This is a genomic window from Pseudomonas sp. C8002 (assembly GCF_013385765.1).
GTDB lineage: Bacteria > Pseudomonadota > Gammaproteobacteria > Pseudomonadales > Pseudomonadaceae > Aquipseudomonas.
Genome location: NZ_JACAPJ010000012.1, coordinates 263969 through 494654, shown reverse-complemented (window position 1 = coordinate 494654; position 230686 = coordinate 263969). Strand labels below are relative to the sequence as shown.

General features: G+C 61.0%; 206 protein-coding genes, 5 tRNA genes, 1 other RNA gene, 3 pseudogenes and 1 riboswitch (1 of these 216 only partly in view). Of the genes and pseudogenes, 97 read left to right on the top strand and 118 right to left on the bottom strand.

Translation table 11 applies throughout. The features are described 5' to 3' along the window. Window positions 1-9: 9 nt before the first annotated feature. The gene (locus tag HX814_RS20060; RefSeq protein ID WP_177008755.1) at window positions 10-1134 is read right to left on the bottom strand and encodes a polysaccharide deacetylase family protein; all 1125 of its coding nucleotides are present in this window, start codon (window positions 1132-1134) and stop codon (window positions 10-12) included. A 295-nt stretch (window positions 1135-1429) separates the two neighbouring features. Here HX814_RS20060 and yaaA point away from each other — a divergent pair, with 295 nt between their 5' ends. The 15 genes from yaaA (at window position 1430) to HX814_RS19985 (ending at window position 20973) form a co-directional block, all read left to right on the top strand. Continuing rightward, on the top strand, window positions 1430-2209 hold the full coding sequence (gene yaaA, locus HX814_RS20055; protein WP_102606060.1) for a peroxide stress protein YaaA: 780 nt from the start codon (window positions 1430-1432) through the stop codon (window positions 2207-2209). 867 nt (window positions 2210-3076) lie between these two features. Further along, complete coding sequence (locus HX814_RS20050; protein ID WP_003216295.1) at window positions 3077-4393, top strand: nucleotide sugar dehydrogenase; 1317 nt, start codon at window positions 3077-3079, stop codon at window positions 4391-4393. Between the two features lie 84 nt (window positions 4394-4477). Continuing rightward, window positions 4478-5959 (top strand): mannuronan synthase, encoded by a 1482-nt coding sequence (alg8, locus tag HX814_RS20045; RefSeq protein ID WP_003216294.1) that lies wholly within the window; start codon window positions 4478-4480, stop codon window positions 5957-5959. A 36-nt stretch (window positions 5960-5995) separates the two neighbouring features. After that, on the top strand, window positions 5996-7165 hold the full coding sequence (locus tag HX814_RS20040; RefSeq protein WP_003216292.1) for an alginate biosynthesis protein Alg44: 1170 nt from the start codon (window positions 5996-5998) through the stop codon (window positions 7163-7165). A 135-nt stretch (window positions 7166-7300) separates the two neighbouring features. Then, entirely contained in the window at window positions 7301-8680 is a 1380-nt protein-coding gene (gene algK, locus HX814_RS20035) for an alginate biosynthesis TPR repeat lipoprotein AlgK (RefSeq protein ID WP_218166090.1), read from the top strand. Next, window positions 8677-10164 carry an alginate export family protein gene (locus HX814_RS20030; protein ID WP_003216288.1) on the top strand — a complete coding sequence of 496 codons (1488 nt, stop codon included), beginning with the start codon at window positions 8677-8679 and terminating at the stop codon, window positions 10162-10164. Before algK ends, HX814_RS20030 begins: the two co-directional genes overlap by 4 nt. Then, a complete protein-coding gene (gene algG / locus HX814_RS20025) occupies window positions 10164-11723 on the top strand; it encodes a mannuronan 5-epimerase AlgG (protein WP_043225844.1) in 1560 nt (519 codons plus the stop codon). Before HX814_RS20030 ends, algG begins: the two co-directional genes overlap by 1 nt. Before the next feature lie 11 nt (window positions 11724-11734). Continuing rightward, window positions 11735-13183 (top strand): alginate O-acetyltransferase, encoded by a 1449-nt coding sequence (locus tag HX814_RS20020; RefSeq protein ID WP_087692876.1) that lies wholly within the window; start codon window positions 11735-11737, stop codon window positions 13181-13183. 8 nt (window positions 13184-13191) lie between these two features. Then, the gene (locus tag HX814_RS20015; protein WP_177008753.1) at window positions 13192-14301 is read left to right on the top strand and encodes a mannuronate-specific alginate lyase; all 1110 of its coding nucleotides are present in this window, start codon (window positions 13192-13194) and stop codon (window positions 14299-14301) included. A 190-nt stretch (window positions 14302-14491) separates the two neighbouring features. Further along, a complete protein-coding gene (locus HX814_RS20010) occupies window positions 14492-16057 on the top strand; it encodes an MBOAT family protein (RefSeq protein WP_177008752.1) in 1566 nt (521 codons plus the stop codon). 11 nt (window positions 16058-16068) lie between these two features. Continuing rightward, on the top strand, window positions 16069-17256 hold the full coding sequence (locus tag HX814_RS20005; protein ID WP_177008751.1) for an alginate O-acetyltransferase: 1188 nt from the start codon (window positions 16069-16071) through the stop codon (window positions 17254-17256). Window positions 17257-17272: 16 nt separating this feature from the next. Beyond that, window positions 17273-17920: an alginate O-acetyltransferase AlgF gene (locus tag HX814_RS20000; RefSeq protein WP_008434181.1), complete on the top strand. Its 648-nt coding sequence runs from the start codon at window positions 17273-17275 to the stop codon at window positions 17918-17920. Window positions 17921-18069: 149 nt separating this feature from the next. Next, window positions 18070-19521, top strand: coding sequence for a mannose-1-phosphate guanylyltransferase/mannose-6-phosphate isomerase (locus HX814_RS19995; protein WP_003216275.1), 1452 nt, complete (start codon window positions 18070-18072; stop codon window positions 19519-19521). A 154-nt stretch (window positions 19522-19675) separates the two neighbouring features. Next, on the top strand, window positions 19676-20140 hold the full coding sequence (locus HX814_RS19990) for a hypothetical protein (protein ID WP_003216273.1): 465 nt from the start codon (window positions 19676-19678) through the stop codon (window positions 20138-20140). A 20-nt stretch (window positions 20141-20160) separates the two neighbouring features. Then, entirely contained in the window at window positions 20161-20973 is an 813-nt protein-coding gene (locus tag HX814_RS19985; RefSeq protein WP_177008750.1) for an SDR family oxidoreductase, read from the top strand. A 161-nt stretch (window positions 20974-21134) separates the two neighbouring features. Here the strand turns inward: HX814_RS19985 and HX814_RS19980 are convergent, their stop codons facing one another. Beyond that, window positions 21135-21998, bottom strand: a complete 864-nt coding sequence (locus HX814_RS19980; RefSeq protein ID WP_177008749.1) for a LysR family transcriptional regulator — start codon at window positions 21996-21998, stop codon at window positions 21135-21137. Between the two features lie 111 nt (window positions 21999-22109). Between HX814_RS19980 and HX814_RS19975 the strand changes: the two genes are divergently transcribed. Together HX814_RS19975 and HX814_RS19970 are read left to right on the top strand one after the other, a co-directional pair. After that, window positions 22110-23300, top strand: a complete 1191-nt coding sequence (locus HX814_RS19975; protein WP_177015426.1) for an MFS transporter — start codon at window positions 22110-22112, stop codon at window positions 23298-23300. Further along, on the top strand, window positions 23297-23695 hold the full coding sequence (locus HX814_RS19970) for a DUF4440 domain-containing protein (RefSeq protein WP_102606053.1): 399 nt from the start codon (window positions 23297-23299) through the stop codon (window positions 23693-23695). The genes HX814_RS19975 and HX814_RS19970 overlap by 4 nt, the downstream gene beginning before the upstream one ends. A gap of 102 nt (window positions 23696-23797) precedes the next feature. On the opposite strand, the gene HX814_RS19965 is transcribed toward HX814_RS19970, so the two are convergent. Genes HX814_RS19965 through HX814_RS19950 form a run of 4 tightly spaced genes read right to left on the bottom strand, consistent with a single transcriptional unit; the run spans window position 23798 to window position 28564 of the window. Then, entirely contained in the window at window positions 23798-24658 is an 861-nt protein-coding gene (locus HX814_RS19965) for an HlyD family secretion protein (RefSeq protein ID WP_087692839.1), read from the bottom strand. Window positions 24659-24668: 10 nt separating this feature from the next. Then, a complete protein-coding gene (locus tag HX814_RS19960; RefSeq protein ID WP_003216262.1) occupies window positions 24669-24869 on the bottom strand; it encodes a DUF1656 domain-containing protein in 201 nt (66 codons plus the stop codon). Continuing rightward, window positions 24859-27042, bottom strand: coding sequence for an FUSC family protein (locus HX814_RS19955; RefSeq protein WP_008434187.1), 2184 nt, complete (start codon window positions 27040-27042; stop codon window positions 24859-24861). Before HX814_RS19955 ends, HX814_RS19960 begins: the two co-directional genes overlap by 11 nt. 10 nt (window positions 27043-27052) lie before the next feature. Continuing rightward, entirely contained in the window at window positions 27053-28564 is a 1512-nt protein-coding gene (locus HX814_RS19950; RefSeq protein WP_177008748.1) for an efflux transporter outer membrane subunit, read from the bottom strand. 182 nt (window positions 28565-28746) lie between these two features. Here HX814_RS19950 and HX814_RS19945 point away from each other — a divergent pair, with 182 nt between their 5' ends. Next, window positions 28747-29715, top strand: a complete 969-nt coding sequence (locus HX814_RS19945) for a LysR family transcriptional regulator (RefSeq protein ID WP_177008747.1) — start codon at window positions 28747-28749, stop codon at window positions 29713-29715. 12 nt (window positions 29716-29727) lie between these two features. On the opposite strand, the gene HX814_RS19940 is transcribed toward HX814_RS19945, so the two are convergent. From HX814_RS19940 to HX814_RS19925, 4 genes are read right to left on the bottom strand one after another with little or no spacing between them, the layout of a single operon-like run. Then, a complete protein-coding gene (locus tag HX814_RS19940) occupies window positions 29728-31092 on the bottom strand; it encodes a heavy metal sensor histidine kinase (protein ID WP_102606327.1) in 1365 nt (454 codons plus the stop codon). Next, window positions 31082-31759, bottom strand: a complete 678-nt coding sequence (locus tag HX814_RS19935) for a heavy metal response regulator transcription factor (protein ID WP_003216255.1) — start codon at window positions 31757-31759, stop codon at window positions 31082-31084. Before HX814_RS19935 ends, HX814_RS19940 begins: the two co-directional genes overlap by 11 nt. Window positions 31760-31790: 31 nt before the next feature. Beyond that, the gene (locus HX814_RS19930) at window positions 31791-34886 is read right to left on the bottom strand and encodes a multidrug efflux RND transporter permease subunit (protein WP_177008746.1); all 3096 of its coding nucleotides are present in this window, start codon (window positions 34884-34886) and stop codon (window positions 31791-31793) included. After that, window positions 34883-36049, bottom strand: coding sequence for an efflux RND transporter periplasmic adaptor subunit (locus tag HX814_RS19925; RefSeq protein ID WP_003216249.1), 1167 nt, complete (start codon window positions 36047-36049; stop codon window positions 34883-34885). Before HX814_RS19925 ends, HX814_RS19930 begins: the two co-directional genes overlap by 4 nt. 214 nt (window positions 36050-36263) lie before the next feature. Here HX814_RS19925 and HX814_RS19920 point away from each other — a divergent pair, with 214 nt between their 5' ends. From HX814_RS19920 to HX814_RS19910, 4 genes and pseudogenes are all read left to right on the top strand, one after another. Further along, window positions 36264-36506 carry a hypothetical protein gene (locus tag HX814_RS19920; protein ID WP_177008745.1) on the top strand — a complete coding sequence of 81 codons (243 nt, stop codon included), beginning with the start codon at window positions 36264-36266 and terminating at the stop codon, window positions 36504-36506. 169 nt (window positions 36507-36675) lie between these two features. Continuing rightward, window positions 36676-37467, top strand: a complete 792-nt coding sequence (locus HX814_RS19915) for a transporter substrate-binding domain-containing protein (RefSeq protein WP_008434195.1) — start codon at window positions 36676-36678, stop codon at window positions 37465-37467. Between the two features lie 107 nt (window positions 37468-37574). Beyond that, a pseudogene (locus HX814_RS31745) lies at window positions 37575-37856 on the top strand (PAS domain-containing protein); the annotation flags it as partial. 246 nt (window positions 37857-38102) lie between these two features. Continuing rightward, window positions 38103-39149, top strand: a complete 1047-nt coding sequence (locus HX814_RS19910; protein WP_371318530.1) for a methyl-accepting chemotaxis protein — start codon at window positions 38103-38105, stop codon at window positions 39147-39149. A gap of 3 nt (window positions 39150-39152) precedes the next feature. Here the strand turns inward: HX814_RS19910 and HX814_RS19905 are convergent, their stop codons facing one another. From HX814_RS19905 to HX814_RS19890, 5 genes and pseudogenes are all read right to left on the bottom strand, one after another. Continuing rightward, window positions 39153-39896, bottom strand: coding sequence for a YkgJ family cysteine cluster protein (locus HX814_RS19905; protein WP_003216242.1), 744 nt, complete (start codon window positions 39894-39896; stop codon window positions 39153-39155). Window positions 39897-40004: 108 nt separating this feature from the next. After that, the gene (locus HX814_RS19900) at window positions 40005-40487 is read right to left on the bottom strand and encodes an N-acetyltransferase (protein ID WP_177008743.1); all 483 of its coding nucleotides are present in this window, start codon (window positions 40485-40487) and stop codon (window positions 40005-40007) included. Between the two features lie 3 nt (window positions 40488-40490). Next, window positions 40491-41393, bottom strand: a complete 903-nt coding sequence (locus tag HX814_RS19895) for a chemotaxis protein CheV (protein ID WP_177008742.1) — start codon at window positions 41391-41393, stop codon at window positions 40491-40493. A 51-nt stretch (window positions 41394-41444) separates the two neighbouring features. Then, a pseudogene (locus HX814_RS31540) lies at window positions 41445-41543 on the bottom strand (outer membrane lipoprotein carrier protein LolA); the annotation flags it as partial. 24 nt (window positions 41544-41567) lie between these two features. After that, the gene (locus tag HX814_RS19890; protein WP_003216236.1) at window positions 41568-42542 is read right to left on the bottom strand and encodes a D-glycerate dehydrogenase; all 975 of its coding nucleotides are present in this window, start codon (window positions 42540-42542) and stop codon (window positions 41568-41570) included. A 351-nt stretch (window positions 42543-42893) separates the two neighbouring features. Here HX814_RS19890 and HX814_RS19885 point away from each other — a divergent pair, with 351 nt between their 5' ends. The 3 genes from HX814_RS19885 (at window position 42894) to HX814_RS19875 (ending at window position 47353) form a co-directional block, all read left to right on the top strand. Then, entirely contained in the window at window positions 42894-44216 is a 1323-nt protein-coding gene (locus tag HX814_RS19885) for an OprD family porin (protein ID WP_008434205.1), read from the top strand. Between the two features lie 86 nt (window positions 44217-44302). Continuing rightward, window positions 44303-45796, top strand: a complete 1494-nt coding sequence (locus tag HX814_RS19880; protein WP_177008741.1) for a sensor domain-containing diguanylate cyclase — start codon at window positions 44303-44305, stop codon at window positions 45794-45796. Between the two features lie 51 nt (window positions 45797-45847). Beyond that, complete coding sequence (locus HX814_RS19875; RefSeq protein WP_177008740.1) at window positions 45848-47353, top strand: diguanylate cyclase; 1506 nt, start codon at window positions 45848-45850, stop codon at window positions 47351-47353. A 103-nt stretch (window positions 47354-47456) separates the two neighbouring features. Here HX814_RS19875 and lpxC read toward each other — a convergent pair whose 3' ends face one another. From lpxC to rsmI, 18 genes are all read right to left on the bottom strand, one after another. Then, window positions 47457-48368, bottom strand: coding sequence for a UDP-3-O-acyl-N-acetylglucosamine deacetylase (lpxC, locus tag HX814_RS19870; RefSeq protein ID WP_003216227.1), 912 nt, complete (start codon window positions 48366-48368; stop codon window positions 47457-47459). Window positions 48369-48480: 112 nt separating this feature from the next. Further along, complete coding sequence (ftsZ, locus tag HX814_RS19865; RefSeq protein ID WP_003216225.1) at window positions 48481-49677, bottom strand: cell division protein FtsZ; 1197 nt, start codon at window positions 49675-49677, stop codon at window positions 48481-48483. Between the two features lie 65 nt (window positions 49678-49742). Continuing rightward, window positions 49743-51005: a cell division protein FtsA gene (gene ftsA / locus HX814_RS19860; protein WP_003216224.1), complete on the bottom strand. Its 1263-nt coding sequence runs from the start codon at window positions 51003-51005 to the stop codon at window positions 49743-49745. 15 nt (window positions 51006-51020) lie between these two features. Next, the gene (locus tag HX814_RS19855) at window positions 51021-51887 is read right to left on the bottom strand and encodes a cell division protein FtsQ/DivIB (protein WP_023659197.1); all 867 of its coding nucleotides are present in this window, start codon (window positions 51885-51887) and stop codon (window positions 51021-51023) included. 4 nt (window positions 51888-51891) lie between these two features. Beyond that, on the bottom strand, window positions 51892-52848 hold the full coding sequence (locus HX814_RS19850; protein ID WP_003216220.1) for a D-alanine--D-alanine ligase: 957 nt from the start codon (window positions 52846-52848) through the stop codon (window positions 51892-51894). Then, on the bottom strand, window positions 52845-54290 hold the full coding sequence (gene murC / locus HX814_RS19845; protein WP_003216219.1) for a UDP-N-acetylmuramate--L-alanine ligase: 1446 nt from the start codon (window positions 54288-54290) through the stop codon (window positions 52845-52847). Before murC ends, HX814_RS19850 begins: the two co-directional genes overlap by 4 nt. Further along, on the bottom strand, window positions 54283-55353 hold the full coding sequence (gene murG / locus HX814_RS19840; RefSeq protein WP_134327307.1) for an undecaprenyldiphospho-muramoylpentapeptide beta-N-acetylglucosaminyltransferase: 1071 nt from the start codon (window positions 55351-55353) through the stop codon (window positions 54283-54285). Before murG ends, murC begins: the two co-directional genes overlap by 8 nt. Continuing rightward, window positions 55343-56566, bottom strand: coding sequence for a putative lipid II flippase FtsW (ftsW, locus tag HX814_RS19835; protein ID WP_003216215.1), 1224 nt, complete (start codon window positions 56564-56566; stop codon window positions 55343-55345). The genes murG and ftsW overlap by 11 nt, the downstream gene beginning before the upstream one ends. Next, window positions 56563-57909, bottom strand: coding sequence for a UDP-N-acetylmuramoyl-L-alanine--D-glutamate ligase (murD, locus tag HX814_RS19830; protein ID WP_076014386.1), 1347 nt, complete (start codon window positions 57907-57909; stop codon window positions 56563-56565). Before murD ends, ftsW begins: the two co-directional genes overlap by 4 nt. A 6-nt stretch (window positions 57910-57915) precedes the next feature. Then, complete coding sequence (gene mraY / locus HX814_RS19825) at window positions 57916-58998, bottom strand: phospho-N-acetylmuramoyl-pentapeptide-transferase (RefSeq protein ID WP_008434230.1); 1083 nt, start codon at window positions 58996-58998, stop codon at window positions 57916-57918. Then, on the bottom strand, window positions 58998-60368 hold the full coding sequence (gene murF / locus HX814_RS19820; protein WP_177008739.1) for a UDP-N-acetylmuramoyl-tripeptide--D-alanyl-D-alanine ligase: 1371 nt from the start codon (window positions 60366-60368) through the stop codon (window positions 58998-59000). Before murF ends, mraY begins: the two co-directional genes overlap by 1 nt. Further along, complete coding sequence (locus tag HX814_RS19815) at window positions 60361-61824, bottom strand: UDP-N-acetylmuramoyl-L-alanyl-D-glutamate--2,6-diaminopimelate ligase (protein ID WP_177008738.1); 1464 nt, start codon at window positions 61822-61824, stop codon at window positions 60361-60363. The genes murF and HX814_RS19815 overlap by 8 nt, the downstream gene beginning before the upstream one ends. Then, a complete protein-coding gene (locus HX814_RS19810; protein ID WP_166742205.1) occupies window positions 61824-63566 on the bottom strand; it encodes a penicillin-binding protein 2 in 1743 nt (580 codons plus the stop codon). Before HX814_RS19810 ends, HX814_RS19815 begins: the two co-directional genes overlap by 1 nt. Further along, window positions 63566-63859: a cell division protein FtsL gene (ftsL, locus tag HX814_RS19805; protein ID WP_003216203.1), complete on the bottom strand. Its 294-nt coding sequence runs from the start codon at window positions 63857-63859 to the stop codon at window positions 63566-63568. The genes HX814_RS19810 and ftsL overlap by 1 nt, the downstream gene beginning before the upstream one ends. Then, the gene (rsmH, locus tag HX814_RS19800; RefSeq protein WP_003216201.1) at window positions 63856-64803 is read right to left on the bottom strand and encodes a 16S rRNA (cytosine(1402)-N(4))-methyltransferase RsmH; all 948 of its coding nucleotides are present in this window, start codon (window positions 64801-64803) and stop codon (window positions 63856-63858) included. Before rsmH ends, ftsL begins: the two co-directional genes overlap by 4 nt. Next, on the bottom strand, window positions 64800-65255 hold the full coding sequence (mraZ, locus tag HX814_RS19795; protein ID WP_003171868.1) for a division/cell wall cluster transcriptional repressor MraZ: 456 nt from the start codon (window positions 65253-65255) through the stop codon (window positions 64800-64802). Before mraZ ends, rsmH begins: the two co-directional genes overlap by 4 nt. Before the next feature lie 355 nt (window positions 65256-65610). Beyond that, window positions 65611-65964: RNase P RNA component class A (rnpB, locus tag HX814_RS19790), an RNA gene on the bottom strand. Window positions 65965-66059: 95 nt separating this feature from the next. Next, on the bottom strand, window positions 66060-66965 hold the full coding sequence (rsmI, locus tag HX814_RS19785; protein ID WP_161635740.1) for a 16S rRNA (cytidine(1402)-2'-O)-methyltransferase: 906 nt from the start codon (window positions 66963-66965) through the stop codon (window positions 66060-66062). A gap of 176 nt (window positions 66966-67141) precedes the next feature. Between rsmI and HX814_RS19780 the strand changes: the two genes are divergently transcribed. The 4 genes from HX814_RS19780 (at window position 67142) to HX814_RS19765 (ending at window position 70588) form a co-directional block, all read left to right on the top strand. Then, on the top strand, window positions 67142-68953 hold the full coding sequence (locus HX814_RS19780) for a penicillin-binding protein activator (protein ID WP_008434234.1): 1812 nt from the start codon (window positions 67142-67144) through the stop codon (window positions 68951-68953). Further along, entirely contained in the window at window positions 68953-69324 is a 372-nt protein-coding gene (locus tag HX814_RS19775; RefSeq protein ID WP_003216193.1) for a YraN family protein, read from the top strand. The genes HX814_RS19780 and HX814_RS19775 overlap by 1 nt, the downstream gene beginning before the upstream one ends. A 92-nt stretch (window positions 69325-69416) precedes the next feature. Beyond that, window positions 69417-70010, top strand: coding sequence for a phosphoheptose isomerase (locus HX814_RS19770; protein WP_003216190.1), 594 nt, complete (start codon window positions 69417-69419; stop codon window positions 70008-70010). Next, window positions 70007-70588 (top strand): BON domain-containing protein, encoded by a 582-nt coding sequence (locus HX814_RS19765; protein WP_087692852.1) that lies wholly within the window; start codon window positions 70007-70009, stop codon window positions 70586-70588. The genes HX814_RS19770 and HX814_RS19765 overlap by 4 nt, the downstream gene beginning before the upstream one ends. A 67-nt stretch (window positions 70589-70655) precedes the next feature. Here the strand turns inward: HX814_RS19765 and HX814_RS19760 are convergent, their stop codons facing one another. Both HX814_RS19760 and HX814_RS19755 read right to left on the bottom strand, forming a co-directional pair. Further along, window positions 70656-71426, bottom strand: coding sequence for an OmpA family protein (locus tag HX814_RS19760; RefSeq protein ID WP_032899265.1), 771 nt, complete (start codon window positions 71424-71426; stop codon window positions 70656-70658). A 218-nt stretch (window positions 71427-71644) separates the two neighbouring features. Continuing rightward, on the bottom strand, window positions 71645-72289 hold the full coding sequence (locus tag HX814_RS19755) for an MBL fold metallo-hydrolase (protein WP_003216184.1): 645 nt from the start codon (window positions 72287-72289) through the stop codon (window positions 71645-71647). A 179-nt stretch (window positions 72290-72468) separates the two neighbouring features. Between HX814_RS19755 and HX814_RS19750 the strand changes: the two genes are divergently transcribed. The 5 genes from HX814_RS19750 to HX814_RS19730 are packed head-to-tail and all read left to right on the top strand — an operon-like array spanning window position 72469 to window position 76282. Further along, window positions 72469-73065, top strand: a complete 597-nt coding sequence (locus HX814_RS19750; RefSeq protein ID WP_177008737.1) for a paraquat-inducible protein A — start codon at window positions 72469-72471, stop codon at window positions 73063-73065. Then, entirely contained in the window at window positions 73062-73706 is a 645-nt protein-coding gene (locus HX814_RS19745; RefSeq protein WP_003216181.1) for a paraquat-inducible protein A, read from the top strand. The genes HX814_RS19750 and HX814_RS19745 overlap by 4 nt, the downstream gene beginning before the upstream one ends. Beyond that, a complete protein-coding gene (locus HX814_RS19740) occupies window positions 73687-75342 on the top strand; it encodes an intermembrane transport protein PqiB (RefSeq protein WP_177008736.1) in 1656 nt (551 codons plus the stop codon). Before HX814_RS19745 ends, HX814_RS19740 begins: the two co-directional genes overlap by 20 nt. 17 nt (window positions 75343-75359) lie before the next feature. Next, window positions 75360-75914 (top strand): membrane integrity-associated transporter subunit PqiC, encoded by a 555-nt coding sequence (locus HX814_RS19735; RefSeq protein ID WP_008434246.1) that lies wholly within the window; start codon window positions 75360-75362, stop codon window positions 75912-75914. 23 nt (window positions 75915-75937) lie between these two features. Then, window positions 75938-76282, top strand: coding sequence for a hypothetical protein (locus tag HX814_RS19730; protein WP_003216175.1), 345 nt, complete (start codon window positions 75938-75940; stop codon window positions 76280-76282). Window positions 76283-76291: 9 nt separating this feature from the next. On the opposite strand, the gene HX814_RS19725 is transcribed toward HX814_RS19730, so the two are convergent. The 5 genes from HX814_RS19725 to HX814_RS19705 form a co-directional block, all read right to left on the bottom strand. Further along, window positions 76292-79021 (bottom strand): LuxR C-terminal-related transcriptional regulator, encoded by a 2730-nt coding sequence (locus tag HX814_RS19725; protein ID WP_102369891.1) that lies wholly within the window; start codon window positions 79019-79021, stop codon window positions 76292-76294. Window positions 79022-79330: 309 nt separating this feature from the next. After that, on the bottom strand, window positions 79331-80695 hold the full coding sequence (locus HX814_RS19720; RefSeq protein WP_003216172.1) for a DUF1329 domain-containing protein: 1365 nt from the start codon (window positions 80693-80695) through the stop codon (window positions 79331-79333). A 43-nt stretch (window positions 80696-80738) separates the two neighbouring features. Then, window positions 80739-82598, bottom strand: coding sequence for a DUF1302 domain-containing protein (locus HX814_RS19715; protein WP_102604709.1), 1860 nt, complete (start codon window positions 82596-82598; stop codon window positions 80739-80741). A 331-nt stretch (window positions 82599-82929) separates the two neighbouring features. After that, window positions 82930-84612 carry a fatty acid--CoA ligase gene (locus tag HX814_RS19710; protein WP_134327311.1) on the bottom strand — a complete coding sequence of 561 codons (1683 nt, stop codon included), beginning with the start codon at window positions 84610-84612 and terminating at the stop codon, window positions 82930-82932. Between the two features lie 131 nt (window positions 84613-84743). After that, on the bottom strand, window positions 84744-85376 hold the full coding sequence (locus HX814_RS19705; RefSeq protein ID WP_003216169.1) for a LysE family translocator: 633 nt from the start codon (window positions 85374-85376) through the stop codon (window positions 84744-84746). A gap of 84 nt (window positions 85377-85460) precedes the next feature. On the opposite strand from HX814_RS19705, the gene HX814_RS19700 reads away from it, so the two are divergent. The 3 genes from HX814_RS19700 to HX814_RS19690 all read left to right on the top strand — a co-directional run bounded on the left by HX814_RS19700 (window position 85461) and on the right by HX814_RS19690 (window position 88299). After that, window positions 85461-86426, top strand: a complete 966-nt coding sequence (locus HX814_RS19700; protein ID WP_102604708.1) for a 2-hydroxyacid dehydrogenase — start codon at window positions 85461-85463, stop codon at window positions 86424-86426. Between the two features lie 30 nt (window positions 86427-86456). Then, window positions 86457-87455 (top strand): class I SAM-dependent methyltransferase, encoded by a 999-nt coding sequence (locus HX814_RS19695; RefSeq protein ID WP_008434258.1) that lies wholly within the window; start codon window positions 86457-86459, stop codon window positions 87453-87455. 51 nt (window positions 87456-87506) lie between these two features. Then, window positions 87507-87626, top strand: a riboswitch (yybP-ykoY riboswitch). An 88-nt stretch (window positions 87627-87714) separates the two neighbouring features. Beyond that, window positions 87715-88299 carry a TMEM165/GDT1 family protein gene (locus tag HX814_RS19690; protein ID WP_003216166.1) on the top strand — a complete coding sequence of 195 codons (585 nt, stop codon included), beginning with the start codon at window positions 87715-87717 and terminating at the stop codon, window positions 88297-88299. Between the two features lie 160 nt (window positions 88300-88459). Here the strand turns inward: HX814_RS19690 and HX814_RS19685 are convergent, their stop codons facing one another. Beyond that, window positions 88460-89278 carry a M48 family metallopeptidase gene (locus HX814_RS19685; RefSeq protein ID WP_003216165.1) on the bottom strand — a complete coding sequence of 273 codons (819 nt, stop codon included), beginning with the start codon at window positions 89276-89278 and terminating at the stop codon, window positions 88460-88462. A 252-nt stretch (window positions 89279-89530) separates the two neighbouring features. Here HX814_RS19685 and HX814_RS31740 point away from each other — a divergent pair. Continuing rightward, window positions 89531-90811 (top strand): annotated as a pseudogene (locus HX814_RS31740) (HAMP domain-containing protein); the annotation flags it as partial. A 15-nt stretch (window positions 90812-90826) separates the two neighbouring features. After that, a complete protein-coding gene (locus HX814_RS31735; protein ID WP_371318529.1) occupies window positions 90827-91669 on the top strand; it encodes a methyl-accepting chemotaxis protein in 843 nt (280 codons plus the stop codon). Window positions 91670-91802: 133 nt separating this feature from the next. Here HX814_RS31735 and HX814_RS19675 read toward each other — a convergent pair whose 3' ends face one another. Genes HX814_RS19675 through HX814_RS19665 form a run of 3 tightly spaced genes read right to left on the bottom strand, consistent with a single transcriptional unit; the run spans window position 91803 to window position 92910 of the window. Next, window positions 91803-92423 carry an SOS response-associated peptidase gene (locus tag HX814_RS19675; protein ID WP_003216163.1) on the bottom strand — a complete coding sequence of 207 codons (621 nt, stop codon included), beginning with the start codon at window positions 92421-92423 and terminating at the stop codon, window positions 91803-91805. Window positions 92424-92459: 36 nt separating this feature from the next. Next, window positions 92460-92720: a putative signal transducing protein gene (locus HX814_RS19670; protein WP_017477710.1), complete on the bottom strand. Its 261-nt coding sequence runs from the start codon at window positions 92718-92720 to the stop codon at window positions 92460-92462. A gap of 10 nt (window positions 92721-92730) precedes the next feature. Next, the gene (locus tag HX814_RS19665) at window positions 92731-92910 is read right to left on the bottom strand and encodes a CPXCG motif-containing cysteine-rich protein (RefSeq protein WP_177008734.1); all 180 of its coding nucleotides are present in this window, start codon (window positions 92908-92910) and stop codon (window positions 92731-92733) included. A 144-nt stretch (window positions 92911-93054) separates the two neighbouring features. Between HX814_RS19665 and HX814_RS19660 the strand changes: the two genes are divergently transcribed. Then, window positions 93055-94218: a 1-acyl-sn-glycerol-3-phosphate acyltransferase gene (locus HX814_RS19660; RefSeq protein ID WP_029615884.1), complete on the top strand. Its 1164-nt coding sequence runs from the start codon at window positions 93055-93057 to the stop codon at window positions 94216-94218. Between the two features lie 135 nt (window positions 94219-94353). Here HX814_RS19660 and HX814_RS19655 read toward each other — a convergent pair whose 3' ends face one another. Next, on the bottom strand, window positions 94354-94611 hold the full coding sequence (locus HX814_RS19655; protein ID WP_003216159.1) for a hypothetical protein: 258 nt from the start codon (window positions 94609-94611) through the stop codon (window positions 94354-94356). Window positions 94612-94792: 181 nt separating this feature from the next. Here HX814_RS19655 and HX814_RS19650 point away from each other — a divergent pair, with 181 nt between their 5' ends. Beyond that, the gene (locus HX814_RS19650) at window positions 94793-95002 is read left to right on the top strand and encodes a hypothetical protein (protein ID WP_008434269.1); all 210 of its coding nucleotides are present in this window, start codon (window positions 94793-94795) and stop codon (window positions 95000-95002) included. Window positions 95003-95109: 107 nt separating this feature from the next. Here HX814_RS19650 and HX814_RS19645 read toward each other — a convergent pair whose 3' ends face one another. After that, window positions 95110-95694 (bottom strand): YajG family lipoprotein, encoded by a 585-nt coding sequence (locus tag HX814_RS19645; protein WP_003216157.1) that lies wholly within the window; start codon window positions 95692-95694, stop codon window positions 95110-95112. Window positions 95695-95878: 184 nt separating this feature from the next. Here HX814_RS19645 and HX814_RS19640 point away from each other — a divergent pair, with 184 nt between their 5' ends. After that, window positions 95879-96112: a hypothetical protein gene (locus HX814_RS19640; protein ID WP_003216156.1), complete on the top strand. Its 234-nt coding sequence runs from the start codon at window positions 95879-95881 to the stop codon at window positions 96110-96112. A 727-nt stretch (window positions 96113-96839) separates the two neighbouring features. Continuing rightward, entirely contained in the window at window positions 96840-98348 is a 1509-nt protein-coding gene (gene mqo, locus HX814_RS19635) for a malate dehydrogenase (quinone) (protein WP_003216154.1), read from the top strand. Between the two features lie 94 nt (window positions 98349-98442). Here the strand turns inward: mqo and HX814_RS19630 are convergent, their stop codons facing one another. The 3 genes from HX814_RS19630 to HX814_RS19620 all read right to left on the bottom strand — a co-directional run bounded on the left by HX814_RS19630 (window position 98443) and on the right by HX814_RS19620 (window position 100043). Continuing rightward, the gene (locus HX814_RS19630; RefSeq protein WP_003216153.1) at window positions 98443-98730 is read right to left on the bottom strand and encodes a PA4642 family protein; all 288 of its coding nucleotides are present in this window, start codon (window positions 98728-98730) and stop codon (window positions 98443-98445) included. 208 nt (window positions 98731-98938) lie between these two features. Further along, entirely contained in the window at window positions 98939-99424 is a 486-nt protein-coding gene (locus HX814_RS19625; protein WP_008434279.1) for a hypothetical protein, read from the bottom strand. 61 nt (window positions 99425-99485) lie between these two features. Further along, window positions 99486-100043, bottom strand: coding sequence for a hypoxanthine-guanine phosphoribosyltransferase (locus tag HX814_RS19620; protein ID WP_003216150.1), 558 nt, complete (start codon window positions 100041-100043; stop codon window positions 99486-99488). Between the two features lie 165 nt (window positions 100044-100208). On the opposite strand from HX814_RS19620, the gene upp reads away from it, so the two are divergent. Together upp and HX814_RS19610 are read left to right on the top strand one after the other, a co-directional pair. Next, a complete protein-coding gene (gene upp, locus HX814_RS19615; protein WP_003216149.1) occupies window positions 100209-100847 on the top strand; it encodes a uracil phosphoribosyltransferase in 639 nt (212 codons plus the stop codon). 2 nt (window positions 100848-100849) lie between these two features. Further along, window positions 100850-102124: a uracil-xanthine permease family protein gene (locus tag HX814_RS19610; protein ID WP_087692860.1), complete on the top strand. Its 1275-nt coding sequence runs from the start codon at window positions 100850-100852 to the stop codon at window positions 102122-102124. Window positions 102125-102252: 128 nt separating this feature from the next. On the opposite strand, the gene hisC is transcribed toward HX814_RS19610, so the two are convergent. From hisC to HX814_RS19560, 10 genes are all read right to left on the bottom strand, one after another. Then, the gene (gene hisC / locus HX814_RS19605; RefSeq protein ID WP_003216145.1) at window positions 102253-103305 is read right to left on the bottom strand and encodes a histidinol-phosphate transaminase; all 1053 of its coding nucleotides are present in this window, start codon (window positions 103303-103305) and stop codon (window positions 102253-102255) included. A gap of 3 nt (window positions 103306-103308) precedes the next feature. Then, window positions 103309-104634, bottom strand: a complete 1326-nt coding sequence (gene hisD, locus HX814_RS19600; protein ID WP_008434283.1) for a histidinol dehydrogenase — start codon at window positions 104632-104634, stop codon at window positions 103309-103311. A gap of 127 nt (window positions 104635-104761) precedes the next feature. After that, a complete protein-coding gene (hisG, locus tag HX814_RS19595; RefSeq protein WP_003188599.1) occupies window positions 104762-105397 on the bottom strand; it encodes an ATP phosphoribosyltransferase in 636 nt (211 codons plus the stop codon). Window positions 105398-105644: 247 nt separating this feature from the next. Further along, window positions 105645-106910 (bottom strand): UDP-N-acetylglucosamine 1-carboxyvinyltransferase, encoded by a 1266-nt coding sequence (gene murA / locus HX814_RS19590; protein ID WP_003216140.1) that lies wholly within the window; start codon window positions 106908-106910, stop codon window positions 105645-105647. Window positions 106911-106933: 23 nt separating this feature from the next. Beyond that, window positions 106934-107173 carry a BolA family protein gene (locus tag HX814_RS19585; RefSeq protein WP_008434291.1) on the bottom strand — a complete coding sequence of 80 codons (240 nt, stop codon included), beginning with the start codon at window positions 107171-107173 and terminating at the stop codon, window positions 106934-106936. Window positions 107174-107287: 114 nt separating this feature from the next. After that, window positions 107288-107593: a lipid asymmetry maintenance protein MlaB gene (locus HX814_RS19580; protein ID WP_003216137.1), complete on the bottom strand. Its 306-nt coding sequence runs from the start codon at window positions 107591-107593 to the stop codon at window positions 107288-107290. Beyond that, the gene (locus HX814_RS19575; protein WP_003216135.1) at window positions 107590-108243 is read right to left on the bottom strand and encodes a phospholipid-binding protein MlaC; all 654 of its coding nucleotides are present in this window, start codon (window positions 108241-108243) and stop codon (window positions 107590-107592) included. Before HX814_RS19575 ends, HX814_RS19580 begins: the two co-directional genes overlap by 4 nt. 11 nt (window positions 108244-108254) lie before the next feature. After that, complete coding sequence (mlaD, locus tag HX814_RS19570; protein WP_003216133.1) at window positions 108255-108722, bottom strand: outer membrane lipid asymmetry maintenance protein MlaD; 468 nt, start codon at window positions 108720-108722, stop codon at window positions 108255-108257. Next, window positions 108722-109519 (bottom strand): lipid asymmetry maintenance ABC transporter permease subunit MlaE, encoded by a 798-nt coding sequence (gene mlaE / locus HX814_RS19565; protein WP_003216131.1) that lies wholly within the window; start codon window positions 109517-109519, stop codon window positions 108722-108724. Before mlaE ends, mlaD begins: the two co-directional genes overlap by 1 nt. After that, entirely contained in the window at window positions 109519-110328 is an 810-nt protein-coding gene (locus HX814_RS19560; protein ID WP_003216128.1) for an ATP-binding cassette domain-containing protein, read from the bottom strand. The genes mlaE and HX814_RS19560 overlap by 1 nt, the downstream gene beginning before the upstream one ends. Window positions 110329-110620: 292 nt before the next feature. Between HX814_RS19560 and HX814_RS19555 the strand changes: the two genes are divergently transcribed. The 10 genes from HX814_RS19555 to HX814_RS19510 all read left to right on the top strand — a co-directional run bounded on the left by HX814_RS19555 (window position 110621) and on the right by HX814_RS19510 (window position 117670). Further along, the gene (locus HX814_RS19555) at window positions 110621-111595 is read left to right on the top strand and encodes a KpsF/GutQ family sugar-phosphate isomerase (RefSeq protein ID WP_003216126.1); all 975 of its coding nucleotides are present in this window, start codon (window positions 110621-110623) and stop codon (window positions 111593-111595) included. Next, complete coding sequence (locus tag HX814_RS19550; protein ID WP_003216124.1) at window positions 111596-112120, top strand: HAD family hydrolase; 525 nt, start codon at window positions 111596-111598, stop codon at window positions 112118-112120. An 8-nt stretch (window positions 112121-112128) separates the two neighbouring features. Then, window positions 112129-112701, top strand: a complete 573-nt coding sequence (gene lptC, locus HX814_RS19545) for an LPS export ABC transporter periplasmic protein LptC (RefSeq protein WP_003216122.1) — start codon at window positions 112129-112131, stop codon at window positions 112699-112701. Next, the gene (gene lptA / locus HX814_RS19540; protein WP_023659193.1) at window positions 112688-113260 is read left to right on the top strand and encodes a lipopolysaccharide transport periplasmic protein LptA; all 573 of its coding nucleotides are present in this window, start codon (window positions 112688-112690) and stop codon (window positions 113258-113260) included. The genes lptC and lptA overlap by 14 nt, the downstream gene beginning before the upstream one ends. Continuing rightward, window positions 113260-113985 (top strand): LPS export ABC transporter ATP-binding protein, encoded by a 726-nt coding sequence (gene lptB / locus HX814_RS19535; protein WP_003216119.1) that lies wholly within the window; start codon window positions 113260-113262, stop codon window positions 113983-113985. Before lptA ends, lptB begins: the two co-directional genes overlap by 1 nt. Window positions 113986-114169: 184 nt before the next feature. Then, a complete protein-coding gene (locus tag HX814_RS19530; protein WP_003216117.1) occupies window positions 114170-115663 on the top strand; it encodes an RNA polymerase factor sigma-54 in 1494 nt (497 codons plus the stop codon). Between the two features lie 75 nt (window positions 115664-115738). Then, on the top strand, window positions 115739-116044 hold the full coding sequence (gene hpf / locus HX814_RS19525) for a ribosome hibernation-promoting factor, HPF/YfiA family (RefSeq protein WP_003216115.1): 306 nt from the start codon (window positions 115739-115741) through the stop codon (window positions 116042-116044). A gap of 12 nt (window positions 116045-116056) precedes the next feature. Further along, window positions 116057-116521, top strand: a complete 465-nt coding sequence (gene ptsN / locus HX814_RS19520; protein ID WP_003216114.1) for a PTS IIA-like nitrogen regulatory protein PtsN — start codon at window positions 116057-116059, stop codon at window positions 116519-116521. Between the two features lie 2 nt (window positions 116522-116523). Then, on the top strand, window positions 116524-117381 hold the full coding sequence (gene rapZ / locus HX814_RS19515) for an RNase adapter RapZ (protein WP_003216111.1): 858 nt from the start codon (window positions 116524-116526) through the stop codon (window positions 117379-117381). A gap of 16 nt (window positions 117382-117397) precedes the next feature. Continuing rightward, window positions 117398-117670, top strand: coding sequence for an HPr family phosphocarrier protein (locus HX814_RS19510; RefSeq protein WP_003216108.1), 273 nt, complete (start codon window positions 117398-117400; stop codon window positions 117668-117670). A gap of 20 nt (window positions 117671-117690) precedes the next feature. On the opposite strand, the gene HX814_RS19505 is transcribed toward HX814_RS19510, so the two are convergent. Beyond that, window positions 117691-118692, bottom strand: a complete 1002-nt coding sequence (locus tag HX814_RS19505; protein ID WP_177008733.1) for an SLAC1 anion channel family protein — start codon at window positions 118690-118692, stop codon at window positions 117691-117693. Window positions 118693-118806: 114 nt separating this feature from the next. Here HX814_RS19505 and HX814_RS19500 point away from each other — a divergent pair, with 114 nt between their 5' ends. Then, window positions 118807-119757, top strand: coding sequence for a GlxA family transcriptional regulator (locus tag HX814_RS19500; RefSeq protein ID WP_087692865.1), 951 nt, complete (start codon window positions 118807-118809; stop codon window positions 119755-119757). Window positions 119758-119770: 13 nt separating this feature from the next. Here HX814_RS19500 and HX814_RS19495 read toward each other — a convergent pair whose 3' ends face one another. From HX814_RS19495 to pmbA, 6 genes are all read right to left on the bottom strand, one after another. Further along, window positions 119771-120664: a ZIP family metal transporter gene (locus HX814_RS19495; RefSeq protein ID WP_087692866.1), complete on the bottom strand. Its 894-nt coding sequence runs from the start codon at window positions 120662-120664 to the stop codon at window positions 119771-119773. A 31-nt stretch (window positions 120665-120695) separates the two neighbouring features. Then, the gene (locus HX814_RS19490) at window positions 120696-121307 is read right to left on the bottom strand and encodes a superoxide dismutase (protein ID WP_003216101.1); all 612 of its coding nucleotides are present in this window, start codon (window positions 121305-121307) and stop codon (window positions 120696-120698) included. Between the two features lies 1 nt (window position 121308). Next, on the bottom strand, window positions 121309-121752 hold the full coding sequence (locus HX814_RS19485) for a hypothetical protein (RefSeq protein WP_003216099.1): 444 nt from the start codon (window positions 121750-121752) through the stop codon (window positions 121309-121311). 27 nt (window positions 121753-121779) lie between these two features. Further along, window positions 121780-123162: an aspartate ammonia-lyase gene (locus tag HX814_RS19480; protein ID WP_003216098.1), complete on the bottom strand. Its 1383-nt coding sequence runs from the start codon at window positions 123160-123162 to the stop codon at window positions 121780-121782. Window positions 123163-123416: 254 nt separating this feature from the next. Further along, window positions 123417-123812 (bottom strand): FagA protein, encoded by a 396-nt coding sequence (locus tag HX814_RS19475; RefSeq protein ID WP_177008732.1) that lies wholly within the window; start codon window positions 123810-123812, stop codon window positions 123417-123419. A gap of 149 nt (window positions 123813-123961) precedes the next feature. Beyond that, window positions 123962-125308, bottom strand: coding sequence for a metalloprotease PmbA (gene pmbA / locus HX814_RS19470; protein WP_003216094.1), 1347 nt, complete (start codon window positions 125306-125308; stop codon window positions 123962-123964). Between the two features lie 108 nt (window positions 125309-125416). Between pmbA and yjgA the strand changes: the two genes are divergently transcribed. After that, window positions 125417-125938, top strand: coding sequence for a ribosome biogenesis factor YjgA (yjgA, locus tag HX814_RS19465; protein WP_003216092.1), 522 nt, complete (start codon window positions 125417-125419; stop codon window positions 125936-125938). A gap of 45 nt (window positions 125939-125983) precedes the next feature. Here yjgA and tldD read toward each other — a convergent pair whose 3' ends face one another. The 8 genes from tldD to mreB all read right to left on the bottom strand — a co-directional run bounded on the left by tldD (window position 125984) and on the right by mreB (window position 137182). Next, the gene (gene tldD / locus HX814_RS19460) at window positions 125984-127426 is read right to left on the bottom strand and encodes a metalloprotease TldD (protein WP_010170608.1); all 1443 of its coding nucleotides are present in this window, start codon (window positions 127424-127426) and stop codon (window positions 125984-125986) included. 16 nt (window positions 127427-127442) lie between these two features. Next, complete coding sequence (locus HX814_RS19455; protein ID WP_008437218.1) at window positions 127443-128291, bottom strand: carbon-nitrogen hydrolase family protein; 849 nt, start codon at window positions 128289-128291, stop codon at window positions 127443-127445. Window positions 128292-128339: 48 nt separating this feature from the next. Further along, window positions 128340-132155, bottom strand: coding sequence for a YhdP family protein (locus tag HX814_RS19450; RefSeq protein WP_177008731.1), 3816 nt, complete (start codon window positions 132153-132155; stop codon window positions 128340-128342). A 76-nt stretch (window positions 132156-132231) separates the two neighbouring features. Then, window positions 132232-133689, bottom strand: coding sequence for a ribonuclease G (rng, locus tag HX814_RS19445; RefSeq protein WP_003216085.1), 1458 nt, complete (start codon window positions 133687-133689; stop codon window positions 132232-132234). Between the two features lie 70 nt (window positions 133690-133759). Then, window positions 133760-134356 (bottom strand): nucleoside triphosphate pyrophosphatase, encoded by a 597-nt coding sequence (locus tag HX814_RS19440; protein ID WP_003216083.1) that lies wholly within the window; start codon window positions 134354-134356, stop codon window positions 133760-133762. 50 nt (window positions 134357-134406) lie between these two features. Further along, the gene (gene mreD, locus HX814_RS19435; RefSeq protein ID WP_003216081.1) at window positions 134407-134895 is read right to left on the bottom strand and encodes a rod shape-determining protein MreD; all 489 of its coding nucleotides are present in this window, start codon (window positions 134893-134895) and stop codon (window positions 134407-134409) included. Next, the gene (gene mreC / locus HX814_RS19430) at window positions 134895-136004 is read right to left on the bottom strand and encodes a rod shape-determining protein MreC (protein ID WP_080673268.1); all 1110 of its coding nucleotides are present in this window, start codon (window positions 136002-136004) and stop codon (window positions 134895-134897) included. Before mreC ends, mreD begins: the two co-directional genes overlap by 1 nt. 140 nt (window positions 136005-136144) lie before the next feature. Continuing rightward, window positions 136145-137182, bottom strand: a complete 1038-nt coding sequence (mreB, locus tag HX814_RS19425; protein ID WP_002555108.1) for a rod shape-determining protein MreB — start codon at window positions 137180-137182, stop codon at window positions 136145-136147. A 210-nt stretch (window positions 137183-137392) separates the two neighbouring features. Between mreB and gatC the strand changes: the two genes are divergently transcribed. The 6 genes from gatC to HX814_RS19395 all read left to right on the top strand — a co-directional run bounded on the left by gatC (window position 137393) and on the right by HX814_RS19395 (window position 142652). Beyond that, a complete protein-coding gene (gatC, locus tag HX814_RS19420) occupies window positions 137393-137680 on the top strand; it encodes an Asp-tRNA(Asn)/Glu-tRNA(Gln) amidotransferase subunit GatC (RefSeq protein WP_003216077.1) in 288 nt (95 codons plus the stop codon). A gap of 16 nt (window positions 137681-137696) precedes the next feature. Next, the gene (gene gatA / locus HX814_RS19415) at window positions 137697-139148 is read left to right on the top strand and encodes an Asp-tRNA(Asn)/Glu-tRNA(Gln) amidotransferase subunit GatA (protein ID WP_008437245.1); all 1452 of its coding nucleotides are present in this window, start codon (window positions 137697-137699) and stop codon (window positions 139146-139148) included. A gap of 10 nt (window positions 139149-139158) precedes the next feature. Continuing rightward, the gene (gene gatB, locus HX814_RS19410; protein WP_003216073.1) at window positions 139159-140604 is read left to right on the top strand and encodes an Asp-tRNA(Asn)/Glu-tRNA(Gln) amidotransferase subunit GatB; all 1446 of its coding nucleotides are present in this window, start codon (window positions 139159-139161) and stop codon (window positions 140602-140604) included. 193 nt (window positions 140605-140797) lie between these two features. Then, window positions 140798-141169, top strand: coding sequence for a septal ring lytic transglycosylase RlpA family protein (locus HX814_RS19405; protein WP_003216071.1), 372 nt, complete (start codon window positions 140798-140800; stop codon window positions 141167-141169). A gap of 59 nt (window positions 141170-141228) precedes the next feature. After that, window positions 141229-142275, top strand: coding sequence for a calcium/sodium antiporter (locus tag HX814_RS19400; protein WP_032899620.1), 1047 nt, complete (start codon window positions 141229-141231; stop codon window positions 142273-142275). Continuing rightward, window positions 142272-142652, top strand: coding sequence for a carboxymuconolactone decarboxylase family protein (locus tag HX814_RS19395; protein WP_003216068.1), 381 nt, complete (start codon window positions 142272-142274; stop codon window positions 142650-142652). Before HX814_RS19400 ends, HX814_RS19395 begins: the two co-directional genes overlap by 4 nt. On the opposite strand, the gene HX814_RS19390 is transcribed toward HX814_RS19395, so the two are convergent. From HX814_RS19390 to kdgD, 5 genes are all read right to left on the bottom strand, one after another. Further along, window positions 142649-143590, bottom strand: a complete 942-nt coding sequence (locus tag HX814_RS19390; protein WP_177008730.1) for an AEC family transporter — start codon at window positions 143588-143590, stop codon at window positions 142649-142651. The two genes, HX814_RS19395 and HX814_RS19390, sit on opposite strands and share 4 nt — an antisense overlap. A 175-nt stretch (window positions 143591-143765) precedes the next feature. Then, window positions 143766-145319, bottom strand: coding sequence for a galactarate dehydratase (gene garD, locus HX814_RS19385; protein ID WP_088422717.1), 1554 nt, complete (start codon window positions 145317-145319; stop codon window positions 143766-143768). A gap of 13 nt (window positions 145320-145332) precedes the next feature. Further along, complete coding sequence (locus HX814_RS19380; RefSeq protein WP_008437249.1) at window positions 145333-146697, bottom strand: MFS transporter; 1365 nt, start codon at window positions 146695-146697, stop codon at window positions 145333-145335. An 87-nt stretch (window positions 146698-146784) separates the two neighbouring features. Continuing rightward, complete coding sequence (locus HX814_RS19375; protein ID WP_003216060.1) at window positions 146785-148230, bottom strand: aldehyde dehydrogenase family protein; 1446 nt, start codon at window positions 148228-148230, stop codon at window positions 146785-146787. A gap of 54 nt (window positions 148231-148284) precedes the next feature. Further along, a complete protein-coding gene (gene kdgD / locus HX814_RS19370; RefSeq protein WP_003216058.1) occupies window positions 148285-149196 on the bottom strand; it encodes a 5-dehydro-4-deoxyglucarate dehydratase in 912 nt (303 codons plus the stop codon). 224 nt (window positions 149197-149420) lie between these two features. Between kdgD and HX814_RS19365 the strand changes: the two genes are divergently transcribed. Next, the gene (locus HX814_RS19365; protein WP_177008729.1) at window positions 149421-150575 is read left to right on the top strand and encodes a phospholipase; all 1155 of its coding nucleotides are present in this window, start codon (window positions 149421-149423) and stop codon (window positions 150573-150575) included. A 201-nt stretch (window positions 150576-150776) separates the two neighbouring features. Here the strand turns inward: HX814_RS19365 and HX814_RS19360 are convergent, their stop codons facing one another. The 8 genes from HX814_RS19360 to rplM form a co-directional block, all read right to left on the bottom strand. Continuing rightward, the gene (locus HX814_RS19360) at window positions 150777-151526 is read right to left on the bottom strand and encodes a FadR/GntR family transcriptional regulator (RefSeq protein ID WP_008437251.1); all 750 of its coding nucleotides are present in this window, start codon (window positions 151524-151526) and stop codon (window positions 150777-150779) included. Between the two features lie 170 nt (window positions 151527-151696). Beyond that, on the bottom strand, window positions 151697-152116 hold the full coding sequence (locus tag HX814_RS19355; RefSeq protein ID WP_003216051.1) for a ClpXP protease specificity-enhancing factor: 420 nt from the start codon (window positions 152114-152116) through the stop codon (window positions 151697-151699). A gap of 17 nt (window positions 152117-152133) precedes the next feature. Beyond that, window positions 152134-152751, bottom strand: a complete 618-nt coding sequence (locus HX814_RS19350) for a glutathione S-transferase N-terminal domain-containing protein (RefSeq protein WP_003216049.1) — start codon at window positions 152749-152751, stop codon at window positions 152134-152136. A gap of 145 nt (window positions 152752-152896) precedes the next feature. After that, window positions 152897-153676, bottom strand: a complete 780-nt coding sequence (locus HX814_RS19345) for a cytochrome c1 (protein ID WP_003216044.1) — start codon at window positions 153674-153676, stop codon at window positions 152897-152899. Continuing rightward, window positions 153676-154887: a cytochrome bc complex cytochrome b subunit gene (locus tag HX814_RS19340; RefSeq protein ID WP_003216042.1), complete on the bottom strand. Its 1212-nt coding sequence runs from the start codon at window positions 154885-154887 to the stop codon at window positions 153676-153678. Before HX814_RS19340 ends, HX814_RS19345 begins: the two co-directional genes overlap by 1 nt. Beyond that, complete coding sequence (gene petA, locus HX814_RS19335) at window positions 154887-155483, bottom strand: ubiquinol-cytochrome c reductase iron-sulfur subunit (protein ID WP_177008728.1); 597 nt, start codon at window positions 155481-155483, stop codon at window positions 154887-154889. The genes HX814_RS19340 and petA overlap by 1 nt, the downstream gene beginning before the upstream one ends. 266 nt (window positions 155484-155749) lie before the next feature. Continuing rightward, entirely contained in the window at window positions 155750-156142 is a 393-nt protein-coding gene (rpsI, locus tag HX814_RS19330) for a 30S ribosomal protein S9 (protein WP_003216038.1), read from the bottom strand. A 14-nt stretch (window positions 156143-156156) separates the two neighbouring features. After that, complete coding sequence (rplM, locus tag HX814_RS19325; protein WP_003216032.1) at window positions 156157-156585, bottom strand: 50S ribosomal protein L13; 429 nt, start codon at window positions 156583-156585, stop codon at window positions 156157-156159. 248 nt (window positions 156586-156833) lie between these two features. On the opposite strand from rplM, the gene HX814_RS19320 reads away from it, so the two are divergent. Continuing rightward, window positions 156834-157874 (top strand): NADP(H)-dependent aldo-keto reductase, encoded by a 1041-nt coding sequence (locus tag HX814_RS19320; RefSeq protein WP_177008727.1) that lies wholly within the window; start codon window positions 156834-156836, stop codon window positions 157872-157874. A 123-nt stretch (window positions 157875-157997) separates the two neighbouring features. On the opposite strand, the gene HX814_RS19315 is transcribed toward HX814_RS19320, so the two are convergent. Next, the gene (locus HX814_RS19315) at window positions 157998-159134 is read right to left on the bottom strand and encodes an acyl-CoA dehydrogenase family protein (protein ID WP_177008726.1); all 1137 of its coding nucleotides are present in this window, start codon (window positions 159132-159134) and stop codon (window positions 157998-158000) included. Window positions 159135-159354: 220 nt separating this feature from the next. On the opposite strand from HX814_RS19315, the gene HX814_RS19310 reads away from it, so the two are divergent. Further along, entirely contained in the window at window positions 159355-160275 is a 921-nt protein-coding gene (locus tag HX814_RS19310; protein ID WP_173406101.1) for a GlxA family transcriptional regulator, read from the top strand. 193 nt (window positions 160276-160468) lie between these two features. On the opposite strand, the gene zapE is transcribed toward HX814_RS19310, so the two are convergent. The 3 genes from zapE to HX814_RS19295 all read right to left on the bottom strand — a co-directional run bounded on the left by zapE (window position 160469) and on the right by HX814_RS19295 (window position 163643). Then, the gene (gene zapE / locus HX814_RS19305; RefSeq protein ID WP_003216025.1) at window positions 160469-161563 is read right to left on the bottom strand and encodes a cell division protein ZapE; all 1095 of its coding nucleotides are present in this window, start codon (window positions 161561-161563) and stop codon (window positions 160469-160471) included. Window positions 161564-161641: 78 nt separating this feature from the next. Then, on the bottom strand, window positions 161642-162997 hold the full coding sequence (locus HX814_RS19300) for a tryptophan--tRNA ligase (protein ID WP_177008725.1): 1356 nt from the start codon (window positions 162995-162997) through the stop codon (window positions 161642-161644). A gap of 16 nt (window positions 162998-163013) precedes the next feature. Continuing rightward, the gene (locus HX814_RS19295; RefSeq protein WP_023659190.1) at window positions 163014-163643 is read right to left on the bottom strand and encodes an alpha/beta hydrolase; all 630 of its coding nucleotides are present in this window, start codon (window positions 163641-163643) and stop codon (window positions 163014-163016) included. 147 nt (window positions 163644-163790) lie between these two features. On the opposite strand from HX814_RS19295, the gene HX814_RS19290 reads away from it, so the two are divergent. Beyond that, on the top strand, window positions 163791-164228 hold the full coding sequence (locus HX814_RS19290; RefSeq protein WP_003216019.1) for a YhcB family protein: 438 nt from the start codon (window positions 163791-163793) through the stop codon (window positions 164226-164228). 198 nt (window positions 164229-164426) lie between these two features. Here HX814_RS19290 and HX814_RS19285 read toward each other — a convergent pair whose 3' ends face one another. The 3 genes from HX814_RS19285 to HX814_RS19275 all read right to left on the bottom strand — a co-directional run bounded on the left by HX814_RS19285 (window position 164427) and on the right by HX814_RS19275 (window position 168068). Continuing rightward, window positions 164427-166151 carry an ABC transporter ATP-binding protein/permease gene (locus HX814_RS19285; protein ID WP_177008724.1) on the bottom strand — a complete coding sequence of 575 codons (1725 nt, stop codon included), beginning with the start codon at window positions 166149-166151 and terminating at the stop codon, window positions 164427-164429. Window positions 166152-166252: 101 nt separating this feature from the next. Beyond that, a complete protein-coding gene (locus tag HX814_RS19280) occupies window positions 166253-166813 on the bottom strand; it encodes a response regulator transcription factor (protein WP_003216016.1) in 561 nt (186 codons plus the stop codon). Next, window positions 166806-168068, bottom strand: a complete 1263-nt coding sequence (locus HX814_RS19275; RefSeq protein WP_008437257.1) for an ATP-binding protein — start codon at window positions 168066-168068, stop codon at window positions 166806-166808. Before HX814_RS19275 ends, HX814_RS19280 begins: the two co-directional genes overlap by 8 nt. A gap of 206 nt (window positions 168069-168274) precedes the next feature. Here HX814_RS19275 and HX814_RS19270 point away from each other — a divergent pair, with 206 nt between their 5' ends. The 13 genes from HX814_RS19270 (at window position 168275) to HX814_RS19210 (ending at window position 188174) form a co-directional block, all read left to right on the top strand. Then, complete coding sequence (locus HX814_RS19270) at window positions 168275-168988, top strand: SIMPL domain-containing protein (protein ID WP_003216012.1); 714 nt, start codon at window positions 168275-168277, stop codon at window positions 168986-168988. Window positions 168989-169288: 300 nt separating this feature from the next. Then, window positions 169289-172636, top strand: coding sequence for a dermonecrotic toxin domain-containing protein (locus HX814_RS19265; RefSeq protein WP_177008723.1), 3348 nt, complete (start codon window positions 169289-169291; stop codon window positions 172634-172636). A 61-nt stretch (window positions 172637-172697) separates the two neighbouring features. Then, complete coding sequence (locus tag HX814_RS19260) at window positions 172698-173066, top strand: hypothetical protein (RefSeq protein WP_143495510.1); 369 nt, start codon at window positions 172698-172700, stop codon at window positions 173064-173066. Beyond that, window positions 173063-175435, top strand: coding sequence for a hypothetical protein (locus HX814_RS19255; RefSeq protein WP_218175028.1), 2373 nt, complete (start codon window positions 173063-173065; stop codon window positions 175433-175435). The genes HX814_RS19260 and HX814_RS19255 overlap by 4 nt, the downstream gene beginning before the upstream one ends. Before the next feature lie 135 nt (window positions 175436-175570). Beyond that, window positions 175571-177172, top strand: coding sequence for an ABC transporter substrate-binding protein (locus HX814_RS19250; protein WP_134327323.1), 1602 nt, complete (start codon window positions 175571-175573; stop codon window positions 177170-177172). A 258-nt stretch (window positions 177173-177430) separates the two neighbouring features. Beyond that, window positions 177431-179059, top strand: coding sequence for an ABC transporter substrate-binding protein (locus HX814_RS19245; RefSeq protein WP_177008722.1), 1629 nt, complete (start codon window positions 177431-177433; stop codon window positions 179057-179059). A 364-nt stretch (window positions 179060-179423) separates the two neighbouring features. Next, a complete protein-coding gene (locus HX814_RS19240; RefSeq protein ID WP_371132335.1) occupies window positions 179424-180968 on the top strand; it encodes an ABC transporter substrate-binding protein in 1545 nt (514 codons plus the stop codon). 171 nt (window positions 180969-181139) lie between these two features. After that, complete coding sequence (locus HX814_RS19235) at window positions 181140-182537, top strand: OprD family porin (protein WP_003215995.1); 1398 nt, start codon at window positions 181140-181142, stop codon at window positions 182535-182537. A gap of 81 nt (window positions 182538-182618) precedes the next feature. After that, the gene (locus HX814_RS19230) at window positions 182619-184217 is read left to right on the top strand and encodes an ABC transporter substrate-binding protein (RefSeq protein ID WP_003215993.1); all 1599 of its coding nucleotides are present in this window, start codon (window positions 182619-182621) and stop codon (window positions 184215-184217) included. A 74-nt stretch (window positions 184218-184291) separates the two neighbouring features. Further along, a complete protein-coding gene (locus HX814_RS19225) occupies window positions 184292-185302 on the top strand; it encodes an ABC transporter permease subunit (protein WP_003215992.1) in 1011 nt (336 codons plus the stop codon). 10 nt (window positions 185303-185312) lie between these two features. Further along, window positions 185313-186224 carry an ABC transporter permease subunit gene (locus tag HX814_RS19220; protein WP_003215991.1) on the top strand — a complete coding sequence of 304 codons (912 nt, stop codon included), beginning with the start codon at window positions 185313-185315 and terminating at the stop codon, window positions 186222-186224. 10 nt (window positions 186225-186234) lie between these two features. Continuing rightward, window positions 186235-187203 carry an ABC transporter ATP-binding protein gene (locus HX814_RS19215; protein WP_003215989.1) on the top strand — a complete coding sequence of 323 codons (969 nt, stop codon included), beginning with the start codon at window positions 186235-186237 and terminating at the stop codon, window positions 187201-187203. Beyond that, the gene (locus HX814_RS19210; RefSeq protein ID WP_003215987.1) at window positions 187203-188174 is read left to right on the top strand and encodes a peptide ABC transporter ATP-binding protein; all 972 of its coding nucleotides are present in this window, start codon (window positions 187203-187205) and stop codon (window positions 188172-188174) included. The genes HX814_RS19215 and HX814_RS19210 overlap by 1 nt, the downstream gene beginning before the upstream one ends. A gap of 113 nt (window positions 188175-188287) precedes the next feature. Here HX814_RS19210 and HX814_RS19205 read toward each other — a convergent pair whose 3' ends face one another. Then, window positions 188288-188563 (bottom strand): hypothetical protein, encoded by a 276-nt coding sequence (locus HX814_RS19205; RefSeq protein WP_003215984.1) that lies wholly within the window; start codon window positions 188561-188563, stop codon window positions 188288-188290. Window positions 188564-188731: 168 nt separating this feature from the next. Continuing rightward, window positions 188732-190315, bottom strand: a complete 1584-nt coding sequence (locus HX814_RS19200; protein WP_010175060.1) for a peptide chain release factor 3 — start codon at window positions 190313-190315, stop codon at window positions 188732-188734. 331 nt (window positions 190316-190646) lie between these two features. On the opposite strand from HX814_RS19200, the gene HX814_RS19195 reads away from it, so the two are divergent. The 5 genes from HX814_RS19195 to HX814_RS19175 all read left to right on the top strand — a co-directional run bounded on the left by HX814_RS19195 (window position 190647) and on the right by HX814_RS19175 (window position 195752). Next, window positions 190647-191363, top strand: a complete 717-nt coding sequence (locus HX814_RS19195) for an ABC transporter permease (protein WP_003215977.1) — start codon at window positions 190647-190649, stop codon at window positions 191361-191363. A gap of 38 nt (window positions 191364-191401) precedes the next feature. Beyond that, entirely contained in the window at window positions 191402-192295 is an 894-nt protein-coding gene (locus HX814_RS19190; protein WP_003215975.1) for a glycine betaine ABC transporter substrate-binding protein, read from the top strand. A gap of 11 nt (window positions 192296-192306) precedes the next feature. Beyond that, window positions 192307-192960, top strand: a complete 654-nt coding sequence (locus HX814_RS19185) for an ABC transporter permease (protein WP_003215973.1) — start codon at window positions 192307-192309, stop codon at window positions 192958-192960. Then, window positions 192957-194114: a betaine/proline/choline family ABC transporter ATP-binding protein gene (locus tag HX814_RS19180; RefSeq protein WP_003215971.1), complete on the top strand. Its 1158-nt coding sequence runs from the start codon at window positions 192957-192959 to the stop codon at window positions 194112-194114. Before HX814_RS19185 ends, HX814_RS19180 begins: the two co-directional genes overlap by 4 nt. Window positions 194115-194588: 474 nt before the next feature. Continuing rightward, entirely contained in the window at window positions 194589-195752 is a 1164-nt protein-coding gene (locus HX814_RS19175) for a type III PLP-dependent enzyme (RefSeq protein ID WP_003215969.1), read from the top strand. A 66-nt stretch (window positions 195753-195818) separates the two neighbouring features. On the opposite strand, the gene HX814_RS19170 is transcribed toward HX814_RS19175, so the two are convergent. Both HX814_RS19170 and HX814_RS19165 read right to left on the bottom strand, forming a co-directional pair. After that, complete coding sequence (locus HX814_RS19170) at window positions 195819-196619, bottom strand: tetratricopeptide repeat protein (protein WP_177008721.1); 801 nt, start codon at window positions 196617-196619, stop codon at window positions 195819-195821. 2 nt (window positions 196620-196621) lie between these two features. Next, entirely contained in the window at window positions 196622-197302 is a 681-nt protein-coding gene (locus HX814_RS19165; RefSeq protein WP_008437276.1) for a Fe2+-dependent dioxygenase, read from the bottom strand. A 219-nt stretch (window positions 197303-197521) separates the two neighbouring features. On the opposite strand from HX814_RS19165, the gene HX814_RS19160 reads away from it, so the two are divergent. Continuing rightward, on the top strand, window positions 197522-199816 hold the full coding sequence (locus HX814_RS19160) for a TonB-dependent siderophore receptor (protein WP_177008720.1): 2295 nt from the start codon (window positions 197522-197524) through the stop codon (window positions 199814-199816). Between the two features lie 135 nt (window positions 199817-199951). Further along, window positions 199952-202477 carry a sulfite reductase flavoprotein subunit alpha gene (locus HX814_RS19155; RefSeq protein WP_177008719.1) on the top strand — a complete coding sequence of 842 codons (2526 nt, stop codon included), beginning with the start codon at window positions 199952-199954 and terminating at the stop codon, window positions 202475-202477. A 149-nt stretch (window positions 202478-202626) separates the two neighbouring features. Here the strand turns inward: HX814_RS19155 and HX814_RS19150 are convergent, their stop codons facing one another. The 4 genes from HX814_RS19150 to ptsP form a co-directional block, all read right to left on the bottom strand. Further along, window positions 202627-204168 carry an alkaline phosphatase gene (locus HX814_RS19150; protein WP_177015425.1) on the bottom strand — a complete coding sequence of 514 codons (1542 nt, stop codon included), beginning with the start codon at window positions 204166-204168 and terminating at the stop codon, window positions 202627-202629. Between the two features lie 186 nt (window positions 204169-204354). Then, window positions 204355-206067, bottom strand: coding sequence for a PTS fructose-like transporter subunit IIB (locus HX814_RS19145; protein ID WP_008437280.1), 1713 nt, complete (start codon window positions 206065-206067; stop codon window positions 204355-204357). 11 nt (window positions 206068-206078) lie between these two features. After that, complete coding sequence (gene pfkB / locus HX814_RS19140; protein ID WP_087694617.1) at window positions 206079-206999, bottom strand: 1-phosphofructokinase; 921 nt, start codon at window positions 206997-206999, stop codon at window positions 206079-206081. Then, on the bottom strand, window positions 207000-209858 hold the full coding sequence (ptsP, locus tag HX814_RS19135; protein WP_177008718.1) for a phosphoenolpyruvate--protein phosphotransferase: 2859 nt from the start codon (window positions 209856-209858) through the stop codon (window positions 207000-207002). Window positions 209859-210152: 294 nt separating this feature from the next. Here ptsP and cra point away from each other — a divergent pair, with 294 nt between their 5' ends. Together cra and HX814_RS19125 are read left to right on the top strand one after the other, a co-directional pair. Continuing rightward, complete coding sequence (gene cra / locus HX814_RS19130) at window positions 210153-211148, top strand: catabolite repressor/activator (RefSeq protein ID WP_177008717.1); 996 nt, start codon at window positions 210153-210155, stop codon at window positions 211146-211148. A 5-nt stretch (window positions 211149-211153) separates the two neighbouring features. Then, the gene (locus tag HX814_RS19125; protein WP_087694619.1) at window positions 211154-211930 is read left to right on the top strand and encodes a TatD family hydrolase; all 777 of its coding nucleotides are present in this window, start codon (window positions 211154-211156) and stop codon (window positions 211928-211930) included. 32 nt (window positions 211931-211962) lie between these two features. Here the strand turns inward: HX814_RS19125 and HX814_RS31730 are convergent, their stop codons facing one another. The 4 genes from HX814_RS31730 to HX814_RS19105 form a co-directional block, all read right to left on the bottom strand. Beyond that, the gene (locus tag HX814_RS31730; protein ID WP_371132334.1) at window positions 211963-212667 is read right to left on the bottom strand and encodes a methyl-accepting chemotaxis protein; all 705 of its coding nucleotides are present in this window, start codon (window positions 212665-212667) and stop codon (window positions 211963-211965) included. 1485 nt (window positions 212668-214152) lie between these two features. After that, window positions 214153-214989 (bottom strand): regulatory signaling modulator protein AmpE, encoded by an 837-nt coding sequence (ampE, locus tag HX814_RS19115; RefSeq protein WP_177008716.1) that lies wholly within the window; start codon window positions 214987-214989, stop codon window positions 214153-214155. Continuing rightward, window positions 214986-215549 carry a 1,6-anhydro-N-acetylmuramyl-L-alanine amidase AmpD gene (ampD, locus tag HX814_RS19110; protein WP_003215934.1) on the bottom strand — a complete coding sequence of 188 codons (564 nt, stop codon included), beginning with the start codon at window positions 215547-215549 and terminating at the stop codon, window positions 214986-214988. The genes ampE and ampD overlap by 4 nt, the downstream gene beginning before the upstream one ends. Before the next feature lie 61 nt (window positions 215550-215610). Then, the gene (locus HX814_RS19105) at window positions 215611-217770 is read right to left on the bottom strand and encodes a DUF1631 domain-containing protein (RefSeq protein WP_177008715.1); all 2160 of its coding nucleotides are present in this window, start codon (window positions 217768-217770) and stop codon (window positions 215611-215613) included. Between the two features lie 282 nt (window positions 217771-218052). Between HX814_RS19105 and nadC the strand changes: the two genes are divergently transcribed. Beyond that, the gene (nadC, locus tag HX814_RS19100; protein WP_008437288.1) at window positions 218053-218901 is read left to right on the top strand and encodes a carboxylating nicotinate-nucleotide diphosphorylase; all 849 of its coding nucleotides are present in this window, start codon (window positions 218053-218055) and stop codon (window positions 218899-218901) included. Between the two features lie 134 nt (window positions 218902-219035). Here the strand turns inward: nadC and HX814_RS19095 are convergent, their stop codons facing one another. The 4 genes from HX814_RS19095 to HX814_RS19080 all read right to left on the bottom strand — a co-directional run bounded on the left by HX814_RS19095 (window position 219036) and on the right by HX814_RS19080 (window position 221499). Continuing rightward, window positions 219036-219341 (bottom strand): DUF6388 family protein, encoded by a 306-nt coding sequence (locus HX814_RS19095; RefSeq protein ID WP_008437299.1) that lies wholly within the window; start codon window positions 219339-219341, stop codon window positions 219036-219038. 136 nt (window positions 219342-219477) lie between these two features. Next, window positions 219478-219550 (bottom strand) — tRNA-Thr (locus HX814_RS19090). A gap of 39 nt (window positions 219551-219589) precedes the next feature. Beyond that, window positions 219590-220999 (bottom strand): O-antigen ligase, encoded by a 1410-nt coding sequence (locus HX814_RS19085; protein ID WP_177008714.1) that lies wholly within the window; start codon window positions 220997-220999, stop codon window positions 219590-219592. Between the two features lie 86 nt (window positions 221000-221085). Next, window positions 221086-221499, bottom strand: coding sequence for a pilin (locus HX814_RS19080; protein WP_087694624.1), 414 nt, complete (start codon window positions 221497-221499; stop codon window positions 221086-221088). Window positions 221500-221700: 201 nt separating this feature from the next. On the opposite strand from HX814_RS19080, the gene HX814_RS19075 reads away from it, so the two are divergent. From HX814_RS19075 to yacG, 4 genes are read left to right on the top strand one after another with little or no spacing between them, the layout of a single operon-like run. Beyond that, on the top strand, window positions 221701-222909 hold the full coding sequence (locus HX814_RS19075) for a type II secretion system F family protein (RefSeq protein ID WP_218175026.1): 1209 nt from the start codon (window positions 221701-221703) through the stop codon (window positions 222907-222909). Then, window positions 222906-223784: an A24 family peptidase gene (locus HX814_RS19070; protein ID WP_371318528.1), complete on the top strand. Its 879-nt coding sequence runs from the start codon at window positions 222906-222908 to the stop codon at window positions 223782-223784. The genes HX814_RS19075 and HX814_RS19070 overlap by 4 nt, the downstream gene beginning before the upstream one ends. Beyond that, on the top strand, window positions 223781-224404 hold the full coding sequence (coaE, locus tag HX814_RS19065; RefSeq protein WP_177008713.1) for a dephospho-CoA kinase: 624 nt from the start codon (window positions 223781-223783) through the stop codon (window positions 224402-224404). Before HX814_RS19070 ends, coaE begins: the two co-directional genes overlap by 4 nt. Next, the gene (yacG, locus tag HX814_RS19060; RefSeq protein WP_003215918.1) at window positions 224401-224601 is read left to right on the top strand and encodes a DNA gyrase inhibitor YacG; all 201 of its coding nucleotides are present in this window, start codon (window positions 224401-224403) and stop codon (window positions 224599-224601) included. Before coaE ends, yacG begins: the two co-directional genes overlap by 4 nt. Here the strand turns inward: yacG and HX814_RS19055 are convergent. The 3 genes from HX814_RS19055 to HX814_RS19045 all read right to left on the bottom strand — a co-directional run bounded on the left by HX814_RS19055 (window position 224598) and on the right by HX814_RS19045 (window position 226032). Further along, window positions 224598-224813 carry a hypothetical protein gene (locus HX814_RS19055; RefSeq protein WP_003215917.1) on the bottom strand — a complete coding sequence of 72 codons (216 nt, stop codon included), beginning with the start codon at window positions 224811-224813 and terminating at the stop codon, window positions 224598-224600. The two genes, yacG and HX814_RS19055, sit on opposite strands and share 4 nt — an antisense overlap. Before the next feature lie 65 nt (window positions 224814-224878). Beyond that, on the bottom strand, window positions 224879-225568 hold the full coding sequence (locus HX814_RS19050; protein WP_003215915.1) for an energy-coupling factor ABC transporter permease: 690 nt from the start codon (window positions 225566-225568) through the stop codon (window positions 224879-224881). Next, window positions 225565-226032, bottom strand: coding sequence for an FAD/FMN-containing dehydrogenase (locus HX814_RS19045; RefSeq protein WP_177008712.1), 468 nt, complete (start codon window positions 226030-226032; stop codon window positions 225565-225567). The genes HX814_RS19050 and HX814_RS19045 overlap by 4 nt, the downstream gene beginning before the upstream one ends. Window positions 226033-226134: 102 nt before the next feature. Here HX814_RS19045 and HX814_RS19040 point away from each other — a divergent pair, with 102 nt between their 5' ends. From HX814_RS19040 to HX814_RS19030, 3 genes are all read left to right on the top strand, one after another. Continuing rightward, complete coding sequence (locus HX814_RS19040; RefSeq protein ID WP_008437312.1) at window positions 226135-226764, top strand: DUF1780 domain-containing protein; 630 nt, start codon at window positions 226135-226137, stop codon at window positions 226762-226764. A gap of 89 nt (window positions 226765-226853) precedes the next feature. Beyond that, window positions 226854-227027 carry a DUF3094 family protein gene (locus HX814_RS19035; RefSeq protein WP_010174986.1) on the top strand — a complete coding sequence of 58 codons (174 nt, stop codon included), beginning with the start codon at window positions 226854-226856 and terminating at the stop codon, window positions 227025-227027. A 60-nt stretch (window positions 227028-227087) separates the two neighbouring features. Next, window positions 227088-228386 carry an NAD(P)/FAD-dependent oxidoreductase gene (locus HX814_RS19030; RefSeq protein WP_003215906.1) on the top strand — a complete coding sequence of 433 codons (1299 nt, stop codon included), beginning with the start codon at window positions 227088-227090 and terminating at the stop codon, window positions 228384-228386. A 192-nt stretch (window positions 228387-228578) separates the two neighbouring features. Here the strand turns inward: HX814_RS19030 and HX814_RS19025 are convergent. The 5 genes from HX814_RS19025 to clpB form a co-directional block, all read right to left on the bottom strand. Beyond that, window positions 228579-228655 (bottom strand) — tRNA-Pro (locus HX814_RS19025). A 94-nt stretch (window positions 228656-228749) separates the two neighbouring features. Further along, window positions 228750-228825: transfer RNA gene (locus HX814_RS19020), tRNA-Lys, on the bottom strand. Window positions 228826-228830: 5 nt separating this feature from the next. Further along, a tRNA-Pro gene (locus HX814_RS19015) sits at window positions 228831-228907 on the bottom strand. A gap of 10 nt (window positions 228908-228917) precedes the next feature. Continuing rightward, window positions 228918-228993: transfer RNA gene (locus tag HX814_RS19010), tRNA-Asn, on the bottom strand. A 300-nt stretch (window positions 228994-229293) separates the two neighbouring features. Next, window positions 229294-230686: the 3' portion of an ATP-dependent chaperone ClpB gene (gene clpB / locus HX814_RS19005; protein WP_003215904.1), read on the bottom strand. Its footprint extends 1172 nt past the window's final position; only the last 1393 of its 2565 coding nucleotides appear in the window; its start codon lies off the right edge, out of view; the stop codon is at window positions 229294-229296.

Sequence of the window (230686 nt, the reverse complement as noted above, 5' to 3'; positions counted from 1 at the left end):
CGTGCTTTTTCAGCGAAACGCTTCGCGGCAATCCTGCCAGCCGAGTCCACTTTCTGCCGTGGCGTGTAAAAGCCAGGGTAAAGCGATGCGCGCCTTGTCCTGGGTGTCGTGGAAGACGATCACCCCGCGCCGCCACAACAGCATCAGTGTGAGCACGCGGTTCGCCGACTCATCAGCCTTGAGCTTGCCGGGTTCGTCTTCCGAGTCGATGTCCCACAAGGCCACTTGCAGCCCTTGTGACTGGAAAAATCCCTGGCTGTCGGACCGGCGCTGACCGTACGGCGGGCGGAACAGCGGCAGGTAGTTTTCCGGCATCAGGTTTTGCGCCAGGGAGGCGCTGCGAGTGATGGACGACTGCCAGTCGACCCAATGGCTATGGGAGCGGTACTGCCAGCCCTGGATGCCGACGCACTGGCCCTGGTACAGCGCCTGCACACCGGTGGCCGAGCTTTTCTCGACGCGGGTTTGCAGGCTGTTGCCCAGCACGAAGAAGAGGCTGTGCATTTTCTGTTTGCGCAGGTAGTCGGCGAGCCAGTCGGTATTGCCGCTGACCGGGGACGGTCCGCTGTCGAAGGTCAGCAGGAACATCCGGTCGTTGAGTTCGTCGCCGTTGCGCTCGTGGTCGCCGAAGCGCGCGATTTCGCTGCTGATCTGGGGGAACAGGGCGGCCTTGCGCAACTGTTCATCCAGGTAGCGTTCGTGGAATGCGCGGCTGGGGCCGGCCCAGCCTATATAGAAGGAGTTGTCGCTGACTTCGAATTTGGCGGCTTGTTCGCGCAGGTCGTCCATGTTTTCCACCAGGTAGCAGAAGGAGGCGTCCTGTTCGCAGCTCTGTTGGGCGAAGGTGTAGTTTTCCAGTAGCCGTTGCCAGAGTTGACGGCGCAGGTCGTCGATCGAGGCCTGGTTGATGATCTTCAGGCCCAGGCGCTGCTTGAGGGCGGGCTCGTCGAGGGATTCGCTGGCGAGCAGGGTGTGGGCGAACATCAGGATTTCTGCGCGTGAGGCGACGTCGAACAGGGCGGGGCTGCTGAGGCGTTCGGGCCAGGTGCCGCGGTCCAGGGTTGCGACATCCACGGGGGCGGCTTGGGCGCCCAGGCAGATGAGCCAGGCTGACAGTAAAAGCGCAATTCGCACGAAGGGTCTCCCTTTCCAGAGTCGTCGGGCACTATAGCCGATCGTGTGGGGGCGCTATTGGGTTGGTGTGTATATGCGTTATTTGAGTGATGGCTTGTATTGGTTCCGCTCTTACAGCGGCTTACTTTTGAACGCTTTTGCAAAGTGACTCGCTGTAAGAGCGAAACCATAAGCCGCCGTAACCGCAGAAACGGATATGCCCCCCCAACGACCGCACAGCTATCTATCACCATCATAGGTGGAGTCAAACCGCCCTACCCCCTAGAATCCCCCCACGATTAAAGGAGACGACTTCATGCTGACGGTGATTTCCCCCGCCAAAACCCTCGATTTCGAGTCAAAGCCGGTCACCCCGCGCTTCACCCAACCGCAATACCTCGACCACTCCCAGGAGCTGATCGAACAACTGCGCGAACTCAGCCCGGCGCAAATCAGCGAACTGATGCACGTCTCCGACAAAATCGGCGGCCTCAACGCCGCACGCTTCGGCAGCTGGACCCCCGCCTTCACCCCCGCCAACGCCAAACAAGCCCTGCTGGCATTCAAGGGCGACGTCTACACCGGCCTCAACGCCGAAACCCTCAAGGACGCCGACTTCACCTACGCCCAGGACCACCTGCGCATGCTCTCCGGCCTGTACGGCCTGCTGCGGCCGCTGGACCTGATGATGCCGTACCGCCTCGAAATGGGCACCAAACTGCCCAACGCCCGTGGCAAGGACCTGTACGCTTTCTGGGGCACCCGCATCAGCGAGTGGCTCAACGAAGCCCTGGCCGAACAAGGCGATGACGTGCTGCTCAACCTCGCGTCCAACGAGTACTTCTCGGCAGTCAAACGCCCGGCATTGAAAGCGCGGATCATCAACACCGAGTTCAAGGATCTGAAAAACGGCCAGTACAAGATCATCAGCTTCTACGCCAAGAAGGCCCGGGGCATGATGAGCCGCTTTGTGATTGAAGAACGCATCAACGACCCGGCCCGACTCAAGGAGTTTGACGTGCAGGGTTATCGCTTCAATGCGGAGCAGTCGAAGCCGGATAACCTGGTGTTCCTGCGCGATCACGCACCGGAATAACCTGACAACGAAGATCCAAATGTGGGAGCGGGCTTGCTCGCGAAAGCGGTGGTTCAGTCGATGCCTTTATTGCCTGACACGCCGCTTTCGCGAGCAAGCCCGCTCCCACATTTTGTTTGCATTCCAATTCCGAATTCGTCATTTATTTGGCGTCAAAAATAATTCTTCAGATTCCCTAACATTTATTTCACTCGACATTCGTCAATTTTTTTCGTAGTGGCACCACTTTTTTAAAACAGTAGTGGCACAAAACTATTTACCCCTCGCAACTCCCCGCAACTACTGGCCTAAATAGCAAGTGCTATCAGAATAGTACTAGTGCCATCTTTCCTAATATTTCAAGAAATTTCCGGAAACAGGATGAGTGGACAGGAACTATGTCCTAAAGCACCGCTCATACCACCGGTAACGATTATCTCTGAAGATGTAAGAGATGACTTACGTGGCGACCAAGGGAAGTAGCAAAGTTGTCATATAACTTTGACTCAATGGTCAAATCATCAACTGATTAGTTGAAGGCGGACGCAAAGGTTTCACTACTTTCTCCGACAAGGCCAAGGCTGAGCTCACCTGTATGGGTCAGTGAGACAACCCAAGCCGTTGATATATAAGGGCTCAAAGCCCCTGTCAACGCCTTGCGGCACTGGCGCCAGGCCCTTCCCCAGGAAGGCTGGCTGCATTTCAGGGCAAGCCCCAACAATAAGGCCAAGTTGCGCACAACTTGAGTGCATTAGTTAGTCACTCGACTTTTAGTATGCCTGCACTGGATATACCGACGTTTATTCGTCGCACTTCCCAGTGCCTGGGTGACGCTTCAAACATGAACTCCGGCCATCTAGTGGCACGATTAACAATGAGGTAAATGCGATGCGCATCAGCATATTTGGTTTGGGTTACGTCGGCGCGGTATGTGCCGGTTGTCTGTCTGCACGGGGCCATGAGGTCGTTGGCGTAGACATCTCCAAGGAAAAGATCGACCTGATCAACGCGGGTAAATCCCCCATCGTTGAACCGGGTCTGGGCGAGCTGTTAAGCCAGGGCGTTCAAACCGGCCGACTGCGCGGCACCACCAATTTCGCCGAGGCAATCCGTGATACCGACCTGTCGATGATTTGCGTCGGCACGCCGAGCAAGAAGAACGGCGACCTGGAACTCAACTACATCGAATCGGTGTGCCGCGAGATCGGTTTTGTCCTGCGTGACAAGACCTCCCGTCACACCATCGTGGTCCGCAGCACCGTGCTGCCAGGTACCGTGGCCAATGTGGTGATTCCGATTCTCGAAGACTGCTCGGGCAAGAAAGCCGGCGTCGACTTCGGCGTCGCCGTAAACCCTGAGTTCCTGCGTGAAAGCACCGCCATCGCCGACTACGACCTGCCGCCGATGACCGTCATCGGTGAATTCGACACCGCTTCCGGCGATGTTCTGCAGTCGCTGTACGAAGAACTCGACGCGCCGATCATCCGCAAGGACATCGCCGTCGCCGAGATGATCAAGTACACCTGCAACGTCTGGCATGCGACCAAAGTGACCTTCGCCAACGAGATCGGCAACATCGCCAAGGCGGTGGGTGTCGACGGTCGCGAAGTGATGGAAGTGGTCTGCCAGGACAAGACCCTCAACCTGTCCCAGTACTACATGCGCCCGGGCTTTGCCTTCGGCGGTTCCTGCCTGCCCAAGGACGTGCGCGCCCTGACGTACCGCGCCGGCTCCCTCGACGTGGATGCGCCGCTGCTCAACTCGCTGATGCGCAGCAACGAGTCCCAGGTGCAAAACGCTTTCGACATCGTTTCCAGCCACGACAAACGCAAAGTCGCCCTGCTGGGCCTGAGCTTCAAGGCCGGCACCGATGACCTGCGCGAAAGCCCGCTGGTGGAACTGGCAGAGATGCTGATCGGCAAGGGTTTCGACCTGAGCATCTACGACAGCAACGTCGAATACGCTCGCGTGCACGGCGCCAACAAGGACTACATCGAAGGCAAGATCCCTCACGTGTCGTCCCTGCTCAACTCGGACTTCGACGAAGTGATCAACAACTCCGACGTGATCATCCTGGGCAACCGCGACGAGAAGTTCCGTGCCCTGGCGCACAACGCCCCCCACGGCAAGCAAGTGGTCGACCTGGTGGGCTTCATGTCCAAGGCCACCAGCGTGAGCGGCCGTACCGAAGGCATTTGCTGGTAACAGCAACGGCAAGTTTCAAGCGGCAAGCGTCCTGATCCCCGGCGCTTGCTGCTTGAAGCCTCCTTCACCTGCGGAATGACGCCTATGTCCAAGTTAAAACACGTACTCCTCCAATCTGCCGGCTGGCTGTTTTTCCTGAGCCTGCTGATGGGACTCGCCCTGCTGTTGCCGGCGAGTACGTTCGACTCAGAGTCGAAGAATTTTATTTTCCTGATTGGCGCCGTCGGTATCTGGCGCTACTCGATGGGTGCTACGCATTTCTTTCGCGGCATGCTGTTCCTGTACGTGGTCTACCCGCACCTGCGGCGCAAAGTGCGCAAGCTGGGCAAGGCAGCAGACCCGTCCCACGTATTCCTGATGGTTACCAGCTTTCGGATCGACGCGCTGACCACGGCCCAGGTCTACAGCTCGGTGATCCGCGAGGCCATCGAATGTGGCTTCCCTACCACCGTGGTCTGCTCCCTGGTGGAAATGTCCGATGAGCTGCTGGTCAAGAGCCTGTGGGCCAGGATGAACCCGCCCGACCACGTCAAGCTGGACTTCGTGCGCATCGCCGGTACCGGCAAGCGTGACGGCCTGGCCTTCGGTTTTCGCGCCATCTCCCGCCACCTGCCGGACAACCGCGCCGTAGTGGCCGTGATCGATGGCGACACCGTGCTCGCCGAGGGCGTAGTGCGCAAGACCGTGCCGTGGTTCCAGCTGTTCGGCAATGTCGGCGGCCTGACCACCAACGAGTTCTGCGAAGTGCGCGGCGGCTACATCATGAGCGAGTGGCACAAGCTGCGCTTCGCCCAGCGCCACATCAACATGTGCTCCATGGCCCTGTCCAAACGCGTGCTGACCATGACCGGCCGCATGTCGGTATTCCGCGCCAACGTGGTCACCGACCCGGGCTTCATTGCCGATGTGGAAAGCGACTCGCTGCAACACTGGCGCCTGGGCCGCTTCAAGTTTTTGACCGGTGACGACAAGTCCAGCTGGTTCAGCCTGATGCGCCTGGGCTACGACACTTTCTACGTACCGGACGCCGCGATCCACACCGTGGAACACCCGCCGGAAAAGAGCTTTATCAAGGCCAGCCGCAAACTGATGTTCCGCTGGTACGGCAACAACCTGCGCCAGAACTCACGTGCCCTGGGCCTGGGTATGCGTCGCCTGGGCCTGTTCACCAGCATCGTGCTGTTTGATCAACGCGTGTCGATGTGGACCTCCCTGCTGGGGCTGACCGTGGCGATCATCGCCACCTTCAAATACGGCGGCGCGTTCATCCTCGCCTACCTGCTGTGGATCGGCATCACCCGCCTGATTCTGACCCTGCTGCTGTCGTGCTCCGGCCACAAGATCGGCCCGGCTTACCCGGTGATTCTCTATTACAACCAGATCATGGGCGCGCTGGTGAAGATCTACGTGTTCTTCCGCCTTGATCAACAGTCCTGGACCCGCCAGGACACCAAACTGACCCGCGATTTGGCCAGCTTTCAACGTTGGTTCAACACCTGGTCGTCTCGGACCATGACCTTCTCCGCCGGCAGCATTTTCGTCGCCGTGTTGCTGATGATGGTTTGACCCTGCCAAGCCTGAATTAACTAGGAACTAAACACCATGAATAGCCCAGTAAACGCCAACGTTGTCCACGAATCCGAAGCCCAGCGCCAACACGCCCGGGTCAAAATCCCGGCCAAGCTGCGCTTCTTCGGCGCCGATCAAACACCGATGGAAGTGCGGGTGATCGACCTGTCAGCCGGCGGCCTGGCCTTCAACGCCCCGCAGCAGCCGCTGAAAGTCGGCGATGTGCACAAGGGTCGCTTGCAGTTCGTGATCGACAACCTGGGCCTGGCGATGGACGTCGAGCTGCAGATTCGCTCCTACGACCGCCAGACCGGCCGCACCGGTTGCCAGTTCCAGAACCTCGATGCACAAGACATCTCCACCCTGCGCCACCTGATCACCTCGCACCTGGCCGGTGACATCGTGACCATGGGTGACGTGCTGGCAACCCTGCAACGCGACAACTTCACCAAGGCGCGCAAGGTCAAGGACGGCGGCAGCAACATGAGCGTCGGTGGCCGCCTGCGGGCCGTGACTTTCAGCCTCGGGATCTTCGTGGTGGGCCTGGCGGCATTCGGCTTCGTGGTCAAATCGGTGTACGGCATGTACTTCGTCAGCCACGCCACCTCCGGCCTGGTGAGCGTGCCCGGGATGAACGTGACCATGCCCCGCGATGGCACCGTGCAAAGCCTGATCAAAGGCGATGCGGTCGCCGCCAAAGGCGCGCCATTGGCAACCTTCAGCACCAGCATGCTCGACGTACTCAAGGGCCATCTGGACGAAGACCAGCTGCAACCGGCCAAGGTCGAAGAGCTGTTCGGCAAGCAAATGACCGGCACCCTCACCTCCCCGTGCGACTGCGTCGTGGCCCAGCAACTGGTCGCCGACGGTCAGTACGCCAGCAAGGGCGACGTGATCTTCCAACTGGTGCCACGCGGCAGCCAGGCCAACGTTGATGCGCGCTTCTCCTATCGCCAGTTTGCCGACGTTCGCCCGGGCACCCGCGTGAACTTCCAGGTAGCGGATGAAGAGCAGGTACGCACCGGCACCATCGTCAGCAGCACCAGCCTGAACAGCAGCGAAATGTCCTCCGACATCCGCGTGCAGATCAAACCCGATGCCCCGCTGGACAGCACCTACGCCGGTCGCCCGGTTGAAGTGACCAGCGATCGCGGCCCGTCCCTGAACTGGCTGATCGACAAAGCCATGGCCAACGGTCTGTAAGCAGAGGACATGCCTGTGATGACTCTCTCAAAAACACCGCAATCCCTGTGGGAGCGGGCTTGCTCGCGAAAGCAGTGTGTCAGCCAACACATGCATCAACTGACAGGGCCCCTTCGCGAGCAAGCCCGCTCCCACATGGGAACTGTGGCGTTGCTGGCTGTTGCGGTCAGCCTCGCCGGTTGCGCCGGTCTGCCCGACCAACGCCTGGCCAATGAAGCGCTGAAACGTGGCGACACCGTCACTGCCCAGCAGAACTACCAGCAGCTCGCGGATTTGGGCTACAGCGAGGCCCAAGTGGGCCTGGCGGATATCCAGGTCGGCACCCGCGACCCCGAGCAAATCAAGCAGGCCGAAGCGACGTACCGCGCGGCCGCCGATACCTCGCCCCGTGCCCAGGCACGCCTGGGCCGCCTGCTGGTGGCCAAGCCCGGCGCGACCGAAGCCGAACACCATGAAGCCGAAGGCCTGCTGAAAAAGGCCTTTGCCAATGGCGAAGGCAACACCCTGATCCCGCTGGCAATGCTCTACCTGCAATACCCGCACAGTTTCCCGAACATCAACGCCCAGCAGCAGATCAGCAAATGGCGCGCCTCGGGTTACCCGGAAGCCGGTCTCGCCCAGGTGCTGCTGTATCGCACCCAGGACACCTACGACCAGCACCTGGATGAAGTGGAAAGCATCTGCAAGGCCGCACTGAACACCACCGATATCTGCTACGTCGAGTTGGCCACGGTCTACCAGAAAAAAGCCGAGCCGGAAAAACAGGCCGACCTGCTCAAGCAGATGGAAGCCGGCTACAGCCGCGGCACCGTCACCGCCCAACGGGTCGACAGCGTGGCTCGTGTACTGGGTGATGCAAGCCTGGGCAAGACCGACGAAAAAACCGCCCAGGCCCTGCTGGAAAAAATCGCCCCCGGCTACCCGGCCTCCTGGGTCAGCCTGGCACAACTGCTCTACGACTTCCCGGAACTGGGTGACGTCGACCAGATGATGAAGTACCTCGACAACGGCCGCGCCGCCGACCAGCCCCGCGCCGAACTGTTGCTGGGCAAGCTCTACTACGAAGGCAAGTGGGTCCCGGCTGACGCCAAGGCCGCCGAAGAACACTTCCAGAAAGCCGTCGGCCGCGAAGTCGCCGCCGACTACTACCTCGGCCAGATCTACCGCCGTGGCTACCTGGGCAAGGTCTATTCGCAAAAGGCCCTGGACCATCTGTTGACCGCTGCGCGCAACGGCCAGAACAGCGCCGACTTCGCGATTGCCCAGCTGTTTTCCCAAGGCAAGGGCACCAAGCCCGACCCGCTTAACGCCTATGTCTTCAGCCAGTTGGCCAAGGCCCAGGACACGCCGGAAGCCAACGACCTGGCGACCCAGCTCGAAGCGCCGCTGACCCCGGAACAACGCGCCGAAGGCCAACGCCTGGTGCAACAGGAGCTGGCCGTGCGCGGCACCCTGGCCCAAAGCACGCTGCAATTGCACGCCCTGCAAGAAGAAGACGGCGAGGAATCCCTATGAAGCTCAACCCATTCGTCAAGGCCGGTATCGGCCTGACCTTCGCCCTGCTGTGGTCGTGCCCGACCCTGGCGGCGCTGACCGAAGCCAAGAACTTCGGCCTGGAAGTCAAAGTCACCGGCCAGTCCGAAGATGACCGCGACCTGGGCACCCAGAAAGGCGGCGACGTCAACGGCATCGGCCTTGACCTGCGCCCGTGGATCTACGGTGAAAGCGGCAACTGGAGCGCCTACGCCATGGGCCAGGCCGTGACCTCCAGCGACATCATCGAGACCGACACCCTGCAACAGTCCTCGGATGACGCCACTCAACAGACCAGCAATGACGACCGCAAGAGCAAGAAGAACTACCTGGCGATGCGCGAGTTCTGGGTCGCCTATGGCGGCTTCACGCCCTACCCCGGCGAGATCCTCAAGCTCGGTCGCCAACGCCTGCGCAATGACGACGGCCAATGGCGCGACACCAATATCGAAGCGCTGAACTGGACCTTCGACACCACCTTGCTCAAGGCCAATGTCGGCGTCGCCGAGCGCTTCAGCGAATACCGCACCGACCTCAAGGAACTGTCGCCCAAGGACAAGGACCGTCAGCACCTGTACGCCGACGCCGCCTACCAGTGGACGCCAGGCCAGTGGATCGGCCTGCGCGCTCACCACACCCATGATGACGGCAAGCTCGACTACCCGGAACCGGGCGTGGCCACCGACTCGCTGGACAAGCGCGAGAACGGCGACCTGACCTGGCTCGGCATCGAAGCCAACAGCGACGCCTACAACTGGCGCAACACCAACACCGTCAACTACTGGGCGAGCGTCACCGGCATGCAGGGCGACCGCGACACGGTCAACGCCTTGAACGCCGACGGCACCCGCCCGGCCAACGCCAAGCGCAGCGATGACGTGAATGGCTGGGCCACCGACCTGGGTGTACGCCTGCGCCTCGACCCGCAGTGGCAAGTGGGCGCCGCCTACTCCCGCGCCAGTGCCGAATACGAGCAGAACGGGCTGCAAAGCAACCGTTCGAACTGGACCGGTACCCAGTCCCGCGTCCACCGCTTCGGCGAAGCGTTTCGCGGCGAGATGAACAACATGCAGTCCATGAGCCTGTTCGGGTCCTGGCAGCTGCGCGAGGACTATGACGCAAGCCTTGTGTACCACAAGTTCTGGCGCGTAGACGGCAACAAGCCGGTGGGCAGCAACGGCATCGATGCCGTGCAGAACAACACCGATGACGTGACCGGCGCGATCCTGTCCAGCACGTCCCTGCCGCTTGAAGACGGCAAGAAAGATCTCGGCCAGGAGATGGACCTGGTGGTCACCAAGTACTTCAAGAAAGGCCTGCTGCCGGCCGGGCTCAGCCAGTCGATCGACGAGCCGTCGGCCCTGGTGCGCTTCCGTGCAGGCGTGTTCAAGCCGGGCGACGCCTATGGCAGCCAGGTCGACTCGTACATGCATCGCGCCTTTGTCGACGTGATCTGGAAGTTCTGATGGGAGCCTGCGCAATGAAGTCTCAAAGCCTGCTCGTCGCGGCCATGCTGCTGGCCAGCGCCTCGGCCTTCGCCGACAAAGCGCCGACCATCGCCAAAGAGCTGCAACAGGCCAAGACCTACACCATCTCCAGCCCGCCGACCGAGCCGCTGGAGATGGCCAAGCCTGCGCTGCCGGACGTGTCCGGCTACACCGCGGCCAATATCGCGAAAAAGATTGTGCGTACCAAGCCAGGCAAAATCAGCATCCGCCGGATGATGCAGGAAGACGCCCTGAAGGACTTCATCGGCGGCGACAACAAGATGGCCGAATGGGTAGTGCGCCAGCACGGCATTCCCCAGGCGATCTTTGTCGACGACGGCTACATGAACCTCAAGGACCTGCTGAAGAAAGTGCCCAAGCAGTACTTCAGCGAAACCTCGCCGGGGGTGTTCCTGGCCAAGTTGCCGATCGTGGTGGGCCGTAAAGGCATTCTCGAAATCGACAAGCAGACTCAAGAGCTGCGCCTGTCCCAGGAAGCCGGTTCGTTCCTGATCAACGACGGCCAGTTGTTCGTACGTGACACCAGAATCACCGGCTGGCGCGAGAAGACCAACGGCCCGGCGACCTTCCAGTCGCCCAAGGAATTCCGCCCGTTCCTGCTGGCCTGGGGCGGCACCGAGACCTACATCGCCAACAGCAAGATGGCCAGTTTCGGCTACGCCAACAGTAAGTCGTATGGCGTGAGTATTTCCCAATACACGCCGAACATGGCCAAGGTGCTCAAGCGTCCTGAACCGACGGGCTGGATCGTCGACTCCGAGTTCTCGGACATGTGGTACGGCTTCTACTGCTACGAAACCACCGGCTTTGTGCTCAAGGGCAATACCTACAAGGACAACATCGTCTACGGCATTGACCCCCACGACCGTTCACACGGCCTGATCATCACCGACAACACCGTCTACGGCACGAAGAAGAAGCACGGCATCATCATTTCCCGGGAAGTGAACGACAGCTTCATCTTCAACAACCGCAGCTTCGACAACAAGCTCTCGGGCCTGGTGATCGACCGTAACAGCGTCAACAACCTGATCGCCGACAACGAGATCTACCGCAACCACACCGACGGCATCACCCTCTATGAGAGCGGCGATAACCTGCTGTGGGGCAACAAGGTGATCAGCAACCGTCGCCACGGCATCCGCGTGCGTAACAGCGTGAACATTCGCCTGTACGAGAACATTGCCATGGCCAACGGGCTGACCGGCGTGTACGGCCACATCAAGGATTTGACCGACACCGACCGCGACATCGCCCTCGACCCGTTCGACACCAAGGTCTCGCTGATCGTGGTCGGCGGTGAACTGGCCGCCAACGGCAGCGGGCCGCTGTCCATCGACTCGCCGTTGAGCGTCGAGCTGTACCGCGTATCGATGCTTGCGCCGACCAAATCCAGTGGCATCAGCTTCTCGGGCGTTCTTGGCGATCGCCAGGAAGAGATCCTCGACTTGCTGGTACGCCAGAAGAAAGCCGTGCTGATCGACCCTGTCGAACGCCAGACCGAAATGCAGGACTGAGGATGACCTTTATGCACCCACACATGATCAAACTGCTCAGCCTTTCGGGTTTGACCCTCGGCCTGCTCGCGGCCAGCCAGGGCGTGCGCGCCGACGAAATCAAGGCGCCAACCTTCACCGCCGAACCGTGCTGCAGCCTGTGCCCGGCCGCCCACGACGCGAAGAACTACACCACGCGCTACCAGCAGAACTTCACCACCCTGGTGCAAGCCCAGGGCGATTGGCTGTTCCGGACCCAGGAAGACCTGCGCACCGAATTCGACACCAGCCCCGCCGGCTACAAACGCATGCAGCAGCTGCACGATGCGTTCAAGAGCAAGGGCGTGGAACTGGTGGTGGTCTACCAGCCGACCCGTGGTTTGGTGAACCGCAACAAGCTCAACCCTGAAGAGAAAGCCAGGTTCGATTTCGACAAGGCCCTGGGCAATTACAAGACCATGCTCGGGCGCTTCGCCAAGATGGGCTACGTCGTGCCGGACCTGTCGCCGCTGACCAACGAGCAACTGCCGGACGAGTTGCCGGCCCACGATTTCTACTTCCGCGGCGACCAACACTGGACGCCATACGGCGCCCAGCGCACCGCCAAAATCGTCGGCGCCAAAGTGCGGGCGATGCCTGAGTTTGCCGGCATCCCGCAACGTGAGTTCGAGACCAAACGCTCCGGGCGCATGGGCAAGACCGGCACCCTGCACAACATGGCCGGGCAACTGTGCGGCACCAGCTACGCGATCCAGTACATGGACCAGTTCACCACCGAGCCCAAGGGCGAAGCGGCGGACGGCGACCTGTTCGGTGATTCCGGCAACCCGCAGATCACCCTCGTGGGTACCAGCCACAGTGGCAAGAACTACAATTTCGCCGGCTTCCTGGAACAGGAAATCGGTGCCGACATCCTTAACGTCGCCTTCCCCGGTGGTGGCCTGGAAGGCTCGATGATCCAGTACCTGGGCAGCGAAGAATTCCAGAAGACCCCGCCGAAGATCCTGATCTGGGAATTCTCGCCGCTGTATCGCCTGGACCAGGAGACCATCTACCGCCAGATGATGTCGCTGCTGGACAACGGCTGTGAAGGCAAGACCGCCCAGATGAGCGCCAGCACCACGCTGAAACCCGGCAAGAACGAATTGCTGGTGAACAGTTCGAACAAAGACCTGCGCAACAGCAGTCACCAGGTCGACATCCGCTTCGCCGACCCATCGGTGAAAACCCTGCAAGCCACCCTCTGGTACATGAACGGGCGCCACGAGGACATCAAGATCGAGAAACCCGAAACATCCGATACAGACGGGCGTTTCGCCTTTGAACTGCGCACCGATGAAGACTGGGCCACGCAAAACCTGCTGGCCGTGGAAGTGCAGGGCCCTGAAGCGGGCCAGGCCGCGCAGAAAGTCGAAGCGAAAATTTGCACACGCAACGTATTCCCCGCCGGTGGTCAACAGACTGCTTCGGCCGGGCAATGAGGTTACCTATGCAGAAGTTATTGATTCCATCGTTGCTGGGCCTGGCGATCTTCGCCGGCTCCGTCAATGCCGCCGCGCCATTGCGTCCGCCGCAAGGCTATTTTGCGCCGATCGAGGCGTTCAAGACCGGCGACTTCAAGAATGACTGCGACGCCATGCCCGCGCCGTACACCGGCTCGCTGCAGTTTCGCAGCAAGTACGAAGGTTCGGACAAGGCTCGTTCCACCCTGAATGTGCAGTCCGAAAAAGCCTTTCGCGACAGCACCGCCGACATCACCAAGCTGGAAAAAGACACCAGCAAGCGCGTGATGCAATTCATGCGCGACGGTCGTCCGGAGCAGCTGGAATGCACGCTGAACTGGCTCACGAGCTGGGCCAAGGCCGATGCATTGATGTCCAAGGACTTCAACCACACCGGCAAGTCCATGCGCAAATGGGCACTGGGCAGCATGGCGTCAGCCTATGTGCGCCTGAAGTTCTCCGACTCTCATCCGCTGGCCAACCACCAGCAGGAGTCGCAGTTGATCGAAGCCTGGTTCAGCAAAATGGCCGACCAGGTGGTGAGCGACTGGGACAACCTGCCGCTGGATAAAACCAACAACCACTCCTACTGGGCTGCCTGGTCGGTGATGGCGACCTCCGTCGCCGTGAACCGCCGCGACCTGTTTGACTGGGCCGTGAAGGAATACAAGGTCGGCGCCAACCAGGTGGATGCCCAAGGCTTCCTGCCGAACGAATTGAAGCGTCAGCAACGGGCCCTGTCGTACCACAACTACGCCCTGCCGCCGCTGGCGATGATCGCCAGTTTTGCCCTGGTGAACGGTGTGGACCTGCGCCAGGAAAACAACGGCGCGTTGAAACGCCTGGGTGACAAGGTGCTGGCCGGGGTGAAAGACCCGGAGATCTTCGAGCAGAAGAACGGCAAGGAACAGGACATGAAGGACCTCAAGGAAGACATGAAATTTGCCTGGCTTGAGCCCTTCTGCACCCTCTACACCTGCGCCCCGGATGTGATCGAGCGCAAGCACGGGATGCAGCCGTTCAAGACGTTCCGCCTGGGGGGTGACCTGACCAAGGTCTACGACCCGACGCATGAGAAAGGCAACAAAGGCAGCTAGTCGCTGATCGTTCCCACGCTCCGCGTGGGAATGCAGCCAGGGACGCTCCGCGTCCCAAAAGCGGACGCAGAGCGTCCAGTGAGGCATTCCCACGCAGAGCGTGGGAACGATCACATAGCCCTCTCATTTCGGTGGGGGGTTTGGGGGGGCCGTTGGCCCTTGACTGTTGGTTAAACATGGAGAGATCGGGATGGTTTTCTCGTCCAATGTGTTCCTGTTCCTGTTCTTGCCGATCTTCCTCGGCTTGTACTACCTGAGCGGGCAACGCTATCGCAATCTGCTGCTGCTGGTTGCCAGTTATGTGTTCTACGCCTGGTGGCGAGTGGACTTCCTGGCGCTGTTCGCCGCCGTGACGCTGTGGAACTACTGGATCGGCCTCAAGGTCGGTGCGGCAGGCGTGCGCACCAAGCCCGCCCAGCGCTGGCTGCTGCTGGGCGTGGCGGTCGATCTGTGCATCCTCGGCTACTTCAAGTACGCCAACTTCGGTGTCGACAGCATCAACCTGATGATGAAGTCGGCGGGCCTGGAACCCTTCATCCTCACCCACGTGCTGTTGCCAATCGGGATCTCGTTCTACATCTTCGAGTCCATCAGCTACATCATCGACGTGTACCGCGGCGACACCCCGGCCACCCGCAACCTGATCGACTTTGCGGCGTTCGTGGCGATCTTCCCGCACCTGATTGCCGGCCCGGTGTTGCGCTTTCGCGACCTGGCCGACCAGTTCAACAACCGCACCCACACCCTCGATAAATTCTCCGAGGGCTGCACGCGGTTCATGCAGGGTTTCATCAAGAAGGTGTTTATCGCCGACACCCTGGCGGTGGTCGCCGATCATTGCTTCGCCCTGCAAAACCCTACGACGGGTGACGCCTGGCTCGGCGCACTGGCGTACACCGCGCAGCTGTACTTCGACTTCTCCGGCTACAGCGACATGGCCATCGGCCTGGGCTTGATGATGGGTTTCCGCTTCATGGAAAACTTCAAGCAGCCGTACATCAGCCAGTCGATCACCGAGTTCTGGCGGCGCTGGCACATCAGCCTGTCCACCTGGCTGCGTGACTACCTGTACATCACCCTGGGCGGCAACCGTAAAGGCACGCTGACCACCTACCGCAACCTGTTCCTGACCATGCTCCTCGGTGGCCTGTGGCACGGTGCGAACATCACCTACATCGTGTGGGGCGCCTGGCACGGCATGTGGCTGGCGATTGAAAAAGCCATCGGCCTCAACACCGCACCGCGCAGTTTCAACGTTGTGCGCTGGGCCTTCACCTTCCTGCTGGTAGTGATGGGTTGGGTGATCTTCCGCTCGGAAAACCTGCACGTCGCCGGCCGTATGTACGGCGCGATGTTCAGCTTCGGCGAGTGGTCGCTGTCGGAACTCAACCGCGCCAGCCTCACCGGCCTGCAAGTGGCAACCCTGGTGGTGGCGTACGCAACCCTGGCGTTCTTCGGCCTGCGGGACTTCTACAGCAACCGCCCACCGGAAAAAACCAAGCCTGCGGTGAACACCCAGGCCGATGGCCCGGCGACTGCGCAACCGGGCTTGATCAAGGCCATACCGGGCGACAACCCGGGCAGCATCCATGAGCCCGGCTACACCGTGGGCACCGAGGCCACCGTGCAACCGGCCTACTGGAGCGCCACCTGGCCACGCTACGCCATGCGCGCCGCAGTACTGCTGCTGTTCGTGGCGTCGATTCTCAAACTTTCGGCGCAGAGCTTCTCGCCGTTCCTTTACTTCCAGTTCTGAGGGAGCCGACCATGACCCGTTCATTACGCGTCCTCTACATCGCCTTGTTCCTCGCCGTGCTGCTGGCGTTGGGCGCCTGGTCGATGCGCAGTTTCTTCGGCTTCAGCACCAACGCCGACGCCACCGTGCTCAACGGCCGCTGGACCAAGGCCGTCGAGACCCACTACGACGACCAGTTCCCGATCAAGCGCCTGGGCACCAACCTCTGGGCAGCGCTGGACTACAAGCTGTTCAACGAAGGCCGCCCTGGCGTGGTGATTGGCCGCGACCACTGGTTGTACAGCGACGAGGAATTCAACCCGATCGTCAACGAAGACCAGAACCTGCAAGGCAACTACGCCTTGGTGGAAGGCGTGCGCCAGAAGCTCAAGGCCCAGGGTATCCAACTGGTGATGGCGATCGTGCCAGCCAAGGTGCGGCTGTACCCGGAACACCTGGGTGAAGTGCAGCCGGCGAGCATCCGCGCCGGTCTGTACCAGGACTTCCATGCCCGCATGGCCGCCGACAAGATCGTCGCCCCTGACCTGATGGGTCCGCTGCAACAGGCCAAGCTGCACGGCCAGCAAGTGTTCCTGCGCACCGACACCCACTGGACCCCGGACGGCGCTGAAGTGGCGGCCAAAGAATTGGCCAAGACAATTGCCAACAAAACGCCCCTGAGCGGCGAGCCTCAACGCTTTGTCACCGAAGCCGAGAAGACCGAGCCACACAAGGGCGACCTGCGCCTGTTCCTGCCGCTGGACCCGCTGTTCGAAAACCTGATGCCGCCCAAGGAGCCACTGCAAAAACGCGTGACGCACCTGGCTGAAACCAAAGGCGACGATGCGCTGTTCACCGACAGTGAAACCCCGGTGGCCCTGGTGGGCACCAGCTACAGCGCCAACCCGAACTGGAACTTTGTCGGCGCGCTGAAGCAAGCCCTGGGCAGCGACGTCATCAACTACTCCGAAGACGGCCACGGCCCGATCCTGCCGATGCTCAGCTACCTGAAAAGCGACGACTTCAAGAACAGCCCGCCACAGGTGCTGATCTGGGAGTTTCCCGAGCGTTATTTGCCTGTGAACAACGAAATCGGCGATGCCGACCCGCAGTGGGTTGCGCAGCTCAAACAAGCCGGTATGCGCCAACAGAACATGGCTATCAACACCCCCACCGTTAAAAACATGAACTCCGAGACGCCCGACCGGGCGCAAAACTGAAAGAGAGGTAACTCACATGACTTTCACTACTAACCTCGCAAAAACTTTTGCCCTCGTCGCCGGCATGAGCGTTGTTTCGATGTCCGCCTTCGCCGGTGGCGACGCCGCCCTCTACGGTCCCGTCGCGCCAAAAGGCTCGAGCTTTGTGCGGGTGTACAACGCCAGCAACCAGGAAGTCAGCGCCACCGTCGGCAGCACCAACCTCAACGAGGTTGCACCGCTGGCCAGCAGTGACTTCAGCTTCATGCCGGGCGGTGACTACAGCGCCAAGGTCGGCAGCCAGACCCTGCCGGTCAAGCTCGCCGCCGACCACTACTACACCCTGGTCAGCAGCGGCAGCGGCCAACCGCAACTGATCGAAGAACCGCCGTTCAAGAACAAGCAGAAATCCCTGGTGCGCGTGCAGAACCTCAGTGACAAGTCGCTGACCCTGAAAACCGCCGATGGCAAGACCGACGTGGTCCAGGCCGTGGCCGCCAAGGGCCGTGGCGAGCGCGAGATCAACCCGGTGAAGGTCAGCCTGGCGCTGTATGAAGGCGATAAAAAAGTCGGCGACGTGAAGCCGGTAGCTCTGGAACGCGGTGAGGCCGCAGTGCTGTACGTCACCGGCACCGGCGCCAACCTGTCGCCAGTGTGGGTGAAACGCCCTGTGTCGACCCGCTGATTAGATTTTCAGATTGACGCTGCCCCCTGTGGGAGCTGGCTTGCCTGCGATGCGGACAACTCGGTGTATCAGGTACACCGAGGTGATGCCATCGCGGGCAAGCCCGGCTCCCACAGGCTCTAACCAAATTTGATTCAAGGAGAAACACCATGATCCCAGTAATCCTTTCCGGTGGTAGCGGCTCACGTCTTTGGCCGCTTTCGCGTAAACAGTTTCCCAAGCAGTTCCTGGCCCTGACCGGCGAGCACACCTTGTTCCAGCAAACCCTGGAGCGCCTGGTGTTCGACGGCATGGACGCGCCCATCGTGGTGTGCAACAAGGACCACCGCTTTATCGTCAACGAGCAACTGGCTGCCCGCAAACTGGAAACCCAGCGCATCCTGATGGAGCCGTTCGGCCGCAATACCGCGCCGGCCGTGGCCCTGACGGCGATGATGCTGGTCAACGAAGGCCGCGACGAACTGATGCTGGTGCTGCCCGCCGACCACGTGCTGGATGACCAGAAAGCCCTGCAACGCGCCCTGGCCCTGGCCACTGTGGCGGCTGAGCGTGGCGAAATGGTGCTGTTCGGTGTGCCGGCCACCCGTCCGGAGACCGGCTACGGCTATATCAAGTCGACCAACGATTCGCTGCTGCCCGAAGGCGTCAGCCGCGTGCAACAGTTCGTGGAAAAACCCGATGAAAAACGCGCCGCCGAATTCGTCAAGAGCGGTGGTTATTTCTGGAACAGCGGCATGTTCCTGTTCCGTGCCAGCCGCTTCCTCGAAGAGCTGAAAAAACACGACCCGGACATCTACGACACCTGCCTGCTGACCCTGGAACGCAGCAACCAAACCGCCGACACCATCGACATCGACGAATCCACCTTCGCCTGCTGCCCGGACAACTCCATCGACTACGCCGTGATGGAAAAAACCCAACTGGCCTGCGTGGTGCCGTTGACTGCCGGCTGGAGCGACGTGGGTTGCTGGGCATCGCTGTGGGACGTGAATGAAAAAGACGCCAACGGTAACGTCAGCAAGGGCGACGTGGTGATCCAGGACAGCAAGAACTGCATGATCCACGGCAACGGCAAGCTGGTGTCGGTGATTGGCCTGGAAAACATCGTGGTGGTGGAAACCAAGGACGCGATGATGATTGCCCACAAGGACAAGGTCCAGGGCGTCAAGCAGATGGTCAACACCCTCAACGAGCAGGGCCGCAGCGAAACCCAGAACCACTGCGAGGTGTACCGTCCATGGGGCTCGTACGACTCGGTGGATATGGGCGGGCGCTTCCAGGTCAAGCACATCTCGGTGAAACCGGGCGCGTGCCTGTCGTTGCAGATGCACCACCACCGCGCCGAACACTGGATCGTGGTCAGCGGCACCGCCGAAGTCACCTGTGACGAGAACGTGTTCCTGCTCACCGAAAACCAGTCCACCTACATCCCGATTGCCTCGGTGCACCGTTTGCGTAACCCGGGCAAGATTCCATTGGAGATTATCGAGGTGCAGTCCGGCAGCTACCTGGGTGAAGACGATATCGAACGCTTTGAAGATATCTACGGTCGATCCACGCCAATCGAGCGTGGCGTTTCGGTGAAAACCATCGCGCAGTAAACAGAGCAGCACAACAAGCCCCCGCCCCACCGACTGCGTCCCCTATCCGCAGCCGGTGGGCCGGGGGCTTTTTCTTTGGGGCCGGGGAACCCGAAGATGGTCAACTCCACCTACGCTTGGTTAGGATGCCCGTTCCGTTTTCGAGGTTGTTGCCATGTTCTTTGGTGTCTTGCTGATTATCACCTGGCTGATCCTCTTGCTGCGCTACCCCGCCAGGGCGTTGCCGGTTTCCCTCGCGGCCGCCGTCGGCCTGGGCCTGGTGGCGGTATGGGTGGTGTGGCTGGACAACCGCGAGGCCCAGCAATTGGCACGCCTGGAACTGCGTACCGTCTACGCGCCGAAAGAATGCCCCGCAGACCGCCCGCTCAAGCTCACCTTGAACAACGGCAACAACGTACCGCTGACCGAACTGCGTTGGCGCATCGCCGCGTATGCGCCGGGCGATACGGTCAACCTGGCAGACAACGTGTACGCTGCCCCGCGCTATCGCGGCCCCGGCGAACTGCAGGCCGGCGCCACCTGGGAAGACTGCCTGCCAGTGCCGCCGCTGCGCCCCGGCTACCGCCCGCAAACCCTGGAATTTCGTGCCGAGCATTTGCAAGGCAGCTTCTCTGACTGATAACGACAAAGGACTGATCCATGCCCAACGTACTGATCACCGGGTGCTCCAGTGGCATTGGCCGTGCCCTGGCGGACGCCTTCAAGCAAGCCGGCTTTGACGTGTGGGCCAGCGCCCGGCGCAGCGAGGATGTGGCGGCACTCGCCAGCGCCGGCTTTAACGCGGTGCAACTGGACGTCAACGACAGCGCTGCACTGGCGCAGTTGGCCGGGCAGGTCGGCGAGCTGGACGTGCTGATCAACAACGCCGGCTACGGCGCCATGGGCCCGTTGCTCGACGGCGGCACCCAGGCGATGCAGCAGCAATTCGAGACCAACGTATTCTCAGTGGTCGGCGTGACTCAGGCGCTGTTCCCGGCCCTGCGTCGCCGTAAAGGGTTGGTGGTGAATATCGGCAGCGTGTCCGGCGTGTTGGTCACACCGTTCGCCGGTGCGTATTGCGCCTCGAAAGCCGCAGTGCATGCCTTGAGTGATGCGTTGCGCATGGAGCTCGCACCGTTTGACGTGCGGGTGATGGAAGTGCAGCCAGGCGCCATCGATACAAGTTTTGCAAAAAACGCCGGCACCCAGGCCGAACTGTTGATCAATGAAAAGTCGCCTTGGTGGCCACTGCGCGAAAGCATCCGCGCCCGGGCCAAGGCCTCCCAGGATCGGCCTACGCCCGCCAGCCAGTTTGCGGCAGACGTGCTCAAGGCCGTGCAACAGACCACGCCGCCGCGCCTGTTGCGCTCGGGTAATGGTTGCCGGGCACTGCCATTGATGGCGGCGTTGCTGCCCAAGGGTTTGCTGGAGACCGTCTTGAAAAAACGCTTTGGCCTGAGCGGCCAGCTCTAAGAGCCCCCGCCTCCCCGTGGCGAGGGAGCTTGCTCCCGCTGGGCTGCGCAGCAGCCCCAAAACCATCCATCCAAGTTTCCTGAAAGAATGCGCTGACCTTTTCAGGGGTGCTTCGCCCCCCAGCGGGAGCAAGCTCCCTCGCCACACGGTTTCTCGGCTGATCAGCCTTTCATGAAATCAATGAAGGCCCGCACTTTCAGGGGCAAATGCCGGGTATCCGGGTACAACGCGTACACCCCCTGCGGCGCAAATCGATACCCCGGCAGCAACCGCACCAAACGCCCCGCATCCAGGTCTTCCTGCACCAGCCACTGGGGCAGGATCGCCACGCCATGCCCGCGCACGGCAAACGCCTGGAGAATGGCGGCACTGTCGGCAACCAGTGAAGCCTTGCCGGGGCCTGGACGGTACAGGTGCTCATGGCCGGCCGGGTCGAGCACCGTCAACTCCGTGAGCCGCCCGTGCCCCAGCTTGGGCAGTTGCTCCAGTTCTTCCAGCGTGGCGACCCCGGCAAACCCTGGTGCAGCCACCGCGAGGATTTCGTAGCTCGACAGCTGCACCGCCCGATGATTGGAGTCGAGCATCCGCCCCAATCGAATAGCCACATCGAAGCGATCGGAGATCAGGTCGGCGTGGCTGGAGGAGGTGGATAACTGGATGTTCAATTCCGGGTGCAGGCCGCGAAAGGTTTCCACTGCCGGCACCACCACCGCCAATCCGTATTCGACGGTGGTGGTGATCCGCAATGTGCCCTTGAGCTGGCTGTGCTCCGAACGGGCTTCTTCCACCGCCAGGCGCGCTTCTTCCAGCATGCGCGTGCAGCGCAGGTAAAAGCGTTCGCCCGCATCGGTCAGTGCCAGTTGCCGAGTACTGCGGGTCAGCAGGGTCACGCCCAGCTCGGCTTCCAGGCGCTTGAGGTTGAAGCTCACCACCGCTCGCGTCTGCCCGAGGACATCCGCGGCTGCCGTCAACGAACCGGCCTCGACCACGGCCTTGAAGGTGTCGAAACGATCCAGGCTGACCATATGCCACGCCCTCCTTTGTCAAAATATTTTTGACAAACTAACAGTCAAACCGCTGTTTCCCAAGTGCCCGCACCCGCCTACCCTGCCGCCATCCACAGCAGGAACTGCGCAATGACCTACCGCTCGAAAGTCACCTGGATCTTTCTACTGGGCTTCGCCCTCGACCTGGTGAACATGTTTGTCGCCACCATCGCTTACCCGGACATCGCCCGCGAGTTGCACGCCTCGGTCACGCAACTGGCATGGATCGGCAACGCCTACATGCTCGGCCTGACCGTCGTCATTCCCCTGAGTGTTTGGCTGGCGGCGCTGCTGGGTGAGCGCCGGTTGATTGCCGTCAGCCTGTTGCTGTTCGGCGTAGCCTCGGTGCTGGTGGGCCAGGCCGCCTCGATTGAAGCGCTGATCGGCTGGCGCCTGTTGCAGGGCTTGGGTGGCGGCTTGTTGATTCCGGTGGGGCAAGCCTTGGCCTATCGGCATTTTCCGCCGGCAGAACGCAGCCAACTGACAGCCAGGGTCATGCTGGTGGCGCTGCTGATTCGGGCGTTGTCGCCAGCATTGGGCGGCCTGGTGGTGGACAGCGTGTCGTGGCGCTGGATCTTTTTCGCCAACCTGCCGCTGGCGCTGATCACCGTGATGCTGACCTTGCGCTGGCTGGTGGCAGACACGCCCGCGTCCACACGCCCGGCGCTGGAGCTCGGTCACGTATTGGGCCAGGCTCGCCGCCCGATGCTGCGGGTCGCGATGCTGGTTTACCTGTTCATCCCGGGCGTGTTTATCGGCACCAGCCTGGTGGCGATTCTTTATCTGCACGGCCTCGGCTTTACCGCCAGCCTCATCGGCGCGCTGATGCTGCCGTGGGCGCTGGCCTCGGGGCTGGCGATTGCCTTGAGCAAAAAACTGTTCAATCGCTGCGGGCCGAGGCCGCTGCTGCTGGCGGGCATGCTGCTGCAAGCCCTCGGCATCCTGTTGCTGATCGAGCCGCACCCGGTTGTCGTGGTGCTCGCCTACCTCCTGATGGGCCTGGGCGGCAGCCTGTGCAGCAGCACCGCGCAAACCCTGGCCTTTCTCGACATTCCGGCCGAGCGCATGGGGCATGCCAGCGCCTTGTGGAACATCAATCGGCAATTGAGTTTTTGCCTCGGTGCCGCCGTGCTCAGTGGGGTGCTGGCTGCGCTGGACTCGTTCACCGTCACCTTCGCGATTGCCGCAGCCTTGACCCTGTTTCCGTTATTTGCCGTACTGTGCCTGGATGCGTCCAAGGTACGGACACTGCTTCACCCTGCCAGCGAGCCCACACGATGATTGACTACCGCGATTTTTTTGATGAAGTGATCCAGGCCCATGTCGAAATCGAACAATGGTTTGCCGGCACAGCCCCCGAGGGAACACTGGAGGTTTTGCTGAAGCGTTTTTCGCCGGACTTTTCCATGATCACCCCGGCGGGCAAACAACTGGATTTTGCACTGCTCAACCAGCTGTTCAGCCAGGCTGGCGGCAAGCGGCCCGGGTTCAGGATCAGCCTCAGCGAGTTTGCCGGGATTGACCGACACGCCCGTGGCGCAACGGTAAGTTATCGCGAACAGCAGGTGGATGGCAGCGGTGCCCAAACCGATCGGCGATCGACCGTGGTGTTTGAAAAACAGGCCAGTGGCGCCCTGCTGTGGCGCCATTTGCACGAGACGTTTCTACAGGCCTGACACGGTAAAAATGTGGGAGCGGGCTTGCTCGCGAATGCGGTGGATCAGTCGATATTTTCGTTGACTGACACACTGCCTTCGCGAGCAAGCCCGCTCCCACATTCAGTTCTGTGTTTGGTTGACGATCACGGTGCAGGTGATCCCCGCCGCCAACAGCACACCTTCCGGCACTTCATCGATATGAATCCGCACCGGCACCCGCTGGGCCAGGCGCACCCAGTTGAACGTCGGGTTCACATCGGCGATCAACTCGCGGCTCTCCGGGTTGTCCCGGTCGTAGATGCCGCGCGAAATGCTTTCCACGTGGCCCTTGAGGGTTTCGCCGCTCATCAACTGCATGTCGGCCTTGTCCCCGACTTTGACGTGGGGCAGCTTGGTTTCTTCAAAGAAGCCATAGACCCAGAACGAGTTCATATCCACCACCGCCATCTTCGCCTCGCCAATACGCGCGTAGTCGCCACGGTGCACGTTGAGGTTGGTGACGTAGCCGTCGACCGCCGCCACCACCTGGGTGCGCTTGAGGTTCAGTTGCGCCGCTTCAAGCTGGGCCAGGGCATGTTGGTAGTCGGCAAGGGCCGAGTCGGCGATGTTACTGGCGTCGTCGCGGTTTTCCTTGGAGATCACCAGGGCGTCGAGGTCGGCGCGGCGGTGGGCGTTGACCTTGCGCATCTCCCAGGTGGCCTTGCGGGACGCCACCAGGGATTGCGCCTGCTTGACCGCAATCTGGTAATGCTCAGGGTCGATCTGCATCAGCAGGTCGCCCTTTTTCACCAACTGGTTGTCACGCACCGGAACGTTGACCACTTCGCCGGTGACGTCGGCGGCGACGTTGATGATGTCGGCGCGCACCCGGCCATCGCGGGTCCAGGGAGTTTCCATGTAGTGCACCCACAACGTGCGGCCAATCCAGATCGCCAGGGCCAGTACCAGCAAGGTCGCGAGCAGGCTGAAAAACTTTTTCATCGGGGCATTCTCAACGGTAGACGGTCAGCGCCAGGGCGCCGAACAAGCAAGCGAACAGGCTCAGGCGCAGCAGCGCCGGGTGCCAGAAAAAACGGTACAGGTCAAAGCCGGCCAGGAACCGGTCAAGGGCCCAGGCCAGGCCCGCCGCGATCAGAAACATCAGGGTCATGGTGGGCATGTAGACGCCGTGGAAGGCGATTTCACGAGGCATGGGCGGGTCCTTCGGGCTTGAGGGCAGCCAGGGGTGATTGCGGGTCCAGCAATGAGGTGCGGATAAAGTGCAGGTAGCTTTTCACCCGGCGCAGGGCCGAGGTGTCGAAGTGCGGGGCGAAGGGTTCGTCGGTGGCCTGCACGCGGCTGATGGCATGGTCCACGGCGATCAGGCTGCGCTCCAGGTTGCTGGCGCTGGGTTGCAGGAACAGCCGCACCAGCGAACGGCCCATCACCCGGATCGCCTGGCGCCACGGCTGGGACTCGGCATACGCCGGGTGCACCGGCAGGATTGCCTGTTCCTTGCGCAACTCGATGATCGCGTGACCGACTTCCAGCACCACGAACATCCAGCGCAGCAGGTTGCGTTGCACCTGGGGTTGCCCGGCGGCAAAGCCGTAGGCCTGGTGCAGCAGGTCGCGGGTGCGGCTTTCGAAACCCGACGCCAGGCCCTTGAGTTTGCCGCTGATGGCGAACACCACTTGCTCGCGCAAGTCCTGCTCCAGCCGACGCCACAACCAGCGGCTGTTGGGCGGCAGGATGATCGCGCCCGCCGCCGCACACACCAGCATGCCGATGACCATGGCGATGTAGTCGTTGATGAAGGTATAGGGGTTGTAGATCGTGAGGTTGTCCGGCACCGAGCCGGTACTGAAGAAGATCAGCAACCCGACGCCGACTCCCGCGTACTGCGGGCGCGAAGCCAGGAACGAACCGAAGATGATCACCGGCGCGAGCATCACGCACAGCAACGGGAAACCGTCGATCCAGGGGAACACGAAGAACATTTCGACAAAGCCCACCAGCGCCCCGATCAAGGTGCCGCAAGCCATTTGAAAGGCCATGCGCTTGGGGTTGGGGGTGGCGGCCGACAAACCCACCGTCGCCGCGGCGATCAGGGTCATGGTCGCGCCACTGGGCCAGGCCGTGGCCACCCAGTAACTGCCGAGCACGATCAGGATAAACGAGGCGCGAATCCCCGAGGCGGCGCAGGCCAGCCAGTTGGTTTTGGGGGTGTAGGGTTCGTCCCAGTGTTCGCGCTCGTGGCTGTGATCCGCCAGGGAGGCGTGCGTCTGGGCGTAGTTGTGCAAGTCGTCGACGAAGCGGTACAGCAGCTCATAGGCGGTGTGAAAGTCCAACAGTTCGGCGTCGCTGGGGGCGCTTTCCTGGAAGCGGGTGCGCAGGCTGCGCACCTTGGCGGGCAGGCCTTCCTTGTAGGCGTTCAACTGATTGGCCAGGCGCGCCGCATCGGGGCTGGTGAGCGCACGGCCGGAAAAACCGTCGAGCAGTTCCGCCAGGTCTTGCAGGCCCGGCTTGATCGCAGCCACCACGTGATCGGCCTCCTGGCTGCGCAGGCGCTCGAGCAATTGGTGCAAGGCGTTGAAGCGCGTGGTGATGCCCATGAACTCGCTGTTCAAGCGCGTCAGCCGGCCATTGCGCCGACGCATGTGCGGGTCTTCGAACACGGTGATGCTGCGCAGCCCTTCCAGGCCCACGGCTTCGGCGATAAAGCGCACGTTGCTGCGTTCAAAGCCTTCGCGCTCGCTGCGACCGCGCAGGCCGTCGGTGACGAACAGCGCGAACACACCGAAGCGCTGGTACAGGGCGTTGCGCATCGCAGCGCTGGAGGTTTGCGGCAGGATCGCGGCGCTGACCAGCGTGGAGCAGACAATCCCCAACGAGATTTCCAGGACTCGCCACACCGCCGCCATAAACGCGCCGTCGGGATGGGCCAGGGCCGGCAAGCCAACCATCGCCGCGGTGTAGCCGGCCAGCACAAAACCGTAGGCGCGAAAGTTGCGATTGCGGGTCGCGCCAGCAGTGCAGATGCCGACCCAGATCGCCAGCGAACCGAGGAACAGTTCAGTGTTCTGCGCAAACAACGCGATCAGGAACACCATCACCGCCGAGCCCGCCAGGGTGCCCAGGAAGCGGTAGAAACTCTTGGCGAACACCTGGCCGCTTTGCGGCTGCATCACGATAAACACCGTGATCATCGCGGTACGCGGTTGCGGCAATTCCAGGCGCATGGCCAGCCACAACGTCAGGAAGGCCGCGATCAGCACCTTGAAGATATAGACCCAGGTCACGCCATCACTGCGTGCCCAATCGAAGAAACCGCGGCGCCACTCAAGCGAGTGCAACCAGCGCAGCGGTGCAGGCAAGGGAGTCATCGCATCCTACTCAGTGATCAAACACGGCGAGGGCCGCCGGGGTCTTGCTCGGTAAGGTCTGGCTTTCCTGAGGCACATCGCTGCCGGCACCGAGGCCACCGCCCAACGCGGTCACCAGTTCGGCGTGGGCACTCAGGCGTGCAGCCTGGACCTGCTGCTGCACCTGCTGCTGGCGGAACAACAGGCTCTGGGCATTCAGCACGTTGAGGTAGTCGGTGAGGCCGCGCTGGTAGGCGATCATCGCGATGTCATAGGTTTTCTGCGCCGAGGCCACGGATTCGGCGGCGAAGGCTTGCTGCTTGTCCATCGACTCGCGGCGGATCAACTGATCGCTGATGCCCTTGAGCGCGTTGACCAGGGTCTGGTTGTAGTGCGCGACGGCGATGTCGTAGCCGGCGCTGGCTTCACCCAGTTGCGAGCGCAGGCGGCCACCGTCGAAGATCGGCAGGCTGATGGCAGGGCCGGCGGTGTAGTTGAGTTTCTTGCCGGTCAGGAAACTCAGCATCCCGCCGCCGGTGGCGACGTAGCCGAGGCTGCCCACCAGGTCGACGTTGGGGTAGAAACCGGCGTGGGCCACATCAATGCCACGGGCCTGGGCCGCCACTTGCCAGCGGCTGGCGACCACGTCCGGGCGCTGGCCGAGCAGTTCGGCGGGCAAGCTCGACGGCAGTTTCAGCGGCGCGGCCAGGGACAAGGTGGGCCGCTGCAACTGCGCGCCCGCCCCCGGCCCTTTGCCCGCCAGCGCGGCCAACTGGTTGCGACTCAGGGCGATCTGTTCATCCAGGGCGTCCAGCTGGCGATGGGTTTCCGGCAGCGGCGTCTCGGCCTGGCTGACTTCGAAGTGGGTGCCGATCCCGCCATTCAAACGCTTTTGCGCAAGGTCGAGAATCTGTTGTTGCTGGGCCAGGGTGGCGGCCACGATATCGCGCTGGGCGAAGTGCAACGACAGCTGGATATAGGCGCGCACCACGTTGTTCTGCAATTCGAGCTGGGCCTGGCGCGCTTCGGCGGCGCTCATGTGGGCCATGTCCACGGCGCGCTCGGTGGCGTTGCTTTCGCGGCCCCAGAGGTCGAGGGCATAGCTCAAGCCCAGGGACGCGTTGTTGTCCCAGGTGGTGGAATTGTCCAGCGCGCCCGGGCCGTAGAATTGGTCGCTGGGCCAGTTATGGCGCTTGAGCGTGGCATCACCATTGATCTGCAACGACTCGGCCGACTCGGCGATCCCGGCCATGGCCCGGGCTTCACGCACACGTGCAGCGGCCATGGCCATGCTCGGGCTGCCTTGCACGGCGAGGTCGATCCAGTGGTTGAGTTGCGGGTCGCCGTAGGCTTGCCACCATTGCGCGGTGGGCCAGTGGGCGTCCTGGGCGGCGCTTTTGATCGCCTCGTCGGTGGCCAATGAATTGGCGACGAGTGACTGGCCTTGAGGGGCAATTCCTCCGGTTCCGATGCAGCCGCTGATTGCTAACGATAAGGCCCAAACACTGAGAGTCTTCAGCTCTCTGCTGATGCGACGCGGCACTGCTGCGAATTCCTGAGAGGGTGTTGCGGGGAAGGTGGCGCAATTCTAAGGGGCGGGCCGGATGGCGATAAGGTGGGATTCTTGTGAATCTTTGTTACCGTTCAGGCGATAATCCGTTCGTAGGGATCACTGGATCCTGCAACTTCGTGTCACAATTTGCCATCTCCCCTGAGAGCACCTTAATGGACACCTTGCAAAACATGCGCGCCTTCAGTTGTGTGGCCGAAGCCGGCAGCTTCACCGCCGCCGCCGTGCAACTGGATACCACCACGGCCAACGTCTCGCGCGCGGTCTCCAACCTTGAGGCCCATCTGCAAACCCGTTTGCTCAACCGCACCACCCGCCGCATCGCCCTGACCGAGGCCGGCAAGCGCTATTTGCTGCGTTGCGAGCAGATCCTGGCGTACGTCGAGGAAGCCGAGGCCGAAGCCAGCGACGCCCACGCCCGCCCGGCCGGGCAGTTGAAAGTGCACACCATGACCGGCATCGGCCAGCACTTCGTGATCGATGCGATTGCCCGCTACCGCCGCACCCACCCGGACGTGACCTTTGACTTGACCATGGCCAACCGCGTGCCGGACCTGCTGGATGAGGGTTACGACGTGTCCATCGTGCTCGCCAGTGAGCTGCCGGATTCGGGGTTTGTCTCGCAGCGCCTGGGGATAACTTACAGCATCGCCTGTGCCTCGCCGGCCTACGTCAAGGCCAACGGCTGCGCGCAACGGCCCAGCGACCTGCTCAACCACGCGTGCCTGCGCCTGGTCAGCCCGGTGATTCAGCTGGATAAATGGTCGTTCAATGGCCCGGAAGGCCAGGAAAGTGTGGCGATCAACAGCTCACCGTTCCTGGTGAACTCGGCCGATGCGATGAAGACCGCGATCACCAGCGGCATGGGCGTTGGCCTGTTGCCGGTGTATGCGGCGATAGAAGGGCTGCGCAACGGCACCCTGGTGCGGGTGATGCCCAACTACCGCTCCCAGGAGCTCAACCTGTACGCCATCTACCCGTCGCGCCAATACCTGGATGCGAAGATCAAGACGTGGGTGGAATACCTGCGCAGCTCCCTGCCGGAAATCATGGCCGCGCATCAGGCGGAACTGGCGGCCTATGAGCTAAGTGGCAGTTTGGGCGGGGTACGACTGGGTAACTGAGGGGGGCAGCCGCTACACCGGCAGCGTAATGCCAAAGGTGTTGCCGCCGCCCTCGCTGCGCACAAACACATCTCCGCCGTGCATCAACGCGATCGCCTTGACGATCGCCAGTCCCAACCCGTGATTCGCCCCGCTATTGCTGCGGGACGCGTCCACCCGATAGAACCGCTCGAACAACCGGGGCAGGTGCTCGCTGGCAATCTCATCGCCCGGGTTGGTCACCCCGATCGCCACGTGGTCCTCCAGCACTTCGATCTTCACCTCGATCACCTGGCCAGGCGCCGTATGCTGCACCGCATTGCTCAACAGGTTGATCAACGCCCGGCGCAAGTGCGCCCTCTCGATCTGCACCTGGGCATCGCCGGTCACACGCACCTGCACCTGGGCGTCCTCGAGGATAAAGTCCAGGTAATCCAGGGTGGTCGCCACTTCATCCGCCAGCGAACTGGTGATCAGCTTGGTGGCCTTGCTGCCCTGGTCTGCACTGGCCAGGAACAGCATGTCATTGATGATCGAGCGCAGCCGTTCCAGCTCTTCGAGGTTCGATTGCAGCACCTCGAAATAATGCTCGGCCGAACGCCCACGGGTCAGCGCCACCTGGGTCTGGCCGATCAGGTTGGTCAGCGGCGAGCGCAGTTCATGGGCCACATCGGCGTTGAATGACTCCAGGCGCGAATAGGCCTGTTCTACCCGGTCGAGGGTCGAGTTGAAGGAGTTGACGAACTGCTTCAGCTCCGGCGGCAATGGCGACAATTGCAGGCGCCCGGAGAGTTTCGGCGGTGCAAGTTTCTGCGCCTCGTCCGACAGCTTGATCAGCGGCTTGAGACCGATGCGCGCCACCCAGAACCCCAGCAGCGAGGCCAGCAGCACGCCGACAAACGCCAGGCCGATCAGCGCCACCAGCAGTTGATGCTGGGTGGCGCGGAAGTTCTCGGTGTCGACCGCGATCAGGAAACGCAGCGGCGGGCGCTGCTCCTTGGCTGGAAACTGGCTGACCAATACTTTGAACGGGTAGGCATGGCCCGGCAGGCGCAAGTCGCGCTTGCCGGTCGGGCCGGCGGCGAAGGCGCGAATCTGCGCGTCCGGGTTGCCGTATTCGTAGGTCGGGTCGCTGCTCACCACCCAGAAGCGAATGCGCTTGTCTTCCTCTCCCAACAACTTGAGCTTGGCGGTGATCTTCGCCCAATGGTCCGGCGTACCGAAGCGATTGACCGAAGACTCCAGCACGCTGTAGCGCGCATCCAGCTCGGCCCCGGGCAGCAGGCCCAGGCCTTTGTCCACCTGCTGGTACAGCGCGCCGCCGATCAACAGGAAGATCAGCAGCGCCACCAGGGTGAACATGCCGCTCAGGCGCAGGGCGATGGAGTTAGCCGACACTGCGATTCTCCAGCACGTAACCCATGCCACGGATGGTGTGCAGCAGTTTCTGTTCGAACGGCCCGTCGAGCTTGGCCCGCAGGCGTTTGATCGCTACTTCCACCACATTGGCGTCGCTGTCGAAATTGATGTCCCAGACCATTTCCGCAATCGAGGTCTTGGACAGGATTTCACCCTGGCGCCGGGCCAATACGCTGAGCAGCGAGAACTCCTTGGCGGTCAGGTCCAGGCGAACGCCGTTGCGACTGGCCTTGCGGCTGATCAGGTCGATCCACAGGTCGGCGATGGTCACCTGCACCGGCTCATGCCCGCCACTGCGACGGGTAAGGGCTTGCAGGCGCGCCACCAGTTCGAGGAACGAGAACGGCTTGCCGAGGTAATCATCCGCGCCTTCGCGCAGGCCGCGAATACGGTCTTCCACGCGCTCGCGGGCGGTGAGCATGATCACCGGCGTCTGCTTGCGCGCCCGCAGCGCGCGCAATACGCCAAAGCCATCCAGGCCGGGCAGCATCACGTCGAGCACGATGACCGCGTAATCGTTCTCCAGGGCCAGGTGCAACCCTTCAACGCCTTCACGGGCGACGTCGACGGTATAGCCTTGCTCCGTCAGGCCGCGGTGCAGGTAGTCGGCGGTTTTTTCTTCGTCTTCAATAATCAGTACACGCATGAGCCTTTTGTTCCAGGACGGGGCCTCAGCCTCAGTGTGTGATTGCCAGCTGGGGGGCTGGTTTGGGTCTGTGGAAAAACTTCTCGAGGTACAAGTATATGACCGGTGTGGTGAACAGCGTCAGCGCCTGGCTCACCAGCAACCCGCCCACCACCGCGATACCCAGCGGCTGGCGCATTTCCGCGCCGGGGCCGGAGCCCAGCATCAGCGGCACCGCACCCAGCAGGGCGGCCAGGGTGGTCATGATGATCGGCCGGAACCGCGTGACACACGCCTCATAAATCGCTTCCTCGGGCGGCAGGCCGCGTACGCGCTGGGCGTCCAGGGCGAAGTCGATCATCAGGATACCGTTCTTCTTCACGATCCCGATCAGCAGCACCAGGCCGATCAACGCCATGATCGAAAAGTCCTGGCCCATCAGTGACAGCATGATCAGCGCCCCCAACCCCGCCGACGGTAAGGTGGAAATGATCGTCAGCGGGTGCACGAAGCTCTCGTACAGCACACCCAGGATAATGTAGACCGCCACCAGTGCCGCGAGGATCAGCCAGGGCTGGCTGGCCAATGAACTCTGGAACGCCTGGGCCGCGCCCTGGAAGTTGCCGATGATAGTGGTCGGCATGCCGATTTCATTCTTCGCCTGGTTGAGCATGATCACCGCATCGCCCAACGCGACGCCGGGTGCCAGGTTGAACGACAGGTTGGCCGCCGGGAACATGCCGTCATGGCTGATGGACAACGGCCCGACGGTGGGCGGGTCGACCTTGGCCACCGCCGACAGCGGCACCATCTCGTTGGTCAGCGGCGAGCGCAGGTAGAAGTAGTTCAGGCTTTCGGCCTTGCCGCGTTGCTGGGTGTCCAGTTCCAGCACCACCTGGTACTGGTTGATCTCGGTCTGGAACTCGTTGATCTGGCGCTGGCCGAAGGCGTCGTACAGCGCCTGGTCCACATCGGTGGCGGTGAGGCCAAACCGCGCGGCGGCCTGACGGTCGATGCTGATGTGGGTGATGCTGCCGCCCAGTTGCAAGTCGTTGGACAGGTCGCGGAACGCCGGGTTGGCCCGCAGTTTTTCGGTGAGGCGCTGGGTCCAGGTATTCAGGGTCGGGCCGTCATTGCTCTTGAGCACGTACTGGTACTGGGCGCGGCTGGGGCCGGAGCTCAAGTTGATGTCCTGGCCGGCCCGCAGGTACAGGACGATGCCCGGCACTTTCGCCAGTTTCGGGCGGATCCGGTCGATAAACTGGCTGGCCGACACGTCGCGATCCCCGCGATCTTTCAAGGCAATCCAGAACCGGCCGTTGGCGATGGTCTGGTTGCTGCCGGTCACGCCCACCGAATGGGAGAACGCTTCCACCGCCGGGTCATCCTTGACGATCTCGGCGATTGCCTTGTGCTTGGCGACCATGTCCGGGAACGACACGTCGGCCGCCGCTTCGCTGGTGCCGAGGACGAAGCCGGTGTCTTGTACCGGAAAGAAACCCTTGGGGATAAACACGTAGCCGACCACGGCCAGGGCCAGGGTCACCATGAAGATCGCGGCCATGGTGCGTTGATGGGCCAGGGCGCGGCGCAGATTGCGCGCATAGCCGGCCAGCAGGCGTTCGCTGAAACCGGGTTTGTCGTGGGCATGATGGGTTGGTGCGCGCATGAACAACGCGGCCAGGGTCGGCGCCAGGGTCAGCGAGACCACCACCGAAATCAGGATGGTCGAGGTGGCTGTCAAGGCAAACTCCTTGAACAACCGCCCCACGACACCGCCCATAAACAGCAGCGGGATAAACGCCGCCACCAGCGAGAAGCTGATGGAGACCACGGTAAAACCGATTTCACCCGCGCCCTTGATCGCGGCTTCGCGCTTGTCGAGGCCCGCTTCCAGGTGGCGGTGAATGTTCTCCACCACCACGATCGCATCGTCCACCACAAACCCCACGGCGATCACGATCGCCACCAGGGTCAGGTTGTTCAGGCTGAAGCCCATCAGGTACATCAGGGCAAAACTGGCTACCAGCGACACGCCGAGCACGCTGGACACGATCAACGTGGCCGACAGCTGGCGCAGGAACAGCGCCATCACCGCCACCACCAGCAGGATGGCGATCAGCAGGGTCACTTCCACTTCATGCAGGGACGCGCGGATGGTCTTGGTGCGGTCGGTCAACACGCTGACCTGCACCGAGGCCGGCAGCATGGCTTGCAGGCGCGGCAGTTCGGCTTGAATGCGGTCCACGGTCTCGACGATATTCGCGCCGGGCTGGCGGGAGATCACCAGGTTGACGCCTGGGGTGTCGCCGGACCAGGCCTGCACGTAGGCGTTTTCCGAGCCGTTGATGACTTTGGCGATATCCCGCAGCTGTACAGGTGCCCCGTCCTTGTAGGACACGATCAGCTGGGCGTAATCCTCGGGGTGGAACAACTGGTCGTTGGTCGAGAGGGTCGACACGCTGTTCTCGCCGTAGATCGCGCCCTTGGCCAGGTTCAGGCTCGATTGCTGGATCGCCAGGCGCACGTCCGCCAGGGTCAGGCCGATGGCCGCGAGTTTATCGGCCGACGCCTGCACCCGGATGGCCGGGCGTTGCTGGCCGGTAATGTTGATCTGGCCGACCCCGTCGATCTGGCTGATCTGCCGGGCCAGCAGGGTTTCCACGTAGTCGCTCAGCTCGGTGCTGGGCATGCTGTCGGAGCTGACGCTGAGGATCAGCACCGGGCTGTCCGCCGGGTTGACCTTCTTCCAGGTCGGCAGGCTAGGCATGTCGCTGGGCAGTTTGCCGGACGCGGTGTTGATCGCCGCCTGCACTTCCTGGGCGGCGGTGTCGATGCTCTTGGTGAGGGTGAATTGCAGGGTCAGCAGGCTGGAGCCCAAGGCACTGCTGGAAGTCATCTGGGTCATGCCGGGGATGGCGCTGAATTGCACCTCCAGCGGCGTTGCCACGGATGAAGCCATGGTGTCCGGGCTGGCGCCCGGCAGCGTGGCACTGACCTGGATCGTCGGAAATTCCGCTTCCGGCAGTGGGGCGATGGCCAGGCGTGGAAAGGCAATCATCCCGAGCAATACCAAAGCGAAGGTCAGCAGCAAGGTGGCGACCGGGTGGTCGACGCACCAGGCCGACGGCGAACGACTGCCACTCATGGCTGCACCTTGGCATCAACGGTCTGGATCACCTGCGGCGGCTCCTTGAGCACATCGACCTGGGCGCCCGCCTTGAGCCGGGACTGGCCGTCGCTGACCAGCACATCGCCGGCCTGCACACCCTGGAGGATGTTCATGTCGCTGTTCTGGTACAGCACCTGCACCGGCACCACCTCTACCTTGTCCCCCTTGAGCCGGTACACGAAGTGCGAATCCAGGCCGCGTTGCACCACGGTAGGCGGCACCACCAGGGCATTCTTGTGCAGGGCGGTCTGGATTCGGATCGTCACCAACTGCCCCGGCCAGAGTTTCTGTGCGCCGTTGCTGAATTCGGCCTTGGCGCGGATGGTGCCGGTGGTGCCGCTGATCTGGTTGTCGATCAGGCTCAGTCGGCCCTCCCCCAGCAGGTCGCCGGTCTGGCCGTCGGTGTCGGCGCCCATGTAGGCGTTGACGTCGGCGGGCAGTTGCGCGGCGATCAGGCCTTGCAGGGTCGGCAGCATCTGTTGCGGCAGGGAGAACTCGACGGCAATGGGGTCGATCTGGGTCACGGAGAACAGGCCCTGGGTGTCGCTCATGCGCAGGAAGTTGCCTTCATCCACTGTGCGAATCCCGACGCGACCGGTAACCGGCGAGCGAATCTGGGTGTACGAAAGCTGCACCTGGGCCGAATCAATCGCGGCCTGGTTGCCTTGGGCCGTGGCCTTGAGCTGGTTGACCAGGGCTTGTTGCTGGTCATAGGTCTGCTTGGACACGCCGTCGTCGATGCTCAGTTCCTTGTAGCGCTTGAGGTTGACCAGCGCGACTTGCAGTTGCGCCTGGCTTTCCCCGAGCTGCGCCTTGGCCTGGTCCAGGCTGGCGCGGATCGAGCGGTCATCAATGGTCGCCAGCAGGTCGCCGGCCTTCACCAGTTGACCTTCCTTGACCAGCAATTTGGTAAGGATGCCGTCGATCTGCGGGCGAATCACCACGCTGTGCAACGACAGCACCGAGCCGATGCCGCTGACAAACCGCGGGATGTCCTGCTGTTTGACGCTGATCACCCGCACCGGGATCGCCGACGATGCGGTCAGTTTGGTCTTGGCCGGGCGGGTCACCACCCAGGCAACCACGGCCAGTACCACAAGGACGCCCACGATCAAGGCAGGTTTTCGTTGAATGTGCATGGGGTGAGGCGCCAGGGCAAAGGATCGGAAGAATGAAGGCTCTTTATAGCCCGCCAACCGGGTCAGCAAAGTGACTGCTAACTGACAGCGCCGTCAGTAAAGTCCGACCATTCGTACGAGCAGTGGTTAAAGATCCGAGGCGCGCAGGTATACTGCGCGGCGGTGTGGCCTGCAAGTCGGGCCCGCGTCATTTTCAGTACTCCCCGGAGCTTCCATGAATTCCCCGACACAACCCGCTGTTGAAGTGGTCGACATCGACCAACAGGCCAACCCTGACAGCGTCGAAGGCGAAACCAAGGCCGAGATCCCGGCGTTCAAGTTTCCGTTCAAGCCGGGCGAACTGGCCGGGGCGAAAAACGCCAGCCAGCCGTGGTACAAAAACGGCGCCAAGAACGGCCACACCAAGAGCCCGGGCATGGCGCCTCCCGGCACCCGTCGCTCGATGGGCAAGCGCTGACCGGTAATAAATCCTCCGTAATGGAGATTTATGCCTACAACAGTTACTGACGTTTCGCCTTGTAGGCCTGCGGCCAATTCTTGAAAGCTTGCATGACACCCGCTTGCCCCGACTCTTTCGCTCGGGGCTGGACGTGGTAAAGCTGGTTTTCTGGAAAAGGACGTCCCCTGTGGTTCTGATACGCACCTGTGTCGTGCTGTTGTTGTCGCTGATGGCCAGCGTTTTCTCCACCACTGCGGCCAGCGGTCAACCACGGCATGAAATTCGTTTCGCCGTTGCTGCGCAATTTCCACCCTTCCAAAGCCGCAATCAACATGGCCAGCTTGCAGGGCTGAACATCGAGCTGGGCAATGCCTTATGCATACAGCTCAATGTGCGGTGTACCTGGGTCGACCAGGTCCTTGTGGAAAACTTCCCCGCCCTTGAAGCCAGGCAATTCGACGCGATCATGGGCATGGCCCCTACACTGAAACGGCGCCAGCGGGTGAATTTCACCGATAACCTTTATCCGATCACCACGCGCCTGGTGGCCCGCAAGACATCGGGTTTGAAGCCGACCCCACGGTCACTGAAGGGCAAGCGCGTGGGCGTTCTGGTGGGCAGCAACCGCGAAGCCTTCGCCCTGTCGAAGTGGGCGCCCAAGGGGGTCATCGTCAAGGCATTCTGGCGCAATGACGAGTTGATCCGCAGCCTGCTGGCAGGCGACATTGATGCAACATTGCAAGGCACCGTGGAAATCCGTGAGGCGCTGCTCGACACCGCTGATGGTCAGGTTTTCGACTTCCTCGGCCCTCACGTCTCCACCGAACTGCTGGGTAACGGCGTGGCGATCGCACTGCGCAAGCCCGACACCGCCTTGCGCAGCGCCCTCAATCACGCCCTCGAGCAACTGAAGCAGAGCGGCGAATACCAACGCATCATCGAGCCCTACCGCCTGGACGCGCCGCTCTCCAGACCGTAATGGCCAATTAATTGCGCGGAACATGAGCTGGATCAGTATTTGCCCAACCGGTGCGCTTAGAGTCGACGCCCTGCCGACTCCTCCAACAATCACGAGCGCGCTTTTCCATGAAGATCAATCTGCCGGTCACCGGTCGAAATGTGGATTTTGCCCCCGACGCCAATATCCTCTCGACCACCGACCTGACCAGCGCAATTACCTACGCCAACCAGGACTTCATCGATATCAGCGGCTACACCCGCGAGGAGCTGCTGGGCACGCCGCACAACCTGCTGCGTCACCCGGACATGCCGGCCGCGGCGTTTGCGCACATGTGGCAGGTATTGAAAAGCGGTCGCTCGTGGATGGGCATGGTGAAAAATCGCTGCAAGAACGGCGATCACTATTGGGTCAGTGCCTATGCCACGCCGGTCACCCGGGACGGCGTGACGGTGGAGTATCAATCGGTGCGCACCAAGCCCGATGCACGGCGGGTGCATCGGGCCGAACGGGCCTATGCCCGCCTGCGTGCCGGCACTCGGCGAGCACGGCCCGTGGTGGGCATGACCTTCAAGCTGTCGGCATGGGTCCTGGGGGCTTGCGCCGCAACCTGGGCATTGGGCCTTGGGCTGGCGACTTATCCGCTGACCTGGCAACTGCTGGCGGGAACGGCGGCCTGCGCCGTGGGGGTAGCGGGTGTGCATGGCTTGTTACGGCCCCTGGCACAGTTGAACCAGCGGGCACGGCTGATTGCCGATAACCCGCTGAGCCAGGGGATCTACACCGGGCGCAAGGACGAGTTCGGGCGTATCGAGTTTGCCATGCAGATGCTGGAGGCCCAGGTGGGCGCAGTGGTCGGCCGGATTGGCGATGCGTCGCAACGTCTGTCCGGCCATGCCGCGGCGCTGGTGCAACAACTGGACAGCAGCCACACCAGCAGCCTCGGCCAACAGACCCAGACGGATCAGGTCGCCGCTGCGATCAATCAAATGGCCGCCAGCGTGGCGCAAGTCGCCGAGCACGCGCTGCAGGCGTCCAGGGCCGCTGACCAGGCCGGCAGCGAAACCCGCGAGGGCCATCAACGAGTGGATGAAAGCCGCGACGCGGTGCTGCGTTTGTCCGAGGAACTGGCGCGGGCCACCGCAGTGATCCATCAACTGGAAAGCCACAGCGGCGATATTTCCGGGGTACTGGAAGTGATCCGGGCGATTGCCGAACAGACCAACCTGCTGGCGCTGAATGCCGCCATCGAAGCGGCGCGGGCCGGGGAGCAAGGACGCGGGTTTGCCGTGGTGGCCGATGAGGTACGAGGCCTGGCCCAGCGTACGCAGGATTCGACCAATGAGATCCAGCGCATGATCAGCACCCTGCAAGGCGGCGCCCGGGATGCGGTGCAGGCGATGGCGCAAAGCAGCCAGCATGTGGAGGCCAGCGTCGATCAGGCCCAGCGCGCCGCTGCCGCACTGGATGGGATCAGCCAGCGAGTGACCCGAATTACCGCCATGAGCCAGCAGATCGCGGCGGCGGTGGAAGAACAGAGTGCGGTGAGCGAAGACATCAATCGCAACATCATCGGCATTCGCAATGCCGGGGAAGTGACGGTCAGCGCTGGCCAGCAGAGCCAGCTCAGCTCAGGGGACGTGGCGGGGCTGGCGGATGACTTGCGGCGGTTGGCGGAGGAATTCTGGGGCAAGCGCCGCTAGCGCTTAAGCCGCCCGCAATGAAATGAAGGCATAGTTGGCCGGCACCTCGGTGGCAATCCGGGCGCCGGCATCCAGCAGTTGCTCGGCAATGTCCATCCCGGACACATGAAACACCCACTCATTGGCCTGCACGACTTCTTGCGTCGCCAACTCGATCGCCTGGGCAAACAGGCCCATGTCGGGCAAGTACGCGGTAAACCCATCGCCCTTGAGCGCCGTGGTATGGATGCCCAGCAACCCGCACACGGCTTCCTTGGCCTGGATATCATCGCGGTCAGCCTGGCGTGAGCGGCGGATCAACTCGGCCAGCTCCTTGTCCATCAACTCGCCCCCCACGATCAGCGCCGGCCCCTGCTCCCAGGATTCCGGCGGGCAGTCCTTGGCTGCCGGGTTCAACGGGATGTGCGGATTGATCTCCATCGGGTAGATGCGGCACACCAACGGCCGCCGCTCGTAAATGCGGCAACGGTCGTCTTCGTCAAGATTCCGGCAGCGCCCGGCGTTATAGGCGGCAAAGGTGATTGCCACATACGCCTCGGTATTGCCGCTGGGCACGATGGCGGAACGGCGTTGTGCGTGGTCACGTTGCAACTCGGGCAGCCCCAGGCCACTGCCCAGGAAACCTTCCACCAGCACGATGACATTACCGCCGTCAGCCGCCCAGCTGCGGGCTTCTTCGAGGGTCAAGGGCACATGGTGGTCGGTGCAGCATTTGCCGCAACCGACGCAGGAAAAATGGGTATTCATGGAGGATCTGTCACCAGGCAAGGTCAGAAGGCACTCATGAACGGTGGCGGGTTTTTGCCTCTGTTCACCGTTCTGCCTCTGTGCAAAGCAAGTTATGCGCCAGCGCCGTCAGTCCTCGGGGACAAGGTCGCGAAGCACAAACACCATGCCCGCACGTTCATACAACTGCCGTGCCCGCAAGTTGGACTCCAGCACCTTGAGGTCGACAAACGCTTCGCCGCGTTGCTTGAACACCTGGAAGGTGTGCAGCAATAACGCACGGCCCAACCCCATGCCCTGGGAACAGGGGTGAATGGCCAGGTTCTTGATGTAGGCGCTGGTCCAGCATTGGGACACACCCAGGATGCCGCTGGCGTTACTCGCCACCAGGCACAGTTTTGGGTCGAACTCGGCATCGGTAACGAACTGCTGGCGCCAGTGCTCAAGGGAGCCGACCCGTCCGCCGCCTTGTTCCTGGGCCAGGCTCAATACCGCGTGGATCGCCGGGGCCATGGCTTCGCGGTAATGATCCAGCTGGATATCCGCCGGCCATTGCGGGGCGGGCAGGCTGCCGGTGAGGTCGCGGCGCAGCAGCTGGAAATATTCACCCACCGGTCACGGGCCCTGTTGCGCCACGGTCTGGGCGGCTACCACCAGGCACTTGGTCAGTTCCGGCGAAGAAAACTTGGTGAGTACCGCATTGGCGCCGGCCAGGCGGGCTTTTTCGCTGTTCATCGCACTGTCCAGGGAGGTGTGCAGCAGCACGTAGAGGTCCTGGAAGTCCGGGGTTTCCCGCAGGGTACGGGTGAAGGCGTAGCCGTCCATTTCGGACATTTCGATGTCCGAGACCACCACGTTGATTTGCTCGACGGTGCCTTGCAGCTCCAGCAAACGGTCAATGGCTTCCTTGGCACTGCGGGCGGTGTGGCAGGTGAGGCCGAGGTTGCGCAGGGTGTGCACCGACTGCTGCAGCGCCACCTGGCTGTCGTCCACCACCAGGATTCGGGCGTTGCCCAGCACTTCGGCTTCTTCCATGGTCAGGTCGGTGGGCGCCGCTTCGATCTGCGCCGGGGCGATGCCGTGGATGACTTTCTCGATGTCCAGCACTTGCACCAGGGCGCCTTCGACCTGGGTCACACCGGTGATAAACGAACGCGTACCGCCGGAACCAAACGGCGGCGGGCGAATGTCGGTGGTCAGGCAGTGCACGATCTTGCTTACCGCCTGCACATGCAGGCCCTGCTTGGAACGGCTCACGTCGGTGACGATCAGGCAGCCGCCGTCCGGGTCTTGCAGGGGCATCTCCCCCAGGGCGCGGCTCAGGTCGATCACCGACAACGCGGTGCCGCGCAAGGTGGCGATGCCTTTGACGTGGGGGTGCGACTCCGGCAGCTTGGTCAGCGGTGGGCAGGGAATGATTTCACTGACTTTCAGCAGGTTGATCGCCATCAGCTTGCCGCTGCGCAAGGTAAAGAGCAGAAGCGAGAGTGAATCTGCGCGGGCTTTGGTGGTGGACATAAAAACCTTCTGTGGATCAGGGATGACGATCTATAGACCGTTATCGACTTGCACGCGAAAAACTGTAGGAGCGAGCTTGCTCGCGAAAAACCTGAGGGCGCTGTGTTTATCCAGGATGCCCGCGTTATCGTTGACGCTTTTCGCGAGCAAGCTCGCTCCTACAACAAGCAGTCGTCAGCCCTTCCACACCTGCGGGTTTACCAGATCCTGCGGACGCTCGCCCAGCAAGGCGCTGCGCAGGTTTTCCAGGGCGCGGTTGGCCATGGCTTCGCGGGTCTCGTTGGTGGCCGAGCCGATGTGCGGCAGGGTCACCGCATTGCTCAGCTGGAACAGCGGCGACTCGGACAGCGGCTCCTGCTCGTACACATCCAGGCCGGCACCACGGATGGTCTGGTTTTGCAGGGCCTGGATCAGCGCCGGCTCATCCACCACCGGGCCACGGGAGATGTTCACCAGGATCGCACTGGATTTCATCAGGCCCAGCTCGCGATGGCTGATCAGGTGGCGGGTTTTCTCGCTCAGTGGCACCACCAGGCAGACGAAATCGGCTTCGGCCAGCAACTGGTCGAGGCTGCGAAACTGCGCGCCGAGTTCCTGTTCCAGTTCGGTCTTGCGGCTGTTACCGCTGTATAGAATCGGCATATTGAAACCCAGGCGACCCCGACGCGCCACGGCCGCGCCGATGTTGCCCATGCCGACGATACCCAGGGTCTTGCCGTGTACATCACAGCCAAACAACGGCGCGCCGACGCTGGCTTTCCACTGGCCGGCCTTGGTCCAGGCGTCCAGTTCGGCGACGCGGCGGGCGCTGCTCATCAGCAGGGCGAAGGCCAGGTCGGCGGTGCTTTCGGTGAGCACATCCGGGGTGTTGGTGAGCATGATCCCGCGCTCATTGAAGTACGCCAGGTCGTAGTTGTCGTAGCCCACCGACACGCTGGAAACCACTTCCAGTTTGCTCGCACCTTCCAGTTGCGCGCGGCCCAGTTTGCGGCCTACGCCGATCAGGCCGTGGGCATGGGGCAAGGCTTCGTTGAACTGGGCGTTGATGTCGCCCTGCTTGGGGTTGGGGGCGATGACATCGAAATCCTGTTGCAGGCGTTCGATCATTTCCGGGGTGACGCGGCTGAAGGCGAGGACGGTCTTTTTCATGGAAGGCAGGCTCATCGACTACGTGGGAATGGCAAGCACGCTAACATTCTTGGGTAGGGCTTGTCAGGCCGGCCCTCACACCCCACAGCCAGACTGTTGCGATTTGGGCAACAGTCATTATCTTGTTACACTCTGTATCGCACCGCTCACCTGCGCTAATTTGTCGCATCGATGAGCGCAGCGGTTAAGACCGACCCGCTCTCCCCCGATTTCCCTCGACTTATTTCCAGGGCTCTACACTGGGAATCTGTCTTAAAGCCGCTGAGTTCAGCGGCTTTTTTTTGCGCTGAAAAAAGGCCAGGAACCCCAACAACACTGGCCGGTTTCGATTGACCCAAAGGAGCTCCACCGGTGAAAACCTCGCTGACGTTCACCCCGTTATTCCTCGCGATTGCTGCAACGATCGTTCCCCTTGCCCACGCGGCAGACACCCCGGCCACCGACGGCTTCGTCGAAGGTTCCAGCTTCAAGATCAACACCCGCAACTACTACATGAACCGCGACCGTCGCGACATTCACACCGATGACAGCAAGGAATGGGGCCAGGGCTTCATCGGCATCTTCGAATCCGGCTACACCCCCGGCATCGTCGGCTTCGGCCTGGACGCCAACGCCATGCTCGGCCTCAAGCTCGACGGCGGTGGCGGCACCGATGGCTCGAGCATCCTGCCGGTAAGCTCCGGCAACGGCAAAGCGCCCGGCTCGTTCTCCACCGCCGGCGCCACCCTGAAAATGCGCGCCTTCGACACCGAACTGAAAGCCGGCGACCTGTTCCTCAACAACCCGGTGATTGCCGGCGGCATGACCCGCATGCTGCCCCAGACCTTCCGCGGCGTGAGCCTGACCAACCACAGCCTGGACGGCTGGATGTTCGAGGGCGGCCAGGCCAGCTTCACCAAACTCTACAACCAGAGCGGCCGTCGCCGCATCGGCACCAGCTACGGCGCATTGCCCAATGGCGAAGACAGCCGCCACCTGGACTGGGCCGGCGTGTCCTTCAGCGGCGTGCCGGGGCTGACCAGCAACCTGTACGCGTCCGAACTCAAGGACATCTGGAACCAGTACTACTACGACCTCGACTACACCTGGCAGTTGAACGAGCTGGTCAGCCTGAACCCGGGCCTGCACTACTACCACACCCAGGAGACCGGCAAAGCCTTGCTGGGCAACATCGACAACAACACCTACAGCCTGCATTTCACCGTGGGCGTGGGCAATCACAGCGTTACCGCCGCCTACCAGCGGGTCAACGGCAACACGCCGTTCGACTACATCAGCCAGGGCGACAGCATCTACCTGGACAACTCCCAGCAATACTCCGACTTCAACGGCCCCAACGAGCGCTCGTGGAAGCTCAAGTACGCCTATGACTTCGTCGGGCTGGGCCTGCCGGGCCTGACCTCGGCGGTGTCGTATATCAGCGGCAAGACCGACCTGACCACGGTCGATCCGGACAGCCGTGGTTACTCATCCTGGTACAGTGCCGACGGCAAGAACGCCAAGCACTGGGAACGGGACATCGACCTCAAGTACGTGGTGCAAGGCGGCAAGGCCAAGGACCTGGCCGTGCGCCTGCAATGGGCGACCAATCGCGGCGGCAATGGCTACGCGGCAGTGGACCGGGACGTGGATGAGTACCGCGTGATCGTCGACTATCCGATTGACGTTTTTTAACCTTCAGGCTTTCTTTTAGCGGCGACGACTTATTTTTCACAGCATGGAACTAAACTGCCAGCATCTTGAGTGCCGAAGCCAGTCCCATGAGTCAACGCCGCGCCTTCACCCTGCCTGCACGCCCGGAGCTTTTGCTGATTCTGGGCAGTGGCCTTACTGTCGTGCTGATCGTGGTCATCGTTGCCGTACTGCTGATCCGCGAACACGCCAGCGCCTTGCAGGCAGCCAAGCGCTCCACCAGCAATATCACCCAACTGATCAATGCCGATGTGCTGCGCAACGTCGAGCTCTACGACCTGGCGCTGAACGGCCTGATCACCGCAACCACTCGCGATGACCTGCCCCAGGTTTCCGCCGAAGTCCTGCATATGGTGCAGTTCGACCAGTCCACGGCCGCCCCTTTCAAAGGCGAAGTCCTGCTGCTGGACAAAACCGGCGCGGTCACCGCCGACTCTTCCACGCTGACACCCACACCCCGCAACTTCGCCAATCGCGATTATTTCCAGGTGCACCAGCAAAACCCCGATGCCGGGCTGTTCATCAGCCGTCCCTTCAGGATTCGTTGCGACTGCGATCAAGTCTGGCGCATCGCCTTCAGCCGCCGGGTGCCCGGACCCAATGGCGAGTTTACCGGTGTGGCGGTGGCAACCATGCGCCTGGCGTATTTCGACCAGTTGTTCAACAGCCTGACCATCGGCAGCGGCAGCAGCATCAACCTGCTGAATAACGACGGCATCCTGTTGGCCCAGCAGCCGCTGCTCGAAAGAGACATGATCAACAAGGACCTGAGCGCGCGGCCCAACTTCAAGCGAATGCTGCGCGAAGGCAGCGGCAGTTTCAGCGCCATCTCCGCCATCAGTGGCGCGCAACGGCTGTACACCTTCACCAGCGTCGGCGCGCTGCCGCTGATTGTGGTGGTGGCGTTGTCGAGCGATGACGTGTTTGCCGCCTGGAAGCGCTCCGCCCTGCTGATCAGTGGCGCCACCGGCGTGCTGTGTGTGGGGCTGTTGTGGCTGACCTGGATGCTGCGCCTGGAACTGCGCCGCCGCTATCGCGCCGAGAAGGTGTTGTCGGAACTGGCGGCCACCGACGGCCTCACCGGCCTGGCCAACCGCCGCACCCTCGACCAGCGCCTGCGCCTGGAATGGGAGCGCGCGCAACGCTCAGGCGAGCCACTGGCCTTGCTGATGATTGATGTCGACCACTTCAAGGCCTTCAACGACCGCCATGGTCACCAGGGTGGCGATGAGGCCTTGCGCAACGTGGCCCGGGTCATCGGCAGCAATATTCGTCGCCCCGCCGACCTGGCTGCGCGCTACGGCGGCGAAGAGTTCGCGGTGATCCTGCCGGATACCGACGGCGAGGGTGCGAGCACCATCGCCGAACATATCCGCAGTGCGGTGGAGCACTTGCCACCGGCAGACGGCGACGCGCTGTCGGTCACCGTCAGCGTCGGGCTCAGTACCTGGGACAAACGCAGCCGTGGCTCGCTGGAAGAGCTGCTGCTGAGTGCCGATCGGGCGCTGTATGACGCCAAGCATTCCGGGCGCAACCGCATCGTTCACAGCCAGGCCACATAAGCCGTTATCAGCAACTACGCTAAGGGCATCCTCGAAGCAGAAGTACGCCCGATGAGCCCAGGCACTACCCGCCCGCCCCGCCCCACCCACCGTCCGGAGCTGCTGCTGATCATCGGCAGTTGCGTCACGGTGCTGCTGATCATGCTGGTGGTCGCGGTGCTGCTGATTCGCGAACACGCCAACACGTTGCAGGCGGCCCAGCGCACGGCCAATAACATCACCCAACTGATCGACGCCGACGTGCTGCGCAACGTCGAGCTGTACGACTTGTCGATCAAAGGCCTGATCGCCGCCACCGAACGCACTGATTTGGCTGGGGTATCGGCCGGCATCCGTCACCTGGTGCTGTTCGACCGTTCGGAAGCGGCGCCCTACAAAGGCGACATCCTGTTGCTGGACAAGGATGGCAACGTGATCGCCGACTCAGCCCTGCAGACGCCCAAATCCGCCAACTTCGCCGACCGCGACTACTTCCAGGCCCATCGGCAGAATCCCGACCTGGGGCTGTTCATCAGCCGGCCCTTCATGGCGCGCTGCGTGTGTGATGACCAATGGCGTATCGCTTTCAGCCGCCGGGTTTCCGGGCCGGATGGGCGATTCCTCGGCGTGGCCGTGGCCACCATGCGCCTGTCGTACTTTCAGCAACTGTTCCGCAGCCTGAATATCGGCAGCGACAGCACCATCAACCTGATCAACCGGCAAGGCATCCTACTGGCCCAGCAGCCGCTGCTGGAACGGGACATGATCGACAAGGACCTCAGCCAGCGGCCCAACGTCGCGCGCATATTGCACGAGCGCGACGGCAACTTTCGCGGCACCTCCAGTGTGGATGAGGAGCACCGCCTGTATACGTTCTCAACGGTGGGCGATCTACCGCTGATCGTCGTCGTAGGGCTGTCCACGAATGACATATTCGCCCCCTGGAAGCGCGCAGCACTGGTGATCAGCGGCGCTACCGGGATTTTGTGCATCGGCCTTTTGTGGCTGACCTGGATGCTCTGCATGGAACTGCGCAGGCGCCACCGTGCCGAACAGGTGCTGTCAGAACTGGCAGCCACCGACGCGCTCACCGGCCTGGCCAACCGCCGCACCCTGGACCAGCGCCTGCGCCTGGAATGGGACCGCGCCCAGCGTTCGGCCGAGCCGTTGACGGTGCTGATGATTGACGTGGACCACTTCAAGGCGTTCAACGACCGACATGGCCATCAAGGTGGCGACGAGGCACTGCGCACGGTGGCGCAGGTGATCGAGGGCAATATCCGCCGCCCGGCCGACCTCGCGGCCCGCTATGGGGGTGAGGAGTTTGCGGTGGTGCTGCCGCATACCGACAGCCAGGGTGCACGCGTGATTGCTGAACATATCCGCAGCAGTGTCGAACACCTGCCGCGAGTGGGCGGGGATACGGTGCCGATTACCGTCAGCATCGGCCTCAGTACCTGGACCAAAAACAGCCGCACCACGCTGGAGGAATTACTGCTCAACGCCGACCAGGCGCTGTATGAGGCCAAGCATACCGGGCGTAATCGCGTTGTTGATGCCGGCGCTTTAAAGCCGTGACGCGAAGCGTCACAGGAGGCGTTACCACGCAGAGCGTAGGAACGATCAAAAAAAAGGCCGCCCGAAGGCAGCCTTTAAAAACAAAAGGAAAGAGAGTTGTTACTTACACCGCCGCGACGGGACGCATGTAAGAGATCGGTGCGGTGCTGGCATCTTCGAAGGTCACGACTTCCCAGGCATCTGTCTGTGCAATCAGCTTGCGCAGCAGTTGGTTGTTCAGGGCGTGGCCAGACTTGAAGCCTTTGAACTCGCCTATCAGGCTATTGCCCAGCAGGTAGAGGTCACCGATTGCATCGAGGATCTTGTGCTTCACGAATTCGTCTTCATAGCGAAGGCCGTCTTCGTTCAGTACACCATCCGCGTCGACCACAATGGCGTTTTCAACGCTGCCGCCGAGTGCGAGGTTGTGCTTGCGCAGGTACTCGATGTCACTCATGAAACCAAAGGTACGGGCGCGGCTGACTTCTTTTACGAACGAAGTGCTGGAAAAATCCACGCTTGCACTTTGGGTGCGGTCACGGAATACCGGGTGATCGAAATCGATCTCAAAGCTCACTTTAAAGCCTTCGAACGGGACGAAGGTGGCGCGCTTGTCGCCGTCTTCTACTGTCACTTCCCGCAGAATGCGAATGAACTTCTTGGCTGCGTCCTGTTCTTCCAGGCCGGCAGATTGAATCAAGAATACGAAGGGTCCGGCGCTGCCATCCATGATCGGGACTTCGGACGCGGAGAGCTCGACGTAGGCGTTATCGATGCCCAGACCGGCCATGGCCGAGAGCAAGTGCTCCACCGTGTCCACTTTGACGTCACCGTTGACCAACGTGGTCGACATCGTGGTTTCGCCAACATTTTCCGCGCGAGCAGGTATCTGCACCACAGGGTCCAGGTCGGCACGAACAAACACGATGCCGGTGTCGACAGGTGCGGGCTTGAGGGTCAGGTATACCTTCTCCCCGGAGTGCAGACCTACACCTGTGGCACGGATAATATTCTTCAGGGTGCGTTGTTTAATCATGGCTTGGACCGCTTCAGCGCAAATTGCGAACTGGTATCAACAAAGGCTGGCGATAATAGCAGACCAGACCTTTGCTGAACACCAATCACCTTCATAGCCCTGATACATTCCATTAATCGGCCTGACGACGCAGGAAAGCCGGGATGTCCAGGTAGTCCAGGTCATCTTGCGGATTCGGGCTGCGGGATGCAGCAGCACCGGCCTGAGCCTGGTTGCGCATCACGGTCGGACGATCCAGGTCACGATAGTTCACAGACGGCAGTTCCTGGCGCGAAGGCGCTGGAGCGGCAGCTTGCTGGCTGGCGTGGCTGGTATGGACGGTGTTGTCGATGACCTTTACAGGCTTCTCGATTTTCGCACCCAGGCCGGTCGCAACAACGGTCACGTGCAGTTCGTCGCGCATGTCCGGATCGATAACGGTACCGACCTTGACCATGGCGTGCTCGGAAGCGAAGGCTTCGATGATGCTACCCACGTCGGAGTACTCACCCAGGGACAGGTCAGGACCGGCGGTGATGTTCACCAGGATGCCGCGTGCGCCTTGCAGGTTCACGTCTTCCAGCAACGGGTTGCGGATGGCCGCTTCGGTAGCTTCACGTGCACGGTTCGGACCGCTGGCGCAGCCAGTGCCCATCATCGCCATGCCCATTTCGCTCATCACGGTACGTACGTCGGCAAAGTCGACGTTGATCATGCCCGGACGCTTGATGATGTCGGAGATACCGCGAACGGCACCGGCCAGTACATCGTCAGCCTTGGCAAACGCAGACAGCAGGCTTGCGTCCTTGCCGAGGATGGTCAGCAGCTTCTCGTTGGGAATGGTGATCAACGAGTCGACGCTTTCGGACAGCAGACGGATGCCTTCATCGGCGATCTGCATGCGCTTGCGACCTTCGAACGGGAATGGACGGGTCACGACGGCAACCGTCAGGATCCCCATTTCCTTGGCCACTTCGGCAATGATCGGCGCAGCACCGGTACCGGTACCACCGCCCATGCCCGTGGTGATGAACACCATGTTGGTGCCTTGCAGCACTTCAGCGATGCGCTCGCGGTCTTCCAGGGCGGCTTGACGGCCGACTTCCGGATTCGCGCCGGCACCCAGGCCCTTGGTCACGGCTGTGCCCAATTGCAGGATGGTGCGTGCACCGATGCTTTTGAGGGCCTGGGCGTCAGTGTTGGCGCAGATGAATTCAACGCCTTCAATGTTGCTCTTGACCATGTGGTTGACAGCGTTGCCGCCGCCACCGCCGACGCCGATCACTTTGATGACCGGGCTTGCGGGGATGTTGTCTACGAGTTCGAACATTTTCCCTCTCCTTTCATTTCTCTAGTTTTTTCGCCTACTACTTGAAACGGTGTTGCGGTAAATCTTTAGAAATTGCCTTTCACCCAAGCCTGCAACCGCTCGAACAACGGCGCTTTCGCTTCGTCGTCGCTTCTGTAGCTGTCGCGGTTGCTCGGGCCCGACAGGGAAATGCCGTCGGTCTGCTTTTGCAGCCCGTACAACAGCAAGCCCACACCGGTGGAATAAATCGGGTTGCGCACTACGTCGCCCAGGCCTTTCACGCCATGGGGCACGCCCAGGCGGACTGGCATGTGGAAGATTTCCTCGGCCAGTTCGACCGCGCCTTCCATCTTCGAGGTGCCACCGGTCAGCACGATGCCGGCCGGAATCAAATCTTCGTAGCCGCTGCGGCGCAGTTCAGCCTGGATCAGGGTGAACAGTTCGTCGTAGCGCGGTTCGACCACTTCGGCCAATGCCTGGCGCGACAGTTCGCGCGGTGGACGATCGCCCACGCTTGGCACCTTGATGGTTTCACCGGCACCGGCCAGCTTGGCCAGGGCGCAGGCGTAACGGATCTTGATTTCTTCGGCGTACTGGGTCGGTGTGCGCAACGCCATGGCGATGTCGTTGGTCACCTGGTCACCGGCAATCGGGATCACCGCGGTGTGACGAATCGCACCCTCGGTGAAGATCGCGATGTCCGTGGTGCCGCCGCCGATGTCCACCAGGCACACGCCCAGTTCTTTTTCGTCGTCGGTCAGTACCGAGTAAGCCGAAGCCAACTGCTCGAGAATGATGTCGTCGATTTCCAGGCCGCAGCGGCGCACGCATTTTTCAATGTTCTGTGCAGCGTTGACGGCGCAGGTCACTACGTGAACCTTGGCTTCCAGACGTACGCCCGACATGCCCAGGGGCTCGCGAACGCCTTCCTGGTTATCGATCACGTAGTCCTGCGGCAGGGTGTGCAGCACGCGCTGGTCAGCCGGGATCGCGACGGCTTGCGCTGCGTCGAGTACCCGCTCCAGGTCGGCCGAGCTGACTTCGCGGTCGCGAATCGCCACGATGCCGTGGGAATTCAGGCTGCGGATGTGGTTGCCGGCAACGCCGACAAATGCCGAGTGAATCCGGCAACCGGCCATCAGCTGCGCTTCTTCGATGGCGCGCTGGATCGATTGCACGGTGGATTCAATATTCACCACCACGCCCTTCTTCAGGCCCCGGGACGGATGCGTGCCGATTCCGACGATTTCCAGCGTGCCGTCGTCCGCGACCTCGCCTACCAGCGCCACCACCTTGGAGGTGCCGATATCCAGACCGACGATCATTTTGCCGCTTTGCACGTTTGCCATGGGTCCTGCCTCTTCTTAATTCTTCGCGACAGCAGGTTGCGCTGCCGTGGGCGCCGCAGGGGCCCGCCAGCCGACGGCAAGGCCGTTGGCGTAACGCAGGTCGATGCTCGCAATGTTCGTAATCTGTTCTTTCAAGGTCTTTTCATAGATGGCAATAAAACGGCGCATCTTTTCCACCAGGTTGCCGCGTCCCAGCAACAACTCGATGCCCGGGCCGGAACTGCCTGCACCCGTGGTCAAAAACCAGCTGCCCCGCTCGCGCAATTCCAGTCGCGCAATCGAGAAGCCCAACGGCCGCAGCATCTGGCTCAACGCCTGGTACTGCTGCATCACTTGCTGCTGCGCCCGCTGCGGCCCGAACAACTGCGGCAGGTGCTCGTAATTCGCCACTTCGCGAGGTGCAAACGCCTGGCCCTGGTTGTTCAACAGCGCACCATCACCCCAACGGGCCACGGGCAGTTGTTCTTCCAGGCGGATCGTCACTTGATCCGGCCACACGCGACGTACTTCGGCGTGGGCAATCCATGGCATCTGTTCCAGCTCGGAGCGCATGCCTGCCAGGTCGATGGTGAAGAAGCTCGACGCCACAAACGGGGCGATTCGCTGCTGCACGGCTTGCTGGCTGATGTAGCTCAAGTCGCCCTGCACACTGATCTTGGTGATCGGCCGGTCGGCATACGGCAGCAGGCGCTGGGCGCCTTCATACGTACCGAACCCCAGGGCCACCAGGATCACCGGCCAGAACAACGCCTTGAGAAAACCAAAGTTGGCTTTCGGCATGCGCGCCGACATCGGCTCTTTAGCCACCATTCGGCTGGCACCACGCGGCACCGGCTTGCGGCCGGGAGCGGGTTGCTGATGACGAAGCGATGCGCCGTTCATGGTCTTAGCCTCGTGGCTCTATGCTTGCTGCCAGGATCGCCAGCACCAACTGCTGGAAATCCAGGCCGGCGGCACGAGCGGCCATGGGTACCAGGCTGTGGTCGGTCATCCCGGGTGCAGTGTTGACTTCCAGGAACCAGAAGTTCCCCTGGTCATCCTGCATCACGTCTGCCCGCGCCCAACCGGCGATACCCAGCGCCTCACAGGCTTTCGCCGTGAGGTCCATCAATTCCTGTTCCTTGGCTGCGTCGAGGCCGCACGGGATCCGGTACTGGGTATCGGAGGCCACATACTTGGCGTCGTAGTCGTAAAAGGTGTGGGGCGTGCCCAATGCGATGGGCGGCAATACCTGGCCACGCAGAGTAGCGATGGTGAACTCGGGACCTTGAATCCACTGTTCCACCAACACTTGCGAATCGTAGGTACTGGCCGCTTTCCATGCGTCAATCAATTCGGCGGCTGAGTTCACTTTAGCCATGCCGATACTGGAGCCTTCATGGGCTGGTTTGACGATCAAAGGCAGGCCCAGTTCCTTGGCTGCAGAAATACAATCGTCTTCGCTGCACAGCACGCTGTGACGCGGGGTCGGAATACCCAGGCTGTGCCACACCTGCTTGGTGCGCAACTTGTCCATGGCCAGGGCCGAAGCGAGGATGCCGCTGCCGGTATACGGAATGCCCAGGCACTCCAGCAGGCCCTGCATGCTGCCGTCTTCACCGCCACGGCCGTGAAGAATGATGAAGGCGCGGTCGATCTTCTCGGCCTGCAGGCGCGACAGGAAGTCATCACCCACGTCGATGCCGAACGCATTCACACCGGCACTTTGCAGCGCTTCCAGCACGGCATTGCCGGACTTCAGCGACACTTCACGCTCAGCGCTCTTGCCACCGAACAGCACCGCAACCCGGCCGAAGTCGGCAGGTTGAATGGTCGAGAACAGGGAGCCGTAGTCAGTGGTCATTTCGACTTCCCCTGTGCGGCGGCAAACAGCGGGCTTGCCAGCAATTTAGGGGCGAGGCCACCGATGTCACCGGCACCCTGGCACAGCAGGATGTCGCCGGCACGCAGCAGCGGCTTGACGATCGGCGCCAGGTCCACACCACGCTCGATGTAGATCGGGTCCAACTGGCCGCGTTGACGGATGCTGTTGCACAGCTTGCGGCTGTCGGCACCCGGGATCGGTTCTTCACCGGCCGGGTAGACTTCCATCAGCAGCAACACGTTGGCATCCGCCAGTACATTGACGAAATCGTCGTACAGGTCGCGGGTACGGCTGTAGCGGTGCGGCTGGTACACCATCACCAGGCGGCGTTCCGGCCAGCCACCGCGTACGGCCTTGATCACCGCTGCCACTTCGGTCGGGTGGTGACCGTAGTCGTCCACCAGCATCACGTTGCCGCCGTCCACCGGCAGTTCGCCGTAGACCTGGAAGCGACGACCCACGCCGGCAAAACCCGACAGGCCTTCGACGATGGCTTCATCGCTGACGCCTTCGTCGGAGGCGATGCAGATGGTCGCCAGGGAGTTGAGTACGTTGTGGTTGCCCGGCATGTTCACCGAGACATCCAGCGGCTCGCGGTCAGGACGCAGCACGGTGAAGAAAGTCTGCATGCCTTGCTGGCGCACATTGATCGCGCGCACGTCGCAGTCTTCGCTGAAGCCGTAGGTCACGGTCGGACGCTTCACCAGCGGCAGGATTTCGCGCACCACCGGATCGTCCAGGCACACCACGGCCAGACCGTAGAACGGCAGGTTGTGCAGGAACTCGACGAAGGTTTTCTTCAGTTTGTTGAAGTCACCGTCGTAGGTCGCCATGTGGTCGGCGTCGATGTTGGTCACCACGGCCACCAGCGGTTGCAGGTGCAGGAAGCTGGCGTCGCTTTCATCGGCTTCGGCGATCAGGTAACGGCTGGTCCCCAGTTGTGCATTGGTGCCGGCTGCATTCAGGCGGCCACCGATAACGAAAGTCGGGTCCAGGCCACCGGCGGCGAACACCGAGGCGATCAGGCTGGTAGTGGTCGTCTTGCCGTGGGTACCGGCGACGGCGATGCCGTGGCGGTAGCGCATCAGCTCAGCCAGCATTTCGGCACGCGGCACTACGGGAATGCGGCGCTCAAGGGCTGTGGCCACTTCCGGGTTGGAGGTGTTCACGGCACTGGAGACCACCAGCACATCGGCTTCGGCGGCGTTCTCGGCGCGGTGGCCGATAAAGATTTTCGCGCCAAACGATTCCAGGCGCTCGGTGACCGGCGACATTTTCAGGTCGGAGCCGGACACCTGGTAACCCAGGTTCAGCAACACTTCGGCGATCCCGCACATGCCCACGCCGCCGATACCGACGAAGTGGATGCGACGGATGCGGCGCATTTCCGGCTGTGGCATGGCTTTCTGATTCTCAACCATGGGCCACCTCCAGGCAGATATCGACCACGGTGCGGGTTGCGTCAGGTTTGGCCAGGCGGCTTGCGGTGCTCGCCATGCTGTTCAGTCGTTCCGGTTGCATCAAAACCTCGGTCAGGCGTGCGGCCAAATCGGCGGCGCCAGTCGTTCTTTGCGGCAGCAGGAAGGCAGCGCCCTCCCCAGCCAAATATTCGGCGTTGCGGGTCTGGTGATCGTCGATCGCGTGGGGCAAAGGCACCAGCAAGGACGGCAGACCGGCGGCAGCCAGTTCACTGACGGTCAACGCACCTGCGCGACAGACCACCAGGTCGGCCCAGCCATAGGCTTGGGCCATGTCTTTGATGAAGGGCTGCACATTCGCCTCCACACCCGCATCGCGATAACGCGTCGCGGTCACTTCATCGTGGTTCTTGCCGGCCTGATGGAAGATCTCCGGGCGCAGCTCCACGGGGAGTTGCGACACCGCTTCAGGCAGCAATTTGTTCAACGGTTCGGCGCCCAGGCTTCCGCCCAGGATCAACAGGTGCGCCTTGCGACCGGCCAATGGCTGGCGGGCGATGTCCATGAACAGTTCGGTACGCACCGGGTTGCCGGTGGTACGCAACTTGTCCGCGGCACCAAAGGTCTTCGGAAACGCCTCGCATACCCGTGCAGCCAAGGGCACCAGCAGGCGATTGGCAGTGCCGGCCACGGCATTCTGCTCGTGGACGATCACTGGCACGCCGGCGAGTCTTGCCGCAACACCGCCCGGGCCGGTCACGTAGCCACCAAAGCCCAGCACGCATACCGGCTTCACTTCACGGATCACCTTGCGCGCTTGCCACACGGCCTTGAGCAACACGAACGGCGCCTTCAGCAGGGACAATTTGCCCTTGCCACGCAAGCCGGTGACGTTGATCAAATGCAGCGGCAAGCCGGCATTCGGTACCAGATCGTTTTCGATGCCGCGCGGCGTACCGAGCCAATGCACGCTGTAGCCGCGGTTCTGGAACTCACGGGCACAGGCCAGCGCCGGGAACACGTGGCCACCGGTGCCGCCTGCCATGATCAGCACGTTAGCGCCCATGGTTCGGCTCCTCGGCGAAGTCGCTTTCGCTGAACTCCATCTCTTCGCTGCCCAGGTGGGTCCGACTCTCCCACTCGATACGCAGCAACAACCCGAGACAGGCGCAGCAAATCACCAACGAGCTGCCGCCGTAACTGAGGAACGGCAAGGTCAGGCCCTTGGTCGGCAGCAGGCCGACGTTCACCCCGATGTTGATCAGGAACTGGCCGATCCACAGGAACGACAAGCCGTACGCCACGTAGGCGGCGAAATATTGCTTGGCCTTTTCGGCCCACAAGCCGATGTACATGCCGCGAACACACACGAACACGAACAGCGCGACGGTGCACAGCGAACCGACCACGCCCAGCTCTTCGGCGAGTACCGAGAACACGAAGTCGGTGTGGGCTTCCGGCAGGTAGAACTGCTTCTGCACGCTATTGCCCAGGCCCACGCCCAGCCACTCACCGCGACCGAAGGCGATCAACGCCTGGGTCAACTGGTAGCCGGAACCGAACTGATCGGACCACGGGTCGGTAAAGGTAATCAGACGGGCCATCCGGTAGGGTTGCGCCTGCACCAGAATGGTCACGGCGGCCACCGCCAGCACCACCATCAAGGTGAAGCGGAACAGGCCGACGCCGCCGAGGAACAGCATCGCCGCCGCCGCCCCCATCATTACGACGGTGGCACCGAAGTCCGGCTCCATCAGCAACAGGCCGGCCATGGGCAGCAGCACGATGAACGGCTTGAAGAAGCCCATCCAGCTTTCGCGTACTTCTTTCTGGCGCCGCACCAGGTAGCCGGCGAGGTAGATCACCACGAACACCTTGGCGATTTCCGACGGCTGCACGTTGAACGCACCGAAGCCGATCCAGCGCATCGAACCGTTCACCTCACGCCCGATGCCGGGCAGGATCACCATCACCAACAGGCCGAAGGCGCCCACCAGCATCAGCCAACCCAGGCGCTGCCAGGTGGCGATCGGGATCATCATGGTGACGATGCATGCGCCAAGGCCAATCACCAGGTACACCAGGTGACGGATCATCATGTACAGGGTGTTGCCCGATTGCACCGCAGCCACTTCCGAGGAGGCCGAGGTGATCATCACCAGGCCCAGGCCCAGCAGCGCGAGGCAACCGGCAAGCATCGGGAAATCAAGGTCGATACCGCGCCCGGTAATGATCGGCGACGGGTACGGCTTGATGATGTTACGGAAATTGATACTCATGCCAAGGCCTCCACGGCGCGGGCGAACAGCTGGCCGCGCTCTTCGTAGTTCTTGAACATGTCGAAACTGGCGCAGGCAGGCGACAGCAGCACCACGTCGCCCGGCTGAGCCAAGGCTTTGGATTGGGCAATGGCATCGTCCAGGGACTGCGCGCGCACCTGCGGTACGGCGTCGCCCAGGGCATCGGCGATCAAGCCGGAATCACGGCCCATCAGCACCACGGCGCGGCAGTTGGCGGCGACCGGGCCTTTAAGGTCCTTGAAGTCGGCACCCTTGCCGTCGCCACCGGCAATCAGCACGACCTTGCCTTGAATGTCGGCACCCAAACCTTCGATGGCAGCGAGTGCCGCACCGACGTTGGTGGCCTTGGAATCGTTGTAATAGCCAACGCCATCCAGCTCGCGAACCCACTGGCAGCGATGCTCAAGGCCGGCAAAGCTGCGCAGGGCCGAGAGCATGGCGTCGAACGGCAAGCCAACTGCGTGACCGAGCGCCAGCGCCGCCAGGGCGTTGGCCTGGTTGTGGGCACCACGGATTTTCAGTTCGCGCACCGGCATCAGGTTCTGGAATTCGAAGGCCAGGTATTTCTCGCCGTTCTCTTCCCGAAGGCCGAAGGCCTTGAAGTCAGGCTTGTTCAGGCCGAAGGTCCAGCACGGCAGACCTTCGCCGATCAGCGGACGGCTCAGGGCATCCTGACGGTTCACCACCACTTGCCGCGCGCCACGGAAGATCCGGTGCTTGGCCAGGTGATACGCCGGCAGGCCGCTGTAGCGGTCCATGTGGTCTTCGCTGACGTTGAGCACGGTGGCCACTTCGGCGTTGAGCTGGTCAGTGGTTTCCAGCTGGAAGCTCGACAGCTCCATCACGTACAGCTCGACGTCGTCGTTGAGCAGGTCCAGCGCCGGCGTGCCGAGGTTGCCGCCCACGGCCACGCGCTTGCCGGCCGCAGCCGCCATCTCGCCCACCAGGGTGGTGACGGTGCTTTTGGCATTGGAACCGCTGATGGCCACGATCGGCGCCTTCGCGTTACGCGCGAACAGCTCGATATCGCCGGACAACTTCACGCCACGGGCCGCCGCCGCTTGCAGGGCCGGGGTCGCCAGGGCCAGGCCAGGGCTCACGTAGAGCTCATCGGCACGGCACAGAAACTCGACATCCAGCTCGCCACAACGCACTTCCACGTGCGGGTAGTCACGGCGCAGCGTGACCAGCTCCGGTGGATTTTCCCGCGTATCGGCCACGGCAAACGACGTGCCCCGGTTCGCCAGGAAGCGAACCAGGGACATGCCGCTCTTGCCGAGGCCGACAACGATGCGGAAGTGGTCTGAAGCGATCAGGGACACTCGTTTCTACCTCAGTTTCAGGGTGGCAAGGCCGAACAGAACCAGAATCACGGTGATAATCCAGAAACGGACAATCACCCGCGGCTCAGGCCAGCCCTTGAGTTCAAAGTGGTGGTGAATCGGCGCCATGCGGAATACGCGGCGCCCGGTCAATTTGAAGGAGGCAACCTGGATCACCACCGACAGGGTTTCCATCACGAACACACCGCCCATGATGAACAGGACGATTTCCTGGCGGACGATCACCGCGATGGTGCCCAGGGCCGCGCCCAGCGCCAGTGCGCCGACGTCGCCCATGAAGACTTGTGCGGGGTAGGTGTTGAACCACAGGAAGCCCAGGCCCGCACCGATCAACGCACCGCAGAACACAATCAGTTCGCCCGCGCCCGGTACATAAGGGATCAGCAGGTATTCAGCGAATTTCACGTTACCCGACAGGTAGCAGAAGATGCCGAGGGCACCGCCCACCATCACCGTCGGCATGATCGCCAGGCCGTCGAGGCCGTCCGTCAGGTTGACCGCGTTGCTGGAGCCGACGATCACGAAGTAGGTCAGCACCACGAAGCCGACGCCCAGTGGAATGCTGGCGTCCTTGAGCATCGGGATGATCAGGGTGGTTTCCACCGCGCTTGGCGCAGTCATGAACAGGAAGATCGCCGCGCCGAGGCCGAACACCGACTGCCAGAAATACTTCCAGCGGCTAGGCAGCCCCTTGGAGTTCTTCTCGATCACCTTGCGGTAGTCATCTACCCAACCGATGGCGCCGAACAGCAGGGTCACCAGCAGCACGGTCCAGACATAACGGTTATGCAGGTCAGCCCACAGCAGCGTACTGATGCCGATGGACGACAGGATCAACGCACCGCCCATGGTCGGGGTGCCGGATTTGGACAGGTGCGACTGCGGGCCGTCGTTGCGTACCGACTGGCCAATCTGCAGGTTTTGCAGGGTACGGATCATCCATGGCCCGAGGAACAGCGACAACGACAGCGCGGTCAGCACACCCAGGATCCCGCGCAGGGTCAGGTACTGAAAGACCGCGAAGCCTTTGTGGAACTGTTGCAGATACTCAGCCAGCAGCAGCAGCATTAATGTTTCTCCGTACTTGAGCCACACAAGGCCGCGACGACGTTTTCCATCACCGCGCTGCGCGATCCCTTGATCAAAATAGTGGTGTGTTTGTCTTGTTCAGCCGCACTCAGTGCCTGGATCAGTTCGGCCTGGCTGGCGAAATGCCTGGCGCCCGGCCCGAAGGTGTCCACGGCGTGCAGCATGTTCGGGCCAACGGCGTACAGGGCATCGACCTTGCCGGCGGCGTACGCGCCGACTTCACGGTGAGACTGTTCAGCCCACTCGCCCAGCTCGGCGATATCCCCCAGCACCAGCACCTTGCGACCGTCGAAGCTGGTCAGCAGGTCGATGGCGGCACAGATCGAGGACTGGTTGGCGTTGTAGGTGTCATCAATCACGCGCATGCCGTTGCTGGCCAGTTGCGCGACGGTGCGGCCCTTGACCGGTTGCACGGCGCCAAGGCCGGTGGCGATGCCAAACAACGACACGCCCAGCACGTGGGCGGCGGCGGCGGCAGCCAGGGCATTGGCGACGTTGTGGTTGCCCAGCAGGTTCAGTTGTACGTGCTCGTCACCTTGCGGGGTATGCAGGGTGAAGGACGGGCAGCCACGGGCGTCGGCCTTGATATTCGAGGCATGGAAATCGGCAGCGGCGTTGTGCACCGCGAAGCTCAAGACCTTGCGACCGGCGGCACGTACACGCCAGGTTTCGAAGGCCTTGTCATCGAGGTTCAGCACGGCAGTGCCGGATGCGTCGAGGCCTTCGATGATTTCGCCCTTGGCTTCGACGATCTTTTCAGGGCCGCCAAACTCGCCGACGTGGGCAGTACCGGCGTTGCTGATCACCGCGACATGAGGCTTGGTCATGGCCACGGTGTAGGCGATTTCGCCGATGCGCGAAGCACCCAGCTCAATGACGGCCGCCGTGTGTTCCGGGGCCAGTTCGAGCAGGGTCAGCGGAGCGCCGAAGTCATTGTTCAGGTTGCCACGGGTCGCCAGGACCGGGCCGCGCGTGCGCAGGATGCCGGCCAGCAGCTCCTTGACCGTGGTCTTGCCGCTGGAACCGGTGATCGCCGCAACAGGCTTGGTGAAGGCGGCACGGTTCAGCGCCCCCAGTTGGCCGAGGGCCAGGCGGGTGTCGGCGACCAGCAATTGTGGCAGCGTCGAGTCAGCGACTTCGCGCTGCACCAGAGCGCCGACAGCGCCTTTGGCAGCGACGTCATTCAGGTAGTCATGGCCATCGAAACTCGGGCCGGCCAAGGCGACAAACAGTTGCCCGGGCTTGATCGTCCGGCTGTCGATGCTGACGCCATCAAAGCTGCAATCAGCCGACAGCACGCGGGCCGACAAGGCCTGGGTCAGTTCGCTGAATTTAAGCGGCTTAAGCATGAGCCACCTCCCACGCTGTCAGGGCATGATCAGCCTCGACCAGATCGGAGAAGGCGTGGCGTTCGCCGTTGATTTCCTGATAGTCCTCGTGGCCTTTGCCGGCCAGCACCACCACATCGTCAGCACTTGCGCCGGCGATCAATTGGGCGATGGCTGCACCGCGACCGGCAACGAATGTCGCCTTGGACGCATCTTTAAAGCCGACACGAATGTCATCGAAAATCTGGCTTGGGTCTTCGCTGCGCGGGTTGTCGTCAGTGACGAGCACACCGTCGGCCAGGCGCTCGACGATTTCCGCCATCAGCGGGCGCTTGCCGCGATCGCGGTCACCGCCACAGCCGAACAGGCACAGCAATTTACCCTTGGCGTGGGGGCGCAGGGCCTGCAGGATTTTTTCCAGGGCGTCCGGCGTGTGGGCGTAATCGACCACCACCAGCGGCTGGGAGCCGCCGCCGAGGCGCTGCATGCGACCGGCCGGGCCTTCGAGCTTCGGCAACACCCGCAGGATTTCGTCGAGGGCGTAATCCAGGCCGAGCAAGGCACCCACAGCGGCCAACACGTTGCTCAGGTTGAAACGCCCGAGCAAGGTGCTGCGCAAATGGTGCTCGCCCTGCGGCGTAACCAGCGTGGCGCGCACGCCTTCGTCATCAAAGGTGGCTTCACGGCAATACAGGTAGGCGCTGGAGTCTTCCAGGCTGTAGCTGATCAGGCGGCCGTCGCCTTGGGCGGCGGCCAGTTGGCGACCGAATTCGTCGTCCAGGTTGACCACCCGGCACTTCAGGTCATTCCAGGCAAACAGCCGGGCCTTGGTGGCGGCGTAGGCCTCCATGGTCCCGTGGTAATCCAGGTGATCGCGGGACAGGTTGGTCATCACCGCCACGTCGAACGCCAGGGCAGTCACGCGCCCCTGGTCCAGACCGTGGGACGAGACTTCCATGGCAACCGCCTTGGCACCGGCCTTTTTCAGGTCGGCCAGGGTCGCTTGCACGGCAATCGGGTTAGGCGTGGTGTGCAGCCCGCTTTGCAGCGCGCCGTAGAAACCGGTGCCCAGGGTGCCGACGATGCCGCAATGCTGACCCAGCAGGTCAAGCGCCTGGGCAACCAATTGGGTCACGCTGGTCTTGCCGTTGGTACCGGTCACGCCCACCAGGTTCAGGGTGCGGCTCGGGTCGCCATAAAAGCGCCCGGCGATGTCCGACAATTGCGCAGCCAGGCCCTTGACCGGAATCAAAGGCACGTCGGTGATCGGCAGCACGGTGGCGCCTTCCACTTCATAGGCTACTGCCGCAGCGCCGCGTTGCAGCGCGTCGGCGATATGGTCACGGCCGTCGAACTTGCCACCCGGCACTGCCAGGAACAGGTCGCCGGCACGCACATTACGGCTGTCCAGGGTCAACTCGCGAATCAGCAGATCGCGGCCGGCGTGGGCAAAAATCTTGTTCAGGCTCAGAGACATCAGCCGCGCCCTCCATTGGCTTTTACAGCAGCGGCCGGCGGGCCGGCGTTCGCTTGTTGGGTAGCCGGCAGGTTGTCCGGCGTGATGTTCATCAGGCGCAACGTCCCGGACATCACCTTGCTGAACACCGGCGCCGATACCAGGCCACCGAAGTAACCGGCTTTGCTCGGCTCATCGATCACCACGACGATGGCGTAGCGCGGGTCGCTCATCGGGCCGAAGCCTGCGAACAGCGAGCGGTAGGAGTTTTCGGCGTAGCCCTTGGTACCCACGGCGGTTTTACGCGCGGTACCGGACTTGCCTGCCACGTGATACGCCGGCACCTGGGCACGGAACACGCCACGTGGTGCTTCGATCACTTGTTGCAGCATGCCTTGCATGGTCTTCGCGACGTTTTCCGGGATCACCTGGGTCGCAGGCGGCGCCTCGTCCAGGTGGATCAGGCTCAGCGGCACCATGCGGCCGTTGTTGGCCAGCACCGAGAAGGCGTGGGCCAGCTGGATGGCTGTCACCGACAGGCCATAACCATAGGAAAGCGTGGCGGTTTCGGCCTTTTTCCAGTCACGGTAGTTCGGCAGGTTACCCACACGCTCGCCCGGGAAGTCCAGGCCAGTGGGTTGCCCCAGGCCGACTTTCTGCGCGAGGTGGTAGATGGCTTCGCCGCCGATATCGAAGGCGACTTTACTCATGCCCACGTTACTGGAGTTGATCAGGATACCTGTCAAATCCAGCACCGGACCTTCGGTGCGCGACACGTCACGAATGGTGTATTTGCCCAGCTGCAATGTGCCCGGGTAAACCTCGACCTTGTCGGCCGGTTTCCAGCGCCCGGTTTCCAGGGCGGCACTCATGGAAATGGCTTTCATGGTCGAACCCGGCTCGAACACGTCGATCATGGCGCGGTTGCGCATCATCGCCGGTTGCAGGTTGCGACGGTTGTTGGGGTTGTAGGTCGGCTGGTTGACCATGGCGAGAATCTCGCCGGTCTTCACGTCCATGATCACCAGGCTGCCGGCTTTCGCACCGTTCTCGATGATCGCGTTACGCAGCTCACGGTTGGCCAGGTATTGCAGGCGCAGGTCAATCGACAACGCCAAGGGCTTACCGGCCTTGGCGTTTTTGGTGACCTGGACATCCTTGATCAGTCTGCCGCGCCGATCCTTGATGACCTGTCGTTTGCCGGGAACCCCGGCCAGCCATTCGTCGTAGGCGAGTTCCACGCCTTCGCGACCGTGATCATCAATGTCGGTGAAACCCACCATATGGGCGGTGGTTTCGCCGGCCGGGTAGAAACGCCGAAATTCCTCGATGCCGTAGACACCGGGGACTTTAAGGTCGAGTACTTGCTGGCCTTGTTCGGGGGTGAGCCCGCGAACCAGGTAGATGAATTCTTTATTGGCCTGGGCTTCGAGGCGTTCGCTCAGGGCTTTCGGGTCCTGGCCCAGGGCAGCAGCGAGTTCCGGCCATTTGTCCTTGGCGGTCTGCATTTCCTTGGCGTTGGCCCACAGGGTGGTCACCGGGGTACTGACGGCCAGGGGCTCGCCGTTACGGTCGGTGATCAGGCCGCGGTGTGCAGGAATCGGGATATGCCGCAGGCTACGGGCATCGCCCTGGCCGATCAGGAAGTCACGGTCCACCACTTGCAGGTCGATAATCCGCCAGGCAATCGCGCCCACCATCAGTGCCAGCAACCCCAGCACTACGCGGAAACGCCACGGGTAGAGTGCGCCCTCGAGTTTCATCATGGCGCCACCATGCGAACTTCTGCAGCGCCCGGGATGTGCATCTTCAGTTGTTCAGTGGCCAGCACTTCGATGCGGCTGTGGGCCGTCCAGGTACTTTGCTCGAGGATCAACCGGCCCCACTCCGCCTGCGCCTTGTCGCGCACGCTCAACTCCCCGTACAGGGTATTGAGCAGTTGGCGGTTGTAATGGGCGCTGTAGGACACCGCAATCGCGGACACCAGCACGCCAACAAATAGCAGCAACATAAAGAAGCTGCCGCCCGGGAGGGGCTTGGCGAAAAGCTTGCTCACCGCAGCTTCTCCGCAACGCGCATGACAGCGCTACGGGCACGTGGGTTGGCCTTGAGTTCGGCTTCGGAAGCGAACTGCGCTTTGCCATGGATTTTGATTTTCGGCACAAAAGCTTCGTAACGCACCGGCAGGTTGCGCGGCAGGTTGTCGGACTCGCCCTTGACCAGGCGACGCATGAACAATTTGACGATGCGGTCTTCCAGGGAGTGGAAGCTGATCACCACTAGGCGACCGCCCACTTCCAGAGCTTCCAGGGCGGCTTCGAGGCCGGCTTCCAGGTCGCCCAATTCGTTGTTGACGTGAATACGCAGGCCCTGGAACGCACGGGTTGCCGGGTTCTTGCCCTTTTCCCATGCAGGGTTGGCGACTTTCAGCACCTCAGCCAGGTCGGCCGTGCGCTCGAACGGCTGGATTTCCCGGCGTTCGACCACGGCACGCGCCATGCGGCCAGCGAAGCGCTCTTCGCCGTATTCCTTGAACACACGGGTGATTTCTTCGTGGGGAGCGGTAGCGATGAACTGCGCGGCGCTGATGCCACGGCTTGGGTCCATGCGCATGTCCAGCGGGCCGTCGTTCATGAAACTGAAGCCACGCTCAGGGTCGTCCAGCTGTGGGGAAGACACGCCCAGGTCCAGCAGAACCCCGGCCACCTTGCCCGCCATGCCACGTTCGGCGACTTCTGCACCGAGCTCGGCAAAGCTGCGCTGCACAACGACAAAGCGGCCGTCTTCGGCCGCTAGCGCTTGCCCGGTGGCAATCGCTTGAGGGTCTTTGTCGAACCCGAGGAGCTTACCGTCCGGACCCAGCTGGCTGAGGATCAGCCGACTGTGCCCGCCCCTGCCGAAGGTGCCATCCAAATAGCAGCCATCCGCGCGTACGGCGAGAGCCTCAACGGCTTCGTCAAGCAGTACGGTGATGTGGTTAAAGCCGCTATCAATAGTCACAGGATCAAATCACGCAGTTCATCAGGCATGGCGCCCGGTTGTTGAATAGCAGCCAGGTCAGCTGCAGAAACAGCATCCCAGGCATCTTCGTCCCACAATTGGAACTTGTTCAGTTGGCCTACCAGCATCGCGCGCTTGTCCAATTTGGCGTATTCGCGCAGACGCGGTGGAACCAGGAAACGACCACTGCCATCGAGTTCGAGGTCGACGGCATTACCAATCAGCAAGCGTTGCAGGCGGCGGTTCTCTTCACGCAGTGAAGGCAGTGCACGCAATTTGGTTTCAATCAGCTCCCACTCATCGAGCGGGTACACACATAAACAGGGATCAACGGCATCGATGGTGATGATTAATTGCCCGGAACTTCGCGAAATGAGCTCGTCACGATACCGGCTCGGCATGGCGAGACGGCCTTTTGCATCGAGACTGATAGCGTTAGCTCCGCGAAACACAGATGCGTTTCTCCAAATTTTAGCGTTTTACGTTCAAAAAACCCACTTTGTGCCACTTTCCGCCACTTGCGCACACTATAGGAATGCGCCCACCACACCGTCAAGGCGCGGATTCAAGGAAAAGCCTTACAGAACGGAGATTTAGGAAGGTAAAGGGAGGAGAAACGAGAGTTTGACGGCGATTTTGACTCAACAACACCAAATAGCTCAAAGAGCTAAGGCTTAAAGTTAAAGTAATTTATTAAGAGTAAGATTTTTTCGGTATTACGAAGACGCATCTGCTGACGATTCAGCAGGGAGGGATTCTCGCGTTACTACCAGGTTCCTGCCCGAGATTCGGACAGAAGGAAAAAAGGTGGAGAGTCGATCTGTAAGCCGGGTTCTGTCTTGAACAGTCATTCGTCTACGATGGCCATCACTGGACATCTTTAGCAACCTACCCGGTCCCAGCGCGGGCCACGCCTTGGGACCCTATTTGGTCTTGCTCCAAGTGGGGTTTACCTAGCCACGAACTGTTGCCAGTCGTGCGGTGCGCTCTTACCGCACCTTTTCACCCTTACCGGTACCGAAGTACTTAGGCGGTTATTTTCTGTGGCACTTTCCGTAGGCTCACGCCTCCCAGGCATTACCTGGCACTTCGCCCTATGGAGCCCGGACTTTCCTCCCCCCTCTAATTTTCATAGAAGGCAGCGACTGTCCAATCGACTCTCCGCCGCGCAGGTTAACGGCACGGCGGCGTTAGAACAAGTATTAAAAGACACTAATGCCATCATGTTCAGACGGAGTGCAGGTTAGAACCCGGAACTATTCGCCCTTTTGTTTATCCAGCGCCACTTGATACAGGACGTTCTTGCGTACGCCGGTTATTTCCGCGGCCAATGCAGCGGCGCGCTTCAATGGCATCTCCTTGAGCAGCAGGTCAAGAATGCGCATTGCCTCGCTGCCCACGGCATCTTCGCTTTCCGGCGCCGACCAGCCGGCTACCAGCACTACGCACTCGCCGCGCTGCTGATTGCTGTCGCCTTCCACGAATTCGCGCAGTTCCTGCAGCGGCAAGCCCTTGAGGGTTTCGAAGGTCTTGGTGATTTCCCGCGCCAGCAGTGCCAGGCGATCGCCGCCGAACACCAGCTCCATATCTTGCAGGCACTCAAGGATGCGGTGCGGGGCTTCGTAGAAGATCAGCGTGCGTGGCTCTTCCTTTACCAGTTCCAGGCGCGCCCGGCGCCCGACGGCCTTGGCAGGCAGGAAGCCTTCGAAGATAAACCGGTCCGACGGCAAGCCGGCAGCAGACAATGCAGCAATCAGCGCGCACGCTCCCGGAACAGGCACTACATTGATACCAGCCGCCCGCGCCTGGCGAACCAGATGATAGCCAGGGTCGGAAATCAGCGGCGTACCCGCATCCGAGATCAAAGCCACGTCATCACCCGCCAGCAAACGAGTGATAAAACGACTGCCTTCTTCACGTTCGTTGTGTTCGTGACAGGCGGCCAAGGGGGTCGGAATACCGAAATGCTGCATCAACCGCTGGGAGTGCCGAGTGTCTTCAGCCGCGATCAGTTTTACGTCGCGCAACACTTTCAGCGCACGCGCACTGATGTCGTCCAGGTTGCCAATGGGCGTCGCCACGACAAAAAGCGAGCCTGCAGTGGAATTCAAAGGACCTGGAGCAGTCAAAACGCACACCTCGATGGTTGGCAAAAGCCACATTGTAGCGCGTAGACGCCTTGAATATATGCCCTCGGGGCGGGTTCGATTTCAGCCGCCTATTGGGTCCTGCAACATTTACACGACCTAAATAGACGGTTTCACGCCAGTAACATCGCGCCCCGGCCAGTGCTTGGGTACAATTCCACGCTAATTTGATCGGTATCAGGAACACTTACATGATCGCTTGCCTGCGGCTGTTCTCTGCCCTCTGCCTCGCTGCCCTGTTGGCGGCTTGCGCCAGCTCGCCCTCGTCCAGCCTTGGCGACCTCCCCCGGACTCCGGATGCCAGCATCGAGCAACTGCTCGAACAGGCGACTTCGGCCAAGACTCCGGAAAAAGCCGCGCTGTTGCGCTTGAGTGCGGCTGACCTGGCGTTCCACCAAAACAATCCGGGACGCTCGGCGCAGATTCTTGCCCAGGTGCCACTGGACGTCCTGAAACCGGCGGCGCAGGTATTTGCCAGCACTCTGTCGGCTGAACTGGCGATGGCCCGCAACCAGCCCAAGGCAGCGTTGACGGCCTTGAATCACCCGAGCCTGCAAAGCCTCAAGGAACTGCCGCCTGAACAGCAGATCCGCACGGGCACCGTGCATGCCCGTGCCTATGAGGCCGACGGCCAGACCCTGGCCGCCGCCCGCGAGCGCGTTGCCATGGCCCCGCTGCTGACGGGCGATGCCTACAACAGCAACCACGAAGCCATCTGGGCACTGATTGCCGCCTTGCCTGCCGATCAACTGCAAGCCAGCGGCAACCCGACGCTGGACGGCTGGATCAGCCTGGCCCAGGCAGTCAAGGGCGCCGGCACTCTGGAGCAACAGCAGGCGGCCATCGACACCTGGCGCGCCCAGAACCCTGGCCACCCGGCAGCCTCGCAATTGCCGCAGCCGCTGACCAAGCTCAAGGAACTGGCCAGCCAGCCGCTGAACAAGATCGCCCTGCTGCTGCCGCAGGAAGGTCCTCTGGCCGGCGTTGCCAAGGCGCTGCGCGAAGGCTTCATGGCCGCGCACTACCAGGCTGAACAAGCCGGGCAGAAGCCGCCGGTGATCGAGTTCTACGACAGCTCGCGCCTGACCTCCATCGACGACTTCTACGCCAAGGCCCAGGCCGCCGGCGTGCAACTGGTGGTCGGCCCGTTGGAGAAACCGCTGGTCAAGCAACTCAGCGCACGCCCGCAATTGCCGATCACCACCCTGGCCCTGAACTACAGCGAAGCCGACCAGAACCCGGCGCAACTGTTCCAGTTTGGCCTGGCCGCTGAAGACGAAGCCCGTGAAGTGTCCCGTCGTGCTCGCGCCGATGGCCTGCACCGCGCCGCCGCCATGGTGCCGAAAGGCGAATGGGGCGAGCGCGTCTACAAGGCATTCCGTCAGGATTGGGAAGCCAATGGCGGCACCGTGGTGGGCGTCGAGTACGTTGACCAGCCGGTAGCCCTGGCCCAGCAGATTGCCGACCTGTTCCAGCTGCGCAAGAGCGAAGGCCGCGCCAAGAGCCTGCAAAGCACGGTAGGTTCGGATGTTTCCGCCCAGCCATCGCGCCGCCAGGACATCGAGTTCATCTTCCTGGCCGTGACTCCGCAACTGGCCCAGCAGATCAAGCCGACCCTGAACTTCCAATACGCTGGCGACGTGCCGGTGTATGCGACGTCCCACGTGTTCAGCGCCAGTGGCGACAAGAACCAGTACCTGGACATGACCAACGTGATGTTCTGCGAAACCCCTTGGCTGCTGAACACCACCGACCCGCTGCGCAACCAGGTCGCCGCCCAATGGCCACAAGCCAACGGCAGCCTTGGCCGCCTGTACGCGATGGGTGTGGATGCCTACCGCCTGGCGCCGCGCCTGGGGCAGCTCAAGGCACTGCCGGACACTCGTGTCGACGGCCTGTCGGGCAACCTGGGCGTCAGCGCCAGCCAGCGTGTCGACCGCCAGATGCCATGGGCGAAGTTCGTCGGTGGCGAGATCCAGCGCCTGCCTGATACCCCGCGCTGATGCCCGAGCGGTCAAGCGCACAAAGCGGCAAGGACGCCGAACTTCAAGCTCTCGAGTACCTGCAACGACAAGGTCTGCGCCTCCTGGCGCAGAACTGGTTATGCAAACGCGGCGAGCTTGATCTGGTCATGCTTGACGGCGATACAGTAGTATTTGTCGAAGTCCGCTACAGAAAACACGCACAATGGGGTGGCGCGCTCGCCAGTATCGACGGGCGCAAGCGCCAGAAGTTGATACTCGCCGCGCAGTTTTTCCTGCTCAAGGAGCGTCGCTGGGCCGATCATCCCTGCCGTTTCGATGTGGTTGCCATAGAAAGCACTCCCCGGGGAACAGCCGATCTGAACTGGCTGCAAGATGCCTTTGACAGCTGATTCGCCGGACATCTACACCGCACACTTTTGCTCTTTGCTTTGCGGGCTGCACATTCCTGTGCCAAACAGCCGCGCTACTTAAGGTCACACAGATGGACATGCAATCCCGAATTCGCCAGCTTTTCCAGGCCAGTATCGATACCAAGCAACAGGCGATGGACGTACTTGCACCGCACATCGAGCAAGCCAGTCAGGTCATGGTCAACGCCTTGCTCAACGAAGGCAAAATGCTTTCGTGCGGCAACGGCGGTTCGGCCGGCGATGCCCAGCATTTCTCCTCCGAGCTGCTCAACCGCTTCGAGCGTGAGCGCCCGAGCCTGCCGGCCATCGCCCTGACCACCGACACCTCGACGATCACCTCGATCGCCAACGACTACAGCTACAACGAAATCTTCTCCAAACAGATCCGCGCCCTTGGCCAGCCGGGGGACGTACTGCTGGCGATCTCCACCAGCGGTAACTCGGCGAATATTATTCAAGCGATCCAGGCCGCACATGATCGTGAAATGATTGTCGTAGCATTGACCGGACGCGACGGCGGCGGCATGGCCTCGCTGCTGTTGCCCGAAGACGTGGAAATCCGCGTCCCGGCCAATGTCACCGCACGTATCCAGGAAGTCCACCTGCTGGCGATCCACTGCCTGTGCGATCTGATCGACAGCCAACTGTTCGGGAGTGAAGAATGACCGTTAAACGCCTTAGCCTATTGGCAATCACGCTGTGCCTAGGCATCAGCGGCTGCAGCTCGGTAATCGAAGCGAGCCGCGACACGCCCATCCAGGACGATAAAGGCACCCGCACTTTCGGCAGCAAAATCGATGACTCACTGATCGAGACCAAGGTTTCCGTCAACGTGTCCAAGGCCGCTCCAGACCTGGGCAACGGCGCGTCGCGCATCGTGGTCGTCAGCTTCAACGGCGTGGTGCTGCTCACCGGCCAAACCCCGCGCGCCGACTTGAAGGCCCAGGCTGAACAAGCTGCCGCCACTGTGCAGCGGGTCAAGAAGGTTCACAACGAACTGCAGGTGATGGAGCCGATCACCCTGCTGGCTATCAGCAACGACGCCCTGCTGACCACCAAGATCAAGACCCAGATGCTGACCGACAGCGCCATTCCCGGCTCTCGGATCAAGATCGTCACCGACAACGGCATCGTCTACATGATGGGCCTGCTGACCCAGGCAGAAGCCACCCGCGCCGCCAACCTGGTACAAAGTGTGTCCGGCGTACAGAAGATCGTGAAGCTGTTCGAATACATCGACTGATTTACCGTCAGCCACAAAAAAGGGCGCCGTGCATGGATTGCACGGCGCCCTTTTTATTGACTACAGGTTACTGGTACTGCTGGTACGGGTTGCCCTGGAACTGGTTGTTCTGCTGCGGCGCCTGTTGCTGCTGGGCGGCCGGCTGACCGTACTGCTGGCCAGGGATCGGGCCCAGGTTGACCTCCACACGACGGTTCTGGGCACGGCCATTGACATCGGCGTTGCTGGCGATCGGGTTATCCGGGCCGGCACCGCGGGCACTCAGGTTGGTCGGGCTGACACCTTGGGAGGTCAGGTAATTGGCCACGCTCTGCGCACGACGCTGGGACAGGTCCATGTTGAGCTGACGGCTGCCGGTGCTGTCGGTGTAGCCAACGATCTGGATGGTGTTCTGGTTGAACTGCTTCAGCGAGTTCGCCAGGTTGTTCAGCGGCGTGTAGAAGCTGCTGGAGATCGCATCCGAGTTGGTGGCGAAGGTGATGTTACCCGGCATGATCAGCTTGATCTGGTCGCCCTGGCGCTGCACTTCGACACCGGTGTTGGCCATGCTGGCACGCAGTTTCTTTTCCTGCTGGTCGGCGTAGTAACCGTAGCCCGCACCACCGATACCGGCGACGGCAGCGCCGATCAGCGCACCCTTGCCGCGGTTGTTGTGGTCGATGGCTGCACCCGCCAACGCACCAGCCAGGGCGCCCAGGCCACCATACTTGGCGGTGTTGCTCACACCGGAAGAGCCACCACCCTGTGCCTGGCTGCCGTCATAAGGATTAGGTGAAGCGCAGCCCGACAACAGGGCTACGGCAGTAGCAACAACAAGCAGACGACGAGAAGTGAACATGAAGGAAGCTCCTACTTTTGCATTCGGTGATGCAGAGGACATTGGCATTGGACCTGTGCCGAGCTTGGAACACGACAAACGGTAAAAATTCCATCTCCACACAAGCCCGGCCACACTCAAACCCTAGCAGAGACTTCCTGAACGGTGATTGTCATTTTCTCTATATGTTTCGTCTGATATTCGCCACTTGGTATCCGAAAAACTACCCACATTTTTCTTCACGCGCGGACAAACGGATTCTCACGCATTTCATCTCCCAGACGCGTGTCCGGACCGTGCCCTGTCACCACCACCGCCGCCTCATCCAGGGTGTAGAGCCGTTGCTTGATCGAGCGCACGATGGTCGCCTGGTCACCGCCCCACAAATCCGTACGGCCCACGCCCCGCCGAAACAGGGTGTCGCCGGCAATCAGCAACTTCGCATCGGCGAACCAGAAACTCATCGAGCCGGGTGTGTGTCCAGGTGTATGCAAGGCAACCCCGCAACCACAGGCCAGCTCTTCTTCATCCTCCAGCCAACGATCCGGCGACGGCACTGGCGTATAAGGCACGCGGAACATCTGGCACTGCATTTCCAGGTTGTCCCACAGAAACTGGTCTTCCTTGTGCAGGTGCAGGGTAGCGCCGGTTTTTTCCTTCAACTGCCCGGAGGCCAGGAAGTGATCGAGATGGGCGTGGGTGTGAATAATGCTGACCACTTTCAGGCCCAGCGCATCGAGGCGCGCCAGGATCAGCTCATGGTTGCCGCCCGGGTCGACGACGATGGCTTTTTTGGTGACGGGGTCGCCGATGATCGTGCAGTTGCACTGCAACGGGCCTACCGGGAACGTTTCGCGGATCAGCGCGGGAGACTGAATATTCATGGGTATTCCTGCAAATTCAAAGGCACACTCTTTTGTACTGCATTCCGGCGCACAGTATGTTCGACCCTGCACCCGATCCGAAAGCGCTCGCGAGCGCACGGCTGTCAAACCCGGCAACTGCTAAGCTACTCTGGCGCCAGTCATACAACGCGCAACGTATAGCGCATGGAGTGGGACTTATGGCGACCCTCAGCCCATTGATCATCTGCGAACACTGCGATTGCGTGTACGAAAAAGTCGCGCTCGCCAAACATCAGAAGACCCTTTGCACCCGCTGCGCAGGCGTACTCCAGCGTTATAACGGGCTGTCGGTGGAACAACGCCTGGCCCTGACCCTGACCGCCACCGTGCTGTGGATTTTCGCCAACTTCTACCCGCTGATGAGCATCAGCCTGCAAGGCCTGAAAAGCAGCGCCACGTTATGGGATTCGGTGGTCGCACTGGCCCAGGGCCCGATCACCTTCATCGCGCTGGTGGCGGCGATTTCCATCATCATCGCGCCGGTGTTCCAGTTGCTGCTGTTGATCTGGGTGCTGGGCTTTGCGATGAAGGGCCAACGCTCGCCGGCGTTCAAGCTGTGCATGCGCTGGCTCGAAGCGCTTCGGCCCTGGAGCATGCTCGAAGTCTGCCTGCTGGGCGCCATGGTGGCGGTGTTCAAACTCGCCGGCATGCTGGATGTATTGCCCGGCACCGGCCTGTTTGCCCTGGCCGCCCTCAGCCTGTTGCTGATCCGCATTGCCGGGCGTGATATTCGCGACCTGTGGGACATTTTATGAGCCGTCCACCGACCGCCAGCGAGCTGAACCTGTGCCTGTGCCACAGCTGCGGCCAGGCTTGCGACGTCAGCACCGCGCCCGACGAATGCGAGCGTTGCGGCGCGCCGCTGCACCGGCGCAAGGTCCATTCGCTGACCCGTACCTGGGCCTATATGCTGACGGCGCTGGCGTTTTACGTGCCCGCCAACTTACTGCCGGTGATGAACACCTCGATGCTCGGCTCGGGCGCCGACAGCACCATCATGAGCGGCGTGCTGGAGTTCTGGCAGCACGGCGCCTGGGACATCGCCCTGATCATTTTCATCGCCAGCATCGCGGTGCCGGGTATCAAGTTCGTCGCATTGACGTTGCTGCTGGTCACCGTGCAGCGCAATAACCAGTGGGCGCGCAAGGAGCGCTCGAAGCTGTTTCGCTTTGTCGAAGTGATTGGCTACTGGTCGATGCTGGATGTGATCGTGGTGGCCTTGGTGGCCGCCCTGGTGCGGTTCCAGGCCCTGGGCACCATCGAGCCACGCCTGGGCATTCTGTTCTTTGGCCTGGTGGTGGTTTTCACCATGCTCTCGGCAATGAGTTTCGACCCGCGCCTGATCTGGGAAAACCCACACAACGAGGAGATGCCGGATGGCGTCGCAAACCACTGACAAACCGCAGCCTGCGGGCTCGCCTGCGATCAAGACGCGGCGCTTCAGCGTGTCGCTGGTGTGGATCGTGCCGATTGTCGCGGTGCTGGTGGGCATTTCGCTGGTGGTGCACAGCGTCCTTCAGCAAGGGCCGAGCATTACCATTACCTTCAAGACCGGCAGCGGCCTGACCGCCAACAAGACCGACGTGAAATACCGCAACGTGGTGATCGGCCAGGTGACTGACGTGGAGTTGAGCGACGATCAGAAAAGCGTCAACGCCACGATCAAACTGTCCAAACAGGCTGAAAGCTTCACCCGTGAAGACTCGCAGTTCTGGGTGGTGCGCCCACGTATCGGCGCCGGTGGCGTTTCCGGTATCGACACGCTGCTCTCCGGGGATTACATCGGCGCCGATATCGGCCAGTCCGATACCCGCGCCAACCGGTTCACCGGCCTGGAAAACCCGCCGCCCATTACCTATGGCGAACCGGGCAAGCGCTTCACGCTGCACACCCAGGATCTGGGTTCGCTGGATATCGGCTCCCCCGTGTACTACCGCAAGATTCCCGTTGGCCAGGTGGTGGCCTATGCCCTGGACGCTGACGGCAAGGGCGTGAACATCGACGTGTTCGTGCATGCACCCAATGACGCCTACGTCACCGAGAACACCCGGTTCTGGAACGCCAGCGGGATTGATGTGAGTGTCGGCGCCAACGGGTTTGCGCTGAAAACCGAATCCTTGTCGTCCATGCTGGTGGGCGGCATCGCCTTCCTCGCCCCGCCCTACAGCCCAAACGACAAGCCGGCCGACGAAGAACACTCCTACGAACTGTTCGCCGACCAGCAAACCGCGCTGGCCCCGCCCAATGGCAAGGCGCAATACCTGAACCTGCGGTTCGACCAGGCCTTGCGCGGGCTTACGGTGGGTGCGCCAGTGGAGTTCCTGGGTATCGAATTCGGCAAAGTGGTGTCGATCAACCTGGATTTCGACGAGAAAAAACGCAGCTTCCCGGTCAACGTCGGCATCGTGATCTACCCGCAGCGCCTCGGCGAAGCCAACACCAAAATGCTCACGGTCTTGAAGCATGACCCCAACGACGAAGCCGGCGGTGTGCGCCTGATAGGCAGCTTCATCGAACACGGCCTGCGCGCCCAGGCCCGCAGCGGCAACCTGCTCACTGGCCAGCTGTATATCGCCCTGGACTTCTTCCCCAAGGCCGACAAAGTCGTGTTTGACCCGAACCTGCGCCCCGTCAGTATTCCGACCATCCCCGGCAACCTGGAACAATTGCAGGAAAAACTCGAAGGCATCGTCAACAAGATCAACCAGCTGCCGATCGAGCGAATTGCCGGCAACCTCGACGGCAGCCTGGTGGAACTGCGCAAGGGTCTCGGCCAGTTCAACGCCAAGACACTGCCGGGGGTGCAAAACACGCTGGCCGACGTGAGTAAAACCCTGCAATCCGCCAGTTCGACCCTGGCCGAGGATTCGCCGCAACGGGAACAGTTGACCCAGACCCTGGACGAACTGAGCCGCATGTCGCGCTCGCTGCGAGAGCTGTCGGACTACCTGGCACGCCATCCCGAATCGCTGATTCGCGGTCGCCCCGACAACGCCGCGCCCTCCGACCTGCAAGGGCCACCGCGCAAATGACCACAGGAGCAACCACCATGGCTTTGCCGCTGAAGATCACGCTGCTCACCGGGTTGCTGCTGCTGACGGCGTGCCGCAGTGAGCCCATTCAATTTCATACCCTGACGCCGGTGCAGCGCAGCAATGCGTCATTAGCCGCGGGGGGCGAGATCCGGATTGAAAGCATCACGGTCCCGCCACAGGTCGACCGGCCGCAGATTGTCATCCGCCAGGGTGACAGCGGCGTGGCCATTCTCGAGACGCAATGGTGGGCTGCCAGCCTGGTGGATGAGTTGCGCAGCGCGCTGGTGGATCAACTCGCCAGCAGCCGGAAAAACCTGGCGGTGCGCATTGAGGTCCAGCGCTTTGACTCGATCCCCGGGCAGTACGCCCTGCTCGACGTCAAATGGCGGCTTCGCCAGACGGGCACGGACGAACGCACGCCGCTGACGTGTCGCACGGTGGTGCAGTCGCCATCCGGTCCGACCATTGACGACCTGGTGATCGCGCAGCAAAACAACGTCAAGCGGTTTGCCGCGCTGCTCAGCCAGGCCGCCGACAAGTCATCGAGTGAGTGCCCCGCCGTGCGGTAAACATTGATCCAGGGGATCGAGCCATGCGCACATTCTGGAAGTGGTATCAGCAACTGCTGGAGAATGACTTCAGCACCCAGGTCTTCGACAATGTGAAGAACCTGCTGGTATGCGCGCTGTTGTTTGCTGCGGGCACCAACGCACTGGCCGGGAAACATGAGCTGTTCCTCGGCATCCTGGCGTCAAGCGTGGCCGGGTGGGGCTTGATCGTGGTCTCAAGCTTGCTGATGGTGCTGAATGTGAGCGATGGCATCCGCCGGCTCGCCAAGCTGCGTTATCACCTGGTCCTTCAGCTGCTGCTTATCCTGATCTATGTGCTGGTGGCAGCCCGCGTGGTGGAAATCGTCTGGGGCTTTCGATCCCATTGATCCAGGTTTCTACCCCAGCAATCCCATCTCCTGCGCCCGCGCCACCGCCTGTGTGCGCCGCTCCACCCCGAGCTTGCTGTTGATATGGCTGGCGTGGGTTTTCACGGTGTGCAGGGAGATAAACAGCTGATTGCTGATCTCCTGGTTTGAACAACCCTGTGCGATCAGGTGCAGCACCGCCAGTTCACGGGTGCTCAGGGTCTCCAGTGTGTGTGGGGTTTCAACTACTGCAACATCCGGCAAGAGTGCCAGCAGACCCTGGTTCATCAGTCCATGGGGATCCCGAGACAGCTGCTCCCGCGTCCACTCGGGATAGCGTTCCAACAGGCGCTGGAAAGGTTGCATCGCGCCACCGGCAGCCGCTTCAAGCGCGCGGGCAAACACCGGGCGGGCCTGGGCTTCCTGGCCACCGTCCAGCAGTAACAGTGCCTGCTGGGTCAGCGCCATCAGGCTGATCATCTGCCGGCCGCTGTTATGGGCCTGGCGTGCCAGTTCATCGAGCCGTTGCAGTGAAGCCGCCGGCTGATGACGGATGGCGTCGAGTGCCGCCTGTTGCAACTCGATATGTTGCGGCAGGTGCGGGTGGAACTCCGGTGCGGCAGCGGCCTGTTCACCGTTGTAGGTTTGCCCCAGCCGCGTCAGCCAGGCATCGGCCAGGTCGGTGCGCCCCTGAGCCAGCCATAGCTCGCATTTGACCAGGGTGATCATCGCCAGATAGAAAATCGGCGGCACGTCCCAGATATGCATCAAGCGCTCGGCCTCGGCCAATTCGGCAAAGGCCACGGAGAAGTCGCCACGGCGACCTTCGAAGCTGGCGATCACACAGTGGCCGATCAACACGCTGATATCCCGACAGGCTCGCGCCTCCGTCAATCCGGCACGCAGCCGAGCGAGCCCGGCTTCAGGCTGGCAGCGCATCAGCAGCAAATAGCCTTCGTACAACGCCAGGCGCGCGCGCACTGCGTACAGCCGTTGCGGCGCCAGGCCTTGCAAACGTTGCAGGCCCTGGCGCACTTCATCCAGCGACCGCAGGATCTCGCCACGGGCCTGCAGTACACGCGCTCGGTCGTAATGGGCCAGCGCTTCGAACAATGGATTGCCGACCCGCTGCGCCAACTCCAGGGATTCGCGGTTCAGGCCGCGGGCGCGCCACAGGTCGGCGTCGACAATGGCCAGGTTGGACAGGGTCGACAGGCACATCAACCGCTGGCCATAGCGTTTGTGCGGCAGGCTTTCCAGAGCCTCGCTGCAATACGACTGGGTCAGCTCACGATCACCACGGCCCCGGGCAATAATCCCGCTGAGGGCCAGCCATTGCGCCAGCATCGACTTTTGCGCGGTGGCCGACGGGGCCGGTAAAAAACGGCTGAGGTGGCTGGCCAGTTCCTGCGCCGCATCCAGCTGGCAGGCCAGGCCCAACGCCCAGCTGTAGAGCACGATCAGGCGTGGCGTACTCATCAGCAAACTGTCGGGCAAGTCCATTTTCCAGCGCAGCAGCATGCCGACATTCTGCTCCGCCAGCAGTTGCTCTTCGGACAGGTTCTGCACCAGGTTTGCCGCCACATCCAGGTGACCCGCACGCAGCGCCTGCTCCACTGCCTCGTCGATCAAGCCCTGGGCATTGAACCAGCGGCAGGCCCGCAGGTGCAGGCTGGCTGCCGGCAACACGGCATTGCTCGCGCGCCGGGTGCGCAGCAGGTCGGAAAACAGATGGTGATAACGGTACCAATGGCCCTGCTCGTCCAGCGGCACCAGGAATACCTGGTGGGCTTGCAGGTAGCGCAGGATTTCCGTGCTGTCGTGGGCCTCGCGCACGGCGTCGCACAGCTCGCTGCAAAAGCGCTCCTGGGACGCGGTGTCGTAGAGGAACGCCTGGACTTCCGAGGGCAGGCAGTCGATGACTTCTTCGAGCAGGTAATCGCGGATCAGCCCTTCCCCGCCGTGCAAACCCTGGGGCAGCGTACCTTCGCTGCCGGCCTCGGAAGCCGCCAGCAGCCAGAAACGCAGGCCGGCCACCCAGCCTTCGCTGCGCCGGATCAGGTTATCCAGGGCTTCACCACGCAATGAACTGCTGTGGCGATCCAGCAGCGCCAGGGATTCGCCGTGAGTCAGGCGCAGGTCCTGCTCGTGCAGTTCCAGCAAATGCCGGGACAGGCGCAGTCGGGCCAGGTGCCAGTCGGGACGCTGGCGGCTGGTGACCAGCACCAGCAGGCCGTCGGGCAGGTGATTGAGGAAAAATTGCAGGCAGCGGTCGAGTACCGGGCCCTGGGCCAGATGGTAGTCATCCAGCACCAGCAACAGCGGCGCCTGGGTCGACAGGTGCACCGTCAGTTCATCCAGCAGGCCGTCGAGCCATTCTTCAAAGGCGAAGGGTTGGTGACGCTGGCGCATTTTCAGCAGGCCCAGGGATTGGGCGCCCAACTGCGGGAAGTATTGCTGCAAGCCGTCGAGCAGGCGTTCAAGGAAACGTCCCGGGTCATTATCGCGAGGACTGAGCCCCAGCCACAGGCTTTGCCAGTGGGCCGGCAGGCTCTGGCAGAACTCCACCGCCAGCGAACTCTTGCCGAACCCGGCCGGGGCGCTGACCAGCAACAGACGCCCGGCCAGCCCTTCGCTCAGCCGTTCGCACAGGCGCGGTCGCAACACATAGCCGTCAGGCAGTGGGGGTCGATAGAAGCGCCCTTCCAGGGTCGGAATCACCGCGCTGGCAGGCCCTTGAATTCGGGACAGATCAGTCATCGCCGGGCTCTTGTAGAAGGCTGTTGTCGGCATTGCAGATGTCCGCAGACTAGCGGTAAAAGCGGCAGCTTTGTAGATCTTTGCAACATTTGTCTGAAAAAGACTACAACAAAAAATATCCGGACTTCTTCTGTAACGACCGACACTCTGTGGCGAGGGAGCTTGCTCCCGCTGGAGTGCGCAGCGCTCCCGTTTTTGGGGCTGCTACGCATCCCTGCGGGAGCAAGCTTCCTCGCCACAGTGGTCGCGCAAAAAAAAGCCCCGAACCAGTCGGGGCTTCTTCGAGGATGCGGCCTCGTTTACAGCAAGTTAGCGAACACCATCCTGGCGCAGGGCCGCCGGGGTGAAGTCGCTGGTGGTGGCGGTGAAACCGAAGTCATAGGCCTGTTTCTCTTCGTTCTTCATGCCCAGTGCCAGGTAGCGGCCGGACTGCAGGTCGTAGAGGGTTTCGAGGGCGTACCACGGCACTTGCTTGTCGTAGTAGTTCTCGGCATGGGCTTCCGCCACGCGCCACAGTTGGCCACGACCGTCGTAGTGGTCGATGACCGCGGCTTGCCAGGTGTCTTCGTCGATGAAGAAGTCACGCTTGGCGTAAATGTGGCGCTGGCCTTCCTTCAGGGTTGCAACCACATGCCACACACGACGCAGCTCGTAGCGCGCCAGGTCCTGATTGATGTGGCCGGCCTTGATGATGTCGACATACTTGAGCTTCGGATCGTCGAGTTTGTAGCTGTTTTCGGCGATGTAGAGCTCTTTCTTGCCTTCCAGTTTCCAGTCGTAACGGTCCGGTGCACCGTTGAACATGTCGAGGTTATCGGAGGTACGCAGGCCGTCGGCGGCGGTACCCGGGCCGTCATACGATACTTGCGGCGCCCGGCGCACGCGACGCTGGCCGGCGTTGTAGACCCACGCCGAACGCGGCTCTTTCACCTGGTCGAGGGTTTCGTGCACCAGCAGCACACCACCGGCCAGACGTGCCGGCGCAGTCACTTGCTGCTTGAAGTAGAACAGGATGTTGCCCGGGTTTTTCGGGTCGTAGTCCTTCATCTTGTCGCGGAACACGAACTGATCACGGAAATACACCAGGCTGAAGGAGCCGTTGGTTTGCGGCGTGGCCTGGGTCACCAGGCGGGTCACGCTGCCGCCGCGATAGCGGGTGATGTGGTTCCAGATCACTTCAACGCCGCTTTTCGGAATCGGGAACGGTACGGCGGTTTCAAAGTTTTCCAGGCCGTTGCCGCCGGACACCAGGTTGGTGCTGGTGGCGTTTTTCTTGATGGCGGCGAACACATCAGCTGGCACCGTGGCGCCGCGATGGGTCGGGTAGACCGGCATCTTGAAGGTGTCGGGGTAGCGCTTGAACATCGCGTACTGCCCCGGCGCCAGCTTGTCCTTGTACTGCTCGACGTTCTGCGCGGTGATGGTGAATTGCGGTTGTTCGTTGGCGTATGGGTTGGCCAGGAAGCCACGGGCATCCACGGCACCGGCGTTGGTGGGCAGCGGCGACCATTTAGGGATGGTGCCGGCCGCGTTACCGGCCATTTCGGCGCCCATCGGGGTCAGGGTCGTGCCGAGCTTGGCGGCTTCATCCGCCGAGACCGCCGCCATGACGCTACCCGCCATGATCGACAGCCCCAGCACACCCACCTGCAACAGATTTTTAGTTATTTTCATGTTCTGGTTCTTCCTTAAAACATACTGCTTAAAGAGAGTGTGCTTAGAAGTTCACGCCAGCGCTCAAGGCGATAAAGTCACGGTCATCCACCGTGGTGAATTTGCCGCCAAAGAAGTTGGTGTAGTTGAGGCTGACGGTGTAGGTGTTCTGGTACTCGGCATCGACACCCAGGCTGACGGCCTTGCGCCCCTCTTCAAAGTTGCCGCCAGGACCTGGCGAGTAGCCTTTGACGTCATGGGACCACGCCACGTTGGGCTTGAGGTTTACACCGGCGAAGACGTCCGGGTACTCCCAGATGGCACGAGCGCGATAGCCCCAGGAGGTGGCCGTGGTGTAGCCGTCGTTGTTGCAGTTGGTGTTCAGGCCAGCGGCGTTCGGCAGGCCGGCGCCGTTGGCCGTCGAGTTGTTAAGGGCGTTACAGAACCCGCCTGGCAGCGTGCCAGGACCGAAGACCGGATCTCGGCCATAACGTGCGTCGGATTTGCTTTCCAGGCCACCGACGTGGGTCACGCCAATTTCACCGACCGTGGTCAAACGACTGGCGCCCATGACCTGATCAAAGAAGTGCGTAAAGGTGGTCTGGAACTGCGTCACTTCCTTGCGATTGTAGCCATGCAGATCCTGGCCTGGCGTGCCCTTCAGCACCGAGGCATTCCCGTAGCCCGGAATCGGCGTGACACCCGCATAAAGAATGTCGGTGGTGCTTAACTGTACTGGCGCATTTGGCCGATAGCTCAACTCACCGCTCCAGGCAGTACCGGTAGGCAGCGTGGTGGAGAAGCTCAAGCCGTAAAGACGAATGTCTTCAGGGTATTCGATGAAGTAATTGGAACTGCCCGCAACAATCAGCGGCCGCAGTGCTCCCAAAGGCCCCAGAGGCCGCGTGTAGGCCGAAGCTGGAGCGCCTTGGGCGCTGAAGATCGGCGCACGGCTGTGGTAGTTCATGAAGTAGGCGCCGAACTCGGTATCCAGCGGCTCGAAGTTGTAGTGCATGGCCACGCCGAACTGGCCGCTGTCGCGGGCGTCACGGTCCGGACCACGGCGCACCAGCACGCCTTCTTCGTTCACGTCCACGCCCAGGGCGCCAAGGGTAGGCAGTGCAGCGCCAGGAATGGTGGAGCGCTTGTTCAACACCCGCAGGTTGTTGTTACAACCATCGGAAACCACATCCGGCTGCGAGAAGAACGTCCCGCAGTTGTCGGTCACCGTCTGGTCCCACTCCAACTGATAGAACGCTTCTGCCGACAAGTTATCGGTCAGCGTCTGCGACACATAGAACATGTTGACCGGGATCAGGCCTTCCTTGATCTCGGCCCCGGGACGACGGAATGCGGACACGTCGATCGGGTTGATGGAGTTGATACCGCCACCAATAAAGGTACTTTCACCCCAACTCACCACCTGCTTGCCGAACCGCACGTTACCTGGCAGATCGGCAATGGTGTAGTTGTGATAGATGAAGGCATCGAGAATCTGCCCGCCAGAAGACTTGGCGCCCTCTTTGCGGTTGTTGTTGCTGACATTCTTGAAGTCCAGGTCTTCGTTTTGCAGCGCGAAGTCATACCAGTACTTGCCCCGGACAAACACGCCGGTGTCGCCGTATTTCAACTCAAGGTCATGAATGCCTTTGAAGATCTTCGAGAAGGAATCACCTTTGTCGAAGTTCAGGTGACCGTCATCCGAGGTTTGCGACAACCCCCTGCCACCGTTGTTGGCACCGATCAGGTCTTTATTGCGACCCGCCGTCGACCAACTGGCCCCGACCGACAGGGACGAGTCAAAGCTGCCTTCGATTTCACCGATGTTGAAACTGACGCCGAATGCAGGCCCGGCGAGCGTAGAGGCGAGGCTGACGGCCAAAGGCAGTTTTGCCCGGCGCCAGAACTGGTGTGCTGAGATCATCGACGCTACTCCATGTGCATTATTGTTATGGCAGTGAGTCGTTTCCAAGGGCTTGTAACGGCCGGAATACAACGATTCCAATGCCGGGCGAACACATGAACCCGCCGGGCTCACAGCACCGCACCTTGAAAAACTCTGGGATGAACTATAGCCAGCAGGGGGTACCGCTTGATCCCTCTAAAGTGTGATTTGCATCACCAACCCGTCTGCCACAGTCCTTTTCGCCATGCTGACGAAGGTCAGCGACGGAAGGATGGCTGAAAATTGGCAAATCACAAGTGAAGGCTTGGACTAGAGCGCTGCCGTGCCCGCGAGGGCACGGCAAGCAGCGTCAGAGGGTGGAGAGGAAGGTGCTGTTGTTGGCCTGCCATTCAATGATGTCGATACGGATACGTTTTTTGTCGAGCTTGCCGACACTGGTCTTGGGAATTTCCGTAACAACGGCGATCTGGCTTGGAATCGCCCACTTGCTCAGGTGGCCCAATTCCACGAATGGCTTGAGATGTTCCTTGAGCTCCTTGGCCCCTATCACATGGCCATCACGCACCACCAGCAACGCAAACGGGCGCTCACCCCACTGCGGGTCGGCAATCCCCACCACCGCTACTTCGCGTACCGCCGGGTGGCGGCTGACCAGGTCCTCAAGGGCCAGCGAGGAGATCCACTCGCCGCCGGTCTTGATCACGTCCTTGATGCGGTCGCGAATATCGATCACGCCGAAGGCATCGAGGGTGGCCACATCGCCGGTGTGCATCCAGCCGCCGGCCCACAGCTCGGCGCCCTTCTGCGGCTCGTTGAAATAGCCCTCGCTGAGCCATGGCGCGCGCAGCACCAGCTCGCCCTGGGATTCACCGTCGGCGGGCAGGAAGTTGCCCTCACCATCGATGATCGCCGCTTCCACCAATGGGCCGGGCACGCCGGCCTTGATGCGGTAGGTGGTGCGTTCGTCTTCGGTGCCGGCCATCAGTTCTTCATTGAGATGGGCGCAGGACACCAGCGGCCCGGTCTCGGACATGCCGTACGCCGCTGTCAGTTGGATCCCGCGGGCCTTGGAGGCTTCATACAGTGAGCGATTGAGGGCGCTGCCACCGATGACGATTTTCCAGCCGCCGAAATCCACGCCCTGCCCGGCTTTGGCGTTGAGCACCATTTGCAGGATGGTCGGCACACAATGGGAGAACGTGACCTTCTCCTTGCGCCACAGCTCCACCAGGTATTCGGGGTCGTAGCGGCCTGGATAAACCTGCTTCAGGCCGAGCATGGTCGCCACATACGGCAGGCCCCAGGCGTGCACGTGGAACATCGGAGTGATCGGCATGTAGACGTCGTTGGTGCCCAACAGCCGCACGCTGTCGACGCTGCCCATGATGGTCGCCACGCCCATGGTGTGCAGCACCAGTTGGCGGTGGGTGAAGTACACGCCCTTGGGATTGCCCGTGGTGCCGGTGGTGTAGAAGGTGGTGGCGACGGAGTTTTCGTCGAAATCCTCGAAGTCGTAGCGGGGGCTCGCCGCCGCCAGCAACGTTTCGTACTCACCCACGAGGTTGGGCAGCTCGGCGGTTTTGTCCGCGCCATCGGTGAGCAGCAGGGTTTTGTCGACGGTGGTGAGGTGGCCGGCGATGGCCTGGTAGAGCCCCACGAACTCGCTGTTGACCAGCACAAAGCGGTCCTCGGCGTGGTTCATGGTGTACAGAATCTGTTCCGGGGACAGGCGCACGTTGATGGTGTGGATTACCGCACCAATCATCGGAATGGCAAACATGCATTCCAGGTAGCGGTGGCTGTCCCAGTCCATCACGGCCACGGTGTCACCGGCCTTGACCCCGGCCTCGGTCAGCACATTGGCCAGGCGGGCGACACGCTCGATCAGGGTGGGATAGGTGTAGCGCAACTGGTCGCGGTAGACGATTTCCCGGGTCTTCTCGTAGCGTGTCCCGGACATCAACAGGCGTTTGATCAACAGCGGGTATTGGTAGGCGCCTTCGGCGGGCGGGATAACACGAGTCTGCAACATACGAATCCCTTATCTGACTGCACGGTCTTGGCTGAAACATCTGCACTTTAGAGCGCTTATGTTTCAGCCAAATCAGCCAAAGGAATGATTTGCAGAACCCAATGAATGCTAGCTTTGAGCCAGCATCCGGCTTATTTCATGCTGGTAAAGGCCAGCTTCACACCGATGGCAATCAGCACCGCGCCCATGGTGCGGTCGAACCAGTGGCCCATGCGTGCAAAACCGGCGCGTACGCGTTGCTGGCTGAACAGCATGGCCACCAGGCAAAACCAGATCGCGGTCGCCACGGCCAGGTACACGCCGTAACCGGCCTGGACCGCCAACGGCGTGTGGGGATTGATCACCACGGTGAACAGCGACAGGAAGAACAGCGTGGCCTTGGGGTTCAAGCCATTGGTGACAAACCCTGAGGTAAACGCACCACGGGCGGTGCGCTCGCCCGCTTCCAGGTGCAGGTCTTCTTCACTGGCAGGCTTGGCTGGCTGGGCGCGCAGGGCCTTGAAGCCGATGTACAGCAGGTAAGCCGCCGCCGCCCATTTCAGCGCATTGAACAGCACGATGGACTGGGACACGATCAAGCCGATGCCCAGCAGCGAATACCCCACGTGCAGGAAAATCGCCGAACCGACGCCCAATGCCGTCCAGGTGCCGGCGCGCCGGCCATGGGTCACGCTTTCACGTACCACCACGGCGAAATCCGGGCCAGGGCTGGCCACCGCCAACAGGTGAATCAGTGCCACGGTCAAGAACTCGGTGAGGTACATGCACACTCCAGGAAGTAACTGATTATTTCATCTGATAGGCTCGGCAGATTACGCCTTCGAATCCCGCCGCAAAAGGTACAGTTGATGACGAACAATCGCCGCGCCGTCTTCCTTGATCACCCTTCCCTGGACCTCGGGGACCTGGACCTCAGCGGGTTGCAGGCACTCTTCAGCGAACTGAGCCTGCACCAGCAGACCACACCCGAAAACATTATCGAACGCCTGCAAGGCGCGCAGGTGGCCATCAGCAACAAGATCGCGCTGAATGCCGAGACCCTGGCGGCCTGCCCCGAGCTGAAGCTGATCCTGGTGACCGCCACCGGCACCAACAACGTCGACCTCGCCGCCGCCCGCGCCCACGGCGTTACCGTGAGCAATTGCCAGGGTTACGGCACGCCATCGGTGGCGCAGCATACGATCATGCTGCTGCTGAACCTGGCGACGCGCCTGAACGACTATCAACGCGATGTGCAGGCGGGGCACTGGCAACAAGCCAAGCAGTTCTGCCTGCTGGACTACCCGATCGTCGAACTGGAAGGCAAAACCCTCGGGCTGCTGGGCCATGGTGAATTGGGCGGTGCCGTTGCGCGCCTGGCTGAAGCCTTTGGCATGCGCGTGATCCTGGGCGCCATTCCAGGCCGCCCGGCCCGTGCCGATCGCGTGCCGCTGGACGAGTTGCTGGCGCAGGTCGACGCACTGACCCTGCACTGCCCGCTCAACGAACACACCCGCGACTTTATCGGTGCCCGCGAACTGGCGCTGCTCAAGCCCGGCGCGTTTATCGTCAACACGGCCCGTGGTGGCTTGATCAACGAACAGGCCCTGGCCGATGCCCTGCGCAGCGGTCATCTGGGCGGCGCGGCGACCGATGTGTTGAGTGTCGAACCCCCAGTCAACGGCAACCCGCTGCTGGCCGGCGACATCCCGCGCTTGATCGTCACCCCGCACAACGCCTGGGGCAGCCGCGAAGCCCGGCAGCGGATCGTCGGCCAATTGATCGAAAACACTCAGGGCTTTTTCAGCGGCGCCCCGCTGCGCGTCGTCAGTTGATAAACTGCGCCCCTTTTCAAGGAGCAGACCATGGATCCGCGCAGTGAAGTACTGCTTCGCCAGGCCGAACTTTTTCAAGGCGACGTGCTGCTGGTGGGCTTGCCCGCCGACGACCTGCTGGGCCGCCTGCCCAATGCCCATGGCTGGAGCTGGCACGCCGGCGACCAGGCCGCACTGGACGCACGTTTTGCCGAGCGCAGCCAGTTCGGTGTGAACGTGCCCGAGCGTTCGTTCGAGACCGCGGTGGTGTTCCTGCCCAAGTCCAAGGACCTCACCGACTACCTGCTCAATGCCGTGGCGGCGCGTTTGCCCGGCAAGGAGTTGTACCTGGTGGGGGAGAAGAAAGGCGGCATCGAAAGCGCGGCCAAGCAACTGAATCCGTTCGGCAAGCCGCGCAAGCTCGACAACGCGCGGCACTGCCAGTTGTGGCTGGTGACGGTGGCCAACGCCCCCGAGCCGGTAGAACTGGAGAGCCTGGCGCAGGTGTTCGAGGTGCCGCTGGCTGAGGGCCCGCTCAAGGTGGTGAGCCTGCCGGGCGTGTTCAGCCACGGTCGGCTGGATCGCGGTACCGCATTGCTGCTGGAGCATCTGGACAAGTTGCCGAGCGGTCACTTGCTGGATTTCGGTTGTGGCGCGGGTGTGCTCGGGGCAGCGGTCAAGCGTCGCTACCCGCATAACACGGTGACAATGCTCGACGTGGATGCCTTTGCCGCTGCCAGCAGTCGCCTGACATTGGCGGCCAATGGCCTGGAAGCCGAGGTGTTGACCGGTGATGGCATCGACGCTGCTCCGATGAATCTGAACGCGATTCTGAGCAACCCGCCGTTCCACGTCGGGGTGCACACCGATTATTTCGCCACCGAGAACCTGCTGCGAAAAGCGGCCAAACATCTGGCAAAAGGCGGCGAACTTCGCTTGGTTGCGAACAGTTTCCTGAAGTATCAGCCGCTGATCGAAGAGCATCTTGGCGTGTGCGCAATCAAGGCAGAAGGTCAGGGTTTTCGCATTTACCGTGCCAAGCGCGGCTGAGATCTTTTTCCAAAAGAAGGCTTGCCGAATGGATTTTGCCTAGGCAGAATCCGCTCCGTCCTAGGGGAGTAGTCTCCCACGAGCGCCACGCTCGTCCGGCATACGTCAACATACTTGGTCAACAGGCCATGGCGTATGCGACCCAGGAGTCCGCACAGACGGACCGGGGTTTGACAAGACCTATGACACGAACACCTTACCCGGGGCGGGAAGGCTGTACGTGTCATAGCCGTGTCGACCCGCCCCTGGAACTTACCTGATGCTGGATTCTCTGCTCGTCCCTACCGCAATCGTTGCCTTGGCCGAAATTGGCGACAAGACGCAACTGCTCGCGCTCATTCTCGCTGCACGCTTTCGCAAACCCTGGCCGATCATCGCCGGCATCGTTGCCGCGACCCTGGCCAACCATGCGGCCGCCGGTGCCGTGGGGGCCTGGTTCGGGAGTTTCTTCTCGGATGCGGTGCTGCACTGGATACTCGCGGCGAGCTTCTGCGCCACGGCGCTGTGGACCCTGGTGCCCGACAAGCTCGACGATGACGAAGCCAGCACTTCCCGCAAGTTCGGGCCCTTCCTGACCACGCTGATCGCATTCTTCCTCGCTGAAATCGGCGACAAGACCCAGATCGCTACCGTGATGCTCGCGGCGCAATACCCGGAACTGTGGCTGGTAATTATCGGCACCACCCTGGGCATGTTGATTGCCAACGTGCCGGTGGTGCTGGCGGGTAATTTTGCCGCGGACAAATTGCCGCTGACGCTGATTCGTCGACTGGCGGCTACGGCATTCTTCATCCTGGCCATTGTTGCGGTGTACAAGGCCATGCAGAGCAGTGGCTGGATCTAAACGCAACCCCATATGGGAGCTGGGCTTTTGTGGGAGCTGGCTTGCCTGCGATAGCATCACCTCGGTGCAACTGACACACCGAGGTGCCTGCATCGCGGGCAAGCCCGACTCCCACACAAGCCGGGCCCCCACATTCAGATTTGCATTTCAGCCTTATAAATCAGGATTTTTTCGCCTGCTGATACAACGGCATCACCTTCGGAATCGCCGCCTGCAACGAGGCGATCCGGCTGTCGGAGGCAGGGTGGGTGCTCATGAATTCAGGTGGCGAGCCTTCCGAAGCCTTGGCCATTTTGTTCCACAGGGTAATCGCCGCGTTCGGGTTGTAACCGGCACGCGCCGACAACTCCAGGCCGATCAGGTCCGCTTCGTTTTCATTGCTGCGGCTGTTGGGCAAGGTCATGCCGTAGTTGGCCACGGTATCGGCCAGCGCCAAGCTGTCCTGACCGAGGCCGAACAACGCACCGGCCCCCTGCTTCGCCATTTCGATACCGTAGGCCTTGGACATGGCTTCGCGGCCGTGCTCACGCAAGGCGTGGGCAATTTCATGGCCCATCACGGCGGCGAGTTCGTCGTCGGTCAACTTGAGATTGTCGATCAGCGCGCTGTAGACAAAGATCTTGCCGCCAGGCCCGCAGTTGGCGTTCATCTCGTCACTTTTGATCAGGTTCACTTCCCACTTCCACTGCGCCGCATCCGGACGGAAGGTGGGCGCCTGGGCGATCAAGCGGTTGGCGATCGCCTGCACGCGCTTGGCGTTGGCGCTGGTCTTGTCCACCAGGCCCTTGCCGCTGGCTTCACCCAGGGTCTGCTGGTAGGACTGCGCATACATCTGGTCGACTTCCTGGCTCGACAACATGCTGAACATGTACTGCTTGCGCTCAACCCCCACGGCGCCGCCGCTGGTGGTGTTGACCGACTGACAACCGGCGAGCAACAAAGCCGCGCCCAACGCACATACCGCCACTGTCTTTTTCATCAACCTGCTCCCTGAAAACATGGCGCGTATCGTAGTCGGCCAATTGTATCGACGCCAGATACAACAGACGTATAGCCACCTGATTTCAGATACATCCCACACTGCCGCAAAAAATTCACAAACGCTGGCAACCATTCCATTTACGACATTCGCCCATCCGGCACAGCCATTTTGAGGTAATGGCCCTCATGTCTCCCCCGCCCGCGGCCGATATACACAAGCAGCCAATCTCCCCCTGCGTTCGGAGCCGTCATGAAGTTCAAGTCGATTCAATTTTCTGTCGCGGCACTGGCCGGGGCCATTGTCCTGAGCGTGGTGGCGGTGTTGGTGCTGTATGCCTTGTTCGCCGGGGCGCGCACCCAGGAGATGGTGCAGGAACGCACCCAGGGTCAATTCGAACAAATCATCGAGCAGCGCCTGACCGCCCTGGCGCAAACCCAGGCGACGCTGATCCAGCGCGAACTCGAAGCGCCGCTGGTGACGGCCAAGGGCCTGGCCACCGCCAACGCTCTGATGGGCATGAAAGACGCCAACGGCAACCCGCAACTGGCGGTCTCCCGCGAACAGCTGATCAACCTGATCCACGAAACCGTGGTGCGTAACCCGAAGATTCTTGGCGCCTATATAGGCTGGGAAGCCAACGCCATCGACCACAACGATGCTGCCTACGTCAACAGCCCGGTGGTCGGCATCGAAACCAACGGCCGCTTCCTGCCGTGGTGGTTCCGCAATGCCGACGGCAGCCTGGGCCTGGATAAACTGGCTGACGTGGCCGACCAGACCATCCTGTCCACCGGCGTGCGCGCCAGTGAGTACTACCTGTGTTCCAAGGAAAGCAAAAAGCCCTGCGCCATCGATCCGGCCCCTTATAAAGTCGGGAATGCGATGGTGATGCTCGCCTCGTTTATCGAACCAATCATGATCGACGGCACCTTCCAGGGCATCGTCGGCGCCGACCTGTCGGTGAACTTCATCCAGGAAATGCTCACCAAGGCCGATCAGAATTTGTACAACGGTGCTGGTGAACTGGCGCTGATTTCCAGCAACGGTCGCCTGGTGGCCTACACCAAGGACGCCAGCAAGCTCGGGGAAAAGGCCAGCGACCTGCTGGACAGCAACGAACTGGCCAACCTCGGCCAGCTGAAGATCGGCGAAGTGCGCTACGACGTGGACAAGCAACACGGGCATATCGAGCTGTTCCTGCCGTTCAACATCGGCCAGACCGACGCCCGCTGGACCCTGCTCCTGCAACTGCCCCTGAGTGCGGTAATGGCCGACCTACAGGCGATGCAGCACGACCTCGACGCCCAGCGCAAAACCGATATTTTCGGCATGGCCGTGGCCGGGCTGCTGATCGCCGGCATCGGCTTGCTGGTGATCTGGCTGGTGGGCCACGGCATTGCCCGGCCGCTCAAGCAAATGGTGGCGATGCTCAATGACATCGCCCAGGGCGAAGGCGACCTGACCCGGCGCCTGACCAGTGATCGCGCCGACGAACTGGGGGCGATTGCCAGCGGCTTCAATACATTCCTGGCCAAGTTGCAGGGGATGATTACCCAGGTGGTGAGTTCGGTGCAGAAGGTCAGCGACTCGTCGGAGCACACCGCCGACATTGCGATTCGCACCAACCAGGGCGTGCACAAGCAAATGGTCGAGATCGACCAGGTGGCTACCGCCGTGCACGAGATGACCGCGACCGCACAGGACGTGGCGCGCAACGCCACCCAGGCCGCACAGGCCGCCAGCCACGCTGATCAAGCGGCGAGCCAGGGCATGCAGATTGTGCGCGACACCTCCACCTCCATCGGCGCCCTCGCCGAGGAAATCGGCAAGGCGGTCGGTGTGGTGCAGGCGCTGGCCAAGGACAGCGAGAACATCGATGCCATCCTCACGGCGATTCGCGGGATTGCCGAGCAGACCAACCTGCTGGCGCTCAACGCGGCAATCGAAGCAGCACGGGCCGGTGAGCAAGGGCGCGGGTTTGCGGTGGTGGCCGACGAGGTGCGCAACCTGGCGCAGAAGACCCAGAAGGCTACCGAAGAAATCCAGGCCATGATCCAGCAACTGCAGCAGGGCACCCGCGACGTGGTGCGGGTGATGGAAGACAGCCAGAACCGCACCGATGAAAGCGTGCAACATGCGGCCAAGGCGGCTCAGGCGCTGGAGACCATTACCCGGGCGGTGTCGGTGATCAACGACATGAACACCCAGATCGCCAGCGCCGCCGAGGAACAGAGCGCGGTGGCCGAGGACATTAACCGTAACGTGATCAATATCGGACAGGTGGCCAATGAAGTGGCCGGCGGAGCGGATGAGTCGAGCGCGGCCAGCGCAGACCTGACCAAGCTGGCGGAGCAGCAGCGGCGGTTGATCAATCAGTTCAAGGTTTGAGTCAAGCGGCGCCCTTTCGGGCGCCTTCGCGAGCAAGCCCGCTCCCACATTCGATCGCATTCCTTCAGTTGAAATGCAATCAAATGTGGGAGCGGGCTTGCTCGCGAAGAGGCCGGCCGATTCAACACAACGCTCAACCCGGCGTCAGGCACTCCGGTCCATTCAGCTTCGGATCGTTGACCATATTGGCCAGCACCCGCTCGCGCAACGCGGTGGGTTCACTGGCCAACAAGGCCTGCAAGGTGTGCAGCGGCGTCTCGGGGTTCAGCCAGGCTGCCTGCCCCGCCGCATCCAGAATCAACGGTCGGCGCTGACTCTGCGCCGCCTGGGTCACCACCGCCGTACTCAACCAAACCTGCTCCTGCACCGGATACGCCTCCCAGATCGCCGCAAAGAACAGCGTGCTGCCCTCCCCCGGCGTCAGCCAGTACGGGCGCTTGCGCTGGGTGCCGCGCCATTCGTAGAAACCATTGGCCGGCAGCAGGCAGCGGCGCTGACGAAACGCTTCGCGAAACATCGGCTGTTCGGCAAGGGTTTCCGCCCGGGCATGGGCCGGTGTACGAGAGAGATCGGTCAGCCAGGGCGGCGTCAGGCCCCAGCGCGCCCGCGCCAGGGTGTGCTGGCCGTCGCTCAGGCGCTGGATCAGCACCGAGTCATTGGGAGAGATGTTCCACTGGGCCTGCTGGTCGGCCGGGAAGCCCGGCAAGGCAGCAAACGCGGGGTTCCAGCGAAACAGGGCATAACGTCCACACATGGGGCAACACGACTCTTGGAGAAACCGGCCGACAGCCTAACAGACCAGCACGTCGGGAAAGCTGTCGGGTTCATCACCGGGCAGTGGTTGCGCACCGTTGTAGGCGGTGATCAGCTCGCGGGCGTAGGCGGCCTGGTCGTTCTCCACCGCCAGCGCCAGCAGGCCATAGATCGGCAGTTCGCCGGTACCCCCGAGCAAATCGCGCCCCACCAGGTGCGCGGTGATGCCCTCGCTTTCGAGCATGCCTTGCAGCAGCTCGCCTTCCATCAGGTTTTCCGGCTCGTAGATTCGCTGCATGGGCGTACCTTTATTCGTTCTCGCTGCGCACGTTGAGCATCCATTCGTCGTCATGAACCTGCAGCTCGAAAACAATGGGCCGGCAGCACACCGGGCAGTCTTCTATATATTCCTGATCACCCCCGGACAGGTCCAGTAACGCCGTGACAACCTCCCCACAATAAGGACATTCGTACGACTCCTCTTCCATCGCGGTCTCCAAGGTGACTTGTGCGTATAATCGCCGGTCTATTTACAGGGCTATTTTTCGTCCCGGTCAATTGCCCGGACCACGCCCTGATATTTATTGTTCCAAACCTTTACTTACCCTAGCCGTTTCTAACAAGAGAGCATGATGGGCGAATTCGATACCATCCGACCTTACAACGACAGCGAAGTCCCGGCAGTGCTGGCCCGACTGTTCAGTGACAAGGCCTTTCTGGACATCCTGACCCACTTTCGCTTCCCGCGCTTTGCCGGCGCCTTCGGCTGGCTGCTCAAGCCGATGATCGCTCATAAACTGCGCCGTGAGTTCGCCGGCGTCACCACCGTGGCCACGCTGCAGGACAAAGTCGAGTTTTACGTCGACCACACCATCGAGCGGGCAACCGACGGCGTGACCTATACCGGCGTGGAGCAGTTCAAGTCCGGCAGCGCCTACCTATTCCTGGCCAACCACCGCGACATCGTGATGGACCCGGCCTTCGTCAACTACGCCGTGTACCACGCCGGCCTGCCGACGCCGCGCATCGCCATCGGCGACAACCTGCTGCAGAAGCCGTTTGTCAGCGACCTGATGCGCCTGAACAAGAGTTTCATCGTGCACCGCTCGATCACCGGGCGCAAAGAGAAGATGGCGGCCTATCAGTTGCTGTCGGCCTACATCAACCATTCGATTCGCAACGACTGCCAGTCGATCTGGATCGCCCAGGCCGAAGGCCGCGCCAAGGATGGGGATGATCGCACCGAGTCGGCGATCCTCAAGATGTTCCACATGAGCCGCAAGGACGAGCCGTTCGCCGAAGTCATCCAGTCACTGAACCTGACGCCGGTGTCCATCAGCTACGAATACGACCCGTGCGACGCAGCCAAGGCCCGCGAGCTGTACATCCGCGCCACCACCGGCACCTACAGCAAGGCGCCGGGGGAAGATGACGTGAGCATCGCCCTGGGCATCACCGGCTACAAGGGCCGGGTACACGTCAACTTCGCGCCGCCGATCACCGAGGCGTTCGAAGACACCAAGCTGTTGGCGATCGAAATGGACCGGCAGATCCTGGGTGGGTATCGGTTGTTCCCGGTGCATTACCTGGCGTACGCCCAATGGAGCGATGCCGATCCGCAATTGCAGGTACCGACCGCAGCCGAGGTATTCCCGGCGGACGAGTTGGCCAAGGCAAAGGCAGAGTGGGAGCGGCGCTTGAATGCGTGCCCGGCCGAGCATCGGCCGTATCTGGTGTTGCAATACGCGACGCCGGTGAGGAATCAGTACCGGGTCAAGGCCGGGATTGCCCTGTAACCCGGTACCAGCAACAGCGCAAACCCAATGTGGGAGCGGGCTTGCTCGCGAAGGCGGTGGATCAGCCAATCATGTATTGACTGACACCGCGCTTTCGCGAGCGAGCCCGCTCCCACAGTTGTTTTTAGGGTGTTCCTACAATCGGGTACTAAGAAAGGACACCAGCAACGCCAGCCCCAGACAGGCAAACCCCAACCGGTAGAACAGGCGATAGGTACGCTGCGTCAACACGTCCAGATACAGCATCGGCTGATCAATGGCACGCAGTTCGCTTTGCGCGGCAAGGCGGGCCATCGCGCGCTGTTCATGCAGGCGCGTGACAAACAGCAGCCATGCCGCCGGGCAGGCCAGTAACAGGGCAAGGGAATTGAGCAGTAGTGCGGTCAGCGACATCGCAAACCTCGATGTATCAGTGTCTTGGTATCAATCCAGATACAAACCTGAATGATATGCGCCGCCTGCGCGTCATTACTCCTTCCCCATTGACGGCTAATGTATCCAGTAATTTACAGCGTCACCTGAACGTCACCTTAACAAGCCACTCTGTGGCCCTTCGAAAGCCCGGGAGCTTGTCATGTTGCACGCGCAGAACCAGGATCGGCTGTATCTGATTGCCCCAAGTGATGAGCAAGAGGCCCTGGTGGGCGGCCTCGCGTTCAATGTGCAGGACCGCCACTGGCTGGTGTATTGCGCCCTCGGCGGGCATCAACATGCCGACCTGCCGGAGCTGGACTTGCTCACTGGCGTGAGTGTGCTGGACTTTTATGTCGAAACGGCTGCATGAAAACGGCAGGCGTAAAAAAACCGGGCTCAGTGATGAGCCCGGTTTTTTGATCGTTCCCACGCGCCGCAAAGGAATGCCGACTGGGGCGCTCCGCGCCCGCCTGACGGTTACTGCGAGCTGAGCAGCGAACCGATGCTCGGGTCCTTGAACAGGCGCGTCAGGGCATCGCTCAACACGTCGCTGACCAGCTTGGTGTTGGTTTCCTGGTTCGGCGCCATGCCGAAGCGCTGGTCCAGGGATGCGCCGTAACGGCCGCTGTAGCGACGGGTACCGGCAGTCACGTCGGACTTGAAGGTCGCGCCGATGGTGGCTTCAGTCACGTACAGGCCTTCCTTGGGCGACTGATACTTCAGCTCGGCCAGGGTGATGGTCAGTTGTGGCGCACCTGGCGAGTTGGAAGGGGTGAAGCCCAACAGGCGCACGGCCGCTTCGGCCTGGGCTTGCAGCTTGGGCAGCACGTCCGCACCGGTCACCGTAATGGCACTGGTTTCCGGGTACAGGCCGCCACGGGTGCCGAGGGTCGGCGACGGACGACCGTCAACCACACGCACCGACACCGGCTGGCCATGGCCGACAGGCGCCAGCTGGGTGGTGATTTTCGGTTGCGGGCTGAGTTGTTGCGGGCTGTGGGCGCAGCCAACCAGGGTCAAACTGGTCACAGTGATCAAACCGAACAACAGGCGTTGCAACATACTCATTTCTCCAGGACTAGATGCAAACAGGGCGCCAGTATAACGGTGAGCGCTCGCCACTCACCAGAATTCCTGAACGGCGCCTGAACTGTCGGCGAAATTACAATTTTCACACAGAACCGTCACCTCAATGTCATGCCAGACTGCCAACCTTCGCAGCATGTAACGAACCGGGTACACAGCCATGCGCCTTCTCAAATCTTTGTTCTTTTCCCACGCCAGCCATCGCCACTTCGCCCTGCTCGACGCCCAAGGCTGCTGCCAGGCTTTCAAGCAGTGCAGCCTGCCGCCCGTCGGTGAAGGCTGGGTCGAAGTCGAAGAGACCCGCCTGAGCTGGATGCACCGTCCGCTGCCCGCCAGCGCGCGCGTCAGCCCCCGGGTTTCGCAGCCACAGGCACGGCACGCGTTGGCCTCCTGACCAGACTGCTAATAAAAGTCATTAAACACGTCCATTTGCGCGCATTTCTTCGCTACAATCTCCCCCCGATTATAAGGACGTCTCCTGATCGGGCCTCGCAGCATCGCTAATGCACTTGTATTAGCTCCCCCGCACCGCCCACAGAGAGCCGCCCACACAGATCGTGTGAAGCTGGCGAGCTTGCTGTTTTCTCTGCAAACCATCGTCTTTACCCGAATCTGCCAGAGCTGCCATGCGCTCGGCCACTTGAGTTGTTTGCCCGTTTTGCCGCTTGCCGGCAGTGATTTCGGGCCAGGTGCCAGGCTGGGGCAGCCCTTTTTTGAGGTTCACGTCTTCAAAAGAGCGTGAAAAAAACGGGTTTTCACAACTTCACAAGAGTGTGGCGAGCAAATGAATAGTTTTGCGTTTGTACAAGCACCATCAGCGTCTGGAACAGCCCCACCACACAGGACCGAGCACTCCTCAAGAACCGGAGCTTGAAGCCTGTCCGCTACGGATTTGGTTGCACGATCGGACGAGCTTGACCATAAGTCGAATTGCCACAGGCGCCCTTAAATGCGTTCATACGCAGATCAGGCCCGGTCGGCAGCGTCCGCTTGCGATAAATTGCGAAGAATCGGACATGGCGATCCTGGCCATGGGTAACCTGGGGCATCACGTGAACCGCCCCGTCACTCCTGGCAGCCATGCCGTCAATTTGGTGCTGCAGATTTTGGAGACGCGTTAAATGGCGCATAACGAAGCAGTCGACGTAGTACTGGTAGGTGCGGGCATCATGAGTGCCACCCTCGCCGTACTGCTCAAAGAGCTCGACCCCGGCCTCAAGCTGGAAGTCGTTGAGCTGATGGATTCGGGTGCCGCGGAAAGTTCCAACCCGTGGAACAACGCCGGTACCGGCCACGCCGGGCTGTGTGAGCTGAACTACACACCGCAGGCCGCCGACGGCTCCATCGACATCAAGAAAGCCGTGCACATCAACACCCAATTCGAGGTGTCGAAGCAGTTCTGGGCCTACCTGACCAAGAAAGGCACCTTTGGCTCGTCCAAATCCTTTATCAGCCCCGTGCCGCACCTGAGCTTCGTACAGGGCGAGAAAGGCGTGTCGTTCCTCAAGAAGCGTTTTGAAACCCTCAGCCAGCACCACGCGTTCTCGGACATGCACTACACCGAAGACCGCAGCGAGATGGCCGAGTGGATGCCGCTGATGATGCCCGGCCGCCCGCTGGACGAAAAAATCGCCGCCACCCGCGTGATGAACGGCACCGACGTCAACTTCGGCGCCCTGACCAACCAGTTGCTCTCGCACCTGACCAGCGCCCCGGATGCCCAGGTCAAGTACAGCAAGCGCGTCACCGGCCTCAAGCGCAACGGCGCCGGCTGGACCGTGAGCATCAAGGACGTCAACAGCGGCAACTCCCGTGATGTGGACGCCAAGTTTGTGTTCCTCGGCGCCGGTGGCGCGGCCCTGCCGCTGTTGCAAGCCTCGGGCATCGAGGAAAGCAAGGGCTTCGGCGGCTTCCCGGTCAGCGGCCAGTGGCTGCGTTGCGACAACCCGGAAGTGGTCAAGCACCACCAGGCCAAGGTCTACAGCCAGGCGGCCGTGGGTTCGCCACCGATGTCGGTGCCGCACCTCGACACCCGTGTGGTCGACGGCAAGAAATCCCTGCTGTTCGGGCCATACGCCGGTTTCACCACCAAGTTCCTCAAGCACGGCTCGTTCCTTGACCTGCCCATGTCGATTCGTGCCGGCAACATCGGCCCGATGCTGGCCGTGGCCCGGGACAACATGGACCTGACCAAGTACCTGGTCAGCGAGGTGCGCCAGTCCATGGAGCAGCGCCTGGAATCCCTGCGTCGCTTCTACCCTGAGGCAAAAGCCGAAGACTGGCGCCTGGAAGTGGCCGGCCAACGGGTGCAGATCATCAAGAAAGACCCGAAGAAAGGCGGCGTGCTGCAATTCGGTACCGAACTGGTTGCGGCCAAGGACGGTTCGCTGGCCGCCCTGCTCGGCGCGTCTCCAGGTGCTTCGGTGACCGTGTCGATCATGCTGGAACTGATCGAACGCTGCTTCCCGACGAAAGCGGCCGGTGAGTGGGCCGCCAAGCTGCACGAGATCTTCCCGGCTCGGGAAAAGGTCCTGGAGACCGATGCCGAGCTGTATCGCAAGATCAACACGCAGAACAACATCAGCCTGGAACTGGTTGAGCAGAGCAGCGAGACCGAAAGCTACGCTTGAGCGTCGTGACGCAGAGCGTCAGTTGATGCATTCCCACGCAGAGCGTGGGAACGAAAAACGCCCCTAACGGGGCGTTTTTTTTCGTCCGCAACAATCAGCCGCGAGCTTGTTCGATCAGCTCGATGTACTCGGCGGCGTTGCGCTGGTCCTTGATCACTTCAACGAAGGTCAGGCCATGCTCGTCCTTGCCATCGAGGTCCAGGCCGGCTTCCTTGAAGAAAACCAGGAAGCGTTCGAAGTCGTCGATACGCAGGCCGCGGTAGGCCTTGATCAGTTTGTGCAGGGACGGCGAAGTGGCGTCTACCGGCTCGAAATCCAGGAACAGCTTGATTTGCTCGTCGCCGATTTCATCACCAATCACCTGTTTCTTATCTTTACGCATTACCGACTCCAGCCTGCAGACATTTACACGGGAAAAGCAGTTTACCTGCGGCACAGCGGCTTCGAAAGCTACGCGAACCAATGTGGGAGCCGGCTTGCCTGCGATAGCGGTGCATCAGTAACAGATGGGCCAACGGACCCACCGCTATCGCAGGCAAGCCAGCTCCCACATTGACTGTATTTACACCGCCGAATGCGCGTCGGCTGGATTATTTGGCGCGCACCGCCCCGGTGTGCAAATCGGCCCAGATATGGCCGTTGGCGTAAGTGAGGAATTGCACATAGACCGTGTCATTGCGCAACAAGTCGACGATCACCCGATACTGGGTCACCGGATACGACAAGGTCAGGGTTTTGCTTTTGTCGTCGAACACCGGCTTTTTCAGGCTTTTGCTTTCAGCATCAAAGTTGAGGATCACCTGGGCGATGGTCGCGCCTTTGTTCAGGGACTTGCCCTTGAGGCGGATCATCAACGGCGAGGTCACCGGGATCGGCTGCTGGGTGGATTGGCGCTGGTTACCCACCACCACCGAATACTCGGTGACTTGCAGCAATTGCTGCTGGTCCGGGGTTTCGGCGCGCAGGGTCAGGTCGTCGGGCGGCAGGAATTGGCTGTGCAGCGGCGCCGGAGCAGCCGCCAGGGGCAAACTGAGGGTCAGCGCCAGGGCGGCGCAGGTGCGAATCAACAGGCTCATGAACAGCTCCAGACGCAGGGGCCAAGCACGATAGCATGACAACCCTGCGCCTGAATCCCGCTTACATCCCTTTGACGGCGTAGATCCCATTGGCGTTGCGCCAGTAGCCTTTGTAGTCCATGCCGTAACCGAAGATGTAACGGTCAATGCACGGCAGGCCCACGTAATCGGCTTTCAGGTCCGGACGGGCCTTGCGGTCGTGGTCCTTGTCGATCAGCACGGCAGTGTGCACCTTGCGCGCGCCGGCGTGTTTGCAGAAGTCGATGATCGCGCCCAGGGTGTGACCTTCGTCGAGGATGTCGTCGATGATCAGCACGTCGCGGTCGATGAACGAGACTTCCGGCTTGGCTTTCCAGAACAGGTCGCCGCCACTGGTTTCATTGCGATAGCGAGTGGCGTGCAGGTAGGACGCTTCCAGCGGGAATTGCAGGTGGGTGAGCAATTTACCGGCGAAAATCAGGCCACCGTTCATCACGCAAAAGACCACCGGGTTGGTGTCGGCCATTTCACGGGAGATGTGCGCGCCGACCTTGGCGATGGCCTCTTCGACTTGCGCTTCGGTGTACAGGCAGTCAGCCTCGCGCATGATTTGACGGATATGCTCGAGATCAGCGGACATGGCGCTCTCCAAGGGGGTGCTGTGGCAAGAAAAGCGGGCAAAGGTACGCATGTGAGGCGCAACGTTCAAGCCTTAATGGACTAACGTACTAGATGTCTATAGGACAACACCCTCGGATAGATTAATCTAGGCCGGTTTTTTTGCCCGCCGCCGGAGCCTTTCCCCATGCCCATCCGTGAGATCCGCCATCCGCTGATCCGACATAAACTCGGCCTTATGCGCCGCGCCGACATTAGCACGAAGAACTTCCGTGAGCTTGCTCAGGAAGTCGGAGCGCTGCTCACCTACGAGGCGACCAAAGACCTGCCCCTGGAAAACTACGAGATCGCCGGTTGGTGTGGTCCCGTCCAGGTCGAGAAAATCGCCGGCAAGAAGATTACCGTGGTGCCGATCCTGCGTGCCGGTATCGGCATGCTCGAAGGCGTGCTCAGCCTGATCCCGGGTGCCAAGGTCAGCGCCGTAGGCGTGGCCCGCAACGAAGAGACGCTGCAGGCCCACACCTACCTGGAAAAACTGGTACCGGAAATCGACGAGCGCCTGGCGATGATCATCGACCCGATGCTCGCCACCGGCAGCTCCATGGTTGCCACCATCGACCTGCTGAAAAAAGCCGGTTGCAAGGACATCCGCGCCATGGTGCTGGTGGCCGCTCCCGAAGGCATCGCCGCCGTCGAGAAAGCCCACCCGGACGTGTTGATCTACACCGCATCCATCGATGAACGCCTGAATGAACATGGCTACATCATCCCGGGCCTGGGCGATGCCGGCGACAAGATCTTCGGTACCAAGCAGAAGGACGCGTGACCATGCAGGATGAGTTCAACGACCCGCTTTGGCGCCAGATCCTGTCTGGCGCACAGATGCTCTTCGTAGCATTTGGCGCGCTGGTGTTGATGCCGCTGATCACCGGTCTCGATCCAAACGTCGCCCTGTTCACCGCAGGCTTGGGCACCTTGTTGTTCCAGGTCGTCACCGGGCGCCAGGTACCGGTGTTCCTGGCGTCGAGCTTTGCGTTTATCACCCCGATCATTCTCGCCAAGGGCCAGTTCGGCCTCGCGGCGACCATGGGCGGCGTGATGGCGGCCGGCTTCGTTTACACCTTCCTGGGCCTGGCCGTGAAGATCAAGGGCACCGGTTTCATCGACCGGCTGCTGCCGCCGGTGGTGATCGGGCCGGTGATCATTTCCATTGGCCTGGCCATGGCGCCGATTGCGGCCAATATGGCGATGGGCAAGGCCGGTGACGGCAGCGAGTTGATCCACTACCAGACCGCCATGCTGATCTCGATGCCGGCGCTGCTGACCACGTTGATCGTGGCGGTGTTCGGCAAAGGCATTTTCCGCCTGGTGCCGATCATCTCCGGCGTGCTGGTGGGTTTCGCTATGTCGTTCTACTTCGGCGTAGTCGACACCGCGAAGATCGCCGCCGCACCGTGGTTCGCCCTGCCCCACTTCACCGCGCCGGAATTCAACTGGCAGGCGATCCTGTTTATCGTCCCGGTGGCCCTGGCCCCGGCGATCGAACACATCGGTGGTGTGATTGCGGTGGGCAGCGTGACCGGTCGCGACTACCTGAAGAAGCCTGGCCTGCACCGCACCCTGCTGGGTGACGGGATCGCCACCACCGCTGCCGGCCTGTTCGGCGGCCCGCCCAACACGACCTACGCGGAAGTGACGGGCGCGGTGATGCTGACCAAGAACTACAACCCGAAGATCATGACCTGGGCGGCGGTATTTGCCATCAGCCTGGCGTTTATCGGCAAGTTCGGCGCGCTGCTGCAGAGCATTCCAGTCCCGGTAATGGGCGGTATTCTGTGCCTGCTGTTCGGCTCGATTGCCGCAGTGGGGATGAACACCCTGATCCGCCACAAGATCGACCTTGGCGAAGCGCGCAACCTGGTGATTGTGTCGGTGACCCTGGTGTTCGGGATTGGCGGTGTGTTGGTAGGCACCGGCACTGGCCCGGATGACTTTGGCCTGAAGGGCATCGCCCTGTGTGCGGTGGTAGCGATTGCGTTGAATCTGCTGCTGCCGGGCAATGACGGCTGGAAGAACAGGAAGCCGGATGAGCCGCTGATCTAACTGCCAACGCAAAACCAGTGTGGGAGCGGGCTTGCTCGCGAATGCAGTGTGTCATTCAGCACATCAGTGACTGAACCACCGCATTCGCGAGCAAGCCCGCTCCCACATTTTTTGAGTTTCAGTGTGGCTTACAGCTCGCCCAACGCATCGATCAGCGCCTGGTTCTGCTCCGGCGTGCCAATACTGATCCGCAGGAACTGGGCAATCCGCTCCTGCTTGAAGTGCCGCACAATCACCCCCTGCTCCCGCACCTTGGCCGCCAGCCCGGCAGCGTCGTGCCCTGGATGCCGGGCAAAGATGAAGTTGGCCGCCGACGGCAGTACTTCAAACCCCTTGGCCTGCAGTTGCGCCACCAGCTTTTCACGGCTATCGATCACCAACTTGCAGGTGTTCCGGAAGTATTCGCGGTCTTCAAAAGCGGCGGCCGCGCCGACAATCGCCAGACGGTCCAGCGGGTAGGAGTTGAAGCTGTTCTTGACCCGCTCCAGCGCCTCGATCAGGTCCGGGTGGCCCACGGCCAGGCCCACCCGCAAACCGGCCAGGGAGCGCGACTTGGAGAGGGTCTGGGTCACCAGCAGGTTCGGGTAACGGTCCACCAGGCTGATGGCGGTCTCGCCGCCGAAGTCGATATAGGCTTCATCGACCACCACCACCGAGTCCGGGCTGGCCTTGAGGATTTGCTCCACGGCGTCCAGCGCCATCACGCAACCGGTCGGCGCGTTCGGGTTCGGGAAGATGATCCCGCCGTTGGGCCTGGCGTAGTCCGACACGCGGATCTGGAACTGTTCATCCAGCGGCACTGCGTCGAAGGCAATGCGGTACAGGCCGCAGTACACCGGGTAGAAGCTGTAGCTGATGTCCGGGAACAGCAGCGGCAGGTCGTGCTGGAACAAACCGTGGAAGATGTGCGCCAGGACTTCATCGGAGCCGTTGCCGAGGAACACCTTGCCCGCGTCGATCCCGTAGTACTTGGCCACCGCCTGCTTGAGCAGGTCGCTGTTGGGGTCCGGGTACAAACGCAGGTTGTCGTTCAGCTCGGCCTGCATGGCAGCCAGCGCCTTGGGCGATGGGCCGTAGGGGTTTTCATTGGTGTTGAGTTTTACCAGCTTGGTCAGCTTCGGTTGCTCACCGGGCACGTAAGGCACGAGATCCTTGACGAGCGGGCTCCAGAATTTGCTCATGTTTCAGTTCCCCTGCTTATCGTCAACGATGCGGTATTCGGCGCTGCGGGCGTGGGCGGTCAGCGACTCGCCACGGGCCAGCACGGAAGCGGTCTTGCCCAACTCCGACGCGCCCTCTGGCGAGCAGAAGATGATCGACGAGCGCTTCTGGAAGTCATATACGCCCAGCGGCGAGGAGAACCGCGCAGTGCCCGACGTGGGCAGCACGTGATTGGGACCTGCGCAGTAGTCGCCCAGGGCTTCGCTGGTGTGGCGGCCCATGAAGATCGCGCCGGCGTGGCGAATCAGCGGCAGCCAGGCTTGTGGGTCGGCGACGGATAACTCCAGGTGTTCCGGGGCGATACGGTTGGCCACTTCGATGGCCTGCTCCATGTCGCGGACCAGGATCAGGGCGCCACGGCCATTGATCGACTTCTCGATGATCTCGGCGCGCTCCATGGTCGGCAGCAGCTTGGCGATGCTGGCGGCGACCTTGTCCAGGAATTCGGCGTCCGGGCTGACCAGGATCGCCTGGGCGTCTTCGTCGTGCTCGGCCTGGGAGAACAGGTCCATGGCGATCCAGTCCGGGTCGGTCTGGCCGTCACACACCACGAGGATTTCCGAAGGGCCGGCGATCATGTCGATGCCGACCTGGCCAAATACATGGCGCTTGGCCGTGGCCACGTAGATGTTGCCCGGGCCAACCACCTTGTCGACCTTCGGCACGCTTTCGGTGCCGTAGGCCAGGGCCGCTACCGCTTGGGCGCCACCGATGGTGAACACGCGATCAACGCCCGCGATGCAGGCCGCTGCCAGCACCAGTTCGTTGATTTCGCCGCGCGGGGTAGGCACCACCATGACCACTTCGGTCACGCCGGCCACCTTGGCCGGAATCGCGTTCATCAGTACCGAGGACGGGTACGACGCTTTGCCGCCCGGCACGTACAGGCCGGCACGGTCCAGCGGCGTGACCTTCTGGCCCAGTACGGTGCCGTCGGCCTCGGTGTAGCTCCAGGAATCCTGTTTCTGTTTCTCGTGGTAGCTGCGCACCCGCGCGGCCGCCACTTCCAGGGCTTCGCGCTGGGGCGCGGTGATGCGGGTCAAGGCCAGTTCCAGGCGTTCGCGGGGCAGGATCAGGTCGGCCATGGAGGCGACGTCCAGGCCATCGAACTGCCGGGTAAAATCAACCAGCGCCGCGTCACCGCGCTCGCGCACGGCCTTGATGATGTCGAGCACCCGCTGGTTGACCGAATCGTCGGACACGCTTTCCCAGCTCAGCAGATGATCCAGATGATGGGCGAAATCCGGGTCGGCAGCGTTGAGTCGGGCAATTGCAGTGGACGTGGTCATAGCGAGGGCCTCATAGGAATGGCAAAAATGCTCAGGCGCCGAAAGTTAGCAGTCGATCCGCTTGGGCACCTGAGAATTCTGGCTATGAGGCGGATAGACGGGCGCGGCTTGGGGCCGCGCGGGTGAGTCAACCGCGGTGTCGAGACTCCACTGCCTTGCGCAGGGTGTCGATCAACGCCTGGATACGGGCGTGCTGCATTTTCATCGAAGCTTTGTTGACGATCAGCCGGGAGCTGATGTCGGCGATAAAGTCCTGGGGCTCCAGGCCGTTGGCACGCAGGGTGTTGCCGGTGTCGACCACGTCGATGATCTTGTCGGCCAGGCCGATCAGCGGTGCCAGCTCCATCGAGCCGTAAAGCTTGATGATGTCGACCTGGCGGCCTTGCTCGGCGTAGTAACGCTTGGCAACGTTGACGAACTTGGTCGCCACCCGCAGGCGGCCTTTAGGCTCGACGTCACCGACGCGGCCGGCGGTCATCAGCTTGCACAGGGCGATACGCAGGTCCAGCGGCTCGTACAGGCCCTGGCCGCCATATTCCATCAACACGTCTTTGCCAGCGACGCCGAGGTCGGCCGCGCCATGTTCAACGTAAGTTGGCACATCGGTGGCACGCACGATCAGCAGGCGAACGTCGTCCTGGGTCGTGGGGATGATCAGCTTGCGGCTCTTGTCCGGATTCTCGGTCGGCACGATGCCCGCTTCAGCCAGAAGCGGCAAAGTGTCGTCAAGGATGCGGCCCTTGGACAGTGCGATGGTCAACATGGGAAACGTCAGTCCTTCATCAGGCTATTGCTGTCCGGTCGCAATCGGCGCCAGACACAGATCGAGGCCATTACAGCCTCGACTTGAAACAAATCAGCTAACAGCATACATCGTCATGTGGCGAGGGAGCTTGCTCCGGCTGGGGCGCGAAGCGGCCCTGATCTTTGTTTAAAAAGACTGGGACTGCTGCGCAGTCCAGCGGGAGCAAGCTCCCTCGCCACAATGAACGTGTTTGCAGTTCCTGGAACTAGCCCGGTACGCGGCGGATTTTCGCGCCGAGCATCTGCAGCTTCTCTTCGATGCACTCGTAACCACGGTCTATGTGGTAGATGCGGTCGATGAGGGTGTCGCCGTCAGCGCACAACGCCGAGATCACCAGGCTGGCGGAGGCACGCAGGTCGGTAGCCATCACTGGCGCGCCCTTGAGCTTCTCGATGCCGGTCACGATGGCGGTGTTGCCTTCGACCTGGATCTTGGCGCCCATGCGGTGCAGCTCGTACACGTGCATGAAGCGGTTTTCGAAGATGGTCTCGATCACGGCACCGGTGCCTTCGGCAATCGCGTTCAGGGAAATGAACTGCGCCTGCATGTCGGTCGGGAACGCCGGGTACGGAGCGGTACGCACGTTAACGGCTTTTGGCCGCTTGCCATGCATGTTCAGCTCGATCCAGTCTTCACCGGTGGTGATCTCGGCGCCGGCTTCCTTGAGTTTTTCCAGGACGGCTTCGAGGATGGTCGGATCAGTGTCCTTGACCTTGACACGGCCACCGGTGACGGCAGCCGCGACCAGGTAGGTACCGGTCTCGATGCGGTCCGGCATCACCTTGTAGGTAGCCGAATGCAGGCGTTTCACGCCATCAATGGTGATGGTGTCGGTGCCGGCGCCGGTGATGTTGGCACCCATGGCGATCAGGAAGTTGGCCAGGTCGACCACTTCCGGCTCGCGCGCGGCGTTTTGCAGCACGCTGCGGCCATTGGCCAGGGCAGCGGCCATCATGATGTTCTCGGTACCGGTCACACTGACGGTATCAAAGAAGAAGTTTGCGCCACGCAGGCCGCCTTCCGGCGCCTTGGCCTTGATGTAGCCGCCTTCGACGTCAATGGTTGCACCCATGGCTTCGAGGCCACGGATGTGCAGGTCCACCGGACGCGAACCGATGGCGCAACCGCCAGGCAGTGCGACTTCGGCTTCGCCGAACCGGGCAACCATCGGGCCCAGTACCAGGATCGAGGCGCGCATGGTTTTCACCAGCTCGTACGGTGCGATCAGGGTCTTGATGGTGCGCGGGTCGATTTCGACGCTGAGTTTCTCGTCGATCACCGGCTCGATGCCCATGCGACCGAACAACTCGATCATGGTGGTGATGTCATGCAGGTGCGGCAGGTTGGCCACGGTAACCGGGCCATCGCACAGCAAGGTCGCTGCCAGGATCGGCAGGGCGGAGTTCTTCGCCCCGGAAATACGGATCTCGCCATCAAGACGAGCACCGCCGGTAATAATCAATTTATCCATAAGAATCTCGACGCCTTGGGGGCTCAGGTGCGCTCGGCCCAGGCCGCGCGGCTGAAAAATTTCATAGTGACCGCATGGATGCTGCCATCGGTGATCCACGGGTTCAAATGGGCATAGATCTGCTGCTGACGCTTGACCGGGCTCAATGCCGCCAGTTCATCGCTAATCACGTTCAGCTGGAAATTGCAGCCTTCGCCCTCAACTTCAACATTAGTTTCGGGCAGCTTTCCTTCAAGGAAGCTTTTAACTTCTAGGGCCTGCATGATCAACCTCTATGGGCGCCCAGTGCGCGCGGGTCGCACATCATACAAAAAAGCCCCGCGCCTGCGAACCCCGCATAGCAGGACTCTGACGGGGGGCTTCTTTAATAATGTGTATTAAGGATGCGCCAACAGCTCGGTCAGACCGGAAACCTCAGCGATTTCACGCATGTCTTCGGGCAATGCACGAATGCTCACCGGCTTTTTGACGGCCTGCGCATCGCGCATGAAACACAGCAGCAACGACAAGCCGACGCTGCTGGACTTCACCACCGCCGAGCAGTCCAGCACCAGCGCAGGAGCGGTACTGGCATTGATCAGCGCCTGGCCCTGCTTGCGCAGGGCGGGCCCAGTGCTGTAATCCAGCACGCCGCTGAGCAACAGCTCACCGGACTCGCCAAGGCGAATGGCCGACTCGGTCATTGGGCAGGCTTCCCGGCAGCTTTGTCGGTTTCTTCCTTGGCCTTGGCCACTTCACCGGCCCAACCGTTGATGGTTTTGTCCAGGTCGTTGCCATTGCGCTGCATGGCATCCGCGAACTGGTCACGGAACAGCTTGCCAATGTTGATGCCGTTGATGATCACGTTACGCAGTTTCCACTCGCCGTTGACCTTCTCGAGCGTGTACTGCACAGGGTAGACCGCGCCGTTGTTGCCCTTGACGCTCATGTTGACGCTGGTGCGGTCACCCGACTCATCCCCGGCAGGGGCGACGGTAATCCCCTGGTTGTTGTACTCCAGCAGGGCGTTGCCGTAGAACTGGAACAAGCCCTTCTTGAAGTTTTCCTGGAATGTCTGCATCTGCGCAGGCGTAGCCTTGCGCGAGTACTTGACGGTCATGATGCTTTTGGAAATACCTTCAGCATCAACAACAGGCCCGACAATCGTGTTCAGCGCGTTATAGAACTGACTCGGGTCCTGCTTGTACTTTTCCTTGTTGGCACTCAGGTCAGCCAACATCTTGTTGGTGGTGTCCTGCACCAGGTCATGCGCAGAACCGCCGGCAGCGGCGTTAGCCATCAACGGCAGTGCCGCGAGCAGTACCAACAGGCCACGTCGCAAAGTAGAGATCATGAACACATTCCTCATTTGGCGTCTTTATTGACGGTATTGAGCAGGAATTTACCGATCAAGTCCTCCAGCACCAACGACGACTGTGTGTCATGAATGGTCGAACCATCCTTGAGCAGGGCAGATTCCCCGCCGACGCTGATGCCGATGTACTTCTCGCCCAGCAGGCCAGCGGTGAGGATAGACGCAGTGGAGTCAGTCGGCAGGTTATCTACCTTCTTGTCCACCTGCATGGTCACACGGCCGGTGAAGCTGTCGCGGTCCAGATCGATTGCCGTGACCTTGCCGATGGTTACACCCGCCATGGTCACTTTAGCTCTGACAGTCAAACCGGCGATATTGTCGAAGTAGGCGTAAAGTTTATAAGTATCGGCGGTGGGGCTGGCCGATAGGCCGCTGACTCGCAGGGCGAGCAACAGTAAAGCCAGGATGCCAGCCAGCAAGAAAAGGCCGACACCGATTTCCACAGTGCGGTTTTGCATCAGAAATCTCCAAACATCAAGGCGGTCAAAATGAAGTCAAGGCCCAGTACCGCCAGCGAGGCGTACACAACGGTCTTGGTGGTGGCGCGACTGATCCCTTCTGAGGTGGGCTCACAGTCATAGCCTTGGAATACGGCGATCCAGGTCACTACAAAGGCGAAGACGATGCTTTTAATGATGCCGTTGAGCACGTCGCCGCTGAAGGTCACGCTGTTTTGCATGTTGCCCCAGTAGGAGCCGTCGTAGACCCCCAGCCAGTCAACCGCGACCCAGGAACCGCCCCAGATTCCCACCACGCTGAACACCATCGCCAGCAGTGGCAGGGAAATGAAGCCGGCCCACAGGCGCGGGGCAACAATGTACTTGAGCGGATCGACACCGATCATTTCCAGACTGGACAGCTGTTCGGTGGCCTTCATGTTGCCGATTTCGGCCGTCAGCGCCGAACCGGCACGCCCGGCAAACAGGAGAGCGGTCACCACCGGGCCCAACTCACGCAACAGCGTCAGGGCAACCATCTGCCCAACAGCCTGTTCGGACCCGTAGCTGGAGAGGATATTGAAGCCTTGCAGCGCCAGCACCATGCCGATGAACACCCCGGAAACCACGATGATCACCAGGGACATCACGCCCACGGAGTGCAGTTGCTTGATCAGCAGGCCGAAACCGCCGCCAATACCGCCGCGGCCGAGCAAGGCATGAAACAGGAAAATCGTCGAACGCCCCAGCACACCGATGATATCGATGCCGGAGCGACCGAAAAGGCGAACCTTTTCGAGTAATGATGTCTTGCGCATCAGCGCTTCCCCAGAAGATCTGAGCGGTAGTCCGCTGCCGGAAAGTGAAAAGGCACCGGGCCATCGGGATCGCCGGTCATGAATTGGCGAATGCGCGGGTTGTCTGCGTTCATCAGTTCTTCAGGCGTGCCCTGCCCCAGCACCTGGCCATCGCCCACTACATATAGGTAGTCGGCAATGCTCGCGGTCTCGGCCAGGTCGTGGGAAACCACGATACTGGTGATACCCAACGCATCATTGAGCAGGCGGATCAGGCGTACCAGCACCCCCATGGCGATCGGGTCCTGGCCAACGAAAGGCTCGTCGTACATGAGAATCTGCGGGTCGAGGGCGATGGCACGCGCCAGGGCGACACGACGCTTCATGCCTCCGGACAACTCGTCGGGCATCAAATCGATAGCACCGCGCAGCCCGACGGCCTGCAATTTCAGCAACACAATGTCACGAATCATTTCATCGGACAGCTGTGTATGCACCCGCAGCGGGAACGCCACGTTTTCGAAAACATCGAGATCGGTAAACAACGCGCCGCTCTGGAACAGGACGCCCATGTGTTTGCGGGCATCGAACAGGTCACTGCGCGAAAGGGTCGGCAGGTTCTGGCCATTGACCCAGACTTCACCGGCGGAGGGGCGCAATTGCATGCCCATCAGGCGCAGCAGCGTAGTCTTGCCGCAGCCGGAAGGCCCCATGATGCCCGTGACTTTGCCGCGGGGAATGCGAATATCCACATTATTGAAGATGCTGCGCGTACCGCGCTTGAAGGAAAGGCCCTTCAGCTCGACCGCGTAGGCGTTATCGGCACTCATCTAAACTCCTTGGGATGCAGCCTTTCACTCAGACACTTTGTTTTCGACAAATGCTTGCGCCGAATAGACAAAAAGGCCGTGCGGACCGAACTGGCCGCGAACTATATCACTGCTGGTACAGCGCCCCCAAGGCCGGAACAGAGCTTGTTCAGAAACAGGACAGCTAAAAAATCCTGGCTGAGGTTCAATCTCAACCACAGGTGGATTGAATAAAGCCTGACGAACTTGTGTGAGGGAATTGATCATTACCGTTATAATCGCCGACTTTTCGTCAGGCTATACGATTTCAGACATGAGCCAATCCAGCGACCTTATTCAATCCGCACAACGCACCATCCGCCTCGAGCTTGAAGCCGTAGAAGGCTTGCTGGCCCATATCGACGCGGATTTCGTACGCGCCTGCGAGATGATTCTGGCCAGCAAGGGCCGCGTAGTGGTGGTCGGCATGGGCAAATCCGGGCATGTCGGCAACAAGATCGCCGCCACCCTGGCGAGCACCGGGACCACCGCGTTCTTCGTGCATCCGGCCGAAGCCAGCCACGGCGACATGGGCATGATCACCCGGGACGACATCATCCTGGCACTGTCCAACTCCGGCACCACCAACGAAATCGTGACCCTGCTGCCGCTGATCAAGCGCCTGGGTATCCAGCTGATCAGCGTGACCGGCAACCCGGACTCGACGCTGGCAAAAGCCGCCGAAGTGAATTTGAACGTGCACGTTGCCCACGAGGCCTGCCCGCTGAACCTGGCACCGACCTCCTCCACCACCGCTGCCCTGGTCATGGGCGATGCGCTGGCCGTGGCATTGCTGGAAGCCCGCGGGTTTACCGCCGAAGACTTCGCGTTTTCCCACCCGGGCGGCGCCCTTGGCCGTCGCCTGCTGCTGAAAGTGGAAAACGTCATGCACGCCGGCGACGAGCTGCCACAAGTGCCACGCGGCACCTTGCTGAAAGATGCCTTGATGGAAATGACCCTCAAGCGCCTGGGCATGACCGTAATCCTGGAGTCCGACGGGCGGCTGGCCGGGGTCTTCACCGACGGCGACCTGCGCCGCACCCTGGACCGCAACCTCGACATCCAGACCGCCACCATCGACGAAGTCATGACGCCTCACGGCAAGACCGCACGCCCTGACATGCTCGCGGCCGAAGCACTGAAGATCATGGAAGACCACAAGATCCTGGCGCTGGTGGTGGTCGACAGCGACGACCGTCCGGTTGGCGCCCTGAACATGCACGACTTGCTGCGTGCGGGAGTGATGTAAATGACCACCGACCTGATGCAACGGGGCAAGCACATCAAGCTGGCGATTTTCGACGTCGACGGCGTGCTGACGGATGGCCGCCTGTACTTTCTGGAAGACGGCAGCGAATTCAAGACGTTCAACACCCTCGACGGCCAGGGCATCAAGATGCTGATGGCGGCGGGCGTGCAAACCGGCATCATCAGCGGTCGCAAGACCCCGGTTGTGGAACGCCGCGCACAAAACCTGGGTATTCCTCACCTGTATCAGGGCCGCGAGGATAAACTGGTGGTTCTGGACGAGCTTCTTGGCCAACTCAACCTAAGCTATGAGCAGGTTGCGTACCTGGGTGACGATTTACCCGACCTGCCGGTGATTCGCCGGGTCGGCCTGGGCATGGCCGTGGCCAATGCGGCGGCGTTCGTTCGCGAACACGCCCATGGTGTAACCACCGCCCGCGGCGGCGAAGGCGCCGCCCGCGAGTTCTGCGAGTTGATTCTGCGCGCCCAAGGCAGCCTTGAAGCGGCCCACGCCGCCTACCTATAGAGCGTTTTATGCTGAGTAAAAAGATTCGCAATTTCCTGATACTTGCAGTCATCGCCGCGGTTTTCCTCGCGGTCGGCTACTGGAATATCAGCCCGGAGCGCTTCCTCGACAAGCCGGTTGCACAGGTTGACGAGAGTGCTATCGACTATTACGCCATCAACGCCCACAGCATCCAGTACCTGCCCGATGGCAAGGTCCAGTATGAAATGACCTCCGACAAGGTCGAACACTTGAAGGCATCCGAGGTCACTTTGCTGACCAAGCCGGACATGAACCTGTACCGCGGCGCCGAATTTCCATGGCACGTCACCAGCGAGCGTGGCGAGGTCAACCCGGACGGCACCCAAGTGGAACTGATTGACTCGGTGCGGGTAGCCCGCACTGACGCCAAGAACCGCGACACCATTATTACCAGCAGTCGCATGACCGTATTCCCACAGAAGCAATATGCGCAGACCGAGCAAGACGTTAGAATTGACGGCGCTGGCGGTGTATCGACTGGCAAGGGAATGAAAGCGTATTTGAAAGAAAGCAGGATACACCTGCTATCGAACGTAAGAGGACAGTATGAGGCTCGTTAAAACCCTCCCTATTTTGCTCGGCCTGGGCGCAGCACTGGGAAGCGTGAGCGCCTGGGCTCTGCCGAACGATAGCCAGCAACCGATCCACATTCAGGCTGACGATGCGCAGCTGGATGACAAGCAAGGTATCGCGACCTACACGGGCAGCGTGATCATCACCCAGGGCTCGATGAAAGTGACGGGTAACACCGTGACACTGACTCGTACCCCGGCAGGCGATATCGACGTGGTCACTTCGGTGGGCAACCTGGCGTATTTCGAACAACTGCAGAAAGTGGGCGACCCTACGCCGGTCAAAGGCTATGGCAAGACGATCCAGTACCACGCCCAGCAAAACCGCATCGTGCTGATCGACCAGGCCCGGGTCATCAATGACGGCAACACCACCGACGGCGAAAAAATCGTCTACGACACGGTGAAGCAGATCGCCCAGGCCGGCCGTGCTACCGGCTCGAAAATCAGCACGCCGAAGCCGCGTATCGACATGGTTATCCAGCCGAAGCAGAAACCGGGCGCAGCCCAGCCGGCGCCGAAACCCGACGCGAAGAAGGCGAATTAATGGCAACCCTGAAAGCCCAGCATCTGGCCAAGGCTTATAAAAGCCGTCAGGTCGTGCGTGACGTCAGCCTGTCGATCGACAGCGGCCAGATCGTCGGCTTGCTCGGCCCCAACGGTGCCGGCAAGACCACCTGCTTCTACATGATCGTCGGCCTGGTGCAGGCCGATCAAGGCCGCGTCCTGATCGACGACCTGGACGTGAGCCACCAGCCTATGCACGGCCGTGCGCAGGCTGGTATCGGCTATCTTCCCCAGGAAGCATCGATCTTCCGCAAACTGTCGGTTTCCGACAACATCATGGCCATCCTCGAGACCCGCAAGGAACTCGACCGCGCCGGGCGCAAGAAAGAGCTGGAAAGCCTGCTGCAGGAATTCCACATCAACCACATTCGCGACAACCTCGGCATGAGCCTTTCCGGCGGCGAGCGTCGTCGTGTGGAAATCGCCCGCGCGCTGGCCACGGCGCCCAAGTTCATCCTGCTGGACGAACCTTTCGCCGGTGTCGACCCGATCTCGGTCGGCGACATCAAGCAGATCATCCATCACCTCAAGGCCAAGGGCATCGGTGTATTGATCACCGACCACAACGTCCGTGAGACACTCGATATCTGCGAAACCGCCTACATCGTCAACGATGGACAGCTGATTGCCGAAGGTGACTCTGCCACTATCCTGGCCAACGAACTGGTCAAGGAAGTGTATCTGGGTCACGAGTTCCGCCTGTAAACACGGTGGTATCAGGCCATTCGCCATGGAGCGCGGTAGTCAATAAAAACCTCAGTATTTTTATTGTTACCGCGCTCTAGGCAAAGCCCCCGATATCAGGCATATAATTTGCTTATGTTTGGCGCTCACGCGCCCTGTCGTGGATGGCGCATTGCGCCGGCGAATAAGGTGTTAAGCCCCTGCCATGAAACCATCGCTAGTCCTGAGAATGGGCCAGCAGCTGACGATGACACCGCAGCTGCAACAGGCCATCCGCCTGCTCCAATTGTCGACCCTGGACCTGCAACAGGAAATCCAGGAGGCCCTGGAGTCCAATCCGATGCTCGAACGCCAGGAAGAAGGCGACGACTTCGATAATGCAGACCCGCTGGCCGACAACATCGAGCAAAAGCCCAACCCCGACGTACAGGAACCCTCCTACCAGGAAACCGCCCCCACGGTGGATAACCTTGAGGAAGGCGAATGGAACGAACGCATTCCCAACGAACTTCCCGTGGATACCGCCTGGGAAGACGTCTACCAGACCAGCGCCAGCAGCCTGCCCAGCAACGATGACGACGAGTGGGACTTCACCACCCGCACATCAGCCGGCGAGAGCCTGCAAAGCCATTTGCTCTGGCAACTGAACCTGGCACCGATGTCCGATACCGATCGCCTGATCGCCGTGACCCTGATCGATTGCATCAACAACCAGGGCTACCTGGACGAGACCCTGGAGGAGATCCTCGAGGCGTTCGACCCGGAACTGGACATCGAACTGGACGAAATCGAAGCCGTCCTGCACCGCATCCAGCAATTCGAGCCGGCCGGCATCGGCGCCCGCAACCTCAGCGAGTGCCTGCTGCTGCAACTGCGCCAATTGCCGGCCAAGACGCCTTGGCTGAGCGAAGCGCAGCGCCTGGTCACCGACTATATCGACCTGCTGGGCAGCCGCGACTACAGCCAGTTGATGCGCCGCATGAAGCTCAAGGAAGATGACCTGCGCCAGATCATCGAGCTGGTGCAGAGCCTCAACCCACGCCCGGGCTCGCAGATCGAGTCCAGCGAAGCCGAATATGTCGTGCCCGACGTGATTGTGCGCAAGGACAACGAACGCTGGCTGGTGGAGCTGAACCAGGAATCGGTGCCGCGCCTGCGGGTCAATCCGCAATACGCAGGTTTTGTGCGCCGCGCCGACACCAGCGCCGATAACACCTTCATGCGTAACCAACTGCAGGAAGCCCGCTGGTTCATCAAGAGCCTGCAAAGCCGCAACGAAACCCTGATGAAAGTCGCCACCCAGATCGTCGAGCACCAGCGCGGCTTCCTGGAATACGGCGATGAAGCGATGAAGCCGCTGGTACTGCACGATATCGCCGAGGCGGTGGGCATGCACGAATCAACTATTTCCCGGGTGACCACGCAAAAATTCATGCATACCCCACGGGGTATATATGAGCTGAAATACTTTTTCTCCAGCCACGTCAGCACCTCCGAAGGCGGCGAATGCTCGTCCACGGCGATCCGCGCGATCATCAAAAAACTGGTTGCCGCGGAAAATCAGAAAAAGCCGTTGAGTGACAGCAAGATCGCTGGTTTACTGGAGGCACAAGGCATTCAGGTCGCCCGTCGAACCGTCGCCAAGTACCGCGAGTCCCTAGGGATCGCGCCTTCCAGCGAGCGTAAGCGTTTGATGTGACGGGCGGGCCATAGCGTTCCAGTGGCGGGTATTCCTACCCGCCGCTTTATGCACTGGCAACGAAGGAGAAGCTGTATGCAAGTCAACATCAGTGGACACCATGTAGAAGTCACCCCTCCATTGCGCGAATACGTCGAGCTGAAGCTGAAGAAGCTTGAGGGCCATTTCGACAAGATCACCAACGTGCAGGTCATCATGAAGGTCGACAAGCTTCAGCAGAAAATCGAAGCGACACTTCAGATACCCGGTGGCGAAGTGGTCGCCAATGCCGAACATGAAGACATGTATGCATCAATCGACTTGCTCACAGACAAGCTTGACCGCCAACTTAAAAAGCATAAGGAAAAGCAGCAGAGCCTTCTTCAAGGCACTGGCCGCTAACACTCCCCACCCATGATCCGACTTGAAACCATCCTGACCCCCGGCCGTTCCCTCGTGAACGTGCCGGGCGGCAGTAAAAAGCGCGCCCTCGAACAAATTGCCAACCTGATCGGCCGCGAAGTGCCCGAACTGGATACGCAAGCTGTGTACGAGGCCCTGATCGCCCGTGAAAAGCTCGGCTCCACCGGCTTTGGCAACGGCATCGCCATTCCTCACTGCCGCCTGCAAGGCTGTGAGTCTCCAGTCAGCGCCCTGCTGCACCTGGACGCCCCTATCGATTTCGACGCCATCGACGGCGCGCCGGTCGACCTGCTGTTCGTACTGCTGGTCCCGCAAGCTGCCACCGATGCGCACCTGGAGCTGCTTCGGCAGATCGCCAGCATGCTCGACCGCAAGGACGTACGCGACAAACTGCGTAGTGCCTCAAGCAATGAGGCGCTCTACCAGGTTGTCCTGGATGAACAAAACGGGCATTAATCATGCGTTTGATCATCGTCAGCGGCCGTTCCGGCTCAGGTAAAAGCACGGCCCTCAATGTTCTTGAGGACAACGGCTTCTATTGCATCGACAACCTGCCCGCCGGCCTGCTACCGGAACTGGCGGAACGCGCGCTGATTCATACCGAGCTGGCGCAACCGCTGGTCGCCGTGTCGATCGACGCCCGCAACCTGCCCAGCCACCTCACACGCTTTCCTGAACTGCTCGAAGAAGTGCGGGCCAAGCATATCCATTGCGATGTGCTGTACCTGGACGCCGACGAAGAGACCCTGCTCAAGCGCTTCTCTGAAACCCGTCGCCGCCACCCGTTGAGCAGCCCTCATCGTTCCCTGGCCGAAGCCATCGAGGACGAGACCAAACTGCTGGGGCCGATCATTGACCTGGCCGACCTCAAGATCAACACCACCAGCCTGAACCTGTATCAACTGCGGGATGCGATCAAGCTGCGTCTGCTGAACCAGCCGGAGCCAGGCACGGCGTTCCTTGTCGAGTCGTTCGGTTTCAAGCGCGGCATGCCGGTAGATGCCGACCTGGTGTTCGATGTGCGCTGCCTGCCCAACCCGTACTGGAAGCCGGAACTGCGGGATCAGTCGGGGCTGGACCAACCTGTGGCCGAGTACCTGGCGGCGCAACCGGATGTCGAGGAAATGTACCAGGACATCTCCAGCTACCTGCTCAAATGGCTGCCGCGTTTTGCGGCCAGCAATCGGGCTTATGTCACCATCGCCATTGGCTGCACCGGCGGCCACCACCGATCCGTCTACCTGACCGAACGCCTGGGAAAGGTGCTGCAACAAACCCTCAAGAACGTCCAGGTTCGCCACCGCGACCTCAGCTGAAAGGAACACCCCCGCGATGCCCGCTCTGGAAATTGAAATCATCAACAAGCTGGGCCTGCACGCCCGGGCCTCGGCCAAGTTCGTCGGCGTCGCCGGGCAGTTCCCTTGCCAGATCCGCGCCGGGCGCACCCCGGAATCCATGGTCGACGGCAAAAGCATCATGGCCATGATGATGCTGGCTGCGGGCAAGGGCACGAAGATTCATTTGAAGACCGAAGGCGAGCAAGAGCAGGAAGCGATGGATGCCCTGGTAGCGTTGATCAATAATTTCTTTGATGAGGGCGAGTAGGTAATCACCCCTCCCCTGCGTCAGTTGGACAGCAGTTTGCCGTTGAACAGAATCTTCAACGTCTTGACCGTCAGTACGGCCAGGGCGATCGTCAGGAAAGCCAGGATCAGATAGGCAATCACCTCCAGGATCACGCCTCCTTTGGCATCGGCATATTTCAACGCAGCGTTGCTCAATGCCGCAATCGGAAAGCTGATTGCCCACCAGGCAGGAGAAAAAGGCGCGGCCTGACGGAATACTTTGAATGCCAGCACCCCAAACAGGAACAGGCCAAAGTAGAAGAGCACGCTGGCAAAGTAGTCGACGCTGCCAAAGAAGTTGGTGTAAGCCAGAAAGCCGACTTCAAAGGGGGCGATAAGTATCATCAGCGAAGGTGTCATACCTTTGGCCATCATCGGCTCGTGAACCAGACGTGAAAAAATTCGCGTGAAGAACACCAGCGCAATCACACTCCCTACCGCCATCGCGAACAGATTGAACTCGTATGCCCACGCCATGGGCATGTGGGCACCTGTCACCGCGATGTCGAGCGCCGCCACCCCCGGGATCAGCCAGGCAGGCACCGCATATTGCGACTCCTGATTACCGGACAACAGTCGCGAGAGCACAATTGCCGCCAGGATCATGGTCAGCAGGCTACCCAACATCCAAAGCCCCTGGCTGATCAGGGTGCTAGCTGAGCCTACGACTGCCGACAGCAGCAGCAACGCGATCGTCACCGTGCCAAAGAAATTTCCTGATATCGGGTGATTGAACTCGGCTTTGACCGCCGCAGGGTATTTAACCCATTTGGTGAGATACCCCGCCACCAGTGCGATAAACACCAGAATGGCAAACCCACCAATGACCGCTCCGATCATTTGCGCGTAAGCCACATATTCACTGGCGGACTGCCAGGCCAGGCTCAGGCCGGCCAACCCCATCACGGCGCCAAACAAATTGATGGGAAGATTCTTGATGGACCCCGACCGCTCGCTCGATTCGACAGCGAAGGGGGGAAGTGGCGCGTTACAGATGCTCATGCGGGTCTCCGGTTGACGATAAAGCACGTGACGGACAGTGTCGCCTACCTCCCCTCTGTCCTATAGTGTCGCTTAACGACGATTTCAGCCATTTCCACTACGGAGACCGACACCATGCGAATTGCCCTCCTGGCGTTTCCCCGTGTGCAAATGCTGGATGTCGTGGGCCCTGCCGATGTGTTCGCTGAAGCGGCCAGGCAATTGGGCAATTCCCGTGCATACCGGATCTCGGTCATCGGTACCGTCGCCGGGCAGATCAAGGGAACCAATGGGCTTCGCCTGGCCACGGATGACTCCATCGAGACGTTTAAGGGGGCTATCGATACGCTGCTGATCGCTGGAAGCCCCAGCGTGAATGACGTGGCACACGACGCCCACCTGCGGGACTGGGTGCGCTACCAGGCCACGCGCGTGCGGCGGATAGGCTCGGTTTGCAGTGGCGCTTTTGTGCTGGGGGCTGCTGGTTTGCTGGTCGGGCGACGCGTCACCACGCACTGGAATTCCAGTGCATTGCTGGCCAGGCAATACCCCGATGCCGTGGTCGAACCGGACAGCATTTTTATCCGCGACGGTAACCTGTACACCTCCGCCGGTGTGACGGCCGGTATGGATCTGGCTCTCGCGTTAGTCGAGGAGGACCACGGCCGTGATTTGGCGCTCAGTGTGGCCAGGGAAATGGTGATGTACTTCAAACGGCCGGGCGGCCAGTCACAGTTCAGCGCCCAACTGGCGGCACAGACCGCAGAGCGCACGAACATTCGCCAGATACAGACCTATATCGTCGACAACCTGGCCGCAGACCTGAGCGTGGCATTGCTGGCCCAGCGCGCTGACATGAGCGAGCGCAACTTTGCCCGGGTATTCAAGGCCGAGGGTGGATTCACCCCTGCCGAGTTCGTGGAGCTGGCACGTATCGACCAGGCACGGCGGCTGATCGAAGGCTCGAATGTCTCGCTCAAACGCCTGGCCGATCAGGTCGGCTATGCCAATGTTGATGGGTTCCGGCGCGCCTTCGTTCGCCGCCTGGGCGTTACCCCCAGCGACTACCGCAAGCGCTTCTTGTAGAAGCGCGACAGCCTCAGCCCAACGCCGTATCCATCACCATCATCAAGCAAAACCCGATACACAGCCCCAGGCTGGCGAGCTTGTCATGGCCATTGCGCCGCGACTCGGGAATGACTTCGTGAGTCACCACCAGCAGCATGGCCCCGGCCGCCAGCGCCAGCCCCAGCGGCAACAGCACCTGAGCCAGGCTCACCAGCCAGGCACACAGCACCGCAAACACCGGCTCCACCAGCCCTGACGCCGCGCCGATCAGGAACGCCTTGACCCGCGACATCCCTGCCCCGGCCAGCACCAACGCAATCACCAGTCCCTCCGGCACATCCTGCAAGGCAATACCCATGGCGAGGCTGTCGGCATCTGGCATGCCGCCGCCTGCCGAGACACCCACGGCCATACCTTCGGGAATGTTGTGGGCAATGATGGCGAACACAAACAGCCAGATACGCGGCGGTATCACCGGATGATCCGGACTGCCCACCAGCATTTCCGGGCTCGCGCCGGAGACCTTGCGGTCCACCAGATACAGCCCGAACGCGCCCAGCATGATGCCGAAACTGATCAATCCACTGGCGCCCCATGGCGTCAGCCCCAGGCTTTGGGCAGCCGCAATACCCGGCACGATCAGCGAAAATGCCGTAGCGGCCAACATCACCCCGGCACCGAAGCCCAGCAGCGTGTCGCTCACCGCCAATGGCATCCGGCGGATCACCAGTACCGGCACGGCACCCAGGGCGGTGCCGAGCGCGCAGATGGCCCCGCCCTGCAAGGCACGCAGGATGCGCGGTTCCAGGTCAAGCCAGGCCAGCCCTTGGGCCACCAGCAATGCAGTTCCTGCCAATAGCAGCAGCGAGCCAAACGCATAACGAAACATTCGCACGCTGCTGATCGCCAGTGTTTCAGTGCCCATAGTCGGCCTTAGATCTTGTTATAGAGGAGTTTCAGCCCAGCGCAGCCTGGTAGCGGCCGGCAACTTCCGGCCAGTTGATGACGCTGTAGAACGCATTGATGTATTCCGGACGACGGTTCTGGTACAGCAGGTAATAAGCGTGTTCCCAGACGTCCAGGCCGAGGATTGGCGTATTGCCGTTCATCAACGGGCTGTCCTGGTTGCCGCTGCTTTCCACCACCAGGGTCTTTTGCGGCGTCACGCTCAACCACGCCCAGCCGCTGCCGAAACGGGTCAAGGCAGCTTTGGTGAAGGCCTCTTTGAAGGCGTCGAAACCGCCCAACTGCTCGTCGATGGCGTTACCCAGCGCGCCGTCTGGCTTGCCGCCGCCCTTGGGCGACATGACAGCCCAGAACAACGAGTGGTTGGCGTGGCCGCCGCCCTGGTTGATCACCGCCGCCCGGAGTTTTTCCGGCAGTTGCTGGACGCTGGACACCAGTTTCTCCACCGGCCAAGCGGCAAACTCGGTGCCTTCGACGGCTGCGTTGAGGTTGTTGATGTAGGTCTGGTGGTGCTTGGTGTAGTGGATCTCCATGGTTTGCGCGTCAATATGCGGTTCAAGGGCATCGTAGGCGTAAGGCAAGGCCGGCAAGGTGTAGGACATATCAATGAGCTCCATAAAAAGGGCTGTTGCGGGTCGACGCATCCGATGGCGCCACGTTGCTGCCCAGCAGGCGGTGGGTACGTGGGTACTCACCGTGATCGCTGATGAAATTCAGCAGTTCGACGTAGGTCTTGCTGCTCTGGCGCAGGGCCGCTTCCCGCAGTAGCGGGTTAAGACGGGTGTCTTGCATGGTCTGCAACAGGCGCTGGTGAATGGCGCAGAGGTATTCCGCGCTTTCTTCCGGCTGGTTCAGGCGCAAGTGCAGGTCGGCCAGGTTGTGATGGGAAATGACGCAAGCCGCCACCGCTTCGTCGGCATCCGCCCAGCGCTCAAACAACACTTGAGCCAGGGCCAGGGCTTGCAGGTAGGCCTCGCGGGCATCTACCAGCTCGCCCGCCATAAAGCAGCGATTGGCCCGTTCGATCGTGCGTTTCCAGTGCTCCATGGTGAGCCTCCAAAGCAGGGTCGGTGATTACACGCCGCCAGCCGTGAGCTTTTCCGGATCCAGCAGGATTTCCAGTTGGCTGCGGGGCAAGTCGGTATGTTCGAGCGCCACATCAATCACCGGACGGCCTTGTTGATAGGCCTTCTTGGCGATTTCGGCGGCCTTTTGGTAACCGATGATCGGGTTGAGTGCGGTCACCAGGATCGGATTGCGCGACAGCGCTTCCTTGAGCTTGGCTTCGTTGACCTTGAAGCTGGCGATGGCCTTGTCTGCCAGCAGTCGGCTGGAGTTGGCCAGCAACTCCAGGCTGCCGAGCAGGTTCTGGGCAATGATCGGCAGCATCACGTTGAGTTCGAAGTTGCCGGACTGGCCGGCGATGGTAATCACCGTGTCGTTGCCGATGACTTGTGCGGCAACCATGGCGGTGGCTTCCGGGATCACCGGGTTGACCTTGCCGGGCATGATCGAAGAGCCCGGCTGCAGGCCTTCCAGCTCGATTTCACCAAGGCCCGCCAATGGGCCGGAGTTCATCCAGCGCAGGTCGTTGGCGATTTTCATCAGGGACACGGCGGTGGTCTTGAGCTGCCCGGAGACCGCGACGGCCGTGTCCTGGGAGCCGATCAGCGCGAACAGGTTCTTGCCTGGGGTGAACTGGACGTGGGTCAGGCTGCTCAGTTGCTGGCTGAAGCGCGCTGCAAACTCCGGATGCGCATTGATCCCGGTGCCGACTGCAGTGCCACCCTGGGCCAGCGCCTGCAAGCTCGGCAGCAGGTCTTGCAGATGGCCGATATTGGCCTTGAGCTGCTGCGCCCAGCCATTGAGCACCTGGCTCATGCGCACCGGCATGGCGTCCATCAGATGCGTCCGACCGGTCTTGACGAAACGGTGCACCTCCTCGGCCTTGTGCTCGATCACCTGGACCAGGTGCAGCAGCGCCGGCAGGGTTTGCTCATGCAGCACCAGCGCCGCACTGACGTGAATGGTGGTGGGGATGATGTCATTGCTGCTCTGGCCGCAGTTGACGTGATCGTTAGGGTTGACCGGCTCGCCCAGCAAGCGGCTGGCGAGGGTCGCAATCACTTCGTTTGCGTTCATGTTGGAGCTGGTGCCGGAACCGGTCTGGAAGATATCCACCGGGAAATGCTGCATGAAATCGCCTTCCAGCAAGCCTTGGGCGGCATCAACGATGGCCTTGCCCTGGGCTTCGCTCAGTTGTTTCAGCTCGACGTTGGCTTTAGCGGCGGCAGCCTTGGCCAGGATCAACGCACGAATGAACTGCGCCGGCATGCGCTGGTGGCTGATGGGAAAGTTGTTCACCGCACGCTGGGTTTGTGCGCCATACAGGGCCTCGGCGGGCACTTGCAGTTCGCCCATGCTGTCGCGTTCGATACGGGTGTTAGGGTCGGCCATCACTTATTTCCTGTGTCGCGTTGAGGTCTGAAAGCGGGCCAGGCAAGGCGCAGTCCGCTGGTAATGGTTGTTCCCTTGCCAAGGACTGCAACGCAGCCTGGCCCGCTTTCAGACACAACCCGAAGGGCCGGGCCTGCAATTGCGCAGGGCTGCGTTGCTCGAAGCTCATTTGGAACGACCAAACCACGCTCCTCGCGCCTTGCCCTGCGCAATTGCAGGCCCGGCGCGACACAGGAAATAAGTGATGGTCGACCCTAATCATCGGAAGATCCTTGCACCAGGTCAGAGTGAGAAATGGATGGAAGCAATTCGCAGGTCGCCAATTGCCAGGCAAAGGCCTGCCAGCGCTTGAGGCGGCAGGCACAGTGGGAAAGTTTTTCCAGGTCGCGCAACGGGCGCCAGGCCTGGTCCAGGCACATGGACCGCCAGTGCCAGGGCAAGGCGATGTCGGAGGCGGTGTCCAGCAGCAGGCGGAATGAGGTTTCGCCGATGGTCCACGGGTGGGTCGCAGTGCAACAGGCGAGGTACCGGCCTTCGGCCAGGTAATGTTCGATCAGGCGGGGCTCGTCGGGAGCAAGGCCGCAACGAATCTGACGACTCATCCAACGCCAGCTTTCCAGGTAGGGATCCTCATGCAGGACAGAACTCATGATCCACACTCATTCGGTAATGATATTTATTATTAAATGATATTGAGAATTAAAACAAGAGCCTGAGGGAATCACCCGGAATTCCAGGCACAAAAAAAGGCGCGCCACCCAATGGGTGGCGCGCCTTCTTTATGGCGTCTGTCGGCGGATTAGCTGCCGGCGACGGTCATCTTTTCGATCAACACCGAACCGGTGCGGATGTTGCTGCGCAGTTCCAGGTCATTACCCACCGCGACAATCTGCTTGAACATGTCACGCATGTTGCCCGCGATGGTCACTTCCTGCACGGCGAACTGGATTTCGCCGTTTTCCACCCAGAAACCCGCCGCACCACGGGAGTAATCACCCGTGACCATATTCAGGCCATGGCCCATCAACTCGGTGACCAGCAAGCCACGGCCCATGCGCCGCAACAGCGCCGCCTGGTCTTCATCGCCATGGGTGATGAACAGGTTGTGTACGCCACCGGAGTTGGCGGTGCTTGGCAGGCCGAGTTTGCGACCGGCGTAGGTGCCCAGCACATAGGACACCAGCTCACCGTTCTCGACGAACGGCTTGGCATAGGTGGCCAGGCCATCACCGTCAAACGACGAACTGCCCATGGCGCGCATCAGGTGCGGGCGCTCATCGATGGTCAGCCATTCCGGGAACAGCTTCTGGCCAATCGCACCTTCCAGGAACGACGACTTGCGGTACAGGTTACCGCCGGAAATCGCCCCAAGGAAACTGCCGAACAAACCACCGGCCAGTTCCGCCGAGAACAACACCGGCACTTCACAGGTCGGCACCGGGCGCGCGCCCAGGCGGCTGGCAGCACGCTGCGCGGCACGCTGGCCGATGAGTACCGGGTCCATCAGCAATTCGCCCTGGCGGTTCACGTCGTACCAGTAATCACGCTGCATCTGGCCGTTGGCTTCGGCGATCATCACGCAGCTCAGGCTGTGACGCGTCGAGGCATAACCGCCGATAAAACCGTGGCTGTTGCCGTATACGCGGCAACCCTGATGAGTACTCAAGGTGGTGCCATCGGCGTTCTTGATCCGGCTGTCGGCATCGAATGCCGCCGCTTCACAGGTCAGTGCCTGTTCAATAGCCTGTTCCGGGGTGATGTCCCAGGCATGGAACAGGTCAAAATCCTTCAAGTCCCGAGCCATCAGGGCTGCATCAGCCAGGCCGGAGCTTTCATCTTCGGAGGTGTGCTTGGCAATCGCCAGCGCTGCTGCAACGGTTTCGCGAATCGCTTCCGGGCCGCTGGCAGAAGTGCTGGCCGAGCCCTTGCGCTGGCCCACGTACAAGGTGATGCCAAACCCCTGGTCGCGGTTGAATTCGACGGTTTCCACTTCCCGCTGGCGCACCGAAGTCGACAACCCCTGCTCCAGGGACACCGCCACTTCACAGGCACTGGCCCCCTGGCGCTTGGCCTCGGCAATGATCTGCTCGACTTGTTCCTGCAGTGCCGGTAACGCTTGCGGACCGACGCTTTGGGCTGCACTCATGGTTTTCTCCACTCAAATTCTGCTTTCGGTTAAGGCCTTCTAGCGACCGGGCCGGACAAGCGGCCCCCGACTGGTTATCATGGCGGCGTTTCTTTGCGGACTGCCACCATGGTTGATTCTTACGACGACTCCCTCGATGGGGAGAAAAGCAAATCTCAGGTCAAACGCGAGCTGCATGCTCTGGTTGACCTCGGCGAGCGCCTTACAACACTCAAGCCTGACTTGTGTGCAAAACTGCCATTGACCGACGCCCTGCGCCGGGCTCTGAACGATGCGCCCAAGCACACCGCGAATATCGCGCGTAAACGGCACCTCATGTTCATCGGCAAACTGATGCGCGACCAGGACACTGACGCCATTCTGACGTTGCTCGATCAACTCGATGCCTCCACTCGCCAGTACAACGAGCGCTTCCATAACCTGGAACGCTGGCGCGATCGCCTGATCGCTGGCGATGACGCGGTACTGGAGAAGTTCGTCATCGAGTACCCGGATGCCGATCGCCAACAATTGCGCTCCCTGATCCGTCAGGCCCAGCACGAACTGGCGCAAAGCAAGCCACCGGCCTCCAGCCGAAAAATCTTCAAATACATCCGTGAGCTGGACGATAGTCAACGCGGCCTGCGCTGACCCTCTTCCCCGGGTGGCGGCCTTCGCCACCCGAAGCTCCCGTTCTTACGACCCCGTGCCACCCACGGTGATCGCATCGATTTTCAAGGTTGGCTGGCCGACACCCACCGGCACCGACTGACCATCCTTGCCGCACGTCCCCACACCGCTGTCCAGCGACAGGTCGTTACCGACCATCGACACCTTGCTCATGGCTTCCGGGCCGTTGCCAATCAACGTTGCACCCTTGACCGGCGCGGTGATCTTGCCGTCTTCGATCAAATACGCCTCGCTGGTGGAGAACACGAACTTGCCGCTGGTGATGTCCACCTGCCCACCACCGAGGTTGGCGCAGTAGATGCCGCGTTTCACCGAGGCGATGATTTCGGCCGGATCGCTTTCGCCGCCGAGCATGTAGGTGTTGGTCATGCGCGGCATCGGCAGGTGCGCGTAGGACTCGCGACGACCGTTACCGGTGCGGGCCACGCCCATCAGGCGCGCGTTGAGCTTGTCTTGCATGTAGCCCTTGAGCACACCGTTTTCGATCAGCGTGGTGCACTCGGTCGGGGTGCCTTCGTCATCGACGCTCAACGAACCGCGACGCCCGGCCAGGGTACCGTCATCGACGATGGTGCAGAGCTTGGACGCAACCATCTCGCCCATGCGCCCGCTGTAGGCGGAACTGCCCTTGCGGTTGAAATCACCTTCCAGGCCGTGGCCCACCGCTTCATGCAGCAGCACGCCGGACCAGCCAGAGCCCAATACCACCGGCAACGTACCCGCCGGGGCCGGAATTGCTTCCAGATTGACCAGGGCCTGGCGCAACGCTTCACGGGCATACCCCATGGCGCGGTCTTCGGTGAGGAAATAACGGTAGTCGGTACGCCCGCCGCCGCCGTGGCCACCGCGCTCGCGACGGCCATTCTGTTCGACGATCACGCTGACATTGAAGCGCACCAGCGGCCGCACATCCGCCGCCAGGCCGCCATCGGTGGAGGCCACAAGGATGCGTTCCCACACCCCGGCCATGCTTACGGTGACTTGCTGGATACGCGGATCCAGGGCGCGGGTCGCCGCGTCCACACGCTTGAGCAGCTCGACCTTTTCGGCGCGGCTGATCACTTCCAATGGGTTATCCGGGGCATACAGCTGGGCCACGTCCTGGGTGCTGAACGCCTGCACCGTGCCGTTTTGCCCGGCACGGGAGATCGAACGCGCTGCGCGAGCCGCCAGCCCCAGGGCTTCCAGGGTGATGGCGTTGCTGTAGGCAAAGCCGGTTTTTTCACCGGACTGCGCACGCACACCCACGCCTTGGTCGAGGTTGAAACTGCCTTCCTTGACGATCCCGTCTTCCAGGGCCCAGGACTCGGAAATCTGCCCCTGGAAATACAGGTCGGCCGCGTCGATGCCTGGCCCGGCCAGATCGCCGAGGACCGTTTGCAAGCTTTCGATGGTCACGCCACCAGGCGCCAGGAGGTGTTCACTGACTGAGGACAACAACTCGCTCATAGGTTTGGCCTTAAATTCATCGTTCTGAAGCAGGTCGCTGTGCGCCCTGCGAGAAAAAGCGCCGATGGCCCGCCACCGGCATGCGCGTCCGTATCGACGCCTGTTCGCTGCTATCGCGTTCGGCCAACAACACCGCCTCGCCTTGATCCTGTTGTGCCAGCACGCGCCCCCATGGGTCGATGATCGCTGCATGCCCGAAGGTTTCCCTGGGCCCCGGATGCACGCCACCCTGGGCGGCCGCCAGCAGGTAGCACTGGGTCTCGATGGCACGCGCACGGATCAGCACATCCCAGTGCGCGGCGCCGGTTACCGCTGTAAAGGCCGAGGGCGCGGTGATCAACTCGGCACCCGCAGCGCGCAATTCGCTGTATAGCTCCGGGAAGCGCAAGTCGTAACACACCGTCAGCCCCAGGCGGCCGACCGGCGTATCCGCCACGACCACCTGGCTACCATGAGCATAGTCATCGGATTCACGATAACGACCCCGGGCATCGGCCACATCGACATCGAACAGGTGCAGCTTGTCGTAGCGGGCAACGATTTCGCCCTGATCATCGATCAGCAGCGAGCAGGCATTGGACTTGGCGTTCGGCTGATCCTTTGGGGGCAGCGGCAAAGTGCCGGCCACTATCCATAAGGTGAGGTCGCGGGCGGTCTGTTTCAACCATGGCAGGATCGGACCTTCGCCCAAGGCCTCGGCGCGACCGATATCGGCCACATCGCGACGGCCCATGGCGGCGAAGTTTTCCGGGAGTACCGCAAGCCTTGCACCGCCCGCCGCCGCTTGCTCCAGCAGGCGCCGAGCCTGAGCCAGGTTGGCCAGCACATCGCTTTGGCTGACCATTTGAATTACCGCAAAGGACATGGGCCCACACTCCAGAAAAGGCATGAGGCCATGCTACTCCACAGGTACTCAGTTTGGCTTTTCAAATGGCTTGTCGAAGGTGATTTTCGGGTCCTTCCACGGGCCTTCTACCTTGTACTGCACGCTGGCGAAACGCGAAACACGGTCGCCAATCAGCTTGTCGATCAGGAACAGCGCCCCGCCAATGGCCGGCGCGCCGACGATCAATGCAGCAATCGGCAGGTTGTTGGTGACCGGCAGCGTCACCAGCAACTTGGCATCGACGCGATCAGCCACCAGGTCCAGGGTGCCGTTGATCTCCAGGTTACTCGACGGGCCGGTCATGGTGATCGGCTCACGGGTTACAAACACGCCGTTACTGGCGGCCAGCAAGCCCTTGACCCGGTCATAACTCAAGCCCTTGCCAAGCAAGTCCGAGAAGTCCAGGCGCAGCCGGCGACCGATGGAGTTGAAGTTCAGCAAGCCAAACACCCGCAGGGCCTGCGCACCGCCGTCCACTTCAACAAACTGGCCTTTGCGGAAACTGGCGTCCAGGCTGCCGGAGAAACGCTTGGGACCTACCCAGGCCGGCGAACCCGGCCAGCGGCCGTCCACGTCCACGTGAAAATCTTCGCTGGTCACGCTCGGCGCAAATCCCCAGCCCTTGAGCACGTCGCCAATGTTCTTGCCATCGAGGCGGCCCTTGTACCAACTGCTGCTGGCACCGGGTGCACCTTCCCAACCGCCGGCGCCCTGGAGCACCATGCCCTTGAGCCCCAGGTTCAGGCTGTTGAACGCCATGCCCCTGGTGGTCGGGCGAACTTTCAGAGACCAGGCACCTACCAGGTCCGGGCCCTGGAACAACTGGGCAATCGAGATATCCAGCGCGGGAATATCCTTGGGATCAACATCAGCCAATGGGTCCGGCGCATTTTCATCCGCCTGCACGGTCGGATCCACCGCAGGCAGCTTCACGTACTGCAGGTTGACTGCAATCGGCGCGCCCTTGGCGTCCGGCAACCCCACGGTACCCTTGGCCTGCTGGCTGTCGAACTGCAAGCCCCAGGCAGCGGGTTTACGGTCCAGCTGCAAGCTGACCTGGTCGAACTGGGTGCCGAAACCGGTCAGCTTGCCGACCTTGAAATCGGCCCCGCTCAACAACTGCTTGGCACTGCCACCCGGGTCGTTGCCGGCGTAGCGGTCCACGAGCTTTTTCCAGGGGTCGATATCCAGCTCCGACAACACGCCGCGGATTCGCAAGCCCTTGCCGGCCGGCAACACCGCATCGCCATCTCCCAGGAACAGCTCACCCCGGCCGTCGGCGAAATTGTCCGCCGGGGCGGCGAAGGTGAAGCTGCCCAACTCGCCATAATCGAACCAGTAACGGCGCTCCTTACCCTGCAAGGTCATGCGGAACACACTGTCGCGGCCCTGGCTCGCCGGCATACCGAACGGCGCCGGCAGGTCCACGGCCACGCCCTTGAGGTTGGAGCTGACCATCAACTGGCTGTCGGCGCCATCGAGGTTGAGCTGCAATTGGTAGGGGATATCGCCGGACACCGGCAACGGCTGGCTGACCTTCAGCCAGTCAGTCAGCCGCTTGACGGTCACCTGCCCTTTCGCGGTGACGCGGGTGTTGAGGTCGCCTGGCTTGCCATCGGCGAAAATCTGCGCGGTGATCGGTCGGTCGAAGGCCTGGGCGCTGATGTTCTGGCCACTCAGGCCCTTGGCGCTGTCGAAGCGGAAATCACCCTTGAGCTGGCTCAGGTCCAGCGTAGGCTCGGCCAGTTGCAGGCGGGACTTGTCGGTCTTGAAATCCACCACGATCTTGGGATCGGCGCCCTTGGCCAAGGGAATATCCAGGTCCAGCTTGCCTTGCAGGTCGCCCTCGCCTTTCCAGCCGGCGAAGGTCGAGGCGGTGCCGATCGGCGCTTCCTGAAGGATTTTCAGGCCATCGCCCAGGCCACCGGCAAAGTTGCCGGTGAGCAGCAGGTGGCTGTCCTTGCCTTCGGGGGCGTGGGGAATGTTGACGTAGATATCATTGACCTTGGTGTCGAGCAGATGGCCCTTGCTGGCCAGGATGCGCACGCCGCTTTCCTCGACAAACACTTCACCCTTGACCTTGCTCACGTGCGGCCAGCCCGGCTGGAATGCCAGCTCGGCATCATGCACCTTGAAGAACAGGCTGATATTGCGCGAGGCAGGCAGTGCGTCGTGGTTCAGCGAGCCTTGGTACTGGAAGAAGCCCTCGTCCACTGCACCCTTGAGAATCGCAGTGCGCAGCCACTCATCGAGTGCCGGGCTCAACACCGCCGGCAGGTATTTGGGGGTGAAGCGGCCATCGCCGTCGACCATACCGACCCGCAGGTCCATGTAGTCTTCCTGGCTATGGTCGAAATGCAGGCGAATCAGGAAGTCGGCGGCGACCTTGCCCTCCTCGCCCAGCACCTTGATATACGGCGCGATCAGGGTGAAGCCTTCCTTGTCGAGCTTCCACGTCAGGCGGGCGTTGGCCTGGATGTACTGCCAGGGCTTGGCGAAGATCGGAAACAGGTGCAAGGAGAAATCCTTGCTATCCATGCGCAGCTCACCCTTGCCCAGGTCACCGCTGATGCTGCCGCTGACATTGCGGGCTGCCGGTGCGCCGAAGTAAGCGTCGAAACCAATACGGTCGAGGTTGGCCGCGAAGCTCACGCGCTGGTCGGTGGTGTCTTGAGGCCGATAATCCAGCAACACGTTCCGCAGCGTGCCAGTGGCCTTCAGATGATCCAGGGTGGTGGCCACGGCTTCCGGCAAGGGTGCCAAGGCGTGCAGCAATGGCGTGATCGGCGTCAGGTCGAGGCGATCGGCCTGCAGGTTCCAGACTTCCTGGGCCTTGTCGGTGGCCAGGGTTTGTTGCAGTTGCAGGCGCGATTCCCAGCGAGTGTCGCCGAGGTTCATTGCGAGCGAGTCAAACAGCACCTTGAGGCCGCTGTCACTGCGTTGCAGGTACGCAGTGAGGGCCAGGTTCTCAATATGAGTCGGCTTGCGATCGGCATAGCTGCCCTTGAGCTGCGGGGCGTTGAGGCGCACGGCGGCGCTTTGCACGGTGCCCTTGGCCCAGGTCAGCCAGAATTCGCCGCCAGCCTTGAGTTCGGAAAGTTTCCATTGCTGGGTCAGTTTTGCCGGGATCCATTTTGCCCAGTCACTCTGGGGCAAGCTCAGGTAAGCCTCGGCTTCGCCGTCTTTCCACTGGCTGGCGCGGATTCGGGTGCGCAGGTTCAACGCCAGGGGCTGGCCGTCGGGCAGGGTCAGGCGCGCGTCCAGGCGCTGGCGGTTGGCGCCGGTCTGCAGGCTCACGCCGACATAGGTCAAGGTCAGCGGAGCCTGGTCGAACGGCTGCAGCGTCACCTGGCTGTCGAGCAATGAAACCTGCCCGACCATTTGCATGCGCGTCAGCAGTTGTTCGGGATCCAGCGGCTGGTCATCCTGCACCGGCAGGCCTTGCAGCGCCCAGTGGCCGTCCTGGTCTTCCTTCACGCTGACTTGCAGGCCGCTGACTTCCAGGTGGGCAATGCGCACTTCACGCGCCAGCAGGCTGGCCCAGATATCCGGCACCACTTGCACCTGGTCCAGGCGCAGGGCGCTGCTGCCCTCGCCGACCATCACGTCGTGAGCCAACAATACCGGCGCGAAGCCACTCCAGCGCCCTTCCAGGCTGCCGATGTTCACGGGCATATCCAGCGCAGTACGCGCCTTGGCCTCGATTTCGCCACGGTATTCCGCCACCAACGGCGTCAATTCACGGCCCAGGCTCACGTACACCGCCGCCAATACCAGCAGCAAGGCGCACAGGCCGAGGCCCCAGCGGGTCAATGCGGCAAAAAAGCGTATCAGACGCTCCATGTCAGGCGACCCTCAAAGGCAATAGTCGGACGGCAGATCAAGGCCTGCCCGTCTCGTTGATAAGAACTAACGCGAATCAGAGCAGCACCACGTCATATTGTTCCTGGGAATACATGGTTTCGACCTGGAAGCGAATGGTGCGCCCGATAAAACCCTCCAGCTCGGCTACGTTGCCGGATTCTTCATCCAGCAAACGGTCGACCACCTTCTGGTTAGCCAGGACTCTATAGCCCTCGGCCTGGTAGGCGCGTGCCTCCCGTAAGATTTCCCGGAAAATCTCGTAGCAAACCGTTTCCGGGGTCTTCAACTTTCCGCGCCCCTGGCAACTGCTGCACGGCTCGCACAGCACTTGCTCCAGGCTTTCGCGGGTGCGCTTGCGGGTCATCTGCACCAGGCCCAGCTCGGTGATGCCGATGATGTTGGTCTTGGCGTGATCGCGCTCCAGTTGCTTCTCCAGGGTACGCAGCACCTGGCGCTGGTGCTCTTCGTCTTCCATGTCGATGAAGTCGATGATGATGATCCCGCCCAGGTTGCGCAGGCGCAATTGGCGGGCGATCGCGGTGGCCGCTTCGAGGTTGGTCTTGAAGATGGTTTCTTCGAGATTGCGATGGCCCACAAAGGCACCGGTATTCACGTCGATAGTGCTCATGGCCTCCGCCGGGTCCACCACCAGGTAACCGCCGGACTTGAGCGGCACTTTGCGCTCAAGCGCTTTCTGGATTTCGTCTTCGACGCCATACAGGTCGAAAATCGGCCGCTCGCCCGGGTAATGCTCCAGGCGATCGGCGATTTCCGGCATCAGCTCGGCAACAAATTGCGTAGTGCGCTGGAAGGTTTCCCGCGAGTCGATGCGAATTTTCTCGATCTTCGGGCTGACCAGGTCGCGCAAGGTGCGCAGGGCCAGGCCGAGGTCTTCGTAGATCACGCTGGGGGCGCCAATGGTCTTGATCTGCGCTCCGATCTGGTCCCAGAGGCGGCGCAGGTAGCGGATGTCCATGAGGATTTCATCGGCACCGGCACCTTCTGCGGCAGTACGCAGGATAAAGCCGCCGGCCTCCTTGATACCTTCCAGCGCCACGCAGTCACTGACCACCTTTTTCAGGCGCTCGCGCTCGGCTTCATCTTCGATTTTCAGGGAAATACCGACGTGGGCCGTGCGCGGCATGTACACCAGGTAGCGCGAAGGAATCGACAGTTGCGTGGTCAGCCGTGCGCCCTTTGAGCCAATCGGATCCTTGGTGACTTGCACCACCAGGCTCTGCCCTTCGTGCACCAGGGCGCTGATGCTTTCGACCGCCGGGCCTTCGCGCAGGGAGATTTCCGAAGCATGGATAAACGCAGCGCGGTCCAGGCCGATGTCGACGAACGCCGCTTGCATCCCCGGTAACACACGCACGACCTTGCCTTTATAAATATTCCCGACGATCCCGCGCTTTTGGGTGCGCTCGACGTGCACTTCTTGCAGAACACCGTTCTCTACCACCGCCACGCGCGATTCCATCGGCGTGATATTGATCAGAATCTCTTCACTCATGGCTGGGTCTCGTTCAGGCGTTTTCACAATAGTGACCGATCGCTTAAGGCTTGGCGCTGGAATACGGCGTTTAGCGCACGGTAAGGTTTTGCCAACAGGGTATGCCGAATTGGCCCAGCAGTTCTGCGGTTTCGCAGACCGGCAGGCCAACGACGGCAGAGTAGCTGCCATTGAGTCCGGCGACGAACACCGCCGCCAAGCCTTGGATAGCATAGCCGCCCGCTTTGTCCTGGGGCTCGCCGCTGTGCCAATAAGTGGTGGCTTCGTCCGCTGAAATCCTGCGAAAGCGCACACGACTGCTGACCAGCTGCGTTTCGCAACGCTGGCCGTCAATCAGGGCAATGGCCGTCAAGACTTCGTGTTCACGCTCGGAAAGGGCCAGCAACATGGCCAGGGCGTCGGCTTGATCCACGGGTTTACCGAGGATCCGGCCGTCGAGGATCACGGCTGTGTCCGCGCCCAGCACACAGGCGCCGGTGGCATCGGCCAAGGTCGCTCGACCGGCCGCAGCCTTGCCGCGCGCCAGGCGTTCTACGTAGGACGCGGGCGATTCATTTGTAAGGGGAGTTTCATCAATGGCGGCGCTGACGACGGTGAACGGCACGCCGATCTGTGTCAGCAGCTCACGCCGCCTCGGGGAGCCCGAGGCCAGATAAAGCGAATTCATGCAGACTCTCCCTGTAGGGTTCGATAACCAGGCAGAGCCTCGCGATCCATTCAATTGATTTTATAGCGACGACGCAATCCACGCAGGCCAAAACTGACCCAGGGCCACAACAGCGCGCTGACCAGCGCGGGCAACACCAGCGCCAGGGTCGGTTGGCGGTTGCCGGTCAAGGCGCTAAGCCACAGCTGTACCAACTGCGCCAGGCCGAAGATCACCAGGATCACCAGGCACTGTTGCCACATCGGGAACATCCGCAGGCGCTGCTGCAATGACAGCACCAGGAAGGTAATCAGGGTCAGGATCAACGCGTTCTGCCCGAGCAGGGTGCCGTAGAGCACATCCTCCATCAGCCCCAGGCACATGGCCGTGACCATCCCGACCTTGTGCGGCAGCGCCAGGGCCCAGAACGCCAGCAGCAAGGCGAGCCACAGCGGGCGCAGGATCTCCATGAATTGCGGCAGCGGCGAAACGCTGAGCAGCAAGCCGATGGCAAAGGTCAGCCAGACGATCCAGCCGTTACGCGAATGAGTACCGGCCATTATTCTTCCCTCTGCCGAGTGGTTGCCGGGGCCGCGGCCGGTGGTTTGGCGGCGGCGGGCGGTTTGGCAGCGGCAGGTGTTGCAGCCGCAGGCTTGGCCGGACGCGCGCTATGGGCCACAGGCTTGACCGGTGTCGCAACCGGCGCGGCTGGCGTTGCCGGAGCGGCTGCCGGGGCAGCAGGTGCCGCCGGTTTTGGCACGGTGGCCGGAATGATCGGCGCGGTGCCGTTTTGCTTGTCTTCCGCTTCCTGGGCCTGGGCGGCTTCGTTGGCACGCTCTTCCGGGGTGCGGTTGTCACTGAACACCAGCAACAGGTAACGGCTGCGGTTCAATGCGGCGGTCGGCACGGCACGCACAATGGCGAACGGCTGGCCGGAATCGTGGATCACTTCCTTGACCGTCGCGACCGGGTAGCCTGCCGGGAACCGCTGACCCAGGCCGGAGCTGACCAGCAGGTCGCCTTCCTTGATGTCGGCGGTGTCTGCGACGTGACGCAACTCCAGGCGTTCCGGGTTACCGGTACCGCTGGCAATCGCCCGCAGGCCGTTGCGGTTGACTTGCACCGGGATGCTGTGGGTGGTGTCGGTCAGCAACAGCACGCGAGAGGTATAAGGCATCAACTCCACCACCTGGCCCATCAAGCCACGGGCATCGAGCACCGGCTGGCCGAGGACTACGCCGTCGCGCTCACCCTTGTTGATGATGATGCGATGGGTGAAGGGGTTCGGATCCATACCGATCAACTCGGCCACTTCGACCTTCTCATTGACCAGCGCAGAGGAATTGAGCAACTCGCGCAGCCGAACGTTCTGCTCGGTGAGGGCCGCCAGCTTTTGCATGCGCCCCTGCAGCAGCAGGTTTTCGGTCTTGAGTTTTTCGTTCTCGGCCACCAGTTCGGTGCGGCTGCCAAATTGACTGGCGACACCCTGATAGAGACGCTGCGGCAGGTCAGTGATCCAGTACGTCTGCATCAGGACCAGCGACATCTGGCTACGCACTGGCTTGAGCAGTGTGAAGCGGGCATCGACCACCATCAGCGCAACCGATAGCACGACCAGCACCAACAGGCGCACGCCCAATGAGGGGCCTTTGGAAAAAAGCGGTTTAATAAGCCGCTCCTCCCAGGCAAATGTTTTCTTTATTCATACGGCATCAAACCGGCCCGGATGCAGATTGAAGAAGATAAACGCCAACAGGCAGCACTGCAAAGTGCTGCCTGTGAGCGAAACATGGGCAAACCAGCAAATTCTTATTCGCTGGAGAGCAGGTCCATGGTGTGTTTATCCATCATTTCCAGTGCACGGCCACCGCCGCGGGCGACGCAGGTCAACGGGTCTTCAGCGACGATCACTGGCAAACCGGTTTCCTGGGCCAGCAACTTGTCGAGGTCGCGCAGCAAGGCGCCACCACCGGTCAGTACCAGGCCACGCTCGGCGATATCGGAAGCCAGTTCCGGAGGCGATTGCTCCAGGGCGCTCTTCACCGCCTGAACGATGGTGGCCAGGGACTCTTGCAGAGCTTCCAGCACTTCATTGGAGTTCAGGGTGAAGGCACGTGGGACGCCTTCGGCCAGGTTGCGACCGCGAACATCGACTTCGCGAACTTCGCCGCCCGGGTAAGCGGTACCGATTTCCTGCTTGATGCGCTCGGCGGTGGATTCGCCGATCAGGCTGCCGTAGTTGCGACGCACGTAGGTGATGATCGCTTCGTCGAAGCGGTCGCCGCCAACCCGTACGGATTCGGCATACACCACACCATTGAGGGAGATCAGGGCGATTTCAGTAGTACCACCACCGATATCCACCACCATCGAACCGCGCGCTTCTTCAACCGGCAGGCCGGCACCGATCGCAGCGGCCATTGGCTCTTCAATCAGGAACACTTCACGGGCACCGGCGCCAAGGGCCGATTCACGGATGGCACGACGTTCCACCTGGGTGGATTTGCACGGAACGCAGATCAGCACACGAGGGCTGGGCTGCAGGAAACTGTTTTCGTGAACCTTGTTGATGAAGTACTGCAGCATCTTTTCGCAGACACTGAAGTCAGCAATCACGCCATCCTTCATCGGACGAATGGCAGCAATGTTGCCCGGTGTTCGGCCCAACATGCGCTTGGCCTCGGTGCCAACGGCAACGACACTTTTCTGATTACCATGGGTCCGAATGGCCACAACCGATGGCTCATTCAGGACGATACCGCGCTCGCGCACGTAAATAAGGGTGTTGGCAGTGCCCAGGTCGATGGAAAGATCGCTGGAAAACATGCCACGCAGTTTCTTGAACATGGGAAAGGGACCCTAGGCAACGCGTGGGTAAAAAAGTGCGGCAAACTCTAACAACGACAGGGATTTTGGGCAAGGCGCCAATGTGCTAAATTGGCCGACTTTCTGTGCACCAACCCCCACAATCGCGGCCATATGACCGTAGAAATGCGGTAGTGTTCCTACAATCTAACACACGGATAGCTTCCGTTCTGTTTTCCACTGGAGAATCCCATGGCGCTTGAACGCTCCGACGTGGAAAAAATCGCTCATTTGGCCTGCCTGGGCCTCAATGAAGCCGATCTTCCACAGACCACCGCAGCCCTGAACAGCATTCTCGGGCTGGTCGACCAAATGCAAGCCGTGAATACCGACGGCATCGAGCCCCTGGCTCACCCGCTGGAAGCCAGCCAGCGCCTGCGCGCCGACGTCGTGACCGAGCGCAATAATCGCGAGGCTTACCAGTCCATCGCGCCAGCGGTCGAAAACGGCCTGTACCTGGTTCCGAAAGTCATCGACTAAAGGGAAAGAGCCTGCAATGCATCAATTGACTCTGGCCGAGATCGCCCGCGGTCTCGCCGACAAAAAGTTTTCTTCCGAAGAGCTGACCACGACCCTGCTGGCGCGTATCGCCGAGCTGGACCCTAAGGTCAACAGCTTCATCAGCATCACCGAAGAGCTGGCCCTGAGCCAGGCCAAGGCCGCCGACACACGTCGCGCCAACGGTGAGAACGGCGCCCTGTTGGGTGCGCCGATTGCCCACAAGGACCTGTTCTGCACCCAGGGCATTCGCACCAGCTGCGGCTCGAAGATGCTCGACAATTTCAAGGCGCCCTACGACGCCACTGTGGTCGCCAAGCTGGCCGCTGCCGGGGCCGTGACCCTGGGCAAGACCAACATGGACGAATTCGCCATGGGCTCGGCCAACGAGTCGAGCCACTACGGCGCGGTGAAAAACCCGTGGAACCTCGAGCACGTGCCCGGCGGTTCGTCCGGTGGTTCGGCGGCCGCGGTTGCCGCTCGTCTGTTACCTGCCGCCACGGCCACCGACACTGGCGGCTCGATCCGCCAACCGGCCGCTTTCACCAACCTCACCGGTCTGAAACCGACCTACGGTCGCGTTTCCCGCTGGGGCATGATTGCCTACGCCTCCAGTCTCGACCAGGGCGGCCCCCTGGCACGCACCGCTGAAGACTGCGCAATTTTGTTACAAGGCATGGCAGGCTTCGATCCGCAGGACTCCACCAGCATTGATGAACCCGTGCCGGACTACAGCGCCAGCCTGAATACCTCGATCAAAGGCCTGCGCATCGGCGTGCCGAAAGAGTATTTCAGCGCCGGCCTCGACCCGCGCATCGCCGAACTGGTGCACAACAGCGTCAAGGAGCTGGAAAAGCTCGGCGCCGTGATCAAGGAAATCAGCCTGCCGAACAACCAGCACGCGATTCCGGCCTACTACGTGATCGCGCCGGCAGAAGCGTCCTCCAACCTGTCGCGGTTCGACGGCGTGCGCTTCGGCTACCGCTGCGAAAACCCGAAAGACCTCACCGACCTGTACAAGCGCTCCCGTGGCGAAGGTTTCGGCGCGGAAGTACAACGCCGGATCATGGTCGGTGCCTACGCCCTGTCGGCCGGCTACTACGACGCGTACTACCTCAAGGCGCAAAAGATCCGTCGCCTGATCAAGAACGACTTCATGGCTGCCTTTAATGAAGTCGACGTGATCCTCGGCCCAACCACGCCGAACCCGGCCTGGAAGATCGGCGCCAAGACCGGCGACCCGATCGCCGAGTACCTGGAAGACCTGTACACCATCACCGCCAACCTCGCCGGTCTGCCGGGCTTGTCCATGCCTGCAGGTTTCGTCGATGGCTTGCCGGTGGGCGTGCAACTGCTCGCCCCGTATTTCCAGGAAGGCCGCCTGCTCAATGTGGCGCACCAGTACCAGTTGAACACTGACTGGCACACTCGCACCCCTACCGGCTTCTGAGGAGAACACTATGCAATGGGAAGTCGTGATCGGGCTGGAGATTCATACCCAGCTCGCCACCCAATCGAAGATTTTCTCCGGTAGCGCCACCACGTTCGGCGCAGAACCCAACACCCAGGCCAGCCTGGTAGACCTGGGCATGCCCGGCGTGCTGCCGGTGCTGAACCAGGAAGCGGTGCGCATGGCGGTGATGTTCGGCCTCGCCATCGATGCCGAGATCGGCCAGCACAACGTGTTCGCCCGCAAGAACTACTTCTACCCGGACCTGCCCAAGGGCTACCAGATCAGCCAGATGGAATTGCCGATCGTCGGCAAGGGCTACCTGGACATCCCGCTGGAAGACGGCACCATCAAACGTGTCGGCGTGACCCGTGCGCACCTGGAAGAAGATGCCGGCAAGAGCCTGCATGAAGAATTCAACGGCGCCACCGGCATCGACCTGAACCGCGCCGGCACCCCGCTGCTGGAGATCGTTTCCGAGCCGGACATGCGCAGCGCCAAGGAAGCCGTGGCCTACGTCAAGACGATCCACGCGCTGGTGCGTTACCTCGGGATCTGCGACGGCAACATGGCCGAAGGCTCCCTGCGTTGCGACTGCAACGTGTCGGTGCGGCCAAAAGGCCAGGCCGAGTACGGCACCCGCTGCGAGATCAAGAACGTCAACTCGTTCCGTTTCATCGAGAAGGCGATCAACACCGAAGTACGTCGCCAGATCGAGCTGATCGAAGACGGCGGCAAGGTGATCCAGCAGACCCGCCTGTACGACCCGAACAAAGACGAAACCCGCGCCATGCGCAGCAAGGAGGAAGCCAACGACTACCGTTACTTCCCCGATCCGGACCTGTTGCCGGTGGTCATCGAGGACTCGTTCCTGGCTGACGTGCGCGCCACGCTGCCGGAACTGCCACCGCAGAAACGCGAGCGTTTCCAGGCGCAGTTCGGGCTTTCGGTGTATGACGCAAGCGTGCTGGCGTCGAGCCGCGAGCAAGCCAACTACTTCGAAAAAGTCGTGAGCATTGCCGGCGACGCCAAACTGGCGGCCAACTGGGTGATGGTTGAGCTGGGCAGCCTGTTGAACAAACAGGGCCTGGAAATCGACGAAGCACCGGTGTCGGCAGAACAGTTGGGCGGCATGTTGCTGCGGATCAAGGACAACACCATCTCCGGCAAAATCGCCAAGACCGTGTTTGAAGCCATGGCCGCCGGCGAAGGCAACGCTGACGAGATCATCGAAAAGCGCGGCCTGAAGCAAGTCACCGACAGCGGCGCGATTTCGGCCGTGCTCGACGAGATGCTGGCAGCCAATGCCGAGCAGGTTGAACAATACCGTGCGGCGGATGAAGCCAAGCGGGGCAAGATGTTCGGCTTCTTTGTCGGCCAGGCGATGAAAGCCTCCAAAGGCAAGGCCAACCCGCAACAGGTCAACGAACTGCTGAAAAGCAAACTCGAAGGCTAAACGCGGTGAAATGGTCGGAGCAGGACCTCACGTCCAACTCTGACCCCTTGTGGGAGCGGGCTTGTGTGGGAGCGGGCTTGCTCGCGAAAGCGGTGGATCAGTCAGCCTATTCGTTGCCTGACACACTGCATTCGCGAGCAAGCCCGCTCCCACCCAAGCCCGCTCCCACATCTGTAAGGGGGAAACCTTGAAAATGAAGCGTCTACTCGGCCTGTTGGCCCTGTTCTCTCTGCTCGCCGGCTGCGCCAGCGGCCTCATCGACCCCAACGGCTATGACGAAACCGGCTCCGCGTCCTACTACGGCGCCAAACACCACGGCAACCGCACTGCCAGCGGTGAACCGTTCAACCAGAATGCCCTGACCGCCGCCCATCGTCGCCTGCCCTTCGGCACGCAGGTGAAGGTCACCAATCTCGACAACAACAAAAGCGTCGTTGTCCGCATCAATGATCGCGGCCCGCATACCCGTGGGCGCCTGATCGACCTTTCACGCAAGGCCGCCGAACAGATCGGTATGATCGGCAGCGGCACCGCGCGCGTTCGCGTGCAAGCCCTCAGCAACTGACCGACGGAGCCCAGGCCATTTCCGCATTAACCGCCCTCTCGCCCTTTAGCCTGATCGAACTGATCAGCGGCCTGCTGCTGTTGATCTTCGGCGCAGAAGTATTAGTACGCGCCGCCGTGCGCCTGGCGGCCAGCCTCAAGGTGCGCCCGCTGATCATCGGCCTGAGCATCGTCGCCTTCGGCAGCAGCGCGCCGCAGATGGCGATCAGCTTGCAAGCGACCCTGGCGGACAACACCGACATCGCCGTGGGCAGTGTGATCGGCAGCAGCATCTTCAACACCCTCGTGACCCTTGGCCTGGCAGCCCTGATCATTCCGCTGCGGGTCTCCCGGCAACTGGTACGCCTGGATATCCCGATGATGATCATCGCCAGCCTGCTGGTGTTTGTGCTAGCCGCCAATGAAGAACTCACGCCGATCGATGGCCTGTTACTGCTGGTGGCCCTGGTGGCCTACCTCGGCGTGCTGCTCTACCAGACCCGCCACTCCCGCCGCCCGCGCACCCGGGACACTGTGGTGCAGGCGCCGTGGCTGAGCAGCGTGCTGCTGATGCTCGGTGGACTGTTGATCCTCGTACTGGCCGGGCACCTGCTGCTGGGCGCGGCGGTGGACGTGGCCTCTGACCTGGGCCTGTCGGAACGCATCATCGGCCTGACGCTGATTGGTGTCGGCACTTCCCTGCCCTGCCTGGCCACCTCGCTGATCGCCGCCCTGCGCGGCCAGCGGGAAATTGCCGTGGGCAACGTGATCGGCAGCAACCTGTTCAACCTGCTTGGGGTGCTGGGCTTTACCGCCCTGGTGGCGCCCTCGCCGTTGTCGGTGTCGCCCAATGCCCTGGATTTCGACCTGCCGGTAATGCTCGGCGTGGTCGCCCTGTGCCTGCCGGTGTTTTATTCGGGCTACCGCGTCACCCGGGCCGAAGGCCTGGTGTTCCTGGGCCTGTACCTGGTGTACGGGCTGCACGTGGTGTCGTTCACCTTCGGCATGCCGCTGGCCAACAAGCTTGAACAACTGATGCTGTATTACGTCCTGCCAGCGCTGGTGGCTTTCCTGTTGTTCACCTCGCTGCAAGCCTGGCGCCGCCAACACAAGAGGGAATCGCAATGACCGAACAGAAAAAGCCCGGCGTTGAAATGCGCCGCCAGGTGATGGGTGATGTGTTTGTCGATCGGGCGCTGGGCAATGCCACGGAGTTCAGCCAGCCGCTGCAGGATTTCGTCAACGAGCATGCCTGGGGCAGCGTGTGGAATCGCGAAGGGTTGCCGCTGAAAACCCGCAGCCTGATCACCCTCGCCGCGTTGACCGCCCTCAAGTGCCCGCAGGAACTCAAGGGCCACGTGCGCGGCGCGCTGAACAACGGTTGCACCGTGGAGGAGATTCGCGAGGCGCTGCTGCATTGTGCGGTGTATGCCGGTGTGCCGGCGGCGATTGACGCCTTCCGCGCCGCGCAGGAAGTGATCGACAGCTACCAGAAAGACGCCTAGATCCAGCCACCCGCCTGCAACACGAAAATCCCGATATTCGTGGTCACCGCCGCCATCAAGGTGGTGATCACGATAATCGCGGCCGCCAGCTCATGATTGCCCTCCGCCGCCCGTGCCATGACAAAACTGGCCGCTGCTGTGGGCGCACCGAAGTACAGGAACAGAATCCCCAGCTCCGGCCCACGGAACCCCAGCAGCCAAGCGCCAAAGGTAGCGAGCACCGGCAGCCAGATCATCTTCATCAAGCTGGCACTCAGGGCCATGTCCCCGCTTTTGCGCAGTGCCGCCAGCGACAACGTGCCGCCGATGCAGATCAATGCCAATGGCAAGGTCATGTCCGCCAGGTACTGCCCGGAGGATTCCAGCCAGCCAGGCAAGCCGATCTGGAAATACGCGAAGGGCGCCGCTGCGATCACGCTGATGATCAACGGGTTGGCCAGCACGCTCTTGAAGATGCTCCACGGGTCGGACTTGATCACCGGGCTGTACACCGCCAGCACAATGGTCGACAGGGTGTTGTAGAACAGGATCACCAGCGCCGCGAGCACCGCGCCAAGGGAAATCCCGTAGTCGCCGTACATGCTGGCCGCCAGCGCCAGGCCGATAACACCGTTGTTACCGCGGAAAGCGCCTTGGGCGTAAATGCCACGGTCTACACGCGGGCACCGAAAGATCGCCCAGCCCCAGGCCAGGGCGAAGCTCAACAGCGTGGCAACCGCGAAATAGATCAGCAGGCCGGGCTTGAGGGCCGAATGCAGGTCGGCGTGGAGAATCCCGAGAAACAGCAACGCCGGCATGGTGACGTTGAACACCAGGGCCGAGGCGATATGGATAAAGTTGTCGTTGATCCAGTTGATGCGCTTGAGCAGGACGCCCAGGAACAGCATGGCAAACACCGGCGCGGTGATGTTCAGGGTTTGTAGGAAGATTGCCAGCATGCCGGGGAGAACCTTGGGTGGGCGTCGGTAGGTGGCTAATGATAAGCCAGCATGGCCAGCTTCGTCTGGACTACCGCTTTCGCGAGCAAGCCCGCTCCCACATTTGACCGAGTTCTACCTTTGGAATGCAGTCAAATGTGGGAGCGGGCTTGCTCGCGAAGCAGGCGACTCGGTCTTAAGTAATCGGCGCGGGATTGAACAACGTAATGTCGTTATGCAGCTTGTGCTGCTCCGCCCATGTCTGCTTCTTGCCGCTGGCCACATCCAGGTAGAAGTGGAACAACTCCCAACCCAGCTCCTCAATCGTGGCCCGGCCGGTGGCGATCCGCCCGGCATCGATATCAATCAGGTCCGGCCAACGCTGCGCCAGCTCGGTGCGCGTCGAAACCTTCACCACCGGCGCCATCGCCAGCCCATACGGCGTGCCACGCCCGGTGGTGAACACGTGCAGGTTCATCCCCGCCGCCAACTGCAACGTGCCGCACACAAAATCACTCGCCGGCGTGGCACAAAAGATCAGGCCCTTGCGATTGAACCGCTCGCCCGGGCCAAGCACGCCATTGATCGCACTACTGCCCGACTTGACGATGGAACCCAACGACTTCTCGACAATATTCGACAACCCACCCTTCTTGTTCCCCGGCGTAGTGTTGGCGCTGCGATCCGCCTCGCCCTTGGCCAGGTAGCGGTCGTACCAGTCCATTTCCCGCACCAGTTCCCGGGCCACGTCCTGGTTCTCGGCACGGGAAGTCAGCAGGTAGATCGCATCGCGCACTTCGGTCACTTCGGAAAACATCACCGTCGCGCCCGCCCGCAGCAGCAAATCCGAGGCATAACCCAGCGCCGGGTTCGCGGTAATCCCCGAGAACGCATCACTGCCGCCGCACTGCATGCCGAGGATCAACTCCGACGCCGGTACGGTTTCCCGCCGGCGCAGGTCGAGTTTCTTCAGGCGGGTTTCGGCCAGTTCCATGATCTGTTCGATCATTTCGGTAAAGCCGTGGCTGGAGTCCTGCAACCGATACAGCCATGGCTCGCTCAGGTCCACCGAGCTGTCGTTTTCATGCATCACCTGCCCGGCCTGCAACTTCTCGCAACCCAGGCTGATCACCAGGGCTTCACCGCCCAGGTTCGGATTGCGCGCCAGGTTACGCACGGTGCGGATCGGGATGTAGGCGTCGGTGGCCGTGATCGCCACGCCGCAGCCGTAGCTGTGGGTCAGCGCCACCACGTCATCGACGTTCGGGTACTTGGGCAGCAACTCGTCCTTGATGCGCTTCACCGCATGGTCCAGCACGCCCGTGACGCACTGAACCGTGGTGGTAATCCCGAGGATATTGCGCGTGCCCACGGTGCCGTCGGCATTGCGATAACCCTCGAAGGTAAAACCTTCCAGGGGCGCTTGGGCCTCGGGCACTTCGGTGGACAGCGGCAAGCTGTCCAGCGGCGGCGCCGTGGGCATGCGCAGTTGATCTTCCTGCACCCAACTGCCTCGCGGAATCGGGCGCAACGCATAACCGATGGTCTGGCCGTAACGAATGATGCGGCCGCCTTCGGGGATGTCTTCCAGCGTCACCTTGTGGCTTTGGGGAATGAAATCCACCGTCACCAGGCCGTCGGGAAACTCGGTCCCCGCCGGTACGCCCTGGTCGTTGACCACAATCACCACGTTATCCAGCGCGTGCAAACGGATGGAGCGTGGCGAATCGGCATGTTCAATCAACTGCATGACGCGGGCCCCTTCAGGAATGCGCTTGGGAAAGTTTAGTCATCTCGGGGCCTTTGGCCGGCGGCTCTTTGAGCACTACACGCTTGATCGGGCCAACGATTACCAGGTAGCTGAACACCGCCAGCAATGCGTTGGCACCGACAAACACCAGCGCCCACTTGAAGGAGCCTGTGGTGCTGATGATGTAGCCGATCACGATCGGGGTGCTGATGGAGGCCAGGTTGCCGAACATGTTGAACAAACCGCCACTCAAGCCAGCGATTTGTTTCGGCGAGGTGTCGGACACCACCGCCCAGCCCAGTGCGCCAACGCCTTTACCGAAGAAGGCCAGGGCCATGAAGCCCACCACCATCCATTCGATGTCCACGTAGTTGCACGCGACAATGCTACTGGAAATCAGCAAGCCACCAATGATCGGCGCCTTGCGGGCGAAGGTCAGCGAATGGCCCTTGCGCAGCAGGTAGTCGGAAATCACCCCGCCCAACACGCCGCCGATAAAGCCGCAGATCGCCGGCAAGGACGCGATGAAGCCAGCTTTGAGAATCGTCATGCCGCGTTCTTGAACCAGGTACACCGGGAACCACGTCAGGAAGAAATAGGTGATGCCATTGATGCAGTACTGGCCCAGGTACACGCCGAGCATCATGCGGTTGGTCAGCAACTGACGGATGTAATCCCACTTCGGGCCGTCGGTTTTCTTGCCTCTGCCCTTGTCCTGGTCCATGTCGACCATGGCCCCGTTGGCAGCGATGTGCTGGAACTCGGCCTCGTTGATCATCGGGTGCTGGCGCGGGCTGTGGATAACTTTCAGCCAGATCAGCGAGAATACGATACCGATGCCGCCCATCACCACGAACACGTGCTGCCAGCCGAAGGTGTAGACGATCCAACCCATCAGCGGTGCGAACAACACAGTCGCGAAGTACTGCGCCGAGTTGAAGATCGCCGAGGCAGTCCCGCGTTCAGCCGTAGGAAACCATGCCGCCACGATGCGCGCATTTCCGGGGAAGGATGGCGCTTCAGCCAGGCCCACCAGGAAGCGCAACATGAACAGCGCAACGATGGCCGTGGAAACACCGAACTCACCGACATAGCCTTGCAGCACGGTGAACAGTGACCAGGTGAAGATACTCAGGGCGTAGACTTTTTTCGAACCGAAGCGGTCCAGCAGCCAGCCGCCGGGAATTTGCCCGGCCACGTAGGCCCAACCGAATGCGGAGAAGATATAGCCAAGGGTGACCGCGTCGATGCCGAGGTCTTTTTGCAGGCTGGAGCCGGCAATGGCGATGGTGGCCCGGTCGGCGTAGTTGATCGTGGTCACCAGGAACAGCATGAGCAGGATCAAATAGCGGACATGGGTCGGCTTGGTCGCTTGCATGAAGATGTACTCCCACTAATTATTTTTTTTGCGGGTAATCAAATTGTAAGCCTGTGGCGGGCACGGACCCGCCACAGGGTGCAGCCGTTACGAACCGATGTAGCTGGTTTTCACCACGGTGTAGAACTCTTGCGCATAGCGACCCTGCTCACGCGAACCGTAGGATGAACCCTTACGGCCGCCGAATGGAACGTGGTAATCCACACCGGCAGTCGGCAGATTGACCATCACCATCCCGGCCTGGGAATGACGCTTGAAGTGGTTGGCGTATTTCAGCGAGGTGGTGGCGATACCGGCCGAGAGGCCGAACTCGGTGTCGTTGGCCATCGCCAGCGCCGCCTCGTAATCCGCCACGCGCACCACGTTGGCCACCGGCCCGAAGATCTCTTCACGGCTGATGCGCATCGCGGCTTCGCTGTCGGCAAACAGCGTCGGCGCGAGGAAGTAGCCTTCGGTGTCGCAGGTCACCAGCTCACCGCCGCTGACCAGCCGGGCGCCTTCGCTCTGGCCGATGTCGATGTACTTCAAGTCCTGGTCCAGTTGGGCCTGGGAAACCACCGGGCCGATGTCGGTGCCGGTTTTCAGGGCGTGGCCGACCTTGATCGACTTCATCCGCTCGGCCATGGCCGCGACGAACTGGTCGTGAATCCCGGCGGTGACGATAAAGCGGCTGGACGCGGTGCAACGCTGGCCGGTGGAGTAGAACGCGCTCTGTACCGACAGCTCGACGGCTTGCTTGAGGTCGGCGTCGTCGAGAATGATCTGCGGGTTCTTGCCGCCCATTTCCAACTGCACCTTGGCCTGGCGCGACACGCAGCTGACGGCGATCTGACGACCCACGCCCACCGAGCCGGTGAAGCTGATGCCGTCGACTTTCGGGCTGTTGACCATGGCATCGCCGACCACACGGCCGCTGCCCATCACCAGGTTGAACACACCGGCAGGGAAGCCGGCGCGGGAGATGATTTCGGCCAGGGCCCAGGCGCAGCCCGGTACCAGTTCAGCCGGTTTGAGCACCACGCAGTTGCCGTAGGCCAGGGCCGGGGCGATCTTCCAGGCCGGGATGGCAATCGGGAAGTTCCACGGCGTGATCAGGCCAACCACGCCCAACGCCTCACGGGTCACTTCAACGTTGACGCCCGGACGCACCGACGGCAGGTAGTCGCCGGACAGGCGCAAGCATTCACCGGCAAAGAATTTGAAGATGTTACCGGCGCGGGTCACTTCGCCGATGGCTTCCGGCAGGGTCTTGCCCTCTTCCCGGGCCAGCAGGGTGCCGAGTTCTTCGCGACGGGCGAGGATTTCGGTACCGACTTTATCCAGCGAATCATGACGCGCCTGGATCCCGGAAGTGGACCACGCCGGAAAAGCAGCGCGCGCAGCGTCGATGGCCGCGTGGACTTGGGCGAGGTCAGCCTTGGCGTATTCGCCAATGACATCAGACAACTCCGACGGATTGATGTTGGCCGAGTAGTCGGCGCCGGCAACCCACTGGCCACCGATGTAGTTTTCAAAACGCTTGGCTTGGGACACGAATTCTCTCCTGACGCAAAAAGCCGCTGATTACTCAGCGGCCTTGGTGATGGGTTATTGCGCGCCTTGCTTGTCGATCAACGCGGCCAGGGCTTCGTATTCCTCCGGCAGCAGATCGGTCAGCGGCGTACGCACGGGGCCTGCGTCGTAACCGACGATTTTCGCCCCGGCCTTGACGATGCTCACCGCGTAACCGGCCTTGCGGTTACGGATGTCGAGGTACGGCAGGAAGAAGTCGTCGATGATCTTGCCGACGGTGGCGTGATCTTCCCGGGCAATGGCGTGGTAGAAATCCATCGCGGTTTTTGGAATGAAGTTGAACACCGCCGAGGAGTACACCGGCACGCCCAAGGCCTTGTAGGCAGCGGCGTAAACCTCTGCAGTCGGCAAGCCGCCCAGGTAGCTGAAACGGTCACCGAGGCGACGACGGATCGACACCATCAATTCAATGTCACCCAGGCCGTCCTTGTAACCGATCAGGTTCGGGCAGCGCTCGGCCAGGCGTTCCAGCAGCGGCGCGGTCAGGCGGCAGACGTTGCGGTTGTAGACCACTACACCGATCTTGACCGACTTGCACACCGCTTCAACGTGGGCGGCAACCCCGTCCTGGCTGGCTTCGGTCAGGTAGTGCGGCAGCAGCAACAGGCCTTTGGCGCCCAGACGCTCGGCTTCCTGGGCGTACTCGATGGCCTGGCGGGTGGCACCGCCGACACCGGCAAGAATCGGCACGCTGGTGGCGCAGGTATCAACGGCGGTTTTCACCACTTGCGAATATTCGCTGGCCGCCAGGGAGAAAAACTCACCGGTGCCGCCAGCGGCGAACAAGGCGGTAGCGCCATAAGGGGCCAGCCATTCCAGACGCTTGATGTAGCCCGCCTGGTGGAAATCACCCTGGGCATTGAAATCGGTCACCGGGAAAGACAGCAGACCGTGAGAGAGGATGGACTTCAGTTCTTGTGGATTCATTATTCGAACACCCTGGGCGAAGACTTTCTGTTGTGAGATTACGGATGGTTATCTTGATGTCGTACGTCATCGTACAACTATAAAAATATTCGTCAACTGCAATTCATCGCCGCCCTTCTCGATTGCTGCTTTCTTGACGTAGGAAGTTTTTCCTCTACGCTCTGGATAACTGTATATACGTACAGTTATTACGGAAGATTCCTACGACATAGCAAGGAGCTAACATGTCAGATCTTGAACTCGCCACACCTGTGAAAACCCCGCCAACCCTGCGTTTTGAAGGCGGCGAACACACCGCCATCGGCGACGACACCCTGTTGCGTTTCGTCAAGGACGCCCCGCCGATTCCCGCCCGGCAGGTCGAATTGCACCTGCCCAATGGCCTGGCGCTGAGCTACGGCCAGATCATCGCCCTGGGCGGTGATTTCTATGGCATCCCCGGGCGCCCCATCAACGAAGGCACATCGCCCGCTGATCGTGTGCAGCGCTTTACCGATGCATTCAACTCGCTGGCGGTATTGCCAGCATCACGGGAAGAAGCGGGCAAGATCCTGGCGGTGATGCAAAAGGAGATCAATGCGGTCAACCAGGCGATCAAGGACGGCAAGCAACCCCATGAAGCGTATGACGCGCTGGGTGACACCTTGTCCGAGGAATGGAACCGCATCACCGGCGGCGGCAGTGCCGTCTCGGCGCTGATTCCACTGGGGCGCTACCTGAAACTGGCGGCAGACAATGCCGACCACTTTGGCGAATGGGCTTTGGCGGCCTATCTGGCGGGGCATACGGCAGCCTTGCAACAAGCCGTCGTGGCGCATCAGACCGGCACCGACCAGGCGCTGGAACTGGCCTATGCCATGAACAGCTTTGCTGATCACTTTTTGACCGATCTATTTTCCGCCGGGCACCTGCGGGTACCGCGCAAGCAACTGGCGGCGGTGGTGACACCGGGTGAACTGGGCTCGCTGATCAGCCGCTTCATGCACGATGAAGACAGCAAGTTCGGGCTCAATGTGCGCAACGCCCTGGGCGAGCAGTGGCATGCCTACGGTGATAAACGCTATTTCGACAGCAACGATGCAGCCAACCGCGCCATGGTCAAACGCGCCGTGCAGGCCTCGGCCGATGAGATCTTCGAAACGTTTACCAGCGGCATGGCGCCCTCCCCGGCCAACTTCAAGGCGCCGCTGTATGTGCCGGACCTGAACGCCGCGCAGAACCCGGTGAACAACTTCTCACCGCTGTTCAAGGCTGAAGGCGACAAGGTGCTGCGACGCAAGGACGTCAACAACCTGAACGACAAGCAGTGGACCAATGACTGGTGGGGTTGGAGCACGTATCTGCTGCTCAAGGACTACAAGCCGAATCAGCCGACCTGAAAGACGTGAGTTAAGCCTCGCGCACTAACCTGTGGCGAGGGAGCCTGCTCCCGTTGGGCTGCGAAGCAGCCCCAGCAAGAACACGGGGTTCTTTCAGACAGAACTCGGGGCAATGGATTTGGGGCCGCTGCGCGGCCCAACGGGAGCAAGCTCCCTCGCCACAATGAGCTTTCAAGCCACACGCTTACGTCCAGCCTGGAATCAACCGCGCTGCGCTTCCGCCTCTTCATGGGCATGGCGCAGCCGCTCACGGCTGTTGGTCAGGTGCAACCGCATGGCCGCCCGCGCCGCATCCGAATCCTGGCGCGCGATCGCCTCATAGATCTCTTCGTGTTCGCGGCTCAGGCGGCTCATGTAGTGCTGCTGGTCATCATGGGCCAGGCGTGCCGAGTTCAGCCGCGTGCGCGGAATGATGCTGGTGCCCAGGTGGGTCATGATGTCGGTGAAGTAGCGGTTGCCGGTGGACAGGGCAATCTGCAGGTGGAACTGGAAGTCCGACGCCACCGCATCACCGGCGTGGGCCGCACTTTCGTTCAGCGCATCGAGGGCAGCACGCATGCCGGCCAATTGCTCGTCGCTACGACGCTGGGCGGCGAGCCCGGCAGACTCCACTTCCAGGCTGATCCGCAGTTCAAGGATGGCCAGCACATCACGCAGGGTGACGACAGTGGCCGGATCAATCCGGAAACCGCTGGGGCTTGGCGTATCCAGCACAAAGGTACCGATGCCATGGCGGGTTTCTACCTGCCCGGCGGCCTGCAATCGCGAGATGGCTTCACGCACCACGGTGCGGCTGACCCCATGGGCGTCCATGATCGCCGACTCGGTGGGCAGTTTGTCGCCACGTTTGAGTTGGCCGTCGCGGATCTGCTCGGACAACACCGTGACCAATTCCTGGGCAAGGCTGCGGCGCTTGCGGGGAAGACGAGGGGCGGCGCTGGAGTTTTCCATGATGAATCATCTATCTCGGCGATCTGAAGCACGCATGATAGCCCATGGCGGTTGTACGATCACCGTCCTGTCATGACTTTCATCTATAACCGCCGGGGTTTTCGTCAGGCAAAAAAATGCCCCGGCATCGCCGAGGCATTTTCAACGCTGGCCCGAGGGCCCGCGCCTTGTTACTTCACCACTTTCAGACTCGGCCGACCGCTTGGACGCGGCGGCTCGGAATCCGGCGGCGGCACATCATCTTCGCCTTCGAGCTCGATCGCTTCGTCATCCTCAAGGGAAGACTCCAGATCAAACACCATGCCCTGGCCATTTTCCCGGGCGTAGATCCCGAGGATGGCACCGATGGGCACGAACAGCGTATGCGGCACACCGCCGAAACGCCCTTCAAAGCTGACCGCTTCATTGTCCATGTGCAGGTGTCGCACGGCACTGGGTGAAACGTTCAGGACGATTTGTCCGTCACTGGCAAAACCTTGCGGTACCTGAACCGCGGGAAACTCGGAATTGACCAGCATGTGCGGGGTGCAATCGTTGTCCACTATCCACTCATAGAGCGCGCGGACCAGGTAAGGTCGACTGGAGTTCATCAACGGCTCCTTAAGCCTTAGCGCATATCGCGTTCGACACCAGACAGACTCGCCTGGAAAGCCTCACGCGCAAACTGGCGCTCCATGTAGTCAAGCAGCGGCTTGGCAGGCCGCGGCAGTTCTATGCCCAAAATCGGCAAGCGCCAGAGTATGGGTAATAGGCAGCAATCCACCAGACTTTGTTCCTCGCTGAGGAAAAAAGGTTTGTCGGCAAACAACGGCGAAACACCGGTCAGGCTCTCGCGCAATTCCTTGCGCGCCTGAACCCGGGCCGCTTCCTTGCTGCGTGAATCCAGAATCAGGTCCACCAGGCCACACCAGTCACGCTGGATCCGATGGATCAGCAGGCGGCTGTTGGCACGCGCCACCGGATACACCGGCAGCAACGGTGGATGGGGATAACGCTCATCCAGGTATTCCATCACCACGGTTGACTCCCACAACGCCAGGTCACGATCGACCAGGGTGGGCAAGCTGCCGTAAGGGTTCACTTCGATCAGTTTCGGCGGGTGACGTCCCACCTCCACACTGATGATCTCTGCGCTGACACCCTTCTCTGCGAGCACGATGCGTACTCGGTGGGAATAGTGGTCGGCGGGGTCGGAGTAACAGGCCAACCGATTGGTCACGCCCATGGCGGTCCTCCTCGCTTGTTGAAATTATCGGAAGCTCAAAAACGAGCGCGCCCAGTGAGCATCTCCGTGATGCCTGGATAAACCAGACTTACCTTCAGAGATGCCGCTGGGCGCGCAAGATTAACAGCAATTACTTACGGTTGGATCAATGCACATCCTTCCAGTATTCGCGTTTCAGCAGATAGGCGAACACGAAGAAGAAGGCCAGGTACAGCAACACATAGGTACCAATGCGCTGATGCTGCAGCTTCACTGGGTTGGCCGAGTAGGCCAGGAAGGTCACCAGATTCTTGACCTTCTCGTCGAACTGCTCTTCGTTCAGCGTGCCGGTCTTCGGCACTATGGTCAGCTGATCGCACGCTTCATGAGTCAAAGGCGTACCGGTGAGCGGATCATACTGCTTCTTGCCGTCTTCGACGATTTGTACTTGCTTGCATCCTACCACTTGGCGACCTTGCAGGCCGACCAGAACGTTAGGCATACCGACGTTCGGGAACACTTTGTTGTTCACGCCGTAGGGACGCGTCGGGTCTTCATAGAAGGATTTCAGGTAGCCATAGAGCCAATCGGTGCCACGCACACGGGCCACCAGGGTCAGGTCGGGCGGTGCAGCCCCGAACCAGGTCTTGGCGTCGGCCGGTTGCATGCCGATGGTCATGTGGTCGCCGATCTTCGCCCCGGTGAACACCGAGTGGCTCAGCATCACGTCATGGGGAATGCCCAGGTCGTCGGCCACTCGCTCGTAACGCTGGAACTTGGCGCTGTGGCAGCCCATGCAGTAGTTGGTGAACGTACGCAGCCCGTCCTGCATTGCGGCTTTGTCCGACACGTCGATGTCGACTTTTTCCAGTTCTGGGCCGTGTTCAGCGGCGAAAGACAGCAGCGGCAGGGCCGCAAGAATGAATGCAACGAATAATTTTTTCATCAGCCAGTCACCCTTTCCGGTACCGGTTTGGTCTTCTCGAGCCGGGTATAGAACGGCATCAGAATGAAGTAGGCGAAGTACAGGAAGGTGCAGACCTGCGACAGCAACGTACGCTCCGGGGTCGGCGCCAATACGCCCAGTACACCCAGGATCACGAACGCAATGCAGAACACCCACAGCCAGATCTTGCTCAGCCAGCCCTTGTAGCGCATGGACTTGACCGGGCTACGGTCGAGCCACGGCAGCACGAACAGCACTGCAATCGCTGCGCCCATGGCGATAACGCCCATGAGTTTGTCGGGAATCGCCCGCAAGATCGCGTAGAACGGAGTGAAGTACCAGACCGGGGCAATGTGTTCCGGGGTCTTGAAGGCGTTCGCCTGTTCGAAGTTCGGTTTCTCGAGGAAATAACCGCCCATCTCCGGGAAAAAGAACACGATCGAGCAGAAGATGAACAGGAACACCACCACACCGACGATATCTTTCACGGTGTAGTACGGGTGGAACGGAATGCCGTCCAGCGGTACGCCGTTTTCGTCCTTGTGCTTCTTGATATCCACGCCGTCGGGGTTGTTCGAACCCACTTCGTGCAACGCCAGGATGTGCAGCACTACCAGGCCCAGGATCACGATCGGCAAGGCCACCACGTGCAAGGCGAAGAAGCGGTTCAGGGTGATCCCGGAGATCAGGTAGTCACCGCGAATCCACTGGGTCAGGTCGTTGCCGATGACCGGGATCGCACCGAACAGCGAGATGATCACCTGGGCGCCCCAATAGGACATCTGGCCCCACGGCAGCAGGTAGCCCATGAAGGCCTCGGCCATCAGCGCCAGGTAGATCAGCATGCCGAACACCCACACCAGCTCGCGAGGCTTCTGGTACGAGCCGTAGAGCAGGCCACGGAACATGTGCATGTAGACGACGATGAAGAACGCCGAGGCGCCGGTGGAGTGCAGCAGACGCAGGATCGAGCCGTACTCGACGTCGCGCATGATGTATTCGACGGAGGCGAAGGCTTCTTCGGCCGACGGCGTGTAGCTCATCGTCAGCCAGACACCGGTAACGATCTGATTGACCAGTACCAGAAGTGCCAGGGAGCCAAAGAAATAGAAGAAGTTGAAATTCTTCGGTGCGTAGTACTTGCTGAGGTGGTCTTCCCACATCTTGGTCGCGGGGAAGCGCGCATCCACCCAATCCATGAACTTGCTCATCAGGCTTTCTCCCCCTCGTCGACGCCAATGACAATGACACTGTCAGTCTCGTAGTGATGTGGCGGAACTGGCAGGTTCAGTGGTGCAGGTTGTGACTTGTAGACGCGGCCAGCGAGGTCGTAGTGAGAACCGTGGCACGGGCAGAAATAGCCCCCGACCCAGTCCTTGCCCAGGTCCGCGGGCGCCACTTCCGGGCGGAAGGTGGGAGAGCAACCCAAGTGGGTGCAGATACCGATCAGCAGCAGAATTTCCGGCTTGATCGAGCGAATTTCCTTATCGACGTAAGCGGGTTGGTCGGAATTCTTCGAGTCGGGGTCGGACAGCTGGCCCTCGATCTTCTTCAGATTTCCCAGGATTTCCCCGGTACGACGAACGATGAACACTGGCTGACCGCGCCATTCAGCAATCATTTGCTGGCCTGGATCGATCTTGCTGACATTCACCTTCACCGGTGCACCTGCGGCTTTCGCCTTGGCACTGGGAAACCATGACCCCACGAACGGGACCGCAGCCCCCACCGCTCCTGCAGCACCCACCACGGATGTGGCTGCTACCAAGAAGCGACGCCGGCCTGCATTCACGCCGTCATTGCTCATTCAGTCCTCTCCCATCAGCTTTGTGGCCTGTTAAATCAGGCGTCTACTAAGTGTTAAATCTGAACTTATAAAAATTTTGCCGAATGGTAATGAAAAGCCCCACGTCTGACAAGGTAATTACCCCCGGCACTGGCTCCAAGCCTTTGAGTATAGGGGCTCTACGGATGTGGCAAGTTGTCACACAGATTTTTTTACATAAATAGCAGGCAATAAAAAACGCCCAGCTCCGTGAGGAGGCTGGGCGTTTTCTGGAACGTAAAAGCGAATTAACGCTTCGAGTACTGCGGACGCTTACGCGCTTTACGCAGACCAACTTTCTTACGTTCAACTTCACGAGCATCGCGAGTCACGAAGCCAGCTTTGCGCAGAGCGCCACGCAGGGTTTCGTCGTACTGCATCAGAGCGCGAGTGATACCGTGGCGGATTGCGCCAGCTTGACCACTTACACCGCCACCGATAACGGTGACGTAGATGTCGAACTTTTCAACGGTCTCGGTCAATTCCAGCGGCTGACGAACTACCATGCGGGCAGTTTCGCGACCGAAGAAATTTTCCAGAGTGCGGTTGTTGATCGAGATGTTACCAGTACCCGGACGCAGGAAAACGCGAGCGGTAGCGGTTTTGCGACGGCCAGTGCCGTAATTTTGAGTCGCCGACATAATGAACTATTCCGTTAAAACTTCAGTTCTTGGGGCTGCTGAGCAGCATGAGGGTGAGCAGCGCCCGCATAGACTTTCAGCTTGCGATACATGTCGCGACCCAGTGGGCCCTTCGGCAGCATACCTTTGACCGCGATTTCAATCGGGGCTTCAGGCTTTTTGGAGATCAGGCCTTCGAAGTTCGAAGACTTGATACCGCCTGGGAAACCGGAGTGACGGTAGTACATTTTGTCTTGCGCTTTGTTGCCGGTAACACGTACCTGCTCGGCGTTGATGATGACAATGTAGTCACCGGTATCAACGTGAGGGGTGTACTCAGGCTTGTGCTTGCCACGCAGACGGCTGGCGACTTCAGTGGCCAGACGACCCAGGGTCTGACCAGCGGCGTCGACGACAAACCAGTCGCGCTGAACTGTTTCTGGTTTTGCAGTAAAAGTTGTCATTCTTTAATAGCCTCAGGGGCCGCCCTGTAAATTAGACGGCGGATCTTACTGAATAGTGCGTACTTTGACAAGTCAAAGGCAGCCGGATACAGACGCTATCGGGGGCTCGGGTCGGCGCGTCCGTTCAACGGCAAGATTCTTCGGCAGGCGGCGCATCACTTCCACTGCAGAAAGAGGTGGGCAATTATGCAGATTGCCAAAAAAATTTCAACCTGCTTTTATGATTGTTTTCCCCGAAGGAGTACCCGATGGACTATCGACAGCTGGGCCGAACCGATCTGAACGTGAGCGCGATAGCCTTGGGCACCATGACCTGGGGCGAGCAGAACAGCGAGGCAGAGGCCTTCGCACAGATCGAACGGGCCAAGGCCGCGGGGATCAACTTCCTCGACACCGCGGAAATGTACCCGGTGCCGCCCAAGGCCGACACCTACGCCACCACCGAGCGCTACATCGGTAATTACTTCAAAAGCCGCGGCGGCCGTGCCGACTGGATCCTCGCCAGCAAGATCGCCGGCCCCGGCAACACCATCGACTACATCCGCGATGGCAGCCTCAAGCACAACCGCAAGCACATCGCCGAAGCCCTGGACGCGAGCCTCAAGCGCCTGCAAACCGACTGGATCGACCTCTACCAGCTGCACTGGCCGGAACGCAGCACCAACTTTTTCGGCCAACTGGGCTACAAGCACAAGGCCGAAGAAGACCTGACGCCGCTGGAAGAAACCCTCGAAGCCCTGGATGAGCAGGTCAAGGCCGGCAAGATCCGCCACATCGGCCTGTCCAACGAAACCCCGTGGGGCACCATGAAGTTCCTGGCCCTGGCCGAAGCCCGTGGCTGGACCCGCGCGGTGTCGATCCAGAACCCCTACAACCTGCTCAACCGCAGCTTTGAAGTGGGCCTGGCGGAAATCGCCATCCGTGAACAGTGCGGTTTGCTGGCGTATTCACCGCTGGCGTTCGGCATGCTCAGCGGCAAGTACGAAGGTGGCGCACGCCCGGCCAAGGGCCGCCTGAGCCTCTATAGCCGCTTCAGCCGCTACTTCAACCCGCAGTCGGAAGCTGCATGCAGCCGTTATGTGGCACTGGCCCGTGAGCACGGCCTGGACCCGGCGCAGATGGCATTGGCGTTTGTGACCCAACAACCGTTCGTGACCAGCAACATCATTGGCGCCACGACCCTGGAGCAGCTGGACAGCAACATCGCCAGCGCTGATTTGAAACTGTCGGATGAGGTGCTGGCAGGGATTGAGGCGATTCAGAAGGATCATCCGAATCCTGCGCCTTGATTGATCTCTAGACCGCCTTCGCGAGCAAGCCCGCTCCCACATTCGACCGAGTTCCACCTTTGGAATGCAGTCGAATGTGGGAGCGGGCTTGCTCGCGAAGAGGCCCTCAAAAACACCAAGAATTCAAAGCGCCCGCGCAATAATCTCCTTCATGATCTCATTCGTCCCCGCATAAATCCGCTGCACCCGCGCATCTGCCCACGCCCGCGCAATCGGGTATTCCCACATAAACCCATACCCGCCGTGCAGTTGCACACACTCATCCAGCACCTTGCACTGCAGGTCCGTGGCCCAGTATTTGGCCATCGCGGCCGTGGGCACATCGAGCTTGCCTTCCAGGTGCAACTCCATGCACTTGTCGACAAATACCCGGCCGATCTGGGTTTCCGTCGCAATCTCCGCCAGCTTGAAACGGGTGTTCTGGAAGTCGATGATCGCCTTGCCGAACGCCTTGCGGTCGCGGGTGTATTCCAGCGTCCATTGCAGCGCCGCCTCGGCTGACGACAGCGCACCAATCGCCACCGTCAAACGCTCCTGCGGCAACTCCTGCATCAGGTAGGCAAAGCCCATCCCCGCCTGGCCCAGCAGATTCTCCTTGGGCACCCTCACATCCTGGAAGAACAGCTCCGATGTATCCTGGGCCTTCATCCCGACCTTCTCCAGGCGCTTGCCCTTGTCGAAACCCGGCATGTTGGCCTCCACCAGGAACAGGCTGGTGCCCTTGGCGCCGGCCTTGGGATCGGTCTTGGCCACGACGATCACCAGATCAGCCAGGAAGCCATTGGTGATGAACGTCTTGGAGCCGTTGATCACGTATTCATCGCCATCCAGCACCGCCGTGGTCTTGACCCCTTGCAGGTCGGACCCGGCCCCCGGCTCGGTCATGGCAATCGCCGTGACCATTTCCCCGGAGATCAGCTTGGGCAGGTACTTGTGCTTCAGCGCCTCACTGCCGTAATGCAGGATGTAGGGCGCAACAATGTCCGAATGCAGGGAGAAACCAATCCCGGTCAATCCCAGGCGGCTGATCTCCTCGATCACCACCGCGCTGTAGAGAAAGTCCGCCCCGAGGCCGCCGTACTCTTCCGGCAAATGCGAGCAGAGCATCCCCGCCTCCCCCGCCTTGTTCCACAGGTTGCGGTCGATGTAGCCCTGCTTTTCCCATTGCCCGTGGAACGGCGCCGCGTCTTTTTCGAGGAAGGTGCGCACGCTCTGGCGGAAGAGTTCGTGCTCCGAGCTGAACAAGGTTCTGGGAATCATGGGTCACCTGTGTGAATTGTCGGACAAGACCGGGATCACAGAGCCTAAGCCGCGAAGGCGTCACAGGACACTGGACACATGCGACAAAAAATAAGACGATCCAGCCGTCTGGTGACCACTTTCCCCTATAAGAATAAATGAAATTATGTCTAACCAAATCTCCACGCCCTTGCGGCGCGTCAGCATTTTGGCCATTGATCGGGTATTCGCTTCAACCCTCATGCAAGCCAAGGATTTCTTCCACCTCGCGAGCCTGCGCTACGGCAAACAGCTGGGCCAGGGCCTCACTCCCGCCTTCGAAACCCGCCTGGTCAGCCCCGACGGGCAGTCGGTGCGCAGCTTCAGCGATGTGATCATGCCGGTGGACGGCGGCCTCGAAAACGCCGACATCATCGTGCTCCCGGCCTTCTGGGACGATTTCGACTCGTTGTGCCAACGCTACCCCCAAGTGCTGCCCTGGCTGCGTGAACAACACGCCCGTGGCGCGGTGCTGTGCGGCGAAGCCACCGGGGTGTTCTGGCTCGCCGAAGCCGGCCTGCTGGATGGCAAGGAAGCGACCACCTATTGGCGCTTCTTCAACGCTTTCACCGAACGCTTTCCCAAGGTGCAGCTGAACCAGGACAAGCACCTGACCGACGCCGACAACCTGTACTGCGCCGGCGGCACCACTTCAGCCTGCGACCTCTACATCTACCTGATCGAACGCTTCTGCGGCGCCAACATCGCCCAGGCCGTAGCCCGCGACATCCTCTACGAAGTGCAACGCAGCTACGCCCCCGGGCGCATCGGTTTTGGCGGGCAGAAGCTGCACCAGGACGTGATCATCCTGCAGATCCAGCATTGGCTCGAAGAGCACTTCGCCGACAAGTTCCGCTTCGAAGACGTGGCCCGGGAACACGGCATGAGCATCCGCAACTTCATGCGCCGCTTCCAGACCGCCACCGGTGACAAGCCGCTGCACTACCTGCAACGGTTGCGCATCGAGACAGCCAAGGGCCTGCTGTCCGGCAGCCGCAAAAGCATCAAGACCATCAGTTACGAGGTGGGCTACGACGACGCGAGCTTCTTTGCGAGGCTGTTCCGCCAGCATACCGAGCTGTCGCCCAACCAGTATCGCCAGCAGTTCCAGCAGGCCGCGTAACCAAAGGGTATACGCAGTAAAAATGTGGGAGCTGGCTTGCCTGCGATGGCGGCGTGCCAGGCACCAGAGGCATCAGCTGACAGACCGCTATCGCGGGCAAGCCCGGCTCCCACAGTTGCTTTCTGTTGACCTGGAAATTTGCATAAAAAAAGGCCCGCATCGCTGCGGGCCTTTTTCATTTCAAGCACATCGCTTACGGCTTGTGCGCCCGCGACAGGAACTCGTGGGACTGCATTTCCAGCAAGCGGCTCAAGGTGCGCTGGAATTCGAAGTTCAAGCGGCCGCCGGTGTAGAGGTCCTTGAGCTCGACTTCCGCCGAGATGATCAGCTTGACGTTGCGGTCGTAGAACTCGTCGACCATGTTGATAAAGCGCCGCGCGATGTCGTCGGTGGTGACGCTCATCTGCTCGACACCGCTCAGGATCACCGCGTGGAAGATCTTGCCCAGTTCGATGTAGTCGTTCTGGCTGCGAGGGCCGTCGCACAGTTCGCGGAATTCGAACCAGGCCACGTCATCGCAGGTGCGCAGTGCGATGATTTCGCGGTTTTCGATGATCAGCTTGTCGTTTTCAATCGCCTGGGTGCATTCCGGCGTCAGCGCGCGGAAGCTCTTGCGCAGGCTTTCCTGGGCCACTTCGTTGAGCGGGTAGTGGAACAGTTCGGCTTGTTCAAGGTGACGCAGGCGGTAGTCGACGCCGCTGTCGACGTTGACGATGTCGGTGTTCTGCTTGATCAGGGCGATGGCCGGCAGGAAACGCGCGCGTTGCAGGCCGTCCTTGTACAGGCCGTCGGGCACGATGTTCGAGGTGGCGACAAGGGTCACGCCGTTCTTGAACAACTCTTCCATCAGGGTGCCGAGGATCATCGCGTCGGTGATGTCGGACACGAAGAACTCATCGAAACAGATCACCCGGGCTTCTTCCGAGAAGCGCTTGGCGATGATGGTCAGCGGGTTCTTTTCGCCCGGCAGGGTCTTCATCTCTTCATGCACGCGCTTCATGAAGCGGTGGAAGTGGGTGCGGACCTTTTCCTTGAACGGCAGCGCTTCGAAGAAGGTGTCCACCAGGTAAGTCTTGCCCCGGCCAACACCACCCCAGAAATACAGGCCCTTGACCGGCGTATGGTCTTTCTTGCCAAACAGCTTGCTGAACATGCCCGGCTTGTTCTGCGAGGCCTGGACCAGATCGTCGTACAGGCGCTGCAAATGGCGCACCGCAGTTTCCTGGGCAGCGTCATGGAAGAATTCAGGGCGTTTCAGATCAGCTTGATATCGTTCTAGGGGCGTCATAATTCGTTAGCAAGGCAACAAAAACGGGCCGCCACTGTAACGACGGCCCTGAAGAATGGCAATCAACCCTTGGTCGGGTCAATCCTCGATTGGGGTCAACGCAACGCGCAAGGCTTCGATCGCCGCATCCCGCGAGGCGCTGTCGGCGAACGCCGGGCTATCGGCGACGACTTCACCGTCCAGCCACACGCTGAAGCTCGAGGCTTCACTGCGTACATCCAGCGCCTGACCCGATTGCAGCTGCTTGGTTACGGCGCCTGCGGTTTTACCGTCGGCAAAGTTGCGCGACAGCAGCAGTTGCTCGCCTTCGGCCGCCAGCAAACGGAAGCGGAAGCTGCCGTCGTCTTCGCGGAAGCTGACAAAGCGTGCGGCTTTCGCAGCTTTCTTCTTGGTGGTGGGCGCAACGGCGACCGGGTTGACGAACGAGCGCAGGCCCACCGCTTCACGCAGCTCGGCCAGGAACGGCGCAGCCACGGCGCGGGCTTTGCGGGCGCCGACCAGCAGCAGGTCTTCCATGTCCGACGGGCGCGACATCAGCTGGTGATAACGCTCGCGCGCTTCACCCAACTGGCCGTCCAGCAGTTGGAACAGACGGTTCTTCGCCTCGCCCCAGCCCAGGCCTTGCAGCAGTTCACCGCGGAACTCTTCTTCCTGGGCCTGGGTGGCAAACGCCTGGTACAGGGTGAACAGGTGCGAGTTGTCCGGATCCTTGGCTTCGCCCGGCGCGCGGGAGTCGGTGACGATCCGCGAGATTGCGTCCTTCATGTCCTTGGCGCTGGTGAACAACGGGATGGTGTTGTCGTAGCTCTTCGACATCTTGCGGCCATCCAGGCCCGGCAAGGTGGCGACGCTTTCTTCGATCAGCGCTTCGGGCATGGTGAAGAATTCTTTACCCTTGCCGAACAGGTGGTTGAAGCGCTGGCCGATGTCGCGAGCCATTTCCACGTGCTGGATCTGGTCACGACCGACCGGCACCTTGTGGGCGTTGAACATCAGGATGTCCGCGGCCATCAGCACCGGGTAGCTGTACAGGCCCATGGTGATCCCCGCATCCGGGTCTTCGCCGTTCTCCAGGTTCTTGTCCACCGAGGCCTTGTAGGCGTGCGCACGGTTGAGCAGGCCCTTGGCCGCCACGCAGGTCAGCAACCAGGTCAGCTCGGGGATTTCCGGGATATCGGACTGGCGGTAGAAGGTTACCCGGTTCACATCCAGGCCACCGGCCAGCCAGGTCGCGGCAATTTCCATGCGCGAGCGCTGGATGCGCTGCGGGTCATCGCACTTGATCAGGGCGTGGTAGTCGGCCAGGAAGTAGAAGGAGTCGGCGTTGGCGTCCTGGCTGGCAAGGATCGCCGGGCGGATCGCGCCGGCGTAGTTGCCCAGGTGCGGCGTGCCGGTGGTGGTGATGCCGGTGAGGATGCGGGTACGGGTCGTCATGGGTGATCGCTTGTCATCAATTCGAAAGACGTGGCAGCACAAGATCCTTGAGATCGGTCAGCTTGCCATGAAAAAAGTGTCCGCATTCTGCCACTTTCAGCAGCTCATGGGGGCGATTCAGGGCCGCGGACCAGTCGTAGACGAGTTGCGGGTCGACCACTTCGTCGGTTTCCGGCTGGATCACGGTCAATGGGCAGCCTTGTGGCAACACGTCGTTATCCCGCAGGCGCATTACGGCCGCGGCCACCATGAACAGGTGCGCGAGTTTTTCGCCCTTGGCTTCCAGGCGGCCGCCGAGGGTGGCCGCGACAAACCCGCCGAAGGAAAAACCCAGCAGGGTGATCGGCAGGTCGGGATGCTTTTCACGCAACCAGGTGGCTGCCGCTTCGGCGTCGTCGACTTCACCGGTGCCCATATCGTGCGTACCGGCACTGGTGCCGACACCGCGATAATTGAAACGTAACGTGATCAAGCCGGCATCGCGCGCGGTGCGTTGCAGGGTCGATACGACTTTGTTGAGCATGGTGCCGCCCTGCACCGGGTTCGGGTGACAGATCAGCGCCAGGCCACGTGGCTCGGGGTGATCCAGATACAGGGCTTCCAGTTGGCCTACCGGGCCATCGATCAAAACGGGGGTTTCACGCATCAGCAAGGAAGGAACTCCGTGACCTCTCAAGGGGTCGACTCGTCTAGCTAAAAGTCTGTGCATGGCATCATTGCGAGCTTAATCGCGGTATACAGCGCAGGTCCGAGCCGTTAACGTAAAGCAAAGCCGTTTATAGAGGAAGGACTCGTGGAACACTCGCTCTTAGTTTGGTTGTTGCCGACTCTCGCCTTGGTTGCCGGTGTCGCCATTGGATTCCTGGTCGCCCGCCTGCTGCCGAATGCCGCGCCTAACCGCACGCAGCGTCAGCTGGATGACATTCAGGAACGTTTTGACAGTTATCAGAACGAGGTTGTTACCCACTTCAACAGCACCGCGACCCTGGTGAAAAAGCTCACTCAGAGCTATCAGGAAGTACAGGATCATCTCGCCGAGGGTGCCAACCGCCTGGCCCTGGACGACATCACCCGCCAGCGCCTGCTGGCCGCGCTGCATTCCGATGCACCGCACGCTCCACGGGAACGCCTGACCCCTCCGCGGGAAAATCAGGAACCGCCACGGGATTACGCGCCAAAAACGCCAAACGCCCCGGGGATGCTGGATGAGCATTACGGCTTGAAGAAGTAATAGCTTTTCAAGCGGCATGAAAAAGCCCGGCTGATCGATGATCAGCCGGGCTTTTTTGTTGGAACCAGGTCGACCAGACGACACTGATCCAATGTGCGAGCGGGCTTGCTCGCGAATGCGGTCTATCAGTCATCCTATGTATTAACTGACCCACCGTATTCGCGAGCAAGCCCGCTCCCACATTGACCGAGTCCGACTTCAGGACACTGGCTGTTCTTGTAGCTGCCCGTCCTGTATCCGCACATGCCGCCCAAGGAAACGCTTGAGGCTGCTGCGGTGCCCGACGCTGACGATGCTCAACCCCGGCAACTCATCGATCAACGCCTGATACAGCGCCGCCTCATCTTCCTCGTCCATCGCCGAGGTGGCCTCGTCCATGTACAGCCATTGCGGTTCAAACAACAACGCCCGCGCAAACGCCAGGCGCTGTTGCTCACCCGGCGACAGCATGCGCTGCCAGTGATTGGCCTCGTCCAAGCGTGGAATCAGGTGCGCCAGGCGGCAGGTTTCCAGGACCTGTGCATAACGTTGCGGCGGGTACGCGCCCTCCTCCTGTGGATAACTCAACACACCCCGCAAGGTACCAATCGGCAGGTACGGCTTTTGCGGCAGGAACAGATAACGCTCGGCCGGCAAGCGGATGTTGCCGTGGCCGTTTGGCCAGAGATTGCCCATGGCCCGCAGCAAGGTTGACTTGCCGCTGCCGGAACGCCCGCTGAGCATCAATCGCTCACCCTCGGCAACCGTCAGGTTGGCGCCATCCAGCAGGTGACGACCATCCGCCAGATCGAGGCTGAGGTTGCTCATCTGCAAATTGCCGCCCTGGCGTTGCAACTCGATGCCCATGTTGCGGCCTTCGTTTTCTTCCATCGCCTCGCCAAAGCTCAGCAGACGATCACAGGTCGCACGCCAGCTGGCCAACACGGTGTACGCGTCGACAAACCAGCTCAGGCTGCCCTGCACGCTGCCAAACGCACTGGCCACTTGCATCAGCACGCCCAGCTCTATCTGGCCGGAAAAGTAACGCGGCGCTGCCACCACAAACGGGAAGATGATCGCGATCTGCGAGTAACCACTGGTGAAGAAGTTCAGGCGCTTCTTGAGCTGCATGATGCTCCAGAAGTTGCTCCACACCCGCCCGAAACGTGCACTCAGTTGCTGGTGTTCATTCGGCTCGCCATTGAACAGCGCGATGCTTTCCGCGTTCTCGCGCACCCGCACCAGGCTGAAACGCAAGTCGGCCTCGAAGCGTTGCTGGCGGTTGCTCAAGCCGATCAGTTTTCGACCAATCAAGTGGGTCAACCAACTGCCCAGCACGGCATATACCAGTGCCGCCCAGAACATATAGCCGGGAATCGTGATGCCCCAAACCTCGATACTGCCGGACACGCCCCACAGGATCACCGAGAACGACACCAGGCTCACCAGGTTACTGATAAACCCCAGGCCCAGGCTCAGGGTGCTGCTGGTAAAGGCGTTGAGGTCTTCGGAAATACGTTGGTCGGGGTTATCGGTGTAGCCGCCATATTCCAGGTGGTAGTAGTTCTTCTCGCTCAGCCACTTGGCGAAGTAGGTTTCAGTCAGCCAGCGCCGCCAGCGGATGGTGAGCATTTGCTGCAAATAGGAAGTGAACACCCCGGTGACGATCGCCACCACGGCGATCACGCTGAAATACATCAGCAGGTGGGTGAAGGCGTCGTAGTCCTTCTTTTCCAGGGCGTTATAGAAGTCGCGGTTCCAGCTGTTGAACCACACCGACACGGCCACACTGAACAGCGAAAGCCCCAGCACCACCAGCAACAACAGCCAGGCCTTGAACTTCTCCTCACTGCGCCAGTAGGGGGTGATCAGCGCCCAGACTTTCCTTAAAAATTGCCCACGCACCGCGTCATTGACCGCGGAATACTCAGCGTTCTGATTCATTGTTCAGGCTCGGTAGGAAAAAAAATAACAGGCGTTTGAACCGATCATAAACGATCGGTTCAGGGCTCCGTGCGGCCTGAAGCAGATTGTTCAGTCGCCGTTCAACGTCGAACCGGGCGTTTCTGCAACTTGCGCTGCAACGTTCGACGATGCATGCCCAGGGCGCGGGCCGTGGCGGAGATGTTGCCTTCGTGCTCGGTCAACACCCGCTGGATGTGTTCCCACTGCAGGCGGTCCACCGACATCGGGTTTTCCGGCACCAGGGTGTCGAGGTCGGCGTGCTCGGAGAGCAAGGCGGCCAGCACGTCGTCGGCATCTGCCGGCTTGCACAGATAGTTGCAGGCGCCACGCTTGATCGCCTCGACGGCGGTGGCAATGCTGGAATAGCCGGTGAGGATCACCACGCGCATTTCCGGGTCCAGCTCCAGCAGCTTGGGCAGCAGCACCAGGCCGGAGTCGCCGTCCATTTTCAGGTCCAGGGCCGCGTATTCCGGCAGGTCGGCCGTGGCGATGGCCAGGCCTTCCTCGGCGGAACCTGCGGTGCTGACGCGAAAGCCACGACGGCTCATGGCGCGGGCCATCACGCGGGTAAAGGTGGCGTCGTCATCTACCAGCAGCAGGTGCGGCAGTTCTTCGCCTTCGACTTGGATCTCGTCACTCATCGATGTCTCCTCGTGCGACACGGGGCAGGCGCAGCTCGGTGAGCGTGCCGCCTTCCTCATGACTATAGAGTTTCACTGAGCCGCCCGCGCGGGTCACGCTGGCCTTGCTCAAAAACAGGCCCAGGCCGAAGCCTTTGCCCTTGGTGGTAAAGAAGGGCTTGCCGATCTGCTCGGCAATCGCCAGCGGCACACCGGCGCCGTGGTCGCGAATGCTGATGGTGAAGTCTTCCGTATCCCAGTCCAGGGTCACTTCCAACCCTTCCGGGCAGGCATCGGCGGCGTTGTTCAGCAGGTTCAGCAGCGCCTGGGTCAGGTCCGGCGGCGGTGCCATGCGCGGCACCGTGCCCTGGCCCAGCAGGTGGAACCGGTAACTGGCTTCGGGACGCATCAGGTGCCAGCGGTTCAGGGCTTCGTCCAGCCACTGGGTGACGTCTTGCATCTCCACCGCCAGGCGGCGATTGGCCTCGGCGGCGCGCACCAGCTGCTGCAAGGTCAGCTTGCACTGCTTGACCTGTTCCTGCAGCACGCTCAGGTCGTCTTGCAGGGCCGGGTCGTGATGGTCCTGGGTCATTTCCTTGAGCAGTACGCTCATGGTCGCCAGCGGCGTCCCCAATTCGTGGGCCGCGCCGGCGGCCTGGGTGGCAACGGCCAGCAGCTGCTGGTCACGCAGGCCTTCTTCACGGCGAATGGCGCGCAGTTCTTCCTGGCGGCGCAGCTCTTCCGCCATTCGTGCGGCAAAAAAGGTGATGACCGCCGCCGACAGGGCAAAGCTCAGCCACATGCCGTAGATCTGCAGGTTTTCCCGGGCGATGGGGAAGGTCTGCAACGGGTAGAACTGTGCCAGCAGCAGGGTGTACAGGGTCAGGGCAATACCCGACAGCACCACCGAATAACGCCACGGCAAGGTCACCGCCGCGATGGTCAGTGGCACCAGGTAATAGGACACGAACGGGTTGGTGGAGCCGCCGGAGAAGTACAGCAATACGCTGTGGATAAACAGGTCGCAGGCCAGTTGCAGGGCGTATTCCAGCTCGGTCACAGGCCACGTGGTGCGCAGCCGGATCACGGTAAATACACACAGCACCGTGGAGAAGCCGAGGGTCACGGCCAACTGCAACCAGGGCAGCGGCAGCAGCTTGAACCAATAGGCGAGCCCCACCGAACCGGCCTGTGCGGCCAGCACCAGGGTGCGGATGAACGTCAGGCGCCAAAGGTTCTGGCGGGTGGCGGAAGTCAGTTTTACGGCGGCGAGCATGAGCTCTCCCGATGAGCGCTGCAGGCGGATCGCACGGAGTATAAACGAAGCGACAGCGCTGGCACGGCGTGTGTGGCTCTTTGACGCAGGGGTCAGGATCATGACCGTTCGTCGGCATCCGCCAACTTGTAGCGAATGTGTAAACCCGAAGAACTGAAACCTTGCGTCTACAGTCTTACCGAACACGAACATCTCAAGGAGCTTACATGTCTCGTTTCATTCGCAGTGCAGCCACCCTCACCCTCGGCGCCGCTACCCTCGCCAGCCTGCCGGCCATGGCCGCTGACGAACTGCATTACAACCAGATTTCCCTGCGTGCCGAAGTCAGCCAGGAAGTGGCGCGCGACCAGATGATCGTCACCCTGTACACCGAGTCGCAGAACACCGACCCGGCCAAGCTTGCCGCCGAAATCACCACCACCATGAACAAGGCGCTGGCCCAGGCCCGCGAAGTCAAAGGCGTGACCCTGCGCCAGGGTAGCCGCAACAGCTACCCGATCTACGACAACAAGAACCAGAAAATCACCGGCTGGCGTGAACGCGCTGAGCTGCGCATGGAAAGTGCCGACTTCGCCGCCCTGTCCAAGCTCACCGGCGACATGCTGACCAACCTGAAAATGGACAGCATGGACTTCGCCATCGCCAACCCGACCCGCAAGGCCAGCGAAGATGCCCTGCTTAAAGAAGCGGTCACCGCATTCAAGGCCCGTGCCCAACTGGCCACCGATGCGCTGGGCGGCAAGGGCTACAAGATCGTCAACCTGAACTTCAACACCAACGGTTATCCACAGCCGTATGCCCGCGGCGGGATGATGATGAAAGCCGCAGCGATGGATTCGGCACCGACGCCGGAAGTCGAAGCCGGCACCAGCCAGGTCAACATGACCGCAGATGGCGTGATCGAAGTCCAGATGCCTTGATCGAGCGGTACCCCAGTTGCAATGACGCTGCCCACGGGCAGCGTTTTTTTTTGCCTGCGCACTTCATTCAAGAAGTATCAGCGGTAATAACCGGATATCAGCTTAAGAAAATACTCAATGGCTGAGAGTGTTCTGGTCCACACACCTTGAAGCGCACCGGCGATAAATCTTTTCAGCTTATAACCCGCGTAATGGCGAACTACATCTTCCCCATCAAAGAACGGAACACGCCTACACGCTGAACCACCTATGGCGGACATCACATCATTCCTGCACACCATGCACATCAGGATTTGTCATATGACCACCATAGGTTCCATCGCGGCAAACAACGGCTTCTTCCTTGATACCCCCTCCTCGGCAGGTATTGCCGAAGAACAGGGAAAACCCCGCCAAGGTACGGATACTTCACGGCAGACATATTCGCCAGGGCAGCCCGTAAAGGCAGCCGATCGGGCCACCGACACTCCCGCATCACGACCCCGCCGTCACACTCACGACGTGTTGATCCCGGGATTGCCATACAACAAGACAGTCGAAAACTACATTCGCAGTGCAACGACAGGGTTCGAGACGCCCCTGGAAAGCACCGCCAACCTTATCAAGGCCGAAATCAAGAAAAAGTGGGGCGAGGACGTTGATCCGGACAACACGTTTATTACTACCTTCAACTACGACCCGACACGGGGAAGGCCTCCTCGCAATGCAAAGGTACTGAACCGGATAACCTTGACCCAGGCGGCCCTGCAAGATGTGCAGAAAAAAAACAACACCGATGAACACCAGACGCCCGAGGAAAAAACACGCACGACCCTGCATACCTGGCTGGAACGGCTACTGACGTTTTCGCCGCTGGGCCAGGCGGGGCTTGCCATTGACTCTGCCGTCAATGCCCAGCAGACCTATGAGTTTATATACCGCGCCTCCCCGCCCGGCCAGCGCCAGCAATACAACGAGTCGATGCGGATCAAAAAGACCCCGGAGCAATTCAGGGAATTGGTGTGGAACACCGAACGCGCCGCGCCGTATAAAACATTCCTGGATACGTTCTGGCCCAGCCACGAAAGCAAATACACGGCATTGACCAAGGCCTCCTTCGTTGCCGCCATCCTGCTCCAGGAAAAGACCGGCAGCCTGAGCCCAAGCGACAAGGAACTGGCGCTACGCGCAGCGAACTTGACCACCGATAAAGACTGGTCGAACCTCCGCGTCGAGGACCTGAAAGCCTCTGCCGCCCAGGACCCAGGCCTGGAAATGGGTCTGCTCAGCATCAACGGTTTTCAATCTTCGGACCTGCTGTACATCACCGACAAAAACCCCAAGGTCACCGATGACGGCAAGATCATCAGCCCCACGCTTTTGTATATTCCCGGCAACTCGTCGCCTATTCATCGCTTTGACAGCCAGGCCCAGATGAAAAACTGGCTGGCTGAGCAAGCTGCCGACCCCACCAAGCGCGAAGCCCTTTCAACCCATTTCACGCTGCGTGACCAGGCCGACCGGACGTTCTCCGACGGCGTGAACCAGACACTGACCGGGCTGGGTGGCTGGCACCGCAAAGACGCGCCGGATGCCGATGTGTTGGAGCGCCTGAATGAATTCAACCCGCAGACTTTCATCACCACCGAACCCCTCGCCCAGGACCCATTCGAGGCCATTACTGCCCGCCAGAAAGATCGCTCGTACAAGGATGCCGAGACCCAAATCGTCACCGACAGCGACGTGACCAAAGCCAACATCCTCAAAGGCCTGGAAACCGCCACCAAGGTCGCGATGCTGATGACGCCGCTGGCACTGGTGATGCCCGAAGTCGCCGTGGCCCTCGAGGTGTTCTACGTCGCCTCCGGCGTAGCGGAGGCCGGTATCGGCATCGATGACGTCAAGCACGGCAAGAAAGGCGGGGCCGACCATATCGTGTTCGGAGTGCTCAATGCGCTGCCGACGGTGGCTTCGGGCGCAACTTCACTGGTGGAGAAAGGGATAGAGAGGGCCTCGAAAGCCCTTGAGTCCTCCACCCGCATCGCCCTCACGCGCGAAGTCGAGCCGGGAGCTGCAGGGGCAAGCGTGCTGGTACCTGAGGGCCTGTCCGCAGACCAGACCTTCCTGATCAAGCGTACAACCCATACCGATGTAGTGGTCGGGGATGACGTTTACCGCTACGACCCCGCACAACCGGACGCCTTGACCAAGATGGGGCCTACCGAGCATGCCGAGCCGCTGGAGGATTTTGAAGCCGTTTGTGCGCCGGTTGGGCGCCGCGTAAAGCGCAACATTGACAGCTTGTGCTACACAAAAATGATCGAGGACGCCGATACATCGGTCGCTCAAGACGCCCAGGCACTTGAGCATCGGCGTCTCTTGCCGGGCGCCCCAACGCAGGAAGGCGCGCGGACCGTGGTGCATGAGCACAGGCTGTATAGAGTGAGCGACACATCCAGCCAGGAGCTGATGTCGGTGCCCGGGCACACGCCGGTTACCTACCGCAACCAAACCAGCGGGGTGGTGCTCAATGAGCCGGACTTCGGCTATGAAGATATCGGTCAACCACGGGCGCTCAACCAGGAAACCGTGGTTGTAAAGCTGGACCAGATCAGTGATCTCAGTGATGACCAGCGCGTCCTGAGGGGCATAAAAATACCCTACGCAGGAATAGATTATGTGGTGGTCGAGGGCGATACCGGCATTTACTACGTGGCCGAATACGACGGTTCGAACCCTGCGCTCAACTTTCAACGCATCGCCGCAAACACCGATCCGGCCAGCCGGGACATCATCAGGCTGCATGACGAGTACAAGGACCTCTATCGTGACATTTCCGGAAAAACCCACAATAACGATCTGGTGATACTGCCCTCCCTGGACTCACTGGCAAAAAAACTGAGCCTTGAATACAACTTCACACCCGATCAAGCCACCCAACTGGACCGAGTCCTGGCCGGACTGTCCGATGAAAAGAAACGTGAAGTTCTACTGGCAGTCTATGCCTGGGACAAGAAGGTAGAGGTGGCCGCCAAGACCATACAACTTGAGCCCCTTCAAAAGCCTCACTATTTCGGGCAGCTCACGGTCAACGAGCAAAACAAGGCCTACGCCCGTTGGGGCAAGAGAACGGTGGAGGAACAGTTCCAGACAACCGGTATACGGTCGGCCAACCAGAAAACCCTGGCCGATGCCGGTAACAGTCTGCGCAGCGACGTGGCCAATGAAATAGTGACCTGGCTATACACTCGAACCGGCGCGCCCAACTACTCGGAGGTCATCCTGAAAACGGGTGCTGGCAATTGCGACCAGATGGCCAGGGTCGCCACCGATACCGTTAACGCCAGTGGCGGCTTTGCCCGCATTGCACAAGTGCAGGGACACACCTTCAGCGTGGTCGGCGGCCCCGCAAGTCAGCCTAACCTCTTGACCGCTGGATTTGCCGAGCCCGAATGGGCTGATGCGTGGATAGTGGACCCATGGGCCGGTATCACTTGTCCGGCCAACGAGTACCACGGCCAATTCGCACAACGCATGCAGGAATGGAGCGACGAGGGCCGGCAAATCCTGATCGGAGATGGTGGTACGCCGCCTCGGCACGTCTGGAGCGATCCTATGGACCCGCGGTGGATACAGTCCACCGTTTATGGCGGCGCACAGGTGTTTTAAGGCGATCGCCGCGACGCAGGCGCTTATCTCAACCTGGGTAACCCGAACGGCGGCAACCGTGGTGACCGCCGTTCTCGTTCGCGTAGCGTTTACCTGCCATTTCAGGGAGCAGGACTGCAATGCCGCTGCCTTCGGGCAGCATTTTTTTGCCTGGCACTTAATTCAAGAAGTTTCAGCGGTAATAACCGGTTACCAGCTTCAGAAAATGCTTAATCGCCGGGCGTCTGCTGGTCCGGACACATTGAAGTGCGTTGGTGATAAATCTTTTCAACTTATAACCCGTGCAATGGACAACTACATCCTCACCCTCAACGAGCGGAACACGCCTGGACGCTGCACCACTCATGGCGTAGATCACCGTACTCCTCATCCACAGTTTATGGCGGCGCAGATGCGTGCAATCAACATCCAGCCAGGTAATCTGAAATGACAAGCTCAGTTCAACTTAACATTGTCCATTACCCAAAAACACCGCTACCCGGTACGACTCAAGAACAACGTACCGAGGCGCTGGAACGGATACCGCCAACGCCATTGAAGAGTACCGATATTTATGAAACGGACAACGTTGGCACTGCCGCCAGGAACGAGTCTGATATCTACAAGGCAACCATTTACGGACCCGACTTTGTTCACGCGCCAGGCGATGGGTATATCTACAATGAGCGAGAGGCTCATATCGATGCCTATGCCAATCGTGTAAAGACGCAGATCGAAAATATAGAAAGTGGCACTGAAGGCGAACGAAACGTCAAGTTCCAGAACGTGCGCCTGTTCATGGACCCCGCAGGATACTTCAGTGGGGGTTTATTGGCAGCCGGGTTCGACCCGCATGAAAAGTTCACGGTAACGTTCAATACCTATGTCGGTATGGGCACAGCACAAAATCTCTCTGATACCCAGACACACACTTATTTCGCATGGGAAATTGCAGCGGGTGCTCTAGCGCACGACAGACCCGCACGTGGTGGGGTTTTAAATTTTCCTGAAATGGAAATAGAAAAAAAAGACCGGACAAAAATCAATGATTTGGAAGCGTTCGGCCGACAACTTCAAGCTCGCTGGGAGAAAGACATAGCCGCGCCGATGCGCGAGGGCTCCGGAACAATAGCAGAGCGATCGGGAAAAGCAGACGCCTATGTAACACGGGGCACGTTGCTGAGCCTTCGTAGTGACACGGAAAATTTCGCAAGGTTAAGCCCTGCCGGCCAGGAAGCGGTGAATCGCACGCTGGACAAGAATGGGCAAGTGATTATCCCCAATATTTACGGCTACCCCATGAGCGGGTATGCCTTTATCCCCTACACGCCTTACGATGGCAATACCGCCAATCGCCCCAATCAGGGAGTCATGATCGACTTGAAGAACGGCGCTGTCCGCGAGATAAAAGGCGATGACGAATTTGCGAACTGGGCCAAAGACAATCGTGATGAATTGATGCGCCGTTTCAATACCGGTGATATGCAAGGGCGACACAATGCCCACTGGCCACCGGCCGGGGCGGTGCTCGACAGCCTCATCCAGGATAATCGGTCGCGATATCCGGGGTACGAACACTGGTACAAAGATAAATCCGTGCCGGTACGAGAGCTATTCAACTACACCGAATCGCGAAAAGCAGGTTATGGGCTGCAATTTGGCGATCTGAACAAAGGTATCGCCCCCCACTATCAGGAGCAGAACGCCAACAATGCGGTGTGGGCCGACCAGACGGATGTGTTTGGTGCCTCGCAGCAAGCCTGGAAGTCGGTGAAAGACACCTGGGGCAAAACCTTTGGTAATCTGCCCATTGTTGGCAATATAGGCAATATCGTGTTTGGCGTGCATGACAGCCTCTATGGCAAGACCGCAGGCGAGCGCACAGGGGGAACTGCTGCGGCCGTCATCTCAAGCCTGATGCTGGCACACGAAGTTGCACCCGGTTTGGTCGAGGCGAGCCTGGGTGAAACTCCGATCACGTTCAACTCCACCGTTACTGAAGACTACCGCTGGAACTATAATTCGCAGAAGAGCGAATTTGAGCTGACACGCGTTTCGAAAGTATCCGGCGATAGTCATCCGGACCCGTCTTTAAATGAAATTGAGTCGAGTGGACCAGAGGTCCCCCCGGCATCTATCAACGTAGACGGCGTCGAACTGCCGCCCCTGAAAACGGTTAAAAATCTGCCGGTCGGCGAGGCCCTTTTTTCTACTGCTGAAAAAACCAGTATTCTCAGTGGAGAAATAGATAGCCTGAACACTATCAACGATAAACTTTACACGTTCGTGGATGTGAACAAACAAGGTTCGGCCCAGCGATTGAACATACTGGTACACGGTAAAGTCGATGAGACTACCGGGGTCGCAAAAGTTTCTTATGATGGAAAGCTCAATAGTCCGGAAGAATTGCTGGATACGCTTCACAGCAAAGGGATCCATCCGGAAGAGTTCGACAACGTGCGCCTGCTGTCATGTGATTCCGCAACCGGTGGGGATGCTTCGTTTGCCGCTCAATTCCAAAAGTTGATTGGCCGCCCTGTCAAAGGTTATAGCGGCACCTTGAGTGCCAACCTGGCCCCTGAAGAGATAAAAGCTGCCATTGACAAGGTAGAAAAAATCTACCTGGAGAACTTATCCGCACAAAATATTCAGATCACCGATAACGTCCGTACCGCAGTAAGAGCTGAGGCTGAACAGTATGTCAGCGAAGAAATGGCGCGAATCAAGAAATTCAAGCCGTCAAAGAACAACCCGTACTGGAATCCGTTCAAGTGGTGGGCGTTCACTTATAAACCCGAACACTTTCCGGCTAAATCGTAGCGACCTGGAATAGCCGAATCCCGGAGACACTGGGGCCTCGCATGCTTATCTCTACCTGAGTGACAAGAACGGCGGTAACCTCGGTGACTGCCGTTTTCGTTCGGGCACTATTTGCCTGCCACTTCAGGGGTCTCCATGGAAAGAATCACCTTAAAACCGCTGCTCCTTGCTGCCGGCCTGCTGGCATTCATGCCCATGGCCCAGGCAGCCAGCACCCTGGTCTACTGCTCCGAAGCCAGCCCCGCCGGCTTCGACCCCAGCCAGTACACCAGTGGCACCGATTTCGATGCCTCCGCCGAAACCGTGTTCAACCGCCTGACCCAGTTCAAGCGTGGCGGCACTGAAGTCGAACCCGGCCTGGCAACCAATTGGGACGTGTCCAAAGACGGCCTGATGTATACCTTCCACCTGCGCGATGGCGTCAAGTTCCACACCACCGACTATTTCACCCCGACCCGTGATTTCAACGCCGACGACGTGCTCTTCACCTTCCAGCGCCTGCTGGATCCCGAGACCCCGTTCCGCAAGGCCTATCCATCGGAGTCGCCCTACTTCACCGACATGGGCTTGAACACCACGATCAAGAGCGTCGAAAAACTCGACGAGCACACCGTGCGCTTCAACCTGAACAACGTTGACGCCTCCTTCGTGCAGAACCTGGCCATGAGCTTCGCCTCGGTGCAGTCCGCCGAATATGCCGCGCAATTGCTCAAGGAAGGCAAGGCCGCGGACATCAATCAGAAGCCGGTGGGCACCGGGCCATTTGTGTTCAAGCGTTACCAGAAGGATTCGCAGATTCGCTACAGCGCCAATAAACAGTATTGGAAGCCCGAAGATGTGAAGCTCGACAACCTGGTGTTCTCGATCACCCCGGACGCCGCCGTGCGCCTGCAAAAGCTCAAGGCCGGCGAGTGCCAGGTCAGCGGTTACCCGCGCCCTTCCGACATCGAAGTGATGAAGCAAGACCCCAACCTGCGGGTTCTTCAGCAAGCCGGCTTCAACCTGGGCTTTCTCGCCTACAACGTGACCCACCCGCCCCTGGACCAGCTCAAGGTGCGCCAGGCGCTGGACATGGCCATCGACAAGCCGGCAATTATCAAGGCGGTGTACCAGAGCGCCGGACAATTGGCGCAGAACGCCCTGCCTCCGGCCCAGTGGTCTTATGACCCGACAATCAAGGACGCGCCCTACGATCCGGCCAAGGCGCGGGCGCTACTAAAAGAAGCAGGGGTTGCACCAGGTACCACCCTCAACCTGTGGGCGATGACCGTACAACGCGCGTCGAATCCCAATGCCCGGATGTCGGCGCAGATGATCCAGCAGGATTGGGAAAAGATTGGCATCAAGGCCAATATCGTCAGCTATGAGTGGGGCGAGTACATCAAACGCGCCAAAGCCGGCGAGCACGACGTGATGATCTACGGCTGGACCGGCGACAACGGCGACCCGGATAACTGGCTCGGCGTGCTCTACAGTTGTGCCGCGGTGAAGGGCAGCAACTATGCAAAATGGTGTAACCCGGCCTACGACAAACTGGTGCAGCAGGCCAAGGTCAGCAGCGACCGCGAGCAGCGCATCAAGTGGTATCAACAGGCACAAAAAATCCTTAAGGAACAAGTACCTATAACGCCTATCGCAAACTCGACGGTTTTCCAGCCCCTGCGAAAGGAAGTGCAGGACTTCAAGATCAGTCCTTTTGGACTCACTCCCTTCTACGGCGTCAGTCTGAATAAGTAACAGCCGCGCCCCAACCGAGTGCGCCAGACGCCTCGGTTGGGCATTCCTGGTGCAGCCCTCGCACCGAAAAAAACCCTCAAAAGTGCGTAAATGTGTCTGAACTTACACATATGCGACATTCGTGTACGTTCGTACCACTGTTTAGCCGTTGTAGGCTCTCAACATCTTGCATTGGGTATGGGCCCTGCATAAGTATCCGCAGGTCGACTCACGAGGTCGCCCTCACTACCAAAAATGACAACAAATCATGAGGCCAACATGCTTAAACACGCAGTCATTCCGTTATTAGTCAGCGCCGGTTTAATGGCTGCTGCACCTTTCGCCCAAGCGGCGAGCAACCTGGTGTTCTGCTCCGAAGGGAGCCCGGCCGGTTTTGATCCAGGCCAGTACACCACCGGAACAGACTTCGATGCTTCGGCCGAAACCATGTTCAACCGTCTGACCCAGTTCGAGCGCGGCGGCACCGCTGTTGTTCCTGGGCTCGCCACGACCTGGGACGTTTCCCCGGATGGCCTGACGTACACCTTCCACCTGCGTGAAGGCGTCAAGTTCCACACCACCCCGTACTTCAAGCCAACTCGTGAATTCACGGCTGACGACGTACTGTTCACCTTCAACCGGATGATCAATAAAGACGATCCGTTCCGTAAAGCCTACCCGACCGAGTTCCCGTACTTCACGGACATGGGTATGGACACCAACATCAAGAACATTGAGAAAGTCGATGACCACACCGTCAAGTTCACCCTTGGCACCGTGGACGCCGCCTTCATCCAGAACCTGGCAATGAGCTTCGCCTCCATCCAGTCGGCTGAATACGCCGCCCAGCTGTTGAAGGAAGGCAAGGCACAGGACATCAACCAGAAGCCAATCGGCACTGGCCCGTTCGTGTTCAAGAGCTACCAGAAAGACTCCAACATCCGTTACACCGGCAACAAGGATTACTGGAAACCTGAAGACGTGAAGATCGACAACCTGATCTTCGCCATCACTACCGACCCGTCGGTGCGTATCCAGAAGCTGAAGAAAAACGAATGCCAGGTGACCCTGTTCCCACGTCCGGCCGACCTCAAGGCGCTGGGTGAAGACAAGGACCTGAAACTGCCGCACCAAGCCGGTTTCAACCTGGGCTACATCGCCTACAACGTAATGCCGGTCCTCAAGGGCCAGACCGCGCCTAACCCGCTGTCCGACCTGCGCGTGCGTGAGGCCCTGGACATGTCGGTGAACAAGCAGCAGATCATCGACTCGGTGTACCAGGGCGCAGGCCAACTGGCTGTCAACGCCATGCCGCCAACCCAGTGGTCCTATGACACCACCATCAAGGATGCGCCGTTTAATGTGACCAAAGCCAAGGCTCTGCTCAAGGAAGCCGGCGTCAAGGAAGGCACCGAGATCACCCTGTGGGCGATGCCGGTCCAGCGTCCGTACAACCCGAACGCCAAGCTGATGGCCGAGATGCTGCAGAACGACTGGAAACAGATCGGCCTGAAAGTGAACATCGTCAGCTATGAGTGGGGCGAGTACATCAAGCGTTCCAAAGGCGGCGAGAACCAAGCCATGATCATTGGCTGGAGCGGCGACAATGGTGACCCGGACAACTGGCTGAACGTGCTGTTCGGCTGCGATTCCCTGGCCGGCAACAACTTCTCCAAGTGGTGCGACAAGAAATTCGACGGCATCGTGAAAGAAGCCAAGGCGACTTCCGACGTAGCCAAACGCACCGAGCTGTACAAGCAGGCGCAACATATCCTCAAAGATGCAGTCCCGATGACACCTATCGCGCACTCGACGGTGTATCAACCCATGCGCAACAACGTGCAGGACTTCAAGATCAGCCCATTTGGCTTGAACTCCTTCTACGGCGTGAGCGTAAGCGGCAAGTAAGGATCTCTGGCGGCGACGTTTCATAACGTCGCCGTTATTGCATCCGCCAAGACCGTAGGAAACAGACCACCTCCGCACACGCTGCCGTCCTACGGCAGCTAACTGCGAATCGCGGCTCCGTTACCTACAAGGTCTGTCAGATTCGTTGCATTTACTGCCTGGCTCCCGACCCATAACGTCGTGGTACGGCAGTCGCATCGTCTCTGTAGGGCAACTGCCGTTGTGGGATCAGTGTTGTCGCAAGGTCGTGAATGACCTTGCGATTGCTCACTGACGAAAACAACAAACAAGGATCGGGATTGTTATGCGCCATACCACCGTTCTATCCGCGATATTTGGCACCAGCCTGCTGGCTGTGGCCTCGATGGGCCAGGCTGCCGAGAAAAAGAGCCTGGTGTTTTGCTCCGAAGGCAGCCCGGCGGGCTTCGACACCGCGCAATACACGACGGCCACCGATAACGACGCCGCCGAGCCTATCTACAACCGCTTGGCCGAGTTTGAAAAAGGCGCGACCAATGTCGTACCGGGCCTGGCAACCCGTTGGGATATTTCCGAAGACGGCCTGACCTATACCTTCCACCTGCGTGAAGGGGTGAAATTCCACGGCAACAAGGACTTCAAGCCGACGCGCGACTTCAACGCCGACGACGTGCTGTTCACCTTCAATCGCATGCTTGACCCCGAACACCCGTTCCGCAAGGCCTACCCCACCGAGTTTCCGTACTTCAACGGGATGAGCCTGAACAAGAATATCGCCAAGGTCGAGAAAACCGACCCGCACACCGTGGTGATGACCCTGAACACGGTCGACGCCGCGTTTATCCAGAACATCGCCATGAGCTTCGCCTCGATCCTGTCGGCTGAATACGCCGACCACTTGCTCAAGGTCGGCAAGCCCAGCGACATCAACCAGAAGCCGATCGGCACCGGGCCGTTCGTGTTCCAGCGCTACCAGAAAGACTCGCAGATTCGCTACACCGGCAACAAACAGTACTGGGACCCGAGCCGCGTGAAGCTCGACCAGCTGATTTTTGCGATCAACACCGACGCCTCGGTACGGGTGCAAAAGCTCAAGGCCGGCGAATGCCAGATCACCCTGCACCCGCGCCCGGCCGACGTCGAAGCCCTGAAGGCCGATCCGAAGCTGCAACTGCTGACCAAGCCAGGCTTTAACCTCGGCTACATCGCCTATAACGTGCGGCACAAGCCCTTCGACCAGCTCGAAGTGCGCCAGGCCCTGGACATGGCGGTGAACAAGCAGAGCATCCTCAACGCCGTGTACCAGGGCGCGGGGCAACTGGCGGTCAACGCCATGCCGCCGACCCAGTGGTCTTACGACGACACCATCAAGGACGCCGCCTACAACCCGGAAAAAGCCAAGGAATTGCTCAAGGCTGCCGGCGTGAAGGAAGGTACCGAGATCACCCTGTGGGCGATGCCGGTACAACGGCCGTACAACCCCAACGCCAAGCTGATGGCCGAAATGCTGCAAAGCGATTGGGCAAAGATTGGCCTCAAGGTCAAGATCGTCAGCTATGAATGGGGCGAGTACATCAAGCGCACCAAGAATGGCGAGCATGACATCAGCCTGATCGGCTGGACCGGCGACAACGGTGACCCGGACAACTGGCTGGGCACCCTCTACAGCTGCGACGCCATCGGCGGGAACAACTACTCCATGTGGTGTGACCCGGCGTACGACAAGCTGATCAAGCAAGCCAAGGTCGTCACCGACCGCGAACAAAGGACTGTTCTATACAAACAGGCGCAGCAACTGCTCAAGCAGCAGGTGCCGATCACGCCAGTCGCCCACTCGACGGTCAACCAGCCGTTAAGCGCCAAAGTCGAAGGTTTCAAAGTGAGCCCCTTCGGCCGCAACGTGTTCTCGGGCGTCAGCATCAACCCATAAAAAGATAACCGGATTGCGCAGGGCGAGCATTCGCCTTGCTGCAAACGTGCAGCCTTATTTCGGGTTTTACCCATGGGCAAACGTTTGCAAAGGCTTGAACGAGTTACACACCCAATAGCCGGTTCACCTAAAAAGACCGGCATTAAAAAGAGAACCAAAGGAGCTTCACCCATGAAACTGAGCAGCACCGCGCTACTGGCCCTGGCCATCAGCAGCATCACGGCTAACGCCTACGCTGATCCTGCAAGCCAGGACTTCGTTCCAACCACACTGGCCGGCACCAGCGCCCAAAGCGAGGCCAAAGGCTTTATCGATGGCGCAAGCCTGGGCGGTACAACCCGCAACTGGTTCTCCAACGAACAACGCTTCCGTGGCAGCAAGTTCACTTACCAGAAGCACGGCGAAGCCCGTACTGACAACTACCGTACCAACTGGGTGCAAGGCACCATCCTCAACGCTACCTCGGGTTTCACCCAAGGCACCGTTGGCGTGAGCACTGAAGTGGCGGTCTACAACGCTCTGGTCCTGGACCGCAGCAAGCGCGACATCAAGGGCGGCTCCAACCGTACCCTGGCCGACTCCGACGGCGACGCTGTAGACCAGTGGAGCAAACTGGGCCTGGCCAACGTCAAGTTCCGTGTCTCGAACACCACCTTGACCGCCGGTCGCCAGAACTTCAGCAGCGGCATCATCGACACCATCGGTAACCGTGCGCTGCCTTCGAGCTTCGAAGGTGTGAGCTTCAACAGCGAAGAGTTCAGCAACCTGTCCTTCCAGGGCGGCGTGTTCGACCGCGTTTCGCCACGGACCGAGCAGAGCCTGTCGAAATTCCGTACCGAATACGGCAATGGTCGCCAGGAAACCGACAAGGTCAACACCCTGGGCGTCAACTACCAGCCGTTCAAGAGCCTGAAGACCAGCCTGTTCGCCGCTAACGTGGAAGACTTCTGGAACCAGTACTACTTCGGTGCTACCCACGAGCTGGGTGACAGCCAGACCCTGTCCCTGACCACGGGCCTGAACTACTACAAAACCGTCGACGAAGGCAAAAAGTTGATGGGCAAGATCGACAACGATACCTACTCGCTGTCGTTCGGCCTGACCCACCAGGCTCACAGCCTGACCTTCTCCTACCAGGCCGTGAACGGCGACGAGTACTTCGACTACCTGCACGAAACCAACGGCATCTACCTGGCCAACTCCCTGACGTCCGACTTCAACGGTCCGAACGAGAAGTCCTTCCAGATCGCCTACGGCATCAACATGGCCGAATACGGCGTGCCGGGCCTGAAGTTCAACGTCTACTCGGCACGTGGCTGGGGTATCGACGGTACTCACTACACCGGCGACGGCGGCCGCGCTGGCTTTGCCTACAACGGCATTCAGGCCCAGGACGGCGAGAAGCACCAGGAATACGGTGTAGGCGCGGCTTACGCGATCCAGAGCGGCGCACTCAAGGCCACCACCATTCGTGGTACCTACGTGACTCACCGTGCCAGCGCCAACCAGGCTGACGGCAACCTGCGTGAGTTCCGCCTGGTGACCACCATCCCGTTCAACATTCTTTAATCAGCGCCAGGTCGGCGGCGGGCTCAGGACGGGCCCGCCGCCTACGCTTGTCTGGTCCAATCGATTGCAGAGGGCTCTTAGATGAAAATGCTCCCGTTACAAGCTGCCATTGCCGCTGCGCTGTTGAGCGTCGCTGTGGGCATCTCGGCCAAACCGTTGGTCGTCTGCACCGAAGCCAGCCCGGAAGGCTTCGATCCGGTCCTGTACACCACGGCTGTCACCGCCGACGCCGCGGCCGAAACCATCTTCAACCGCCTGGTGGACTTCAAGCCCGGCACCACCGAAGTGATCCCGGCACTGGCCAAAGACCTGCCCGAGATCAGCGCCGATGGCCTGACCTACACCTTTCACCTGCGTGACGACATCAAGTTCCACACCACCGACTACTTCAAACCCACGCGCAACATGAACGCCGACGACGTGCTTTGGAGCTTCCAGCGCCAGCTGGACCCGAATCACCCGTGGCACAAAAAGTCCAACGTGGGCTACCCATACTTTGAAAGCATGGGCTTCAAGGAACTGCTCAAGAGCGTAGAGAAGACCGATGACCACACCGTGGTCTTCACCCTGACCCGCCCTGAAGCACCGTTCCTGGCCGACCTGGCCATGGCGTTTTCCTCGATTCACTCCGCCGAATACGCCGACCAGTTGCTCAAGTCCGGCAAGACCGACGACCTGAACGCCAAGCCCATCGGCACCGGCCCGTTCATCTTCACCCGCTACGCCAAAGACGCCCAAGTGCGCTTCAAGGCCAACCCGGACTACTTCCGTGGCAAGCCGCCGGCTGACCCGCTGATCCTGGCCATCACCACCGACAACAACGTGCGCCTGCAAAAGCTCAAGGCCAACGAATGCCAGATCGCGCTGTATCCGAAACCGGATGACGTGCCGAGCATGAAGGCCGACCCGAACCTGAAGGTGGCGGAACTGGCGGCGATGACCACCGCCTACACCGCCATGAACACCACCCACAAGTACATGAGCGACGCGCGGGTGCGTCACGCGATCAACATCGCGTTCGACAAGAAGGGCTACAACGAATCCCTGTACGGCAAAGGCAACGCGGTCGACGCCACCGGCCCGTACCCGCCAACCCTGCTGGGTTTCAGCGACAAGCTGAAAAACCCGCCCCGCGACCTCGACAAGGCCCGCGCCCTGCTCAAGGAAGCCGGCGTACCGGAAGGCACCGAGTTCACCCTGTTTACCCGCAACGGCGGCGGCCCGACCAACCCCAACCCAATGCTCGGCGCCCAGCGCATGCAGGCGGATCTGGCGCAGATCGGTCTGAAAGTGAACATCAAGGTCATGGAATGGGGCGAAATGCTCAAGCGCGCCAAGAATGGCGAACATGACATGGTCTCCGCCGGCTGGGCGGGGGATAACGGGGACCCGGATAACTTCCTCACCCCGAACTTGAGTTGCGATGCAGCGAAAAACGGCGAAAACTACGCCCGCTGGTGTAACAAGGAGTTTCAAGACTTGATCGACAAGGCGCGCGCCATCGCTGAACCCACCCAGCGCGCTGCACTCTATGAACAAGCAATGGACGTTTTCGACAAGGACCAACCATGGATTCCCATGGCTTACCCGAAAATGTTCACCGCCATGCGTAAAAACGTCGAGGGTTATACCCAAAGCCCTCTGACCACAAATAACTTCGCCACCACCCAGGTGAAGTAGATAAGAGACGCTCGGCACCGTCGACATTGACGGTGCCGAACCTGCCTAACCGGCTGATTGAGGTACACAACAAGATGTTTAGTTTTATTGCCCGCCGATTGGGGTTATTGATCCCCACGTTTTTCGGCATCACCTTGCTGACCTTCGCGTTGATTCGCATGATCCCTGGCGACCCCGTCGAAGTCATGATGGGCGAACGACGAGTCGACCCCGAGATGCACGCTCAGGCAATGGAACGCCTTGGTCTGAACAAACCGCTCTACGCGCAATACCTGGATTATGTCGGCAAGCTCGCCCACGGCGACCTCGGCGAATCCCTGCGCACCCGTACCAGCGTGTGGACTGAATTCACCGCCCTTTTCCCTGCGACCCTGGAACTGTCCATGGCCGCCCTGTTGTTCGCCGGCATCCTGGGGCTGTTAGCCGGGGTGATCGCGGCCTTGAAGCGAGGATCCCTGTTCGACCATGGGGTGATGGGCATCTCCCTGGCGGGATATTCGATGCCGATCTTCTGGTGGGGCCTGATCCTGATCATGTTCTTCTCCGTCAGCCTGGGCTGGACGCCAGTCTCCGGACGGATCGACCTGCTCTACGACATCGAGCCGCGCACCGGCTTCATGCTGATCGACACCCTGCTGGCCGACGAGCCGGACGCATTCTGGGATGCCCTACACCACCTGATCCTGCCAGCCATCGTGCTCGGTACCATCCCGCTGGCTGTTATCGCGCGGATGACCCGTTCGTCGATGCTCGAAGTACTGCGCGAAGATTACATCCGCACCGCCAAGGCCAAGGGCCTGTCGCCGGCGCGCGTGGTGTTCGTCCACGGCCTGCGTAACGCCTTGATCCCGGTACTCACCGTGGTCGGCCTGCAAGTCGGCACATTGCTGGCCGGTGCGGTCCTGACCGAAACCATCTTCTCGTGGCCCGGCATCGGCAAATGGCTGATCGAAGCCATTGGCGCACGGGATTATCCCGTGGTGCAAAACGGCATCCTGTTAATCGCCTGCCTGGTGATTCTGGTGAACTTCGTGGTGGATATCCTCTACGGCTTCGCCAACCCACGCATCCGTCACCAGCGCTGAGATCATGACCATGACCACACCTACTCCCGCGGTAGCAGTCGATCAAAGCCTGCTGTACCCGTCCCCGTACAAAGAATTCTGGCAAGCCTTTTCCAAGAACAAGGGCGCCGTTGCCGGCCTGCTGTTCATGTTGCTGGTGGTGTTTTGCGCGCTCTTCGCCCCTTGGGTGGCCCCGCATAACCCGAGCGAGCAATACCGTGACTTCCTGCTGACCCCTCCGGCCTGGCTGGAAGGTGGGCAGATCCAGTTCCTGCTGGGCACCGATGAACTCGGGCGTGACCTGCTGTCGCGCCTGATCCAGGGTTCGCGCCTGTCGTTGCTGATCGGCTTATCGTCGGTGGTGATGTCGCTGATCCCGGGGATCCTGCTGGGCCTGTTCGCCGGTTTCTTCCCGCGCCTGCTCGGCCCGACCATCATGCGCCTGATGGACATCATGCTGGCCCTGCCGTCGCTGCTGCTGGCTGTGGCGATTGTCGCGATCCTCGGCCCTGGCCTGATCAACACCGTGATTGCGATCGCGATCGTGTCGCTGCCGTCCTATGTCCGTCTGACCCGCGCTGCGGTGATGGGCGAACTGAACCGTGACTACGTGACTGCCGCCCGCCTCGCCGGCGCCGGCCTGCCGCGCCTGATGTTCGTCACCGTGCTGCCGAACTGCATGGCGCCGCTGATCGTTCAGGCCACCCTGAGTTTCTCCTCGGCGATTCTCGATGCTGCAGCCCTGGGCTTCCTGGGCCTTGGCGTACAACCGCCAACCCCTGAGTGGGGCACCATGCTGGCCTCGGCCCGCGACTACATCGAACGCGCCTGGTGGGTCGTGAGCCTGCCTGGCTTGACCATTTTGCTCAGCGTGCTGGCAATCAACCTGATGGGCGACGGCCTGCGCGATGCGCTGGACCCGAAACTCAAGAACGCCGCCTGAGGAGATTCCCATGTCACTGCTAGAAATCAAGAATCTCAATGTCCGCTTCGGCGACAAGACCGCCGTGCCGGTGGTCGATGGCCTCGACATCTCCGTCGACAAAGGCGAAGTACTGGCGATCGTTGGCGAGTCGGGTTCGGGTAAATCCGTGACCATGATGGCGCTGATGGGCCTGATCGAGCACCCCGGTATCGTCACCGCCGACGCCCTGAACTTCGACGGCAAGGACATGCTCAAGCTGAGCAACCGCCAGCGTCGGCAGATCGTCGGCAAAGACCTGGCGATGGTGTTCCAGGACCCGATGACCGCCCTGAACCCCAGCTACACCGTGGGTTTCCAGATCGAAGAAGTGCTGCGCCTGCATTTGAAAATGTCCGGCAAGCAAGCGCGCAAGCGTGCCATCGAACTGCTAGAAAAGGTGGAAATCCCGGGCGCAGCCAGCCGTATGGATGCCTACCCGCACCAGCTGTCCGGTGGCATGAGCCAACGTGTGGCCATCGCCATGGCGATCGCCGGCGAGCCGAAACTGCTGATCGCCGATGAACCGACCACCGCCCTCGACGTGACCATCCAGGCCCAGATCATGGACCTGCTGCTGGCCTTGCAGAAAGAGCAGAACATGGGCCTGGTGCTGATCACTCACGACCTCGCGGTAGTGGCCGAAACCGCCCAGCGCGTGTGCGTGATGTACGCAGGCCAGGCCGTGGAAGTCGGCCAGGTGCCGCAGTTGTTCGACATCCCGGCGCACCCGTACAGCGAAGCGTTGCTCAAGGCGATCCCCGAGCACAGCCTCGGCGCCACGCGCCTGGCCACGCTGCCGGGTATCGTTCCCGGCCGTTATGACCGCCCGCAGGGTTGCCTGCTGTCGCCGCGGTGCCCGTATGTGCAGGAGTCCTGCCGCGCCCAACGCCCGGGCCTTGACCCGAAAAGCCACAGCCTTGCCCGCTGCTTCTACCCGCTGAATCAGGAGGTGGCGTAATGGCCGTCGTACTTACCGCCCGCGACCTGACCCGTCACTACGAAGTGTCCCGTGGCCTGTTCAAGGGCCATGCCCTGGTGCGCGCACTCAACGGTGTGTCGTTCGAACTGGAAGCCGGCAAGACCCTCGCGGTCGTAGGCGAGTCCGGTTGCGGCAAATCCACCCTGGCCCGCGCCCTGACCTTGATTGAAGAGCCGTCTTCCGGCTCGCTGAAAATCGCCGGGCAAGAAGTCGCCGGTGCCGACAAGGCCCAGCGCAAGCAACTGCGCAAAGACGTGCAGATGGTGTTCCAGAGCCCTTACGCCTCGCTGAACCCGCGCCAGAAGGTCGGCGACCAACTGGGCGAGCCGCTGCTGATCAACACCAACCTGTCTGCCGCCGAGCGCCGGGAAAAGGTCCAGGCGATGATGAAGCAAGTGGGCCTGCGCCCTGAGCATTATCAGCGCTACCCGCACATGTTCTCCGGCGGCCAGCGCCAGCGAATCGCACTGGCGCGGGCGATGATGCTGCAACCCAAGGTGCTGGTGGCGGATGAACCGACCTCGGCGCTGGACGTATCGATCCAGGCCCAGGTGCTGAACCTGTTCATGGATTTGCAGCAGGAATTCAACACCGCCTACGTGTTCATCTCCCACAACCTCGCGGTGGTGCAGCACGTCGCCGACGACGTAATGGTGATGTACCTCGGCCGCCCGGTGGAAGTGGGCCCGAAGGAAGACATCTACGCACGCCCGCTGCACCCGTACACCCAGGCGTTGCTGTCGGCAACCCCGACCATTCATCCGGACCCGAACAAACCGAAGATCAAAATCGTCGGGGAGTTGCCCAACCCGTTGAACCCGCCATCCGGCTGCGCCTTCCACAAGCGCTGCCCGTACGCGACCCAGCTGTGCAGCACCGATGAACCGGTGCTGCGACCTCTGGACAACCGCCAGGTGGCTTGCCACTACGCGGAGCAATTTGTGGTCTGACGTGCAAAAAAAATGCTCTGGAGGGTGAGTCCAGAGCATTCCAGTGTTCTACAGCCCTGCTTGTCGGATAGCGCATCTGTTCGGCAAGCGGGGCTTTCTTTTGCCTGCGTTACTTACGTATCGCTGTCGCCATCGTTGTAAGTGTCGCTGTCTTCGCCATCATTGTCCGGGTTCTCGGCGTCGTCATCGTCCTTGGAACCGCCCTGGTTTTCGTCACCGGGCTCGGATTCACTCTTGGCCAACTGCAAGCCACCCGCCTGCACCGTCTTCGCCGCCACAAACCCCGTGCCATGGCTTTGCACAGCCGTATTGGCCCACGCGGCAGACATGCCCAATGACATCATCACCAGCACTTTGAGCAACAGCACCACACGTTGAAAGATACTCATGGTCGAATTCCGCCCAGTCAGGAGTTGAACTGCGTACGACAGCTGTCCACCGTCGCCTTGCTTCAAACTAGTCCCGAACTGAAGTTTTCGCCAATGAAACAACCTGAATAGCAGCCAAAGAAAAAGGCGAAGCCATCACAGCTTCGCCCTCTCTTATATCGCTAACCCTTAATGATGCTCACGGGTCGCGCGGAATTTCACATCCGGCCAGCGCTCTTCCATCAGCGCCAGGTTGACCCGAGTCGGGGCCAGGTAGGTCAGGTGACCACCGCCGTCGATCGCCAGGTTTTCCACGGCCTTGATCTTGAACTCTTCCAGCTTCTTCTTATCGCTGCAGTCGATCCAGCGCGCGGAGTACACGGTGATCGGCTCATAGGAGCATTCCACCTTGTATTCCTCTTTCAGGCGACTGGCCACTACATCGAACTGCAGCACACCGACGGCGCCGAGGATGATGTCGTTGCTGCGCTCCGGGAAGAACACCTGAGTGGCGCCCTCTTCCGCCAACTGCTGCAAACCCTGGCGCAGTTGCTTGGATTTCAGCGGGTCACGCAGGCGTACGCGGCGGAACAGTTCCGGGGCGAAGTGCGGGATACCGGTGAAGCCCAGCACTTCGCCTTCGGTGAAGGTGTCACCGATCTGGATGGTGCCGTGGTTGTGCAAGCCGATGATGTCGCCGGCAAACGCTTCTTCCAGTTGCTCACGCTCGGAGGAGAAAAAGGTCAGGGCGTCGCCGATGCGCACGTCCTTGCCGGTACGCACGTGGCGCATCTTCATGCCTTTTTCGTATTTGCCGGAGCAGATACGCATGAAGGCGATACGGTCGCGGTGCTTGGGGTCCATGTTCGCCTGGATCTTGAACACGAAGCCGGCGAATTTCTCTTCCACAGGCTCCACGGTACGCTCGTTGGCAACCCGGGCCAGCGGCTTGGGGGCCCAATTGACCACGGCATCCAGCACGTGGTCGACACCGAAGTTGCCCAGGGCGGTACCGAAGAACACCGGCGTCAGCTGGCCGTCGAGGAATTCCTGCTGGTTGAACTCGTGGCAGGCGCCCTGCACCAGTTCCAGCTGGTCGACAAACCGGTCGTACTCGTCACCCAGGTGGGCGCGGGCTTCGTCGGAGTCGAGCTTCTCGATGATTTTCACATCGGTACGTTCGTGGCCGTGGCCGGCGGTGTACACAATGATGTAGTCGTCGGCCAGGTGGTACACGCCCTTGAAGTCGCGGTAGCAACCAATCGGCCAGGTGATCGGCGCGGCCTTGATCTTCAGGACGGCTTCGATTTCGTCCAGCAGTTCGATCGGGTCGCGGATGTCACGGTCGAGTTTGTTGATAAAGCTGACAATCGGCGTATCCCGCAGGCGGCACACGTCCATCAGCGCGATGGTGCGGGGCTCGACGCCTTTACCGCCGTCGAGGACCATCAGCGCCGAGTCCACCGCCGTCAGGGTGCGGTAGGTGTCTTCGGAGAAGTCTTCGTGGCCCGGGGTGTCGAGCAGGTTGATCATGTGGTCGCGATACGGGAACTGCATGACCGACGTGGTAATGGAAATACCACGCTGCTTTTCCATTTCCATCCAGTCGGAGGTGGCATGGCGGTCGGATTTACGGGATTTCACCGTGCCGGCCACCGCGATCGCCTTGCCCATCAGCAACAGCTTTTCGGTGATGGTGGTTTTACCGGCATCGGGGTGGGAAATAATGGCGAAAGTGCGGCGTTTCGCGACTTCGGCGGCCTGGTGGGTCATGGGAAATCGCCTGGCAGGTGAGTCAAAAAAGGGCGGCGAGTATAGCGCAAACCCGGGGTGACGGACCACCGTTCACCCCATTGGGGGTGGCTAATTGCTGCCAAGTATGGAACCTTTTAAAAGGTAGAGACGTCCACTCCCCTGCTATCGCACTCGTAACAGGGGCTGAAAAATCAGCAAGTTAGCCTGACGAGGCTGCGCTCATGGCTCGACCGCATACCGCGTTGCCGGTAGGGGCGAGCTGCTATTCGCGACCACATTCGCCGACAGCCAGGAATGGCATTGCCGCTCGGAAATGTGTTCGCCGACAAAAGAAAAAAGGAGTCCGCCTGTGGCTATTCGCTATGGCAAAGGGCTGATAGGAGGAGCGGTTGTCGTCGCTCTCCTGGCCCTGCTGGTCCACTGGATCGGCATCAACACGATCGAACTGTACCGCGACGATTTGTTGTTTTACCTGCAAGCTCACTTGATCCTCGTCCTTGTTTCGATGCTGGCCGCCCTGATCGTAGGGATTCCCGCCGGTATCCTGCTGAGCCGACCCAACATGGTCGGGCGCGCAGAACGCTTCATGCAGATCTTCAACATCGGCAATACCGTCCCTCCCCTGGCCGTACTGGCCATCGCCCTCGGTGTCCTTGGCATCGGCAGCGGCCCCGCGATCTTCGCGCTGTTCCTCGCCTCGTTGCTGCCCATCGTGCGCAACACCTATGAAGGCCTGAAAAACGTTCAAGGTTCCCTGAAAGAAGCCGCCGTCGGCATCGGCATGACGCCGCGCCAGGTGCTGTTTCGCGTGGAATTGCCCAACGCCGTGCCGATCATCATCGGTGGTGTACGCGTGGCCCTGGCGATCAACGTCGGTACCGCGCCCCTGGCGTTCCTGATTGGCGCCAACAGCCTGGGCAGCCTGATCTTCCCCGGCATCGCCCTGAACAATCAGCCGCAACTGCTGCTCGGCGCCGCATGCACCGCGCTGCTGGCCTTGCTGCTCGACGGTCTGGTGACCATGGCCAGCCGCCTTTGGCTGGAACGCGGGTTGCGTCCGTCTTAAGGCTTTGGCCCCGTCTTGGGCCTGAAACAGGAATTCACATGAAAAAACTGACATTGATATTGAGCTGCGTCCTGCTGTTCGCAGGGTTTGCGCAAGCCGCTGAAAAACCGGTCATCCGCATCGGTGCCCGGGTGTTCACTGAACAGACCCTGCTCGCCGAAATCACCTCCCAGTACCTGCGCACCAAGGGCTACGACACCCGTGTGACCGGCGGCCTGGGCAGCAACCTGGCACGCAGTGCCCAGGAAAGCGGGCAACTGGACCTGATCTGGGAATACACCGGCGTGTCGCTGGTGGCCTACAACCACGTCGACGAGAAGCTCGACAGCGAACAGTCCTACGCCCGAGTGAAAGAACTCGACGCGAAAAAAGGCCTGGTCTGGCTCTCCCCGTCGAAATTCAGCAACACCTACGCCCTGGCCCTGCCAGAGAACGTGGCCAAGGAATTCCCGCAGATCAACAGCATCAGCGACCTGACCGCGGCACTGGCCGAGAAAACCAAGGAAAACCGCCTGGTGGCCCTGGACACCGAGTTCGCCAACCGTTCCGACGGCATGGCCGGCATGGTCAAGCTGTACGACATGAACCTGACCCGCAAGAACACCCGGCAGATGGACGCCGGCCTGGTGTACACCGCGCTGCGTAATGGCCAGGTGTTTGCCGGCTTGGTCTACACCACCGACGGTCGCCTGAACGCCTTCAAATTGAAGCTGCTGGAAGACGACAAGCACTACTTCCCGGACTACACCGCCGCGCCGGTGGTGCGTCAGGTTTACCTCGATGCCCATCCGCAACTGGCCGCTGATCTCAAGCCACTGGCTGCGCTGTTCGACGACGAAACCATGCGCCAGCTGAATGCGCGGGTCGACGTCGACCACGAAAGCCCGTCCGCCGTGGCCGCAGATTTCCTGCGCCAGCATCCGATCAACTAAGAGGAGAAGACATGGAATTCCTGAACGCCTTTTCCCATCTTGATTGGGCCCAAGTCCTGCACCTGACCTGGCAGCACATCACCCTGGTCGGCATTGCAGTGATCCTCGCAATCGTCGTCGGCGTGCCCCTGGGCGTGCTGATGACCCGCTTCCCGACGCTCGCCGGCCCATTGCAAGCCAGTGCCACGGTGTTGCTGACCGTGCCGTCGATCGCGCTGTTCGGCCTGCTGCTGCCGTTCTACTCCAAGTTCGGCCAGGGCCTGGGGCCGATGCCGGCGATCACCGCCGTGTTCCTCTATTCCCTGCTGCCCATCATGCGTAACACCTACCTCGCCCTCACCGGCGTTGAGCCAGGCATTCGCGAGGCCGCCAAAGGCATCGGCATGACCTTCGGCCAGCGCTTGCGCATGGTCGAGCTGCCGATTGCCGTACCGGTGATCCTCGCCGGTGTGCGCACCGCCGTCGTCATGAACATTGGTGTGATGACCATCGCCGCCACCATCGGCGCCGGTGGCCTGGGTGTACTTATTCTGGCTTCCATCAGCCGCAGCGACATGTCGATGCTGATCGTTGGCGCCGTGCTGGTCAGTCTCCTGGCCATCTTCGCCGACCTGCTTCTGCAATGGCTGCAACGCACGCTGACTCCAAAAGGACTGCTCAAATGATCGAACTTCAAAACCTGACCAAGACCTTCCAAAGCAACGGCAAGACCATCACCGCCGTTGATTCCGTAAGCCTGACCGTCAACGAAGGCGAAATTTGCGTATTCCTCGGCCCCTCGGGCTGCGGCAAGAGCACCACGCTGAAGATGATCAACCGCCTGATCAAGCCGACCTCCGGCAAGATCCTGATCAACGGCGAAGACACCACCGACCTCGACGAAGTGACCCTGCGTCGCAACATCGGCTACGTGATCCAGCAGATCGGTCTGTTCCCGAACATGACCATCGAAGAGAACATCGTGGTGGTGCCCAAGCTGCTGGGCTGGGACAAGCAGAAATGCCACGACCGCGCCCGCGAGTTGATGAGCATGATCAAGCTCGAACCCAAGCAGTACCTGCATCGCTACCCGCGTGAGCTGTCCGGCGGCCAGCAACAGCGGATCGGCGTGATCCGCGCCCTGGCGGCGGATGCACCGTTGCTGCTGATGGATGAGCCGTTCGGCGCGGTCGACCCGATCAACCGCGAGATGATCCAGAACGAGTTTTTCGAGATGCAGCGCGCGCTGAACAAGACCGTGATCATGGTCAGCCACGACATCGACGAAGCCATCAAGCTGGGTGACAAGATCGCGATCTTCCGCGCCGGCAAGCTGCTGCAGATCGACCACCCGGACACCCTGCTGGCCCACCCTGCCGACGAATTCGTCAGCAACTTCGTTGGCCAGGACAGCACCCTCAAGCGCCTGCTGCTGGTGAAGGCTGAAGATGCGGCGGACAACGCGCCGTCGGTCAGCCCGGAAACCCCGGTGGCGGAGGCCCTGGAGCAGATGGATGAGTTGGACCGTCGCTACGTGGTGGTCACCGATGCCGAGAACAAGGCCCTGGGTTATGTGCGACGTCGCGACCTGCATCGTCAGACCGGTACCTGCGGCCAGTACCTGCGGGAATTCAACGCCACGGCGGCGTATGACGAGCATTTGCGCATCCTGCTGTCGCGCATGTACGAGTTCAACCGCTCGTGGTTGCCGGTGATGGATGCGGAGCGGGTGTTCCTGGGGGAAGTGACCCAGGAGTCGATTGCCGAGTATCTGAGTTCCGGTAAGTCCCGTGGGGGCAAGACCAGCATTGTGTCGCCTGCCGAGACAGCACTGGCCTGACCTGACACACAGCGGTCAAAATGTGGGAGCGGGCTTGCTCGCGAAGGCGGAGTGTCAGTCACCGGATGCATTGGCTGATACACCGCCTTCGCGAGCAAGCCCGCTCCCACATTGGATCTTCACTGTACCCGCAACACCTCAAATTGCCCCTACCGGGGAACATCAATCCGTCATACCGGTCGGTTACATAAGTAGCTGCACGCGGCCGCACGACGAACGCGTGCAAAAACGCGACATTTTTAGTTGATCTATAGCCCCTCACGTCCTAAAGTTCGCGCCGAACGTCCATGCTGGAAACGATCCATCCGGCTCAAGTACTGACGACGAGACAGCAAGGCCAAGGGAAGCGGTTGATCCCATGGCCTTTTTGCTTTCGGCGACATGCCTTGGGAAGTAGGCGAACCAAAGTGGGGATACGGAGGACGTTCATTTGCACCCATTGATCAATCTAGTTTGCCAGTAGGAGTTCCCAGCATGTCGATCCAGGTCGAAGACTATTTCGCGCGCGCCACTTTTGACAAAATGAAGGCGTTCGCCGACACCCAGGAAACCCCGTTCGTGGTGATCGACACCGCGATGATCAGCCAGGCCTACGATGACCTGCGCGCCGGTTTCGAATTCGCCAAGGTGTATTACGCCGTCAAGGCCAACCCGGCCGTCGAGATCATCGACCTGCTCAAGGACAAGGGTTCGAGCTTCGACATCGCGTCGATCTACGAGCTGGACAAGGTCATGGACCGCGGCGTCAGCCCCGACCGTATCAGCTACGGCAACACCATCAAGAAATCCAAGGACATCCGCTACTTCTACGAGAAGGGCGTGCGCCTGTTCTCCACCGACTCCGAAGCCGACCTGCGCAACATCGCCAAGGCCGCCCCGGGTTCGAAAGTGTATGTGCGTATCCTCACCGAAGGCTCGACCACCGCCGACTGGCCGCTGTCGCGCAAATTCGGCTGCCAGACCGACATGGCCATGGACCTGCTGATTCTCGCCCGCGACCTGGGCCTGGTGCCTTACGGCATCTCCTTCCACGTCGGCTCGCAGCAGCGTGACATCAGCGTGTGGGACGCGGCGATTGCCAAGGTCAAAGTGATCTTCGAGCGCCTGAAGGAAGAAGACGGCATCCACCTGAAGCTGATCAACATGGGCGGCGGCTTCCCGGCCAACTACATCACCCGCACCAACAGCCTGGAAACCTACGCCGAGGAAATCATCCGCTTCCTCAAGGAAGACTTCGGTGACGATCTGCCGGAAATCATCCTGGAGCCGGGCCGTTCGTTGATCGCCAACGCCGGGATCCTGGTCAGCGAAGTGGTACTGGTTGCGCGTAAATCCCGCACCGCCGTCGAGCGCTGGGTATACACCGACGTGGGCAAATTCTCCGGCCTGATCGAAACCATGGACGAAGCCATCAAGTTCCCGATCTGGACCGAGAAGAAAGGCGAGATGGAAGAAGTGGTCATCGCCGGCCCGACCTGCGACAGCGCCGACATCATGTACGAGAACTACAAGTACGGCCTGCCGCTGAACCTGGCGATTGGTGACCGGATGTACTGGTTGTCCACCGGTGCGTACACCACCAGCTACAGCGCAGTTGAATTCAATGGCTTCCCGCCATTGAAATCGTTCTACCTGTAAACGCACGCCCTGATCGTTCCCACGCTCTGCGTGGGAACGCATCCGGTGACGCTCTGCGTCACGCCGTTAGAGCGGACGCAGAGCGTCCAGGGCGGCATTTCCACGCAGAGCGTGGGAACGATCAAGTTCAATCGCATGCTCTTGATAGATCTCGGCCATTGCCCGTATCTGCGGCTCATTGGCGGCACACAACGCCTTGTGCGCCACCCGCAAGAACTTCAAATTCCCGCCCGCCAGTGCCTTGCGCAACCATTCCAGTGCCGTTTCTATCTCGCCCCGGTCCGCCAACACCGCCGCATAACTGAACTGCCCGCGAAAATCCCCGCCTTCTGCTGACTGGCGATACCACGCCACCGCCGCCTCCAGATCCCTCGGGCAGTCCTGCCCTTCTTCCAGATAACGCCCCAGCAGGTTCATCGACTTGGCATGGCCCAGTTCCGCCGCCTGTCGATAACACGCCAGCGCCTGGGCTTGATCCTCGGCAACCCCGCGCCCGGTCGCCAGCAGGTTGGCGTAGTTGTACAAACCCCAATCCAGCCCGGCCTCGGCCGCCCGACGATATTCCCGGGCCGCCGCCACGGCATCCGCCTCGCAACCCCAGCCATGCTCCAGGCAACGCCCGAGCATATTGCGCGCCATCAAATGCCCGCCCTTGGCGGCGATGCGGAACCAGCGCATTGCCAGTGCTTCATCGCGCTCGATGCCGCGCCCTTCCAGCAGGATTTGCCCGAGCAGCGCCTGGGCATCCACCACACCCTCTTTCGCGGCGATCAAAATCGCCTGGGCGGCGCGCACCGGGGAGTCGTCGAGCATGCTCTGCAATTGCTCAACGTTGAGTACTTCTTCACGGCGCAATAAAAAGCCCACGGTCAGACCTCAACCCAGCGGCGCAGCAGGTTGTGATAGGTGCCGGTGAGCTGGATCAGCGCGGGGTGGTCGGGCACGTCGCGGCTCAGTTGCTGGATCGCCCCGTCCATCTCGAACAGCAAGGTGCGCTGGCTGTCCTCGCGCACCAGGCTTTGGGTCCAGAAAAACGAGGCGTAGCGCGCGCCACGGGTAACGGCGTTGACCTTGTGCAGGCTGGAGCCGGGGTACAGCACCATGTCGCCCGCCGGCAACTTGACCCGCTGCAGGCCGAAGGTGTCCTGGATTTCCAGCTCGCCGCCGTCGTAGTCGTCGGGGTCGCTGAAAAATACGGTGGAGGAAAGGTCAGTGCGCACCCGCTCGTGGCTGCCCTTGGACTGGCGCACGGCGTTGTCGATATGGAAGTCGAAACTGCCACCGGCGGTGTAACAGTTGAGCAATGGCGGGAAGACCTTGTGCGGTAACGCCGCTGACATGAACAGCGGATTTTTCCACAAGCGATCGAGGATCGCCGCGCCGATTTCCTTTGCCAGCGGGTGGCCTTCCGGCAGTTGCAGGTTGTGTTTGGCCTTGGCCGATTGGTGCCCGGCAGTGATTTTGCCGTCGGCCCACTCGGTGTGCGCCAGGGCTTCGCGGATGCGCAGCACTTCCTCGCGAGAGAACAGGCCGGGAATGTGCAGCAACATGGAGGCATTACCTGAAAACAGTGAGGCGCCAATGATAGTGATTCTTATTGACTGTGTACAACCCTACTCCCGCCCAAAGGACGAACGAGATCGTCAAAACCGTAAGCAAAAAGTGTAAAGAACGTAAATTCAGTGCGAATAGTAATGTATCGCAATTGATATGAAGTCTTGTTCTCCCTATATTCCGCGGCCTCACCTCCTTGGGGAAAGGACACACTCATGCCGCGCACTTCGATAAAAACACCTGCCAGTTCACCACGTTTGCTGGCCTCGGCCATCGGCGTTGCCATCAGCGCCAGCTCTGCCGCCCAAATGGCGCAAGCTGCTGAAGACACCGAGCAGAAAGGCGAGCGCAACAGCATTTCCCTGGGAGCCACCAGCATCACCGGCCAGGAACAGGACAGCACGTCCTACCAGGTCGAAAAAGCCTCCTCGCAGAAGTACACCGCGCCGCTGGTAGATACTCCGCGCTCGGTCACCGTGGTGCCGCAGCAAGTGCTCAAGGACACCGCCGCCACTTCGTTGCAGGACGCCTTGCGCACCGTGCCGGGGATTACCTTCGGCGCCGGTGAAGGCGGCAACCCGCAGGGCGACCGTCCGTTCATTCGCGGCTTCGACGCCCAGGGCGATACCTACCTCGACGGCGTGCGCGACACGGGTGGCCAGAGCCGCGAGATCTTCGACATCGAATCCATCGAAGTCAGCAAAGGCCCCAACTCGTCATTCGGCGGCCGCGGCTCGGCCGGCGGCAGCCTCAACCTGGTGAGCAAGACGCCACAGGCGCGGGACTTCACCAACGGTGGCTTCACCTACGGCTCCGACCAGACCCGCCGTTATGTTCTCGACGTCAACCGCCAGTTCCTCGACAGCGCGGCCTTCCGCCTGAACCTGATGAGCCACGAACAGAACGTCGCCGGGCGTGATGCCGTCAACTACGACCGCTGGGGCGTGGCGCCGTCGCTGACCTTCGGCCTGGGCACCCCGACTCGCGTCAACCTCAGCTACTACCACATGGAAAGCAACGACCTGCCGGATTCGGGCATTCCGTATGGCTACCGCAACAGCGGCGCAAGAGCCGCCCACGTGCATGACAAGCCAACCGACGGCGGCGACAGCAACAACTTCTACGGCCTCAAGGATCGCGACTTCCGCAAGACCCGCGCCGACATCAGCACGTTCTCCATCGAGCACGACCTGAACGACAACATGACGCTGAAAAACACCCTGCGCCACGGCAACACCGGCCAGGACTATATCGTCACGCAACCCGACGACAGCCAGCACAACGTCAACCAGTTCGGCACCGTGTGGCGCCGCGCGAACACCCGCGTGTCCACCACCGAGACCACCACCAACCAGACCGATCTGTTTGGCAGCTTCCAGGCGCTGGGCTTCAAGAACACCTACTCCACCGGTCTTGAGTTCACCGGCGAAGAAACCCGCTACAGCGGCTACACCGTCAGCCCGAACAGCAACCCCGGTTGCCCGGCGCCCGGCAAAGGTGGCCAGTGCACCTCGCTGGGCAACCCGAACCCGGACGATGCCTGGACCGGCAGCATTGCGCGCAACTACAACGGCACCAACACCAAGGCCACCAGCCGTGCCGCCTATGTGTTCGACACCATCGAGCTGGACCCGAAATGGCTGCTGAACGTCGGCCTGCGCTACGACACCTTCGACACCGTGGCCAACACCAATGCGGTGCCGACCGCCACCGTCAAGGCCCGCAGCAAGATCAAGAACGACAGCCAGTTCTTCAACTGGCAGGCGGGCCTGGTCTGGAAGCCGGTTGAAAACGGCAGCATCTATGCCTCCTACGCCACCTCAGCCTCACCGGCCGGCGGCCTGGTAGGTGAAGGCGCCGACGGCAACCCGCTGTCTGCCGGCGCCGCCACCAGCGACCTGAAACCGGAAGAGACCGTCAACTACGAGCTGGGCACCAAGTGGGACATGTTCCACGACCGCCTGTCCCTGACCGCTGCGGTGTTCCGCACCGAGAAGAAAAACACGCGGATCCTGGTGGACGCGCTGACCTATGAAAACGGTGGCGAATCCCGCGTCGACGGCCTGGAGCTTTCCGCCAGCGGCAAGCTGACCGATCAATGGCAAGTGTTCGCCGGCTACAGCTACCTGAAAAGCGAACTGGTGGACCCGGGCCTGAACGGTCGTAACGGTGTCGTCAGTGCCGGCTCGAACAAAGGCAACCAGATGCCCAACACGCCGAAGAACACCTTCAGCCTGTGGACGACGTATGACGTGACACCCAAGCTCACCATCGGCGGCGGCGCGTTCTATGTCGACGAGGTCTACGGCGATGCGGGCAACACCGTCTACGTGCCGTCCTACACCCGCTACGACGCCATGGCCAGCTACAAGCTGACCAAGAACGTCGACCTGCAGTTGAACGTGCAGAACCTCACCGACAAGACCTACTACGACAAGGCCTATGCCTCGCATTTTGCCAACCAGGCAGCCGGTCGTACGGCCCTGCTGACCACCAGTTTCCATTTCTAAACCGATACAAATGAATGCACGAAACCCCACGCATCGGATGCGTGGGGTTTTTGCGTGTAAAAAAGAATGTTTCTCGACAACTCGCGGCATAATGCGCGCCGTGAAACACCTAACCTGATGACGAGGCCGTACGACGTGTTGAAGAAAACCCTGTTCCAGTTGCATTGGTTCTTCGGCATTACCGCCGGGCTGGTGTTGGCCTTGATGGGGATCACCGGCGCGACGGTGTCGTTCCAGGATGAAATCATCGAGTTGCTGAACCCGACGGTGTTGACGGTGGAAAAGCGTCCGGCCGGGGTACTGCCGCCCGCTGAACTGGTGCACCTGCTGGAAGCCCGTGAAGGCAAAGTCGTGTCGATGCTCACGGTGCAGCCCGACAGTACCAACGCAGCCAAGGTCTGGTTCACCCCACCGCCCGGTGAACGCCGCGGGCAGATGCGCTACTTCGACCCGTACACCGGCGATTACCTGGGCGATGCCGTCGGCCAGGACTTCTTTGGCTTCGTGCTGCAACTGCACCGTTTCCTCGCCATCGGCGACACCGGCCGGCAAATCACCGGCGCCTGCACGCTGATCCTGGTGTTCTTCTGCCTTTCGGGCCTGTACCTGCGCTGGCCGCGCCAAGTGGCAAGCTGGCGTGCATGGCTGGCGGTGGACTGGCGCAAGAAAGGCCGTAGTTTCAACTGGGACCTGCACTCGGTATTCGGCACCTGGTGCCTGCTGTTCTATCTTCTGGCGGCACTGACCGGACTGTTCTGGTCCTACGAGTGGTACAGCAACGGCATGACCAGACTGCTGTCCGACGCGCCGCAGAACGAACGCGTACGCAAGCGCGGCCCGGCCCCCGAAGGGCCTGCGCCGGTGGCCAATTACGCCGCGATCTGGAGCAGCATCTACAGCAACGCCGGCCCCGGCTTGAGCGGCTACAACATCCGCATGCCCGCGGTCGCCGGCCAACCCGCCACCGTCTACTACCTGCTGAAGACCTCGCCCCACGACCGCGCACTGAACCAGATCAACCTCGACCCGGGCACCGGCGAAGTCAAATCCCATGACACCTACGCCGGCAAAAGCTTCAAGGCGCAGATCCTGACCAGTATCTATGCGCTGCACACCGGCAGCTACTTCGGCCTGCCCGGCCGGATCATCCTGACGTTCAGCGCGCTGCTGATGCCGCTGTTCTTCATCACCGGCTGGCTGCTGTACCTGGACCGCCGCCGCAAGAAACGCCAGGTGCGCGATGCCCGCAAAGGCCTGACCGGCAACCACAGCGACGCGCCGGCCTGGCTGATCGGCTTTGCCAGCCAGAGCGGCTTTGCCGAGCAACTGGCCTGGCAGACCGCCGGGCAGTTGCAGGCCGCCGGCGTGCCAGTGAACGTGCAGTCGCTGGGCAGCGTCAGCGAAGAGGATTTGCGCCAATCGAGCCATGCGCTGTTCGTGGTCAGCACCTTCGGCGACGGCGAGGCACCGGACAGCGCCCGCGGTTTCGAGCGCAGCGTGCTCGGCCAGGACCTGTCCCTCAAGGGCCTGAACTACTCGGTGTTGGCCCTGGGTGATCGCCAGTACCAACACTTCTGCGGCTTCGCCCGGCGCCTGCATTTCTGGCTGACCAACCAGGGCGGCAACCCGCTGTTCGCCCCGGTGGAAGTCGACAGCGGCGACACCGATGCGTTGCTGCACTGGCAACAACAACTGGGCCAACTGACCGGCCATGCACCCGCTGCGGCATGGGCCAGCGCGACCTATGAAAACTGGACCCTGAAGCAACGCACCCTGCTCAACCCGCACAGCAGTGGCTCCGGCGTCTATTTGCTCGGGCTCACCCCGCCAGCCCCCCGGGACTGGCTGGCCGGCGACCTGGTGGAAGTGCTGCCACGCAATTGCCCATGGGCCATCGAACACTTCCTGGAAGGCCTGGGACTGGCCGGCAGCGAAGGTGTGGTAGTCGACGGCCTTGCACACACCCTCGACCAGGCCCTGGCCGGCCGCCAACTGCCGGACAATCGCGCACACCTGGTGGGCCTGCATGCCCAGGCGCTGGTCAATGCACTGGTGCCGCTGGGCATGCGCGAATACTCCATCGCCTCGATTGCCAGCGACGGTGTGCTGGAGCTGATCGTGCGCCAGGAGCGTCACCCCGATGGCAGCGTGGGCGTGGGTTCCGGCTGGTTGACCGAACATGCACCGCTGGGTTCGACCATCAGCCTGCGAGTGCGGCGCAACAGTGGTTTCCATCTGCCGACCGAGCCGCTCCCGATGATCCTGCTGGGCAACGGCACCGGCCTTGCCGGGTTGCGCAGCCTGCTCAAGGCGCGGGTTGCCGACGGCCAGCAGCGCAACTGGCTGCTGTTTGGCGAACGCAATATCGCCCACGACTACCACTGCCAGGATGAGTTGCAAGGCTGGCTGGCCAGCGGTGACCTGGCGCTACTGGACCTGGCCTTTTCCCGGGACCAGGCAGAGAAAATCTACGTGCAGGATCGCCTGCGCGAATCAGCGGATGTGCTGCGTAAATGGGTGGCCGATGGCGCCGCGATTTACGTCTGCGGCAGTTTGCAGGGGATGGCGGCGGGTGTGGATCAGGTGCTGCACGATGTGCTGGGCAGCGAAGCCGTCGAACGCTTGATCGAGCAGGGCCGCTATCGCCGGGATGTTTACTGACCCCCTGAAGATACACCGATCAAAATGTGGGAGCGGGCTTGCTCGCGAAGGCAGTGGATCAGTCGATACATCTGTTGACTGACACACCGCCTTCGCGAGCAAGCCCGCTCCCACATTGGCTCTTCTTCAGTAGGTAGATTGCATTGCAATCACACTGGCGCCAGTTTCTGTTCAAACACTGAAACCCCATCCAGGTCCCGCAAAATCACCGTCAGCTCCGCCGTCTGCCCGTCAATCTGCACCTCGCCAAAGAACTGGAACCCGTCAAACGGCGAGCTGTTCTGCACCGTCGGCGCCTTCTCGAACACCACTTCCGGGCCAAAGGTTTTATCCAGCGGATTAGGCCCGAAACTCCCGGCATTCAACGGCCCGGCGACGAACTCCCAGAACGGCTCAAAATCCTGAAACGCCGCCCGATCCGGATGGTAATGATGGGCCGCGCAGTAATGCACATCCGCTGTCAGCCACACGTGATTACGCACCTGCTGCGCCCGCAGAAACGCGAGCAATTCGGCAATTTCCAACTCGCGCCCCTGGGCCGGGCCCGGGTCGCCGTTGGCGATCGCTTCCCAACGCGGCACGCCGGGGCTGACCTCACCGTCGGGCACGCCCAGGCCAATGGGCATGTCGGCGGCGATGACTTTCCACTGCGCCTGGGAGGCCTTCAATTCGCGCTTCAGCCAGTCCAGTTGCTCACGCCCAAGGAACGGTTTTTCACCGCCAAGGTTGTCATCGTTCGGCCCGCGATAGCTGCGCATGTCCAGCACAAACACATCCAGCAACGGGCCGTAGCCGAGCTTGCGATAGATGCGCCCGCCCTGGTCGGCGCTTTGCCGGCGCATCGGTGAATATTCCAGCCAGGCCTGGCGCGCACGGCCCACCAGAGTATTGATGTCGCGAGTCTTGTAGCGTTCATCCAGTTGCTTGCTCGGCGACCAGTTGTTGATCACCTCGTGGTCGTCCCACTGCCAGATCTGCGGCACTTCGGCGTTGAAGCGACGTACGTTCTCGTCCATCAGGTTGTAGCGGTAGTTGCCCCGGTATTCATTCAGGGTTTCAGCGACTTTGCTTTTGGCTTCGGTGGTGATGTTGCGCCAGATGCGTCCGTCCTCGGTGGTCAGTTGCGCGGGCACCGGGCCGTCGGCGTAGATGGTGTCGCCGCTGTGAATGAAGAAGTCCGGCAGACGCAGGCGCATGGCTTCGTAGATGCGCATGCCGCCGATGTCCGGGTTGATGCCGAAGCCCTGGCCGACGGTGTCGCCGCTCCACACAAAGCGGATATCCCGGCGCTGCTGCGGCACGCTGCGCAGGTGACCGAACCAGGGCTCGCTGGCCACGCCGGTCTGGGCATCTTCAAAGTGCACACGGTAGAAAATCGCCTGGTCGACGGGCAGGCCGGTGAGTTCGACACGGGCGGTGAAATCGGTGCGGCTGTCGGCCAGGGGCGAGACGAATTTGCGCGGGTTGCTGAATACGCTACGGGTGTCCCACTCCACTACCATCCGGGCCGGGCGGTCGCTGCGGCTCCAGATCATCGCGCGGTCGCCCAGCAGGTCGCCGGACTGCACGCCGTCGGTGAGTTGCGGGCGATCCTTGACCGAGGCGATCACCGCAGGCGCGAGGCCCGGCAGCAACAGGCCGGCGCCGACGGCTTGCATCACGCGGCGGCGGCCGAGATTGAAGTGGCTCATGCGGGTTCCCTCTCGAGCAGCAAAAGGGAAACTTAAGCATGACGGGATGAACGAGTTATGACACCGGCCTTATTGCTCACGGAGGTCAAATGTGGGAGCTGGCTTGCCTGCGATAGCCTCAACTCGGTTGCGCTGATACACCGAGGTGCCTGCATCGCAGGCAAGCCAGCTCCTACATGAACCGCGTTATGCCTGGGCGGGTGCGACAGAAAGCTCTACGGTCTCAGGGCGCTTGAGGAATGCATACACCACGGCCGTCAACAAACTGCCCGCCACGATCGCCAGCAGGTACAGCAGCGCATGGTTGATCGCATTCGGGATCAGCATCACAAACAATCCACCATGGGGCGCCATCAGCTTGCAGCCGAAATACATCGACAGCGCACCGGTCAGCGCACCGCCGGCGATGCTTGCCGGGATTACCCGCAACGGGTCCTTGGCAGCAAACGGAATCGCGCCTTCAGAGATAAAGCACATGCCGAGAATCAACGCGGCCTTGCCGGCTTCACGCTCGGTCTGGGCGAACTTGCGCCGCGCCAGGAAGGTGGCGATGCCCATGCCAATCGGCGGCACCATGCCGGCAGCCATGGTCGCGGCCATGGGTGCACCGCTTTGCGCTGCCAGCAGGCCGACGGAAAACGCGTAGGCCGCCTTGTTGATCGGGCCACCGAGATCGACGCACATCATGCCGCCCAGCAAGATGCCCAGCAGCACGGCGTTGGTGGTGCCCATGGTGCTGAGAAAATCCGTGAGGCCGGTGAGCATCTTCGCCACCGGCGGCCCTACCAGGTAAATCATCGCCAGGCCGGTGAACAGACTCGCCAGCAACGGGATGATCAGGATCGGCTTGAGGGCTTCCAGGCTCTGGGGCAAACGGATCGCGCGGCTGATGAATTTGACGCAGTAGCCGGCGAGAAAGCCGGCGAAGATCCCGCCGATAAACCCCGCGCCCAAGGTGCTGGCCAGCAGGCCACCGATCATGCCGGGGGCCAATCCAGGACGGTCGGCAATCGAGTAGGCGATGTAACCCGCCAGCAGCGGCACCATCAGCATGAACGCCTGGTCGCCGACGGTTTTCAGCGCGGCGGCAAGAGTGCCTTTTTCTTCAAAGGCATGAATGCCGAACACGAATGACAGGGCGATCAGCAGACCGCCCGCCACCACCATCGGCAGCATGAACGACACGCCGGTGAGCAAGTGTTTGTAGACACCGGTCTTCTCCGGTTTGGCAGCGGCACCACTGGCAGCGGATTCCTGCTTGCCTTCGGCCAGCGCCTTGTTGAGGGTCGCCTCGGATTGCTTGAGCGCGATCCCGGTGCCGCAGCGATAGATTTTCTTGCCGGCAAAGCGCTCGGTGGCGACTTCGATGTCGGCGGCGAGCAGCACCACGTCGGCGTCACGAATCGCCTCGGGACTCAGCGGCGTGCGGGCGCCCACGGAGCCCTGGGTTTCCACCTGCAAGTCATACCCGAGGCGCTTGGCGGTTTGCTGCAACGCTTCGGCAGCCATGAAGGTGTGGGCGACGCCGGTCGGGCACGCGGTGATCGCGACGATACGCGGCGTGCTTTTCGCCGGTGCCGCGTCAGCTACCTGCACTTGGGCCTCCTCGGCCCCGCGACGCAACACCGCGTCCACATCCTGCAACGCCTGGGCCGGCGTGCTGCGGAATACACGTTTGCCGACAAAACGCTGCATGTCCACCGGCGTGCTGCTGACCAGCAATACCCACTCGGCGGCTTCAATGGTGGCCGCCGACAATTGGCGTTCCGGATGCTGCACGTCGACCACTTCGACGCTGGTGCTCCAGCCCTGGCGTTGCGCGGCGGCATCCAGCAAGCGGGCGCACAGCACACTGGTGACCATGCCGTTCGGGCAGGCAGTAACAATGGCTAACTTCATGACCAACCCTCTTATTGTTCTGTCAGCGGCCGCACGTGGACGCCGCTCTGCAAAGTCTCAAGCTGCGCTTCGTCGGTGATGCCAAAGCCGATCTGCGTGACCGCCATCGCGGCAATAGCGGTGGCGCGGCCCAAGGTCTGCTCCGGCGTATCGCCACTGAGCAAACCGTGAAGCATCCCGGCCAGCAGCGAGTCGCCGGCGCCTACGGTACTGGCCACGGTTACCTTGGGCGGCGTGGCGTGCAGCGCGGTATCCGGGCTGTACCAGCTCACACCCGCGGCACCGTCGGAGACCACCACATGCTCCACACCTTGCCGATGCAGTTGGCGGATGGCATCTGTGGAATGACCAAGGGCATCGGCCAGTTCTTCGGTATTGGGTTTGACCAACCACGGGCCGGCGTTCAATCCGGCGCGCAGCGCTTCGCCGCTGGTGTCCAGGGCGACTTTCAAGCCGAGGTTTTTCAGTTGCTGCAGCAGGCCCTGGAACCACTGAGGGGTGATGCCGCGTGGCAGGCTGCCGGCCACGACGACGGCGTCGTAGCCCGGAGCAATCCGCGCCAGTTGCTCAAGCAGTGCGTGTTGCGCCTGCTCGCTGACCAACGGGCCCGGCGCATTGACATCCGTGACCCGCCCGTCCTGCTCGGCGATCTTGATATTGCTGCGGGTTTCGCCCGGCACGCGAATAAAGGCATCGGTAAAACCGCGACGGGCAATCAGCATCTCGAATGCCTGGGGATTGTCCTCGCCAAGAAAGCCGCCCACGGTCACCTGATGACCAAGGTCCGCCAGCACCTGGGCGACGTTCACGCCCTTGCCGGCAGCGTGGGTGATCATCGCTTCGCTGCGATTGACCTCGCCCGGTTCCAGGCGCGCCAGGCGCACCGTCAGGTCCAACGCCGGGTTCAGCGTCAGGCTTAAAATCCTTGCCATTTACACGGCCTCCACAAGCGCACGCACTTCGGCGGGAGAACCCACCGCCAGGGCTTTTTGTGCCAGGCCCTGGGCCTCGCTCAGACTGAATTCACGCACCCGTGCCTTGACCTCGGGAATGCTGCGCGCAGACACACTCAGCTCATCCACTCCCAGGCCGATCAGCACCGGAACTGCCAAAGGGTCGGCTGCCAGCTCGCCGCACACGCCGACCCATTTGCCATGGGCATGGGCGGCGCGCACGGTGATGTCGATCAGTTGCAACACCGCCGGATGCAGGCCGTCAGCCTGGGCCGACAGCGTCGGATGGCCACGGTCGATGGCCAAGGTGTATTGGGTCAGGTCGTTGGTGCCGACGCTGAAGAAGTCCACTTCCTTGGCCAGTACCGGCGCCAGCAACGCGGCCGACGGCACTTCGATCATGATCCCCAGTTGCAGGTCGGCCACCGGGATTTCCAGGCGCAGGCGCTCGGTCATGGCCCGGGCCTGGCGCCACTCGTCAACACTGCCAACCATGGGGAACATGATGCGCAGTGGACGGTTGTCTGCCGAACGCAACAGTGCGCGCAATTGCGCTTCCATGATCTGCGGGCGTTGCAGGGTCAGGCGAATGCCGCGCACGCCGAGGAAGGGGTTTTCTTCCTTGGCGATCGGCCAGTACGGCAGCGGTTTGTCGCCGCCCACATCAAGGGTGCGCACCACCAGCGGCCGGCCGCCGAGGCCGTCGAGCACGCGGCGGTATTCGGCTTCCTGGGTGGCCTCGTCGGGCGCTTGTTTGTGGGCCATGAAAATCAGTTCGGTGCGCAGCAGGCCGATACCTTCGGCGCCCTGCTCCACCGCGCCGGCAACCCCGGCGCTTTCGCCGATATTGGCGAATACTTCGACGGCATGGCCATCGCGGGTCAGGGCCGGTTCATGGCGTTGCGCTGCGGCGGCTTTCAAGCGTTGTTCGCGGGTGTCGCGTTCGACGGTGGCGCGCTGCAAGGTGGCGGCGTCGGCGTCCACATGCAGGCGACCGCGCTGGCCATCCAGCAACAACGGCGTGCCCGAAGCCAACAGCAATACAGCAGGGCCTGCACCCACCAGCGCGGGAATGCCCAACGCGCGGGCGACGATGGCGCTGTGGGCGGTGGCGCCGCCACGGGCAGTGAGGATGCCGGCGACACGCACCGGGTCCAGGCGCGCCACGTCCGAAGGACCCACTTCGTCCATCACCAGGATGTAGGGTTCGTCCGGCTCCTGGGCGGTTTCGACGCCGCACAGTTGCGCCAGCACGCGGCGGCCAATGTCACGCAGATCGGCAGCGCGCTCGGCGAGCAAGGCGTCCTGCAGCGACTCCTGCTGTTTGGCGGCGGCTTCGATCACGCTCATCCACGCGGCCTCGGCGCTTTCGCCCTGCTTGAGGCGCGTCTCGACTTCGTCGGTCAGTTCCGGGTCGTCGAGCATCTCCTGGTGGGTGATGAAGATCTCGCGGATGGCCTTGGACTTGCTGCGCTCGATCAGGCCCTGGATGTCCCGGCGCACGTCGGTCAACGCCGCGTGCAGGCGCTGGCGCTCGATCACCGGCGACTCGCCGCGCAGCGGGTATTCGAAAGGTTGCAGCACCTGGATATGCGCCGGGCCAATCGCAATGCCGGGGGCGGCGGCGATGGCCTGGATCAGGCTGCCGGACACTGGCGCGCTGATCACCGGTTCGATCTCGACCACGGCTTGTTGGGCGCTGACTGCCGACAGCGGCTCGACTTCTTCGCCGAGGCCGTCTTCCACTGCCGCCAGCAAGGCGGGCAAGGCGTCACCGGCAATGGTTGGCTCGGCGACAAATTCCAGCACCTGGCCACGACGCGCACCGAGGCTGAGCAACTTGCTCAGGCTTTTTACCGATACCGCGCCGACGTCTCCATCGACGATGCGCACACGGATTTCACCGGCAAAACTTTTCGCCAATTGCGCGAGGATCTTCGCCGGGCGCGCATGCAGCCCGTGGGCGTTGGCCAGGGCAATGCGCACGCTTGGCCAGTCGGCGGGCAGTTCACCGCCGAGCACTTCCAGTACGGCCCGGCTGCTGGTGGCGCGGCCGAGTTCCTGGCCACGGCCTTCGATCAGCAAGGCACACAGGCGTTCGAGCAAGGTCTGGTGGGCCTCGCCGAGGCTGGCCAGGCAGAACAGGCCGCTCAAGGGCTGGCCCAGGTAACGCATCGGTTTATCCGGGGTGACAAAAGCCAGGCCCGGGCGCTTCACCGTCTGCTCGCTGTGCAACCACCACAGGCCATCGCCCAGGGGCAGCGCGTCGACTTGTTGCAGCACGGCGGCAAAGCCATTGCTCACGCAATCGGCCTGGCGCAGCAGGCGTGCGCCTCTCCACACCAGTTCTTCGAAATCATCAGCCGACACGCCCAGGCCAATCATCTGTGCGTCCAGCGCCAGCTCCTGCGGCGCACCTTGTAGCAGTTTCAGCAAGGCCTCGGCAGAACTGGCGCGACGCAGGGCCTGGCCCAGGTCGGTCTCGCCGAGGGCACGGGTCAGCAGTTGCAGCAGGCGCAGGTGTTCGTCGGATTTGGCGGCAATGCCGATCGCCAGGTAGACGATCTGGCCATCGCCCCAATCCACGCCGTCGGGAAATTGCAGCAGGCGCACGCCGGTGGCGAACACCTGGTCGCGTGTTTCGGGGGTGCCGTGGGGGATGGCGATACCCTGGCCGAGAAAGGTCGAGCCTTGGGCTTCACGCGCTTGCAAGCCACTGAGGTAACCCTCGGCGACCAGGCCATCGGCCACCAGTTTTTCAGCGAGCAGTTGCAAGGCAGCAGACTTATCCACAGCCGTCTGGCCCATGGATATCTGCTCGTGGGTGAGCTCAAGCATGCCGTTCTCCTAGTTAGTGCGGCGGGCGCACTAGGTATTATTTTGAATAAATCAGTGCAAAAGCGTTCGAATAAAATTGACTGAGTGGTCAGTTGGCAGGACCACACTCGTCGCGATAATCGTAAAAATACGCTTGCTGAAACGTTTAATCTAGAATTTATGGCAGATTACGCGTTAATTTCCCATGATTGAAGAGCCACTCGGCTGTTGAGTTGCGACAATGGTCGCCTGCAGTAATCGGTTACGATTGGACAAAATGTCGGGGCAAGCTCTAAAAAACAAGGAAATCCCGGTTTGAAACTCAGTGATATCGCGCGCATTGCCGGTGTGTCTGTGACCACCGCCAGCTACGTCATCAATGGCAAGGCCGAACAGCAACGGATCAGCAGCGCAACCGTCGAACGGGTGCGCGCCGTGGTTGAAGAACATGGCTTTACGCCCAACCCCCAGGCCGCCGGGCTGCGCAGCCGGCACACCCGTACCCTGGGTTTTATCCTGCCGGACCTGGAAAACCCCAGTTACGCACGCATCGCCAAGCTGCTCGAACAAGGCGCCCGTGCCCGCGGCTATCAATTGCTGATCGCCAGCTCCGACGACGACGCCAACAGTGAGCGGCAACTGCTGCAACTGTTCCGCGCCCGCCGTTGCGATGCGCTGTTTGTCGCCAGCTGCCTGCCGACCACCGACGACAGCTACCGCGAACTGCAAACCAAGGGTTTGCCGGTGATCGCCATCGACCGGGTGATGGAGTCTACGCAGTTTTGCTCGGTGGTCAGCGATGATCGCCAGGCCTGCCAGCAATTGACCAGCAGCCTGCTGCACCCGCTGCCCAGGCAGATCGTGTTGATCGGCGCGCGGCCAGAGCTGAGCATCAGCCAGGAACGTACCGCCGGTTTCAAGCAAGCGCTGAAAGACTTCAGCGGCGAAGTGCTGATCGAACAAGGCGAGTCGTTCAGCCGCGACTGTGGCCGACAGCTGATGGAGCAGTTGCTGCAAAGCCTGGGGCATTTGCCTGACGCACTGGTGACTACGTCCTACGTCTTGCTGCAAGGGGTGTTTGACGCGCTGCATGACTTCCCGCTCAAATCCCGGCCACTGCGACTGGGGACGTTTGGCGACACCCAACTGCTGGATTTCCTGCCGCTGCCGGTGAATGCCATGGCCCAGCAGCATCAGTTGATTGCCGACACCGCGCTGCGCCTGGCGCTGGCGGCCATTGAAGAACAGCACTACGAACCCGGCGTGCATGCCATCGGCCGTACGTTCAAGCAGCGGATTCACTCGGAGTAAGCGGTGTGGAGCTGATCGACAGCCACACCCATCTGGATTTTCCGGACTTCGATACGGACCGCCGCGAAGTCCTGAGCCGCAGTCGCCGCCTGGGCGTGCGCAGGATGGTGGTGCTCGGGGTCTATCAGCAGAATTGGCAACGGTTGTGGGACCTGGTGCAAACCGACGCGGATTTATTCGCCGCCTTCGGCCTGCACCCGGTGTATCTCGACGACCATCGCCCCGCCGACCTGACGGAACTGGGCGACTGGCTGACCCGCCTGAACGGCCACCGGCAACTGTGCGCGGTGGGCGAAATCGGCCTGGATTATTTCCTCGAACAGCTGGACCGCGAACGCCAGCAAAGCCTGTTTGAAGCGCAACTGAAGCTGGCGGTGGATTTCCAACTGCCGGCGTTGCTGCATGTGCGCCGCAGCCACGCTGCCGTGATCGCCACCCTCAAGCGCATTCGGCTGCCACGGGGCGGAATCATCCACGCGTTTGCCGGCAGCCAGGAAGAGGCCCGCGAGTACATCAAGCTCGGCTTCAAACTGGGCCTGGGCGGCGCGGCCACGTGGCCGCAAGCCCTGCGCATGCACAAGGTGATCGCCCGGCTGCCGCTGGAAAGCGTGGTACTGGAAACCGACTCACCGGACATGGCCCCCGTGATGTACCCCGGCCAGCGCAACAGCCCCGAACACCTGCCAGACATCTGCGCCGCCCTGGCGGAGCGTATGGGCATCAGCTCCTCAGCGCTGGCCGAGGCGAGCACCCGCACTGCCTGCGAGCTGTTCAACTGGTAGGGGCCCATCCCCGATGCATGCCTGGCCATGCCTCACACTCGAAAGGCCCCGATCAACTGCTTCAGCTCGATCACTTGCAAGGACAACTGCCGGCTGGCCTCTTCAGTCTGGTGCGCGCCCTGCGCTGCATGTTCACCGGCGCGATTGATCTCGACGATGTTCTGATCGATGTCATGGGCCACGGCAGTCTGCTGTTCGACGGCGGCGGCAATCTGCTGGTTCTGGTCGACGATCATGCCTACCGCGCCGAGGATGTTTTCGAGGGCCTGCTGGACTTTTTCCGACTGCCCCACCGTGCCATTGGCCATCTCGTGGCTGGTGCCCATGGCCTTCACCGCAGCGCCGACACCGCTGTGGAGCTTGGCAATCATCTGCTCGATCTCTTCGGTGGAGTGCTGGGTGCGCCGGGCCAAAGTGCGCACTTCATCGGCCACCACGGCGAAACCGCGTCCTTGCTCACCGGCGCGCGCGGCCTCGATGGCGGCATTCAACGCCAGCAGATTGGTCTGTTCGGCAATGCTCTTGATCACTTCCAGCACGCGACTGATGGATTGGCTGTCGATGGCCAATTGGTTGATGACCCGTACCGATTGATCGATCTCCGAAGCCAACGCCGCGATACTGCCTTGCTGGGACTGCACCAGGCCGCGTCCGCTGACGGTTTCATCGTTGACGCTGTGGGCGCTGCTGACCGCCGCCGCCGCGCTGCGCGCCACTTCCTGGGCAGTGGAGGACATCTGGTTCATGGCGGTCGCCACCTGCTCGATCTGGCTGCGTTGGCCGGACACGGCCTGGTTGCTGCTGGCCGAGACCGACTCCACTTGTCCGGCCTGGTGTTCGACCTGGTTGACGGTGTGCCCTACCCGCTCGATCAGGTCATGGATCTTGGCCACGGTGGCGTTGAACACCTGGCCCAAATCCCCCAGTTCGTCGCGGCTGTGGGCGATGAAGGTGACGGTCATGTCACCGGCCGCCACCTTGTCCATCGTCGCCCCCAGGCGGCGCAAGGTGGTGCGGGTGGAGGCGTAGAAACCGGCATACAAATAGAAGATCAGCAAAAACACCGACGCCAGTGCCGCCACCAATCCGATCATGTGCGTGCGGTTTTCTGACAGGCGTTGCTCCAGTTGCTGCTCGAGAAAGGTCAGGGTGGCTTCGTCGAGCTGATAGGTCTTGGCCATCAACGTGCTGACGTCGTCGTAGAAGCCTTGCCATGGGGCGTCGAGGGTTTCGGCCACCACGACCTGCTCTTCGAACAACTCACTGCCTTGCTTGAGGCTGGCCTTGCTCGCGTCCGCCAGGCTCGCCAATGCTGCGTGGGCGGGCTTGCTGGAGCCGAGGGCATCCTGCAGTTTCAGGCCGTATTCCGCCTGGAGCTTTTCCAGTTGCTGCAGCAGCTCGTCAAAACGAGTGCTGGACGACGAATTGAGAAAACCCTGGCCCAACGAATAAGCCCCCATGGCCCGGCCTTCCCCCAGGGTCTGGGTGACTTGCGGGGTGACGCTGGTGATCAGTTCACTGAGTTGGCGCAGGTCGCCCTGGGGGTCACGGCTCAAACCCGACTGGCTGGCGATGATCTGGCTGAGCATCTGCGCCTTGTTGAGGAGTTTGCCGATCAGCGCGCTTTTGCTGAGCAGTGAAGTTTCCTGTTGCTGGGCCTTGAAGGCGGCGATCATTTCATCGCGCTTGGCTTCGAAGGCGGCGGCCTGCTCAGGGTCGGCGGACAGGGCGTGGAAGCTTTGCAGGCGCTGCAGCAGGCTGTCTTCGAGGGCGGTGATTTTGTTTTCGATATCACCGGCCTTGCCTGATTGGCCGAGGGTTGCGTTGATCTGTACCTGGTTGTTCAGGGTTTCCAGGTCGCGGCGCAGGGCCAGGCTGCTGCCCAGCAGGTCGAGGCTTTGCAGCTCGATGCGAGTGCCCTGGAATTCTCGCCAGGAATCGCGCACCAGGTAGTAGTTGGTGGCCAGCATCGGCAACAGGAACAGCACGCTGATAAGGCTGAACTTCATGCCGAAGGTCAGGCGGTTCATGAACGCGACGGCGGGATAGAGCAAGCTCTTCACAGGTGAACTCCCTTTTCTTTTATTTTTATTGAGGGCGCAGGGCGGCGGCAGATAGCCACTATTTGGCGCTCTGTCTGTATAGCTCAATTCGAAAAGGAGGTTTGTAACTTAAGGTTAACGAGGTAGGAGCGAGCTTGCCCGCTCCTACAGGGAGGCAAATCAGGGCAGCACGGTCCAGATGGCAAAGCCGGCGTACCACAGCACGGCGGCACGCAGCAGCAACTCCCAGATACGATCAAGGCTGTTGATGCCCTCGGCGCCTACCACCGGTGGCGGGATCTCCGCGGCCACCAGGCCCACCTTCTCCACCAGTTGCGCAGCACTGATGTCCCAGCTCAGCAGCTCATGCAGCATCACCCGGCCGACCGCCACAAAGTTGCCGACCAGGGCGAAACTCGCCGCCAGCAAACGTACCGGCAACCAGTCGAAGGCATGGCGCAATTGCCCGGCACGCTCGGCCACCAGTGGGTTCTTGCTGTTCTCGGTCGCCAGCGCCAGCAGACGGTAGGCCAGGGCGGCCACCGGCCCGAGGAGGAAGTACCAGAAAATCACCGCGAAGAAGCTTTGGTAGGCCTGCCACAACAGATGGCCCTGGACCCGCTCCAGCAACTGCTCACCACTTTCGGCACTGATGCTCAAGTCACGTTCGGCCACATGTTCGGCCGCTTGCAGGTCACCCCGGCGCCAGGCATCACGGAACGGGCCCAATCCGGCCAGGAGATCGCCACGGCCCAGGCTGTAGATCACCACCAGCAGGTGCACCGGCAGCGCCAACAGGCCATAGGCCACTGGCTCCAGCACCAGCAACAACAACGCAAGCAAGGCCACCGGCAGCAGCACCAGCAATGTGAGGATCAGCCACGGCTGCTTGCCCAGGCTGGCGCTCGACTCCAGCTTGGCCAGTTCCCGCAACCAACCGCCATCACGTTGTATACGATGACGCAGGGCCGAGAACTTCTCGATCCATACCGCCAGCACCAACACCAGAAAACTCATTGTGCGTGTCCTCCATCCTGCAAGGCGCTGCGAAAGCGCGCCCAATCAAATTCGGGTCCGGGGTCGGTCTTGCGTCCCGGGGCGATATCGCTATGGCCACAAATGCGCTGGCGGGTAATGCCCGTGTACGCCGCCAGTAACTGGCGCGTCAGGGCGATCAGGGATTGATACTGGGCATCGGTGAAGGGCAGGTCATCAGTGCCCTCCAGCTCGATCCCCAGGGAAAAGTCGTTACACGTCTCACGCCCCTCGAAGCTCGATACCCCGGCATGCCAGGCCCGGTCCCGGCACGAGACAAACTGCGTCACCGCGCCATCACGCTCAATCAGAAAATGCGCAGAAACCCGTAGGTCGGCAATACCTTCAAAGTAGGGGTGTTCCGTGACATCCAGGCGATTCTGGAAAAACTCGTGCACCTTGCCGGTGGCGAATTGCGCCGGTGGCAGGCTGATGTTGTGCACCACCAACAGGGAAATCTCGCCACCGGGGCGCTCGTTGAAGTTGGGCGAGGGGCAATGGCGAATGCCCTGGCACCAACCGCTGGCGGGGTCCAACTGCATACTGGTTCCTTGAACGAGGCTGGGGTGACTCAGTATGCCGCGTTCCGCTGTCTGGTTGCGATCACTTGGCGCGATGAAGTTGGCGCAGGTTGCCAATCACCGAAGCCAGGGCGCGGTCGAACAACAGGGCATCATCCAGGGTTCGCACCGCGCCGCGCTTGAACTCCAGGGCCAGTTCAAGCGGATTTTTTTCCAATACCTTGAGGCCGGTTCGATTGACGAAAATGCAGGTATTGCCCGGCGCAATAATCGCCGTCAGCTTGCAACGCAGGGTGTTTTCGGCGTCTTCCTGAAATTCCACCCAGCAACCGATCCGCAGTTGCCGAACCTTGAGCAGGTCGGGATCATCTTCCGGCAGGCTCGCCTCGATGGCCGGTGCCGCGGGACTGAGGACGAATGCCTCGCGCACCTCGACTTGCGACAGCGACGGTTGTTCCTCGGCACTGCCCCGGAACGACTGGACATGCAGGGTTTGCAAGCGGGTGAAAAATTCCCGGGTAATGAAGGGATCGAATGCCGCGCCGCTCAACCCACCGCGCAAGGCTTTCAGCAAGCCTGGCAACTGCTCCAGCAGGTGCCGGCCGGCTTCGGTGTCTTCGCTGAGGCCGACACTCCAGATCAACTCGTCCATGGTGCGCAACCCGGCCAGCCATTGTGGCGAGTGCTCGCCATGCTTCAGGCACGCCAGCAACAGCACCTGGCTCCAGGCCTGTTGCAGGAACTGCACCACGACCTCGGGCAGTACTTTGCCCAGCAACCGCAGATTGAGGGCTTCGGCTACACGCTGACGAGCGATTTCGGTACGGGCGCGCCCTTCTTCCGCATCGCGGGTACGTTGCTCCAGCAATTCGCTGCGGCGTCGCTCGTCATGGGTAAACGCGGTGAACTCGGTCAGTAACTGGGAAAAGATTGCCGGATCATCCACAAAATCATTCAACAACCGCTGCACTACCTGCTCGATGTGCAGGTACAGGCTGTCGCGCTGATAATCGTCGCGCTGGCTCCAGCCCATGGCCGCCGAAGCGATTTCATTGAGCAAGCGTCGCGCCGGGTGATTGGTGCGGCTGAAAAAACTCTTGTCCAGCACCGCCACTTTCAGCATCGGGATCTGCAGGCGCGCGATCAGCGCCTTGAGGGATTCGGGCACCGTACCGTCATTGAGGATGAACTCGAACAGCATGGCGATCAGGTTGATCACATCCTCGTCCGCATCCTCCACCACCCGCGACTTGCCGCTCTTGACGCTGACCCGGGTCAGCAATTGTTCAAGCTGGTTGCGCAGGTCGAAATCATCCTCGACCTCAGGCTCAGGCACATATTGCTGCAAATGGGAGAGCAGGCGCAGCAAGTCACGGGTGGAGATGGGCTGGGTCTCGGCGCTGGCTTCCAGCGTGGGTGCCACGCTGCCGCGCACTGCCGACAGCAATTCCTGCAACGCCGCGAAAACTTCCTGGCCGCTGTCGTCTGCCGGGTGTCCGGCAATCGGCGGGGTGTCTTCAGGCAACTCGGCCGTGGCGACGGCGCGCCGCGATGGCACGGCCTTGAGTTCGGGCAATACGCCGGTGGCGATCAGCAACTGATTGGCTTCGCCGTACAACAGATCAGCGTCACTGAGCACGTATTTCTCAAACAGCTTGAGAATGATCAGCTTGACCCGGATTTCCACGCCAAGGCTGCGTCCTGCTTGCAGAAAAAACGCGCACAGCATTGCCGGGCCCAGGGGGTTGTCCCGATCATCCAGGCGTTTGTCGAGCAAGGCATTGAGTCGGGCTGTCAATTGCCCAAGGGCGAGCCCGTCACGGCGCAGCACCTTGCCCAGCATGGCCTCGAGCGCGACGGCTTTTTCCAGCTCATCGCCCGAGACCCCGGGCGCCGCGGTGTAGGACACCACCGGAATCAGTTGCAGCTCACCGCGCTCCACGTTGCCAAGATTGGCAAACGCTTCGTAGAGTTGCTCCATGAAGCCACGCTCGAAATTCTTGCGCTTGAGGCGCAGGTCGCGCATGGCTTCAAAGAAAATACCGTGGTCGACGTTACTGCGGGTCTTGTCGGCCATTTCGAACAGGGTGTCGTCGGCGTTATCAAACAGCTCCTGCAGTCCCTGCCTGAGTTGCTGCGCCGCCTTGTCACGGACCTGGAGCAACACCACCGGCAGGCGGGCGAGCGGCGATGGCGTCGCCCGTGCCTTATTGATCGGCACCACCTTCCCGTCATTGTGCATCCTGGCCTCCTGAAACGGCGGTATTCGATTGTGTGAAGGATCGGTGCAGCAACGGCGCGAAGCACGCCGGGGCACTGCGAAAATCGGGCTATCACCGTGACGTCAAAGCTATGACGCCAATTGCAAGGCGCGAGATTATCTTGCAAATGAGGGTTGTTGCGCCAGCGAACTCTGTGATTGCCGTGTAAATGAACATCGCGCACCGCACCCGAGGTGCCAGTTGCCTTGGGTTCAGGCCCGCCCTGCCCCTATAATCCAGGCACTTTGTTTGTGGAGCCTGTTATGCCCAATCTTCGTCTAGCCGACCTGACCGCCGAAATCGAAGCCAACGTGCGTCGCGCACTGCTGGAAGACATCGGCAGCGGGGATATCACCGCACAACTGATCCCCGCCGAACGCCTGGCCAAGGCCACGATCATCACGCGCGACGCCGCCGTCATCAGCGGCACGGCCTGGGTGGAAGCGGTGTTTCGCCAATTGGACCCACGCGTCGCGGTGCATTGGCAGGTGCGCGACGGCGAACGTGTCAGCCCCAACCAGGCGCTGTTTCACCTTGAAGGCCCGGCCCGCTCGCTGCTCAGTGGCGAGCGTTGCGCGCTGAATTTCCTGCAACTGTTGTCAGGCGTTGCCACCCGCGCCCAATACCTGGCGGACTTTGTCGCGTCCACCCAGGTCAAGCTGCTGGATACACGCAAGACATTGCCCGGCCTGCGCCTGGCGCAAAAATATGCAGTGACCTGCGGTGGTTGCCACAACCACCGCATCGGCCTGTATGACGCGTTCCTGATCAAGGAAAACCATATCGCAGCCTGCGGCGGCATTGCCCAGGCCATCAGCGCCGCCCACAAGATCGCCCCGGGCAAGCCGGTGGAAATCGAAGTGGAAAGCCTGGAGGAACTGCGTGAGGCACTGGCGGCGGGCGCCGATATCATCATGCTGGATGAGCTGAGCCTGGATGACATGCGCGAAGCGGTGCGCCTGAACAACGGCAAAGCCAAGCTGGAGGCCAGTGGCGGGATCAACGAAAGCACCCTGCTGCCCATCGCTGAAACCGGCGTGGACTACATCTCCATCGGGGCGATGACCAAGGATGTGAAGGCGGTGGATTTGTCGATGCGGCTTAGTCTCTGAAACGCCCTTGAATGTAAGCGCCTGCTTTTGTGGCGAGGGAGCTTGCTCCCGCTGGAGTGCGCAGCGCTTCCAAGGTTTTTGGGGTCGCTTCGCAACCCAGCGGGAGCAAGCTCCCTCGCCACATCAAACTTGTGTCAGATCGCGAGATTGTTCATCCCGCAATACTCGTTCCAGTCGACACCCAACACCTCGGCCGCTTCCTTGTGCAAAGCCAGGCGCGCCGCCTCGAACGCTTCGGGGGTGGAGGTGTACTTCAGGGTCAGTTCCCATGGCTGCAGGCCCTGGGCCTCGGCCTCATCCTCAAACGCCCATTGGATCTGGTCCCTTTGATCATCGGCGCTCAGGTCCTTGATCTCATCCAGCAGTTCCGGCGACTCCGCGACGTACTTTTTGAGGGCTGCTTCGTGCCGCGCTTCCTGGGTCATTTCTTGTGTGGTCATGTCGTTCTCTTAGATCGAGGAATGGGGATGCATCTGGGTCATCAAGGTCGCGCAGATACAAAAGAACAGGCATGAATACCGGTTCGTCTGGCCTTCAGAACCATTCTGGGATCATCTGAAAACTGTGTTGCCTTTGTGCCCGAGACAGGAATCGAACCTGCGACCTTCGCGTTACGAGTGCGCTGCTCTACCGGCTGAGCTACACGGGCGGTGGGCTAAAGCTAGCACTGCCTTGGACGTCCGGCAACTCACTGCATTTCGAGGGCAATCACACCTTGCACCCAAAAGCGTGGCTGCAGGTGACCGTTGCCCAGGCCCATGTAGCGCTCGCTGCGCTCCGTGAGTCGGGGCACGTCACGAATCGCGACGAACACCAGCAAGCCCACGGCCACGACGCTCGCGGCCATCCACACCCTGTACAACGCCGGCACCGGGGCGACCGATGGAACGCGCCACACATGCAATCCCATCAGCCAGCCAACCACCAGCGCCAGCCAGAGTTGCGACACCGGCATCACGATCACCCCATCCACCTGTGCCTGGGCCAGTGCACCGATCAGCGAAGCAAACAGGCACAGGCGCAGCAGGTCCACGGGCGCCAATGACAACGCACGCTCACGCAACACGCCCAAGGTTGACCAACCCGCCCACGCAACCAACGCGATCATGCAGAGCGTCGACGGTACGCCCCATTCGCTGGCCCACTGCAGAATCGCCTGGTGAGGGTGAGCGGCAATGTCATTGGCGATGTCGGCAAAATGCATCGGCCCGAAACCCAGCCAGGGCCGCTCGATAATCATGCTCCAGGCCTGCCACCATATCGGCCCACGCCCCGAGAGGCTGGTGGTCAGTCGGTCTACGGCACCATTGGAAATTACAATCCCCAAGTACCCTGCCAGCACCGTGAAGACCAACCAATACAACACTAACCCACAGGCCAGTGCCGCCAACTGCCAGCCCAGCCAACGACGCCCCTGCGGCCCCAGGAACATCAGTACGCAGCCGGCAGCGCCCATACCGAGCCAGGTGCCGCGGGTACCGCCACCGATCGCGATCAGCCACCAGACACACAGCAGGGCGAACACTGCACCCCGCGCTGGACGAGCGACGTTTGAAACCAGCAAGGGAAGCGCCAGCAGGGGCAGGGTGAAGGTCTGGAACTGACCGTAGAAACGTTTATTGGAGAACCCGGACAACAGCAAATCGGTATTCACGATTGCTTCGCCGCTGGTGAAGGCGAGGACCCCGGCGTGCAGATATTGAATGCTTTTAACCATGCACAGCAGCAATACGAACAGGACCAATACACGATCCAGGGACTCATCCCCATTGCGCCTGGCCCGGCTGAAAGCCACAGCAGTGGCGCAACAACTGATGAGCAGCGCCAGCTCGGTCAACGCCCAGAGTGGCTGGTGGGCCAACAGGGTCGAAACCAGCCCCGCGCCCCCGATCAGCGACACCCCGAGCGCTGTCGACCTGTCTACGCATCGCTCTGCCTGCGGCAAGCACAGCCCATACACCACCGCACACAGCGCCACCCATATCTGCACCGCACGTTGCCAGTCATGACTACTGAAAGGCGCGCAGATCGCCAGCATCAGCAGACACATAACCACGACGAGGAATATGTTCCCCCGCTGCTGGACAGACGACGTCATCGGCAACCTCTACTTCCTTGTGATGGGCGTAGAGCGGTTTACACACACGCTCTTCCTTGCTGCGTAAACAGTAGACGACCTGATGATCACGCGCCGCCGGAAGCACAACCTTTAGCGGCGTATTGGTCTTCTGCCGTGGTGGTGCACTTCCAGCCGGTTGTGGCGCTACGGGTCAAGGTGATGATCTTGCCCAGGACCGGCGCGGGTGCATCGAGGATTTCACAGGCAATCGTGCCAGCACCGGTGGCGATGTCGCCGGTCACGTCAATCTTGCAGTTGGCCGTTGGGCTGGTCCCGCCAATCAACGCCAGGGTCGGTGGCGTCCCCTGGTTCAGCGTGTCTTCAAAGCCCGCCTTCAACGCGGAGACTTCGGCCAGCCCTGCGGTGAACTTGGCCTTGGCCTGGTGCTTGGTGTACATGGGCAGGCCGATGGTGGCCAAAATGCCGATGATTGCCACGACGATCAACAATTCGATCAAGGTAAAACCTTTCTGACGCATCACATTCACTCTCCAGAATAAAACCTTTCGCGAGGCGCATCCTGCACCCCGTCTCGGCAACCGCGCCAGTGTACTCACCCCCGCGCAACCAATGCTGAACAAGACGCACAAACTGACATTTTTTCGCTCACGGCGAGCCTGCCCGAATCCGTCACCTGACTAAGCTATAAATCTTCCACTGTCTGTGTGCGGAACCGTGAAATGAATGATGTTTCAGCGATCTATGCCTGGGAAGGCGTCAACCGCAAAGGGCGCAAGGTATCCGGAGAAACCCGTGGTCACAATCCCGCCCTGATCAAGGCACTGCTGCGCCAGCAAGGTATCAATCCTGGGCGCGTACGCAAGAAATTCGCCGGTTGGCCGAGCCTCGCCCTGCCGGTCAAACCGGCAGAGATCGCCCTCTTCACCCGCCAATTGGCGACGCTGCTGAAGGCTGGTATCGCACTTTTACAGGCGCTGGATATCATCGCCGAGGGCTTCGACAACCGGCATATGCGGGAGCTGGTACAAGGCTTGAAGCAGGAGATCGCCGCCGGCAGCAGCCTGGCTGTCGCCTTGCAGAAATACCCACGCTACTTCGATGATCTGTACTGCAACCTGGTTGCGGCGGGTGAACAGGCGGGCGCACTCGAAGCGCTGCTGGAAAGGGTGGCCATTCACCTGGAAAAAAGCGAACAGCTGAAAGCCAGAATCAAGAAGGCCATGACCTATCCCGTGACGGTACTGGCAGTCGCCACCGCTGTCAGCGCAATCCTGCTGATTCATGTGGTGCCGCAGTTTCAGGGGTTGTTTGCCGGCGTCGATGCACAACTGCCGGGCTTTACCCTGGGCGTCATCAGCCTGTCGGAGTTCATGCAGCAAAGCTGGTGGATGCTGATCCTGGCCGCAGGTGCCGGTTTCGCAGGACTGCGCAAAGCCTATCGCTCGTCCACAGGCTTTCGCCACTGGCTCGATGCCAGTTTGTTGAAAGCTCCCGTGGCAGGCACACTGCTGAAAAAGTCGGCGGTCGCCCGCTACGCTCGCACGCTCTCGACCACCTTTGCGGCGGGCGTTCCATTGGTGCAAGCATTGGATTCCGTGGCCGGCGCCACGGGTAACGGGCAGTTCAAACAGGCAATCAATCGTATGCGGCACGACGTTGCAACCGGAATCCAGCTGAATGAATCCATGGCCATAAGCGGCCTGTTTCCAGGCATGGCGATCCAGATGACGGCTATCGGCGAGGAGTCGGGCACCCTCGATAACATGCTGGAAAAAGTCGCCTGCCACTACGAGGCTGACGTCGATAACCTGGTGGACAACCTTACCAGCCTCATGGAGCCGCTGATCATGGTGGTACTCGGCGGCATCGTCGGGGCATTGGTGCTGGCCATGTACCTGCCGATCTTTCAACTCGGTACAGCCTTTTGAGCACGCCACTGACTGAGATCCTCGTTTATCAGCCGTGGGTGTTTGTGTCAGGCGCGTTGCTGCTGGGCTTGATTGTCGGCAGTTTTATCAACGTGCTGGTATGGCGCCTGCCGAAGATGCTGGAGCGCGAATGGCGAGCCCAGGCCCATGAGGTCCTCGGCCTTCCCGCCGAGCCCATCGCGGCTCCCTATAACCTGATGCGCCCCAACTCCTGTTGCCCACACTGCAGCCACCCGATTCGCCCCTGGGAGAATATTCCGCTGCTCAGTTATGTACTGCTCAAGGGACGTTGCTCAAGTTGCCATCAACCTATTGGCGCGCGTTATCCCATCACTGAACTGGCGTGCGGGCTGATCTCGGCGGTTGTCGCCTGGCATTTCGGTTTTGGCTGGGCAGCCGGGGCGGTGTTGTTGTTGAGTTGGGGCTTGCTGGCGATGAGCCTGATCGATGCAGACCACCAACTGCTGCCGGATGCGTTGGTGCTGCCGTTGCTGTGGCTGGGCCTGATCCTCAACAGCTTTGGCGTTTTTGTGTCATTGCACGATGCGCTGTGGGGCGCGGTAGCCGGTTACATGAGCCTGTGGTCGGTGTTCTGGGTGTTCAAGCTGATTACCGGCAAGGACGGGATGGGGCACGGGGATTTCAAGCTGCTGGCCATGCTCGGTGCCTGGGGCGGCTGGCAGATCCTGCCGATGACGCTGTTGCTGTCTTCCCTGGTGGGTGTGATGGGAGGCCTGATTCTATTGCGCCTGCGCAAAGCCCACGCATCCACTCCAATGCCTTTTGGTCCGTATATGGCAATTGCCGGCTGGATTGCATTGCTCTGGGGTGGTCAAATAACCGACTTCTATTTGCAGTCTGTCGGTTTCAGATGACCACTTCTGTCGCAACACCCTGGATTCTTGGCCTCACTGGCGGCATCGGCAGTGGCAAAAGCGCGGCCGCCGAACACTTCGTCCGGCTTGGCATGGACTTGATTGACGCCGACCACGCCGCGCGCTGGGTAGTCGAACCCGGGCGCCCTGCCCTGGCGCAGATTGCCGGGCATTTCGGTGCGGATGTGCTGCAGCCTGACGGGCAACTGGACCGCGGCGCGTTGCGCAAGCTGATCTTCGAAGTGCCCGACGAGCGCCGCTGGCTGGAGGCGTTGCTGCACCCGCTGATCGCCGAGGAGATTCGCAGCCACCTGGCGCGTGCACAATCGCCTTACGCGATCCTGGTGTCACCGCTGCTGATCGAGTCCGGCCAGTACACCATGACCCAGCGGGTGCTGGTGATCGACGTGCCGCAATCGTTGCAGATACAGCGTACCCTGCAACGCGATGGCATCAGCGAAGCGCAGGTGCAGGCGATTCTCAAGGCCCAGGCCACCCGTGAAGACCGCCTGCGCCATGCCGATGACGTGCTGGTCAATGACCAGGACCTGGCCCGGCTGCACGCCGAGGTCGAGCGACTGCACCACTTTTACCTTACTTTGCGTGGAGGCCGATCATGAGCCAACCCTTGAACGTCGAATGCCCAACCTGCGGCGCACCTGTGGAATGGAAAGCAGAAAACGTCAACCGTCCCTTCTGTTCGGACCGTTGCAAACTGATCGACCTGGGCGCCTGGGCGTCCGAGGAACACAAGATCCCGGTCAGCCCGGACGCCGAGGACGACCTGTTCTCCGAAGACTTTCAGCCCAAACACTAAGGCCGCATAAAGCCATAGTCCTGCTGGTCGTCGAGATTCTCTGCAAGGTATTGCAACTCGTCGGCCAGGTCTTCAAAACTGCGCACGCCCTTGCTCTGCTGCACCACCGCACTGAGCATGGCGCGCAGGGTCAAGCCCGGGTCAAAGCCGATTTCCTGCGCCGCGTCCTGGCTTCTGCGTAACTCCTGCCGTGCCCACTCGTACACACTCATGATTCCGTGCTCCTGGAAATTTTGCAGAGCATGCGACCACTTGCGTGTGCGGCATTTGACCTGGATCAAGGCCGCGGATCGTCATCCTTCCAGGGCGCCGAGAGGTAGCGAGTGCGGTTGAATGTCTCCAGCCACTCGGGGCAGAACACCACCAGGGCGCTGATCACCATGCCGTTGATAAAGGCCTCGGGGAAAATGATCAGCCACAAGTAGCCGACAAAATCCTCGATCCATTCCGGCATCGCAAAACGGCCATCGAACCACAGCAGCCCCAGGCCTGCCAGCAGGCACAGCAAGGCCGACAGTGCGGCGGCGAAAAAGCCCGAACAGAAGATATACACAAAGGGATTGCGTGGCTTCGCCCGCTCCACCAGCAGCGCACATCCTTCGGTGACCAGCACCGGCAACAGGATCAGCAGCATGCCGTTGATCCCCACGGCGGCCAGGTCCTGGCGGCCGAGCAACACCAGGCCGATTTGCGCGGCAAAGCCTCCGACGATCGCCAGGGGCCAATCGAGCAACAAGGTCACGGCGGTCATGCCGATGAAGTGGTAGGACACCCCAGTGTCGAAATCCCGGCGCACCAACCACAACATGAACAGTGCGAATACGGTGCCGAACAGCAAGTGCTGGCGTCGGCGGTCGGCAAACAGCTCGACCCACGGCGAACGCAGGAGCGCCCACATCACCACCGGCGCATACAGCAGCCAGCCGATGCTGAGGGTTTCCGGCGCCAACACCGCTGCGCTGATCACGGCTGCACCTGCTCCAGGGCCTCGCGCAGTTCAGCGGCGGAATCGTATTCGTGCTGCGCCACCAGCGTTCCGTGATCCAGTTGCAGCCACAGCACTTTATCCACAGGTGCGGGATAGCGCGGGCTTACACGGGCATCGCGGTCGAGCATGACGCGATAGTTGTAGGCCTGCATCGCCGGCACCGCGAACATCTTCGCGATCAGCCGGGGCATGCGCTGGATATCGGCGAGAAACACCGCATGCCGAGCCTCCAGGTAACCCTTGGGCTGGCCTTGCAGCGCCGCATCGACGATCTTGGCGGCGTCCATGCTGCGCGCTACGAGCAAGGTTTGCGCCTGGTCATCCAGGGTGTAGGCCTGGTCGAACTGATCAAGCAACGTCCAGGGTGCAACGCGCTCACCCACTTCGACGGCGTGGGCCCACACGGGCAAAAGACTCAAGAACAGCACCACAAAACCCTTCACTGCATACTCCTCATGCCACGGGAAACTGTCGAGTGGCCAGTCTACACCGACCTTTTGACGCAGGACTTCCTGCGGTCATCATTTGGACGCTAAGCTGGTGACATGGATGACTCAGATTATTTGCGCCTGCTCACCGTAGCGGCCGAACAAGCCAACGCGTTCCTGTCCAATGCCCGCAAATGGGAGCGTGAGCGTTGGGTCTGCCAGCGCCTGTTGCAAGGCTTGAACGTGCCCTACCGCGCCGAAGAATTCCACGCCGCCGGGCAAGAACCGCCGGACGTGCTGTTTCGCGACGCCAGTTTCGAAGTGTTTTTCGTACTCGATGAAGGCCGGCGCCTGAACGATGAATGGCGCGACGAACTGCTGCGGCGGCGCAGCGCGTTTTCCCTGAGCCAACTGGTTCGGCGAGAAGCAAAGCCCCGGCGCATTCCCGCCCACGAATTCCTGTTGCGCCTGGCGCCCACCCTGCGCAAGAAGGCCCACAACTATAAAGAGCGCGGGATGGACCTGGGGGAGCTGGACCTCATCGCCTTCGCCAGCCTCAAGCGCGAAGTACTGGACCTCAACAGTCACTTCCCTCCTCCCACCGAGTACCTGCGCCAGGGCTGGCGCTCGCTGTCCCTCGTGGGGCCGACCTTCGCCCGCGTACTGTTCGCGCACCCGGACGCACCGGACTTCTTGCGCAACAATCTGGGGCGCAGCATAGTGTTCGATGTGGGCATCAGCCTGTGATCGGGTTGGCGACTATGCTTCAGGCAATGCCGCCAATCACCCGACTGTAACGTGGCGCCCTTCAGCAACGTCTACCTGACGAGGCCTTTATGACCAGCCGCCTGAACCCCGACGACCAACAGCATGTCGAAGAGTACCTGCAACTGTCCCAGAACCAAGTCGAGCGCAAGCCTTTCCGGCCCTGGCTGCTCCTTGCCGTGGTGCTGGTTGCAGTGATCGGCCTGGGTTTGCTGAGCCGCCTTTTGAGTTACCTGACGCTATGAGCTGCCTGGCGCTCGCTCGGGTAACTGCACCGATTTCCTTTAGCCTTGCGAGATATCCCCATGACCCATCGTATTATTATCGTCGGCGGCGGCGCCGGCGGCCTGGAGTTGGCTACCCGCCTGGGTAAGACTCTGGGCAAGCGCGGCATCGCCAGCGTCACCCTGGTGGATGCCAACCTCACCCACATCTGGAAACCCTTGCTCCACGAGGTGGCGGCCGGCTCGCTGAACTCTTCGGAAGACGAACTCAATTATGTTGCCCAAGCAAAATGGAACCACTTCGAGTTCCAGCTGGGGCGCATGAGCGGGCTTGATCGCGAGCAGAAAAAAATCCAGCTGGCCGCCACCCTCGACGAAGAAGGCCGGGAACTGGTGCCCGCGCGCGTGCTGGGCTACGACAGCCTGGTGATCGCCGTCGGCAGCACCACCAATGACTTCGGCACCGAAGGCGCGGCGCAACACTGCCTGTTCCTCGACACCCGCAAGCAGGCTGAGCGTTTCCACCAGCAATTGCTCAATCACTATCTGCGCGCCCATGCCGGGCAGACGGACGTGGTAGAGCAGATCAGCGTCGCCATCGTCGGCGCCGGCGCCACCGGCGTCGAGCTGGCCGCCGAGCTGCATAACGCCGCACATGAACTGGCCGCCTATGGCCTGGACAAGATCAAGCCGGAAAACATGCACATCACCCTGATCGAAGCCGGCCCACGGGTGTTGCCTGCCCTGCCGGAGCGGATCGGCGGGCCTGTGCATAAAACCCTGGAGAAACTCGGGGTGACCGTCCTGACCAACTCCGCCGTGAGTGAAGTGACGGCCGACGCCCTGATCACCAGCAGCGGCCAGGTAATCCCGGCCAGTCTCAAGGTCTGGGCCGCCGGGATTCGTGCGCCAGGCTTCCTCAAGGACATCGACGGCCTGGAAACCAACCGTATCAACCAACTGCAAGTGCTGCCGACCCTGCAAACCACCCGCGACGAGAACATCTTCGCCTTTGGTGACTGCGCGGCCTGCCCGCAACCCGGCACCGATCGCAATGTGCCGCCACGGGCCCAGGCAGCTCACCAGCAGGCATCGTTGCTGGCCAAGTCGCTGAAACTGCGAATCGAGGGCAAGGACCTGCCGTCGTACAAGTACACCGACTACGGCTCGCTGATCTCGCTGTCGCGCTTCTCGGCGGTGGGTAACTTGATGGGCAACCTGACGGGCAGCGTGATGCTGGAAGGCTGGCTGGCGCGGATGTTCTATGTGTCGCTGTATCGCATGCACCAGATGGCGCTGTATGGCTTCTTCCGCACGGCGATGCTGATGCTGGGGAGCAAGATCGGGCGAGGGACCGAGCCGCGCCTGAAACTGCACTGACAGCACGTTCCGGGATAGGACTCGGTTAGCGTGGGAGCGGGCTTGCTCGCGAAAGCGGTGGTTCAGTGCCAGATGCACTGACTGACACACCGCTTTCGCGAGCAAGCCCGCTCCCACATTTGTTTTGTGGTGCGGACAGGATTCCGCGCACAAAAAAAATCCCCGTATCTTTCGATACGAGGATTTTTAATATGGTCGGGGTAAGGGGATTCGAACTCCTGACATCCTGCTCCCAAAGCAGGCGCGCTACCGGACTGCGCTATACCCCGGTAAAAAAAAGGCGACCTCTCAGTCGCCTTCTTCGATCAGCGCTTTTGGCCTCTGATCTTAAGATTCGATTCCAGCGTTAACTGGTCTCAAAAATGGTGGGTCGTGTGGGATTCGAACCTACGACCAATTGGTTAAAAGCCAACTGCTCTACCAACTGAGCTAACGACCCAAATATGGTCGGGGTAAGGGGATTCGAACTCCTGACATCCTGCTCCCAAAGCAGGCGCGCTACCGGACTGCGCTATACCCCGGTTTTGAAATTGGCTCCGTGACCAGGACTCGAACCTGGGACCCAATGATTAACAGTCATTTGCTCTACCGACTGAGCTATCACGGAACTACATATTTCAAAGTGTTACGTTGTTGCATGTTACCTTCTCTTCGACGCTTCCGTATCGCTACGTTAGTGTCTCTGAGGCGCGCTATTCTACAATCTTAAAAACCCCTGTCAACCCTTTAAATTGCTTTTAAGACAATGATTTGCGCTTCTTTCTGATTTCTCCTTGGGGAGAAGAAACCGTTGGGCTGACGTTGCTGCGGGGCGCACTTTACAAGCCTTTGCCTTACAGTTCAACGCCCTATCGAAAAAAAAGGCCCCGCAATGCGGGGCCTCTTCTTATAGCAGTACCGCTTGGGCTTAGTGGAAGACGATTTCGTCGTTCTCCACCGTCGCCTCGACGCTGGTGCCCGGCATAAAGCTGCCCGACAGGATCAGCTGCGCCAACGGGTTCTCGATCCAGCGCTGGATCGCACGTTTCAACGGCCGTGCGCCATAAACCGGGTCGTAACCAACCGCGATCAGCTTGTCCAACGCCTCGCGGCTCAGCACCAGGGACAACTCGCGCTCCGCCAGACGGCTGCGCAGGCGGCCCAACTGGATCTCGGTAATGCCCGCGATCTGATCCCGCGCCAGAGGCTCGAAGATCACCACTTCGTCGACCCGGTTGATGAACTCCGGCCGGAAGTGGCTGGTCAGCGCGTCCATTACGGCTGCACGCTGGGCCTCACGATCACCCACCAGCTCCTGAATCTGTACCGAGCCCAGGTTGGAGGTCATCACGATCACCGTATTGCGGAAGTCCACGGTGCGCCCGTGACTGTCCGTCAGGCGGCCATCTTCCAGCACTTGCAGCAACACGTTGAACACATCCGGGTGGGCCTTCTCGACCTCGTCCAGGAGGATCACCGAGTAAGGCTTGCGCCGTACCGCTTCGGTCAGATAACCGCCTTCCTCGTACCCTACATAGCCTGGTGGCGCCCCGATCAGGCGAGCCACGGAATGTTTCTCCATGAACTCGGACATATCGATCCGCACCATCGCCTCTTCGGTATCAAAGAGGAATTCGGCCAGGGCCTTGCACAACTCGGTCTTGCCCACGCCGGTCGGGCCGAGGAACATGAACGAGCCGCTCGGACGGTTCGGGTCGGACAACCCGGCCCGCGAACGCCGCACCGCGTTGGACACCGCGACCACCGCCTCTTCCTGGCCGATGACGCGCTGGTGCAACAGGCTTTCCATCTTCAGCAGCTTGTCGCGCTCGCCTTCGAGCATTTTCGACACCGGGATACCGGTCCACTTCGAGACGACTTCGGCGATTTCTTCCTCGGTCACCTTACTGCGCAGCAGCTGGTTCTCAGGCTTGCCGTGCTGGTCGACCATCTGCAGGCTACGCTCCAGGTCCGGGATCACCCCGTACTGCAACTCGGCCATGCGGTTCAGGTCGCCTTTACGGCGGGCTGCTTCCAGTTCCTGACGGGACTGCTCGATCTTTTGCTGGATCTGCGCAGAACCCTGCACTTCGGCTTTTTCCGAGGTCCAGATTTCTTCGAGGTCCGAATACTCGCGTTCCAGGCGAACAATTTCTTCCTGGAGTTTTTCCAGGCGTTTCTTCGCCGGCTCGTCTTCTTCTTTCTTCAGGGCCTGGGATTCAACTTTCAGCTGAATCAGGCGCCGATCCAGACGGTCCAGCACTTCGGGCTTCGAATCGATCTCCATCCGAATGCGGCTGGCCGCTTCGTCGATCAAGTCG

What these genes read in the sequence shown, in the direction of transcription:
- yaaA (WP_102606060.1), top strand. Translation starts at nt 1,430, where the DNA reads ATGCTGACGGTGATTTCCCCCGCCAAAACCCTCGATTTCGAGTCAAAG.
- HX814_RS20050 (WP_003216295.1), top strand. Translation starts at nt 3,077, where the DNA reads ATGCGCATCAGCATATTTGGTTTGGGTTACGTCGGCGCGGTATGTGCC.
- alg8 (WP_003216294.1), top strand. Translation starts at nt 4,478, where the DNA reads ATGTCCAAGTTAAAACACGTACTCCTCCAATCTGCCGGCTGGCTGTTT.
- HX814_RS20040 (WP_003216292.1), top strand. Translation starts at nt 5,996, where the DNA reads ATGAATAGCCCAGTAAACGCCAACGTTGTCCACGAATCCGAAGCCCAG.
- algK (WP_218166090.1), top strand. Translation starts at nt 7,301, where the DNA reads ATGGGAACTGTGGCGTTGCTGGCTGTTGCGGTCAGCCTCGCCGGTTGC.
- HX814_RS20030 (WP_003216288.1), top strand. Translation starts at nt 8,677, where the DNA reads ATGAAGCTCAACCCATTCGTCAAGGCCGGTATCGGCCTGACCTTCGCC.
- algG (WP_043225844.1), top strand. Translation starts at nt 10,164, where the DNA reads ATGGGAGCCTGCGCAATGAAGTCTCAAAGCCTGCTCGTCGCGGCCATG.
- HX814_RS20020 (WP_087692876.1), top strand. Translation starts at nt 11,735, where the DNA reads ATGCACCCACACATGATCAAACTGCTCAGCCTTTCGGGTTTGACCCTC.
- HX814_RS20015 (WP_177008753.1), top strand. Translation starts at nt 13,192, where the DNA reads ATGCAGAAGTTATTGATTCCATCGTTGCTGGGCCTGGCGATCTTCGCC.
- HX814_RS20010 (WP_177008752.1), top strand. Translation starts at nt 14,492, where the DNA reads ATGGTTTTCTCGTCCAATGTGTTCCTGTTCCTGTTCTTGCCGATCTTC.
- HX814_RS20005 (WP_177008751.1), top strand. Translation starts at nt 16,069, where the DNA reads ATGACCCGTTCATTACGCGTCCTCTACATCGCCTTGTTCCTCGCCGTG.
- HX814_RS20000 (WP_008434181.1), top strand. Translation starts at nt 17,273, where the DNA reads ATGACTTTCACTACTAACCTCGCAAAAACTTTTGCCCTCGTCGCCGGC.
- HX814_RS19995 (WP_003216275.1), top strand. Translation starts at nt 18,070, where the DNA reads ATGATCCCAGTAATCCTTTCCGGTGGTAGCGGCTCACGTCTTTGGCCG.
- HX814_RS19990 (WP_003216273.1), top strand. Translation starts at nt 19,676, where the DNA reads ATGTTCTTTGGTGTCTTGCTGATTATCACCTGGCTGATCCTCTTGCTG.
- HX814_RS19985 (WP_177008750.1), top strand. Translation starts at nt 20,161, where the DNA reads ATGCCCAACGTACTGATCACCGGGTGCTCCAGTGGCATTGGCCGTGCC.
- HX814_RS19980 (WP_177008749.1), bottom strand. Translation starts at nt 21,998, where the DNA reads ATGGTCAGCCTGGATCGTTTCGACACCTTCAAGGCCGTGGTCGAGGCC.
- HX814_RS19975 (WP_177015426.1), top strand. Translation starts at nt 22,110, where the DNA reads ATGACCTACCGCTCGAAAGTCACCTGGATCTTTCTACTGGGCTTCGCC.
- HX814_RS19970 (WP_102606053.1), top strand. Translation starts at nt 23,297, where the DNA reads ATGATTGACTACCGCGATTTTTTTGATGAAGTGATCCAGGCCCATGTC.
- HX814_RS19965 (WP_087692839.1), bottom strand. Translation starts at nt 24,658, where the DNA reads ATGAAAAAGTTTTTCAGCCTGCTCGCGACCTTGCTGGTACTGGCCCTG.
- HX814_RS19960 (WP_003216262.1), bottom strand. Translation starts at nt 24,869, where the DNA reads ATGCCTCGTGAAATCGCCTTCCACGGCGTCTACATGCCCACCATGACC.
- HX814_RS19955 (WP_008434187.1), bottom strand. Translation starts at nt 27,042, where the DNA reads ATGACTCCCTTGCCTGCACCGCTGCGCTGGTTGCACTCGCTTGAGTGG.
- HX814_RS19945 (WP_177008747.1), top strand. Translation starts at nt 28,747, where the DNA reads ATGGACACCTTGCAAAACATGCGCGCCTTCAGTTGTGTGGCCGAAGCC.
- HX814_RS19935 (WP_003216255.1), bottom strand. Translation starts at nt 31,759, where the DNA reads ATGCGTGTACTGATTATTGAAGACGAAGAAAAAACCGCCGACTACCTG.
- HX814_RS19930 (WP_177008746.1), bottom strand. Translation starts at nt 34,886, where the DNA reads ATGAGTGGCAGTCGTTCGCCGTCGGCCTGGTGCGTCGACCACCCGGTC.
- HX814_RS19925 (WP_003216249.1), bottom strand. Translation starts at nt 36,049, where the DNA reads ATGCACATTCAACGAAAACCTGCCTTGATCGTGGGCGTCCTTGTGGTA.
- HX814_RS19920 (WP_177008745.1), top strand. Translation starts at nt 36,264, where the DNA reads ATGAATTCCCCGACACAACCCGCTGTTGAAGTGGTCGACATCGACCAA.
- HX814_RS19905 (WP_003216242.1), bottom strand. Translation starts at nt 39,896, where the DNA reads ATGAATACCCATTTTTCCTGCGTCGGTTGCGGCAAATGCTGCACCGAC.
- HX814_RS19895 (WP_177008742.1), bottom strand. Translation starts at nt 41,393, where the DNA reads ATGTCCACCACCAAAGCCCGCGCAGATTCACTCTCGCTTCTGCTCTTT.
- HX814_RS19890 (WP_003216236.1), bottom strand. Translation starts at nt 42,542, where the DNA reads ATGAAAAAGACCGTCCTCGCCTTCAGCCGCGTCACCCCGGAAATGATC.
- HX814_RS19880 (WP_177008741.1), top strand. Translation starts at nt 44,303, where the DNA reads ATGAGTCAACGCCGCGCCTTCACCCTGCCTGCACGCCCGGAGCTTTTG.
- HX814_RS19875 (WP_177008740.1), top strand. Translation starts at nt 45,848, where the DNA reads ATGAGCCCAGGCACTACCCGCCCGCCCCGCCCCACCCACCGTCCGGAG.
- lpxC (WP_003216227.1), bottom strand. Translation starts at nt 48,368, where the DNA reads ATGATTAAACAACGCACCCTGAAGAATATTATCCGTGCCACAGGTGTA.
- ftsZ (WP_003216225.1), bottom strand. Translation starts at nt 49,677, where the DNA reads ATGTTCGAACTCGTAGACAACATCCCCGCAAGCCCGGTCATCAAAGTG.
- ftsA (WP_003216224.1), bottom strand. Translation starts at nt 51,005, where the DNA reads ATGGCAAACGTGCAAAGCGGCAAAATGATCGTCGGTCTGGATATCGGC.
- HX814_RS19855 (WP_023659197.1), bottom strand. Translation starts at nt 51,887, where the DNA reads ATGAACGGCGCATCGCTTCGTCATCAGCAACCCGCTCCCGGCCGCAAG.
- HX814_RS19850 (WP_003216220.1), bottom strand. Translation starts at nt 52,848, where the DNA reads ATGACCACTGACTACGGCTCCCTGTTCTCGACCATTCAACCTGCCGAC.
- murC (WP_003216219.1), bottom strand. Translation starts at nt 54,290, where the DNA reads ATGGTTGAGAATCAGAAAGCCATGCCACAGCCGGAAATGCGCCGCATC.
- murG (WP_134327307.1), bottom strand. Translation starts at nt 55,353, where the DNA reads ATGGGCGCTAACGTGCTGATCATGGCAGGCGGCACCGGTGGCCACGTG.
- ftsW (WP_003216215.1), bottom strand. Translation starts at nt 56,566, where the DNA reads ATGAGTATCAATTTCCGTAACATCATCAAGCCGTACCCGTCGCCGATC.
- mraY (WP_008434230.1), bottom strand. Translation starts at nt 58,998, where the DNA reads ATGCTGCTGCTGCTGGCTGAGTATCTGCAACAGTTCCACAAAGGCTTC.
- murF (WP_177008739.1), bottom strand. Translation starts at nt 60,368, where the DNA reads ATGCTTAAGCCGCTTAAATTCAGCGAACTGACCCAGGCCTTGTCGGCC.
- HX814_RS19815 (WP_177008738.1), bottom strand. Translation starts at nt 61,824, where the DNA reads ATGTCTCTGAGCCTGAACAAGATTTTTGCCCACGCCGGCCGCGATCTG.
- HX814_RS19810 (WP_166742205.1), bottom strand. Translation starts at nt 63,566, where the DNA reads ATGAAACTCGAGGGCGCACTCTACCCGTGGCGTTTCCGCGTAGTGCTG.
- rsmI (WP_161635740.1), bottom strand. Translation starts at nt 66,965, where the DNA reads ATGTGGCTTTTGCCAACCATCGAGGTGTGCGTTTTGACTGCTCCAGGT.
- HX814_RS19780 (WP_008434234.1), top strand. Translation starts at nt 67,142, where the DNA reads ATGATCGCTTGCCTGCGGCTGTTCTCTGCCCTCTGCCTCGCTGCCCTG.
- HX814_RS19775 (WP_003216193.1), top strand. Translation starts at nt 68,953, where the DNA reads ATGCCCGAGCGGTCAAGCGCACAAAGCGGCAAGGACGCCGAACTTCAA.
- HX814_RS19770 (WP_003216190.1), top strand. Translation starts at nt 69,417, where the DNA reads ATGGACATGCAATCCCGAATTCGCCAGCTTTTCCAGGCCAGTATCGAT.
- HX814_RS19765 (WP_087692852.1), top strand. Translation starts at nt 70,007, where the DNA reads ATGACCGTTAAACGCCTTAGCCTATTGGCAATCACGCTGTGCCTAGGC.
- HX814_RS19760 (WP_032899265.1), bottom strand. Translation starts at nt 71,426, where the DNA reads ATGTTCACTTCTCGTCGTCTGCTTGTTGTTGCTACTGCCGTAGCCCTG.
- HX814_RS19755 (WP_003216184.1), bottom strand. Translation starts at nt 72,289, where the DNA reads ATGAATATTCAGTCTCCCGCGCTGATCCGCGAAACGTTCCCGGTAGGC.
- HX814_RS19750 (WP_177008737.1), top strand. Translation starts at nt 72,469, where the DNA reads ATGGCGACCCTCAGCCCATTGATCATCTGCGAACACTGCGATTGCGTG.
- HX814_RS19745 (WP_003216181.1), top strand. Translation starts at nt 73,062, where the DNA reads ATGAGCCGTCCACCGACCGCCAGCGAGCTGAACCTGTGCCTGTGCCAC.
- HX814_RS19740 (WP_177008736.1), top strand. Translation starts at nt 73,687, where the DNA reads ATGGCGTCGCAAACCACTGACAAACCGCAGCCTGCGGGCTCGCCTGCG.
- HX814_RS19735 (WP_008434246.1), top strand. Translation starts at nt 75,360, where the DNA reads ATGGCTTTGCCGCTGAAGATCACGCTGCTCACCGGGTTGCTGCTGCTG.
- HX814_RS19730 (WP_003216175.1), top strand. Translation starts at nt 75,938, where the DNA reads ATGCGCACATTCTGGAAGTGGTATCAGCAACTGCTGGAGAATGACTTC.
- HX814_RS19725 (WP_102369891.1), bottom strand. Translation starts at nt 79,021, where the DNA reads ATGACTGATCTGTCCCGAATTCAAGGGCCTGCCAGCGCGGTGATTCCG.
- HX814_RS19720 (WP_003216172.1), bottom strand. Translation starts at nt 80,695, where the DNA reads ATGAAAATAACTAAAAATCTGTTGCAGGTGGGTGTGCTGGGGCTGTCG.
- HX814_RS19715 (WP_102604709.1), bottom strand. Translation starts at nt 82,598, where the DNA reads ATGATCTCAGCACACCAGTTCTGGCGCCGGGCAAAACTGCCTTTGGCC.
- HX814_RS19710 (WP_134327311.1), bottom strand. Translation starts at nt 84,612, where the DNA reads ATGTTGCAGACTCGTGTTATCCCGCCCGCCGAAGGCGCCTACCAATAC.
- HX814_RS19705 (WP_003216169.1), bottom strand. Translation starts at nt 85,376, where the DNA reads ATGTACCTCACCGAGTTCTTGACCGTGGCACTGATTCACCTGTTGGCG.
- HX814_RS19700 (WP_102604708.1), top strand. Translation starts at nt 85,461, where the DNA reads ATGACGAACAATCGCCGCGCCGTCTTCCTTGATCACCCTTCCCTGGAC.
- HX814_RS19695 (WP_008434258.1), top strand. Translation starts at nt 86,457, where the DNA reads ATGGATCCGCGCAGTGAAGTACTGCTTCGCCAGGCCGAACTTTTTCAA.
- HX814_RS19690 (WP_003216166.1), top strand. Translation starts at nt 87,715, where the DNA reads ATGCTGGATTCTCTGCTCGTCCCTACCGCAATCGTTGCCTTGGCCGAA.
- HX814_RS19685 (WP_003216165.1), bottom strand. Translation starts at nt 89,278, where the DNA reads ATGAAAAAGACAGTGGCGGTATGTGCGTTGGGCGCGGCTTTGTTGCTC.
- HX814_RS31735 (WP_371318529.1), top strand. Translation starts at nt 90,827, where the DNA reads ATGATTACCCAGGTGGTGAGTTCGGTGCAGAAGGTCAGCGACTCGTCG.
- HX814_RS19675 (WP_003216163.1), bottom strand. Translation starts at nt 92,423, where the DNA reads ATGTGTGGACGTTATGCCCTGTTTCGCTGGAACCCCGCGTTTGCTGCC.
- HX814_RS19670 (WP_017477710.1), bottom strand. Translation starts at nt 92,720, where the DNA reads ATGCAGCGAATCTACGAGCCGGAAAACCTGATGGAAGGCGAGCTGCTG.
- HX814_RS19665 (WP_177008734.1), bottom strand. Translation starts at nt 92,910, where the DNA reads ATGGAAGAGGAGTCGTACGAATGTCCTTATTGTGGGGAGGTTGTCACG.
- HX814_RS19660 (WP_029615884.1), top strand. Translation starts at nt 93,055, where the DNA reads ATGGGCGAATTCGATACCATCCGACCTTACAACGACAGCGAAGTCCCG.
- HX814_RS19655 (WP_003216159.1), bottom strand. Translation starts at nt 94,611, where the DNA reads ATGTCGCTGACCGCACTACTGCTCAATTCCCTTGCCCTGTTACTGGCC.
- HX814_RS19650 (WP_008434269.1), top strand. Translation starts at nt 94,793, where the DNA reads ATGTTGCACGCGCAGAACCAGGATCGGCTGTATCTGATTGCCCCAAGT.
- HX814_RS19645 (WP_003216157.1), bottom strand. Translation starts at nt 95,694, where the DNA reads ATGTTGCAACGCCTGTTGTTCGGTTTGATCACTGTGACCAGTTTGACC.
- HX814_RS19640 (WP_003216156.1), top strand. Translation starts at nt 95,879, where the DNA reads ATGCGCCTTCTCAAATCTTTGTTCTTTTCCCACGCCAGCCATCGCCAC.
- mqo (WP_003216154.1), top strand. Translation starts at nt 96,840, where the DNA reads ATGGCGCATAACGAAGCAGTCGACGTAGTACTGGTAGGTGCGGGCATC.
- HX814_RS19630 (WP_003216153.1), bottom strand. Translation starts at nt 98,730, where the DNA reads ATGCGTAAAGATAAGAAACAGGTGATTGGTGATGAAATCGGCGACGAG.
- HX814_RS19625 (WP_008434279.1), bottom strand. Translation starts at nt 99,424, where the DNA reads ATGAGCCTGTTGATTCGCACCTGCGCCGCCCTGGCGCTGACCCTCAGT.
- HX814_RS19620 (WP_003216150.1), bottom strand. Translation starts at nt 100,043, where the DNA reads ATGTCCGCTGATCTCGAGCATATCCGTCAAATCATGCGCGAGGCTGAC.
- upp (WP_003216149.1), top strand. Translation starts at nt 100,209, where the DNA reads ATGCCCATCCGTGAGATCCGCCATCCGCTGATCCGACATAAACTCGGC.
- HX814_RS19610 (WP_087692860.1), top strand. Translation starts at nt 100,850, where the DNA reads ATGCAGGATGAGTTCAACGACCCGCTTTGGCGCCAGATCCTGTCTGGC.
- hisC (WP_003216145.1), bottom strand. Translation starts at nt 103,305, where the DNA reads ATGAGCAAATTCTGGAGCCCGCTCGTCAAGGATCTCGTGCCTTACGTG.
- hisD (WP_008434283.1), bottom strand. Translation starts at nt 104,634, where the DNA reads ATGACCACGTCCACTGCAATTGCCCGACTCAACGCTGCCGACCCGGAT.
- hisG (WP_003188599.1), bottom strand. Translation starts at nt 105,397, where the DNA reads ATGTTGACCATCGCACTGTCCAAGGGCCGCATCCTTGACGACACTTTG.
- murA (WP_003216140.1), bottom strand. Translation starts at nt 106,910, where the DNA reads ATGGATAAATTGATTATTACCGGCGGTGCTCGTCTTGATGGCGAGATC.
- HX814_RS19585 (WP_008434291.1), bottom strand. Translation starts at nt 107,173, where the DNA reads ATGCAGGCCCTAGAAGTTAAAAGCTTCCTTGAAGGAAAGCTGCCCGAA.
- HX814_RS19580 (WP_003216137.1), bottom strand. Translation starts at nt 107,593, where the DNA reads ATGACCGAGTCGGCCATTCGCCTTGGCGAGTCCGGTGAGCTGTTGCTC.
- HX814_RS19575 (WP_003216135.1), bottom strand. Translation starts at nt 108,243, where the DNA reads ATGATCTCTACTTTGCGACGTGGCCTGTTGGTACTGCTCGCGGCACTG.
- mlaD (WP_003216133.1), bottom strand. Translation starts at nt 108,722, where the DNA reads ATGCAAAACCGCACTGTGGAAATCGGTGTCGGCCTTTTCTTGCTGGCT.
- mlaE (WP_003216131.1), bottom strand. Translation starts at nt 109,519, where the DNA reads ATGCGCAAGACATCATTACTCGAAAAGGTTCGCCTTTTCGGTCGCTCC.
- HX814_RS19560 (WP_003216128.1), bottom strand. Translation starts at nt 110,328, where the DNA reads ATGAGTGCCGATAACGCCTACGCGGTCGAGCTGAAGGGCCTTTCCTTC.
- HX814_RS19555 (WP_003216126.1), top strand. Translation starts at nt 110,621, where the DNA reads ATGAGCCAATCCAGCGACCTTATTCAATCCGCACAACGCACCATCCGC.
- HX814_RS19550 (WP_003216124.1), top strand. Translation starts at nt 111,596, where the DNA reads ATGACCACCGACCTGATGCAACGGGGCAAGCACATCAAGCTGGCGATT.
- lptC (WP_003216122.1), top strand. Translation starts at nt 112,129, where the DNA reads ATGCTGAGTAAAAAGATTCGCAATTTCCTGATACTTGCAGTCATCGCC.
- lptA (WP_023659193.1), top strand. Translation starts at nt 112,688, where the DNA reads ATGAGGCTCGTTAAAACCCTCCCTATTTTGCTCGGCCTGGGCGCAGCA.
- lptB (WP_003216119.1), top strand. Translation starts at nt 113,260, where the DNA reads ATGGCAACCCTGAAAGCCCAGCATCTGGCCAAGGCTTATAAAAGCCGT.
- HX814_RS19530 (WP_003216117.1), top strand. Translation starts at nt 114,170, where the DNA reads ATGAAACCATCGCTAGTCCTGAGAATGGGCCAGCAGCTGACGATGACA.
- hpf (WP_003216115.1), top strand. Translation starts at nt 115,739, where the DNA reads ATGCAAGTCAACATCAGTGGACACCATGTAGAAGTCACCCCTCCATTG.
- ptsN (WP_003216114.1), top strand. Translation starts at nt 116,057, where the DNA reads ATGATCCGACTTGAAACCATCCTGACCCCCGGCCGTTCCCTCGTGAAC.
- rapZ (WP_003216111.1), top strand. Translation starts at nt 116,524, where the DNA reads ATGCGTTTGATCATCGTCAGCGGCCGTTCCGGCTCAGGTAAAAGCACG.
- HX814_RS19510 (WP_003216108.1), top strand. Translation starts at nt 117,398, where the DNA reads ATGCCCGCTCTGGAAATTGAAATCATCAACAAGCTGGGCCTGCACGCC.
- HX814_RS19505 (WP_177008733.1), bottom strand. Translation starts at nt 118,692, where the DNA reads ATGAGCATCTGTAACGCGCCACTTCCCCCCTTCGCTGTCGAATCGAGC.
- HX814_RS19500 (WP_087692865.1), top strand. Translation starts at nt 118,807, where the DNA reads ATGCGAATTGCCCTCCTGGCGTTTCCCCGTGTGCAAATGCTGGATGTC.
- HX814_RS19495 (WP_087692866.1), bottom strand. Translation starts at nt 120,664, where the DNA reads ATGGGCACTGAAACACTGGCGATCAGCAGCGTGCGAATGTTTCGTTAT.
- HX814_RS19490 (WP_003216101.1), bottom strand. Translation starts at nt 121,307, where the DNA reads ATGTCCTACACCTTGCCGGCCTTGCCTTACGCCTACGATGCCCTTGAA.
- HX814_RS19485 (WP_003216099.1), bottom strand. Translation starts at nt 121,752, where the DNA reads ATGGAGCACTGGAAACGCACGATCGAACGGGCCAATCGCTGCTTTATG.
- HX814_RS19480 (WP_003216098.1), bottom strand. Translation starts at nt 123,162, where the DNA reads ATGGCCGACCCTAACACCCGTATCGAACGCGACAGCATGGGCGAACTG.
- HX814_RS19475 (WP_177008732.1), bottom strand. Translation starts at nt 123,812, where the DNA reads ATGAGTTCTGTCCTGCATGAGGATCCCTACCTGGAAAGCTGGCGTTGG.
- pmbA (WP_003216094.1), bottom strand. Translation starts at nt 125,308, where the DNA reads ATGAGTGCAGCCCAAAGCGTCGGTCCGCAAGCGTTACCGGCACTGCAG.
- yjgA (WP_003216092.1), top strand. Translation starts at nt 125,417, where the DNA reads ATGGTTGATTCTTACGACGACTCCCTCGATGGGGAGAAAAGCAAATCT.
- tldD (WP_010170608.1), bottom strand. Translation starts at nt 127,426, where the DNA reads ATGAGCGAGTTGTTGTCCTCAGTCAGTGAACACCTCCTGGCGCCTGGT.
- HX814_RS19455 (WP_008437218.1), bottom strand. Translation starts at nt 128,291, where the DNA reads ATGTCCTTTGCGGTAATTCAAATGGTCAGCCAAAGCGATGTGCTGGCC.
- HX814_RS19450 (WP_177008731.1), bottom strand. Translation starts at nt 132,155, where the DNA reads ATGGAGCGTCTGATACGCTTTTTTGCCGCATTGACCCGCTGGGGCCTC.
- rng (WP_003216085.1), bottom strand. Translation starts at nt 133,689, where the DNA reads ATGAGTGAAGAGATTCTGATCAATATCACGCCGATGGAATCGCGCGTG.
- HX814_RS19440 (WP_003216083.1), bottom strand. Translation starts at nt 134,356, where the DNA reads ATGAATTCGCTTTATCTGGCCTCGGGCTCCCCGAGGCGGCGTGAGCTG.
- mreD (WP_003216081.1), bottom strand. Translation starts at nt 134,895, where the DNA reads ATGGCCGGTACTCATTCGCGTAACGGCTGGATCGTCTGGCTGACCTTT.
- mreB (WP_002555108.1), bottom strand. Translation starts at nt 137,182, where the DNA reads ATGTTCAAGAAACTGCGTGGCATGTTTTCCAGCGATCTTTCCATCGAC.
- gatC (WP_003216077.1), top strand. Translation starts at nt 137,393, where the DNA reads ATGGCGCTTGAACGCTCCGACGTGGAAAAAATCGCTCATTTGGCCTGC.
- gatA (WP_008437245.1), top strand. Translation starts at nt 137,697, where the DNA reads ATGCATCAATTGACTCTGGCCGAGATCGCCCGCGGTCTCGCCGACAAA.
- gatB (WP_003216073.1), top strand. Translation starts at nt 139,159, where the DNA reads ATGCAATGGGAAGTCGTGATCGGGCTGGAGATTCATACCCAGCTCGCC.
- HX814_RS19405 (WP_003216071.1), top strand. Translation starts at nt 140,798, where the DNA reads ATGAAGCGTCTACTCGGCCTGTTGGCCCTGTTCTCTCTGCTCGCCGGC.
- HX814_RS19395 (WP_003216068.1), top strand. Translation starts at nt 142,272, where the DNA reads ATGACCGAACAGAAAAAGCCCGGCGTTGAAATGCGCCGCCAGGTGATG.
- HX814_RS19390 (WP_177008730.1), bottom strand. Translation starts at nt 143,590, where the DNA reads ATGCTGGCAATCTTCCTACAAACCCTGAACATCACCGCGCCGGTGTTT.
- garD (WP_088422717.1), bottom strand. Translation starts at nt 145,319, where the DNA reads ATGCAGTTGATTGAACATGCCGATTCGCCACGCTCCATCCGTTTGCAC.
- HX814_RS19380 (WP_008437249.1), bottom strand. Translation starts at nt 146,697, where the DNA reads ATGCAAGCGACCAAGCCGACCCATGTCCGCTATTTGATCCTGCTCATG.
- kdgD (WP_003216058.1), bottom strand. Translation starts at nt 149,196, where the DNA reads ATGAATCCACAAGAACTGAAGTCCATCCTCTCTCACGGTCTGCTGTCT.
- HX814_RS19365 (WP_177008729.1), top strand. Translation starts at nt 149,421, where the DNA reads ATGTCAGATCTTGAACTCGCCACACCTGTGAAAACCCCGCCAACCCTG.
- HX814_RS19360 (WP_008437251.1), bottom strand. Translation starts at nt 151,526, where the DNA reads ATGGAAAACTCCAGCGCCGCCCCTCGTCTTCCCCGCAAGCGCCGCAGC.
- HX814_RS19355 (WP_003216051.1), bottom strand. Translation starts at nt 152,116, where the DNA reads ATGAACTCCAGTCGACCTTACCTGGTCCGCGCGCTCTATGAGTGGATA.
- HX814_RS19350 (WP_003216049.1), bottom strand. Translation starts at nt 152,751, where the DNA reads ATGGGCGTGACCAATCGGTTGGCCTGTTACTCCGACCCCGCCGACCAC.
- HX814_RS19345 (WP_003216044.1), bottom strand. Translation starts at nt 153,676, where the DNA reads ATGAAAAAATTATTCGTTGCATTCATTCTTGCGGCCCTGCCGCTGCTG.
- HX814_RS19340 (WP_003216042.1), bottom strand. Translation starts at nt 154,887, where the DNA reads ATGAGCAAGTTCATGGATTGGGTGGATGCGCGCTTCCCCGCGACCAAG.
- petA (WP_177008728.1), bottom strand. Translation starts at nt 155,483, where the DNA reads ATGAGCAATGACGGCGTGAATGCAGGCCGGCGTCGCTTCTTGGTAGCA.
- rpsI (WP_003216038.1), bottom strand. Translation starts at nt 156,142, where the DNA reads ATGTCGGCGACTCAAAATTACGGCACTGGCCGTCGCAAAACCGCTACC.
- rplM (WP_003216032.1), bottom strand. Translation starts at nt 156,585, where the DNA reads ATGACAACTTTTACTGCAAAACCAGAAACAGTTCAGCGCGACTGGTTT.
- HX814_RS19320 (WP_177008727.1), top strand. Translation starts at nt 156,834, where the DNA reads ATGGACTATCGACAGCTGGGCCGAACCGATCTGAACGTGAGCGCGATA.
- HX814_RS19315 (WP_177008726.1), bottom strand. Translation starts at nt 159,134, where the DNA reads ATGATTCCCAGAACCTTGTTCAGCTCGGAGCACGAACTCTTCCGCCAG.
- HX814_RS19310 (WP_173406101.1), top strand. Translation starts at nt 159,355, where the DNA reads ATGCAAGCCAAGGATTTCTTCCACCTCGCGAGCCTGCGCTACGGCAAA.
- zapE (WP_003216025.1), bottom strand. Translation starts at nt 161,563, where the DNA reads ATGACGCCCCTAGAACGATATCAAGCTGATCTGAAACGCCCTGAATTC.
- HX814_RS19300 (WP_177008725.1), bottom strand. Translation starts at nt 162,997, where the DNA reads ATGACGACCCGTACCCGCATCCTCACCGGCATCACCACCACCGGCACG.
- HX814_RS19295 (WP_023659190.1), bottom strand. Translation starts at nt 163,643, where the DNA reads ATGCGTGAAACCCCCGTTTTGATCGATGGCCCGGTAGGCCAACTGGAA.
- HX814_RS19285 (WP_177008724.1), bottom strand. Translation starts at nt 166,151, where the DNA reads ATGAATCAGAACGCTGAGTATTCCGCGGTCAATGACGCGGTGCGTGGG.
- HX814_RS19280 (WP_003216016.1), bottom strand. Translation starts at nt 166,813, where the DNA reads ATGAGTGACGAGATCCAAGTCGAAGGCGAAGAACTGCCGCACCTGCTG.
- HX814_RS19275 (WP_008437257.1), bottom strand. Translation starts at nt 168,068, where the DNA reads ATGCTCGCCGCCGTAAAACTGACTTCCGCCACCCGCCAGAACCTTTGG.
- HX814_RS19270 (WP_003216012.1), top strand. Translation starts at nt 168,275, where the DNA reads ATGTCTCGTTTCATTCGCAGTGCAGCCACCCTCACCCTCGGCGCCGCT.
- HX814_RS19265 (WP_177008723.1), top strand. Translation starts at nt 169,289, where the DNA reads ATGACCACCATAGGTTCCATCGCGGCAAACAACGGCTTCTTCCTTGAT.
- HX814_RS19255 (WP_218175028.1), top strand. Translation starts at nt 173,063, where the DNA reads ATGACAAGCTCAGTTCAACTTAACATTGTCCATTACCCAAAAACACCG.
- HX814_RS19250 (WP_134327323.1), top strand. Translation starts at nt 175,571, where the DNA reads ATGGAAAGAATCACCTTAAAACCGCTGCTCCTTGCTGCCGGCCTGCTG.
- HX814_RS19245 (WP_177008722.1), top strand. Translation starts at nt 177,431, where the DNA reads ATGCTTAAACACGCAGTCATTCCGTTATTAGTCAGCGCCGGTTTAATG.
- HX814_RS19240 (WP_371132335.1), top strand. Translation starts at nt 179,424, where the DNA reads ATGGGCCAGGCTGCCGAGAAAAAGAGCCTGGTGTTTTGCTCCGAAGGC.
- HX814_RS19235 (WP_003215995.1), top strand. Translation starts at nt 181,140, where the DNA reads ATGAAACTGAGCAGCACCGCGCTACTGGCCCTGGCCATCAGCAGCATC.
- HX814_RS19230 (WP_003215993.1), top strand. Translation starts at nt 182,619, where the DNA reads ATGAAAATGCTCCCGTTACAAGCTGCCATTGCCGCTGCGCTGTTGAGC.
- HX814_RS19225 (WP_003215992.1), top strand. Translation starts at nt 184,292, where the DNA reads ATGTTTAGTTTTATTGCCCGCCGATTGGGGTTATTGATCCCCACGTTT.
- HX814_RS19220 (WP_003215991.1), top strand. Translation starts at nt 185,313, where the DNA reads ATGACCACACCTACTCCCGCGGTAGCAGTCGATCAAAGCCTGCTGTAC.
- HX814_RS19215 (WP_003215989.1), top strand. Translation starts at nt 186,235, where the DNA reads ATGTCACTGCTAGAAATCAAGAATCTCAATGTCCGCTTCGGCGACAAG.
- HX814_RS19210 (WP_003215987.1), top strand. Translation starts at nt 187,203, where the DNA reads ATGGCCGTCGTACTTACCGCCCGCGACCTGACCCGTCACTACGAAGTG.
- HX814_RS19205 (WP_003215984.1), bottom strand. Translation starts at nt 188,563, where the DNA reads ATGAGTATCTTTCAACGTGTGGTGCTGTTGCTCAAAGTGCTGGTGATG.
- HX814_RS19200 (WP_010175060.1), bottom strand. Translation starts at nt 190,315, where the DNA reads ATGACCCACCAGGCCGCCGAAGTCGCGAAACGCCGCACTTTCGCCATT.
- HX814_RS19190 (WP_003215975.1), top strand. Translation starts at nt 191,402, where the DNA reads ATGAAAAAACTGACATTGATATTGAGCTGCGTCCTGCTGTTCGCAGGG.
- HX814_RS19185 (WP_003215973.1), top strand. Translation starts at nt 192,307, where the DNA reads ATGGAATTCCTGAACGCCTTTTCCCATCTTGATTGGGCCCAAGTCCTG.
- HX814_RS19180 (WP_003215971.1), top strand. Translation starts at nt 192,957, where the DNA reads ATGATCGAACTTCAAAACCTGACCAAGACCTTCCAAAGCAACGGCAAG.
- HX814_RS19175 (WP_003215969.1), top strand. Translation starts at nt 194,589, where the DNA reads ATGTCGATCCAGGTCGAAGACTATTTCGCGCGCGCCACTTTTGACAAA.
- HX814_RS19165 (WP_008437276.1), bottom strand. Translation starts at nt 197,302, where the DNA reads ATGTTGCTGCACATTCCCGGCCTGTTCTCTCGCGAGGAAGTGCTGCGC.
- HX814_RS19160 (WP_177008720.1), top strand. Translation starts at nt 197,522, where the DNA reads ATGCCGCGCACTTCGATAAAAACACCTGCCAGTTCACCACGTTTGCTG.
- HX814_RS19150 (WP_177015425.1), bottom strand. Translation starts at nt 204,168, where the DNA reads ATGAGCCACTTCAATCTCGGCCGCCGCCGCGTGATGCAAGCCGTCGGC.
- HX814_RS19145 (WP_008437280.1), bottom strand. Translation starts at nt 206,067, where the DNA reads ATGAAGTTAGCCATTGTTACTGCCTGCCCGAACGGCATGGTCACCAGT.
- pfkB (WP_087694617.1), bottom strand. Translation starts at nt 206,999, where the DNA reads ATGGCAAGGATTTTAAGCCTGACGCTGAACCCGGCGTTGGACCTGACG.
- ptsP (WP_177008718.1), bottom strand. Translation starts at nt 209,858, where the DNA reads ATGCTTGAGCTCACCCACGAGCAGATATCCATGGGCCAGACGGCTGTG.
- HX814_RS31730 (WP_371132334.1), bottom strand. Translation starts at nt 212,667, where the DNA reads ATGTCCTCCACTGCCCAGGAAGTGGCGCGCAGCGCGGCGGCGGCGGTC.
- ampE (WP_177008716.1), bottom strand. Translation starts at nt 214,989, where the DNA reads ATGAGTTTTCTGGTGTTGGTGCTGGCGGTATGGATCGAGAAGTTCTCG.
- ampD (WP_003215934.1), bottom strand. Translation starts at nt 215,549, where the DNA reads ATGCAGTTGGACCCCGCCAGCGGTTGGTGCCAGGGCATTCGCCATTGC.
- HX814_RS19105 (WP_177008715.1), bottom strand. Translation starts at nt 217,770, where the DNA reads ATGCACAATGACGGGAAGGTGGTGCCGATCAATAAGGCACGGGCGACG.
- nadC (WP_008437288.1), top strand. Translation starts at nt 218,053, where the DNA reads ATGCCCAATCTTCGTCTAGCCGACCTGACCGCCGAAATCGAAGCCAAC.
- HX814_RS19095 (WP_008437299.1), bottom strand. Translation starts at nt 219,341, where the DNA reads ATGACCACACAAGAAATGACCCAGGAAGCGCGGCACGAAGCAGCCCTC.
- HX814_RS19085 (WP_177008714.1), bottom strand. Translation starts at nt 220,999, where the DNA reads ATGACGTCGTCTGTCCAGCAGCGGGGGAACATATTCCTCGTCGTGGTT.
- HX814_RS19080 (WP_087694624.1), bottom strand. Translation starts at nt 221,499, where the DNA reads ATGCGTCAGAAAGGTTTTACCTTGATCGAATTGTTGATCGTCGTGGCA.
- HX814_RS19075 (WP_218175026.1), top strand. Translation starts at nt 221,701, where the DNA reads ATGAATGATGTTTCAGCGATCTATGCCTGGGAAGGCGTCAACCGCAAA.
- coaE (WP_177008713.1), top strand. Translation starts at nt 223,781, where the DNA reads ATGACCACTTCTGTCGCAACACCCTGGATTCTTGGCCTCACTGGCGGC.
- yacG (WP_003215918.1), top strand. Translation starts at nt 224,401, where the DNA reads ATGAGCCAACCCTTGAACGTCGAATGCCCAACCTGCGGCGCACCTGTG.
- HX814_RS19055 (WP_003215917.1), bottom strand. Translation starts at nt 224,813, where the DNA reads ATGAGTGTGTACGAGTGGGCACGGCAGGAGTTACGCAGAAGCCAGGAC.
- HX814_RS19040 (WP_008437312.1), top strand. Translation starts at nt 226,135, where the DNA reads ATGGATGACTCAGATTATTTGCGCCTGCTCACCGTAGCGGCCGAACAA.
- HX814_RS19035 (WP_010174986.1), top strand. Translation starts at nt 226,854, where the DNA reads ATGACCAGCCGCCTGAACCCCGACGACCAACAGCATGTCGAAGAGTAC.
- HX814_RS19030 (WP_003215906.1), top strand. Translation starts at nt 227,088, where the DNA reads ATGACCCATCGTATTATTATCGTCGGCGGCGGCGCCGGCGGCCTGGAG.